Source organism: Chryseobacterium sp. 2P (genome assembly GCF_059579425.1).
In genome coordinates, this window is the sequence record NZ_CM184194.1 from 2,537,085 (window position 1) to 2,767,770 (window position 230,686).

Here is a 230,686-nt window from a genome sequence, read left to right on the forward strand (position 1 = left end):
AATAATATCTTCATTATCTACTTTAAGAATCAACTTGATGGGTTGATCCAAATCTGGTTTGTATTTTTCTAACTTCGACGTAAACTCTGATAAGACATTGTCCACTGACTCAGACAAATTAATATATGGATTTTGTCTGTTGTATAGCTTAATGTTATAGGTTCCTTGTCTGATAAAAATTTCTGTATGGTATAATCTGTTGGTAGTTGTGATACCACTATCCTCTTTTGTAGCTTCAGCTAAAAAATTATTTTCAATTTCTAGCAAGGCTTCTTGCATTTCTAATGCATTTTTGAAACGAATACTGCTATCTGTCGCAATTGCTTTTAATAGAAAATCGCCAAACGCTCTTGATAATTTTGGTTCTACCAAACAAGGATCATTTGGTGCGATACTCATTGCTGGTACTTTTTTGGTGTGCCAAGGGTATTGCTTACATGCTAACTCATATAAAGTTACTCCTAACGCAAACACATCGGCAGACTTGTCCCAGTGGACCTTATAATTATCATGAATTAGATCTGGTGCCAAATATGGATTGGTCCCTACAAAATCTTTATTCTGCGTATTTGATGATGCCACATTGAAATCAATTAAAACAAAGCGCTCGCCCTGATCTAAAATTATATTCTGAGGCTTCAGGTCTCGGTGTAAAATAGGTTGTTCTTTCGATTGCATTTCAACCAAAGCTTTCAACATATCTTTTCCCAATTGAATGACTTTATGCAAAGACATTCTTACATCGGTCTTGGAATAATGGCTTAAATTTTCTCCATCTAAATACTCCATTACGGTGTAAAATTGTCCGTTTGCTGCTTCATCATTCCAAACAAACTCCACAATATTAGGGTGCTTCAGATTTTTTAGTGCTTCATATTCATCTTTTACAGAGTTAAAATTAACACTCTCATTGAAAAGTTTCATAGCATAAAACCTATCTTGAATGCGATGTTTCACTTTAAAAACTCTAGAATAGCCACCCTTGCCTAATACTTTATGAATTGTATAACTACCAATAGTATCTCCTTCTTTTAGTTCTTCAAATGAAGGCGCAGTTACCGATGGAATTGGTTTTGGTACGTCTGCGCCTGTACTAACAGAAGTACTTTCTAACAATTGTGCTATAAGCTGTTGCAACTCCTCTACGGTTTGTAAACGCTTTTGATCGTCCGTAAGAATTGTCTTACGACAAACCTCGTCCAACCAAACTGGTAGATTTGGGTTGACCTTGGATGGCAATAAATTATCGGGTAATCGTCCACCCAATTTATCTAACGCATATGGTGATGAAAAAGGTTCTTTTTCCGTAAATAGCCAGTAAATAAGAACACCCAAAGAGTAAATATCTGAGGCCGTATTGGCATCATTCACCGTAAGTTCTAAAGGATGATAAGCGGTTGCTGTCGCTTGGTTAATAGTTGGCATTACCGTATAACCTTCATCATTATGATCTAAGAAATACGATTTGCCAAAATTGCCTAAATAAGCGTACCCACTAGCCAAATAAATGTTTTCTGGATTAATATCTCTGTGGAAAATTCCTTTTAAATGGGCTTCTTTAAGCGCCACCATCACGTTTTCTATAATTTGAAGTTTCTCTTTGAATGTGAAGGTTTTGTGACGGGCTTCTGAGCGAAGCGAGTTTTCGTCCATAAAATCTGAAACTTCGTAGAAAAGATGATTCTCATTATCCACAATAAACTCCACGTTAAGGATAAAAGGTTTTCCTTTTAAGTTTTTGAGCGCATTGTATTGGTTTTTGATTTGGTCTTCGCGGTTGCGTAACTGTTCTGGAGACATATCCGAAACCTGCAATGCATATTCTTTAATACGACGTTTGACAGGCGTATTGCCTTCTTCCTTTACCAAATATTCTGTAAAGTTGGTTTGCTGATCCAAAATCTCAAGAATCTCATAGCCTTGGACTTCTCTTTTGTCTTCGGGTGCTTTTTTGCTTTGTTGCCCTGTTAAGAACTTTACGATATCTTCTTGTATATCCAGAATCGCGTTTTCTTCTTTACCAACATTGGCTGGGTTAAGAATATAATCTAATAGCCTCTCATTTAGCATAAAGGTTAGCTTATACGCCTCAGAGGAAATTACTGGTGAATAAATATTATCATAAGATAATGACAACATATTTTGCACCCATGCTTTTGCCCAAGAAGGGTTGTATTCTTTAAGTTTAGAAGCTAGAACTGCAGTTTTTTGACGTCCTGTTTTAAGAGGATTGCTCATTTGGCGATCGTTGAGATACCAATAATTATCATCGCCTTCTATACGTCCTTTCCAATCTTTGTTTTCGATGTTAAAAATAGCGTGTGGTGTTACCACAATAAGATCGTATTCCCAATATTGCGTACGGAAGTTTTTGGGATTGGTAGAAGCCAGCTCTACGTTGGGAATAATAAAATAATCGTCTGGAAGGTTAACTTCTAGAAAATCTAACAATTTTTTCTCGCCGGCATTAACGACCTGCTCGAAATAGGGAGGTTTTATGATACTTGCCATTGGTCAATTTCTTTTTCTATTAGATCGATTGCATTTTTTTCTTCATTAAATGCACTATAAATTAAATTTTTATAATTTTCTATAGAACTAACAATTTGTAAATATAAACGATCATCAGGTAAAGCAATCGGAATCATATCTACGTGAAAAGGTTCAACTCGTTCAATAACAGATCCGTACTTTAGTGATTGAGCAAATTCCTTTGCAAAATTTGTTTTCAAATATGCAAATAAATAATATATTGAAACATCGGATTCACTCTGATGAATTCTTATGATATCTTGTGATCCTATAGCGTTGAAATCCTCAAACTCTTTACTAATCAATCTAACATCTCCAATCGTGCCAGCACAAGTAAACAAAATTTGATTCTCTCTTAATCTTAACTCTTCTAAAAAAGGAGTTCTAGACTTGGACAAATATTCGCAATTGCCAAAAGGATTTAGTTTATTTAATTCCGAACCTTTAATGTATGGAAGACCATTTGTTGAATCAACTTTTATTCTTTTAAAAATGCCTGGTCTAGTAACTTTAAATCCCAATTCTTTTAATGTCGAAACATTCTTCGCATATTTTAATTCTTCATCATAAAAACTTACACTAGAATTAATATATGTTGGTGAATCAATTCTTAACTGGTAGTTACTATTTATAGTCTTTATTGAAGCTGAACCTGTTAAAGACCTTCCATGCTTTTTTTTATTTAAAAACTCGTCTATACTTTCAATACTCTCCTTCAACAGTTTATTGGCTTGTACTCTTAACTCGGAAGATTCTACGATAAGGTTGTGGATTTTTTGTTGTGTGGCTTCTGGGAGAATGGGGATTGGAATATTCTCAATATGGTGTGGCTCAATATGCTGAATAACCCCACCATAGCCAGATTGAGTCAACAAGCCATAACCATAATGACTGCTTAGGAAAGCATACAAATATCCAGAATAAACATTTTCGTTATTTGGGACTATTCTGATAAGATCATCAGTTAAGACCTTACCATTAAAAAGCTCACTTGAAAAAACGGTATTTCCAAGTGTGCCTGAACGGGAAACCAGTGTCCAATGAGGTTTAACAAATAAATGATTAATATCTGAATATTTTTTTGAAATAAATTTTGTTGCTGATATATCTGATTTCATCATATCGGAAGCTGTGATAAAATCGTATCCATTTTCCGAAGAGTCTACATATGTTCTTTTAAAAATACCACCTTTAAAAATACTCTCGGTCTCATCTTTTAACAAAGATGTCGGATAAGGACAGTTTTCTAACTTCCTTAATGTTTGTAGTCCTGGGCTTAAATGAAATGAAGCATCAAGTCTTGCCCCAGAATCATTAAACCAACTTTTTCTTACCGTCATTGTTTTCATAATCCTTGACCTATTTTAGAAATTCAAAATATGCTTTAACCACTTTCGGAAGATCATCGTCCAACTGCTTGATTTTCTCTTTACGAGATTTTACATAGGCGTTGCCTTGCTGGTTGAAGGCTAGGTATTTTTTTTCGGTTTCGAAAAGGATTTCTGCGCCGTCTTCATCTCTAACAAAAATTGGTACACCACGACGGTCTTTACCTAGTTTTTCTGCAATTGCCATAAATACATCATAATCTTCGCCACCGTCGTGCACCAAGTTACGTTGCAACTCGGTTTTCTTTTCCAAGAATAACAGTGACGCCTGTACCCCCACTTGTGGAAGAAAGGCTTCTACCGCTAAATCAACGGAAGCTAAAATTTTAAATTTGTCTAAAATCCATTCGCGTACTGGTAAAGTATTTGGGTTACCTAAAATACCATCGGGTAATACGATTGCCATTTTGCCTCCTTCTTTAAGAAAATCGTAACACGCCTCAATAAATAAAACTTCTGGCGCATCCGAATATTTGGATAGAAAGTAACGTTCTGCAACCTCTTGATCCACTTTAACTTTGGTACCAAATGGAGGGTTGGTAAATATCATATCGAATTTTCCTCTTGCATCTGCTACATAGTTGGAATCGATATCCTTCATCTCTCGTAAACTACTATCTATAGCTTTTTTAATTTTTTCGATCTCAGTAGGATGTTCCCAATTGGGATAAGCTAAAGAATTGACATGGAAAATATTGGCATGCCCATCACCAGCCATTACCATGTTCATACGCGCTGCTTTTTTAAGATCGGGATCGAAATCGAATCCGAAGATACTGTTCTCGGCATATTTGCGGACACGTTCGTTAACTTCGTACGAATTGTACTTTGATGTAATTAGCACTTCGTCTAATTCTGGGTACATTTCTGCTGCAATCTTCTTACGAACATGATCTAAAACCATTACCAGAAAGCCTCCCGAACCACATGCAGGATCTAAAACCCTAGTGTTCTCGTTGGGATTAAGCATCTCTACCATTGCCGCAACAATATTACGTGGTGTAAAGAACTGTCCTGCTTCTTGCTTTAGGGTATTGCTTACAATGGTTTCATACGCCATCCCTTTGACATCCACTGTTGCATCTAAGAAAGAGTATTTTGCCAATTCTCCTGCGATAAAAGCTAGACCTTTATCTGTAAGATCGATACTCTCGTTACCATCAAAAACGCCAGAGAAAATATTGTCTTGCTTCAGCTCGGCGAAGAGTGATTTTATTCTATCCGCAACTGCTTTACGACCTTCGTTGGTATTTTGTTCTTTTGCGCCCACCCAAAATTTCTTACGGTAGGAAATGCCTTTTTCGAAATCGCTAAAGCGGCGTTTTTCATCGTATAGCTTACAAAAGATAAGAAATAGTAGTTGCCAAAAGGCATCTTTTTTACGACCTTCGTTTCCATAAATATAATCATGAGAACGTTTGAAAACCTTGATTAATGAGTCGTTTGCGGGCTTACGGCTGTGCGAACGTTCAGGTCTTTCCAAATCATTAATATCTTCTCCAAAACCAGGAATATCTGATAAATCACTGAATTTGTAATCGAATCCAAAATCATCATCTTCTCGTTGTAAATATTTGATGTCTATCCCGTTGGTCCATAGTCCGAATTCACAACGATCCAGTGCTGCCATTGCATTTTCAAGGGTCATTCGAACTCCTTTCTTTTTGTCGGTATCTTTGGTTTTATCATCTTGTACGGTTGCAATACGGATGATGTTTTTTTGATCACGCGTTGCTCCTTCTTCAAAAATAACCAACTCTACTTTCTGCTTTTTGACTTTCATTGTTTCGGGATCAGTGTAAGTAATCGTAAAATCCCGCTCCATATTTGCTAAATCAAAGCCGTATTCTTCGTTCAGCATTAGTATTGTTGATTGAAGGTTTTCTTCCTTCGCGCTTGTTTTTTTTGGTAGTCCTGTGAGAACGCACATTATTTGGTTATCCTCCAGTACTGTTTCTTCGTTGCTATTAGGTTTTGTGCTCATTGTTAGTTTAGTTCTTCGTTGATGAGTTGAATTGCTTGTGCAACATCATCAAATTTTAATATGGTATTGGTTTCTATAATCTGATTGAATAGTTTACTTTGTTCTGCTCTTGCAATATCTTCTTCAAGAAGCGCTTTTAGCTTCGCTTTTACATTAGGACTTTCAGATAATATTGTATTTAGCTTTATTCCCAAAATAGTTGCCCCCGCCTTTAATTCGGTAAAACGTTCATCATCATAAACTTTATTGTATGGCTCTTCATAAGATGTATCTCTGTTGATATTGAAGTAATTGTTGAGTAAAAACCCAATATCTTCTGCATCTTTTGAGGTTTTATGAAAGCGATCTTTCCATGCAAAAAGTTTTAGTAGAAATACACCTTCTAAGGAAACTATTTCAAGGATTCGTCTGGCGGCCAATAAATTTTATCATTTTGATTTTTTATATCGCCATAAGGAACAATATCAATTTCATATTGCCCTTTATAAATGAATTTTTGTTGATGCTTTATATCTTTGGTAAAATTGGGTAAGGCAGTTATTTTAGCTGCCAGATCATGGAATACTTCCCAATCGTTTATTGCGATCGCGATATCCAAGTCCATGGTAACCCTTTTCGATTTTTCGTTGTGTAAATCCAGAATAATATCTCTGGCTACTGCTCCGATCATATAAAACTTTATTCCTGCTTCTTCAAAAACAGGAATTAACTCTTCCAAAACAGGTTTAAGCAATGGATGATTTATATCTTCGCTACTAACTTTATAGTCCATTTTCTAATATTATTTTTGCAGCCTCGATATTTCTACTATTGTTTGTTCCCATTAAATCTGCATACACAACTAAGGGAGGTGCAGCATTATTATATTTGAGGTGAAGATCTTCTGGCCAAAAAGTATTGTACACTTCTATATTACCATTGGTATCGGGAATCAACCTAAGATTTCGGTTAAGGGTTGGTAAATCGCCATCATAATATATAGTATACTGATGTGATTTAAGATAATTGGTTATAATGCCTGCTGCTGCCTCGCCACCCCAAACAAACCCTAGATCCTGTGTATTTGTATTGATGAAATTTGTATCGTCATTTGCAAGGCGGTATTTTTTTCGGAATATTCTTGGTTTTAAAATCTCATTATAAGCTACCACCCAACGATCTAAAAGAATATCTAAATTTTTAAGCATTCTTTTATTATTGGTCTTTAATAAAAAGCCAGCATCTTTTAATTCTGCAAAAATGTTACTTACTGAGCCTAAAGAAATATTAGTCTTCTCTGCTAATTCGCGATAAGACATCTGAAGACTATGTGGATCTGAAATTAAAAGTAATAAAAGCTTTAAGCCTACTTCTTGAAAGGCTCGACTTTGGTTTTTCTTTTCGATGGACTTTTTTTTCCTTCCTTCTACTAATATGAAAAGATCATGAGCTTTTATGAACGCATTACCAGCGATATCTAAATAGTTATAGTTCTCCTTTTGAAGAATTTCAGCAACATCCTTCGCTAAATAATCTACAATCAACAAGCTTTTTTTACCAGAAGCAAAACTTTGAAGTTTTGATAGTATAAGTCCAATATTTGATATTCTTGCATTTTTTTTTGTCTCGGCATAAAATGTATGCTCCCCAACACTTATTACCGCATCGTAGTCTTGACGCACTGTTTCTACAGTTATTTGCAATCCAGTGATTTCTTCTAGATTTGCAACTGCTTCGTAAATAATGTCCGTTTCTCTATACATGGTGTTCAATAAAATAACGCGTTCAGTGACAATGAACATTCAAATTTATTGAACATATTTCGAACTACCAAAGAAAACATAAACAAATTTTTATATAAATTTTCTAATAATAACTTGAACAAAAAGAAAAAAAATCATCACTTATTATAAACCTTAAAAGTCTAAAGTTCCTTGTACAGGTGCAACGAAAATATTGTTATATTCTTCAATATACGCTTTTACAAGAGCTGCATGCGAAAGAGGTTTTTTTAAAGAATTAATATCTTCATTAACATTATAATCTAAAAAGACAAGGTCTTTTTTACTTGCCATTTCTAATAACTCCTGTACAAATTCTTGCAATTTATTATCTAAAACCCATTTATAGCAGGTTACAAATATCGTTTCTCTTGCTGTAAAATAATCTAAAATTTCATGACTAAACATACCCTTTTGGTGCCCCTTAATTGGTCCATTAACACGAATCGTACGCTTAAGTCCTTTCATATTTTTGATATAAAATTTAGAAAAATCGGTTCCGGTAGACTCAAATACTTTAAGACCTTGCCAAATTCCTTCTACTGAAATTCCTTCTTCATCATTACTGAAGGGAATAGGAATATTACCAATTGGATAAAAGGGACTGAACTGCACAAATTTAGATTCGGAATTAGATGTCAAATCAATAATCTCCGCATAAGGATATTTTTTTTTAATATTCTCTAATTTTTTCTTTTTATTTTCAACATAAATCATAAGTCATTAAAATTTAAAATATAACTGATCGGTAGACGTTCTGCCACAAGTACTTCTGCTTGATAATAAGATCTTAAAGCAATATCATGATTAATATCAAAATACTTTTTTTTAAAAATATCAAAACGCAAAGAACTAAACAATTCCAAAGCATCATTTATTACTGCCTCATTTTTATTTGCATTACAATCTGAAAATAAAGTTGTTTGATGCAAAATAACTTCAGGATCACATCTAAGAATAACAGGTTCCTTTATCCTCCCATCTTTTATTGCAAAATGCTGCATAGGATGATTTTCACAAAAAGATAATCGAACGAAATTTTCTAGTTTCTTTTTCTTATCAAATTGTCTAGATGTTTCGTTGCCTCCAGGTCTATTAATTAAAATATTATTATTGTCGCAATAAAACCAGGAGAACAGTGCTTTGTGCTCTCTAATAGAATCTAAATTACTTTTATCTGTAAAATGAAATAAGTATGAGATTCGATTATCTTCTAAAATCTTTAAATATTGTTGCCAATTATTTTTTTTGATAGTAGAAAAAGATAAAAACTTAAAAGCTTTTAAAATATTCTCTTGATATTCATTATGTTCTAAAGATTTTTTTTGAATAGATTCTAAATAAATAAAATCACTTTTAATAATAGCCACTAGACGATCGAATTTTGCAATCTTACTTACATTCTGAGAAATAGAAAAATTTTCAATCAAAGAAAATAAGTGCTTAAACAATTTTAAAACGTCTCTAAGTTTATTATCATACAATTCATTATAGAATTGAATATTTTCTGACTTTAAGTTTAATGTTATGTGTCGATGTGAATTCTCAAGAGTCCTATCTCCCCAATACATATATTGAGATGACTTTCCAATTAAACCAATTCTATATTCGAAATGTTCTGAAAATTTAGGGTTATTAAATAAATTATCAAAAATAGCAATCATCGATGTACTATGAGAAGTCTCGCTAGTTTCACTTACCTTCTGAAGTACCAGCTGCGAGTGATCAAGTGCAGTGATTATGCCTGCTAGTAAATCTGTAAAATATTCTCCTTGATTTGACTGCATCTATTAAAAATATTCTATTTTAACACTTCTATCTAAGAGTTCTAAGGTGAATTTTTCTACTTCGTCATATGCATCAAGTTCAATGGTAAACCTATAATCAGGATCTTCACCAATATATATTAATTTTTGACCTTGATTTGAAGATAATTTTGCTTTCTTACTTGACAAGGAAGGCTCAATAGAAACCATAATATACTCACCATCATTAAAAAAAGTAATATTGACATTTCTTTCAACAACAGCTTCACTAACAAACTTATTAAACTCAAAACGATGATGCTTTTGAGAATAAAATATTAAAGATTCTTTCTTATTATCATCAATATCTTCTCCATGTTCTTTTAAAAAATAGGTAACTAAATGATCCCACATACCAGACCAAGATAAATTAGCTGCAATCATATGAATGAAAATACCATCCTTACCTACCTGCCAATGGTTAGGAAATATTTGATACGCTGCACGCAAGAAATCAGAAATTATTGAGGTAAATAAATTTTTGTTTGCTCCAATAACATCATTAATTCTATTAATATCAGGAACAGAAACAACTTTATCTCCATAATTTTCTAAAATGTATCTGCAACATTGAAAGTTCACTTCACCCTCTAAATCATCAATCGTTATTGACCCTTTTCTTCCAATAAGATTTTGAAAGCCATCTTGAAGAATAGCTAAAGCATAATTAGGCTGCATAAATTAAGAATTAAAATAGTTGGTATTTTCTCTTAAAACACTTTCTGCTGATGGATGTCCCATTTTATAAGCACGTACAAGAAAATCGATACCATCTTGTGGCTTTCCCAGTTGATGGTTCAATCTAAAAATTTCGAAGTTCGCTTGTGGAAGTTCATATAAGGAAATTGATTTATGCAAATCTCTAAAAGCTCCATCAAAATCGTTGAGATTAGATTTTGCTATGGATCTATTATAATGAAAACCTGCATCTTGTTCAGCATCAACACCATAATTATCACTTGCAATAATTGTATTAAACAATTCTAATGCTGTTGGGTAATTATGATTTTGAAGATTCGCAATAGCAGCTAAATATAGTTGAGCTTCTAAGGGAAGTGACTCCTTAGAGTTTGAAGAGGTAATTTTTTCTTTTGGGGAACTAAAAATTTTTTTAAGCCTATTTATCATGATTATTAGATTTTAAAGTTTATAAATATACAAAATGCAATTGAAAGTAAAATGAGGAAAACCGTATGGGAGTCAGTAAGTCAGTAAAAATCACAAGAAAAAAATATTTTTTTTTTGATTTGAAAAAAAACTATTTTAAACGAGGTATTTAACGCAAAGTAATGAAGTATAACTCGGCGTTTGCTTTGTTCTATTCTATTTCAGCATTTTTTTTTTAAAGGGAAAAAATAAAAAAATGTTTTGCAAAATTTCACTGACTCCACTGACTCCCTAAGATAAAAAAATTGAAAAGAAAACGAGTGCATTTTTGCACTCGTCTTTAATTTTCAAATCGGAAAGGTATTTTTTCCTGTTTTGGAGGAGGTGGAATGATGTCTCCAGATAGTTTATTTTCTTTGTCAACTTCATCATAATCTTTAAGTTTTACAGGATAAACGTAGGTTTTATTTTTTGAGATTGTTATAAAACCATATTTCCTAAGCGACATTCCTAATTTTCTGATACTGGCTTCTGTTAAATTGATATTTGCTTTGGTAGATAAAATTTGTGCTATCTGCGTTGTATTAAAGAAATATTGTGCTTTTTCTTTTTCTATTGGTTCAAACCATGTTAATAGTAATTCTTCTTCTGGAGAACGAATTTGATATTGTTCGTTATTGGCATTTATTTCTTTGATTTCCTCTTGGTTGAACCAATGGCGGAAGCCATTGGAAAACAGAGAAAATGCTTGTGCATAAACTTTGTTGATGTCGATTTCGTGAGCATATTCGATATGCTCTACTTCAAAGCAAAGGAAACGGCGTGAGCCGGTTGTATCATTAAGGAACTGGGAAGTGTTTATACTTCCTGCGAAACTCGCTCTGCTTGGCATATTCTCGTTGTTATGACCATAAGCTTTGCGCATTCTAATATGGGTTTTGGTTATGATTTCTTTTAAACTGCCAATTTCTGAACGATTGAGGTTTTCAAGTTCGTCTAAGTTTATCAACATACATTCTGCTAAATGGATTAAAGTATCTTTATTACTTGGATTTATCGTACCTGAAAAGATGTATTCCTTGAGTTGTTTCGGCATTAATTTTTCAATCCAAGTGGTTTTCCCCAAACCTTGTTTTCCCGAAAAAACTATTACTGTTTGATTGACTTGTTTTTCATCAAGTACGCATGCTACCATTGCGACAAACCATTTTTTGAAGCATATTCTCCAAAGGTCTTGTTTAGTTGTTGTTATGGTATCTGCTAATTGCTCTATATAGTCGGTTTCTTCTTCCTGTTTTGGGAGGTTTCGAAAGTAGACATCAAAGGGATCGAACATTTCGCAATAATCGGAATGAAGCAAATTTCTCAATGAATTGATACTGCATTTTACTTTAGCTTTTAGGATTTCACGAAGGATTGAGTTTTCGGCAAAATCGGTCATCGGTTTGTATTTTATTGCTTTAATTGTTTTAAACTCTAGCTTTCCTAAAACCTTGTTATAACGAAAGTTATAACGATTATTTAAAAACATTTCTAGCTTATCAATGAAACTCGGTTTATCTTCATCATCTTCGAATTCGGGATCTTTTTCATTCTTGTTATTAGATGCTTCGACTCCGCTCAGCATGACAGATTTTTTACGGTCGTTTGTTGCAGGATTATTTTTTGGTTTGTATTCATCAGAGCCAAAATCAGAAGTATTGGAATAGGCACTTTGAACGGCTTTTGTTACTTCAACATCATTAAAATTATAATCGGCTAAAATGTAACCCAACGCCATCGCTTCGGGAACGCCCTTTCTATTGAGATTGTTAGCCAATTGGAATACAAAATTGTTGCGGTTACCTACTGTGAATTGTTCTTTCTTTTCAGTGAAACGGACTGCGTGTTCATATAAGAGGTCATTGTTGATGGTTGTCGGTTGATGGGATTTCGTTGTTGGTTGATGGTTGTCAGTTGTTGGCTTTTCTTTGTTTTCAGTTGTGAGAAATACTTTAGCATTGTCGTTCACGAATAATTCAGGATCAAAGGAAATAAAGCAAAGTCTAGTAATATCTTTTCCTGACTTATCGATTTCTACCTCCAATAATTCTTCAAAATATCGTTGCAATTTCAAAAAGGTTTCTTTGTGGTTTTCTTTGGTTGAGTCTATTTTTATAAATAGTTTCACGCCATTTCCAGAAGGACTTATGAAAGCTGCATAAACATATTGGTCTTGAATAGCTTTCGCCTTTGAATCGACTAATTTTTGTTTTTCTAGTTAGTCAATGTCTAATACTACTAAACTGTTATATTCTTGCAGAAATTCCATTTCTCTACCACCTTTGAATGTCGCACTTGGCGTAAATGCGGGAAGTGATTTCTTAATCCGTTCAGCCGCTTCTTTTTTGTCATCTGCTATTGATTTTCGTAGGTAAACGATTTGGTTTCTGTAAGTTCCGTTTTGGATGTTTTCTAGGATTTTAGAAATGGGTTGAGTGTCTGTAACTTCGTTGAAGTTTTGAAATATTGAGGTTTTCATTTTGTTAGATGTTAGAATTTAGAAGTTGGATTTTAGATAAAAACCCTCTGAAAAATAGAGGGTTTTAGTTTTTAGTATTAAAATAGTACTACTCTACTTTTTTGAAAAAGACTTATTGTAGTAGGTTTCCATACACTTTTCGAAATCTGATAATCTGTAATAGATTTTGCTTCCGACTTGGCTGAATGAGATTTTACCTTCATCGCGCCAGGTTTGTGCTGTTCTTGGAGAAATTTTAAGCATTTCCATAAACTGTTTGTTGTCTAAATAGGTTTCTTGTACCTCGCCTGGTTTAGTGTTTACTTTGCTTGCGATGCAAAATATGCCAAACAAATCACTTGATGATCAATTGATATGTAGATGATAGAATCTGAAGCCCGTATCAGGAGCAGCGCCTTTACATCCAGAGTTATTTGAACTTTTAGGAAATAAAAGAATATAACTTCAGATAATACGGAAAAGATAACAAAATAATGGAAGTACTAAAACTGCTGAAAAATAAATATTAGTCATTGCTTAAAATCTGTTCTGTAAATACAAATTAAACCCACTATGCATTCTGGAAGTGGGTTTGCTTATTTAATACGGCATGTATTGATCTTAAGGAAATTGAAAAGCTGTAGTATAATCATCTTTCAATAGGATGAAAGCTTCAAACTTTTTACCGTTTTTACTTTGCATATTTTTGATAAGTGGTGTTTTTCCTTTTGTTATGAGGGAAGTGATGTTGTTGATGCTGAGTTGCACGCCGCATATATTTCTGAATAGAATCCATTGGCATTGTTCATCTGGGCATTTGATTATTTTGTCTTTAATGATGAGATTATGTTGCTGGCATTTTGGACATTTGAGTTCTGGAATGTTTTCTTGTGGAATGTTGAGTGATAAGAGTTCTTGGGTTATTTCTGCTGTGTAGTTTTTGATGCCAGTGATGAATTGTTTTGAATCGAGTTCTTTTGTTTCAATTCGGTGGAGTGTCATCTCCCACTCTGCCGTCATTTGGACATTGGCAATCTTTTGGTCTTTGATGAGATCATAGACCATTTCGCCTTTCTCCGTTTGGATCAGTGATTTGCTTTTTCTGATGATGTAGTTTCTTGCGATCAAGGTTTCAATAATGGAGGCTCTGGTAGCTGGTGTACCGATGCCGATGTAGGCTAAAGCTTTTTGCTGTCCCTTGTCTTCAATCTGTCTGCCTGCATTTTCCATAGCTGATAAAAGGTCGGCTTCGGTGTAGAGTTTTGGAGGGCTGGTCAGCTTTTCTTGTAGTTCTGTAGATGATATTTTAAGCTCATCGCCTTTTTTGAATTCTGGGAGTTCAATGAGATTGGATTCTTGCGAATTGTTGTTGTAGCTTTTGTTATGACTGCTTTTGTCATTGCTGTTGCTATCTTGGTTTGTACTGGCTTCATCAGACAATAGGCCTTTGATGGCTCGCCATCCTTTGCTTAGTATTTTGGAACCTTTGATACTGAATTCATAATGATGGACTTTGATGGTGATGTGACTGACTTCTCTGGAGCAGGGATCTGAAAGAGATTCAAGCAGGCGGTAAACGATCATTTGGTAAATGGCTTTTTCGCTGGCAGATAAAGCGGATGGAATTTTAGTCGTCGGTAGAAGTCCGTGATGGTCTGTAACCTTGAGATCATTGACAATACGCTTGTTGAAATTGCCGAATTTGAGTGTTGATATCGCTGATTTGAATGGGTCGGTTTGATTGAGTACTCTTACAAGCTCAGGGATTTCTGACCAAAGGTCTTCGGGAATGTATTTGCTTCCGGTTCTTGGATAAGTAATGAATTTTTTTTCATACAGGCTTTGGGCGGTCTGTAAAACTTCATCTGCTGATAATCCCAGCTTTCGGTTGGCTTCTTTTTGAAGTTCTGTCAAGTCAAACAGTAATGGAGACTGTTCTTTAACATTGTTAATGGAAACATCTTCTACGGTGGCTCTACCCTCCCGCTCTATGGCTTTTAAAACCTGCTCTGCCTGTTTTTTGTCTTCCCAATGTTGGTTGGAAAGACTGGTAAAATTTAAATAGTCCTTTCTGTGCTGTAAGTGGATCTGCCAGTATTTCTTTTGTTTAAATTCTTTGTTTTCCTGAAATCTTTTGCAGATCAAAGCCAGGGTTGGGGTCTGTACTCTTCCTAGACTATAGACATCGTTGTTAGCTGCAATGCTTAATGCCTGGGTAGCATTGATGCCCACCAGCCAGTCGGCTTCGCTTCTGGCTTTTGCAGCAGCATAAAGTCCATCGAATTCTGAACCTGGTTTAAGGTTTTTAAAGCCTTCCTGTAAGGCTTTTTCTGTCAGGGAACTGATCCATAGTCTTTCAATTGGTTTTTTGCATTCGAGGTAATCATAGATATAGCGGAAGATCAGCTCGCCTTCTCTTCCTGCATCGGTCGCAGCGATAATGCTTGTGCATTGACTGAAGATATTTTTAATGATCTTAAGCTGCTTTAAAGCAGAAGGGTCTGGCTGATAGTTTTTTGAGTTGGCTGTTTTTGTCTTTCTTGGAGTCAGGATGAAAGGATTGGGAAAGATTGGCAAAGAGGCTTTATCAAAGCCTCTTATGCCATAATCTTCCGGCATTCCCAATGATACCAAATGACCTAATGCCCAGGTCACACAGTAGCCGTTTCCTTCAAAGTAGCCGTCTTTTCTATGGTTGGCATTGAGTATCTGGGCAATTTCTCTGGCAACACTTGGTTTTTCTGCAATGATGGCTTTCATAGGTTTTTGATTTGATGGTGGTTAGGGTTGATTTATACTTGATAGATTGAAGATTGTATAATGAATAGAATTTCGATTACATTTTTCTTCCTCTTGATCTGGCTGGCTTTTTCTGCGGTTCTTGTTGCTGTTTGTTGGCAGGTTCTTGCTGTTTAGACTGAAGCGGTTCTTTGATATTCTTCGTCGCTTCATTTGTTTTGCCCTCGCTATTGACCGCAGTTTGTGTTTTATGGGATTCTGATGGCTGGGCTTTCTCCCTGAGCTTGTTAGGATTGGTAAATGAGAAGTCGGTCTTGGATGTTTCCTTGTTGAAGGTAATATAGCCCTGGTATTCTTTGCCTTTGCTGTCGGTTAAACCGCTGACATAGACCGTCTCCCCTGCTTTAAATTTTTCATACTGCTTATCATCCAGTTCTTTGTCCCTGAAAACTCTTGGCGGTTCGCTGTTTTTATTTTTGTTTTGATTTTGACTCTGGTTTTGTGAACTGCTTTCTTTTTGAGACTGGCTTTGCTGATTCTTTTGACTGTTGTCAAATATGAATTCGACATAACGCTTATCGGCATTGAACTGTACGGTAGCATCGAAAGTGGTTCCTTTTGTAGAAGTCATTCCTTCAAGATAGAGAGGCTTGCCTTCCAAAAGGGTTTGTTTCTGATGCTCATCCAACTTGATTCCTTTGATCTCGTCAGGGATTTTCATATACTCAGCCCTGTAAGCCACGAGTTCATTGGTTAGGCGGTCACGGCTGATAACTGATGGAATGATCTCATCGGTCTTGGGATTGACCAGATCAACGACTCTTCCCATATTGCCGTTTTCCATCAGATTCTTCTTGTCTTCTTCGCTGAACTCGTGGCCTAAGAACTTGAGATTAAGATTAGGTTCTCTGCGGATGCCGTGAAGCTTGATACCGATATCGCCGGTATCGCCTTCCTGCAAGGACAGCCTGACGTCCATTTTGCTGACGGCAGCACCGAGATTGATGATGATGGGAATTAAGGTATTGGTCTTGTAGCCTCTGAGCAGAGGATCTAGTGCATTCATCTTTTCAAGCTTTTCCTGAGTAAGCCCAAGTTTTTCCATCGTCTTCCAGTCGATCTGCTCCGGCTGGAAACGGTATTCTTGATTGTCTGTGTTGTTTTCCATTGTATTCTGATTTTTTAATGGGTTGTTATTTTTAGGTATAATTTCATATTCCCTGAGCTTTTCTTTTTCTTCAGGCGATGCCTGATCGATATATTGCTGAAGGTCTTTAGCGGTATCGACAGCGTCATATTCCGAAACTTTAAAAAAGTTGAAATGCGTAGGGTTCTTAAGCTGCCGGTAAAAGTTGGAAAAGAAGTTGGAGAACAGATCCCCGTGTTTATCGACCCTGATAAGCTGGTCATTGTCTTTCTTGTTTTCTGGGGAAACTTTTTGCAGGTTTCCTTCCTTGTCAATTCCTTTTACCAGTTCTATCCTGTTATTATGGATATTCAACACCAAAAGGGTTTCCCCTGCCGGTTTGATTTCATTGGTTATGTTCGGTTCGCTATCTTCCATCGATGATCATTTTAACAGGATGAAAATAGACCGGCTTATGGTTAACCAATTGAAATAAGAGCGGTGTCGATCGATTTGGCTGTGATTGTCCTAGTTTTTTATTTGTTCAGACTGCTTCTGATGAGCTGGTGCACATCGGACAGCTTATAGTAGAGCTTACCGCTGATGGTATAATAAGGGAGCTTTTTATTGGTTCGGTATCTCTGGAGAGACCTGGAACTTATTTTAAGAAGCTGCAAAACGTCCTGGTTGTCGAGCAGCTGTTCGCCGTCTATTTCTATATACTTGGATTGCTTTGTTGCGATGTGTTCTTTTAGGATGTCGAATCGTTCCATAATTCTTTCCATCCATGCGGTAAATTCTGTTCTTTCAATATTCATAACCGTAATTTTTGATGTTAAAATGATGTGAACAGCTGATCAGCTCTGTTGGTGTAAAGTTGAATATTGGAGTTGAATTAAAATCACTACTTTTTCGTAGTACCGAAGAAATTGATTATTTATTTTATGTTATTGTTTAACAAATTTGCTGGTTTTGATTGATAGAAAGGCATATTTTTCGATGGACTTTGGTTACTTAAATCATGTATCGATGAACTTGAAATCAATATTAGAAGAGGCCAATAAATGCATAACAGCCGGCGACTATGAAAAATTCTTGACTTACTGCACCGAAGATACCTTATGGAAATTTGTAGGAGACCGTACCTTAAAAGGGATAAACGAAGTGAGGCAGTATATGGCTGAAGCGTACAAAGAACCGCCGAAGTTTAGCGTCGAATTGATGATTGAAGAAGGCAACTACCTGACCGTCCTAGGTACGATCAGTTTATTTGAGGAGGATTCACAATGGGTTGATTATGATTATTGTGATGTATGGCGGTTTGACAATGGTAAATTAGCTGAACTGAAGGCTTTCGCTATTGGTCCATAGTAAAGAGAGCCGAAGGTTCTGGGTCTTCGATGATGGATCTGTTATCAATCCTGATTCATTCTGGAACGAATTAAATGAATCAGGATGGTGGCTCAGCGGTAGGCAACTAAAAAGGCTAGGTTATTTTAGCCAATATGAATCCGAGTACTAAAGCTATGATCACAGCCACAAGTATCACAATGTAGTTGGTCTTTCCCTTCTGCGCTTCTTCTTTCAAGCGGATGTTATCCTGCCGTAATGTTTCGAGATTGGCCTGTAAAGTGGCTGTTTTTTCATTAACTGCTGACTGGACATTTTTCTCATGCAGCGCTGCAATCTCCTTTTTGTAATGGTCGAGTTCCACAGCCCGCTGTTTCTGTTGCTCCTGGAAGTTTTTCTGCAGTTCTTCCAACTGCCTGGCTGAGCTGGTTTGAAGTTTATGAAACTCGTCGTTGCGTACCTTTAGCTGATCGGCAAATGTTTTGGACTGGTTCTCTACCTGCTCTTTATAGGTTTTCTGTGCCTCGGTAAATTCTTCGTTTTTCTTTTTCAGCTGCTTCTCGAGTGTTTCGACCTGTTCGGAAAATTGCTTTCTGACGTCTTTTTTAACCTCCTCTATAAGCAAGGCTCTTGAGTTGGATTTTTCGAGGGATAGTTTTTCAGCAATGCTGTGAAGTCCTACACCGTAATCATGAGGCAGATGAAACCGCTTGTCGGCTAAACGATCCAGCAATGTTTCATCGACCGTATGACCGATGGCAGTCACCATCAAAGCGTTTATCGTGATAAAGTAATCCGATAAACTCAGGTCGTTGAATGTCTCCATACTTTGACGGTCTCCACCTCCTCTTACCAGGCCGATCATATCATAGTTTTTTGAAGACAGTTCTTTGAGCGTGGAAAGGATGGCTGTTGCCGAGGTGATATTGCAGCTGTAATTGTCGATCTCAAAATGGATTGAAGAAACATCGAGGCCTTCTGTAAAATCCTTCTGAACAATGGCATTGTTACCATAGATATTGGCGATCCTGATCTTGTCATCTTTAAGCATCTTATCCCTGATGAGAGTCTCAAGATCCTTTGATCCGGTTTCCAGTTTCTTTTGTATCAGCTCGTATCTCCGAAGTTCATCCTCTGAAATGGACTTTTCTTCCTGCTGGATGATCTCATCCACGACAAAACGTAATTCTATCGATGAATTTTTGATGTTCTTTTCAATAAAACCCCTTAAGGTGTATACCTCATTGTTGGTGATCTTGCTTCGCAGCAATGAAGAGATCTTGATACCTATCGAGCTGTGATCGCTCTCAGAGAACAATAGGTCATAATAGAAGTTGCCGTAGGATTTCCCTGCGCCATAAGCGTAACGCCCTTTCAGATAGATCAGGTTAACAGTAGCATTAAGTTTCAGTGCATTGCTGAAAATCCCGATCACCGACGCGGGAGAATAGACCGGGAAAGTATTTTCCTCTTCTGACATCATTGAATATCCTGTTAAGATTTCTAACAAAGATAATGGTTATTTGTTGTGGTAAACAATCAATGCGTATCAGATAAATGTAGCGGTACTGCTATAGTTAAAAACCATCTGCTCCAGCTGGGCAATATCGAATGGTTTACATAGGTAATCATCCGCAGAAGCTTCCTGAGCTTGGTTTGACAACGCAGAATGGGTACCCATCAGAATGACAGGCAATTCTTTCAGATACTGATCCTGCCTGATCCTGTTAGTGATCTTTATGGCATTGCTGCCATGCAACCACGTATCGATTAAAATAACGGCAGGATAAGCAGAGGCAATGGTCGCATGCGGCCTGTTTTGTAAAAAGTCCAGGTATATTTTTCCTTTACGGTAGGATATTTGTCGTTCAATGGTAGTTATTTTTGGAAGTTCTTCGTTAATTAATTTGACAATGACCCGTGCAAATTCTTTACTCTGTTCATAGGTACAAATGCCTAATCTATGACGTTCAACTTGGATCTTGGAATACCTTACTACCTGCAGTTTTATTTACTTGGAGGTGGAGGTCCAACTTTTGATGCTGGTTTATAGTTAGATAATTGCTCTGGTGTTCCTATAATATTGACATCATCATCAATATAAAGTATATTCATTTGAAGATTTTGATTTTTCGTTATATCAAGTGTCTTTATATTATTATCATCAATAACAATTTGTATCAAGTCGGGATTATTCGATAGATCAAGATTTTCTAATTTATTATTATCAATAGTCAAATATTTTAATTTTTTAAATTGGCTTAAGTCAATTTTTTTTATCTGATTATCCATAATATTTAAAGATACAATATTAGGACAGTTTTTAATTTTAACTGTTGTTAATTGATTTAAACCACAAGCAAATTCATTTAATAATGGTAGATTATAAATTTCAAGCTTATTCAACTTATTTCTTGCGATATACAATTTTTCTAATTTAAAAAAATCCTTAAGTTTGAATTCTTTAATATTGTTAATTGTAAGTGATAAATAGGTCAAATTTCTGAAATACTTTACGTCATTTGCATTTGTTAAGTTTGTTTCCATTAAACTTAGTTTTTCCAGACTTTCAGCTTCATTTTGCTCAATACGGTTGTTTTTATTTGAGTCAATTTCAGGATATTTTGCTAAAACTATTTTTTCAAATTCTGGATTTTCAAATTTCAGACTTTGAGCGGAATATATCGCTGTAGCAAGTAAAAAAACAGTTGATATAATTTTCATAAATATTAATTATGGATAATATTGTTTAAAATTTCAGGCAACATTCAAATCTACCCAATTTTAAAAATCATGTTCTAATCGATTTTTAAGGTTATATTAGTTATATAATACGGTTAACATTTATTTCAGCAGATTCAACTCAACCAAATTATTGTTTTTGGCCAGTTTGGTCATTATTTGCTGATTGATCTCCCTGATAACTTCTGCTGATGTACGCATGGTTCCGTCAGCATTGGGCTGGTCGGGAATTCGTCCCACCAGATCCGCAGTCGGATTGGCGCGGTAATTTTTGAATTTCTTGACGAATTGATTGTAATTTAATTCAATAATTTTGTATTGACCAAGGTCGGGATAGGCAAATTCTTCCTGATTGGAGCGGATGCCTTTCAGTTCCCAGCTGTGGCTTTTCGTTGAATCTTCAATTTTCAGAATCAATCCTGGTAAACCTTTAAATTTATATGGTCCGTCCTGAATGGGAAGATCTTTGGTGAACCATGCCGTCCATTTTCTGCCGCCAAATTCTGTCGTCGCTTTTTGAACGTCGTAATTAAGGACTTTGGAAAATTCATTAATGAGTTTCCACTTCAACTCTACATCTTGCTTCACTTTATATTTATCCCAAACCATAAAAGTAGTGTGCGTCAGTTGATTGGAATTGGGATATTTAGTGACCCATTCATTGACCGATTCAACGTCAGCCGGCATTGAAATAATTCCTTTTTTAAAATCGGCCGCCTGAGCAGAATCCGAAGCATACCGGACTGTACTGTAATATTCAGATCTGTCTTTTAGGACATTCAGGACCATTATTTCTGATCTGACGTTCGCTTTATTCGTAGAGTCAGGAATGAATTTATATTCGTAAAGAAATTGTTTGTTCTGCCCGAAAGTCAGGAATGAAATAAAAAATAAAAGTAAAGTCTCTGTACGCTTCATCGTTATCAGGTTTGGAACGTAAATATAACATTTAATTCCTAAGGTTTTTACTCGAAAAATTTAATCGCTTCCACAATATTTCCAAATTTTCGTTTTTTGAGATTTTATTTTATATGTACTTATACTCAGTCGATTTATAGATATTATTCCTTAACTATTTTATTAATAGGATTTCCCTCTACAATGCCAGTTAAATAAGAATATAGTGTCTTTTTTATGGATGGTCAGATCTAAACTTCCTTTCCGTTTTATGATACTATCACCAATCTCCACATTACTGGAATCAAATATCCAATTATTATGTATCATAATATCAGACTCTCCATCATTTTTGAGACTTGAGCCACTAATTTTAATCCAAGTCAGATCTATATGTGATCCTTTAACAACTACATTATACTCAATCGGATAAAAAGCCTGTTTCACCTCATTACAATGCACTTCCTTACAGGAAAGAATAGCAAATAAAAAATTTAAATAGATGAGTATTTTCTTCATGAATCTATTGAAACTCTAAACCGACTTTCTGTTAACCAATTTTATCCTGGCTCCACACTGAATCTGAGTGTATGTATACTGGCTGCAGTATGTTATGTCGATAGTAATTTTCTTACTAAATTGATTATACAAATATACTGTATCTTGATAATAGTTTAAGAGATCAACTACTAGCTGCTATTATTCCTTCCACATATGTTCAGGTATTGCCCGGTCGGTTTACTGTATCAAAAGACATAATCTAAGAAAATTTTGAAATAACTTTCATCATATTGATACCCTTACCGAGTACAGGTTTGAAAATATCACCCATGCTTTCCAAACGTTCCAATGCATTGAATATGGTGAAATCTTTCATCTTCAACCCTTTTTTCACCTCATCCCATTCCAGAGGCATTGATACGGTTGCTCCCGGCTTTGGCCGGACCGAATAAGCGGAGGCAATGGTCGCGTGCGGCCTGTTCTGTAAAAAATCCAGGTACATTTTGCCTTTGCGGTCGGATATCTGTCTTTCAATGGTGGTTATTTTCGGAAGTTCTTCGTTGACCAGCCTGGCAATGACCCGTGCAAATTCTTTACTCTGCTCGTAGGTATACTTGTTTCCCAGAGGAATATAGATATGGAGTCCCGTGGAACCGCTGGTCTTGCAGTAACAGGGCACGTCCATATCATCGAGGATCTGTTTGGTCACCTGAGCCGTTTCAATGACCTGGTCGAACGTATTTTTATCCGGATCAAGATCAATGATGCAGTAGGTAGGATAATCAGGTTTTTTGACCGTACTGTTCCAAGGGTTCATCTCAATACAGGCAAGATTGGCCATATACAGCAGTGTGGTTTCGTCGCTTCCGACCAGATATTGTTTATCTTTATGATCGGTATCACTATGGTAAATATACCTGTCGATCCATTCCGGGGCTTTTCCCGTAATATCTTTAAAGTAAAAACCTTCTTCTTCAATCCCGTTCGGAAAACGGTTCATGCTTTGCGGACGCCCTTTGAGGTACGGTAAAATGTAAGGTGCCACCTGGTAATAATAATTGATCAGGTCACGCTTCGTTATTTTATCATCCGGCCAGAAGATCTTATTGAGGTTCGTGAATTTCAGTTCATGCCTGTTGATCTTCTTTACCTGCGTGGCTTCCGTCGGATTGAGCAATGTTTTTCTTTTGCTGTTTCTGCGGGGCTGGATGATCGACTTATCCGATACAACTTCTGTGGTCTCAGATTCCTTTTCAAGAACGACGGTCTTCGCTTTCTTATCGTCCCTCATGCCTTCAAATGAAGGATGACGCATGACACCGTCGGTCGTCAATTCTGTATAGCTGACCTCCCCAATCAGTTCCGGCTTAAGCCACGTCACCGTTGCATGGGGCGGATTGGGACGGAACCTTGACGGCTTGTTAACATCGGGCTCTTCAGAAAATGGTACTTTATCGGTGATTAGCGGTTTGAATTGTTCCATCATCTCCTTCTGCATTTTGGCATTAAATCCTGTCCCTACTTTCCCGGTATAGATCAATTTTTCACCCTCATACACCCCTACCAGAAGGCTGCTGAAGAGTTTGTTCGAGTCATCATTTAAGGTAAAACCTCCGATGACAACCTCCTGCCGTTTATTGGCTTTGATCTTGAGCCAGTCTTTGGTTCTGTTCTTCGTATGGTATAAGCTGTCTTTTCTTTTGGCCATAATGCCTTCCAGTCCCATTTTTTTCGCAGCTTCCAGGAATTCAACTCCGGAGGTATGGAAATCCTGGCTGATCAGGATGGATTCATTCTGCGGCAGAATTTGGTCCAGGATCATTCTTCTCTCTGTTAACGGAAGATCTTTCAGGTCTTTGCCTTCATACCATAATATATCAAAGACGTAATATACCAGGTCTCCGTCTGCTTCGCTCCGCCAGTTTTGCAGCGAGCCGAAATCCGCCGAGCCTTTCTTACCCAGGACAACGACCTCTCCGTCAATAATTGCATTGAGATTCAACTTTTCCAATCCCTGCTGGATGGGATAGAACTTATCGGAAAAACTTTTATTGTTCCTGGATTTGAGCTCCACATGTTGACCGTCCATAAAAGCCACGGCCCTGTAGCCGTCCCATTTGATCTCGTACAGCCAGTCATCGCTTTCAAAAGGCTGATCGACCAATGTAGCCAGCATGGGTTCTACCTCGTGGTAGAATTTCTGCTCAGGCGCATTTTTCAATAAGGTGCTGACCTTTCTGCTCGCTGTCTTTTTCTTTGGGGCTTCGGCATTAAGCTGCGAATCCACAAGTTCGGCTGCTTTCTTACCTGCACTTTTTTTATCCTTTGTCGTACTGTCAACTTTGACAATATTTCTACCATAGACCTTATCCGGGTCCTTCTCCATCTGTGCAATGGTCTTCTTTGAGATCACGGATCTGTCTTTTAAGGTGATGTCATCTTTTGTAGCATACCGGTCATCCAGTTTCATCAGAAGCCAGCCGTTCTCCCCCCTTCCGTATGCTTTGACCAGCGCGAACTCACCTTTTAATTTCTTACCTTTCAGTTTAATTTTCAGCTTCCCGGAATACAGCTGATGCAAAAGATTCTTTTCCTGTTTCTTCAGATCCCCTTCGACAGGTTCTGCCGCTTCATACGTCCCTTCATCCCAGACGATCACCGTTCCTCCGCCATACTGTCCTTTAGGGATGATGCCTTCAAAATTTTTGTAATCGTAGGGATGGTCTTCTACCATCATCGCCAGGCGCTTGATATCCGGATCAAGAGATGGCCCTTTTGGAACTGCCCAGCTTTTCAATACCCCATCCATCTCCAGGCGGAAATCATAATGAAGGTGGGAAGCATCGTGCTTTTGCACGACAAACCGCAGTTCTGTTCCTGAAGGCTTTCCGCCGAAAGGCTCTGGCGTTTTATCTTCTGATCTTTTTTTATGGTAATCTGATAGTTTCATAATGTTGACTTTTAGATAATAAAAATCTTTCTGACAAGGCCAGAAAGATGAGATGTAATAGCGCTTTCTGTATAAAGCTGCTGAATGGATTATTTTTTATGCTTATCCTTCAAGTAAGCTTCAAGTATTTTTCGGTCGTTGGATCCTGTCGCACGGATCGCTCCCGTAACAGCCTGAGAACTGACATTCATTTTATCTTTGAAGTACTGGATTTCATAATTTTCAGAACCGCTTACTTTGCTTCGGTCACGCTGGTCCTTTTTTGATTTATTGTCTGCCATAACTTATATTTTTTAATAACAGGAACAAATAAAATGCCAGCAAAATACTTATTATCAATTAAATAGTAAGTCGAACTACTTTGTGGTATATTGATTACATTGGCTTAGTACAATATCTTGGTATGATCGATTTTGAGCAAGCCCGATGATTCCATCTTTTTAAGCGTACGGATTACCGTTTCTACCCGAAGGCCTACTAAAGAGGCCAACTGGGATCGTGTAAAAGGAACCTGAAAAGAAAAAGGTTCGCCGTAACCAAAATACTCTTTGAGATGTTTCAACAGCTTGTAGATTTTTAGCTCGGGATCTTTAATGGCCAAAAATGATGAGATCAAATATCGGAAATGCAGCCGTTCCGCCGTATAACGGCTTACACTTAGCAAATATTCGGGGTTTAGCTTAATCATATTTTCGTAAGACTCTTTCTCAAGCTTGATGATATCGCAGTCTGAAACAGCGGTTGCACTAATCACATAGGATTTATCGGTCAGCAGGTAGGTTTCACCGAAACAATGTCCTTCAAAAGGGAAACCATGAACGAATTCCTTTCCATCTTCAAAAACATTATTAAGCTTGACGATACCCGCTCGTATCTGGAAATAGTACCGCGCATACTCTCCTTCATTAAATATAAAATCATCAGCCTTAAAATGTTTTAATCTTGCTCCGTATTTGAATAAAATATTTTCAGGTATGACCATATTTGATTATTAGTTTTATAAAAATAATGAGAATTTTCTAAAATGCAGTATAAATCGATTCTATGTCAAATGTGAATGGTCATTTTATTAATCTGTTTTTAGCAATCGAAAAGTCAGATTGATCCGCTCTTTCATGGATATTGTTGATTTTGCAATACGATGTTCCCAGTTTTCCTGCAAATCACCCTTCATAATCAGAAGAGAGCCATGAGGAAGCGGAAGGCTGTATTTGCTTTGATGATGGTCTTTCTTCCTGAAATCAAAATTGCGGGTTTGCCCAAGGCTTATCGAGGCAATGATTGGTCGTTTTCCGTAACGGCTTTCTTTGTCCCTATGCCAGGCAACTGAATCATTATGGTCACGATACAGGTTTAAGAGAACTCCGTTGAACTGATAACCAAATTCGTTTCCTATTCTTTCTTTTAAGTCATAAAGTTCGGGTGTCCAAGGATTTTTATTTTTTGTGTTGCCATCAGCTGCTTCATAAGATGTTATATCACCATACCAAGCTGTAAGACGTGGCGTTAATACATTCTTATCATACATCTTTTGAGTTCTCTGTTCCCAAGGTGCCGTCTTTAAAAGCTGATCTTTAAGTTCATCGGCTTCTTTCCTGCTCAGGAAATTTTCCTGGTATTCCAAAAGGTCTTTGGGGAACTCATAAAATTCTTCTGCTTCAAATAAACTTAGCTGAGTCATTGTAGTTTCTGCTAAATATCGTATTAAATAACTTTTTTCGCCCTAATTCAAATAAATTCATTTCTTTTCTCACATTTTTTCCTTGATCTGTCTGATATCGGTCTTGATCTCTGTAATGAAATTATGAATATTGCGTTCTGCAAATTCATTAGCTCCATATTCTATGGTATTGATACTACAGGCAAATTCCCAGATCTCTTTAATGTCAGGTAATGCAATTTTATAAGGCTCGTAGAAACTATTGTCTGCTTTCACCCAAATGCCGTCAGCTTCGTGAAACTGGAATCTCTTATAACTGATCCCATCATTGGTAGTGATGAAAACGTACGTTCTGTCTGTTTTCAGATCCGAAAGATTTTCAACGTATTTGCCGACAATGTATGTACCGTTTTTATAGGGTGGCATTGAGTCTCCGTCCGCAGGAAATGCCCTGAACTTTCCGCCTTTTAGGAAGGGTAAGGAGATCGTATCAAGACCTTCAATGTATTCCGGATCGCCGTAACCGTTCAGATATCCCATAGAAGCTTTGTGTGGAATGATCTCGATCTGGTCGTTTCCATTATGATCGACCCTGATGGGCAGCACAATCCTGTTGTCCGGCAACTCCATAATCTCATCGATAGAATATTTGCTGAGATTAATAGTCAGTAATAAATCGATGCTGACATTATAATATTTTGAGATTTTGATTAAAATCTCATTGGGAGGTGATGCGGCATCATCTTCATATTTACCGTATCTGCCTCTGGTGATTAAGAGATCATCAGCAACCTTTTGTTGTGAAAGATTGAGCTTACCTCTTAAATACCGCATGTTTTCTGATAAAATTGACATTGCTATAATTTATAGCAACAAATATACATATTTTTGCTACAAATCGTAATAATTTTGTCAAATGGAAAGAGCAATTGCACATATGGATCTGGATACGTTCTTTGTCTCATGTGAAAGGCTGAGAGACTCTGTATTGGAGAATCAGCCAGTGATCATAGGTGGCGGGGATCGTGGTGTGGTGGCATCCTGCTCTTATGAAGCGAGAAAATTCGGGGTTCGTTCTGCAATGCCGCTAAGAATGGCTCTTCGTTTATGTCCGGAAGCCAAGGTGATCAAGGGAGATATGGAATATTATTCCAAAATGTCCCACCAGGTGACTGAAATTATCCAGGAAAAAGTTCCGGTTATGGAGAAAGCCAGCGTGGATGAATTTTACCTGGATCTTTCAGGAATGGATCAATTTTTCGGATGCTATCAGTGGACAACAGAAATTGCGAAATCTGTGAAGAAAAACACAGGCCTTCCCATCAGTTTTGCATTGTCAACCAATAAAACCGTTTCAAAGATCGGAACCGGGGAAGCCAAACCCAGCGGAAGATTAGAATTAAAACCACAGTTTATTCAACCGTTTTTAAATCCGTTATCCGTTCGAAAGATTCCGATGGTGGGCGATGTGACCTTTGAGCTGCTGTCAAGGTTGGGCGTAAGAAAGATTGAAACTTTGTCCAAGATGCCTGTGGATGTTCTTCAGGAATTGATTGGCAAGAATGGAACGGAACTCTGGAAGAAAGCCAATGGTATTGATTTAAATCCAGTAGTCCAATATTCAGAGCGAAAGTCCATCTCTACTGAAACAACTTTTGCTGAAGACACCATCGATGTTCAGAATATCAGGAGCATTCTATCCGGGATGGTGGAACAGTTATGCTATCAGCTGAGGCATGAGAAATGGCTGACCTCAACGGTTTCTGTCCGGATCCGCTACGCCAATTTTGATACAGAAACCAAGCAATGCAAGGTTCCGTATACCTCAGCAGACCATACCTTGCTGAAATATGTCCTTGAGCTTTTTAAGAAAGTATATACCCGAAGAATGAGAATTCGTCTGGTCGGGGTCAGGTTTACAGGGCTGGTGCACGGAAGCCATCAGATGGATCTTTTTGAAGATACCGAAGAGCTGATCTCCTTATATCAGGCAATGGATAAAATTAAAAATAGGTTTGGAAGCACCAGTGTTGGAAGAGCATCCGGATTAATACAATAAATCAAAAGATCATGTTTCTTAACTGTCATTCTTACCACAGTCTCAGATACGGCACCATTTCTATTCAGGATTTGGTTCGTCAGGCTGTAGATCATCAACTGCAAACTTTAGCATTGACCGATATTAATACGGTGACTGGTATTTATGATTTCTTGAAGTTGTGCACTGAAAACGATATTAAACCTATCGTAGGAGTGGAAGTCAGAGTTGATAGCAAACTGTATTATATCTGTCTGGCTAAAAATCAAAAGAGCGTTGGAGAGATTAACAGGCTGCTCACCCATTACAATTGTGACGGAGTAGAAATTCCAAAGCATAATCCGATGCTTAACGATACCATTGTCATCTACCATTTGCAAAACATTCCGGAAGTTTTACAAGATTTTGAATATATAGGAATCAGACCTGAAGAGCTCAACCAGCTTTTAAAACCGCAACTTAAAAAGTGGATCAGGAAAATGGTCATACTGCAACCCGTGACCATTACAACCAAGCAGGAGTACAATCTTCACAAAATACTGAGAGCCATTGACAACAATACCCTCATCAGTAAATTAGAAAATGATGATTACTGCAAGGAGACAGAAACATTTGTCAATAAAAAAGAACTGTTAAATCAGTATCGAAACTATCCGCAAATCATCCAAAATACTGCTGCCGTAATTAATCAATGCAGTTTCGATTATGATTTTTCAACCCCTAAAAATAAGCAGCATTTCACAGACAGCAGGGAAAGTGATTTTAAACTGCTGACGCAGTTGGCTCGCGAAGGACTGGAAGTTAGATATGGAAATAATCATCCTGAAGCTAAAACCAGAGTTGAAAAAGAACTCGCTGTGATCGATCAGTTGAAATTCAGTGGTTACTTTCTAATTACCTGGGATATTATCCAGTACAGCAACAAAATGGGATTCATGCATGTGGGAAGAGGAAGCGGTGCCAACTCCATTGTCAGCTACTGCTTGGGAATAACCGATATCTGTCCTTTAGAGCTTGACCTGTATTTTGAAAGATTCTTAAACCTAAACCGTAAAACACCGCCCGACTTTGACATCGACTGGAGCTGGAATACAAGAGACACTATTCTGGAATATGTTTTTAATAAATACGGCAAAGATCACGTAGCGTTTTGCGGAACCAATGTGGAATTTAAATATCGGTCTATCTTTAGGGAAATTGGAAAAGCCTTTGGCTTGCCAAAAGAAGAGTTGGACGTATTGGCTACAAGACCGATGAGTGAACATGATGACAATTCTGTTTTTAAGCAGGTTCATAAATACGGAAAACTTCTGGAAAAGTTTCCGAATCAGAGAAGCATGCACTCCTGTGGAATTCTTATTTCTGAAGAACCTATTACCAATTATACAGCATTAGAAATGCCACCGAAAGGATTTCCGATTGTGCAATTTGATATGCATACGGCTGAAGACATTGGTTTTGAAAAGTTTGATATTTTATCCCAAAGAGGGCTTGGAACAATCAAAGACACTGTTGACCTAATAAAAGAAAAAAAAGGTATTGCCGTTGATATCAAAGACACTGCCCTATCTAAAAATGAAGCAAAGTGCAATGAATTCCTAAGCATAGGGAAAACAATAGGCTGTTTTTATATCGAAAGTCCCGCAATGCGTGGGCTATTGAGAAGACTTAAATGCGAAGATTATAAAACTTTGGTTGCCGCTTCATCCATCATCCGACCGGGAGTAGCCCAAAGCGGAATGATGAAGGAATATATTTTCAGACATAACAATCCGACAAAATTTGAATACTTTCATGAAGTTTTCAAAAAAGAATTGGGTGAAACTTATGGCATCATGGTCTATCAGGAAGATGTCATTAAAATTGCATTGCATTTTGGAGGACTGTCAGCAGCCGATGGTGATGTCTTACGACGGGCAATGAGTGGAAAAGGAAGATCATTATCTGCATTGCAAAAAGTAAAGGATCATTTTTTTGAATCGTGCAAAGAATTGGGACATCCTGAACAGCTTTCTAGAGAAGTATACCGACAAATTGAATCTTTTGCTGGATATTCATTCTGTAAAGCGCATTCAGCTTCTTACGCTGTTGAAAGCTACCAGAGTTTATATCTTAAAGTCTACTATCCTATCGAATTTATGGTTTGTGCCATCAATAATGGTGGTGGATTTTACAGAACAGAAGTTTATGTACATGAAGCAAAAATGTCAGGTGCAACAATCAACAATCCATGTGTCAACCTCAGCGAATATCAGACGACAGTATACGGTGAGGATGTTTATTTAGGATTGATGCATATCGAAAAGGTGGAGGGAAAAATCGCCATGCTGATTCCTGAGGAAAGATTGAAAAACGGAGATTATACTTCTTTGGAAAATTTTGTCAAGAGAATACCTATCGGAATAGAAACTTTACAGACTTTGATCTTTATCGGTGCATTTAGGTTTACAGGGAAGCAAAAGCATGAGCTGCTTATTCAGGCGAGATTCCTTTTCGGAAATGACCAGTCAACATTCAGGCAGCCCACCTTATTGGATGAACCTCAAAAAGAATACAAGCTTCCGATTATTGTTAAAAATCCTTTTGAGGATGCTTTTGATGAAATAGAGATTTTAGGATTTCCAGTATCATTCAGTCCATTTGATATTTTACAGACAAAGTACCGTGGAACGGTTATGGCGAAAGATTTGGTCAAATACCATAAAAAACAGATTAAAATGCTTGCGTATTTAATCTCCAGAAAACACGTTCCCACTAAAAGAGGAGCCATGTTTTTCGGAACTTGGATCGATGCCGAAGGAGCCTATTTTGACACGGCTCATTTTCCGGATTGTCTGGAGGAATATCCTTTCCAAGGTGGAGGATGTTATCTTCTGTTAGGAACTGTAGAGGTGGATTTTCATTTTCCTACAATCACCATCCATAAAATGGCAAAGATGCCCTTTATCCCTGATCCCAGATATTCTATGGATAAAGATAAGTCACTCGAAGCTGCAAGAACCCTACATGAAGATATTAGCATGACTCAAAGAAAGCCTTATCCGCAAGAACATGAGATTGGATTGCCGAGACAGAAAATGCAGTAGTCCTCAACAATAACAAAAAATCAATAAATTGAAACTTAAAGCAACCATCGTTGAAGAGACAAGTCCCAATGACGACTCCGTTATTGTGTGTTTTGAAGGAGACAAAAACAAAAAGCATTTCGAGGTTAAGTGCTCTTTTAATCCTTTTGTACACAAAATGCGTAAATGGGACAGTTGGGAAATGGTGATCAAATGGGATAGTGAACTTTACACCGACGAAAAAACAGGGAATAAATCATATTTTACTTATCTGTTCTGTGATAGAGCAATAGAGATCAACTCTCCGTATGGCAAAAAAGATTAAAAATGTACAGAATAAATACTCCTTTTGAAAAATATAATATATGCAATTCTTAAGAAACTTACGTCATTTCAACTAAGATCATTACCGTTTTGACTTATTTTAAATTTTAGCTAATGCCCAATTTTGCATCAATAAATAAATCAAAATTATGCAAAAGACAATTTTTATAACCGGAGCTTCATCCGGATTAGGGAAAGCAACCGCCAAATTATTTCAGAAAAAAGGATGGAAAGTAATCGCAACTATGCGAAGACCCGAGGAGGAAAAAGAGCTCAATCAACTTCCCAATGTAATCCTACTGGAACTTGATGTTACCGATACCGTAAAAAGTCAGGCAACTATATCTGAAATCTTAAAATCCCAAACCATCGATGTCGTACTGAATAACGCGGGTTACGGCCTTATCGGTCCCCTGGAATCATTAACCGATGACCAGATCCAAATGCAGATCCGGACCAATTTACTGGGTGTGATTCATATCACTAAAGCCTTTCTTCCTTATTTCCGGAAAAGAAAAAGCGGAACGTTCATCAATATCACCAGTACATTCGGCCTTCTGGGATATCCTACCTGCTCCATTTACAATGCCAGCAAATTTGCCGTCGATGGATTTTCAGAAGGTCTGGCCTACGAGCTCGCACAATTTGGAATCAATGTAAAAGTCATCGCTCCGGGAGGGATGCAAACCAACTTTACAGGAAGATCCCTTCAGGGAGGAATGCATGGAGCATACAGTCAGCTGGTAGCAAAGGTCAGCGAAGGCTACAGTGAGGAGCAGGTCGCCGATTACACGAAAGCAGAAGAAGTGGCAGAGATCATTTACGAAGCTGCGACCGACGAAAAATCCCAATTCAGGTATGTTGCAGGCAACGATGCTGTTGCCCTTTACCAGGAACGACTGAAATTAACACCTGAAGGACAGTTTAAAAAGATCCGCGAACAGTTTCTATTCTAGCCTAATAGTTAGTTCTGGGCTGTTAATTTTTAGCAGTTCATAAAATAACTCCGTACTAATTATTTAAATTTGTATTATGAAAAAGCAACCGGTTATCTTTAATTCCTTGTCCCAACTTCATAAAGCAATGGGACAGCCGGCACCCTCCCACCCCCTCATCAGTATTATCAATTATGGTGAGGCACAGTTCGACCCCACGGATTTCGAGCAGGGTATCATCCTTAATTTCTACAAAATTTCCCTTAAGACAAGCTTTTCCGGAAAATTGAAATATGGTCAGGGCCACTACGACTTCGAAGAGGGCGGGATGTCGTTCATTGCTCCGGGCCAGCTGCTGAAAATGCAGGAAGAAGAGGCTGATTATGATGGGATGACTCTACACATACATCCTGACCTGTTAAACGCATATCCGCTAAGCTCCAATATAAGGCATTATGGCTTTTTCAGTTATTCTGCAGCAGAAGCGCTGTACCTTTCGGATAAAGAAAAAACAACGATACTCAGTATCTACCGGTTTATCCAGGACGAGCTAAGCGAGCGCATCGATAAGTTTAGTCAGGATGTGATCATTTCCCAGATCGAGTTACTGCTTAATTATGCCAACCGTTTCTATGATCGACAGTTTCTGACCAGAAAGGCGGTCAATAATGATATTCTTGCCAAGCTCGAACAACAGCTGGAAAACTACTTTAGTAACGAAACACCATTAGTCAACGGACTTCCCACCGTCAATTTATTAGCAGAACACCTCAACCTAACACCGCGATATCTTAGCGATCTTTTACGGAACCTGATTGGATTAAATACACAGCAATTCATTCATGAAAAAGTCATCGAAAAGGCAAAAGAAAATCTTGCAAAAGGTCACAAGAGCATCGCTGAAATTGCCTATCTGCTAGGATTCGAGCATCCTCAATCTTTCAATAAACTATTCAGAACCAAAACGTCCATATCACCTTCTGAATACCGGAAATCTCTGTTAAATTGATAATGGTCCGTTTCATATTTTGTTCCTGATCCATCACTTCCTCTTCGAAATTATTTCCTTGCCAAATATTTTTCTCGATAGGTAAATATACCATGAAAGCATCTTATATCTGCGCAAATTTATATGGAATTCAAACATTCATTATTCTTACCATCTGAAATATAAAAATCAAAAAACGAGTATGAAAATAACAAATTTTGTAGAAGAATTTATTGCGTCAAGCAATGCTTATGATACTGTAGACTATGTTAGCAAATGGCAGACAGATGCCATCCTTGACGATCCATCGGTAGGAAATGTCTATGTCGGACATTCGGAAATCAAAAATTACTTTGAAAGCTATTTTATAGGCTACAGAACACAGACCAAACTTATAAAACTTGACATCACGAGTGATAACAAAGCAAATTTGGAAGTTGAGTTTACCGGGAGCTTTCCTGAGGGAAAAATTAAAGGATTTTTCAGTTTTACATTCGAAGAAGGAAGGATATCTAAAGCATTTGCAGATTTACTATAATATTCCCGAGACAATATATGGTAGGTAAATGATAATAATTTAATTTTAATATTAAAATTCAGCTTTTATCCTCTTCCATATCAATCCGTAATTTTCCGTGTTCTTAATATCTGTTATAAATTATAAATCGCAAATTTCATAACCTTCTCTAAATCCTCTAAGAATGGTTATTCTTAGAGGTTACTAATTCATCAGTTATATCTTTTTGATATACACAATCAAAATTGATGAATACATTTTTGCCGATCTTAATATCCTTGCCATAATTGATGTAAAGCGGCGTAAATACATCTGTCGTCTCATCAATTTCGGACCCAACGATTTCCCCCAAATAATTCCTTATTTCCGCAGCATCTGTTGTGCTGTTTAATTTCATCAATACTTTTTGCTTTCATAAGAGACATCCCGCATTCTGTTCCTTTGAGAATCACCTTGCGGAATAGTTTTGCCACTTTTCAGTCTCTCAAAAATGTCTTTTTCTATTGGCATCTCTTTATTTTTTATTGGCGGCTTCATAAGCCTCATCATTTACCGCTTCCAACCAGGTGTTTTTATTAGATTCCTGATTAGGAATTATGGATAGATGTGCAAACCAGCTATCTTTTGTGGCACCATGCCAATGGTCTACATTAGGTTCGATTTCTATAATGTCCCCCTCTTTTATCCTTCTAATATCTTTTCCACGTTCCTGAAAGAGCCCTTCCCCACCTACAGCAATCAGAATCTGTCCGTTTGTATGCTTATGCCAATTGTTTCGGCAACCCGGTTCAAAAGTCACATTAGCAATTGGTAGATTTAATTCTTTATTAGATGTAAGAGACGCTACATATGATTTACCAATAAAATACTTTGATAAATCTGTATTCTCTTTTCCAACAGGGAATGCACTTACTATTGATTGGCTATTGTGATCCTCTTTTTTACTATTAAATTTGCTGAAGATCTCCACCATTGTTTTTGTGTCCAAAACATTCATATCAACTAATTTCAGAGATTTAACCATAGGAAGTGTAGAGTCTTTATATTCTTTAAAGTGAGGGGTTTGCAGATGGCTTTCATAGGCTTTTCTATCTGCGTAAATTTCTAGGATTCTCACCTGATTGGGATTTTCTTTCTGGAACATCGGGAAAATAGCGACTACTCCATGTTCAATTTTTACAGAAGCTGCCGATTCCTCTACCAGTATCGATTTGTACTGATCTAAGAATTCAGGTACAATTTCAATTTCCGAAATGCGAACCATCATATCATTTGCAATCAAAGGAGTTTCTTTTTCACCAATGGCATTTCTTAATACATTGCCTTGTTGACGACTGATGTACTGATCGATAATCAAAACCAATTCTTTCAATTGTCCATCTGTAATACCAGTGTTTCTTCCCATACCGATATGGGCTTTCAACTGAGGCTCTACTCCGGGCATAGCTGCCAATGCAGAAATCGTTACAAATTCTCGCTGACGAAAATTCAAAACGTCACTGTTAAAAATATCTGCAAAAAGATGCTCTTTTAAAAAAGCATCAGCTCGTGGTGCAAATTCGCCAAAACCAGGGGCAGGCTTTTGTTGCGGTGTTTTGGTAAGTTCTTCCAATACTTTACGACCCTGCTCATATTTATCCAATGTAGTATTTTCTACGATAATCTTTTTGCCTTCCTTGTCTTTGATACCTTTACCCGCTCTTTCTTCCACTACCGTTTTAAAAACACCTAAAGCATTCAAACTGCGAGGAAATCCGCAATACGCATATAATTGTACTAAAGCTTCTTTTATTTCGTTAATTGCAAGTCCTGAATCCAGACCTGAATTCAAAACCTTTTTAAGATTTTCAGTATTCCCCGAGGCGGTAAGGGCTGATATCGCAGACAAATTTTGCTGATGGTCATTTAAGTGGGTAAATCCATTACTCGTCGTTACTTGTGCATTCATTATACTATTCATATTTATTGTGAAAAAAAACACCCATAAAAATTTTGTTATTTTTAATCTCATAAGATTATTTTATTCTGGTTCAAATGTAACTTTTAGTTTTCCTTTTTGCATGGAACTGCATAATGCCTTCCTAAGGGTCTAATCTTTGTCAATACCTGTATTAAATCTCTTCGATCTTGGAACGATCTTGTTTGTTTTTATACTTCCAGTTTTCCATAATGATTCAATTTTTATAGATCTTCTGTGATCTAGATCATTACAAGAACAAAGTTCTTCATTGTATGGATTAACTTGTTTATACAGAATACGGAAGTATTTACCACTTTTACTGATTTGGGGTATAAGGATGTAATTCGTGTTAAAAGGTTTTATAAATTTGTGTATGTAAGTGATAAAAACGATATGGAAGAGGTCATAAAAATAGATACTGTACGACAGTATAATGACGAGATGGGTGCTGAGACAAAACATCCTTTGGTAAGTGTCGTTAATTTCGATGAAATTCCTACATATGTACAATTCAGGAGGTATATGGGGCTATACTGTGTTTTCTTAAAAAATGTAAAGTGTGGCGATATGCGCTACGGCTGTCAGCCATATGATTATGAGGACGGAACACTTGTTTTCATTGCACCCGGCCAGGTTTACGGTATTGACAGTAGCGGGAAGGTTATTAAACCGTCAGGAAAAGCATTGGTATTTCATCCAGATATGATTCTTGGAACCCATTTGGGGAAAATTATTAAAGACTACACTTTCTTTTCTTATGATGTTAATGAGGCACTACATTTATCAAAAAAAGAACGAGCTACAATCAACGATTGCTTTGATAAAATAGATAATGAAATCGATCTAAATATTGACAAACACAGTAAAACACTGATTGCGTCTAATATAGAACTTTTGTTAAATTACTGTATGCGATTCTATGACCGCCAATTCATTACAAGAAATAATATAAATACAGGTATTTTGGTGAAGTTCGAAAACCTTCTGCACGATTACTTCAGGTCGGGAAAATCGCAGGCTCTTGGACTACCCACCGTCACATATTGTGCTGAACAATTAAATCTATCGGCAAACTATTTTGGTGACCTCATCAAAAAAGAAACGGGAAATACGGCACTTGACTATATACAGACAAAATTGATTGAAGAGGCCAAGGAAAAAATATTTGAGCCTAATAAATCAATAAACGAAATCGCCGATGAACTTGGATTTAAATACCAACAGCATTTCACTCGGCTTTTTAAACAGAAAGTGGGTGCAACACCTCAGGAATTTAGGAATCTAAATTAATAGAATACCATTGCTTCTGAAACGATAAATTCTTGGCACACCTGGAACTATATTGAGTTTTTTCATTGGGGTAGAATAAATATTTAGTCCCGTATAAATAAACAATCAATTAGAATTATTTATGCATCTGAATTAGTCCATTATTAGTCGACCCTTATATTTACATTACTGCTTAAAAAAGGTTCAGAAAAACTCAATCCTGAACCTTTTTTCTTACTATTTAATTAAAATTGCCCCCTTATAAGAGATCTAAAATCATCAACTTCCCTGCGAAGCCCCATTCAGGTAATCCTCACTGATATCTTTATCCTTTTTAAAATCCATTTTCCCGAATTTATAGCTAAAACTTATACCGAACGACCGAAGTGGTAATTGGCGCATGGAATATGAAGTATAATCAGTGGTATTAACCGTTGTCACCTGATTGATATATTTGTTGAAAGGGTTTGTTGCTGTAAACCCTATACTTGCCTTTTTGTTCCAGAATTGTTTTCTCGCCGCAATGCTGTAAGTAATGGATTGAGGATTTTTACCCTGAATATTCTTTGCGGAAGAATTATAATTCCCAAATATCTCTACAATAAAATCTTTTGGAAATGCATAATTCATATTTAAGTTTAAACGGTAGCGTATTCCCATATCAATGTTTCCAAAATAATCGCTGACGATATATCGGTGGAAAAGCATCATGTTTCCCCGAATATTTAATTTGTTATTCAGCAAAGGAAGGGAGCCGGATAAAATACCTCCCGAATTATATTCTTTTCCGATATTGTCTCTTGAAGTCACAGAAACATTGGTGTAATTAGTTCCGTTGACGTTATAAATCGGATAAAAAGTTGTGATTTGTTTTAAATCCTGACTGTTAATTCTTTCTGTAAGCGTGAATGAAAGATTGGCTCCATTTTCAAAATTTCTATTGTATCCTAATTCCATATTATCACCAATTTCTGGTTTTAATGAAGGATTTCCGGTGGTAATATTGTGAGGGTCGCTGAAATTCAGAAACGGATTTAGTTCAGAATATTCTGGTCTTTCAACTCTTCTTGTGTAAGCCAGTTTTATAGTTTCTCCGCTGTCAAATTTGTGCGATAAAATAAAGGAAGGAACAAGCAGACTGTAAGATGGAATATTGGTATTTTGGTAATCAATTTTAACGGTTGTGTATTCGTAACGTACTCCTGCCCTTACATCCAGCCAATCATTAAATAATTTTAAAGATGAAGAAAGATACGCCGCATAAACTCCCATATCGTATTTCAAGCGAAAAGACTGAAAAGGATCAGATTCATACTGTCCTGATAAAGCATTCAAAACATTAACATCTGTTGTATTATTAATATGTTGAAGAATAGCTTTCGTACCGATTTCCAATGTAATTTTATCATTGATTGGCTGAACATAGTCTACCGATAAATTATGCTCAGAATCTGTTCCAGGATTGCTTCCGAAGATTCCGTCATAAGGGATCATTGATCCTGCCAAACTCTGTGTTTGCAAATAGTTACTTTTGGGTGAGCCAAAACTTCCCACATAATCAGCTGTTAATTCCTGTCCTTCTTTCTGAAATGTTTTTCGGTAGCTCACATTAGCATCAATAGAATTCACAGATGAACGAGTATCTGAATGTCTGTAACCGATAATAGACTGTTCATTCGGCGTGGAAAAATCTCTTATATACTGTTCCTGGTTGATGAAACCGATGTTTTTGTTGGCAAAATCATTATAAGAAACCGAACCGCTCAACGTATTGGTTTTGTTAATAGCCCAGTCAAAACCCAATCCCGTACGATAACCGTGTCTTTGAAAATTGTTGTAACCATTTTGCAATAATTGAGTTTCACTGGTAGCTGTATGAGAAACTCTGTTTTGTGAAGAAGGCGTGCGGGATTTCAACTGTGCATTGCCGCTGAAAAAAGCATTCAGGTTGAAATTATTATTTCTGAAATTTAAATTGACAGAACCTGTTTCAAACCTTGTTCCTACAGAACCGTTGATAATTCCGTTAATGCCTTTTACTTTGCTTTCGTTCAGAACAATATTGATAATTCCACCCGTTCCTTGAGCATCATACTTTGCTCCTGGACTTGTAACCGCTTCTATACTTTTAATCTGACTTGCCGGAATCGAAGCGAGCGCATCAGCAAGACTGTTTCCAAAGATGCCGGAAGGTTTTCCGTTAATTAAAAATCTTACATTGGGATTTCCCTGAAGCTCCACATTCCCATCTGCATCTACGGTTACCTGAGGAACTTTTCTCAAAACATCTATTGCGGCACCGGTCTGTGACGTCAAGTCATTAGCCACATTATAAACGATTTTGTCAATTTTATTTTCAACGATTGGCTTTTTACCGCTAATGACAACTTCCTGAATGGTTTTGATTTGATTGCCCTTTAGAGTATCGGTGGGTTTTGCAGGATTTGTATTTTGAGCCTTTGCGACAATCGCAAATAGTAAAGTAATTGGAATTGATAATTGTTTCACAGTGCTGTATTTATGGCACAAAGGTGAAACCTAATTTTGTAAACATTCTGAATTATGGAACGATAATGTAAAAGATATAAAATTCAAATTTTATTCAAAATCGCAAAATATTTTTGTGGAATTAGTCAAATTTAAAGTGGAGGTAATCAAGGATCATATTAATTTAGAGATAAGTAAAATTCAAAGTAATAATTCTTTTTTTGAGAGTAAAACCACTGAAGAAAAGATTCTATTGATATTTACTTTATCCGAAAAAGACTTCGTTTACAGTATTGTTGAAAGCCAAAGTATTATCATTACAATTGACACAAAATATTTTACAAAATACAATGAACCTCTAAATATTTTTCAAAAAAAAAGCAAAAGATCCCAATCGATATACAACATAACCTGCTACAAATCATTAAGAATAACTCTAATGACATTTTTAGGAAAATAGGCATTGAAAGTCTTATTCTTGATAGTATTTGTAAGCTTGGGACAAACGAGTTACAACGCCAGGAAGATAATCAAAAAGTCAAATTTTCGGACCTTGCCAATGTCGAGAAGATCAATATTGCAAGAAAGTTTATCGTTGAGCATCAGTCTGAGCATCTGACAATTCCTATAATAGCATTGGAAGTGGGAACGAATCAATCATATCTGAAAATCGGCTTTAAGAAAATGTATGGTCAAACCATTTTTGAATCTATCCAAAGTACCAGAATGCAGACCGCAAAAGAACTCCTTAAAAAGACAGATCTCACCATTACAATGATTGCTTACAAAGTGGGTTATTCTTCATTAAGCAGCTTCAGCCAGACCTATAAAAAACACTTTAGTATTACTCCATCATTAGATTGCAAATAAAAATTTTCTGATTTCTAAAACAGTATTTCTCTATTCGAAACAGAGATGCTTTTTTGACTTCATATTATATGTATCTTTGCGCTTTATTAATATTTGGTCTAAATAATATAATGAAGCAGATTTTTAGTTTAAACAGAACTAGTCCAAAAAAGATAATGGGGCAGCCTCCTTTTTATTTTAAAAACAATCCTATTTAATTTCATATTTATTTTTTAATAATTTTCTACTCAACTGTCATTTTTCGTATGGGTAAGAGATAAACAATTTTACAATGCATAAACGATTAATTTTTCTAATTTCAATGCTTGCGGCCTTATTTTCCTTTGCGCAAACCAAAACCGGAGCAATCTCAGGAACAATTACTTCCATTGAAGATGAACCTTTAGAACTTGTTTCGGTATCACTTTTAAATCAGAACAAAAGTACAATTACCGATATCAAGGGGCATTTTAGTTTCCCCAAACTCGCACCTGGAAATTACACTATAAAAATTCAGATGCTGGGGCTTAAAGAGCAGCAAATCCCGGTTGAGGTAAAAGAAGATGAAGATACACCTGTAAATTATCGCCTTACCAAAGAAAACATTCAAGTATTACAGTAAGTGCGAATTGTTAAAAATAATTCAACTGTTACCCGAAAAGAGAGTCCTTATGTGGCAAAATTACCCATCAAATATTTAGAAAATCCGCAGGTTTACAATACCGTTCCCAAAGAATTGATTAATCAGCAAATGGCAGTAGACCTGGGAAGCGTTTCCAAGAATGTTCCCGGGGCTGGTATTCCGATGATTGCCAATCAGGGAAGAGTGACTTTCCGTTCGCGTGGATTTGAAACTGAGCCTAATGCAAGAAACGGTGTTGCAGGAGCGGCTTTCTCATTTTTGGATAATGCCAATTTAGAAAGAATTGAAGCTATTAAAGGTCCTTCCACCACCCTTTTTGGAACTCAGGTATCAAGCAGCTACGGAGGTTTATACAACAGAGTCACCAAAAAGCCCTACAACGGATTTGGTGGTGAAGTAGGTTATACCGGAGGAAGCTGGAATTTTAACAGACTGGCTTTTGATGTCAATACACCAATCAATAGTGATAAAACGGCACTGTTTAGATTAAATGGGGCAACAACTTTCGAGAAAAGCTTTCAGGATAGTGGTTTTACGAACAGTTTAGCCATTGCCCCAAGCTTTTCATACCAGATTAATGACCGATTATCTTTGTTACTGGATGTTGAATTTGGAATTGCAAAAGGAACTTCCGTAGTTCGTTTTAATCCTTACACGAAAAGTAATAAAATCCAATCCATCGAGGACATTAATTTCCCTTACAAAAAGACATTTTTAGGCGATGACATCACCTACTCTACTCAAATGATGAATATTTTCGGGCAATTAAATTACAAGATTTCATCTTTATGGACTTCACAAACCATATTTTCCCGTGCAAGATCAACCATCAATGGCTATATCACAGCATTAAACGGAAGATCAGACACTGCATTACAGGCAAGTGTAATTGTAGGCAACACAAACTTTATTGCTACTAATTTACAGCAAAACTTCATCGGTGATTTAAACATCGGTAAATTCAGAAACAGAATGGTGGTAGGGCTTGATTATTATAACAATTTCAATAGTTTTGACAGAACCAACGTGAATGCACCAGTGGTCGATTTTATTAATACCCCAAGTACTTACAGAGTAACGAGGGATATGCTCGATACCCTTACCAATACAGGAACACCAAGAAAAGAAAAAAGCAGCGATGATACTTATGCTGTTTATGTTTCAGATGTTTTTGATATTACAGACCGTTTGAAAGCAATGGGAAGCTTAAGAGTTGATAATTTCCATTATAATGGGGTGTACAATATTCTTACAGGTGAAACAGCAGGAGGACTTAGCGTGAGCGGACTACAGGCAGGACCTTACACGCAAACAGCTTTATCTCACAAGTCGGGATTAATTTATGAAGTTTTAAAAGATAAAGTATCTGTATTTGGAAACTATTTAAATGGATTCTATAATATCAGCGGAGTTGATAAAAACGGAAACAATTTCGTCCCACAGAAGGGAAATCAATTAGAATTCGGGGCTAAGGCAGATTTATTTAATCACAGACTAGTCGGGACGATAAGTTATTATGATATTAAAGTAGATCATGTGTTAAGAACAGATCCGGATGATGCGAATTTCTCTATTCAGGACGGTTCGCAATACAGCAAAGGCATCGAAGTAGACATTACTGCAAATCCTGTTGTGGGTCTTAATATCATCGTTGGATACGCTTACAACGACAGCAAATTCACAAAATCAGATGCTTCCGTACTGAACTTACGTCCTGCTGCTTCCGGTCCGCAGAATATGTATAATTTCTGGGTGAGCTATGCTTTTACGAAAGGTAAATTCAGTGGTTTGGGAGCCGGTTTTGGAGGAAATATCGGAAGCATGTCTTATCAAACCAATACACAGACCGCAAAAGTGATAATCCCTTCTTACAAAATGTTTGATGCCAGTATTTTCTATGACCGTCCGAAATACAGATTAGGCTTAAAAATAGATAATATTACCAGCGAAAAAGCTTGGTCTGTAAGACTTACACCTCAAGCTCCGATCAGATTTTTGGCAAGTATTGCTTTAAAATTTTAAATAAGGTTTAATGAATTCTTTTATTGTGAAAAAAGTTTTTTATTTATTGTTTTTTCTTTTGTTAAGCAATCTTGCTTATGCAGACGGATATTGGCTGGAACTGGAAGGCTCAGGTAAAAAGGGAGATCCCTTAATGATAAAAATCCGTTACGGAGGCGTGAACGAAGACAAAACAAGATACATCAAAAGCGGAAGTGATCTTGATAAAATGAAAGATTTTGTACTCACTGTCATCAACCCCAATGGAGAAAAATCTCAAATTTCAATTCAGCAGAAAAACGATTTCTGGATTGGATCCTATATTCCTAAAAATGATGGAACGTATTATATTTTTGCCATTAACGACAGACTTCCTGTCGTAGAAAGAGAAGATCAGAAACAGAATATTAAACCTACTCAATATTTGCAAACCGTTTATGTAATTGGTAAAAAAAAGGAACAGAAAACGCCAATGCCTTATTTAAATCTGGATATTCACGTAAGTGATAAAACAGCAAAAATTTCCGCATTTATTGATGGAAAACCAGTAGAAAAAGGAACTCTGTTACGTGTTTTCTTGCCCAATAATCAGGATTTAAAATTGAGTACAGATGATAAAGGAACCGCTACTATTCCACTTCTACTGAATGGTCAATATTTAGTAAGGTTAGATAAAACCATAAACAGTGAAGGAGCTGTTGATGGCAAAAAATATTTTGCAGAAAGACATCGATGCGATTATAGTTTGATTACAAAATAAAATGATAAAAAAGATACGAATTTGCATCCGTATCTTTTTTATTTTTAAAAATTAATTCAATTATTTTAATGCAAATAATATAGTTCCACTTATTATTAATACTGCTCCGATTGCTGTTTTCAAAGTCAGAGTTTCTTTAAAGAACAAAACTGCAAAAATGATGGCTATTGCCACACTCAATTTGTCAACCGCTGCAACCTGTGAAACTTTTCCGATTTGAAGTGCTTTGAAATAAAACAACCAAGACAAACCTGTAGAAACTCCTGACAATACAAGGAAAATGATATTAAATTTTGATAGCGAACCAATATCTTTCGCTTCTCCTTTAATGAAAACAACACTCCAAACCAGTACGAGAATAATTATTGTTCTAATTCCGGTGGCTAGATTAGAATTAATATTAGAGACTCCTATTTTAGCAAAAATAGCCGTGAATGCAGCAAAAAGCGCTGATAGTAGTGCATAATAAAACCACATAATTCAAGTTTTAAAAATTTTTAACAAAGCCAATTCCTACACTTTTATTTTGGTAGAAAGGCATAACCATTGTCGCCGAATTTTTACTCTTTCCTCCCAAAAGATTATTGATTTTAGGATAAAGCCAATATGCCAGTTCTGTTGAAAGAATTCCAAAACCAGCACCACCAACAACATCTCCAAACCAATGTTTGTCATTCAGCATTCTGTAAACGCCTGTGAATACAGCAAATGAATAACCTGAAATACTTAATAAAAAGTTAGTATCCTTATATTCTCTGAACATAAATTGCGCAGAGGCAAAAGCAATCGCAGTATGTCCTGAAGGAAATGACAAATTATTGGATTGATCCGGTCTTTCTTCCTTTGTTATATGTTTTAAAGGAAGTACAAATGCCGAAGTAATGAGCATAGATGTTCCATAAATGATAGTTCTATCCTTGAAGTTATGTTTACCTTCAACACCAAATGCATTTAATCCGTATACCAAAGCTGCAGGAGCAAATTGTGTATAATTATCAAGTCTAATGTGGTCTGGCTTGTGTTCGTTGATTTCGTCTCTGGTTGAGAAGTTTAATTGTTTTAGGCCATTAACACTCAAACTCGCCACTCCGTATCCAATCAACGCAGTTGGAATAATCAATTTTTTATAACTAGGATTATATATTTTTTCATTAATGATTGTACTATCTTTTATTGTTTTCTGACCCTGAATTGAATCATTGTTTTGAGCCTTAATATTTCCAAAAACTGAGGTTAATATGAAAAGACCGATTGCTATTTTTTGACTGTAATTTGACATTTCTTTTGTGTATTAATTTTTAATAAAATCATTGGCGAGCTGGACATTCACTTCCTTAAATTTTGCAAGTATATTTTGTCCGTAATCTGTAAAATATTGGTGATTTTTTAGAAAATCATTGTTCTGCATCTGCCATTCTTCATCGGTAAAAATGAGTCCGAGATATTTTTCAAACTCCAGTCTTAAAGCTTTCTCATATTTGGGATAATTAGTTCTTGTTAAATGAAATAAATCTGCATCACAAATGATTTTTTCAATCTCTGATACAGGATTTTGAGGATATTTTGTTGAATCGATACATTCTAAAACCTTTTGAATAAAATCTTTTTCACAATTGAAGTTTTCAAGAAAAGTGCCGGCAATTCTCTTACTTTCTTGTTCGTGACCTTTATAACAAAAAGCATATCCGCAATCGTGAAACCAAGCAGAAACCTGTAAGGCACAAATATCCTCTTCGGAAAGAACACTTTCCTGAGAAATTTCCCGAACTGCTGCCACTACTTCATAAGTGTGCCCTATATTGTGAAATGTCAGTTCACTGGAAATATTCTCTGTAAGAAAAAGAATCGCATAATCTCTTACAGCCTGTAATAAATTATTCATTTTTTTTATATTTAAAACTTATAACTACAACCAACCCTAATGACCTGTGTTTCATAGTAATCATCGCTGCTATAGTAGAAACCACTTCCTTGAATCTGTTTCTTTATTACCATTGTATTCAGCAAATCCGTAGCATTGAAGAACAATTCTCCTTTTCCATTTTGAATCGATTTTTTAATACCGGCATCAAATGAGAATCTAGAACCGATTTTCCCTTGCGGAATAATATCAGGAGCTAGATAAACAGCCGTCAATTGGACATCCAATCCGCCAGCAAATTTGAGAGTATTGTTAAATTTCACATTTCCTGATATTACATTTTGCATTTCTGCCGAAAAAACATTTGGAGTTGGATAAAGATTGGTTACCGTAAAAGCATCAATCTGATTTCTGTAAAGATTTCCATTAATATTAAAGGAATATACTTTTGAAATCTTCTGATTTAAAATCATTTCAAGTCCGGAGTTATAACTTTTTCCGGCATTCTGAAAAACAGCGTAAACCAAAGTGCTTCCTGGAACAATGCTCGAAATTCTGGTAATCGTTCCATTTGAAAAACGATGATACAACGCAGAATACAAATAACCATTATCCCAATTGTATTTGTGTCCCAACTCAATAGAATTGGTAAATTGAGGTCTTAATTCAGGATTTCCGACTTTAATGATTTCTGCATCATCATATTTTGGAAAAATCCTGATATCTACTTCATTCGGACGGTCTACCCTTCTATTATAAAAAATAGAAAATTTGTTTCTGTCATTGAGTTTATAAGCCAATCTCATATTTGGAAACGGCAGCGTGTAATTGTAGCCATCACTTTTATAAGTCGGATGATTGGGATTTACATCGTACTGAATTTTCACATATTCCAATCTCAAACCCAATTCAGCTTCCCATTTTGGAGTTTCAAAAATATAATTCGTGTAAAAAGCAGGAATTAATTCTTTGTAGGTCGCCCAACCTCCTGCATTGACATCCAAAACAGAGTTTGCTCCGGGAAGAAAATTCATATTTGTCGGGATGCTTCTGTTTCTTAATTTGATTCCAGTTTCTAATCTTCCGTATTTCAGAGGTTTGATATAATCTACATTGAAATCATAAACCTGTTCGTCAGACAATAATTTAAAAGCATCTGTTCCTTTGGAAGTTGGCAAATAATTATCGTAAAAATACTTCTCATCTTCTCTGTGAAAAGTATAATTAAAACCTACATTCAATAAATGCCCTGCTTCCTTAAATTTATGCTGATAATTGGCAGTTCCCATGATTGTCGTTTTCAATTCATCTTCCAAAAACTGCCACAAACGAAGTCTTTGTGAAAAATCTCCGTTGAAAAAAGACTGGTCGCCACGGTCAATTATTTTTTCACTTCCGTACATCCCAGAAACCGTTAATGAATTTTGAGAATCGATATTCCAATCCAAACCTGCTTTTGTTGTTAAGAAATTGGTATTTCTGTTTCTTTTTAATTGAGATTTAATGATTGTTCCGTCGTCGTAAGTTCTTGTGACGAATTCATTTTTATTCAAAGTCTGGGTGTAAAGATTGTCTGCCTGAAGAAATATATTAACCTTATCTTTTCTATAATTAAGCGACAAAGAAGGATTGATTTTCGGGGTAAAAGTATATTGAGGTCTTATCGTCGGAAGATTTTCTTTTCGTACCCAAAGCGAACCCGTTCCGTAAGTGAAACCCACTTTCCCGTTCCAACCGTTTTTTGTATTTTTCTTCATAATAATATTGATGATTCCGGCGTTTCCGTTGGCATCATATTTTGACGAAGGATTGTTGATGATTTCGATTCTATCAATGGATGAAACAGGAATGTTATCCAATCCGGTCTGGCTTCCGAATCCTGTCAACGCAGTTTGTTTTCCATCAATCAGAACCGTGATTTTATCATTCCCACGCAACTGAACTTTCCCGTCCTGAACCGTTACACCCGGTAAATTCTGCATCGATTGTAATAAAGAACCTCCACTTTGACTGATATTATCGGCTAATGAATATGTTTTTTTATCCATCTGATTGCTGATTTCGTTTTTCTTGGTAGATGTTAAAACAACTTCCTCAATTTTAGTTTCTTTCGTCGAAGAAGAATTCTCCAGTTCAATAATTGGAATTTCAATAAACTCAGAAAGACTTCCTACAAAGAGATTTTGTTTTTTGGCAGTAAATCCAGAAATAGATATCTCTAAATAATAATTATCGGGTTTCACTCCTTCAAGCGAAAATCTTCCTTCTTCATTGGTAATGGTTCCAGCGACAAAAGCCTCATCATTTGATTTTTTTAAGATAATATTTACATATGGCAGATTTTTTTGATCCGATTGATTTTTAACCATTCCGGAAATAGTTACATTTGAAAACTGCGATTTAAAAAAACTCATCGTCATTAGTAAAACAAGGAAAAACAAATTCTTCAGCATTTTATATCATTTTAATTTTATGAGACAAAAATGAGATGAGATTTAGAAGAAATTTAGAATTTGATAATATAAATCCTTCATGTTTACATAAAAATGGAAGCAGTTTCGGTCAGACAGCTTCCATTCAATAAATACTAAATTACTAACACATCTAATCTTTCTGAAGTTTTATAAAATTACCTTTTGCATCAAACAAAGCATCACCACCATTCACTTCGGCTTCATAATTTACAGTACCATTTGCTTTTGTAATTTTTGCAGCTTCTTTGATCTTACCTAATTTGTTTTTTGTAATATAAGCTGAAACTGTTGCTGGTAACTGATTAGCTTTAATTTCAACTTCCTTTTCTTCTAAAATTCCCTGTGCGTTATAAACAACACTCATTTCCTGACCTTTGTATTTAAAAGAGCCTTCAAGTTTTCCGTCTTCATCTTCCCATTCTGCTTTTGTATTAGGATAAGCCTTTTGAAATGCCTTTTCCACAACAGCCGGAACTTCTACATTCTCTTTTTTTTCATCTTTCTCTTTTTTGTTCTGAGAATATGCCAATGTACTTACGCATAATAGAGACATTGCTAACATTAAATTTTTCATTTTATAATATTTTAAATTAATACTGTAAAGTTGAAATTCAATTCTGTAGAGATACTGAATTTTGAAAGTAAATTGAAAATTTATTTGAAGAATAAATATTATTTTTTAATGACTTTATATGTCTTAATTCCATTCTTAGAATTTAAAGAAATGAAATAGACTCCATTTGGATATTTCTGGAAATCTATCCTGTTTGAAGCAAGATTAGAAACTTCCAGATTCTCACCTAAAACATTAGAAATAACATATTGACATCCTGAAAAATCAGCTTTTAAATCCTTAAAAAAAATAGAATCAGAAGTAGGATTCGGATATATTTCCATCAAATTATTTGAACTTAAATCTGAGGTTTGAAGGTTGGTTGTAGCAGTTGCAAGCCAGATAACAGCATTTAAAAGCAATGGTTTGTGATTTCCGTTGGCATCTCCTGTATATCCATTGTAAAGACTGTCACCTGAATCTCCCGTTCCGTCATCAGGAACCGAACTATCGCCCAAAGCCACCACTTTTCCGGTACCATAACTTGCTGTTGCAACCATAGCTCCTGTAAGCCCTGTTGTAGAAGAACCTGTTTTAAAAATCAAACCCTGAACTGCGGAATTATTCACTTTATTAAGTGTCATAGAAGTCCCGTTTGAATATTGCATTTGTGTAGGATTTCCAGCAATTCCGTGTAAAATTGTATTTGCTGGAAGTGAGGCAAAATTACTAGTAGTTTGACTAAAATTACCAAGATCAAAAGTAATCCCGAACGGATTTGTCTGTACGGTATTATTTTGCAGGATATCATTCCAGATCGCTGGTGAATCCCATCCGTCATTGTTTCTGTCGCTGATGGTATGGTCGCTGATCATAAACAAACCGCCTCCATTTTGAACAAAGTTTACTAGCGCATTAGCCTCTGCTGTTGTAAATTTCAGATTAGGTTCATCAATAATAAAAACTTTATAAAGAGAAAGATCCTGTGTATTAGTTAAATCACCATAGCTGATTCTTCCATTGTACGGTAAAGTTTCAACGGCATAACCCAATTTGACCAGATCAACTGCCCAAGCGCTTAATGCGCCATTCCAATACGCTTCAGAGGTAGAACTTGTGATACCGCTTTGTGCGGGTGATGGAATTCTCTGAGGATTGCTTTGACTTCCACCTGTGGTGACAGTTCCATTGGAATTTGCTTTAAGATTATGCAGATCTGCATCGATCACCCAATCTGCATTACCAGCCATTTCAGCTTTCGTTGCATCAAATAAAATTTTAATCTGAGCATTGGATAAATGAACTACACAGATTAATGTAATAAGGGTAATAATTTTTTTCATAGAAGTAATTGAAATTTGTAAACATGGCAAAGCTGCAATTCAATTCTGTAGACATGCTGAATTTTTAGAAATCAGCTTATTTAAAACAAACTGTAAAAGAATGCCTGTTTTCTACAAAATCATACCGAATATCGTATTTATAAAGATGGCATATTTTTTTACAAATTTCAAGACCAAGACCTAAGCTTCTATTGTCATTTGACTGTTTCTTGAAACGTTGAAATAATTCAGATTCATTTAGTTGTCCTACACCATTCTTTGAATCATTACTGAAAGTGAGCGTTTCTCTATTAATTTCAATTTTTATCGTTTTATTTTCATCCGTATATCTTAGAGCATTTGAAAAAAGATTTCCGAACAGGATGTCGATCAAAATAGGATTTGCCGTAATTACAGAACTATTGTTGAATTGGATATCTAAATTTATATCCTTTAACTGCAAAGTATCTTTGTACTGACTGATAATGCCATCCAATACATCTTTGAGTACGATCCTTTCAACATTTGGAAACTGGTTATTTTCGATTTTGGTAAGCAGCAGTAATGTTCTGTTAATTCGCTGCATCTTTTCTCCGGCATAAAAAATTTCGCTGATGAGTTCTGCCTGCTCTTCGGTGATAGGACTGGTCTGCATCAAGAGTTCCAGTTTGCTGGTAAAAACAGCAATCGGAGTCTGCAATTCGTGAGAAGCATTCTCGGTAAATTCTTTTTGGGCCTTATACAATTTGCCATTGCGATTCACCAGATCGCTGATTGAACTTTCAAGATCCTTAAATTCAAAAATTCTGGTTGGCATAAAATTAAGTTTGTCACTTATATCCACTCGATATCCCTTCATTTTATTGACAATATCATTAAACGGTAACCAAAGTTTCTTTGAAATTGAAAAATTAATTAAGCCAAGACCAACAATAAGAATCAAAATAAATACAAACTGAAGCAATAGGATGTTCTGTAAAAGATCCTCATCTTCGATCATTGATTTTTGAATGCGGATCACATAGTTTTTTCCATTTACACTGACATTAGAAAGCAGAACACGGTGCATAACGGTTTCATGATCAGCTTCTACAAATACAGGTTCATTGAAAGATTGTTCAGATTTCCGAAACTTCTCCTTTACAGGCGTTATTGTTATATTATTTTCAAATGTTGAAATAGCATTGGGCTTTTCAGTCTTCAATTTATTTTCAATCCAGCTTTTTTGCTGCTTCATGCCTTCATCAAGACCTTTAAGTAATAAATGCTGCAACGAAACGTAGAAAAGAGGAATAGCAATAAGAGATATTATCGTTGAATAAATAATATATCTACGTGATATGTAATGAATAAGTTTCATATCATATTTCATATTTATATCCCATACCATAGACAGATTTCAGGTAGTCGTCACTTCCGGCCTTAGCAAGTTTCTTTTTTAAATTTTTAATATGAGCATAGATAAAGTCGTAATTATCATACAGATATAAATCTTCTCCTGAAAGGTGTTCTGCAATAGCGGCTTTTGAAAGCACTCTGTTTTTATTGACTGCAAAATAAAGCAACAAGTCATACTCTGTTCTTGTAAGATCAACGATATGATTGTATACCGCAACTGTTTTGGCCAATATATCAATCGTAATTTCATTCAGGATCAAAATATTATCTCCATTAAATTTTCTACGCCTAATAACTGCAGCGATTCTCGCGCTCAATTCCGATAAGTGAAATGGCTTGGGAATATAATCATCTGCTCCTAATTTTAATCCTTCAATTTTATCTTCTATTGAGTTTTTGGCAGAAATAATAATAACACCTTCGGTCTTATTATTTTCCTTTAAAAACTTAAGAACATTAAGACCATTTCCATCGGGCAATGAAATATCTAATAATATACAATCGTAATCGTAGGAATCCACTTTTTCGATACCATCGGTGAAATTACCTGCGACCTCACATAGATAATTTTCCGATTTTAAATAACTGACTATGCTTTTACTTAAAGCCACTTCGTCTTCTATAATTAATATCTTCATAAAGATTTTTTTTAGTTAAAGTTTACTACCAATCCAAGAATCTTTGAGATAGTAGTGGCCCGTGATAAATAAAAACAAGATTCCTAAAATAAATCCACCAAGCACATCCGTAAACCAATGTGCTCCTAAATAAACCCTGGAAACAGCACCCATAAAGATCATTCCGAGGCAAGCAGCTGCAAGAAATATTTTCATTTTGTTACTGAAAATTTTTAAAGTCATTATAATCATAATTATAGATCCAAAAAATACGGTGCAGAACAAAACGTGTCCACTTGGAAAGCTTTGATATTTGGTATCTTCCAGCAGTACTACAAGGTATTGTGTAGGTCGTGGCCTGTTAATTAATATCTTAAGACCCAAACCTAAAACTCCTGAGAACAAAGTCGATATCATTAGAAGAGCTTCCTTTTTATGTTTCTTCAAAGCCAAAAAAGATGAGAAAAATATTACTATAATAACAGAAACTGTTGTTCTTCCTAAAGAACTGATCCCTATCATAACATTATTGATATATATATTTTGGTTTTCTTGTATCTCCTTTGAAATGTGAATATCCAGATATTGGGGAGGTTCTACCATGACATATAAGCTGAGTAAAACGAAAGTGATCAGGCATACAGTAAAAATACCCGCTAATAAAGGTTTTAGATTGGTATCATTGAAAAAAAATGGTTTCATAAATTTTAATTTATAGCGACAAAATAAAAACCTAATTTTGAATTAATTCTGAATTTGGATTTCAATGCTATTTCTCTTTAATTCTTGTGAAGTACAGAGATCTACCCAGATATTTCCATTTCCAATAGCCTCGAACATACATTTGTCCTTCATCATTAATTTCGGCAAAAGCGTCCCAGGTTTTTCCGCTTGAAGCATCGTAAATCTTTCCATTTTCCCATTGTTGCTTTTGGGAATTATAATTCAATCCTTCCAAAATATCCATTCCGATAACTTTAGTACTCCGTAATTTTGGATTTGGATTGTAAGAATCAACACGTGTGTTCATCGGAGTTCCACTTCCCAATCTTTCATCAAACCAAATCACTTTTGCTTTAAAAGAAATCCCTTCACGATAAATATGAACGGCTACACTTTTGTCTGTCGCCATCCATTTTCCTAAAATGTCGTCCATCGATATTTGACCGGAAATATTTAGGTAGAATAAAAAAGAGAGCAATAAAAAAGATTTTTCCATTTTGAAGTAGGGATCTATTATTTTTTTAAAAATTAATTATCACCACAAATATTTATGGAAAAACTGTATAGAATCTGAATTCTATAAAGAAATGAAAAAATAAAACCATCAATTTGTATAAAATTGATGGTTTTTAATTGTGGAAGTGATTATTATCTAATTATCTGCTACTTAAAAATATTCATATTCTCATCATAAATCGGACTTTGTACATTTAGAAAATTCAAAACGCTGTGGAAAACATTATGCTGAGACAATGTTTTATTGGGTTTCAATTGTTTTGAACCATCGGAAGACCAAACGATAAATGGAATTTCGTATTGTTCTTTTGGAGCCATACTCAGCGGTAATCCGTGCATATAAAGATTTTTTTCGCCCAAAGATTCACCGTGGTCGGAAACGAAAATCATTGCGCTGTTATAATCTTTCAGTTGTTTCAGATCATCTATGACTTTGGATAAAATATAATCAGTGTAAACAATCGTGTTGTCATAAGCGTTCATCAATTCGGTTTGAGAACATTTTCCCAATTCCACGCTATTACAAACCGGTTTGAATTTTTCAAATTGTAAAGGATATTTCTTACTGTAAGTTGGTCCGTGGCTGGTGCTTGTGTGAAGGACAATCAGTATTTTATTCTTTTTGCTTGCTAAAATCTGCTCGTTCAAATCAGTCAGAAGAACTTCATCATAACTACAGCCTTCGCCTTTACATTTTGGTACTAAAAAAGCTCTGTCCTGATAATTTTTTATGTGAACAGGAGGTTCTCCCCAGTTTGTGGTTCTCCAGATAACTTCAACATTATTTCGGTCTAAATAATTAGGTAAAATCTCATACAAGTCGCCTGTATCTTTATATTCCAAGATACTTTTCACACCTGCAGTTGTATAAGTTGCATTAGAATTCGCATTGAAATGATGGACATTCGGAATTTTCGAAAGCAATGGATTGGTATCTTTTTTATATCCATAAAGAGAAAAGTTCGCCCTTCTAACAGACTCTCCAATTACCAAAACAACAACCGATTTTTTATTGTCTTTTATAGTTGCATTTGGCAGTAAAATTTCCTTTTGATTTTTCTGACTTTTATGAATGTAAAACAGTGAAATATTCACCGAATAAGACCAAGGCATTGCCAATCCGCCTAGTGTTTTTGAGTTTTTATCAATCCAAAGCCAATTGCTTGCATTTAAGAAAACCATCGTCAGCATAAATAAAAGTGTAAGAGAAATTGTGATGAAAAATTTCTTCAGTGGAACATTGGTAACTTTAGCTTTAATAATATAAATGCTTGGAAGAATTCCCAATAAAAGAACATATAATACTAGTTTAAAGGAAAAAAAACTGCTTGATTCAGAATAATTTGTATTCAGAACATTTCCAATCATACTTTCATCAATAATAACGCTATATGTATTGATAAAATATACTGCGATTGAACTAATGATAAAAGTAATAACCAATAAAAATTTTCCTACATAACGTGACAAAAAATAAAACAGATAGAAAGCAAAAGCATTGGCAACTAACATTAAAATTATTAAACTAATGACAAGAAAGAAGCCGTTTAAACTTTTGTAATCAACATTTTTAAAAACAAAACTGAAAAATGGAAAATGAAAAAACAGAAAATTTAGTAAACTTATCAATAAAACAAAGTGAATCAGTTTTATATTATTTTTTAACATATACCGTAACAATTTTATATAATGAAACCACTAAGCTAACGAATGCTAAATAAAAAATAATCAAATTTTCATTAATTATTCTGTTGATTAATGAAATACAGCAACCAGAAAATAACAGAATAAAAATTGGATAATATTTTTTATTCCCAATCCAACTCCAGATTTTATATTTTCGGCATATAAAAATTCCGACAAGTCCGGAAACAAATCCAATAATTCCGCCAATAATAGTATCCAGCGGATAATGTGCTCCTACTCCAACCCTCGTCAAAATAAGAATGAAACCGACAAACAGTATGGCAAAAATCCATAAAATTTTATACATTATTTTCTTGGGAAAAAATGCAAATAATACAATCGTAAGCGATGTAAAAATCGTAATCGAATGTCCCGAAGGAATACTGTTATGACCTGCCAATGTTTTTCCTACAATCACAAAACTGTTGTTATCAAAAGCTCCCGCCGGTCTTGGAACTGCAAATATTTTCTTCAATGAACTTGAAAATAAACAAGATAAAAGTGAAGCAGATAGCAATGCTTCCCACATTTTTGGTGCTGAAATAAATATCAAAGCTAAAAATGATGAGAAAATAAGCGCATCTCCAAACTGAGTAAGATTATATTCCAGATTCGGAAACTGACCTAATCTTGAATTCAAATTATAAAAACATTCCTTCTGAGCCTGAATGTATCCTTTAACAGATAATGCATTTTTGCTATATAGAAATCCAACAATTAAAATCAAAAGAGTTAGTGGCACAAGGAATATAGAAAGTTTCAGTCGTGAATAATTTTTGATGACAATCGTATTCATAATTATTTTTGATTACAGATTTTAAATACTTTTTAGCTTGTAAAAAAATTTCTGTAAAAATGAAATCCGACTTTGTAGAAATTCTGAATTATTTCATTGCCAATTTTAACAAATCATTAACTGTTTATTTCATCTTGATTAAATTTGATTTTACTTAATAGTGTTGGCAATACGATCAATAAAAGTGGTAAAGCCACAATGAATCCACCAATAACCGCAATCGCTAAAGGTTGATGCATTTGCGCTCCTGTTCCGATTCCCAATGCTAAAGGCATTAACGCAATGATAGCTCCTAAAGCAGTCATTAATTTGGGTCGAAGTCTTGTACTGATAGCATAAATTACCGCCTGTTCTTTTGTTTTCGTTGCTAAACTTTCATGAAATTGCAGATAAGTGAAAATGGCATTTTCGCCGATGATTCCGACCATCATAATGAGTCCTGTGTAGCTTCCGACATTCAGGGGTGTATTCGTTAGAAACAATAATAAAATTCCTCCCGAAAGTCCTAAAACAGATACAAATAAAATGATTAAAGCCACCAAAACATTCCGGAATAAAAACAACATCACAGAAAACACCAATAAGCTGGAAACCACCAAAATGATGAGCAATTCTTTAAAAGACTGCTGTTGTTCCGCATAAGCACCGCCATAAACCACAGAATATCCGCTTGGTAGTTTTATTTTCTGATCAATCTGTTTCTGAATTTCCTGAATCGTTCCGCCTAGATTTCCGTTATCCAATCTTGCCGTTACAATTCCTAAAGTCTGTAGATCTTCCCTGTTTACCTCAGCTGTACCGGTAACAACGCTTACTGTCGCAAATTCGCTCAGCGGTTTTAAAGTTCCATTGGGCAGAGCAATCATACTGTTGTTGATATCACTTAAAGACTGGTTGCTTTTTCCGTTGTATAATAATCGTATCGGGGTGTACTGAACCTGATCAAAAATATTTCCTGCAACATTTCCATCCAGATTGGCCTGCAGCTGATTCTGAAAATCTGGTAATGAAATATTATACTGTGCTAAAACAGGCAGTTTCGGAGTGACAACCATTGATGGACCTGCAATTACAATTCCGTCGAAAACATCGGCTGTACCGTTTACTTTTTCTACAATTCCTGCAATCTTTTGAGAATAATCTTCAATCACCTTTTGGTCTGTCCCAAAAACTTTGATTTCAATCGGCTGAACACTGCTCATCAAATCACCTAACATATCTGTAATTACCTGTCCGAAATCTACAGTCAACGGTAAACCTGAAGCATCAATTTTTGCACGTATTTCATCGGTCACTTCATTGGTGGTTTTACTTCTGTTTTTCTTTAATTGAATTAAATAATCTCCCCGATTGGGTTCTGTAATAAAAAATCCCATTTGCGTTCCCGTTCTTCTGCTGTAAGCCTGAACTTCCGGTGTTGAAGTGATAATTTTTTCAACTTCTTTTAATTCTCTGTCGGTTTCTTCCAGTGAAGTTCCCGGGGGTGAATTGTAATCCAAAACAATACTTCCTTCATCCATATCCGGTAAAAATCCTGTACTGATATTAGGAAGAATAACCGCTGTTAAAACAATTAATATTAAAATAAATGCATAACTGAATAATGGTTTCCTGATGAAAAACCCCACCCATTTTCTTTCTTTCACATCGTGATGCTGAAGATTATTTTCTTTTTTCTTGCCTGACGATAAAAGTAAATAAACGATGGGTAATAAGATCCAGGTTGCAAAGAATGAACAGATCAACGTTATAATCATTGTATCTGTCATTACCTTAAAATAAGCTCCTGCAACTCCACTCATCAACATAAATGGCAAGAAAATCACAATTGTACTAAGCGACGAACCAACCATTGCTTTTAATAAATAATTAATTGCTTTTTGCACTAACGTTTTGGAAGATTTTTCAGGATGTTCTTCGTGAGTTCTATGGATTTGTTCCACGACAACAATTGCGTCATCAATGATTAATCCTATCGCAGCTGCAGTGGCTCCCAAAGTCATAATATTGAAGGTCTGTCCCATCGTATAAAGAACCAACATTGTAAGACTTAAGGTGATCGGGATCGTGATCAAAATAACCGCACTCGCTTTCCAGGAACGGAGAAAAATAATGGCAACGATAATCGCCAAAACCAATCCGATCCATAAAGCATCGGTAACACTTTTGATGGAATCATTTACAAAATCCGCCTGAACGTAATACGGTTTTAAAACCAAATCTTTCGGTAAAGTTTTCTGCAATTCAGCAATTTTAGCTTCCATTGCCTTGCTTAAATCCACAACATTGGCATTGGGTTGTTGAATGATAGCAATCAGAATACTTTCCTGTCCGTTGGCATTAACTTTAATATATTGTTTGGCATTATGAACATTGATTTGAGCAATATCACCCAACAAAACAATTCGGTTTCCGTTGTTGCTTACAACCAGATTTTTCAACTGACTTTCATTGCGAATTTGAGCATCAGTAAGTGTTAAATATAAATATCGGAAATCAGAAGAATATCCATTCGATTTAATGAAATTTGTATTGTTAATCGCCTGTTCCACAGAAGAGGGGGCAATTCCCAATCTCGCCATCATTGCCTGATTCATCACAACACGAAATTCCTTGTCCTGTCCGCCAATAATTCTGACTTCACTTACTCCTGGAACTTGCGAAAGAAAAGGCTTGATGGTATAAAGTGCCAATTGTTTTAATTCAATAGGATCTTTTGAACTGGAATTCAACGTGTATCCCATTACCGGTAGAATCGACGGATTCATTTTCTCAACAGAGATATTAACGTCAGGCGGTAATTGATTTCTAACCTGATTAATACTGCTTTCTATCTGCTGTTTGGATAAATCAACATCTACCTTCCAATCCATAAAAGCGGAAATTTCGCAGCTCCCACGGCTCGTTGTACTTTTCAAAACCTGCAAATCCGGTACTCTTTTCACCGCATCTTCCAAAACTTTGGTCACTCCGATTGTCATTTGGTTTACAGGTTGTTGACCTGCATCTGCAATGATTTTTATTTTCGGAAACGTAATCTGAGGAAACAAAGCCGACTGAATCTTAGTATAAGAGTAAATTCCACCTGCCAAAATCAGGAAAATCAATACCAGTAAAGGACTTTTATAAGTTACAAAAAAGGACTTTTTCATAATGTTACGGTTTTTGAATTTTCACTGTGGCAGTATCACTCAATCCAAAATTTCCGGAAACAATGACTCTGTCTTTCGTCGTCAATTTCCCTGATTTTATCTGAATATACTTATCGGTTTCAACCCCTTTTGTGATATCTGTTTTAACGGCTGTTGTATCATTAATCATTTTCATTACCCAAAAAGAAGATTGTGTTTCATCACTTATAATCGCCATTTTAGGAACAGAAAGTCCGTAAGCAGAAGTTTTAGAGAAGCTAATCGTACCAATCAAATTTTCAGGAATATGATTATTTGAAACTTTCAAAAGTACTTTTACGGTTTGAGAAACCGCATCTACAGAAGGCATCACTTTCGCGATTCGTCCCTGCAAAATCGTATTATCAGGCAAAGTGATTGGTAAAGAACCTTTGCTTTTTATAATTTGAAGATATTCATACGGCACATCGACCACAAAACCGAAACTGCTCGCATCGGTAATGGTTGCCAAAACTTCTCCGTCCTGTACATAATCCCCTATTTGATGATTGAGCGCAGCAATATAGCCCGTTGCGGGACTTGTTACAGTTGTTGTTCCATTGAAACGAAAAGATTTATCCAGTTTATTAATGGTATTTCCTAATGCTCTCGCCTCCTTCGTCTGCAATCCAAAAAGGACACTTCCTTTTCCGACACGGTCAGCCAATTTGATGGTCATTTTTGTAATGTAACCTGTGGAATTGGCTTTGACATCAGATTTAAGTAAATAGTTTGCCGTTGCATTCAGCGTAATTGTATTATTCAGTTGAGCTGTATCAGATGGATATGCAACGCTAACCAACGTTTTAGGTTTTGCATCTGCTGCAGTTGTATCAGCAGGAACAATTTCGCTTGTTTTATTACAACTGAAAACAAAGACAGATACTATGATAAGAGTGATTATATTTTTCATAATTATTGAATAATTAGATATTGTAACTGGTTTTTCAGATTGAATATTGTCGTGTTATACTGGATGATATTTCCTTTGAGACTTAATAAGTTATTGATTGATAAGATAAAATCAACCATTCTCACATCGCCTGTCGGAAGCTGTTTGGCATTGGCTTCTACTAACGTTTTAGAATAAGTAATCTGCTGATTGGCTGTGTTTATTAATTTATTATACTGCTCTAGTTGACTGTTAATCTGAAGAATCTGCTGTTGATATTGTCTTTGGGTTTGCTCAAGATATTTTTGACGGGTTTGCAATGACAATTGATTTTGCTGCAACAACATTTTTTTCTGATGACCATCATAAATCGGAATCGTGACACCAACTCCGACACTCATTCCGAAGTTTTTATATGGTGTACTTGTAAATGAAGACTGATAACCACCATCTGAAAAAGCTGTAATCTTCGGTTTGTAATTGTACTGAATTATTTTAGCATCATTCGAAAGTTTCAAACTATCAGCTTTAAAAGCATTTTCATAAATACTTTTGTCAAAAGAAGTTGGATTGAGCGCTTCTTTAAATTGAGGAGCTTCAACAGGTTCGAAAGTATCATCAACAATACCCGACAAATATTTTAATAAAGAATAATTGTGCTGCCAATCGGCTTTTTGCTGTTCGAGAGTTAATTCATTTTGCTGAAGTGTTACTTTAAAAGTCAGATAATCTGTTTGCTTAAAAACCGAAGATTGAGTCAGTTTTTTCAAAACAACATCTTCCTGATTCAGCAAATGAATAATTTCTTTGCTTAAATCATATTGTTGCTGACTTGCATATGTTGCAATATACTGGTCGGTAATTTGTTTTCTAAGTGTCTGAAGGCTTATATTTTTTTGTGCTAACACCTGAGAAATACTTACATTAATTCCTGCCAATCGGGTGTTCAGATTATTTCGACTGATAAATTCTTTCGCAACACGAACGCCTGCAAAAAGAGATTGCCCGTTTGTGAGAGCACTGTCATATCCCCAACCTTTTATATTTGGTGAATATCCTGCTGTTCCTTCTCCTGTAAGAATAAAACCGTACGTTGCTTTTAATTTTAAACTGTCAATTCTATTGGAAATGATCTGATTGTTATAATCATTTAAAACAGGACTATTGGTCTCCGCTGTTGCAAGAAAATAATTCAGTGTATTTATTGACTGTGCATCAAGTTTTAAACAGCTCATTAAAACCATCAAAATCAAAAAAGTCCGAGCGAAATATGTTTGTAAAGTATTCATATTCTACCAATTATTGGGTAAAGATGAAACCCGATTCTGTAGAAATTCTGAATAAAAAAAGATTGATAAAAAATCAATCTTTCTTTTACTTTTTATTATTTGATCATTTAGCTGTTTATAGGGGCAGACTTCGTTTTTTTAAGTATTGTTTTAAATAAAATCCATACAATGTATCCTGAAGAAATTCCAACACCAGCTCCTCCGACAACATCAGAAGGATAATGTACCCCATTGTATATTCGGCTGTAAGAAACCAGCAATGCGCAAAACAAAAGAATTACCTTAAGCCAACCGTATTTTTTGGGAAGTAAAAAATACAAAAATGTGATCAATGCAAAGGCATTCGCACTGTGCGAAGAAACAAAACCATACATTCCGCCAGGACCTGCTTTACTTAAATGAATTAGCGGAATCAAATCTGGTTCGTGAGAAGGTCTTAGCCTTTTAAAAGCCTTCTTGATAATTCCCGATGCTATCTGATCAGACATTGTTATTGTAAGCGCAATAGCTAGCAGAATGTAAATACTGAATTTTCTGTACACCTTTATTATAAAAAATAATAAGACAGCATAAAAAGGAATCCAAAATAACTTATCACTTGCCCAATACATAATGACATCAAAAAAAGCATTATGTGCATTATTTATGGCAAAAAAAAGTTCCAGATCAAATTGTTTGATAGATCCCAAAATTGTGTTCATCTTATTAAATAACTGTATTATAAATTACAAATAATTAATTGGTTTTAATTCTTATCTACTTTCATGTTTCCATTCTTAAATCTTTCGCTTGCCGTTTGATAATAGGATATTGTTTCGGAAACCTTAGAATTATTCTTTAATTTGACTTCAGACAAAGATTTATCTTCTCCTGAAACTGTAAACTGTTTTACTCTTTTGCGGTCATCGATCTGAGTAAAAACATTGCCTTTTAGCATTCCTAAAGTTCTGTAATTTCCGATAAAAGCTCTTTCGTCTCCAGCTTTAGTTTGATTAATGTCTTTTCCGTACAAGCTTGTGTTGTAATTCCAACCTAAATAACCAAATAATGTTGGCATAATATCAATCTGAGATGTCAGTCTTTCAATCTTTTGAGTAGGCTGATTTAAGTTGTAAATAATTGCCGGAATGTGGTGTTTTGCAATATTAATTTCCCATTTCCCTGCACTGCTTGCACAATGGTCTGCAACAATTACGAACACCGTATTTTTGAACCAAGGTTTCAATTTTGCATCATTAATAAACTTTCCTAAGGCATAATCTGTATATTTTACCGCACCGTTTCTTTCGCCTTGCGGAAGGTCAATTTTTCCTGCAGGAAAAGTGTATGGTTTATGATTGGAAGTCGTCATGACAAATTGGAAAAACGGTTTGTGTTCTGCTGTACTTTTATCAGCATATTTTATCGATTGTCGGTACAAATCTTCATCGCAAATTCCCCAAGCATTTTCAAAACTCACTTCTTTATCTTCTATCTTGAATCTTTGGGTTTTAATGTTATCAGACAATGGATTTCCTCTGTCTCTATCAACAATATCGAATCCTTGTCCGCCAAAGAAATTATTCATATTATCAAAATATCCGTCTCCGCCATAAATAAAGTAAGACTGATAATTTTTAGATTTTACAATGGAAGCAACTGAAAATAAATTGTCATTATTAGGTCTTCTCACAATACTGTTTCCAGGAGTTGGCGGCACTGATAATGTTAATGCTTCCATTCCACGTACGGTTCTTGTTCCAGTTGCGTAAAGATTCGTAAAAAAGATACTTTCGTTCGCCAGTTTTTCATAATTCGGGGTCAGATTATCTTTATTTCCGAATGCGCTCAAAAAATCGGCACTGAAGCTTTCGATTGCAATTAAAATAATATTCGGACTTTGTTCCTTACTACCTTTTGTTGCTCGGGAAATATCATCAAATTTTGTTGAAGTATAACTTTGATTTTCCTGCAAAAGACTTTTCTTCACAACAGAGTACGATTCTTTGTTCGAAAGTTTCGGGTAAAAAATTTCATAATCCAATTCATTTGATTGATATGCTGAAACGAATGAAAATGCTCCATTTTTTCCAAGTTCATTCACAACTAAATTATTGCTGAAATCTGCCTGTTTATTTTTCATTATAAATCCTAATCCAGTTGAAATGATGACAAAAGGAAGTATGTACTTACTACGACTTGAAACAGAAATTTTATCTGAAAAAGTATTTTTGAAAACGTTTAATTTTTTAAAAATAAAAATCGTTGAGACAATTAATCCTACTAATACCAATGCAATAACCGGCAATGGATAAGACTGATTAATGTTCTCCACCACTTCATACGTGTAAATCAGGTAATCAACTGCAATGAAATTGAATCTTACACCAAACTCATCCCAAAAAGGAATTTCTGCCAAAAGACTAAAATAAATGATGATAAAAATTAAAGTCAGATAAAAATAAGTAAAAGATTTATCGAAAACAGATCCTATCCATCGCTTTGGAAAAATAAAAAGATAAACTGAATACAAAACGAGGAATAAAGTCCCAATCGTAATATCAAACAGAAATCCTGTGAAAAATGCCCTTAAAAGATATAAAAAATTAAAATCTATATCCTTTGCAGACCAAATTAGAAGAATTATTCTGATCAGAAATGATAGTAAAAGATATAAACTTAATGTACTGAAAAGTACTGAAAACCGTCCTGAGAATAGCTTTTTTACTAAATTAGATATTTTTAGAGCTGTCATAAGTTAAATTATAGACAGCAATATTAGAGTCCAATTTTGAAGAAATTTTGAATTTTCTAAATTGAACTCTAACTTTTTGAAAATTAAGAATGTATTTTATACTAGAAATTCTGACCGATTCCGAAGAAAAATAATCCGTCTTCCTTCGATTTACCGTAATCAAAATACAAAATGGTTGATTGATTCCAGCCAATTCGAAGTCCCGCTCCATACGAGTATTTAATTTTTTGAAAATTAAGGTCTTGCCAACGGTCACGTACTGTTCCCATATCAAAGAAAGGTGCGACTGTAAATGATAAATGCTGTTTCCATAAATTGGTTTCAGCAACTCTTGCTCTTAATTCAAAATTGGCGAACCACATTGATCTTGCAAGAAAACGGTTTGCTCTGTATCCTCTTAGAGAAGCTTTTCCTCCCATTGCGTTGATACTACCTTCTGGACTCCATTGATCCTGATATTCGAAAAATGGTGCGTTTTTACCAAAAACATTTCCAACTCCCACACGACCTGCCAAAACAGTTCGTGGACCAAATGGTAATTTTTGATAATAACGTCCTTGAATCAATAATTTATCAAAATTAAATTGTGAACCTATCGCCTTACCTGAATATTCATTAGCTATTTCAAAATAAGCACCTCTTGAAGGATCCGGCTCAAAATCTCTTGTATCATAAATTAGAGCACTTTGGATAATTGAAACCCATCCACCATCAACTCCTGAAATATTTCCCTGTTCAAAATCACGCCTTAAAAGTGATGTTCCGTTAGGAGCTTTTATTTCTCCACCAGTTACTGGGTCGATTGCCTCTGCTTCTGTTCCTTCAAAAGTGGCATAATTTAAATGCTGAATTTCATAGCCTCCCATTAATCTCCATTTTCCGTTTCCTAAAGCATAATCAGCCTTTAGATTAAGCATAAATTCAGTTTCACGAAAACGGTTTGAAAGAGCGTCTGTGACATACTGTGCTTCCCCTGCAGTTCCGGGACGTAACGTTTTTCTGGCTTTGTCAAAATCCTTATACGTTGAAAAAGTTACATTTTCATTGGATGGAAGGCTAATATTGCCCAATGTCTTCTCAGTAAGTCCGAAATAAAGATTTGCAGGATTTTGCTGAGCTTTAAAGTCTACCTTAAAACGCCAACGAGTTCCTTTATAGTAAGGTACATCAAGTGATAATGCCAATTCTCTCGCATTCGAGGTGTAATAGGCAGCATTGGCTTTAAGCTTCATCAGATAAGGTGTGTAAGCAAATAATTCATTATCCCGCTTACCATTCCAAATAAAATTGCTCCGTACTCCAAAACCAAATCCGGTTACCGGATCTGAAGAAATATCCGGAATTCCCGTTACAAAAGTTCCTTCCTTTTTCTTCGCCAAATCTGCGTCGCTCATACGTTTTGACTTCACATAAGACATCGTATCGTTCTTCGTCGACGAAACTTCCTGCGCTTCGGCCGCAACCGAGGTGACAAAAGTTGCCGCAATTGAAATAAATTTTCTCATATTATAAAGTTTAAAATTGTAAAAATCAAGACACCAACGATATACTTTGATTAGGCATCGTATTATGATTACAAAGAAACTTTAGAATTTAGAAGAAATTTAGAACTTTATAATTTGACAGAAAAAGTATGATGATTATTTTCAAAAGTATAGGCGATTTCCCAATTCTGAAATCGACATATCTCACGGATAATTGCAAGTCCAAGTCCACTGCCGTTACTATCATTAGAAAATCTTGAAAAGCGTTTAAATATTAAATTAGGGTTTAATCCTTCGGATCCGGAATTCGATATGCTGAAATATTCTTTTGATAGATCTATTTTAATATTTCCTCCGATATCAGTATGTCTGATCGCATTAATCACAAGATTATTAATCAATACATCGGTTAAAGATATATTACCACGAGATTTTACATTTTCCTGAATATTAGTAGAAAGGTTTATATTTTTTTGATAAATGTGTTCTTCAAGATTATTGATACTCTGATTTACTTGTTCATCAATATTAATTTCGACAATATCAAACTGACTATTTTCGATTTTAGCCAACAATAAAAGATTTTTATTTATTCTTGAGCTTCTGGTTAAGGCCATATTTATTTCCTCAACAATCTCATAATGTTGATCCGTTAAATCTTTGCTTTGCAATAATACATCTAACTTGTTTTTTATGATGGCTAATGGCGTCTGTAACTCGTGAGATGCATTCTCTGTAAATTCTTTCTGGCCTTTAAATACAGAAACACTATGATCAATCAACCTGCCTAATGACTCATTGAGCTCTTCAAACTCTTTTGTATCTGTTTTTATAAAATTGATCTTGTTTTGATTATTAAGATTGAATTTTTTTAACTGATTAAGAGTATCATTAAAAGGTGCCCAAATAACTTTGGAAAGCCTTCTGTTCAGAATAACAAGACCAATAACAATTAGAGTAAAGAAAAAGAATGTAATAAAGCTTATGATCATTATGGTGCTTTCCGTTTCTTCAATATTCGTCTCAATGGTAAAAAGATAAGGTGAATTTCTTATGAAAACAACTTTTCTCAAAGACCTGTAGCGTTCTATCGTAGGGTCCGCAGAAAACGGTTTATATTTTTCTTCTGTGAAAATTGAATCTTTTGGAAGTTTATGAGAAGTAATTTTTTCAATATTGGTACCTGGCTGAATCTGGTTCCACAGTGCAATATTATTTTGTAAATCTTCAGCAGAAATATTTAATCGATTAAGTTCATGTGCTGTTTTTTCAGCAACGATTTCATTATGCTCATCCAACTCATCCTGCCATATTACATCAATTACATAATAATAAACAGGAATACTGATCGTAAGAACAATCAATAAAAATAGAACGAATGGTTTGGTCGTTTTACTTAAAAGAGGTTTCATTGTAAATGTTTTTTTAGCTTTCCCATTTATAGCCTGTTCCATAGACCGTTTTCAAATAATGGTCACAACCAGCATCGTAAAGTTTCTTTTTAAGATTTTTCACGTGGGCATAAACAAAATCGTGATTATCCAGCATATCAGCAAAATCACCGGACAAATGTTCTGCTAATGTACTTTTAGAGATTACCTTATTTTTATTCCCGATAAAATAAATCAAGAGATCAAATTCTTTTTTAGTTAACATAATTGGCTGATCATTTATAGTAACAGTCTTTGACAGCAAATCAATTTGTAATTCGTTATTATTTATGGTATTGGAATTATCAAATTGCTTCCTTCGAATAATTGAAAAAACTCTTGCCATCAATTCAGAAAGATGGAATGGTTTCGTTAGATAATCATCAGCACCTAATTGCAGACCATTCACACGGTCATCAACGGCATTTTTTGCCGATACGATTATCACCCCCTCTTGTTTATGCTGCCTTTTCAGTTCTTCCAGAATATGAAGGCCATTTCCGTCAGGAAGCATGATATCCAAAATGATGCAATCATACTGATACGTATTGATTTTTTCTAATGCCTGAACATATGTCGTTGCAAATTCACATAAATAGTTTTCTTCCGAAAGATATTCAGCAATACTTTTTGACAAATCAATCTCGTCTTCTATTATTAGGATTTTCATTTTGCAAAATTACTATTGAATTCTGAATAAATTTTGAATTTAAAATTATGAAATTTGTATCATTACATTGTAAGAAAATTGTGGTTACTTATGAAAAATGAACTTTGTAATTCTTGTTTAATTTGGCTTAATCGAACCAAATCATCAATAAAAGTGTTTGAAGATACGCTCGTCGAGGCACAAACAGCCAAATGGCGCCTACTAAAGACAGTTGGCGCCATTTTATGGTCTTTGTTAAGTTATTTTAATAATCGTTTTTTGAGATTGCAAATGCAGTATTATTTATCTTTTAATTTTGAAAAATAATGGTTTGCTATATTAACACTTCCAGAGATTACTAGACCTCTTATAAATGACCAGAGCAATATTTCGTTTAATTTACTTGTCGAGTAACTAGTATCATCATAGAAGTTAATTTCCATTAGAAATATAATTACCGTCATTGTAAACGCACCTAATAAAATTTTTTCTATTCTTCGTGAGTCCATATTATAAGTTTATTTGCTATTTATGAGCTAATATATGGTTTTTTGAGAAAGAAAGATCCCGCTGTATTGGCGGGATCCTTTGGTTTGGGATATAATTTTTTTTCCTTTTTTCTCTTCAAATGTAGAGTGTTTTTCTAAAATGTCATTCAGTATAAATACGGAATTTGATCGTTTTTTGAGATTTATTAGATATTATAATTAGCTTAATTGGTACAATATTAAATTCTAATTGATTTCGTCTTCCTTGCCTTGCATAGCACTATTTAGAATCTGCTCAGCTTCTGCGTAAAATGTATTAATCGATATTTCAAACCCATTTTGCATGAAAAAAGTCACCTGCCCATCATTATTGTGACTTAAAAAAGCAATATTGCATGCATTGATTAAAACGGGCTTACCTAAGACTTTTGCTCCTTCAAGAGAATTAGGTCTTTTAATACCTAAAATTACTTTTTGGCTGATATAAATTAAACTGTTACTATTGCATTTTAATCTCATAATACAAATTTACTGTTTTTAATATTCATACCTAATTGAATGGGTTTAATTCTACCTGATAGGAAAGTATTGTATGATTTTGCTGAGATTCTCAATAGTTAATTAACATTTCCAGAAACATTCGTATCGTTTATTTAGATTAAATTATAATCAAAAGCCAAAGTCCCATCCCCAGCTTATTGACCTATTTATTCCCCAGGTTCCAACTTCTACTCCTTTTTCACAATTTAGAAAAAAAGTTAGGAATATTATAACTATCAATGCTACTATGAAAATAGCAAGCTTCTTTTTATTCATAATCTATTAGCTTTATCGGTTCTTAAAATGTTTAGTTATATAATCATTATAACTAATATATTTAAGTAATAAATTAACAACTTGCTGCTGTAAAGCACACCAAACATTCAGCAAACACTTTAATGTAAATTAAAAGTATTTACTACTTTTAAATGAAAATCAGTTGTATATTCAGAAATAAGTCTAAGATATCCCTGCGAAGCCTTTATTTATTTTCTTTTTTTAAACTTTTAGCTTCCGTTACTAAATTATTGAATTTTTCTCTGTATTCCGGAACCTGCAGATATGCTTGAAGCAATTCATATAAATTTACATCTGCATTTGAGCCATCATAAAGATTTAGAGTGTCAACAAATACCATAACAGCACCATTTATATCATTTGTATCAATTTCATGTAGTTTTGAGTGTGTTATTGAGTCTTTCTGTCTTCTAAATCTGGGCTTTCCCTCACTTTGATATTGGCTATAGTTTGAAAGAAATTCAACTAAAGATTCATGTCTTATTTGCTTTTCGGTTTTCTCCATAATTATTGTTTATTGTATCTATGTTTAACAATTTTTGTATAATCTTTAGTGTATTTCATCGTTAACGGTTTAAATATACAAAACTTTGAAAGTTTACAGTCATAGGAGTGTTAATAAAGCAAATAGAAATTAATTATTTTAGTTATAATAATTAAATAACTAATATATTTATTTTTTGAGATAAAAAAAAGAGAGTGCTCACCTCATTGCTTTTTCTATTTTCGAAATGTTAAATTTTGAAATTAATATTTGTGTAAAGAAGTGTCATAGTTCATCCTCTGTATCTTCTCCATATTCCCAGTCATCATCCTTACTTTTTCTCCATGCACTCCATCCGTATTGCAAATGATAAAGTTTATTGATCGTCGGGTCAAGCTTAGTGATCTCTTCCAGGCAAACAAGTTTTGCATCATCAATATTCGGCTCGTCGCTAGTATGAAATTGCCAGTCACCATAATCGTTGTGATACACGTACAAAATAGGATCACCTTCCAGTGCCTGACTGGTAGTATAAACACCCAAGTTACGCTCTTCGTAAAATTTAAAACCCGTATTCCTATCCAGCAATGGTTGTTTAAATTTCCAGTCAGAATTAAAGTTTTCATCCCATGGAAAATTATGCTGTTTGTCGGGCCACACAACTTGTAAAAGAGGAAAATTAAAATTACCCTCATTAAACCAACCTGCATATCCAACATAATCCGGATAATATTCCTTATCCACTTCAAGAAACTGAATATTATAATCCTGCAAAAATCCGGGATATGACCTACCGCTACTAAGTGTTTCGCCACTTTTGATCAGGTCACCAGCATGATTAAGAATAGATGCCAACACATCTGTTTTCAACCCAAAACAGATGAGTTCAGGGTGTCCGAATTTTTTATACAGTCCAATGGTATAAACAAATGCAGGCAGATAATTATCTGGTTCAATTAAAGCCAGGTGTAAACCATATTTTTCAATATTATGAATGATCGCCTGTTTAGCTTCCTTATCGTGTTGTGCATGTTCTTCTATCATTATTCTAAATTCAAATATTTATTTTTAAGTAACCAACTTCTTAATTAGTCGTTAATGATCATTAAATTAATGATTGTTAGCAGATCCTATGTTGGAAAAGATATCGGCTAACTTATTAATTTGTTATACAATAGCGCATAACCTATTCCAATTTTCATCAATTCTTGATCTATGTACTCCGAAACATTTTTGGTAAATTTCCTTTCAATAATAGCATTAGGTATTTCGGTTTTGAAAAATCTATCTATAATTAATAGATTCATTATTAACATATTCAAAAACACCAATAGTAGTAGCTTCAATAGCTTTCTTTACAATACTTTGAACTTCATCTGAAGAATAGAATAATTTTTCTGCCATGTTATTATTTTTTAAACATTTTAGTTATATAATCATTATAACCAATATATTCAAATAATTAATTATCAAATTGCTGGTGTAAAATACAGCAAACATTCAGCAATTTGTAATCTAATCGTTTTGATAAACTTGTAGATAACGGTTCGGGGCTTTGCGAGGGAGCGGATTTTAGCACTACCTTTGATAGGAAGCACGGATGCTTAAATTTACGAAAAAGTTTCAGACAAAGCACTTCGCCCGCTCTCTTGCAAAACCCTTGTTACAGGCAGTGTTTCATTCTCGTCTGCTGCTGTAAGTTTTATCTTGTTGATTTTTTTGAGATAAATAGGTAGTAGGTTGCTTTTAAAACAATAAAAATTGTAAATTTACAAGACTGGTTCTAGACTTCACTAAGCGATATATTATAGTCTAAATTAATAATGGGTGAACAATTAAAAAACAAAATTATGGCAAAAGCAGATATTGGTCTTACACCAAAACAAACAGAAATCCTTGCAGAAATGTTAGAGCCTTTATTGGCTGATGAATTTTTACTTTACCTTAAAACCCGTAATGCACATTGGAACGTGGAAGGACCGGATTTTCATACGGTACACGTCTATTTTGAACAACTTTATACGGAATTGGAAAACGTAGTAGATCAAGTTGCTGAAAGATTAAGAAAATTGGGACATTATGCACCTGCAACGATGAAGCAATATCTTAGTTTAACGCATTTATCGGAACAAGGAGATGGAAAAAACGATAGTTTGAGCTATATGAAAAATCTTTTGGCAGACCACGATGCAATTATCGTCTATCTTCGGGAATGTATTGTAAAAATTGGTGATGAAGTAGAACTTGCTTACGGAACAAGCGACTATCTTACCACGTTAATGGAGCAGCACGAAACTACAGCTTGGATGCTACGTTCGCATTTAAAATAATATATCATCATCAAAAAGGCTATTCTCAAATCAGAGAACAGCCTTTTTTTATTGAAACATTTTTAAAATACAATTATAGTAAAAATAGTATTCCTGCTGAAAATTCTATATATATGGATTTTCAGCAGGTTTTTTATTTCTTCAGAAAAAACAAAGTCAAAGATTTTGCTCCTTGTGCACCACGAACCAAAACCGCTCCGATGTCGGCAGTTGCTGATGGTCCCATTACAAAACAGCCGTAGTTCACATCGAATAAACCGGGAGTATTGTAAGCAGTGTGCATATTTTCGGTAATATCGGCAGGGTCTAATAGCACGGCTAAATGCTGCGACAAAAACCCGATAGCATTCACTTTCAGCGATTTTTCCGTTACCCAAACCATTCCCATTTCTGCAACGCCAAATTCAGCCCGGAAAATTCCCAAATCCACATCTGCCAAATCTTGCGGACGAGCGATTTTGTTGATGTCTTTATTTCCTTTCCACTCATCGGTAGCTGAACAAACAACTTTTGTGTCAGACAGTTTTTCCTGCATTATTTTTTGAGCTTCTTCCACAGAAGAAACATCGTAAAAATCTACCGCTGCCAATTTCAGATTTATTTCAAAAAGGGATTTCAAATCCACATTCTCCTTTTCGTAAGTCGGGATTTTTGGGTATTCGGTTTTGGTGCGTTTTTTCAAACTTTCCCGTACCGATTGTAAAAATTCTTGTTTATTGCTCATTGCTTTTTCTGTTTTTAATATACCAATCCCTAAAAGTTTCTTTCTTTACATCGGGCAGTTTGCGGTGTGCCGCCCAAGGGTCGAGGGTTTTGTTTTCGGTGATGGCTTCGGGTAAAATATTGATAGCATTATATGCTACTTTTTCTACTACACGGAACAACTTCGGATTGCTCAATACTACGCCTGCTGCTTTAAACGCCATTCTCCGGCTGAAATCGACTTCCTTGTTTTTCATCATCACTTTACGCCAGTCCATAATCTGTTCGGCAATGTTGATGTGTACTGGGCAAACTTCGGTACACGAACCGCATAAAGACGAATGATATGGCAATTCGGAATATTTTTTTGGGTCAAAAGTGGGGTCAATAATAATACCAATCGGTCCGGAATAAGTAGCACTGTACGCCAAACCGCTGCTTCGTCTATATACAGGACAGGTATTCATACAAGCACCGCAACGAATACATTTCAGCGAAGTCCAAAATTCGTCCATCGCCAAACGTTTGCTCCGTCCGTTGTCTGTTAAAATAATGTGCATTTCCGAACCTGCTCTCGGTCCCGAAAAATGCGAAGTGTATTGCGTAGCCGGAGTTCCCAAAGCACTTCTAGATAATATGCGTATGAAAACACCCAAATCTTCTACTTTGGGCAATATTTTTTCAATACCGATACTGGCAATGTGTAAAGGCGGTAAACTTGCGGTGAGGTCGGCATTTCCTTCATTGGTACAAACAACAAAAGTTCCAGTTTCGGCAATAGCAAAATTTCCTCCCGTCATTCCCGCATCGGCAACCAAAAATTTTGGTCGGGCATTGTTCCGCATAGCGGTATTTAATGAGCTTGGGTCGGTATCGTTAGGATCTGTTCCAATTTTTTCTGCGAACAATTTTGCTACATCTTCTTTGGTTTGATGAATGGCCGGCATTACAATATGACTGGGAAGCTGATCCGACAACTGTTGTATCCGTTCTCCCAAATCGGTTTCTAATACATTTATTCCTTTTCCTTCCAGAAAAGGAGTCATTCCGCATTCTTCTTGCAACATCGACTTACTTTTGATGATGTTCTTTACATTATGGCTGCTCAAAATTTCGTAGGCAATGGCATTATGCTCAATGGCGTCTTTTGCAAAATGAACTTTGATGCCTCTTTTTTCAGCATTCTCTACAAACTGCTCAATGTATTGGTCTAAATGTGTAAGTGTATGCTCTTTGATGGTAGAAGCGAGATTTCGCAATTCTTCCCATTCGGGAATTTCGGAAGCGGCTTTATCTCTTTTTACTCTTGCATTCCACAGGTTTTTGTCGTGTTCCGTTACGTGAACATCGTCCTGATAGATGAATGCCGCTGCGTTTTTTTCTATATTGACTTTTTTCATTTTCTATTTCTTTTTTTTGTCAATTAACTTCGTGTCTTCTTTATCAAAAAGGTCCGTTATTCAACACCTGAGCCACGTGTAGAAATTTCAATCCGGTTTTTTCTTTGTCCGAAACGCCTTTTTGGTGCATCAGGCAAGACATATCTGGCGAAACAACGTATTCAATTTCGTTACGGACATAATCCGAAACTTTGTCTTGTCCCATTTTGGCACTTACTGCTTCATCGGTTACACAAAACGTTCCGCCAAAACCACAACATTCATCGGGTCTGTTGATGTGTTTGATATTGATATTCTGAATGGTTTTCAAAAGTTCTTCTGTTTTATTGAAGCGAGGTTCCTGCCATTCGGAGCGAGAACTGATGTGCAATCCCCTGATAGAACTGCAACTGTTGTGAATGGCGACTGTATGCGGAAATGATAAGTCAGAAAAATCCGTGATTTTCAGAACATCTGTGAAAAACTCCACTAACTCAATTGTTTTTGCCCGCATTGCCGTTACTTTTTCAGTTTGCTCGATGGCATCGAAATGAAGTTTTATTTGTTTCACGCAACTTCCGGCAGGACCAACGATATAATCTACGTCCAAATCCTGAAAGTTTTGAGCAAAAACTTTTTCCATCTTTGCCGAATTTTTCTGATCTCCTTCATTGGCAGTCGGCTGTCCGCAACAGGTTTGATTAAGTGGAACGACAACTTCTATGTTGTGTTTTTCTAATAATTCCAACGTGGCAATTGCAACTTCGGGATAGATAAGGTCTATATAACAAGGGACAAAAAGTGCTACTTTCATAATATTTTTGAAAAATTTTTCAAATTAAATTTACGATATTGTCAGTCTTAAATTTTATTCGTTAGTAATTTGGAATGATTATAGATTTGTAATTAAAATTCCATTGGTACTTCCATTACGAGAACCCAAGCCCATTCCTTTCCTGCATCAACTCTATCATCATTCAACACCCGCAATGCACCAAAGTGCATACGTTCGGGATTGTGATAATTTGCAAAACTAAACGTGTGATAGGATTATAACTAGCCGTGTCTTACGTGTTCTCTTGTTTCTACTTTGTTCAATATTGTTTTTGCCATATTGATTAAATTTTTATTGAATGTCCGTTTACCTACCTAAAGCTTCGACAAGTTCAGCTTGAAAATTTTGATAATCAAGTGTTTAGCATTAGCAGCATCATCCAAAGCTTGCCGAAGGATCTTTACAGTTCATTGATTATCAATACCTAATTTACATTAGGTGCCTTAGCGGACATTCAAAAATTTTTATTATGTTCTCAAGTAGCTCTTTTATTTTGTCTTTTATTGAGTTGGTAGTGCGATTGTGTAACATTGCCTGTAACGTTTGGCTTTACGCATTGCGTCAATCCATAATATATAATATTCGCAAAGCCATTATGGTACAAATATAAAATATTGTTTTAATTAATTGAAAATTAGTTAAAAACAGTTGTCATATGGTTCGATTTATTTTAGGATTGGCGAACTTTTTACTTTTTAAGGCCCATATTTTTTATCTCTTCGTCCGTATGATTATCCAAAATTTTAGCATACCGATAAAATGTTGCTCGAGTCAATCCCATAGGCTTATAAATATCTTCCGGACGTTTCGTGACATCCTTATATATATTACGTAAAAGTAATAGCTTCGAAATTGTTTCTGCAGTGTACCCCTTCGGTCTTCCGCCTAATCTACCTCTTGCTCTTGCAGATTGCAAACCAGCATTAGTTCTCTCTCTTATCAACTCTCTTTCATATTCAGCTAGGGAAGCCATTAAATTTAAAAATAGCCGCCCATTAATAGTTGAAGTATCTACACCATCTACAAGACCTTTTATTATAATACCTTTATCACTCAAACTTAAGACAAGATCAATAATGTTTTTCAAACTTCGACCTAATCGGTCAAGTTTCCAAACATAAAGTTCATCACCTTTTCTGAATTGTTCAATCATTTTATCAAGTTCGGGACGATTTTTCGTTGCACCCGAAATTTTCTCTTGGTAAATTTTCTCACAACCTGCTTTTTCTAAAGCTTCGATTTGTAAATCTAAATTTTGATCTTTGGTCGAAACCCGAGCATATCCTATTTTCATATTTTGTTACATTAAACTCATACCATGTAAATTTATGAAACTTTGTTTAATGATATGAGATTTTGAGAAAACTTATTGAAAAATTAAGATTTGAAAATCTACGGACACAAAAATCTCAAAATACCACCGAAATTTCTAAACATTAATTTTAAAGAAAATCAAATCTCAACTTTAGAAATTTTTGAAATTCTAAATAAATCATTCACTAAATAGTTCGAGACTTCTTCGGTTATGGGTACAAATTCATTGCAAACCCTCATCCACAAAGGGTTTGCAGTTTTATATTTTTAATTTTCCTTGAGCCTTAAATTTTAACTGTGTAAAAATTCGTGTAAAATGAAAACGTATCACTCCCCCTTAAAAGTATATCCTATGTCGTGGGATAAAAGAAATGCTAGCAACTTAAAAAAGATTGGGAAATAAGGTACATTTACTTCTGTGATGAATATCCACAAGGTAAAATTATCAGATTTAAAGGTATAAATCACTGTAAATCCCTTTCTGAAAAGCAGGATCACACTAGAATGTTAATGGAAAATGAAATTCTAGCACTATCTTGTAGAATTAATGATTGACGTTTATGCAGGTGATAATCTGTGGGATTTTAAATAAAGGGCAGTACGGTTGAGATAGGGAAAAAGAAGAATCAGCAACAGAAATGCTGCCAGTAGCCATATCATCATTTCATAATAATCCATGGCAAAACTTACATGATTCTGAACATTCATTCTTCCCACCAACAGTTTATTGGAAGCCTTTACAGCATGGTCTTCAAGCATTCCTCCAGCCGAAAGCTTAGAGCCTGTTTATGAACAAAGTCTTTTACAAAAGGATCCACAGCACTCAAGTGATCCTGAAAAGCATTGTAATGGCTGCTCTTTTCATAAAGTTCAAAAAAATGATCAGCGCTATACTGATACAAAATTCAAAATATCGTATTGCAGTTGCCGAAGAGCCGATGGACGCCGAAACTAATGATATGATAAAAATAATAGATGCTTACCAAACCTTTTCATGATCTTTATCAAGCCTCATTAAAATAAAAGAGTTTTTTATCTTTTATTAAAAATAAGTTTATATATTTGCACTATAAAATCAGTTACAATGTTTTCCAAAACCTGCGAGTATGCTTTAAGAGCTTTAATTTATATTGCCCAGCAGTCTAAAAATGACAGCAGGGTCGGAATCAAAGACATTTCAAAGAGCATTAATTCTCCTGAGCATTTTATCGCGAAAATCCTTCAGGACCTGAGCAGAAAAGGATTTGTACAATCCGCAAAGGGACCGAATGGAGGTTTCTATATGGATGAGAAAAACCTGGACACCAATATTGCTGATATTGTTAGGGAAATTGACGGTGATAAACTGTTTTCCGGATGCGGACTCGGGCTCGATCAATGCTCTGAAATTCATCCCTGTCCTCTCCATAACCAGTTTAAAAGTATCAGACAGGATCTTCGCATTATGCTTGAAACATCCAAAGTACAAATGTTTGTAGATAACCTGGATTTAAAATTGACCTACCTTAAGGCATAAAAAAATTTAAATCAATAAAAGATAAAAGGGTATTAATATATTAAATAATCCAAAAAAATGAAACTCTATCTTAAAAATCCTGTTATACTCATGTTATTTTGCATTATGGCAGGAATGTTTATAACAGTAAGCTTCGTAGAAACTCCCCTGAAGTTTCAGGTAGAGGGAATAACCCTTTCAACAGCTTTGGGGCTGGGAAAACTGATGTTCGGAATCTCTACAAAAATACAGGCCCTATTTCTGATCCTGATTCTGATATTCATGACAATCAGCCAGAGCCACTATACAAAATTGGATTTTACAATCACCATTGTTTTACTTTCTATCCTGGTCTTAGAACAGTTTTGGATGCTTCCGGTTTTAGATGAACGGGCAGATCTCATTTCGTCCGGTAAGCCACTGGCTCCTACTCCGCTGCATGATTATTTTATTTATGCCGAAACAGCAAAAGCCATCATTCTGATCCTGGCTGTTGTATTACAATTTAAAACCCAACCCAATGAAAACAGATCCTATTGAAAAAATGTCCGCCCACTGGCTGCTGGCCAAGATCGGTAAAAAAGTCCTTCGTCCGGGAGGTTTAGCGCTTACCCGAGAGATGCTGGCTATGCTGAATATTACCCCCGGTGATCGTGTAGTCGAATTTGCTCCGGGTCTTGGTTTTACCGCAAAACTCACTCTGGAAAAAAATCCGGCATCTTATATAGGCATTGATGCCGAACAGGAGTCTGTAAACCTGTTGAAAAAGAATTTCAAACATACTTCTGCACAATTTCAACTGGGAAATGCGGCACAGAGTTCACTAGCTGATCAATCCGCCGATAAAGTATATGGTGAAGCTATGCTGAGCATGCATGCCGATCACAGAAAATCTGAGATTATTCAGAAAGCTTCAAGAATCCTGAGACCTAAGGGCTTTTATGCCATCCATGAGCTGGCCCTCGCTCCTGACAGTCTGGATGAAAATGTAAAATTACAGATTCAGAAGGAGCTCGCTTTAACCCTGAAGGTAAATACCCGTCCACTCACCATTCCGGAATGGACTCATTTACTGGAAAAAGAGGGATTTAAGGTTTTAAAAACAGAAACAGCACCGATGCACCTGTTGGAAATTAAAAGAATAATCAGCGATGAAGGCTTTTCCGGATTCCTGAAAATCGCGGGAAATGTAGTCATGCAGCCTAAAATCCGTTGCAGGATAATGCAAATGAGAAAAACATTCAAAAAATTTGAGAACAACCTTTGTGCGGTGTCCATTCTTGCACAAAAAGTATAAATCATTATCAATTATTATGAAAGCACAACTTATAAATATAGCAATGATTTTGAGTGTATTAGCAATAAACTTATCATGCTCTGACAAAAGCGGAACAACTCCTATACCAGTACCTGAACCTTCCACAGGACAGGCGCCGTCAGAACCTGTCAGTACCCTCGAACCGGCTGTTGCCCCAAACACTTCCGGTGATCCCGGCCTTACATTGATTGAAGGAGCTGATTGCCTTGCCTGTCATAAAATAGATGCCAAATTAATCGGGCCTTCTTACCAGGATGTAGCTGTAAAATACACCGAAAAAGATATTGATCAGCTGGCTCAGAAAATCATTGACGGAGGAAAAGGCAACTGGGGGGATATTCCGATGACGCCTCATGAAGGATTAAGCAAAGACGACGCTCAACAGATGGTAAAGTACATTCTTTCGCTCAAAAAGTAATCAAAAAAATTTAAAATAATAAAAGACAAAAAAGTATTATATTATGAATACAAGAACAGATTTAATAGGAAATATGGTAGCCGAAGACTTCAGAGCCGCTGCTATCTTTAAAAGACACGGAATCGATTTCTGCTGCAAAGGCGGAAGAACGATAGAAGAGGCCTGCAGCAACAAGAAACTCGATCCTGAAAAAATTTATGCAGAACTGGAGGCAATCCCAAAAAACGAAAGCTCTTCCATCGATTTCAACAGCTGGCCACTGGACCTTCTGGCAGATTATATTGAGAAAACGCACCATCGTTATGTAGAAGAGAAAACTCCTGTCTTGCAGGCCTTCCTGGATAAACTATGTAAAGTTCACGGGGGCAGGCATCCTGAATTATTCGAGATCAACACCTTATTTAATGAATCAGCCCACGACCTGGCCGCTCATATGAAAAAAGAAGAGCTTATTCTGTTTCCTTTTGTAAGAAATATGATTAAAGCTAAAATATCAGGCAGCCATCTGTCACAACCAGCGTTCGGCACCGTGGAAAACCCGGTGAATATGATGCAGCATGAGCATACTGCGGAAGGAGAACGCTTCCGAAAAATAGCGGAGATCACAGATGAATATCTTCCCCCTGCCGATGCCTGCAACACATACAAAGTAGCCTTTGCCATGCTCCAGGATTTTGAAAATGATCTGCACAAGCATATTCATCTGGAAAACAATATTCTTTTCCCAAAGGCCATTCAGCTGGAAAAAGAATTTACTGTTGAATCTTAAAAACTTCTCCGAATGACACCTAAAAAACTTTGGATAGGACTTGCTATTGTGATGATTGCCTCATTTGCAGTTCTTATATTTTACGGAACCGAAATCTATAGAAAAGTTCCTCCGATTCCGGATCAAATAGTAAGTGCGGACGGTACAGTGATTGCCACGGGGCAGGACATTAAAGATGGTCAGAATGTATGGCAGTCTATTGGAGGACAGACCGTGGGAAGCATCTGGGGACATGGCGCTTATATTGCCCCTGACTGGACTGCCGATTATCTTCATCGGGAAGCGGTTCTTCTGCTTGACGAACTGGCCAAAAAGGAAGGTAAGACATACAAAGAACTTCCTGATGATGAACAGGCAAAGTATCAGGTACTGCTGAAAAAGGAGCTCCGTACCAATACTTTCAATGAAAATAAAAATGAGATCGTCTTTTCTCCTGAAAGAGCAAAAGTACAAAAGCAACTTTCTCAATACTACTCCAGATTATTCATGAATGATCCTTCCATGTCGGAACTGCGTGATCAGTATGCCATTCCCAAAAATACCATCAAAGATAGAGGAAGGATGGCCAGAATGAATGCCTTTTTTGCATGGAGTACCTGGGTTTGCATCACAGAAAGACCCGGAGATGATGTCACCTATACCAACAACTGGCCTCATGATGAGGCTGTAGGAAATGTTCCACCTCCATCGCTTCACCTGTGGTCAGGATTCAGTGTATTGTTACTGTTGGCTTGTGTTGGACTTCTGGTATTTTATCACGCAAGGAATAAAGAGGAAGAAATCAACGAAGCGCTTCCTCTTGAAGATCCTCTGCGGAATATGAAGCCTACTCCATCTATGAAAGCTACTTTAAAATATATCTGGGTGGTTGCCTTACTAATCCTGGTTCAGATGCTTGCCGGAGTCATTACAGCCCATTATGGAGTCGAAGGAAGTGGTTTCTACGGCATTCCTTTAGATCAGTTTCTTCCTCAATCTGTTTCCAGAAGCTGGCATGTCCAACTGGCAATATTCTGGATTGCTACCTCATGGCTGGCTACGGGATTGTACATAGCACCAGCGGTTTCAGGATATGAGCCCAAATATCAGAAATTGGGTGTCAATGTATTGTTTGGAGCGTTACTGATCGTTGTGTTAGGATCTTTAACCGGGCAATGGCTGGGAGTGATGCAAAAATTAGGGTTGGTAGATAACTTTTTATGGGGACATCAGGGATATGAGTATGTAGAATTGGGGAGAATCTGGCAGATTTTATTGCTGATCGGGCTGATTCTCTGGCTGATTTTGATGGTAAGAGCATTACTTCCTGCTTTAAGACGTAAAGACGGAGACCGCCACTTACTCCTTTTGTTTACTCTTTCTTCTGTAGCAATTGCCATGTTCTATGGCGCCGGTCTGATGTATGGAAGGCAAACTCATATGGCTATTGCCGAATATTGGAGATGGTGGGTTGTACACCTTTGGGTAGAAGGTTTCTTTGAAGTTTTTGCTACCGTAGTGGCGGCATTCTTATTTACAAGATTGGGATTATTACGCCTGAAATCCGCTACCAATGCCGTATTATTTTCTACTATTATTTTCCTTGGCGGAGGTATTTTAGGTACTTTCCATCACCTGTATTTCAGCGCTACGCCTACTGCTGTGCTTGCTTTGGGGGCTACCTTCAGTGCATTGGAAATTGTACCTCTTGTCCTGATTGGTTATGAAGCCTATCAGAATTATCAGCTCAGCAAATCTACAAAATGGATTCAGGCTTACAAATGGCCAATATATTGTTTTATCGCCATGTGCTTCTGGAATTTCCTAGGAGCAGGAATCTTCGGATTTGCCATCAATCCTCCGATTGCCCTGTATTATATCCAAGGATTAAACACAACGGCCGTTCATGGCCATGCTGCCCTGTTCGGCGTATATGGAATTTTAGGAATCGGATTAATGATGTTTGTCCTCAGAGGTCTGTACCCGGACCGCCAATGGAATGACAAATTAATTGGTTGGGCTTTCTGGCTGACCAATATCGGATTATTGGTTATGGTGACGATAAGCCTTCTTCCTATAGGTATTATGCAATCGGTAGCCTCTATTAAAGAAGGATACTGGTATGCCCGTTCCGCAGAATTTATGCAGACGGATATCATGCATTTCTTAAGATGGATGCGGGTTCCCGGGGATATTTTACTAGCTGCCGGAGAATTTCTGCTGGTTGTTTTTATCATCGGGTTAAAATTCGGCTGGTCATTGAAAGAAAAACGATAATATAATCTTTACTTTAAACCTCATAGGTTTCAGAAACTTATGAGGTTTAGTTTCCTCTTTAATTTTTTTTAAAAATCATGAAACGTAACAAAAATATAATTCTTCTTTCACGGGATCATCATTTCGGATTGCTTTGCAGCTGGAAAATCAGACAAGGACTGAAGAAGGAAATTGAAACGGACAGAATTAAAAAGTATATTCTTCACTTCTGGCACAATTATCTGGAAGAACATTTCAGAGAAGAAGAACAGATCCTTTGTGCTTATCTTGAGGATGAATATACTGAACGCATCCGGTCAGAACATGCTCAGATAAAGGTACTGGCTTCTCAAATCGAACACTCGGAAGATACCCGTCTGCTTTCTGATTTTGCGGTACTTCTTGAACAACATATCCGTTTTGAAGAACGGAACTGGTTTCCCCATTTGGAGGAAAAACTTAACAATGCTGTTCTGAACTGGATCGGAAAAGAACTGGATCATATTCACCCTTAGAAAAAAGAGGTGTATGCTGATGAGTTCTGGAAATAACTTCTATTAATATTATATCTTTAAACTATAATTCCGGAAAAAGTTTTAAAGCAGTATGGATACATTATTGAGGTAATGGTATTTATTTGAACTGCTTTCTAAAAGTGATGGGTGAGACCCAGCGCTTTTTGTAAAAAAACGGATAAAATAGGCATCATCCTTGTAATTCAGATTATAGCAATTTCTTTACCGTAATTGAGATGTGAGCCAGAAACCTTTTACTTTCAAGAATAATATGATTTTTTATAATTTCATTGGGAGTTTCCTTACTGACAAGTCCTATTTTTTACTTAAGTTTTTAAGAGTAATGAAAAGCAGGTCTGCATAATCAGCAACCGTATGGAGTTCTTTGCTTCTCGATCAGCTTACTGAACTTTCTCAAAAACTGTACATTTACCTGCTGCTCAACATCAACCAATTGATGCTGCTCCTTTCAAATTCTTGTAGATTTCAATTTAATCATTTTTAAAAGTATTCACAACACTTCCTCCGTATTTGAATCTTCAAGTTCCATTTCAGACTAGATTTCCCCTATGATCCTTTGGATGTCAGCAGACTGCTCTTGATTCAAATTAATAGATGGGATTTCAAAGACATTATTGTATAATATTCCATCACAGGCTACTTCCTGGTCATGTATTTCTACACAGTAAAAGTCTTTATTAAAATTCATGAGTTGCCCTCCAATTGTTTCGAAAGGTTTTAGTACCACATTTGGATTGATAAATAACAACGAATCAGTTTGCATTTATATTTCTTGAAAATCAACCTGTATGATAGCATTTTCAGGAATAAAAAGAATTTTGATATGATCAGCCTATGGCTGTCAATAATTGGTCTCCTAAAAATGATTGCTAAATTCTACGTTGCCAAATTGTTTGTAAGAAAATTCTTTGATCATTTAATAGCTAAAAAACAATGGTAATTATAATTCCCAAAAATTGAGTCTTCCGTTACTCTCGTTAATTCTTCCAAGGATTTCATTCCTCTGTACGAGTTTCCTTTTAAATTTAATTTTGGAAACCATACCGAAACGATATAATGTTTAGGCATGTTGCTACAATTTCGCTCCGTACGCCACTTTTTCCAGGCAAACCAACTCGGAAGACAAATTCTCCTGATTCGTCACAAAACCCGCATGTTTGCATAAATTATTTGTTTAATTTACACACTTTTAAGAAAAGAAAACAGACATTATTAGCTTTTAATATCATATGAATATACATTATAGGGTATAATTCTCCTAGCTAAGTTTTGCGAAGCCCAACATCCTAATAATACTGGAAAGAATAACACATATCCGTTAGGTGTTAGATTACATACCAAGAAAAGTGCAGTTAAAGGAGCATAAATAGATGCTGATAAAGTAGCGGCAGCCCCAACCAACACAAAATTTACATAAATTAAAGATGTTCCAAAAAAAGTATTGCAAAAAAGAGCAAAGGTAAGTCCCAAGAATGCACCTGCAACAATACTAGGCGCAAAAACACCACCATCTCCTCCAGCGCCAAGAGTTAGAGCAGAAGCTAATGGTTTTAATAAAATTAGAAAAAGAAGAAAAAGAAAGGAGTAACTCTTGGGATGGTTGAGAATTTCCGATAATGAATGATAACTATCGCCATACAAAAACGGAAAACAAAATATTAGCCCCCCTACAATTAAAGCTCCTAAATTTACCCTCAAAAAATTATTGGAAATTCCTGAAAAAAAATCTTTAATCTTAATAACTAAAACTGTAAAATAAACAGATAAAACACCTCCTAATAAACTTAAGATTACAAAAAACGGAAGCGCAGTCCATTTCCATCCAGTAATTTCAAAAGAGAGTAATGGTTCACTTTTTATAAAACAAAGAAAAATAGCGGAAATGGTAGCAGATGCAGTACAGCTTATAAAAAGTGTTTTATTAAACTTTCTTGCAATTACTTCCATAGCAAAAAGCCACCCAGCAATTGGACTTCCAAATAAAATACTTACCCCAGCAACAACCCCAGCACAATAAGTTCCAATTTATAAATATTTGCAGAAAAATGTTTTTCGTATATCGTATTTCCTAGAGTTGCTGTTGCAACGACCGTAGATACTTCAATTCCTGTGGAACCGCCGAAGATTACAGTAAGAAATCCATTAAAATAATGTGATGGAATCTTGAAAAGAGGTAGATGATTTTTTCTTTGATCAAGAGTTTTGTAAATTTCGGTGATTCCTTTATTTTTTCTATTCAAAAAAAAGTATTTTCTTAAAAAGTAGATTGCTGTAATCCCAATCGTTGGCAGAAAAATAAAAATTAAGGTATTTTCTTCTTCTGCAAAATGAAATATGAGCTTTTGAAAATATTCAGTAATTAACTTTAATGAGTATCCTAGAAAAGAAGCGCAGATACTTATTATGATAGAAATTAAAATTAATCTGAAATAATGGTGTCTTTGTATGCTTTTTCTTTTCATTACCAATATAAATTCAATTTTTTCACAAAATTAGGTGCTGGATTGATGGATTCAAAAAGAAATCTATCATATTTTATCATTTAAAATCATATTTTCTAAATATTTTTTTAAAATCAAAGGATGGCAATGCTGCTCATCTTTAGCACCATAGACCAAAGTGATGATATCTTGTTTTTTATTTCGATTTAGAAATTCTTTTCCAGAACCATTTTCTTTGAGTTCGGTTTCGTATTTTTCTGAAAAACCCTTCCAAAGTTTAGGATCATGGTGAAACCACTTTCGGAGTTCATTAGAAGGAGCTAACTCTTTATTCCATTCTTCAATATGGGCATTTTCTTTAGAGATTCCTCGAGGCCATAATCTATCTACTAAAACACGGTATCCATCTGTAGGAGAAAAAGTTTCATAGATTCTTTTGAGTTTTATTTTCATTCAGTGTAGTATTAATGTTAAATAAATTAAAAAAATCGTCAAAATTTATCGTGACTAGGTTAATAAAAATAGACAAATATTTAATTTAAAGACTAAAATTCGTAACAATATAAAAAGCTGCCCAAGCTATAAATATCAAAGCGATAACCCAAACCCAAACTGGAATAGTTCTCGGGTTTTCACTTCCTTTAATAATAAAACTCTGATTTCTACCTGTATCATACGCATTGATCATCAATGGTAATATTCCGTTGACGGTTTCATTGTTAGATAGCCCCTCCATATGAATGATCGGTCCATTACGCACATTAAAACGAGTAATTTTCAGGCCTTCTTTATTATCAAATTTGCTAACAATTTTTAAAGTGTGTTCTCCGTCTGCCAATTTCGTGGTATCGAGATTGAAAACTATAGGCGTCTGAAGTTCAGCAATAGGATTCGGTTCCTCATCTATATATAAAAAGACTACGGCATTATGTTTTGACATTTTTCTAAGATTTAAAAATCCAATATATTATTTTTGATATGTTTCTTGCTATTCTCGTTTGGTTTGATTAAGAATTTGAAAGAATAAAACAATGTTCCTAGGGTAATTATTGTAATAATTGTCACAATAACCCAATCCCAGTTTGATTCAGGACCCGTACCATGTGTAAAGTTTTGGGTTATTTTGGGTTGCTGAAGTCTACAAGCATCACAAGCCTGAACATATTCAGTCCAAAGAACAAAAATAGGGATTATAAACTTTAATTTTTTCATACTATTTTATTTTATCCATGATTGTTTTTACTTCTTCAGCAGTTACTTTCTTACCATTATTTCCCCAGCTTGTTCTTTCATGATTAATGATAGCAGCCACATCTTCAGGTTTGAAATTAGCATTGGTCCCTACTGCTGGCATTTCTCCAAATTGAGGTGCCAGACCGTTATATCCTTTCATAATAATAGTAACATACAGTTCCAGATTATCTCCTAAGACTACTTTGTCACCTTTCAATGGTGGGAATGCTCCCGGAACTCCTTCTCCGGTTGCCTGGTGACAGGTGGCACAATTGGCTACAAATAAAGCTTCTCCATCAGGAAGATTATCTCCTCCAACACTTCCTTCAGTTTTTTTCTCTTCTTTTTTGTACAAAAATTCTCTTGCCGGAGTACTCTTAGGAAGTTCGGTCTGTTTAAGACTGAGAAGATATGCCACCAGGTCACTGGCATCTTTTGATGGAACAACTTTTCCTTTAATTCCTTTTTTAAACGCGTCAGGAAGACTGATTTCCTTATCTCCAGGATCAAGTTGATCTTTAATTAGGAATAACCATTTATAAGAAGGCATGATCGATTGGGGAACTACAGATCTGGGGTTGAATAGGTGGGAGTATTGCCAGTCTTTACTAGATTGTCGGGCTCCGATATTGGTAAGATCGGGACCTGTTCTTTCTGTTCCCATGAGGGTAGCAGTATTCTGGAAAAGATTGAGTCTTTTGTTTCTGGCATAATCTACAGCCAGGCTTGGACGGTTACCGAATACCTGGTCCATGTCTACATTACGAACCTGCTGAGTATGACATGCTACACAACCTTCACGGATATAAATTGATTTCCCACGGCTTTCTTCTTCTGTAAGAGGTTTACTTCCCTGTAAAGGTTGATATACTTTTTGGTTGTTCAATGCAGGAAATATGCATATAAACAGGGTCAGAAAAAGGAAAAATGCCAATGCTGAAGAAAAAAGTTTCTTATGGTCACTAAAAAAATCCATTATGCTTTTGTTTTTTTATTGTGAATGATTTCTAAAATATCGTCTGGTGTCTGAGGAAGTTTAATTTCTTTTTTAGGCTTTATCATTCTGTAAAAATTATAAGCAAAGATGATGTGTGACAACCACATCATTGTTCCTCCGATCGCTCTCCAGAGCCAGAAAGGCATCATATGCATAACTCCTTCAATAAACGGTTGTTTCTCCATCCACATCATTCCTTTTTCTGTAGAGCCTATCATTAGTGAAACGGTATATACTAAAACCCCAACCAAAGCTAACCAAAAATGTAATCCGACGGTAATACTTGGTGGTTCACATGAAGTAAGTCTTGGTACTAAGGTATAAGTGAAAGACCATAGCATAAATGTAATAATCCCGTACATCGTTAAGTGTGAATGGGCTACCGTAAAATCAGTAAAATGCCATAATAGATTGGTAGATCTGAAAGCTTCTGCCGTTCCTTGCATTGAGCCTGTAAAGTAAAAAATAATAGAAACTACATAAAAAGGTAGTACATAACTCAGTTTCAGGCGATGCCATGATCCACGAATTGTCATCATAAAATTAATACTGCCTGCTGCAACAGGAATCACCATGCCCACACTAGCAACAATAGCAATAGTCTGCATCCACCATGGGATAGCACTAAAAATAAAATGATGTGTCCCAATGAGAGTATAAAATAAAATCTGTGTCCAAAACGCAAGTATACTCAAACTATAAGAGTACACCGGACTGTTCAACTCTTGTGGAAGAAAATAATACATTAATCCCAAATTGAAAAACATAAACCACATCCCCACCCCCTGATGCATAAAATAACCCTGCGTTATGGTTTCTCCCAAACCGTCTTGCCAAAATGGAAGATAAGCAACCACCAATATGACTACAACAAACATCATAGCCGAGACTACATACCAATTGGAAACATAGATTTCTTCTGTTTTTCGGAACGCGATCGTATTGATATGATTATAAATACTAATTATAATTCCTGTAGCAAAAAGTAACATAACTGGCCAGATATATTCCCTGTACTCTCCGCCACTATTATTGATTCCCGCCATTAAGCAAACGCTACCAAGAAATACAGCAGAATTCATTAATATTAAAGTCACATATCCTATCTTAAGATTGAAAATTTTTGTATTTCCCACCCTTGGAATGACATAATATGAGAAACCTACCATTGCCATAGATGCCCATCCCCAAAAAACCATATTGGTATGTACGGGTCTAAGCCTTCCGAAACTCAACCAGCTGATATGGTCAGCATCCGGAGCGACAAATTTTATTCCAAGATATTCACCAACCGTGGTTCCCATAAAAAGCCAGAATACACTAGTGCCAAGAAACCAAAGGATTAATTTTTTTTCCTCATCCGGAATTTTAATATTCCTTCCCTCCTCTCTTTTGGTTTGCAGAAAACGGATTTCATGAATTTCATTTGCTTGGTCTATTAACCCACGCGGGTCTTTTACTTGCTTATTTGCGGAAAGTTCGTTTCCTGAAAGTTGGAATTCAAGTTCTTTTTTTCGTTCCTCCAACGCAGAAATTTCGCCTGGCTGCAGATGACTCAGATGCTCATATATCCTTTTAAGTTCTTTTTTTTTCAATGTATCAGAAATCATCCGATTTACTCTTATTAAAATAAGAATAAGTGCAAAAATGATGGGAATCAAAAAAAGAACAATTGTAATTTGTAAACCAGGCTCATTAAGAAGTTCGTCCATAGTATAAGTTTTAAAGAAACAACTTTATTTACTTAAAACTACTTTGAATGCTTAATTTTCTATTATGATTGAAATCACAACTGGTTAGTTTATTTAATAGTAAATTAATCCTTTTTTTATCTTCAGCAGATTATTTTTTTCCATTAATTTAATAGTTCGTATAACAGTTTCTACACGCAATCCGGTTAGATTTGCCATCTGTTGGCGGGTTAACGGAACAATATATTCGGAATTTAAACCATTTTCTATGCAATAGATATTCTTAAAATAATTCATTAAAGTTTTAAGTCTCGTAGTAGGGTCATTAGAAAATATATGTTGAGACATGATCATTTTATAATATAACCTGCGTGAAAGGCTTTTGTTAATTTCTATCGCATATTTAGGATATTCAGTCAACAGTTTAAAAAAATCTTTGGAAGAAATCTGTATAATATCACAATCTGTTAAGGCTATGGCATTAGTTGGATACTTTTCATTAATAAATAATAAGACTTCGCCAAATCCTTGTGGTGCATTGATAATATTCTGAATGAATTCTTTTCCATCTTCACTGTAATTATTAAGCTTGACCGTTCCTGATATAATTTGAAAATAACTCTTACAGGTTGAATTTTCCTCATAGATAAAATCTCCACTACTATACTGCGTGATATTGTAATTATAATCTTTTATATGTTTTTCAGAAATCATTTCTATTAATCGTAATTTATTAAATTTATAATACTATTGAATGATTTTTAATACTTATTATAATATTGCTTTCGGAAGGCCTCGGGGGTAAATGATGTATATTTTTTAAAAAATTTCACAAAGTAAGACGGGTCTGAATAATTTAATGCTTCAGCAATATTTGTAATTGATAAATCAAAATTCACCAAAAGTCTTTTAGCTTCCAGAATAATCCTATTTCTAATAATTTCACCAGCTGATAGGTTAATTTGTTGCTTACATATAAAGTTCAATTGATTAGGTGTTATATTTAGAAAAGTTGCATAATCTTTGGGTAATTTATATTGATGAAAATTAGTTTCTAAAATCTCTATAAACTGCTTTAATATTAAAGAATTATAATTCGTGTTAATAAATATAGTTTTGGAGATAGTATCTTTTCCAGCAAGTGCACAAATCTGAAGTATTAAAGATGCTATCATTATTTGTGACCAAGATTGAATGTCGGTCATTTCTGTAATAATATTTTCAAAACAAACTTTCAACTTACGTTGGTTTTGCTTTGAAATATTTACCATCTGGTCACTTTCAAATAAATTAAAAAATGGAAATTGATCAATTAACGAAGAATTGATCTTCAACTGATCAAAAAAAGTAGTGGAAAAATTAATTACATAACCTTCTGTATTTTCATCCAATCTCCAACTATGAACCTGTCCCGGACGCATAAAAAAAATCTTTTCTGGAGCAACGTCGTATGTTTTGAAGTCGATTAAATTTTCACCATATCCTTTTACAAAATAGGTAACATGATAAAAAGAATGGCGATGAACTTTTGTTGTTCCAGGATTTTGATCTAAAAATTCTGAAAATCTATCAATGGTAAATACTTCATTAATTGAATTACACGTCGACAGACCTTCAATTTCAAATGTTGGATAAACCTCCTTCATACTTTATTGCTGTAATATTTTAATCATCATAAAAATAGCTATTTTTTCGATGATTAACACCATAAATAAATGATAGTGGTATATTAACTTTGAACATAATGGAAACACAGAATTTTTACTATGATAACACCATAGTACGTGCATTTTTATATGCAACAATAGTTTTTGCGTTAATAGGATTCGTCTTTGGACTGACTGCAGCTCTGCTTTTGTTTTACCCTGAACTGCCTGAATTCATTTTTGGGACAGATGACCAATCTATTCATATCTTGAGAAACGGAGGTATCCAAGCATTGATAGATACTAATGGAGCCTTCGGATTTGGTCGAATAAGAATGTTGCATACAAATACTGTAATCTTTGCATTTGTTTGTAACAGCTTTTTTATTGGGGTATACTACTCTGTACCTCGCCTATTAAAAACAGAAATGTTTAACAAAACATTAAGTTGGATTCATTTTTGGACGTGGCAGTTAATGGTCGTAGTAACATTTATTACTTTCTTCATGGGAATCAATACATCAAAGGAATATGCGGAACATGAATGGCCAATCGACATACTTCTTACTTTTTCATGGGTAATTTTTGGACTTAATATGTTCGGAACCATCACAAGAAGAAGAGTTAGACATCTATATGTTGCAATTTGGTTTTATTTGGGAACTTGGATTGCAGTAGCAATGCTTTACATATTCAATAACCTTGAAGTTCCCTTATCATTTACGGGGTGGAAATCATATTCTGCTTATGCTGGAGTAAAAGATGCTATTGTACAATGGTGGTATGGTCACAACGCAGTTGCATTTATTTTAACCACTCCAATTTTGGGATTAATGTATTATTTTTTACCAAAAGCGGCCGAACGGCCTGTTTTTTCGTATAAACTCTCAATTATTCATTTCTGGTCGTTAATTTTTGTGTATATCTGGGCAGGACCACATCATCTTCAATATACAGCAATACCAGCATGGGCACAAGCTGTAGGTACTGGTTTTTCAATTATGCTGATTGCCCCATCATGGGGAGGAATGCTGAATGGACTATTGACTCTGAGAGGATCTTGGGATAAAGTACGAGAAAATCCTATTTTAAAATTCTTTGTCGTTGCAGTTACTTGTTATGGTATGGCAACTTTTGAGGGACCACTACTGGCAACTAAAAACATCAACAAAATTGGTCATTTTACCGACTGGGTGATAGGTCATGTTCACCTTGGAGCATTAGGATGGAATGGTTTTATGGCTTTTGGGATGATCTACTACCTTATTCCAATTCTATGGAGAACAAAAATATGGTCTGTTAAGCTGGCGAACTGGCATTTCTGGTTAGGAACTTTAGGAATTATTTTCTACGCAGTACCAATGTATATTTCAGGATTTACACAAGGATTAATGTGGAAACAATTTAACCCGGATGGGACATTATTATGGAAAAACTGGTTAGATACAGTAACGGCAATTATCCCTTATTTTAAAATGAGATTTTTAGGTGGGTTATTTTACTTTTCAGGTGCTATCTTAATGGTCATTAATCTTACAGCTACTATTAGAAAAGGCTCTTTCCAAAAAGAAGTGCCTGCCGAAGCACCGGCCTTAGCCAATATTAGTAATAAAAGGAAAGAGGGAGAAGGTATCCATCTTTGGTTGGAAAGATTGCCCGTCTTATTCACAGTGTTATCTTTTATTGCAGTATCAATTGGAGGAGCTGTAGAAATTATACCAACTTTAATGCTTAAACAAAATATACCGACAATTTCAGCGGTAAAACCATATTCCCCATTAGAATTAGAAGGTAGAGATTTATACATCCGCGAAGGCTGTAATGCCTGTCACTCTCAAATTGTAAGACCATTCCGAGATGAGATTGTAAGATTTAATGGCAAAAACGGCCAGTATTCTAAGGCTGGGGAATTTGTTTATGACAGACCATTCCTTTGGGGTTCAAAAAGAACAGGACCAGATTTACATAGAGAAGGTGGTAAAAACCCAAGTTCTTGGCATTATAAACATATGTATAACCCTAGGTCCACATCCGCCGGTTCTATCATGCCTCGATATCCATGGCTAATAGCCAATAATTTAGATCGATCTAAAATGATCGATAAGCTAAAATTTATGAAAAATACATTTGATGTACCTTACACAAAAGCCCAAATTGATTCAGCTGATAAATGGGCCGATAATCAGGCATCTATAATAGTGAAAGATATTTTTTCGGAGGCTACAGACTTGAAAGAAGCCTACGCCAAAAGGCCACAAGGTGAACTAGAAAAGAAAGAAATTATAGCTCTTATAGCCTATCTGCAAAGATTAGGTACAGATATAAAAACAAGCGATATAAAAACAGCTGGTAACAATTAAATATACATGAAATGATTACTCAAAACTTTAAAGACATTTTAGCAAATACTGATTATGCAGGATTTTATCAAACGTTATCCATGATTATTTTTTTATTTTTTTTTTGTTATTCTCATACTTTATGTTTTCACAAGACCAAAAAAATTTTATCATGAAGCAGAGCGTGCTCCCCTCCGTGATGATCAATAAGAATTACAATTTATATATACTAACACTGAAATGTCAGAAATAAATGAAGAAGTCGTTCGCGGCGGACAGGGGCAAGTTTTAAACCCTGAGACCTATAGAGATTCTATAGGAACAATGGAACAATCAGGTAAGAGAAAATGGGTTTTTCCAAAAAAACCAAAGGGTAAATACACTAATTACAGAGATCTAGTAAGTTATACTCTTTTGATTATGTACTTTGTCATTCCATTTATTAAAATTAATGGAAACCCTTTCTTTTTGTTAAATGTCATTAATGGAGAATATTTTATTGCGGGGCAACCTTTCTATCCGCAGGATTTTTTTATTCTTACCCTAGGTGCTATTGCTTCTCTTATTTTCATTATTGTTTTTACTATTGCCTTTGGAAGAATTTTTTGTGGTTGGATATGCCCTCAAACAATTTTTATGGAATCAGTCTTCCGAAAAATAGAGTTTTGGATTGAGGGTGATCGCAATAAACAAATGAGACTTGATCGACAGGAATGGAATACTGAAAAAATTTGGAAAAGGACTCTAAAATGGTCTATTTATATTATCATTTCTCTCATCATAACCCACATTATGTTTATGTATATTGTTGGTTACGAAAAAGTGTTTAAAATTATCTCGGAAGGACCATTTGAGAACATCACCAACTTTATTGTTATGATTCTTTTTACAGCCACTTTTTATTTTGTATTTGCATGGTTTCGAGAGCAGGTTTGCACATTGGTTTGTCCATATGGAAGGTTACAAGGTGTACTAATTGATAAGGAAACTATTAATGTATTTTATGATTTCAAAAGAGGTGAAAACCGCTCTAAATGGAGAAAAGGGGAAGACAGAAAAGTTACAGGAAAAGGTGATTGTATCGATTGTTATCAATGTGTTGCAGTTTGTCCTACTGGAATCGATATTAGAGACGGACAGCAATTGGAATGCGTAAATTGTACTGCATGTATAGATGCATGTGACGAAATAATGGAAAAAGTAGGTTTGCCAAAAGGTTTGATCAGATACGCATCAGAAAAAGAGATTGAGACCGGGACTCCTTATAAGTTTACTAGCAGAATGAAAGGTTTTGCAGCAATTCTGATATTGCTGATCGGGTTCCTTGGATTCCTTCTGTCAAGCAGAGGTGATATGGAAGCGAAGTTTATCAAACCTGCAGGTAGTACATTTTTTGTAAGAGAAGGAAAAATTATCAATACGTATAATTACACATTTCTTAATAAGACAAATAATAAAAAAATTGTTACTATAAAAGTTATCGAACCGGCACATGCTGAAATTAATTATAGTGCTTCTAGTAAAATAGTCGTAGATCGTGATAAAATATCAAAAGGAACCATCAACATCAGCTTTCCAGAATCACAAATGAATCTTTCCAAACAGAATATTACTATAGGTGTATATGATTTAAATGGGAAGTTAATTGATTCTTATCAGACTTACTTTGAAGGGCCTTTTAAATTACAAATACCTTAAAAGTCATCATAGCAAACGTAGCCAATATTAAAAGTGTTTTAAACTATAGCTTTAGTCATTAATTTATCACCTATTCACACATACATTTAAAAAGATGAAACTGGATAGGTACTCTTTTTTTAATGAACTACGTTAATTTAGTTTAAAATATTTCAATAACTTGATGTAATGTCAGATTGAACAAATCGTATTTTCTCAACATAAAAAACTTGTTTTAATCACAATATTCCATACTCATCAACAAAGAATTAGATACTTTTTTTTTAAGATAAAACAAAACATATTCGCATTGTTTATAACTGTTAAATTACAATTCTTTACCAGACAACCTGTTCAGTAATTTGTTTTAAAGAATCAAGACTATTGTTCAGTGTACAAATTTATTTGTGTTTTGTCATAAACGAAAAAGAAATTTTGATCATTGTTTCGATTGATAATGAAAAAATAAAAGTCAAAAGAATTAATACGCAAATAGAATTTTGATATAATAGCAGAATCTAGATCTTTATGCAAGATCGTGATTGAAAAGTCAAAATTTTGTTTACAATATCTACAAACTATTGTTTCAAAGGTCAAAGACTTGATGGAAGATGAAAATCCGTTTTTACGAACAAAAACACAAGAAAATTGATTCATATAAAAACTATAACCTGTCTTCTTATATGCCTGTTTACTATCTTAGATTTTTTTTGAAAAGTAGCCCATAGTAATCCACCGAAAAAATAATAAAAGCTATTCTAAAAATTTCTTAAGCTATTAAAGGCTCAAAATATAGAATAACTCTTAATTTATTCACTTTCGGTCATAAGATTGCATTACGCAATCTTATGATTAATTTTAATTAATTTGTTGAAAATTAATCATAAGTGATACTAAATTAATTGTTAAAATATTTTATTATTATTTATTCCAAAAACATAATTTCCGAATTTCTCTATTCCTTTTCTAATTTTCTTGAACAATTCCGAGAACTCAATAATGTTTTCATCTACGCGAATTGAAGTAGTTATTCCTTTTATATTGTTATTTGAATTTGATATTGCAAAAACATAAATTATTTCAGAATTATCGTCATAACATTTATATATTTTATCAACTTTGAACCCAGAAGCTGGAATTTCAGAACCTTCTGTTTTAATATTTTTTATTAAATTTAAATATTCCGTTAGTTCATTTTGTAAAAGATACCCACTGTCTAAGAGTTCTGATATAGTTTCACTAAAAATTCTTATTTCCTCCATACTTGTTTTATTCTTATTCCCAGGTACCTTGCATCGAAATACTTAAACTCTCGTTTTCAATTTCCATATCAATAGGGAAAACAATTTTATAGTCATCCATATCAATATCACACCTTCCAATCAATCCTGAAATCCCGCCCCAAAGCTCCAAGTGATATTTTTTTCCGTATAGGTTCATATTTGGTGAAGGATACATTTTTAGAGTTGCCGGCAATGGTAATGTACTTGGATATTCTTCAGTTTGCGCAATCGACTCTGGTAAATCATCAGAAAAAGCTTTTATATACAGCTTTTGTTCGGGTAGATTCTTTGAATATTCAAGAAGCTTCACTGTTTTCAGATGAAAAGTATTGTCATCATTATTACAGGAAAAGAGACCATTTAATATCAAAAGACTAATTAATATATGTTTTAATTTCATAATATAAGTATTAATTAAAAAGTTTAAGCCGGTGAAAGTCTTCTGGATCTGAGATATACACGAGTCCTATTAACATACGGGAATATTGCAATAAGCACCATAATGATTAATAAGAAAATAGCCATCATCTCATAATAATCCATAGCAAAACGGATCTGTGTTTGAGTACTAAGATTTTTAATAAGTAATTTCTCAGAAGCTTTAGAAGATATTCCCTTCAGCATACCTTTGGTACTAAGTTTTGTATTTTGCTTATGCAAAAAGTTTTTTACCATAGGATCTATTTTTGTTAAATGATCCTGAAAAGCATTATAATGCATGCTTTTTCTGAAAAGCTCGAAATAATTTATAATAGCAATACTTACAGCATAACCAAAATACCTTATAGCTAATGCAGCAGCAGCAGCAGATGGACCTAACGAGACTGGTACAGAGGCAATAATATAAACAATTGTGGGTACCATAATAAAACCTACACCCATTCCCTGAAGAAATAATGGTAGAAAATAATTAAATTCATCAGCTTGTATATCAAAAAGATAATACATCCTTACGTGGAAAACAAACAATAAACAAAATCCTAATAACCAAATATTTCTGATTCTTTTTTTCTGCAGAATCATCGCAGCAGAAATGATAACTCCAGCTATTATCCCTAAAATATTAAAAACATTCATGTAAGAGAGGTAAAAAGGATCAAACTTCAATACTCCCGTGAAATAGCTATTGGTAATACCTGACGCAAACCGACAGATATACATAACAAAAAGCACAACTAAACCTACTTTACAATTTCGATAAGAAAAAATACGTAAATTGATATAGGGTCGCTTCAATGATTTCTGACGAAATATAGAAATAATTAACAGAATTATAATAGCTAATACACTACCGGAAATCCTGACATCATCAATCCAATAGTACTCTTGTCCAAATATGGTAATATAACCTAAAAGTGACAGAATAGCACTGTACATTACAAAGCTTTGCCAATCCAATTTGTATAAAGGAAATTTAACGTGTAACCGAGATGAATTCATTCCTGTTATTATAAACAGTAAACCCGGAAAGAAGGAGAATATTGCAGACTTATAAACGATGTTAAAGTTGTAAGAATCTATTAATTCCGCGGTAACCAAATTGTTGAAAGGCAAAGCACAGAGCAAAGTTCCAAAAAATACTGAAAAACCAATTTCTCTCGCACGTTCACTTTTCAACCTTGTAAACATTAAAGATAAAGAGATATTCACATTGGATGCAAACAACATTCCTTGTATAAACCTTACGGGAAATAATATATAAACATCTTTTGTAATGTAACATACCAAACAAGCAAGCATTTGCAGAGTAGTAAAAATTATAAAATATTCTTTCGCAGCTAGAAAAGTAAAGAACCTTCTTTCCAGAGAATAAAATCCTACGTATCCGGCGTAAAAAAGAGCCACTGCAAACTGCATATCTGCGGGTTCACTTCCATAATAGCCTGCTGCTGCATTGATGTTAGCTAGAGGAAGAAAGAAAATCACAATTCCAGGTAGGGTCATACTGAAAAGTACTATTTTCACCATCCAGTCAGGAATCCAAGATTTAAATATTGGGATTGCTGTCTTCATTTAACTATGCTTTTTAGACGCAAATACGTTAACATTCATACCTACCTTTAAAACATCTATTTCTTTCCTCGAACCATCTACTCGTATTCTTATGGGTATACGTTGAACAATTTTAACATAATTACCTGTAGAGTTATCAGGTGGGAGTAACGAGAAACTAGAACCCGTAGCAGGTGAAAGAGAAATAATAGTTCCTTTAAACTCTTTTTCAGGATATGCATCTGCGATAATTTTTACTTCATCACCTATTCTCATATCTTTAATTTGAGTTTCTTTATAATTTGCAACGACCCATTTATCTGTATCGTCATTTACAATAAAAGCAAGAGTTTCCCCTGCATCAATCATTTGACCCACTTCAACTGTACGTCTTCCCATTCTGCCATTATAAGGAGCTGTAATGTACGTATAAGTAACATCTAATTTATGTCTATTTAGCAATGATTTCAACCTTTGAATTTCAGCCTTTACAACATTTCTTTCTGCGCGAATATCTTCTATTTTTGAAACTGATGCAGCGTAGTTTTCTTGAGATGATCTATATTCACTTTTATCTACATCAAGTTGTGCCTGAACTTTTTCGACTTGTTGTTTAGTAGCAGATTCTTCATTATATAGTTTCAGATATCTATCATAATCCAATCCTTGTTTCCATACCTTCGCTTTATTTGCGGCAATCTGTGCTTGAGAAGAATAAGCTTCATTTTCCAATGTATTAATTGTACTTCCTAAAACGACAAGCTGAGCCTCAGCTTTTGCAAGAGATGCTTGTGTTTGTTCTTGTTGAAGAACATATTCTCTATTATCAATCACCAAAATTGTGTCTCCCTTTTTTACGTTTTGATTTTCTTCAAACTTAACATCAACTATAAAGCCTCCAGCCCTAGAAATAACAGGATTAACATACTCTTGTATTTGTGCATCATTTGTTTGCTCATATTTATAATAATCCATTAAGGATCCTCCCCCCCAAACTATAAGCCCCAAAAGAATTAAACTTGCAATCCACCCTGTAATTTTAGTAACAAATCTATCAGTTACCGTATATTTTTTTTTCATGATTTATAAAATACCTATTATATTTTGTAGTAAGTAATATTTATTTTGTGCCATTATTTTTGCTGCTTCAAGCTCGAACTTTGTCTGCAGAAGTTGTACATCTGCATCTAACAAATCTGTAATTAAAGAAGTCTGATTAAAGTAAGTATTTTTAATAATTCTTGCATTTTCTTTCGCATGAGCCTGATTAGCCTCAGCAACTTTTATCTGTTCTAAAGCCTCCTGATACCTCAGGTAAGCTTCTTTTACTTGTTGTCTTACCTTATCTTCGGTATTTTTATAACTTTCTTCTTCTTTTTCAAACTCTATTTTGGCAGCTCTTACCTTATGGGTATTATGATAAAAAGATGATAAATTGAAAGATGCTCTTAACCCTATTACCCCCAAAGAATACCAATATGGATTGTAAGGAAATAAGAAAATTTGTGGATTTGCATAATAAAATTCTCCATACATTCCAATTTTGGGTCTTACATTAGCTTTAATTTGATCTATTTTTATTTTACTGAGCTCTGTTTTGTGTTCTGAAATGTGATAATCAAATGAATGTTCTAAGGCCGTTTTTAAATATTCTTCGTAGGAGGTGGTATTGTTCCAAATGTAAGTCGGTTCGTCTGGAACTACAATTTGTTCGTCAGGAACTCCAATAATAATATTCAGTTTTTGAGTAGCAATAAGAATATCATTTTCTATCGTAATTAATGCCATTTCACGTCTGGAGAGCTCAAGCTCTATTCTCAAAACGTCACTCTTTAGTACAACACCGTTTTTTAATAAGCTACGTATTTCTTTCAGCTGTTTTTTTTGGTCTTCAATATCCTCTTTTATAAGTTTTCTGAAAATTAATATTTTTTGTAAGTCTAAATACAAAGCAGCCGTCTTGTAGTGAATATCAGAAACAGTTTGCTCTCTCTTAATTTCAGAAATCTCGTGAAGTATTTTTTCTTCTTTAATTTGTAGATTAAGTTTATTTCCATTATAGAGATTAAGATAAAAATCAGCACCTGCTCTGTAGAGTGTATGTATTACTTCATGTTGACTTGGTTTTGAAAATAAGCCATTTTCATAAATCGGTATATTGCTTGCTTTTTCTGCACTTCCTTTTATCTGCACTTCGGGAAGCCGCTCCGCTCTAAGATCTTTTACTTCTTCAGCAGAAATACCCACTTCCAAATGTTTTATCTTAATATCGCGACTGTGTTCCTCTGCTTTGTTCCAAGCGTCTTTTAGTGAGAGTTTTAATGTGTCTGCATTCCAAACAGAACTCTGGGCCCAAGTCGAAAAAGTTATTCCAAACATTAGAAATCCAGTGAGATAATTTTTCATTGAAAATTTTAGAATCATTGTATTGCAAATCTACATTATTTACATAAAAAAAATTTATCGACAATAGTCATTCTTTTCATGATTCCGGCCAAATTCATTATCTTTGTTATCAATAAATACAACATTAGTATGGGATTAATTAATTCACTACCAGATATTGATAAGAACGATAAAAGTGTATTTGTAATGCATGAAAAATCTGAAAAATTGATCCCGGTTCATAGACATACCAAAGGACAACTTAGTTATGTTGAAGGAGGTATCGCTTATATTACTATAAATAATCGGACATATGTTGTTCCCGCAAGACATTTCTTCTGGATTCCGCAGGGTTTGGAACATATTTTACAAATTGGTCATTCTGCAACAGTATTACGATCATTATATTTCTTTGCTCATGACGATTTGTCTGATCCTTTTTTCAGTCGTCTTGGTATTTATCCTGCCACAGAACTTTTAATACAAATGATCAAGTATACTGAAATATGGGATGAGAGACATGTAATATCTACTGATGAAAATTTTGAATTTTTAGTAGCATTAAAAAAAATTCTACCCAAAACCCATCAACAACCCTTGCCCATTATTCTTCCTGCCACCAAAAACAAGATGACTAGGAATATTGTTTCTTATCTTGAATGTACAATAGAAGAAAAACACAGTCTTGCTAGTATAAGTAAAAAATTTGGATTGAGTGAACGCTCTCTATCGCGTCTTTTTAAAACAGATTTGGATATTTCTTTTCTCCAATACTTAAAAACTTTAAGAATTATTAAGGCCATTGAACTTCTTCTTAATACAAATAAGTCCATTAATGAAATTGCATATAACGTGGGTTATAATTCTGTAAGCTCATTTAGTGATACTTTCCGCGAATTTACCAGATCGAGACCTTCAGATTTAAGGAAATTAAATAATTGAAATACTATACCTGAAAAATATTCAAAAATAAAAATATTTCAACGGACAGTACCCTGCAAATAATTAAATTTTAATAAGACATTTTTAGCATACTCAATATATTAACTAATTCTTCTTTTTTTGGGAGTATTTTCCAGGTAATATTTCAGAAATTCTTTCCAAATCTTCCACCAAATGTTTCGATATTTCTTCGGTTATGGGTACAAGACCAACGCAGCCAAATGGATATTTATTATTCCATTGCTGATTTTTAATGATTCTTAGAATTAAATTGCTTTAGATAATAACTAAAAGAAATTATTTAATAAAAATGAGCTTTGCAATTCTTTTTTAATTTGACTCAAACGAACCAAATCATCGATAAAAGTGTTTGAAGATACGCTCGTCAAGGTCACAAAAATAACAGGTTAACTATTAAATCAAGCTTATTTCAGCATCTGAAGTACTGTGATTTAGGAGTTAACCTGTTTTCTTTTATCCTTTTGTCACAAAGTTGTCACAACGATTCCGGCCAGTAATTTTAATTTAAAAACATTATTAACATGGCTCAGAACAGACCTTCATTTCTTGTCACAAAGCTTGTCACAAAAAATAAATTTATGACAATCAGCACACATTTTTACCTAAACAACTACAAAAGAAAAGATGGAAAATGTCAAATTTTTTATGACGTTTCAATTAATAAAGAGAGAGAAAGAATTCCCACTGGTCTTTATATAAAACCAGAATATTGGGATAATGAAAACAGAAGAGTGAAAAAAAAGTTTGATACTGAAGATATCAACCTCTCACTTGATAATATGGATTCCAAAGCTACAGAAATAAAAATACAATATAGACTATCTAAGGGCTACTTTTTAGATATCAAGACCTTCAGAAATGAATTTTTCAGTAAAACACCCAAATATGATTTTATATCTTTTATGCGACATCATATTGAACAAGTTGCTACAAAAGAGCCTACAAAAAGACATGCGAGGTCTGTACTAAATAAACTCGAAACTTACAAAAATCCTCTGCCTTTTAACAATATTACTTTAGGGTTTTTCGAAGATTATAGAGGTTACCTTTATAAAAACGGCAACAAGCATACTACAATAGCAAGCAATATTAAAACAATCAAAAAATATCTAAATCTTGCTAGAAAACATGGACTTTTTATAAATTTCGATATGGATGACCTAAAAGTAGGTTCAATGACTGGCAATAAAACAAATCTAAGTATTCGTGAGGTCGAAATTCTAAAAAATTATTATTTCAGCGATGAAATAGATCCTTATCATTCGCTGAGTTTAGGATATTTTTTATTTGCTTGTTATACGAGCTTGAGAGTTTCTGAAATTCAAAAATTAAAAAGATATGACCTTAAAGGAAATGCGATAACATTTGCTTCTGAAAAAACAGATAAAAACCATACTATTGTTCTTAACAATACAGCAAAATCAATTGTTGACAGATTACCTGCATTGTTTGTTGAACATTTGCATCCAAATTATATTAATAGGACTCTAAAAAATATAATGAAATTAGAAAAGATAAATATCAAAAAAAATGTTTCGATGCATACAGGAAGGCATACATTTGCCACCAACTTTCTTAGAAAAGGTGGCAATGTAAGAGATTTACAACATATACTCAATCACTCAAGCATACTTACAAGCATGATTTATGTTCACATTGTAGAAAAAGAGTCGAATATGGCAACATTCATTATGGATTAATTAATAGTTTCGGTGACAATACTAACCTTATAAGTATTGTCACCGATTTTATCTTTATTCATCGATACAATCAAATGAATATTATTATAACAAAATTGTGAATCTTTAATATTTACCAATCCAAACTTTTCAGCATTTACTTCTCTTTCCCATTCGTATTGATATCCCCTAATTCGTCTTCTCAGCCAGGATTTCCAATTCTTATCAAATAATTCCGGATGAGCACATCCGGGAACATTTTTAGAATTATTCTGTCCATTAACCAATCCATCATAAAAAACCAATGCTAAGACATCCATAGAATCTTTTTTTACTATAGCAGTAGCCACACTATTATCTTTAGGCTTAAGCACTGGAAGAGGATATCCATTAACTTCAATTTCCTTTGTATCTTTATTTTTTGAACCATTGATCTTAACCCCTTTGATATCATATAAAATACTATCCATTTTATAGCCATCATCCAAATCTGAAAATTTGTGAAGAAATGATCTTTTCTGCAAAAAGGTTTTCTTGGGTTTTTCCACTTCAAATTCTCTAAAATCGTTAATAGAAATAGGCTCTGAGTTACCCAACCGGTTCATATAAATTTTTGTTCCGGATACTTCCAGGTCGTAATTGAACCAATTTTTAATAGTATTAACGTAATCTCCGAATGTCATGTCCGGAACAGCCTTTGATAAATTGATTTCATTTAAATTCATAACAACTCCATTATCTTCGTCAGTCGCATTTTCATCAACAAGAACATCTGAAAAAAGGTGAAAATCCATTACATTATAATCTGAAGCATCAGGATCAAGCGGAATGAAATAAGCATAAAAACGAATTGAATTATTAGCGGAAAGATTTAAAGGGACGGTTTTTTCAAGACTTATTGTTTCTACATAGCTATTACTCCAATATTTTTCGAAACTGAATACTTCTGATCCATTTATATAAATCTTTAGCCTTACAGTATCTCCCGGATTGGTTTTATAAGTAAAACTTCCCATAATTTTATAATTACCCGGTTTTAAAGCCCCTATTGTTTTATCATAAGATCTTTTGTAGGCAGTATATGCGCTGTTACCAATGACAAGCTGTGTTTTTTCACTAGAATCGAAATCCATTTGAGTATAAACTGCAGACAAACTTATTTGAGATTTTTTAGTAAAAACTTCCGTTCCGGAGAAGACCCATCGATCCTGCAAATCCGGATCCGTTAAAATATCTCCTAACAATTCGTAACCGGCATCTCTAAAACCTACCTTTAAGAGATATATCGGATGTGGACAAGGGTGAACAATATTTACATTGAAGATATTACCACTACTGTTTATGTAATTTCTTTTGAATTTACAAACACCATTTTCTATAGTACTATCATTATAATATCCGTCGAAAGCATCCCACAAACCACTATCTGAAGAATATTTTTTAGTAAAAATTCTAGGGAAATTATAATTGATTTGAGGCCATTTCTTTAAAACACAAGCTTCGGCAAATGCATATATATCTGAAACTTCAAACTTCTCAGTCGGAAGCTCGCTGAGTTTCTTATCAAAATTGGGAATTTCCTCAAGTCCATAATCTATCTGGCCGGTGAGAATATTACCTTCAACATTCTGAATATCAAGTTTAGCCTGAAAGGTTTTATTTTCGTGAAAAAGATATCCATCTATTGAAGTTTCCAGATCCTTGCTTTCATGACTTACATAATCTCCCAATGTATGATAAAGTTTATCATCAATATTAACCTCGAACGGGAAAAAGAATTTAGTAAATGTCTTATCGCTCATCATGGAATTTTCTTCCTGAGTACTGAATTTAACATCTGATAAATCCAAAACAAACTTTTCTGTATAAAACTTAATTTCCATTATTCTAACAATAAAAATTCTAAATCAAACTGAACTAATTCTAAAGAGGAATCCTCTTCTACCAATTTCTGAGTAATGAAAAATCCACGATAAACAACACCACCACATTCAAGATAAGATAATCTGCTTTCCACAATCTGCCCGATTTCCGGGACACATTTCTTTACAACAAAACCAGTGTTAATATTCCAGATCGTAACCTTTTTAACATCATATTTTTCCTGTAATGAGGTGATTACACTCTGACTATAAATCTGAGAATATTCAGGATTCTTTTTAATGTGACCTGTGAAGAAAAATGATTCGGGACATAGGTTTTGATTCTCATATTGTATATGAATGAGTTGCGGTCCGTTATTCGGAATCGTATAATAAATAAGCTGCTTATTGTCGGCAATTTCAAAAATCTTCTTTTTTGGAAAAATTATTTTATTTTCGTCATCTTCAATCTTTACTCTTACTATCAGTCCATCTTCTAAGGCATTTGGAGCTGCCATTGATATTTTTTCAGAATCAAGTAATCCTTGAATGTAAGAAAAAATATATTTAGACCCTATAACTCTTTGTTTCACTAAATTATCGGAAAGCAAAGGGAAAGCTTTAGGCTTTTTACCCGGATAAAATTTAATCTGCGAAACGTTATCTGTGTGAACTACATTATAATCCACATCCAGCTCCTCTACTAAGATTGAGACTTCAGCGGGATACATCCAAACTTTATTATCAAAAACATTTGGCTTTTTAGGCTCCATAAGAACAGACTTTTTAAGTCGTAAAAAATATTGATGAATCTTTTTTCCCAAATCGAACGATGCTTTGTCATTGAAATATGGAACCACTAAAGGAACAGTCATTGTTACGATTTCAATCTCAGTTCTGAATTTTATTGAGAGAGTAGATCTTACAAATCTTGCTAATAATTCCCTTCTGTTAAAATTAAGTATTTTATCATCCAGGCAAAAATTATATAGTTCCAAACCTGTAAGATATATGAAACTGATTACATTTAATTTTACAGGTATTATTTTTGTTGAGGAGGATCCGAAACTGATAACAATATCTCCAGTAGCTTCTCCCACCGGAAGAATGGCGGAATTTAAAGTAGTCACAGTAATATTGGTAGTTCCTGAGCCAGAATTCGCTGAAAAAGTTAACCAATACGGTCCCGATATCGTAAAAGGAATATTGTATGGATTAATTATTTTTACAACATCAAATTTTGTTTCAGAGTTAACCTGCTGTAATGTGAATTGCAAAAAGTTAGGCGATACGAGCAGGTTTGAATTTAAAACAAAAAGCTGGATATCAAAAGTCTTAAGCTTTACTGAAGTTCCCCCTACAATATTTTTAAATATATAAGAACTGATATTATATTCTCCTTCAATTGGTAAATTTGAATTTGTAGCTAAAGGTGTTTTCGGCTCCAAAACAAAAGTATCATTGATGATAGGATTCTTATTTTTGAAAATTTCAAGATTATTAAAAAAACCTAAAGAGGCATTATTAACGTTATCCAAAATATTAACGTTAAGATCTCCTGAAAGAGCGTCAGACTGGCGATCAAATATAAGCGTATATTCCGCTTTATCAGTAGAGATATTATCTATCTGACCGTTTACATTAAGATCAAAGTAAACTGATCCCGAATTCAAAAGAATTTCTGCGCCACCACTGATTCCATAAAGTGTAACAATAATATCTACCGGATAGTTTCCTTGAGAAAGACTGCTTAAATTGTCAAAACAGGCAAAAACATCCTGATTCCAGATTCCGGAATTTTTTGTAAAAAAATCTATGGTATTCGTTCCATCAGAAAAGTAAACAACATCCAAAGCCGTATTACCAACATTAGCAACAAGCGTAATTTTATAATTGGTATATCCCGGACCGTTACGGTAACAGTCTATATTAATTGGAATATTGGGAGGAAAAGAAGTTCCAATTTCCCAGTCGACACCCGTCGTGAGAGATTGTACAAAAAAAGAATTTATAGGGTTAGTTAATGGCATATTTAATGTTGGTTTTTAGTTCGTAAATCTTCATATTCATCGGTCATATCTTTGATATCCTTGCCTGTTCTTGCCGATTTTTCAAAGACTCCTTTTACTCCGTATTTTCTGAGTTCGCGAGTAGCTTCAGTATTTTCTTTGATAAGATCCATCAGCTTGATGAGCATTTCATCATTTCCGGAGCTTGTAACTTTAGGATAAAGCCCTTCTTCGAAACCTTCTACTCTTCGGATTTCATTCATGTATATTCTTTGAATTTCAGGATCTATTTTTTTCATTGTTTTACCGGAGACCACCAGTTCCGGCATTGTAGCTCCGGCTTCACCAACCAACATGGTTGGTTCATCGTAAACTCCAGTTTTGGAAGTCCTCTTACGCGCTTTAAAAAGCTTATTATCTTGGCTTCGCAAAACCGGATAAAAACCATCTTCTGCACCGGGGGCAGCAGGAAGAGGAGTATTTAAAATTGTTGCAATTTGAAAAGCTCCTAATGCTGCAGCCACTCCCGTCATAACAAGTCCAAGAGGAAAAAAAGGCTGAGTCTGAGCAGCATTGATAACCATCATAGCTACTCCTGAAATTGCTTGAGCGATTTGCATTGCCCTTTGACGCTTAGCTGCTTTATACTCTAATTCAGCCTTTTTTCTATCTAAATCAGTATCAATTAATTCTGTTTCTTTTTTGTATGTTTCCTGAGATATAATTCCGGCATCCAATTCAGATTTTAGTTTTCTTTTTTTCTTATCACTAGCAGCTTCCATTTGAGCAAGCATTTTCTGTTCGCGAGCCTGAACAAAATTTGAATATTCACTGAACATTTCTCGCGCTACAGTTAATGCAGCTCCTACTTTTTGAATTTTCTCCGAAAGATTATCGGTATTGGTAAATAGAGCTTTCCATTGATCGGCAGTCATACCAAACATATCCGCATTACCACCACCAAATGATTCTAGCTTTCCACCTAACTTTTTATCTTCAGTTTTTTTAATTCCCGCAATTTCAGCCATAAGAGATGCAATAGTATCTCTGTAAGCCTCCATCTTCTGAATTTGTTCATCCGTAAGATATTCCGGATACATTTCGGCTAAAAGCTCAAAAGTCTTAACCTGCTCTTGTAAAAAGGCAACCTGTTCTTCAAGCCTTTTCTTCTGGTAGTATTTTTCGATCTGAGATTTGCCTTCCTCCCAATTGGTAATAAGATTTAAGGTAGACTGAGAATATCCCTGACTTTCCAGAAATTTTTTCTGTTTTTCAACAGTATCGTATTCTGCAATTGTGCTATTTTGCTGACGTGTAATTAAATTCTGTGACTCCTGAAAAAATTCCTGCTGTTTTTCAAAATTTTGCTGCAAATATTTCTGATCAACCAATAATAGCTGATTATTTGTTTTTTCTTTCTCAGCGACGATGGTAGCATCTAATAAATTATTACTTTCAATCCATTGTGCCTTAATTTCAGTAAATTTTTTCTTTACAGCATCTTTTTCACGCGCAATGATTTTATCAATGTCATCAAAATCAGATTGTCGATATTTTTGCTTTTCAAGCTCAGCGAGTTTTTTCTCACTTTCGGAGATTATTGTCGCCAGTTCTTTGGTGTAACCTTCTTTTTGTTTTGCGGCAAGAGCAGATTGCTTTTGAGCCTCTAATTCTAGTTCTTTCTGATCATAATTTTCCTGATTTTCAAGAATTTTCTCTCGCATTGCTTTGTATTCACGCTCTTTTCGCTCAGCTTCTTTTTCGGCATCTGTTTTTTTAGTTTTTTTCTTTTTTTCAGGTAAAGGAGTATAATTAGAAGTACTGGAAGAACCTTCCTGACCTGTCATACCAAGAAGACCATATAATTCGATTTCAAGTTCTTTTTTTCTTGCTCCTTTTGCAGTTTTAATAGCCTCTTGTAAGTAAGAAATCCTCTTTTTTTCAGCTTCATTATATTGTTGCAGAACTTTATTATTTGCGTTAATTTTATTAATAATCTCAACACCTTTATTATGTTCTTCAAAGCTTCCAAACATATATACCGCACTATTTCCTCTTTCGGCACTGTAACTATATTTCTTTCTTAAATCATTTCGATCTCTCTGTTCTTTTTCGCGTGCCGCTGCCCCTTTGATGTATTCAAGCTCCAAACTTGCATTTTCATTATACAGGCTTTTCTTTGCTTCAGATCTTGCTTTTACACGGGCAGAAATATCAATTTGGCGAGCCAGTTCGCTGTAAACTTCTGCTAATTTTGCCGTAGCCCTATACTCTTTATCTACAGTACCCATAAACTCAGGATGTAGTTTGATTAATGCTTCATAAGACTGTTTACGGATATTTTGAGTAGAATTTTCATCTTTCAAAACACTTATCAGATTATCTACACTGTCAGTGTATTCCTGTACAGCAGTTTTTCCTTTCTGAACCATCATTTCAAGATCACTCTGATACCTATGAGATTCCACATATCTCTTTTTTTCCGCTTCCCTAGCCTCTTCAATACTATCTTTAAATAACAGATAAGCAGTAACTGCAGCCATTACTAATGCTACAATTGCACCCCATGGACTTGATTTTGTTACCGCGTCCAGCCTTTTTTGTGCAGCTGCCTGAAGATTAGTAGCGCCGGTGAGTTTTCCTATTGCCAACTGGCTGTAGCCAATTGATATGTTCCATAGGTTTTGAAGTGTAGTAGAAGCTTGAGTATAAAGATTTTGTGCTTTCTGAACGATTGTATATGCTAATAAGCGTTCTTTTAGCTTAGCGAGGGTAAGTTCAGATAAGGCAAGCGCAGTATTATATGATACAATCGCAACGGTAGCAATAGTAAGTATTTTAATAAGAAATAATAACCCTTCTCTGAATCTCGTAACACCTCCGGTAGTATCTTCTACAACGCCCAACATTTTTCCAATGGTCTGAATAATCCAATTAAGTACTGCTGCAACCTTTTCACTTGTATAGATCTCATTCCATTTCTTTTTCAGCTTATCATAGATCGCAGAGGCATTAGTATTTACTTTGTCAAATTCTTCCTGCAATGATGTAGCTTCACTGATCGCAATATTAGAAGATTCAATAGATTTCCGGAAAGCATCTGTATTTTCGGACGCTGCCCCAATAATTGATATAACTTCATTAGAATTAAGTTTTAAACCATCAAGAATTTGGGCTAGTTTTACAGGATCCAGACCTTTTGCTCCTTCAGAGAATTTTAAGAAAAACTGTAAAGGATCTTCGTTAATCAATCTCTCTACTTCAGACTGCGTTAAGTGCATCACTTTTGCAAATCCGGCAGCTTCCTTAGCTGCGGTACGAACAAATGCAGAATATCCGGAGGAAGCTCTTTCCGCATCGATACCGCTTTCTTCAAAAGCACCACCCAACGCCAAAGTTTCAGCAATGGTAGGCTTTAATTTCTCCGGAAGCTGACCAATTCTTAGTGCAAAATCCGACATATTTTCTTCTGAAGCCGCTCCTTCGGCTCCCAATTCATTAAGTCCCGATCCAATTTGATTCAGAGCGGTTGCGAAGTCAAGATCTTTGGTTTCTTTAAATAAACCCTTTATTTTTCCGATCTTTTCTGCCACAGCTTCTACTCCTCCGGAAAATGAATCTCCTAGAGCAACATACGCTTTATCGACTTCACGGGTAAAATCCTGAATCTCTGCTTTTGCAACTCCTAATCTACCTCCTACCTCTGCTATCTTTAAGAGATCCAATTTACTTGTACGAGTGTCAAACTGTGCATAAGCCTCAGTAAGCTCTTTTACTTCCTGAGTAGTCATCCCTGTAGTTTTTGCCACTGCCGTCTGAGCATCAACCAATTCATTATTCATATCGACGATCTCCTGCATTTTCATTAGGAATCCTGCGACTGATGCTACAGCAGCTGCAATAACACCAATATATTCGTTGAATTGATCTAAGAAGCCGGATTCTTCAGGTCCATTGTTCAACTCAGCAACCCGATCATTGATAGCCTGAAGCTCATCCCTGGTCTTATCCAGAGTCTCTCCTTCTACCATATGCTTCATTGCTTCTTTAAGATCATTAGCTCTGCGAGTAAGTTGATCAATGGTCATATTCATAATATCCATTGATTTTATCTCATCATCAATCTTTGTCTTATTATCTGCGATGACAGCTTTTGTAGCCTCAATCTCCTTGCGTAGATTCTTATATTCAGCAGATGCTTTGTTAAAGCTTTCCTGAAACTTACCCTGTTGCTCTGTAAGTTGAGTAATCTCTTCATGAATTGCCTTCGAGCCTTCTTCAGCTTTTGTCTTTACCCGTTCAATCTGTTTTTCAATCCTCTCATATTCCTTGGTTCCCTGAGTATAAGCCTGCTGTTTAGAACGTAATGCCTGCACCTCCTGTACAGTAGTAGATACAGATAATGTAAGTTTTTCATTATGCTTATTGAGCCTGTCTGTTAAAGTCTTCAGAGATTTTTCCTCAGCCTTTCTCTGTTTATCTATCTCCTTTTCCTGCTGGTTCAGCTGCTTTAGCTTAGTCCCTAATGATTGATTGGCGGTCTCAAGATCAAGCACCCGTTTCTGAGACTCATCACTATTGACAATTATTTTAAGCTTTAATATCTCATCTGATATGGTTTTAGCCATCGTTTTTTATGGCAATAATACCCTGACAGAGCATCAAAGGACGTTACATCAAAAAGTTGAATGAGAACTAAATAGGCATAAATAAGCTATAATTAAAGTGACGTTTTAAGCAATTTGAGCCAAAAAAGGAGCTACAGAACCATATTTCCAGCAATTTGAGCCCTGCAACTGCGATTACGATTCTTGGCGGCGTCGGCCTCGAAGTGTGAAAAATGTTCTAAAATTAAATTCAAAAAGGTTAGATAACAGAATTTCAGTGTTTTATAAAATTTTAATTAAAATTTTACCGTTCTTTTTGTACTTTTTACTATAAAAATTGATTATTTGTAATGATTAAAATTAATCTTCTTTTCTGTGATTTTAATTATTGACAACTGCTTTATTAAGAATATAAATACTTGATAGATAGTAATTTTCAATTTAATTTTTAGCAAAAAAATTAATAAAAAAAGTGCAACTTTATAAAAAGTTGCTAAATCGAATAGACTGTAAAAGAATAAATTATTGAGGTTGCAATGAATTATATAATAAAAATTAAGATTAATTTCCAAAGTCAAATAATGGAAGTCTAAAAATTGTATATTTGAGAAACTAAAAATTTTATACCATGAAAATTACAATTAAAAACGGAGCAGAAGTTCTAGAATTAGATCTTAATGAACAAGCTTCTGCAAATTTTCCAACAGATTTAAAAAGATGTCTCGAAAATAATATCAGTCACTTGCATTATCAATTCTCGAATCAGATTATAATACTTCCAAGTGAATTTCTAAGAAATAGTGTTATTAGAGTAAATGTTAATCGGGGTGAGGATTTTGACATGGACAAAAAAACTGAATAAGCAAGATATTTAAAAAACCTCTGATAATTCAGAGGTTTTTGTTATAATTTACCAATTTCAAGCAAATAATCTTCACAACCGACTTCAAAAAGCCTTTCATATTGTTCAAAATACTGCTTCCAATCTCGATCAGGATAAAGTCTTATAATCTCAGTTTCAGATAAATCTGTAAATACAGCTTTTAAAGAAACTACAAACTGCTCAGTTTCATAAATTTGTGCTTGCTTTGCATTTACATTTGGTAATTTAACTCTTTCTTTAAAAAAAATTAAATGTTCGCTAAATTTTTCTGCAGCTATTCTTCTAAGATTTTCAGTAGTTTCCATATCACTTTGATTATTAAGTTTTTTTCAAAAGTAATAAAAAAGTTTTATTCATCAGATTCCTTCCCGGAAAACGTAGATCTTTTATTTTGATAGATTCTTAACCATGGACGACGGCAAAGCAGATACTTCAGCGCATCAGACATATTTGTTGAGAACATTGGAAGCTTTTCTTTTGGCAGCTTTTCAGAAGATTTATCCTTGTAAATTTTGGAAACTCCTTTACGGTTCTTCTTCACGATCTGCTTCGCAACATTCATCGATGAGATAAGCTGGCGGCATTGATATTTGTCAATTAATAGCTTTGGCAATTCCCTGTAATTTTCGTTCATCATAGCTTTCATGAACTTAAACTCAAGATCTTGCTCAATATTCCCCTGATTACGGGATTTCAGGTTTACCGTCCAACCGGTTGGCGTTCCATCCGGCCACGTCTCGAGAAATTTTCGCATCTCGTTTGCCCAGTCACGGCCAACATCTTCGTAAGCATTAGCGGATCTGTCGAAGTACAGATCAATTATTTTTTTCTTATGGTGTGCGAAAAACTTCAGGAAGCGCTCGCAGATCTTCTCTGTTTTCTGATTAACAGTATAAAAGTTTTTTAGAACCCGGATTGCATTTCCCTGCGTCTGCCCCACCACCATTGATATCATATTTCCAAAATCGGCACCAATTTCTAAGACTCTATCGTCCAGGCAATATTTAAGATCCGTTGAAAATGTTTCCGCATTATCTCCGGTTTTGTATCTGAAGTAATTTTCTTTAATGATCCCGTCTTTATAAATGTGACGGCTGTCGAATGCAAGATAAAACCGTTGTCCGGCTTCTACCTGAGGAGCCTGAGATAATACGGATGTATTAAATTCAATTTCACCGAGAGCAGCCAGTGCAGTTTTGAAAAAATCCAGACGCAGAACATTGACATTTACAAATGATGATGCTTTGTAAAAGAATGTAGAACCAATTCGCAGTCTGGTCTTCAGAACCGAAAGTTTTTTTATTTTGTTCTGAAGGGTCGCCAGTAATTTTTTATTCCTTTTTTTCGCTGCACGGATCGCTCCGGCGGTCAGTTTGTTCAGTTCGAGGGAAATTTGCAATAGATACTTGATCTGCTGCAGCTTCATTTCTTTTTCTTTATCCAGGATCCAGTCGTATTCACCCGGCATAATGATATTCGGATAATCCGTGGTAAAAGTAACGCCAAGATAATACGGAGATTTCGCAAACATTGTGGCATCTCCACGAAGTGCAGGGAATAACCGGTCGATTCGGCTTTTCTCAAGGTACTTTGTTTCATCACCGGCAAGATGCTGGTAAGAGTTACCGGCTCCGGAACTCGGCGTGTCCATCGAAATATAATTGAAGAAATTTCCAGTAAAAGTAGAAATGGTATGTTTATACTCGTAAGGAGTTTTATAAGGCTTTTTAAAGTGATCCGGAGGCGGCTGATCGACAACATAGTGAATACCTTCAATCCAGCCTTTACGGTTCCATCCTTCAATAATTGCCGGAACCACATTTTTAAGAAGATTGGTATAAGTATTTCCCACCAAAGCAATATAGCTATGAGGCATCTCATAGCATATATTCATCAGTCTTTCGGAAAGATAATCTGTAGTTTTTCCGGTTCCCCTCCCTAGAACTAGGAAAAGGTTTTGTGGCTCCATAAGATCTGTGATCATTTTGAGCCAGCTTGAATATCTTACTTCAACATCTTCGTAGACAGAGAGTGAATCAATTCGGACCGTCTGTCTGTTCATCATCAAAAATTTTAATCGGTAAAATCATCGCTTCCTGCTTAATTCTGTCAATCGCTTTTGGCGAAAGTTCTTTAGTATTTACGTCGATCCAGTTTTCAATCTCAGTAAGATTTTCATTTCCAACTTCGAACTGATCCATATCCATGGTGTACACCTTAATCGGTTTATTGAACATTTCTCTTGGAAGTTCCGGCGGATCTTCCTGATCAAGCTGACGAAATTTATATGCTTTGTCTGCAATTCTGGAAGCTTTCTCAAAATCTGAAGCGTTTTCTGAAACCGCTCTTGCCATCTCATAATCCTGATCCAGCTTAGAGGCATAATAATTTCTCCATGCTTTTTTGGAAATTTTCGTATCTGCGTTGAAATATTCAAATGCTTCATTATACAGATCAATAGCCTTTATACGATTTCCCTTGACAGATTCTTCAAAATTTACCAGATGCTTGATAATAGATTCTTTGGAGCCGTACAAATCGATACGGTTCATCATGCGGTAGATCTTCTCTAGCAAATTCACATAATCAATAAACTCTGCCGGAGCAGAGCTACTCTGTCCGGATTCGATCCACTTGTAAAGATCATCAAGGTTATAATCAGTCAATCTCTTCGCCATACATTATCCTTTTTCTGAGTTCCTGAAGATTTTGTGAGTTACGAAGTTTTGCCAGTTGCTGAATTGCAGTGATATTTCCTCCGGAAGCGCTTTTCGACAGTTCAATTCCTGCTTTTGCATCTACCAGTAAAATACCGCGGTCATAATGATATCTCACCCACGAATCTTCCATTTGATACTCTGTGCGCATTTTCTTTTTAGGAACATCAAAATACATCGCGATTTTATCTATGCAATATCCGGCGCCGGAAAGATCTTCCAATTCCTCCAGCTGTTCCTGAGAAAATCTCACTTCATAATCTCTCATCCTGAAATCAGTTCATATTAATATTTTTATAAGAAAAGAAAACCGGTCCTTTTTTAGGTTCCGGTTTCTTTATTCTGCTCATACTTTTAAGCATCGCCAGAGAAATCTCGATGATGGGATTATTTTCACAAACAGGTTCATTTTCCAAAGATTCCTTTAGCTCTTTAATGCTAAAAAATTTATGATTCATGGTTTTATTTTTTTAACTTATAAAAAGTCGTTTTTATACAATTTCTTCTGTACCCTCATGATCTTCTTGAAGTTCAGCCTTAATAGATAAATCTATAAATACAGAATGAATATTCGATAAGAATACAATTACAAAGGAGAACCCAACGATCATCAAATTAACATGACCATTTTCCCAAAAGTTATCATCCAGATAACCATAAAGAAAGATTAAAGCAAACCAGGAATGTGTTAAGATCGTACTAAACCATTTGGAAAAACGTAACCAAAATAAATTAGAAAATTTCATATTATTATTTTTTAGATTTAAGATATTTCTCTACCAAAGTCTTTTCATTCTTAAGTTTCGATAAACGAATTTTTGCAGCTTCAATTTCTTCCGGATCTTTACTGGTATTAATGATCTTGTTGGTTTTAGAGATATAAGATTTCAGATTATTACCTCTTGTGGCAAGATCAGCCGGTGAAAGTTTTGATATTTCCAGATCCAGATTATAATCTTCAAAAATCTCATGTTTTCCAAGAATAGTTCCGGTTTCCTCGTAATGCTGAAGTTCTGCATGGATCTCTCTGTTCATTTCAAAATCTTCAAGAACCTGGTTAGCAATTTCAAAGATTTCGTTTTCATCCAGTTCAGGATCTGCAAGCGCTGCAACTTTTTGGAAAAGCTCTTCATGGCCTGCTTTGTAATTTTCGAATGCAGTGATGGCATCACCTACCAAAATTTTAAATTCTTTAGGACAGTCTTTCGATCTCAGAAAAGTATATTTCCCGTACAGCTTCATTCCCTTTTGCGGTTCTTCAGGGAGTTCTTTCAGAAGCTCAGTTACCTTATCCCTGTTTTCTTCCATAAATCCTTCCAGAGTTCTTTCTACCAAAATGGGCGTGATAAGCTCTTCTCTGAATTTACGAATATCTGCATCCTTAATTCCGAAAGCTTTTTTGATATCATATCTCAGATTTTCCAACCCCTGTTTTGTGTAGCCTTTATTGTTGTAAGATCTTACTGAGTGTCTTGATCCCGGATTCTGCATCAGTAAAGCAAGACCCTGATTATAATCTTCCTGAGGATTGGTAATCTCTGCAACAAGATATTTTAATACGTTTTCATTCATATTATTTTTTAATGCAAATGTTCGCAATTGCTTGCAATTGCTTTGTTACATTAAAAAAGCCCGCAACAATTGCGGACTTAAAAAATTACAGATTCGTTATTTTCTTGAGCAGACTCGGGTTCTTATATAAAATACGCAGGATAGATCTGCTTGCAATATGAAACTCGGATCTCATCTGTTTTTCTTCTTTACAGAGATCGCCGGACTGCAAATTGGCATCTTCGAAGACATGAAATATCATATCTTCAATTTCTTCCGGAGAATATCCAATAAATAATCTTTTGATAATGGTAATGAGTTGTTTTTCTTCACGATTTTCCTCAGTGTGTACATCTTTCATGATTAGGTTGTTTTGTAATTGAACTATAAGAACGTACCAATCGTATATATGCTAACACAAAATTATTATGAATCGCATAATGCTCAGCGCCTGAAGATGTGATAACGGATAATCTTACACTTCCGTTTTTCAATGTTCTTAATCTGAAGGAACTCAGTTTATTCTTGCGAAAGAATTCGCACGGGGTATCTATTTTTTCAGTTTTATCTGCTGTAAAACCTTTGGCAGCCTGTTCGCCGGCAAAACGGAAAATATCCATAAATGATGGATTATCTTCTAAATTGATTGTTGAGTTTCGCATTTTTATAATCTATTTAAAAGTTCCTCTGTAAACCACGGACAAAAAAAATACCTTGACATCCGTGGTAGTCGCGAAACTCAACAAATCCAAAGGAATTGTACCACATCAGCCAAGGCTAATTTATTTTAAATTAAAAAAATTTAGGAATTTTAAAGACTTCCTTTGGTCTTATTGAGTTTCGCTACAGCAAATATATAAATAAATTATGTTAGTTTAAAATAAATTATAGCAAGAAGTACAATAACAACAGCAATAATACATCCAACAGCCGAATTATTTGAATCAACTTTCTGCTTATCATCCTGATTTTTTTGAATTAATCTGACTTCTTCCATAAGCTCTGGATTTGCTTCGATCTCTTTCCAAAATTTTAACAGATTATATTTAACATTTGTAAAATATTGAAATGAATCTTTAGAATCTGACTGAATAATCATTTGATCTTCCAATCCTATATCATTTTTATATTTGAAAATAATGTAAGACAAAGAAAAAGTTTCTCTTTTTTTCCATGCTAAGGCAAAAATACCTACTAACAATAATCTTGAAATACTAACTCTACTATCAATTGTGGACTGATCTTCAACGTAAATATCAATGAGTTCTTCTTTTTTAATCCTAAATCTTTCCTGATATTTTTCATCCTTGAAGACTATAGAATTGTTATCCGGAAAAAATCTAACTAAAAAAGATTCATTTAAATTTGGAATACCCTGAATATAATTTGCATTATATAAATAAATATTAGTGTTTAGAAAAAAATTATAGTTTTCCATATATGTTTAGAGTTTTTTACCAATCTTCTTTTTTACCTTTTAAAGATTCAATTAGATCATTTAAAAATTTCGCTGTATAATCCTCTATATCATTAAAAAACCTCTGAGACTCGTTTGTTTCTCTTTTTTCTCCTGATCCCTTAAAACAAGCACTATAAACAAATCGATCAAGTCCCTTAAGATCATTTACTGTTATTCTTACTTTACCATCTTTTATATCTATCTGCATTGTGTAAGATAACTGTAAAGTTGTACTTCCGAAAACTCCTTTAGACGGGATTTTCCAGAAAGAACGGATTCGTATTAATTCTCCAGGAATTTTGGATTTAAGAATGATATCTGGATTTTTAAAAGTTTGATTAACCCATTTAAGAGAATTTGCGTAAATCTGATCGGCTTTTAGACTGTCAACTTTAATTATATTCTCAGATAAAATTAACTCTTCCGGAGCTGCTGTAACTTTGATTTGAGAAAAAGTAAACATCCCCAAAAATATCATGAAAATTAAAAGTATTTTTTTCATAGTAATATATTTTAAATTATAATAGACTTTCCAGTTCATAGAGCTTATCTTCATCTATCCAAAGACTCTGGGTGAAGGGAATCGTCTTAATTTTCCCATCCATATATTGAATTTGGATACTGACCATCTTAAGATATTCTACGATATCTGTAAGCCATACCATATCAAACTTCCAGGAACCTTTTGCAAAACTCTCAACCGGTCCTATTCCCCGGCTTGTTTTATTAGTACCAACTTTGTCCCTTACAGGATTTTGACCGTAATAAGTGAATGTAATATACTTTATTGTTTTTTTTGATACATTCAAAATTTTGAATTCAGCTCCTGTTGTAGAATACCCTTCTGTTGGATTTGCATTAATAATAGCGATACCATATTTCTCAAAAGTCCTTAAATAACTGAAAAGTTCAGATTTTTTATCTTCCGAGGTATGGAAAGCAAGTTTAGGACTGTAAGACTGCATTATATTTTTCTGGCTGTCGGACAGCTTCTGAAATTTTTCATAAAATTCTGAAACCGAAACATTTTCATGATCAAAAAGGAGAATCTTATCCGGTTTCGCGTCTACATATCCTACTTTATCTGCAAAATGAATTTTGAGGAAGTACTCATCTTCTCTGTATGTTGATTTACACTTGTAGATATCGCTTATATAAAGAATATCTTTTTCGTTAATTCCCTGAATATAATCACCTTTTGTAAAGCAGGTCTGGCTGGAATAATCTGTATACACCAATGACTTATCCAATAAGGAAAGATTTGTTGCAGCGATAATAGTATCCTTTTCTGCCTGACTAAATACTAAAAACGGACAGAGCAATAGAATTAAAAATAGCTTTTTCATGGTTAAATTTTTTCAAAAGTAATAAAAAAAAACCAGCATAAGTTTGCTGGTTTTATTGTCCTTTTAGAAGGTTATTTTCTCGTGCCATCTTTTCGAAAATTGCTTTCACTTCATCCGAGAATCCGAAAGCAAGCTGTCTTTGCAGATATTTTTTGTGCCGGAAAAGAGGTTTATTGTGAATTGGCAAAGATTTTTTCTGATTTCTTCCCGCACGCATTTTCTTTGTAGATGGATTATATCCTCTTCTGGCTCTTTTAGATTTCATATCAATAAAACGTACATTGATATTATGAGTATATGTAAGTGTATCTCCGGAAACAGTCATCGTCCTTTTATTCCACGCAGCATTCGCAAAACCCTTCATTTCTTTAGCAGTATCTGCCATCATCACTTTTGCCTGATCCTGAAGAGTTTTCTGGATGAAGAGCCCTTCAATTACTCCGATATCGGAATTCCTTCGATTTAGCAATGACATAATTATTCAGTTATAATATCCAACGCCCAGCCATTACACTGAGATACCTTCTTTACCGGATCTATTACAAGCCCGTTAATATCTAAATTACTAAGCGTAGGATAACATCCATCTTCGACTTTACCAATAAGAAAATCGCGCACCTTTTCAATAACAACTAAAGTTCTTTGATAGAGTAAAACAAACTCATCATTATTGAGTGCCGAATAATCCGTTTTTTCTATGACCTGAAGTTGGAATATAGGAAGCATTTTGAATTTTCCTATTTCCCCAGAATGCTGATAAGAAGGGATAATACCAACCAACGCCATATTATCGGAATTACCCATATCCGCTGCAAAGTCAGCCAAATCTGAATCATCTATAAGCGATATCGTTCTGTTTATTTCCGGAATTTCAGATTTTATTTCTGATAAAAGTTCCTTAAGCTCTAGTGGAGTCATTGTTTTTAGTTCTTGCTTTTTCGTCGAGTTCTTTTTTCTTCAGTTCATACAGTCTTACCAGAACCAGCCACATGTTTGTTTCCCGAACCGAGTTGTATGGTCCGAAAACCTGACTTTCTGCCAAATCCGAAATTGTATTCCGGAGACCGGTTCCCGGAATATCACTCTCAAACTTATCGTCTGATTTATAAATAATCGAAAGATCGATAGTGTTTCCCATCACATCAATTTCACCTCCTAAAACATAGGTCTGCATAGAAGAGAAAAACAGATAAAATCCGTATAGATATCTGATATCAACAAACTTTAAAGTATGCTGAGATCTCAGCCTGGCTTTTTTATAACTGTATATCTCCCCTTTTCTCAAATGAAATATGCAGAAGAGCATGCGCAACGCTTTGATATCACCTGTATTCGAGTAATAAAGATATTCATCTAAGCCATCGCAATACTGTGCAAAGGTAACATCCGCAAAATTATCTTCAGGCCCGTAATATTTCCAGAAGAGTCTGTAAACAGGATTATGATTTTTTGTAAAATCCAATTTAATATTTACAATATTTTGCTCTTCATCCATTTCGAAAAACCTATTGACATAAGATGATAACTGAATAATGTTCGCAAGCTTTTCAGGATTTTGTTTTTTGGATCTTTTCAGGTTTAAAAGTTTATAAACCGCCCATATTTTCATATCTCTGAAACTTAACTTTCCTTCTTTAGCAAGGAAAAGAAGTTTTGCAAAATCCCTGTATTGCTGTGCGTCACACTCAGCCAGTTCTTCCGGCATGTAGAGATATTTTTTCTTGTGAGGTATTTCTATTGCAATCATGTGCTTACAAAATTATCGTCATCATTAAAATCAAAATCCGGAAGTCTGAATTCTTCGGTTGGTAAAGTCTGTCTGAAGGAAGACATTTCTGCTTCCATTTTCTTCATGTAGCGCTTTGCATCTTTTTCAAAAATGAGAGCAAATTCAGCCGGTAAAATTCCTGTGGATCTGTTTGATTTATCTGATTCCGAAGCTTCGGTTGTTCTGAAGGTTGACTTTGGGAACATCTGGATATCCAGATGACGCAAGCCCCAATCTATAGAATAATATACTGCAGCTTTCTGAGAATAATTAAAAAGAACTGTCTTTAGCTTCAGATCATCTCTATTTTCGTAGAGTTCCGAACCAATACGCGGAAGGAGCTCAAGTTCTTCAAACTCCCGTAATCCGGGCAAAAGATTCAGGTACAAAAAATAAGAGTCATTCAGTCCGAAGTGTTTCTCAAAATCTGCGAGCGTTGGAACAATTAAATTGTTATGCTGAAATTTCTCAAGATTAATACTTAAATTATTCTTGACCATGAATTTTAAAAGCAGATTCATGTGACGGTAAAAAAAACGTTCCAGAGATTCGTTGTGATTTGCGATTTGCCATTCGAAAGCTCCTACCTCATAATCATCACGTCTCATAGTTCTGCCTTTGTTAGTCATCGCCAGATCTCCCGTAGGCGCGTACAGAATATATGATTTAAAAGCAATAGCAAATCTTACCAGTTCTGAAAAACGCTGAAAGCTTTCCGGGATAATGTCTCCGGATATCAGATCATAATTATCCAGACCGATGATTTCAATGATATCGTCTGTCGCTAACTCAAGAGAGGGACGGATCTTATCCCACGAAAGATCTGCATCTACAATTCCGACAGTTTTCTTAAAATCCTGTGAAAAATTTTCCTGTTTAAATAACATTTTCATTATCTGGGAGCTATTAAGTTTCTTTGACTTTGTGAGACATCTTCCTGGCGTTTTGTTTCGTCATGATATAATCCCATTTTAAGTTTTTTATTTGGAAAATTTGCCTTTATTGCAGCATTGATTACTTCCATAATCACCATTTCAGGCATATCAATTCCTGTTTGCAGATAATTATTAAGTGCGTAATACTGCTCGGATCCGGAATTGCTTCCGGATTCTGAAATATTCCCGATTGCATTATGTACACCAACTCCGGTTGCTGTAGATTTATCGGCTTTATTAGCAATTGCGATCTGAGCATTTACCGTATCCTGCATTTTTTGGTCGATAACCGTAATTTTCCAACCCATTTCTATAATGTTCATTCCTTCGATTACCAAAACCTGCTCAGAATGCCAAAACTTTCCTGTATTTTCCAAACCAGACAAAACCTTTTCGATGGATTTAAGCATTTTGCGCTTAAAACTTTTAAACATGGATTCTTTATAATCAATATTCTTATCGGTACATTCATCTTTAATTTCGTCGCGTTTTTGGTCCCAAAATTCTTTCGGTGAAGTGATATGATATTTTATGTTGATTGAATTTTTACTCAATGCAGCCAAAAATTTGGGGACATTCGTAGACTGAATAATCCATGGAATTGATCCCAAAATATGAGGAATACTGAAGAATGAAGAAGCGAATGTATATAAATTCGAATACTTCATGCTCAGCGGATATCTAAACGGATCGTATTTGTCAAAAAAGGGAAAAGCATCATAAGTTTGAGGCTCATTTTCTCTGGCTAATAAAATATGCGTCGGTGTGTATTGCTTTCCGGCTACAAGTGGTTTCCGATCAGGAGAAACATGTTCAAGTGATTTTATTCTCGGAGCTCTGCCAATTCTCCAAGCACGGTTCTGAATCACTTTTGTAAAATAACTTTCAATATGTGAAAAGTCGGTTGTACATTTTGCTAAATATCCTTCATAATCCCAGGTATCAAGCCAGGCTTGAATCTCCGGATCTGATTTATATTCTCGGAAAAGTAATCCTTTTTCATCAAATTTTTCTTCATAAAGCTTAGGACCTTTTCCCCAGTTCATTCCTGTTTTTTTATTTAAGATACCTGGAGCAATAGAATTGGAATAGACAATATTCCGGATCTGAAGTGGAAGATCATTATTTTCACCATAAGGAAAAACTTTCCAGTCTCCATAAGTAGTCTGGAAAACTGAAGGAGAAAAAACATCCATAGAAAAGTACGGATCATTCTGCTGTCTTTTTTTATCTATAACCTCAAATGTAAAGGCGCTCTGCCCATTTACAATCGCATCATCTCCTAAGAATTCTATCATGGGTAATTTTATAATTTTTCACGGTCATTAACAGAGGAAGCCAAAACTGTTTTCTTTCGCCAGTATCCGTATTTTCATAAGCTATAAGATTCTTCGCATATTTAGATTTGCTGTTCGGCATTCCCTTGGTTAATATTCCATTTTTAACTTTTATTAAACCACCGGAAATTTTCCGGGATCTGTCACACGAAATAAAGCTGAAGGAAACAGGAAAATTTTCTGCAGAAAGCTTTCTCATCAAGCGAAGAGCATCGTATATATTTATCTCTTCCATAAAACAAAAATAAAATGAATACATATGAAACATTGTTACATCAAAAAAGCTGCATCAAAAGACACAGCTTCTCAATTTAAAATACAATATAACCAACTACTTTCTGGATGCTTCTACTAAATAAGTTTTTTCCGCCTTTACTACTCTTAGATTAATAATTGAATCTTTAAGACCGATCCAGTTTGTCGCTTCTTTTAAAAGAACCGGAACAGATCCTGAAGGTGTATTTTTCAAAACGTACGGAGCAGCTCCTCCGCCTCCAATGACCGTAACAATCTGATCATGTTCAAAGTCCGAAGATGTAAATTCCACATCTGCAGTTATTGCAGCAGCTGCCAGTTGATACATAGGACCGTTTGCTTTAGCAAGAATAATATTTTCATCTGCAACAGCTTTTGGCTCAGCAAAAGAAACATCTCCGGAATAGAATTTAATAAAATCCCTGTTGATCATTTCCTGCTCGAAAGTTAATGTATTGACATTTCCATCCTTATCGTCTTTTCCAGCTGCAGATAAAATCAACGGATGACATTCGGATCCCATTACCTTCATTTCCTCTTCACCGCCGCAACCACCATAAATAAGAACAAACCCCTCACCCATATTCTTTTTAATAAACGACAACGCTTCTTTTGTTGTACCCGGGTGTTCACCAACATATTTATTCATTGCTCCTTTTCCGTCCGGATTTCCTGAAGACTCATAAGTTGCTGCCTGAGTGGGAGCTGTCATATAGATGCGGAAGAAATTTGTTCCAGGTTTGAAAACAAAATTTCCAACTAAGGTTACACCATCTTCAGCGACGGAAGGCCAGGAAATTATATCATCTACAAAAGCGGCAATTGTATTGGCTTTTTTGGGAGTGGGAGTTCCTGCATTATTTTTTGATTTTTTTAAATCAGTTCTCATAATTTAAAACCGATTGGCCTATACATCGGGAGGTTTTTGGTTATTATAATTTTTTACCCTCTTGAAACTTCATTCCAGAATCCATCGATGAAAATAAGATCAATCCATTTTGCATGGGAATCCATCACGTAAGTGCTTGCAACTTTTATATTGCCTAAAGTTTTTACACTCAATGCGGAACCTGATGCTGCACCTCCAAAAATTCTGATTGTATTTCCTTCAGATCCTCCGGCAATTGATGCAAGATCTACTGCTGCATCACCCATATATATGAATTTATCTGAATCTGCATAATCAATTGTAGTATCATTGAATTCTACCTGATTTGTTACCGTTTCCGGAGCCGTAGTTCTGGAAACTTCCTTCCAAGTATTACCTTGTTTGATCAGTGTCAAAGTTCCTCCGGATTTCAAATCAAAATCAGTTGAAGTAAGAACTAATTCTGAATTTTTCTTAACTTTCGTGTTACCAGGTAGAGAGATATTCCCTCTGATGAAAAGATAGTTTCCGATATTTCCTTTAATGGAAGTAATATCTGTAGTAAAGTCAGGTGTCGGTGTAATCCTGTTGTGATTTGCATTTACCACTCCATTTCCAAAATCGAAAACAGGGATGAAGAAATTTTTGTCAAACAAAGGTTCAAAATTTGACCATACAGCCTGTAGTTCATATTTTAAAGGATTATCATCCGTAGTTTCCAAGCCAATATGATTTAATCCAATTCCTAGTTTGTAATCTGCAAATGCATATACATCTCTCAGGAACTTTTCAAACGTTAGTTTTGATTTTTCCTCAGGAAGAAATTCTAACGGCTTTACATTATCTTTGAAAGTCACAAAAATAAATTTAGAACCTTCAAGCTGCACGACAGGAACAAATTCTATATTAGGATAATCTCTCGGGTTTTTTATTAATCCTGTGAAATCGTTATTACCTCCATACAATTCACGGTCTCTAGTTTGATATTTTCTGATCCAATACGGAGCAAGGTCCATCTGAAGATCCATATTTCTCACATCAATCGGTAAAGACTGGATCATATTATCAATATAATCGCAAACATTAGATTCGGTAAGTTCCCCAAGATAAAAAGCTCTGTACTTTTTATCAATATCCCTTGCATTAAAAAGAATTTTAAGAACCCCATTATTTCGGATCAGATAACTAACTGGCTTATCGTAGTTTTCAGGTTTTTCTGAAAATACTCCTCTTACTAAAACATCAGCATCTTCAGATCTTGCTTTCTCAAGATATTTAACAATTAGAAATTCTATAAAGCTCATTTTATAAGCCTGAGAACCTTCCTTATTGAAATTGTGAAGCCAGGAATTTTCTAGCGCCTGAAGTGTCCAGTAATTGAACTGAAGATCAATCTGCGTTGGTTTTACCTCCATTACCTCCGGCTTGATTGTTACACCTCCTTTAGCCACCCAAATAGCTTTTCTAGGTTGAGTAACTTCTTCCACGGAGATGGTAGCTGATAACAATCTATCTGATACTCCAAAAATTGTATTTTGTTTCCAAAGTTCTGGCAGATTATATTTTTTATCAAAAATTGAATCAAACTTAGAAGGATATTCAGCTACAAATCCTTTGATATCTTCATTTAAGGTATTTATTACCATATCATTTTTGAAATCTGTAGCCGGAGCCGAAAGACCGGCAACAGCTCTTGCATTCCAAGGACGATCCATTGCGAAAACCTGCCCTTGTAGCCCCATCAAAAACCCTGCAACCGCGACAATTTTTCCAGCTCCGAAAACCACAGCCGGACCGGCATTAACTGCTTCAACAATTGTTTCCGGAGAATCTGCAAGTTTTTCAATAATCTTATTCTTATCTACCACTTCTGACTGAAGAGTACTTACCTGAGTCGTTAAGTTTTCTACTTGAGCTGTAACTGCCTGATTTTCCTGATTAGCAGTTGCCAATTGACTTTGAACTTCTCTTAATTGAGTTTGAGCGTCCGCAACCCCAGCAAGTTCATTGTTTGCCTGCTCAATGAGTGTCGCCGCTTCTTCTGTACCTAAAAGACTTTTAAGCTTATTTTGCTGCTCTTCTGAAAGATCTACTTTATTATCTTTCTGCTCTACTTTTGCAAGGCCTAAAAACCTCGCTAACATGGTTAAAAATTTCATAATTATTTAGACTTTAATTTTTTAAGTTCTGATTTTGCAACAACCCAGTTGTAAGCGTCGTTTATATTTCCAATACTGTCGGCTAATTTATTTGTGATTGCATCCTGAGCTGAATAAGTTGCTCCTTTCAAAATTTCAGGTTTTACAGATGGCCGTTTTTCTGATACTGAAGCTTGAAATCTTTGAGCTAATGGAATTAATTTTTGAATGTATAAATCATATTTTCCAGCAAGAGCGTCTATGAAATCCTGATTTTTTTCCGAAGATTCCGGAGGTCTAATGATGATCATTTCTCTTTCAGGTTTTTCAAACATAATCATAGCCCCAATTGAACCAACTTCTGCAGTTAAATCATTTGAAAGCATTAAATGTTCTCCTATAAGAACAGCCGCCCAATAATGAGCGGAAAATGCTTTGTCGATTAAACAAATCGAAGGTTTAGTAAGTTTTGAAGAAAGATCAATAAATAAAGGCATAGCATCAGCATTACCTCCATATCCGTCAATATGGAAAATTATTCCAAGAGAATCAGGATCGCGATCTATTTTAATAGCTTCTTCACAAATGCTGTCTGCCCCGTTGGAGCACATTCCGGAATATTTAGTCATTATCCCGGTCATAGATATGTACCCAACTTTATTTAAAAGCGTGACATTTCCGGTTTGAGGATCTGCTTCAGGCTCACCGATAAACTTAGAAAGTAATGGTTTTTCTTCATTTACTTTTCCTCCAGCCAAAACAGTATCGACCATAGATTTAAGACGCTGCGGATCATCTGTAGTAAAAAGCCAGGTTCCTCCTAATATTTCAGACAATATTTTCATATCGCAAAACTATACGAGGCGGATTAAATGATGTGTTACATTAAAAAAGCAAAAGCGTCTGATTTTTCAGACGCTTTTAAATTTTCTATTTGTATTAAATTTATAGATCAATACTGGCTAGTTCTTCACCGTAAGATTTTATACTTTCAATGATTTTCCTGGCTTGTTCTTCAGAAGGATATTTTTCTCCTGATTTATATTGAGAAATTAAAGAATTATTTAGCTTGTACTTTTTACTAATTATAGAAATATTAATACCATTATAGTAAGACAAAAATTGTTGCAAATCAAACTTAATTGTAATATCGTTCAACGTTGCTAATTTTTTGCCTTCATGCTCTAGTAACAAGTTTAAAGAATCTAACATATTAATTTTTAATTCTTCGTAAGTATCCCCTGTCGTAGCAGCATTATAATTTTCTGCGTATGCAGAATATCCTGTATTTGTTTTTTCTACAATAAAAACTGCCTTTTTCATTGCATTATAGATTTATAAGTTTTAAGGTTTTTTATTTTTTATTATCAGAAACTGATAATATGGTCTTTTTGGTTCTTCATGACCTTATAATAATTCTATACATATGCGATCGCAGACTTTATCCTCCTGCTCCGGAGTTTTCATATAATTAAATTTATTTTTTGAAGGAAACCTTCTGGGAGCTATACTCCCAAAAGTTCCTTTCTAATTTTCTTCTCCATTCCCTTCGCCATTTCCTTTGACCCGTGATTGGGTACCGCCATTTGTTTTCCGGTAATTGGGCTGTACCAAATTTCATGGCTGCCTTTTCCCTCTCTCACTTTATAACAACCTGCTTTTTTCAGGTCTCTCAAAAGTTCGCTGCTTTTCATAACTCTTGTTTTTCATACTTCAAAGGTAAAATATTTTTTACTTATTTCCAAATATTTTTAATAAAAAGATAAAATATTTTTTACCTGAATAATAATATTACGGATAACCATATCTGATTATCAAAAGACTTTATTAATTTTATAATCATGAAAGAATTTAAAATAGAGGCACAGCACAGTATTATATTAGAAATAGTAAAAGCATTAAAATATAATATTTCCGGAATAGGACTAAGAAAAATTTATGATATTAAAATTGAAAGAGAAACTTACTTTAATTGCAAAATAATATTTACTGCTAAAGAAGGTAGAGAAATCGAAACCAAACACTTTTTTTATTTTGCATTGGATATTCATTTGTAAATTTAAAGTATGAAAACAAAACTAAGATTATTTTATGCTCCGTTAGAAGAACAATATTATATCCATTATTTCAGAGGCTATAGTTTTATTTTGTACAAAGTAGAAAATATAAATCCATTAAATATTATAGCTGTTGAAAGCTTTGGTGTAGTTCATACAGGCGAAAGAGAAACTATAAAAGCTGTTGAAGAATTTGCAAAATCTGAATTTGAAAAATTAAATTTCGGTTACTAAAAAACTTAAACTCGTCTAAGAATAAATCATTTGTTATTCGTTAACAATTCTTCGAAAAATTGAGCGTAAGATGCAATCAATTCCTGTTTATCAGTTCCATTAATACAACGTCTTGCACTTTTATAATCTTTAGATTTATCATTGATATAATCTGTAATTTTCTTTCCAGTAAAAGCTCCGGTTTTAAATCCGTCAATTAATATTTTAAAAGCATATTTGGGAAGCATAACCAGATCTGGATTTTTTACAAAGTCTTCTCCCAGATCCTTTGAAAATTTCTGGTAATTTTCTCTCCAAGTTATCTGAACGTAACCGCGACCGTAATACGGTGAATATTTTAGATTTTTTAATCTCCAGGATTCAGATAACCAATAAGCTTCTTTAACAGGTAAAAACGTAGCTTTCGTTTCATGAAATGTAGTTGCAAAAACGTAGGCCCATTGTGGAATTGTAAAATAATTCCATGTAGCATCCACAAAATCAAGGAAAATGGTTAATGCATTAACTTCTGACTGATCTAATTTTTTATTAGGATCAAGATTTGATCGATAGCAATCAAAGAAATTTTTTCTATTAATCATTATTATTAAGTGTTAAAATTTTCAAGACAGTAGAAGGCAGATGTTTTTTTACTATTTCCCAAACAATAATCCCTGCAATAAAAGAAACAACAATCATCCAAATGATATCGAAAAAGCTTATGCCGGATCTTTCTGTCTTTACTGATTTATAAGTAGTCACCGTTCGATATTTAGTCTGAGTATTATATACATTAACGTGATGATAAACTATATAATCAAAATACCGGCTCTCAGACTTAATTTCTTTTTTACTTTTATTTAACTCAATATCTGCAGAACCTGAAAATAATATATTTCCAAGCTGAAGCTGGTAGGGAGATCCGTTTGACGAAATTTTCATATTTTGATTTTCCAACAATTCGGATAAATCATTTTCACTAAAAGTAGTTTTGTAAAAATCAGTTTCAGATCTTCCGGAGTTTTTACTTTCGAATTCGAATTTTTGAGAAGATTCTTCTAAATTTTTCTTTCTTGAACCACAATCTACAGTTAATAGAAAAATCAAGCTAATCCAGATAAACTTTTTCATTATTTATAAATTTATATTTCCTGATTCTGTAGTCTTCTTTATGAAATAATCTTCCGGTCCATTTTCGCGGAATTGCCTCCCAATATTCAGGTTCATTGTTTGGCTTCAGTGCTTCAATTGAATCAAAAACTTTTACAATAATACTCTTATCAAAGTGTCTTAATTTTTTCTCGACTTCTTTTTTCCTTATTTCTTCTTTTATTAAAGCAATAATTCGTAACTGTTTCTGAATTTCTTTATTTTTAAGAAACTTAATACTATCAATACTCTTTTTCTTCTGCTCTATTGTAGCAGCTATTTCTTTCGCTTCCGTTGAAATTTGCAAGGTATCCTGCGAAAACACAATCAAAGGAAGTATGGTAAAAATTAATTTCAATAGTGTTTTCATTTTGATTGATTTAAAAGTTTATATGTTTCATTAAGTTGTTCTGTTCGCTTCCTCTCGTTTTCCAAATCTATCTTAGCATCCTTTTCCTCCTGGTCATATTTTGGTTGAACCGCTTCTTTCCATGCTTTAAAAACTTCTATACAGTTACGATCCTCTAATTTTTTCTGTAATGATTCTAAAGCAATTCTGTGATCAATTTCATTTTTATCAATTTTAGAATATAAGTCTGAAATTCTATTTTCATCGTTATAAATCCAGTAGCCTAAACCAAAGATCAGAAGAACATAGTATGTACTCCAGTTTTTTAAGAGCTTCCATATCTTTGGAATTAGCTCCAGTTTTTTTTCTATTTCTTCTGACATTATAAATTCATTTTTTTAACGAAACTTCGAGATTATTCATACAATCAAAAACACAAGCTCTTAGTTAATATAAAAGGTTTATGTTACCTGTATCGTCTTTAAATGAAAGTTTACCATTAGTTATGTCTAAAAATAAAGAATTGTTTAACACTCCTGCTGCTGCCTGTGGTGTAAATCTAATACCTCCATTATAAATTAAAATACCATTTCCGGCATAATCTCCCAGATATATTTCGTTGTACATTCCTGACCAAATTCTAATCTTTGAATCACTTACCAAACGTGGATTTAAACCCTTAAAACTATAATCAAAATAGCCTCCTCCATAATCTTTTATAGCAAATAAATCAGTCTCAGAACCGTCATTCTCTTTTCTAACTGTAACAAGCTCTTTATTGTTTTTGAAATATCTCTGAAATAATGAAATATCACTACTTTGATCTTTCATTTTTGCTGAATCAAAAACAGAAGAACCGTTGCTAACTATTAATTCAGATGCTTCTAATCGCTCAATTCTTGAGAGTTGCCCCTGATGGCTGGTGATCTCAACCTGATTTTTACTTCCGGTGATTGTTGGAATCAAAATCGGTGAACCCGCCGGAGAGTCTGCGGCTGCATCATTATGGAAACCATGAATTATCATATTATAATCCGAATCAATAAACTTATAGTAAGCCGTTGTAAAAGTATTTGCATCAAATAAATTATTGCTTATAAAGCTGTTATTGAATGCAACATAACCTTCAAAGAAGTGTTTGTAGTGTATCATTTCAACAAGATTATAAGCAAACACATTTCCTGCACAACTTTGATTTGAATTGGACGAATCTAATTTGATACATCCGCCATTTGCGTTACCGCATTGGAACCAAAATTTATTATTCTTAAATACTATTCCGTTACAATAGTTTTGCCCTACTAAGCCAAATCTGACATGATTAAACCAATTGGCTTCTATTACGGTTCCGTAGCCTTGAAAACCACCGTTAGGGTTATCACCTACCTCTGTAGGATCAGTTCCTCCCAGAAATATTATATCCTGATCGCACGCAGCACCGATCTTATTTGGATCACCGAGGAATGCATTCCGGTACAACCTAAGCGTTGTGTAAGTAGAGAAGATAAAAGGCGTATTGTCACCGGAAATATCCTGTAGTGTAATATCTTCCATTACTAAATTCCCAAGCCCGCGAGTAATAATTTTTGCGTCCATATAAGTTCCATTTCCATTGTATGCCAATTGAATTGTAGAACCCCTTTTGCCGTTTCCACCAATTTCTTTTCCATTGGCGTAAGCACCGTTCCCTAAAATACTCCAAGGTCTTTGAGTGGGCGTATTAACTTCTACCGTATATGGAAAAATGATTTGAACTTCAAAAATATAATCACCTTCAGCAGCAGGAAAAATAAACGCAGCTCCGGTTTTTTTTAATCGCTCTAAATTTCTCTGGAAAATTGCCCCGCAATTTTGTCCGGGAAGCATTCCGATATCACGTACATCAATGACGGCATCAAATATCTGAACGTAATATTTCCCATTTTCCTTGATATAGAATCCGTCTCCTGTCACATCCAAATCCGACATTAAATCGCCGTTATGGTTTAATTGAGTTTCGATGTATGTTAATGATTTTCCAGAATGTCTGCTAATTTTCTTGATAGTGTTTGAAGCTACTGGACTTTGTCCACTTGGTGTTACATTAAAATAATTGCGTTCTTTTAAAGTTAACCATGTATCGTCTTTTCGATTAATATGAATAGATCCGTCCGGAAGAATAAACAGCCCTTGTTTTCCGTCCAGTTCAGCTATTGTCGGAAGCTGATTAACCGTAATAGGAATTAAAAAGTTTGTCATAGTTTAGTTTTTACCATTGATTACTTATAGGAAATATATTGCTGCTCAAGAAATAATCTGAAAGGATTAATGCCCAGGTGTCTTTTTCTTCATGATTCAGATTGGATCCATCTCTGCGCGCGAATAATCCCTCAAAGTCAATATCCGGATCTTCAATAGCGCTTTCATCTAAAATAATTTCTCCATTGTAAAAAAGCACCGGATCTTTGTCTGCAAAGTTTTGCTCGAAGGTTAGCTCATATCCTTTCTTATCGTTATCATCATTGAATTCGCCTGTGAAGTATAGCGGATTTTCGAAAGATCCGTAAATACGGTGATAGACATCATCGTAAGAATTCATCACGATGACAAAGCCTTGATTGATATTAAGCCGGGCAAACTCGTGAATATCTATCTGATCTCCCGGATAATTTCCTGAAACTTTTTTTTTCCATCCACGTGAATCTACTTCACCATCGGATTTTATATTTCTTTTTTGAGTTGTTGGTGTTAGATAAAGAATGTGAAAACGCCGCCCGTTTTTTAGGTGGATATCTCCAATGCACATTACACCTTTTTCAGACCGCAGCGGCATGGAAGCAATATCATCTTTATATAAAAGATAAAGCTCTCCTTTTGGTGTCGGTAAACCGACGCCTACATTTTTGGGCTTCCTGGCATTGAGTCTGAATTCGGGCATTGATTTTTTTTTACAAAAATCAGATTCAGAGCATTATTCCTGTGTTACACCAAAAAATCCGTAATTTAATCTGTTATTATCCTGAAACAAAGAAAGAACGCCATTATTGGTGTACCGATAGTAAAGTATACGCATCTGATTTTCAGAATATCCCCACTCCAAAAGATCATACATATCACAAAATTCGGATATTGCTTTTTTAATTTTGCTTTTCGTAGAGCTACCTTTGCAATAACCGCGTACAAAAAAACAAAAGTGTGTTCTGAAGTAAGAATCCAGAAATTTGTAAAACTGCTCAAGATCTTCAAAGCTGAGATCAATGGAGAATTCTGCAGTATTGTAAAAATTGATAACTTCTGAAGAAACAACTCTTTTTTTTCCCTGAGTATTTGAATAAATCGTGAGACAAAATTCTTTTACCGATTTAGGCTCCTTTAGACGGGAATATAAAAAATGCCCTAGAACGCTTTTCGGTTCTATCAATATCTGCTTATATTCGCCGCCATCCTTGAGAAGAGAAATACCGTCACATTCCTTCAAAATAAAAGGAATTAAATATTCCGGAATTTCTATCGGTCGTAAGCGGATCATATTATAGAACATCTAAACTTGTGACTGTAAATTTAATGTTAGTTTTGAAGTTATTAGAGCTTATCTCCAGCTTTAAAGCCGTATTGCTGAAGTAATCATTTTTGTAAAAAACTATTTTTTGATCTGTATCAAGCACAACCAGAACAGCTCCAGCCTTAGAAACTTTTTCAATATATTCTTTTTCTCCTTTTCCAGGAACCGAAAATTGTATCTCGTTAACATAATAAAATCCAGAAGTGCTTTCTTTTTTATCGAAAGAAAAAAATGCAGTTCCCGGAGTAAAATAATCCGGCTCCATATTACCTGCTTTGAATATGATTTCTTCGTCCTGAATTCCATCATACAGTAAATCCTTCGGTATAATATATAACTTCTTGATATATAGAAAGTCCTGCTTCATTTTACGGTTTTACACAAAGATACGTAAAGTATCTATTGTTACGTAAAATAACTTGAAAAAAGAAAAAATAATGTAATTTTTTTGTAAGTCTGTAATATTGTAATAACGTTTTGATTGACAGATATTTAAAATAAAATAACATCTGTAATCCCTATATTTTTGATTTGTAATGCTTTTGTAATAGATATTTTAATTACATTTTTTTTGTAATGACTATTTAATTATTACAAAAAATAAAATATACTGTAATACCTTACAAATCGAGATTTCAGGTTATTAATTACAATATTACAAAAATTAATAAATTTTTATGGGGTGCAAGGGGTGGATTGAAAACTGCCGCGGCCTTTCCTTTGAAAGTGCATTTTGGCAGTGTAATTTTAAAATCCCGGAACAGGCTGAGAATCGCATAAAAAAATTCCCGGCGATATTATCACCGGGAATTAAAATCTCACTTAATATTAAAATAAAATATTTACTCGGGTCTAATTCTTGTCCCGTCGGTATTCTCTTCAAAATCTAGGTTGTACATTCTCGAATATAGATTTTCCTTAATTTCAGGCTCCATATAATAAGTGTGATCTGGATATTTATCTTCGAGAATTGGCGCCCAATCTTGCGTTAAAAAACCTTCATCATCAAGTTTATCCCAAAATGCATTATATAAATCTTCACCCCATAAGTCTTTAATCTCTTCTATTTTCATAAATTTATTTTTTTCTACTTCTGGCAATGTTATAGCTGAAACTGGAATTTCACAACACATATCAACAGTCACCCAGTCAGTTCCAGTATCATCATCATGATAGACATCGAAAGCTTCTTGATCAGTACCTTTAAATCTATTCACAAAGCCTTCCATTTCTGCCTTATTAAATCCATGTTTAATTAGTTCTTCCATTAAATTATCTTGGATTCTAATTTTATCGCCTTTTTTAATTTTGATCATTTTTTTGTATTTTAAATTTTCTATAAATAGCCAAATGCTTTGGCTGCAGCTTCACCGATATCGAGCAGATCTCCCTCTTCTTCTTCAGAACTTTCGGAATCTAAAGCATAGATTTTCCCGATTTGTTCATCAAGTTTATCCCACATTTCCGCTTTCCGGATAAGCGTAGGAAGATCGCTTTCCGGATCGATATCGACTTTCGTTTTTCTGAGGCCTTCAACTAATCTTTTTGCATTATCAATAGCTTCTGATAATTCATCTTTCATTTCCTGAATGTCTTCATCCATTGCTATTTCACCTTTTTCCAATTCATAGCAGTTTTCGCAAATGGTTGTATTGGGATACCATTTTTCGGAGCCGTAACCGTCATTCAAATCAAATAATTCGCCACAATGCTGGCAAGGTGTAGGCATTTCCATTTCTTCAAATTCTTCCATATTTTATCTCCATTTAGTTTTATAAACAATTCCATCCTTTCTTGCCGGATTTTCTCTAATAATTATTGTTGGTCGAGAAGGATCAATATTTGTAAATGGATCATGTCTTTTCCTCTCAAGCTTTTTTTCATGAGCTGCCTTTACAATCTTCACTGCCTGCTTTTTAACTTCATCTTCGTTACCTTCGCCTTCAAAATAATCCCAGACCTTACAGTCTTTACCCCAGTTTTGTTCGATTTGATATTTCATATTTATTCGATTTCGCCTTTAGCTTTTAATTCTTCATACTCAGCTTTCATTGTTGGAGCAAGTGTCTTCCAACATTCTGCGCAAAAGTAATCACCGCCTGAATCTTCATGCATTTTGTCCATATCAAATTCTTTTTCACAGCTTGTACATTTTAAATAACAAATACTTTCCAAGGCATCGAGCCTATCAAGTTCAGCAGCGATTAATGCTCCAGCGATAATTAATCTTTCTTTAACATCACGAACCAAAAAGTCTTGAAATATTTCTGCATTCCAATTTTTAGGATAAGCTTGAAATGTCATTCCTTCTATTTCTTTTAATAGCAATAATATTGCTCCGGACTGCAGTTGGTTTGAATTATACCATTCTGGATGATTTACATGATGCTCGGCAGTAAATCCATGTTTGTCAATTTGATGATTTCTTTCTTTGGCGATTAATTGAATGCCTACTGTTAAGTTTTCCATTGATTTATATTTTAAATTTCTTCTGTATATTCAATTTCAAAATCCACTCTTCCATTCAAATCAGTTTCTACTTCAATATTGATAGGACTTTCTATTTCTTCGTATTTTCCATTATTGAAAACAGTTTGATTTTCGCTATTGACATTTAAATATCCAACACCTTCGATAAATTCTCTTGTACCATAACGCGAAACATGACTTGCAATAGATTCAGATAATGATTCCAAATTAGCAGATCCATCTATAGCATCTTTATAGCCAAGAAAAATTTCTTTAAACTCTTCTGAATTTTCATCAAATTCTACGATGACTTCAGCCTTTAATGTTATTCTAAACTTCATATTAAAAAGGTTGTTTTTGATATTCTTCCCACTTTGATTTATACTCTTTCAGAACCGGAACCAACTTTTCCCAAACTTCAATCTTATTTAATGTAGAAACTAATGAAGCGTGTATTTCTTCACTAGTACTTTCGATTTCTGCATATCTAGGTTTATTTGGCTGTAGATCTTCTACAACGATAAAAGCAAGCGCATCCTGGCCGAAAAACGTGAATGTGCAGGACACTGCGATAAGTTTATCCTCTTCCCAATTATTATCTGCGATGTAGATCATTTTCAGATTTGGAGTAAATTCGATATTGGTTTCTCCAGTAGCAATATTTACAAGATCCGGCACAGTTCTAATTGCTTCTTCTACAGAAGTTTTTAGCTTCCTGAAATCTTTAATGACGTTTCCTGCTTCATCATAGTAAACCATTTCCCAAGTTGGATGTGCCAGTCCTTTTTTTCCACTATCAAAAAGAATTTCGATATATCCGTTTTTTTCTCTGGTAATTTTGCCGGAATTTCCGTCGGCTTCTACCTTCATTCCTTTTTCCAGGAATGGTAATTCATAATGTTGTTTGATGTAGTCCATAATTAAAATGTATTTGTTTTTCTGTTTTGTAGATATTCTCTGTGTTGCTCAATTCTTCCGTAAAAATTAGAAATGAGCTTTACTATATCATGGAATGTTTGAGGCGAAGAGTCGTAGGTATGTTCTAAGTCGAAATAGCCAAATGTTAAAAAGCCTTCAGGAGCAGGAGCGCCTCTTGGAAGAAAAATTAATTCTGGATCATTCCAGTCTTTAACTCCATATTCTGGCCTATCTCCATAATAAAATCTGACTTTATCGTTATAGATCTCAAAATCAAAATCCCCAATGATACCAAAGTCGTGATAAGGATATCCATTTTCTCCTTCTTCATTACAGCCCCAATATTCGCACTTTGTGAAAGTGTTTGTTGAATAATTGAACACTTCTATTTGATCTATTAACTCTACATTAAAAGGATCAAATAACTCAACTTCCGTTTTTAGAAATTCAAAATTTTTCATGAGAGGAAGTTTTCAGGTTTTTCAATTATTTCATATTCATATATGAAAACAAACGGATTTCTGTTCCAGGAATCTTCTCCATTCAAGCGTTTCCATAAAGCTGCGAAACGATATGTTGGAACTTGATCAGGATCCATTCCTTCTGCAATTGCGTCTTCATCTGAAATATCTTTCAGCCTTTCACAACGTACACTCGTAACTTTTAAGAAGATCCTGGCTATTTTTTTCGGCATGTGAATAGAAGGTTTCCAGCCAGTAAATAATTTCATACATGAATCTTCATCAGCCTTATAATGATAAACTTGCTGAAAAGGATCAAACCAAAAAGTTTCTCTTACCCAAAGAATATCCCCCGGCTGATATTTAGCTGTCCTGATAATCCAATCTGTGATATTTTTTTTATGATGAAAAGCATACTCTAAAAACATGTAATGCATTTCATCTACAATTCTTCTGGTTTGACTCTTAATTCCTTTTAAATTAGCCTGAACCATTTCTGTCGAAAATAATATTGGTTTGGTTTTTATTATTATATTTTTCATTACAGTATTACAATTTTACATTTTTGAGAGGTTGATTTGGACGAACTTCCATATCGTTGATAAATACATAATTATCTTTTACAGGTGCTAAAACTTCAACTTTCCCTTCAAATGCTTCTTCATACTCTTTTAAATCATTCCAGGAATCTGGAGCATCTCTATACGCTCTCAAAACCTGTTTTTCATTAAATACTTCTCCTTCATAAATGAAACCTGTTTTCCGATTTCCTCTATAAGTGATTACAACGACTTCTCCAGATTTTATAAAACGGATTCCTACAAGATCCAAATTGATTAGAGTACAGTTGAAGCTTAGATATCCAAAATGCTTTTTTAAATCTGCTTTAAATGGTGGAAAATTTGATCTGTACATTATTTTACGTTATAAGGGTCATCATCTTCTTCCACTCCTGATTTTTTCATTTCTGTATAAAGTGGATTGAGTTCAATATCTGAAGCTGCGATGTATATCATTTCATGTGATACACTATTCAAACTTCTCATAATCCTGCCATCTGCTGTAGTAAGCTTATCAGTTGGATTAAGTACATATCCTTTCAGCTCACAGAACTGATTCAGCTTCTTTTTGAAGCTTGTTGCTGAAATTGTCTTCATTGATGCATTATAGAATTTAATACTCTCATAAGCTTCTTTTTTAATTACATAATTATTTAAGCGGGTATCATCAAAATATCCCTCTGCCCATTCAAGGAAGACCGGTCCCATCTCGGTAATAAGATTTCTTTTTTTAATATTTCCTTGTGGAGCACCGAGTTTGTCTTTTGTACCCAAATAAAACTGGAGACATTGCACGGAAAAATTCAAGAACAAATTCCATTGTTTATCATCCCATTCTGTAAAAAATCTATTCTGAAAATCGTGAAGCGGTGAGCGCGCTTCCATATCCTCTTTTGCTCCATGATACCAGTCGCCGTAAGAAACAAATAAAAGCCTCTCCATTGTTGAAGAATCCAAACCAAAAGGCGCATAATTTGTGGTTACACAAAACTTTGGTGATTGATGGAAAGGAATCAGATAAGCATTTTGATTTTTAGGATTCACATTAAGATCCCCTGTAATATCAGTAAAAAGCTGATTGAACTGAAATTTTTTGTCCGCATCGTCGAAAAGAACGTAGTCTGTCTGATCAGTGATTCCATCGTAAAGGAAATCGCTATCTAACAGATTTTTTTTTCTTGCGCCCATATATTTAGAGTTCATAAATAATCTGACCGCATTATTAGATAAAAGAGATTTCCCTGATCGACCATGAGATTCATTATCATCAACCACTTCATTATCCATTACATAAACACACCAAGCTTTCGACGGATCTTTGTATCTATGAAGCAGATATCCGTAGGCATAAACTTTATTAGCAAAGTGTAGCTCCTGCTCATAAACCTGATCATCATCTAAACCAGTTGCAGATCCTTCGGTTCTATAAATATCTAAGCAAAAATTATTTTGCTGCAGATAATCATCCCATTTTGATCTAGGCAGACCTTTAATCTCTTCTTTCCAATGCACTCTGCTCGCATTGATCAGATAATTCATAAAGTCACAGTCTTTACGTAGAATCTTCACATCCCAATTGTTGTTTTCATCTTTCTGAATCTCGAAAAAAGGGTTTCCTTTTATAAGCTTTCCATCCCGATCAACATAATTTGCTTCAAGCCTAATTTCCCTGGTATTAAGACTATGTCTTGTCTGTTTTTTTATGATATTATTTAGAATATCATTTTCCATAACATAGCGACTATAACCTTTTGTGATCTCTTCAACACGATCAGCTTTTACTTCCCAGATAAACTTATCAAAAAACAAATATTGTGTACTAAACGTGTGATCTGTAAAATCAAACTCTTTGGTTTCAAGATTTACAAGTTTTTTATCGGAAACAGCTTCTGAGCCTATCAACATGTTAAGTAAATCATCGGGAAACAGTACAAGTCCTTTTTCTCTTTGTTTCTGATCTAATAAATTATTGAAAAAGTCTTTTATTTCCTGAGCAGATACTTCTTTTAAAATATGTTTATCTTGCTTTACAAAGTAATATCCATCCTTTCTGTTTTCATCTTTTATTCTGAAGAAACCATTTAACTTCAGGAAGTTGAAAGCATTCTTATAATTGATTTTATAATCGGTAGTCTCAGTCCTTTTATTCCATTTTCCTGACCAAAATTTAGCCGGCCTGGCTAACTCAAGGAAACGTTCAACCTTCCTTTTAAGATCAGTTTGATGTTCATCATCGTAGCTGCTATTAATTTTCATAAAGTCAGTAAAATCCTTCAGCGGGTTTCCGCGAAAATCCTTTCTTTTGGTAATTTCTTCAGGAAGCCATGCTGTCTTAACATCCATGTGCTCCAAAGCTATTTTTTTTCCAGCTTCTACTCCTGTAGGATCAAGATCTGGAACATTGATAACTTCATGTGCATGTTTAAACAATAATCCGATTTCGCTTTCAGTGATATCTGCTGTCTCAGAATTGAACCAAACTACCGCATCAGCTTTTCCGGTTGAAGCCATGTTGATAGAATCCCTGTCTCCGGAACAGATAATTACTTTCTTAATTTTCTCTATTACTTCTTTTTGCTCTCCCGTAAAGTGCCCGTTTTCATCTAAAACATCTTCCTTCCTAACGGTCATTCTTTTTAGAATATCGAGGCCGAAAATATGCTGCTTTGGTTTTTTACCCAGATAAGAAAAACGATATTTTTTGTCAGCTGATTTTGGCTGATAGATTTTCATCCACTCTCTGGCAGGATTTGCCGGTTCTACAGATACATCTTTTTTAGGTCCGTGTAAAGAAAGTTTTGGTTTTCCACCTCCTTCAGAAATAATGAAAGCTAATACGGGATTTGTATCTGAACTTGTAACCGTGAAAACATCGCAAAATTCTTTTTGTGTATTATCTGATTTCTTTAACCATGAATAAGATTCCAAAGAGTAAAGACTATATTTTTTACAAATTTCGGAAGTAACTAAGGGACCCAGGGTTTCGAGCTCGTAAGGTGTAAATTCTTTTATTGTATAGGCAAAACCATCATCATTTAATTCCGGACCAGTATATTCACTGAAGCTGCACTTGGTAATATTTTTTGCTTTGGTTTTAGTTTGATCAATTAGATTAAGCTCTTCCCCTAAAGCAAGTAAAGACTCAAAATAAGTTTTACCTGTATAATGCGAATAAATATGAATTGCATGTTTTGATTTTTGGAAAAAGCCTCCGGAATCGCCCCAATCCTTTACGAAATAAATCCCTCCACTTTCATGGATATTCGCACTTTCCGTACCTTCATTTCTTATGCGAAAATGCTTCTTAAGATTTGCATCCGGCAAAAATCTTTGTATTATATCCCAGCCTCCGTTGGTTGCTCTAAAAATATCTTCTTGGCTTATTGGAAATGACATGCTTTACTCTTGCTATTAGTTTATTATTACTATACTACTACTTCATCAAGTGCTGTAAGGAAAATTCCGACATAAAGAATCTCACTAAGAAACTGCATCCCAGCTTTAATTTCTTCAATAGATTCCGCTTTAAAATCGGTGAATTTTTTATCCGGATTTTTTTGATTCCATTTTTTAAAATCTGAAAGGATATCAGACTTAGTGTTATGAACTTTTTCTTTAAAAAATTCCTCCTTTCCTTCGGATTTGAAATAACTTTCTGTTTCGGATTTGATAGTTTCTATATTCATGGATGAAGTTTTGAAAATTTTTACGTGCAAGTTGCGCTGCACGACCTAGCGATTCTATTGCTTGGGCTAAGTTGTCAACAGAGCAAACGATTATCTTTACAGCAGTTCGAGTTTGATGAATTTTTTTAATTTTTTTACGATGTTTTTTACTTGCCATCTTCTATTTGATATTTATTTTTGATTTCATATATGTAAAAAGCAACACAATCAACTCCAGAAATTCCATAATCTTTATTTTTCGAAGAAGCTCCGGCATTGTACCAACTTGGTTTTTTAGGAGAACTTCTTGAATATTCCTGATTAAGAAAATTTATTTGTTGTACGATACCATCCTTAAAAGTTTTTAAATCTTTTTCTTCGATTAAAACCCGATCATTAGCATTAATTAATTCCAAGATTGCAGACTCAAGTTTATTTTTTGCCGAGTAAATTTGACTTACTCTTGTTAGATATAGTTTCATCGATATTTTGAATTATGAAATAGTTGCTCAAATTTTTCCTTACCGAGTTTCGCTATTGCTTCCGAAACATTATTGTGACCTATTGACTGTGCAAATTGAAATTTCCTATCAAAGACATCCCCAACGATTTTTTTTACTGAACCACTTTCAGTTGCATTCGGATCATAACCAAGCTCATGAAACTGCTTAATCCCCTGAAGCTGAACCTTAGCGTTATTAATGATACTGTTGGAAACGTTTACCAAGGCATTAGCTTGATCTGGTTTAATTTTGCCTTCCTTTAGCATGAGAAAAACATCTCCTAAGTTTGTGTTTAAGTCTTGTAAATTCATTCTTCTTTTTTTAGTTGTTTTTTTATTCTTCCTAATAAATGCATTGATTTTCTTAGTTCTGAAGGATATTTTCTCCAATTATTCTTCAAAGCATGCTCTGATCTGGTAACAGCTGTAAGATTAATTGGATCACAGTTTAAATTATTTCCATCAATGTGATTAATTATTTTATCTTTTGGAATAGCACCGATAAACACCTGATAGTTAAAAACTCTTAAATGAATATATCCTTTTGCCGTCTTAATAAACTTATCACCATCCCATACTAAGATTGTTCCTAAAGGATTTTCTCCTCTCGTCTTCCACATTTTTTTAACCCCCTCAACATAAACTCCTTTTGCTTTTGCCTTTTCTTTGATTAAAAAAAGTTCTTCAGGGGTTCTTTTTAAGCGGAGATAGTTTCTTTTTTTTTCAATATGCTTAAAAGTCCAACCTCCAATTTTTTTCCATTTTAAATTGAATTGCTCTGCCAGTTCCTTATCTCCATTACTTTTATAATTATCTTTCAAGTAGTCTATCTGCTCATTAGTCCAATACTGAATATCTATTTTTCTATAACCTGCATTATAAAGCTGCATTCTGAAATGCTGTAAAGCATATTTATATCCTAACTCTTCAGATATTAATCGATGTAACTCAACTACTGTATAAGAATTATAATGTATCTGGATAAACTCTAAATGTTGTTTTGAAAATTCCATTTTGGTACAAATAATATTTTTCCACATTTTGAACAATTCCAAGTCTTTCTTAAATCCTCTTCATTTCCACATTCACATTTTTTCCAAACTTCATGATTATGTTCTTTAAGTAGCTTATAAAATGAAACATTGCCTGCTTCAGTTTTTAAATCAGAAAGGGCAAACTCTTTGATTGGTTTATCCTGGAATGATTTTATAAAATTTTCAATTTCCGAAGTCATAATAAAGTTATTTTTGCGGGAGGATTTTTTGATCTTTCAATACGATCAATTTCAGCAGCTAAAAAAGCACCAGCAATTTCCAATCTTTCCAACAAAGGTTTAATACATAGACCATAAAAACTAAATCTATCCCAATTTAAAGGAGCTTCTAATAATCCTGTTTGCGCATCTTTCGATAATAATTTGTAGGCAGCATCTTGTAACTGCCCGTTTTCATAAAAGTCAGGATTATCTAAAATAAAATTAAGACTATAACCTTGACTGTCAATTTGTTTCTGTCGTGCGCTGGCTATCTTATCGACACCAAAATTTAAACTTTTCATAATTGTTTAACTCGAGTAATTAGTTAATTAATTTTTTTTGGAATTGAAAGCGAGCTTAAGAATGTGATCGTTGTTTTTTCGCCCTGTTCATTCACCTTTAAAACAATAGAACGACAGCAAGGAGATGCAAAAAAATGGTTTTCATACCTCGAACCACATTCCATACATTCTGTGATAGTAGTTTGATTTTTATTCATAATTTTTGGATTTTAATAAAAGAAAAACCCGACCGACTTTCGGTCGGGTAAAAAACTAATAACATAGAAAACTCATTTTATATGAGTTGTGGGAAACGAAGGACTTGCACCTTCATAAGCGATGCTTACACTGTATCTCAGCTTAAAACACTTATTCTGTCGGAATCCCTTAAAAGTAGTCCAGGGCTTCACAGCAGTGGACTACAAACCTTATAAAATTTAATGGGAATAACCAGGCAAACACCTATACTTCTTCTCTGATTAAATCCTTTCACGATTACTAAGAAAAAATTGCTTTTGATTCTTTTTATAAGAAATTTAATCTAAGTGCTTTATTTTTACTGGTTTCTATAAATTTTATCCAATTTATCGTTCATTTCCTCTCTGATCTCATCGGGAATACTGATCAAACCTTGGTCGTAATACATTCTTAGTTTTCTCGAAAATGCAAATAAGCAGTCTTCCGTTTCAATCTTTTGAATCTGTTTGATAGTACCACGAACATCAATTTTTGTATAAACTAATTTCACCATTTTAAATCCTAAAATACCCCGCCGAAACGGGGTTCGGTTAACTATTATATCAGCCCAATTTTAAACGCTACTCCGGCCAATTCTTGTTTTGTAGTAATTTCCATTTTTTTATAAAGCCTGGTTCTGTAGATCTCGAAACTTCCTATAGGAATATCAAGCTCATCAGCAATGACAGTATTCTTTTTTGAAGAACTTAGGAGTTTTATTGCTTTTATATCAAAACTTGTAAGTTCTATACCTTTATACTTTAAAGGTTTACAAACAACACCAAATCCTATACAGTCAGAAATTTTAGGGCATAAAATATTATCCGGGTCAGCTATGCCGTTTTTTAAATCTGGAGTAAAATTTAAACCTCCAAACCGGCATTTTGCCAAAGTTTTCTTTTGATTATACTCATCAGTAAACCAACCGCTAAGAATCTTTTTTGTTTCTGGTTCGTTGTCAAGTATTTCTTTTAAAAAAAATACTTCGTTTTCATGCAGGTCATCATATTTTTTAATACGGCCATTGTTAATAGCCATTAATTCATTTAATTCATGATTAAAGAAAATTTCTAGTGCGCCATCACACATTCCGGGATAAAGCCTTATTGAGCTCATTTGTATTAATTTAAAATCATTTCATATTTTTCAGCTACCTTCTTCAATGCAGCAATAATTCTTAAGTCACCACTTTTCCTTCGCTTAATAGTTCTGATATTCTCAGCAGTAGCAAAAGGAACAATCTCCATAACCTCGTTGGTATAATTAGCTGGCAAATAGTTATCTATAATTTTAAATGCCTCTTCTATATTGGAATCAATTTTCTTTTGTCGCTTTTTTTTCATTACTTTTGCGTTGCATTTTGTGACATATTGTTGCATTACGTGACAAAGTTACGTATTATACCCAAAGACACAATACGTATCATGTTAAAATATGTTAAAAAAAATATAACTAAATGACAATCAGCGAGAAAATTTATATGTACATGGAAATTAAAGACATGAAGGTTCAAACTTTTTCAGAATTATTAGGAATGAACCGTACCACATTGTCTGCCATGTTAAATGAAAGAAATAGATTTTCTCAGGATTTTTTCGAGGCATTATGTTTAAAATGTCCAGATATTGATCTAAACAGATTGCTAAATCCCGATCATGATAATTTTCTTCAAAAAACGACAGAAACTTCGGATAAGAGCAGAATTAAAGAATTAGAAAATTATATTAAAGAAATTAAAAAAATTGTATCAAAATCTGAAATTTGACACAAATACGACATAATTTTAATTTAAAACATTGATAATCAAAGTGAAAAATAATCCTGTCGAGGTCACTACACCGACATTAGAAGTTTTAACTCTCTTATGTCGGTTTTTTTATTTCCTAATCCATTGTTATATTGATAGATACACTGAGCGACAATGTTCATTCTAGGTGTTTGAAAACTTTTTCCGTCAAATTCGACTTTTTGGGGAAATATCAAACCCCCAATCGTTCTCTTTGTTTGTAAATCGCCCTGCTGATAAAGGTTTTCCAGGTTTTCCATTGAATCAAGCGCATTTTCTATTTTTGGTCTTTATATCTAATTCTTTACTTTCTGAATCTATCAGCTATAGCTCCTGCTCAAGTTGTTCTATTTACGATTTTGTTACTTTTTTGATTTCTTTATATAGTCTTCCTCATCTAATTTATCTGCAACATACTTATCACGTACACTTGATACCTTTTCATTAAGCAAATTAATTTCTTTTGAAACTGATTTTCTTTTGTCTTCAATATCGCTAGTAAATTGTTTGTAGTTATCTAAAAGCACTTCCCTTATTAATTCTTTATAACCGGATTATATTCCAGCTTAAACATTTTAAAGCTTAAAGAGTTCATTAAATTTATCCAAGTCAAATCTGAGAAATTTGTATTAATTAATCGATTGTTTAAATTAATCTTTCAGAAAAGTACTCGATTTAGTTCCTTAACAGAAATTTTGTATACAATAATTTTCCGCAACTTAGTTGAAGTTCATGAAATTACAAGATAAGAGTTTCAATTAAATACCACACGAAAATTTACTAACCATTCCATAATAAATTAATTCAAAATTCAGTAATTATACTGAATTATTTTTACAGAAATTATATTAATATTGTTTTATTGATAAAGTATAAACTAAACCTATTAGCACAGGTTGGGGATTTATGTTTTTCCCTATGCTTTTATCTGTTGGTCATAATTTAGTCATGATGTTAGTAACTATTATTATGCTAACTGAGTATATGGGAACATCCTCGAGTTCCTAAGTGGGAAATTAATTTCAGACTAAAATTTTACAATTTATATTGTATAAAATGGGATTTGTAAAACAGTGTAATAATTTTTTAATAATCACCCTGGTTATAACTAAAGAATGTTATTGCAATTTTAAAAATATAATCAACTAAAAACTAATAATCTAAATAACCATGAAATTAAAATTTAAAAAACTGATGCTTTTGAGCATTACAACAGCTACTTTACTGGGGCTTACATCTTGTAAAAAAGAAACTTACTCTAATACTAAAACAAGTTTAGCAAGTATTTTTGAAGATTACAATAAGAATAACGAAATTAAAAATACAGTCGATACCATAGTTCTTGACAATGATCAAATGTTTGTTGACTGGTCTTGGCAAAAATTTTTATGGTTAACGTCAAATACCAAAGATAATGTTCCTGTATTTATGAAAGAATTAAAACAGGTTAATGATTTTGGCGAAGAAATAAAAATAGATTCTTTAAAAAAGAAAGGATTACCATCTTCATACATAAAAGATGGTAAATTACCATTAATTTTAGATTTGTATCAACAAGCAGACGGAACAAAATTGAGCAGCAAGAGCAATTCTCTCGTAAGATATTCGATACATGCTAATGACGGAATATTAGAGATGTTTCATTCAGCCGATGCATCATTAATTATTAGCCAAGCAGCTGAAATACTAAAAAATGACAGCTTAAAGCGTTCTATTCGTGAGAGTAAAAATCAATATCCAGTTGGTGCTACCGAAATTAAAATAGCTTGGATAGAAACATCTCAAGTAGTAGATTCTACTAAAACGTTTAATATAACTGCTATTGTTAATAAACCTGATAAAAATTTGCACGAAAATTATAATAACGCTGAGCTAAAAAGAATGTCTATGATTGGCTTTCATATATTTACAGTTACAGCAGAGCACCCTGAAGGCGTGTGGTCAACTTTTGATCAACGAGATTTAGCCCCAGATAGAACAAGTTTTCATGGAGACCCTGTAAATTCTAAATCAGATAAATACACATTATTCGATGGAAACGCTGTTGGAAATACAGAAGATGGAATTATTCAAGATAAAACCACTCTTACTCCAAAAATTAAAAATAAAGTATTTCAATCCTACCCTGAAGGAGTTAGATACAATCAGGCATCTCAAGGAATGGAGGTTATTAAAGAAGATAAAGAGTTTGCTACAATGATTAAATCTAGTAACGAATTAGCTAAAAAAGCCCTTACGAATGATAAAGTTAAAATATGGTCGAACTATAAATTTGTAGGCTCTATATGGTCAAAAACGAATGCTCCAATTAATGAGTTGCTAGATGGAGATTTATCAAAACCATATGGTACCGGTAATGGGCAAAGTTTTGGTAGTTTAGATTTAGCAAATGTCACTATGGAAACCACATTCCAAGCAGAAGGAATGAATTGTTTTACTTGTCACTCTATGAATAATAATTTATATAGAACAAATACATCAAAAAAAATAAATGTTAAGTCTCCTTTGATTAACTCGCACTTATTTGAAAAATATGCAGAATTAAAAGCAGCATTATTAGCAAGTCAAGGAGCAGCCAAAACTGAAATGAATAAAGGATTGAATACTAATACAATGAAATCTTCTAATAATATAGATGTAATTAATAAGTTAAAAAATAACATAAGGGAATCATCTCGTGAAGAAGCTAGAGAATTACTTAAAAAGTAGTTATAATACCCTTAAAATACTGGATCGATATTTGATTTTAGGTAATTGTATAATTAAATCTACCACGTTTCATCTTTACATAAATCCTATTAACTACGTACAATTAAAATATTCTTCGTAAAATTTCTATGAAAAGGTGGAAGCCAATCTAAGTAAAATAAAGTAAAACTATTTCAATTTAGATTGTTTCAACTATTTAAAATTATATTGCAAAAAATCTTCTTAATTACGAGAAATTTAATGCTAGATTTCGAATAGCCAATCCTTGTTTAATCTGGCTTAATCGAATCAAATCATCGACAAAAGTGTTTGAAAATACGCTCGTATTGGTCAAAAAAACCAAAAGCGCCAACTAAAAACAGTTGGCGCTTTTTTTATTTAATATCTATTATAATTAGTTCTTCCTCAGGAAACCTATATCACATACCCGCCTAAACAGTAAAATTTCAGTATGAAATATTTGATTGAACGGGTAAAATGAGTAGGAACACTAAATTGTAAATGTAATTTCTGTTTTATTATTTCATTAATTTTTTTATTATATGCAATCCGGTTGATATTTCCTGAATTATTTCGTCGTGTAATATTGAAAAATCTACATTTTGACCGGTCTTATTTTCCCAGTATATTACCTTCTCAGAAAGCTTTATCAATCCGGCCGTTCCGGCTGTTCCCTTCAGTTTATGAAGACTTTTTTTCAGATCATCCATATTTCTTTCTGCAACAGACCGCTTTATATTATTTTCTGCCTGAGTAAGCTCGGTAATCACCAGATTTAAAAATAACCCTTTGAAATCTTCATCATCACCTGTTTGCTGCTGTAAAAATTCCATATCAAGGTTGCTTTCAGCAGTTGCATCATGCTCCATATCCGTTTCTTTTTCCGAAATATATTTGCTCAACATTTCCAAAAGTTCAGCTTGACGTAAAGGCTTCGGAAGAAAATCATTCATCCCGGATTGCAGGCATTTTTCTTTTTCTCCAAATGTTGTTCCGGCTGTCACTCCTAGGATAGGAATTGTTTGATATTCCGGAAGTTTTCTAATTTCCCTTGTTGCTTCAATACCGTCCATTACCGGCATCTGGACATCCATCAGGATAAGAGAAAAGTTCTGTTTTCTGCATTCTTCAAGTGCTTCCAGTCCATTTACAGCTTCCGTAAGCTCTACATCAGGAATAAGGGATTGCATTATTCTGCTATTAAGCAGCATATTCACAGGATTGTCGTCCACTAATAAAACATGAAGACCAGGCGCATGTAAAGAAGGTTCTGTTTTTGTTTCCGTAGCTGTCGGCAGTTGTTTTTCATTATTTTCTGTCGCCCTCCTTAAAGTTTTATATAGATCTTCGGATTTAATCGGCTTTAATAAAAAATAAGAGTTTTCTTCCTGTCGGAAGGAGTTGATAACATCATGTTCTTCTGAAGATGTATGAAGGATCACCAACGGAGAAGTTTCTTTCTGTTTACTAAATAACCCCTTAATTTTTTCAATCGTTTCCAGCCCGGAAATAACAGGCATATGATAATCCATGAGAATAATATCAAAACGTTCTCCCGCTAACAAAATCTGTAAAGCTTCCATCCCATTCGCAGCCAGCCTGGATTCTATATTTTTATAAGCCAGCATATGCTGCAGAATGATTCTGTTTGCTTCGTTATCGTCAACAACAAGTACTTTGCTGATCTTCAGTTCTTCATCTTTATTTGCCGCAGACATTTCATACGGTACATCAATATCGAAGAAAAATACAGATCCTTTGTGTAGTGTACTGTTTAACCTGAGTTCACTTCCCATATAGCCTAGAATATTATTTGAAATGGTAAGCCCGAGTCCGGTTCCTCCGTAACGTTTGCTGATGGAGCTGTTTTCCTGTGTGAAAGCATTAAAAATAGACTGCTGTTTTTCAACGGGTATTCCAATTCCGGTATCCCGCACTGCGAAACGGAGCCGTATTTTCTCATGATCCATCCATTGTTTTTCTACTTTCAGCTCTATTTCTCCCTGTTCTGTAAATTTTACAGCATTTCCTAAGAGGTTGATAAGGATCTGTTTCATTCGGGATTCATCAATCAGGATCGTTTCCGGTAAACCGGGTTCAATATTCAGCAATAATTCTATATCTTTTTTTTGGGACTGGTATAGAATCACGTTGATGACCTGACTTACCATATCATAAACATTACTTTTATCAATCAAAAGATCCATTTTTCCGGATTCAATTTTAGAGAAATCTAAAATGTCATTAATGATCGTAAGTAAGTTCTCCCCCGATTCGTTAATATAGTTGAGATACTGCATTTGTATCTCGTTAAGTGGAGTCTTTAATAATAGATCTGAAAAGCCGATCACACCATTTAACGGTGTACGGATCTCATGGCTCATGTTAGCAAGAAATTCTGATTTTGCTTTGCTTGCAATGTCGGCCATTTTTTTGGCATCCTTCAGTTCATTGTTTGTTTTTACCGTGTCGCTTATATTCTGTACAGAAATAATAATCCCACCAGTAACTCCGTCTGAAAGATACCATGGTCTTACTTCTAGGTTATAATACTGAAGACCATCTTCCTGCTCCAGCACAAAGTTTTCATTTTTTATAGGTCTTTCCTCTTAATGCATTAAAATAAATCTCTTTCCTTTCTTTCGGGACATTGGGTGAAACTGTAAAAATGTTCTGACCGATAAGATCAAGATGATTCATATGAAATTCATCCTTCCAGCTGCTGCTTACAGATATATAATTAAGGTCTTTATCAAACATGGCAACCGCAGTGGGTACGTAAGTTACAAAAGACTGCAGCATTGCTTCTTTTCTTGCCAGTTCCAGATATATATTTTTAAAAGCATTGATATCCTGAATAATTCCGAAAATCTTTGTACATACGCCATCTTCTAATTCCGGAATTCCTTTTACCCTAACCCAAATCATAACGCCATCATTACGTATAAGCTGAAACTCTTCATCATAGGCTATTCCTTCTGATACAGCTCTTTCGAATAAAAATCTCATTCTGGACCGGTCTTCTTCTTTATAAAACTGCAAGGCACTTTCAAAATCAGGCTGCAGCCCCGGATCTATTCTATGAATTTCTTTTGTCGTCTGCGACCAGAATACAGAATTATTTTTCAGATTCACTTCCCATCCTCCTACCTGAGCAACAGCACTTGTTTGCTCAAGTATTTTTTTCGTGTACAAAAGGTCACTTTCCAACATCATCCTTTCCGTTATATTAAGTGCCGTACTTAATACATAAGGCTGTCCTTCCCTATTGATCTCCACTCTATTATGATACATCCAGACAAGCTCCTTTCCCTCCTTTGTTTTCAGGATCATTGTTCCAATGTCTTCCTTATTCTGATTAATCTTCTGTAAATAATCTTCCAGCAGCTTCCAGTTTTTTTCGGGGACAAGATCTTTTAAATTCAATCCGGCAACTTCATTTTCAGAATAATGCAAAATTTCTCTGCCCTTTCTGTTGACCTCAAGAATATTACCTTCCATATCATGCATACTCATCAGTCCGATAGCATTTTCAAAAAAGCTTCTGAAACGGCGTTCCGATCTTTCCAGCTGCAGTTTCTCCTCAATATGCTGAGTAATATTGGTTCCGAAGCAAAAAATCTCAGAATGACTATGATTCCGTTTCATATACCATTCGATGATTACCTGTTGGCTTTCATTCATCTTTGTAGAAGTGGTTATCATCAATTCTTCACCATTCTGAAGAAAATTTCTGACTTTCAGCTTAATATCTTCACTCTGATCTCCCAGAAGTTTTAAAAAATCAAGATGATATGGCTTGCTGTTGTTTTCAAGATGGAATGCCTTTTCAAAAGCCGGATTTATATCTTTGATAATCAGATTATCATCCAGTACACAAATAGGATTATTCGAAATAGTAAAGATCTGCTGAAAATATTCTGCGTGAACATTTTTTCTTTTAGCCATTAAAAGTCTGGTAACTGCTTCTCCTAATTTCTTAAGAGTAGAAATCTGCTCTTTAGATAATGATTTCGGCTCGTAATCGAAAACGCAGAGTGTCCCTAAAGCAAAACCTTCGTCATCCAAAAGCGGAACTCCCGCGTAAAAACGAATACCCGCTTCAATAATCAGCGGATTGCCAGATGATCTTTCGTCTGATAAAGTGTCGTTAATAACGATCGTTTGTCCTGTAGCAACAGAATATTGACAGACTGTATTTTTACGGTCTACTTTATCCAGAGATATCCCGATACAGCTTTGTATCATTTGGGTTTCGCTTTCCATAATGGCAATGAGCGCATTTTGGCAGCCGGAAATAAGACATGCTGTTTCTGTAAAAACGTCCAGCTGAGAATCTTTAGATAAGTTCAACAAATCAAAAAGTTCCAGCTTTTTCATCCTTTCTTTTTCGTTATCAGGAACCATATAATCACTCATATTATTAACCATAAATCATTATAAATCTAAATATAATAAGAAAATTTATATAAAAAGTTTTTTTTGGCAAATATGAGCATTATATCTCACAACAACGAGACAAGCAATTACTTTTTAAAAGGCTTCTGGCATTTTATTCGTAAATGTTATTTTTATATGCAAATCTCAGATGCAGAACAAAGTTTCAATCCTGTTTCGCTGTTTTTTTAATGAGCTTAATTAACGAACAGATCATCGAAGATGTTTTTATATTAAGTATTCGTAATTTTCTGAAGCAGGTTATCTTATTATCTCTACAAAAATCATCTAAAAAGACAGAAGCATCTTAAGATTTTAAAGCTTAAATTTTATAAAGAGCTTAAAGCCAGTGGAGAAAGTTTTATTACGCAAGATGGCAAATTACAAGATTAATCAAAAGAGTAATTATGCGAATCTGATGACATTTATATTTAACATAAAAATCTTGGTTATCTCATATAATGTTCTTAAATTTAATGTAGATTAAGTTTGTTAGTATAGTTCATTTTAAATGAATATTATTTAATACACCTTCAAATTCACCCAATCATGAAAAAACAAATCTTTATCTCCGCTCTGGTTCTGGGAGCAGTTGCTTTAGGAACCAATCTTGTTTTGGCGCAAAATTCTGATCACGCCAGTTCAACAGTAAATATTATTTTAGCAGATGTTATTTCAATGGATATGGGAACTGCTGCTTCAGGCAACGCTGTAGATTTTAACTATGCGAATACAGCAGATTATAATTCTTCAAAAAATGTGACGGTTCCCAATAGCTTAGTCATCATTTCCTCTAAAAATTTTGATATAAAAGTAAAATCTGAGGGCGCAAACTTTGTAAGCGGCACCAACGTAATTCCAGTAGATGTATTACAGGTAAAAGCAATACCCGGCGGAAGTTTATCCGGAACTCTCAATGAGGTCACCTTATCTACAGCCGATCAGGTGCTGGTAAGTAACGCCGCTTCAGGCGCAAAACAATCTCTAAATATTACTTATTCTATTTCAGCACAAAAAGCATCGAATGTCCTTCTGGGAAAACCTAAAGGTACCTATACACAAACGGTAACTTATACAGCCACTGCACTGTAAGTAAACGTCAGTTTTTCTTAAATAAGCCCTCAACACTTTTTGTATTGAGGGCTTTTCTATTTGACACAAATAATTGATCGTGTAGTTATTTTACTACATGAACTTCCGTTTTCCACTACAAAGAAAATTTTTTCGCCGACATAAATTTGCAGTGTTCAAAGGGAACAAATAAACAAGAATAAAAATTAAAAATAAATATCATGACAAAACAAATTGCAATCGCAGCATTAACTATCGGAGCATTCATCTTAGGAACTAACAAAGCTCAGGCGCAGAACACCACTGCAACAACAACGGTAAACATTACCCTAAATGATGTAATCTCTATTGATGCAGGAAGTACTGCAATTGGAAACACTGTAGATTTCAACTATGTTACTGCAGCGGATTATAATTCAGATCAAACAGTAACAAAAGCCAATTCATTAAAAGTGACTTCAACAAAGAATTTTAATGTAAAAGTAAAAGCAGGAGGTGCTAATTTTATGAATGGAACCAACCTAATCCCTGTTAGCGTATTAACAATTAAAGCAGCTACCGCTTCAGGAACTATGGGAGGAACAAAAAGTGCTGTTGTTTTATCTTCAACAGATCAGACATTAGTATCAAACGCTCCGCTTGGAAGTGCCTTAACACTGAATTTGGACTATACAATTCCTGCAGCGAAGTCTTCGTCTTCTGACATCTTAGGTAAACCGGCGGGAACGTACACTCAGACCGTAACTTATACTGCAACGGCTTTATAATAAAAACACAGAAATTCATACGCGCCCTAAACACCTAGAAAAGTATTAAGGGCGCATATCATTAAATACTAAAATATCATGATAAAACAAATTGCAATCGGAGCCTTAACAATCGGAGCAAGTATATTAGGAACCAACAATGTTCAGGCTCAGAATACAACTGCAACAACAACCGTAAACATTACTCTGAACGATGTAATCTCTATTGATGCAGGAAGTACTGCAATCGGCAATACCGTTAACTTCAACTACGCTACTTCAACAGACTACAATTCTGACCAAACCGTTACCAAAGCCAACTCTTTGAAGGTTACTTCAACAAAGAATTTTAATGTGAAAGTAAAAGCAGGAGGTACGAATTTCGTGAATGGAACCAACCTAATCCCTGTTAGCGTATTGACAATTAAAGCAGCTACCGCTCCCGGAACTATGGGAGGAACAAAAAATGCTGTTGTTTTATCTTCAACAGATCAGACATTAGTATCAAATGCTCCGCTTGGAAGCGCATTAACGCTGAATTTGGACTATACCATTCCGGCAGCGAAGTCTTCTTCTTCTGACATCTTAGGTAAGCCGGCAGGAACTTACACGCAGACCGTAACCTATACTGCAACAGCTTTATAATAAAAACACAAATTTATATACGCCCTCAATACCTTTCTAAGTGTTGAGGGTTTTCTATTCAAGAAAAAGAATAATCCTGTAGTTATTTTACTACATCAACTTCCAGCTTCCATTACAGAGAAAATTTTTTCGCCGACATACATTTGTAGTGTTCAAAAGGGAACAAATTAACAAGAATAAAAATTAAATATTACAATATCATGACAAAACAAATTGCAATCGCAGCATTAACTATCGGAGCATTCATTTTAGGAACTAACAATGCTCAGGCTCAGAACACAACTGCAACAACAACCGTAAACATTACCCTAAGCGATGTAATCTCTATCGATGCAGGAAGTACCGCAATCGGGAACACTGTAGATTTCAACTACGTTACCGCATCAGACTATAATTCAGATCAAACAGTAACAAAAGCCAACTCATTAAAAGTTACTTCAACAAAGAATTTTAATGTAAAAGTAAAAGCAGGAGGTGCTAATTTCATGAATGGAACCAACCTAATCCCTGTCAGCGTGTTAACAATTAAAGCAGCTACTGCTTCAGGAACTATGGGAGGAACAAAAAGTGCTGTTGTTCTATCTGCAACGGATCAGACATTAGTATCAAACGCTCCGCTTGGAAGCGCATTAACACTGAATTTGGACTACACCATTCCGGCAGCGAAGTCGTCGTCTTCTGATATCTTAGGTAAACCGGCAGGAACGTACACACAGACTGTAACTTATACTGCAACGGCTTTATAATAAAAACACAAATTTATATACGCCCTCAATACCTTTCTAAGTGTTGAGGGTTTTCTATTCAAGAAAAGAATAATCCTGTAGTTATTTTACTACATCAACTTCCAGCTTACATTACAGAGAAAATTTTTTCGCCGACATAAATTTGTAGTGTTCAAAAGAGAACAAATTAACAAGAATAAAAATTAAAAATAAATATCATGATAAAACAAATTGCAATCACAGCCTTAACAATCGGAGCAAGTATATTAGGAACCAACAATGTTCAGGCTCAGAATACAACTGCAACAACAACCGTAAACATTACTCTGAACGATGTAATCTCTATTGATGCCGGAAGTACTGCAATTGGTAACACTGTTAACTTCAACTACGCTACTTCAACAGACTACAATTCTGACCAAACCGTTAACAAAGCCAACTCATTAAAAGTTACCTCAACAAAGAATTTTAATGTGAAAGTAAAAGCAGGAGGTACGAATTTCGTGAATGGAACCAACCTAATTCCGGTCAATGTATTAACAATTAAAGCAGCTGCAGCTCCCGGAACTATGGGAGGAACAAAAAGTGCTGTTGTTTTATCTTCAACAGATCAGACATTAGTATCAAACGCTCCGCTTGGAAGCGCATTAACGCTGAATTTGGACTATACCATTCCGGCAGCAAAGTCTTCTTCTTCTGACATCTTAGGTAAGCCGGCAGGAACGTACACACAGACAGTAACTTATACTGCAACGGCTTTATAATAATTTTTTTTAGTTTGTAAGGGGCATTTTGTTACGTTTTCAGTAGTTTTGGGAATCTTTATTTTAAACAATTTTCACCATGAACAAGTTTATCTATCTTTTCATTTTCTTGATAATCACAGGATCTTCTTCAATTCTGGCACAAAGCATCTCTATGTCTCCTACACGATTGTTTTTCACCGGTAATCTGGGAGAAAAAGTGACAAGAACAGTCACACTTCAAAACAGCTCGGAGAAAGATTATGTTTTTAATCTAAACTATAAAGACTGGGTTAGAGAAGAAGACGGAAATAAGGTTTATCTTGATCCGGGCAGTTCAAAAACGTCCAATGCATCCTGGATTTCAACTCTGGAAAACACAGTAACCGTTCCTGCAAGAAGTACAAAGGAGATTGTAGTAACCATGCAGATTCCTGCAAACGCATCAAAATCTGATGTTACCAACAGTATGTTGTTTTTCACGCAGCTTCCTCAGCAGGCAGATAAAACACGTATTCAGAATGGTATTGGTATCATTACTTTATTTGAAGTGGGGCTTCACATCTTTTACACTCCACCGGGGAATCATGTAAAAAGTCTGGATATTACCAACATCTCAGAGGTGAATAGTGAAAATGGAGCGAAAAGAAAAGTCGCAGTAAACATCCATAATGACGGAAATACCATCAATGATGCCACCGTTGAGTTTGAACTAACCGACAAAGACAGTGGTAAGGAAATAAAATTGACTCCAATTTCCATCTCTATGCTTCCGGATACCAATCAGACTGTTCAGTTTTCTTTACCTGAAAACATTTCAGGAAACTTTCTTGGTGTAGCAATTATCAAAATGGCAGAATCTAACGATTTACGCGTAGGCGAAAAAAACTTTAATTTTAAATAGTAAGTCTTGAAATCACAAAATGGAATATCACAATTAATCCTAAGAAGAACCCTCTTATCTTTTTTATTGGTTCTTCTGCACTTTTCTTTGGCATTTGCTCAGGAAAAGAAGGATATTCAGATCCATTTTGAGACTGACAGTATAGCTGTTGAGAAGGGTTCAACTTTTACTGATTTCTTAGTGATCGAGAATAAAAGTTCTGAAGCAATTACCATTCAGAATATTACACCTGAGGAAACATATCCGGGATTGCTTTTCTATCCCAAAAACGAATTTACCTTAAGCGCAGGACAGTCTAAAAATCTTCCTGTGAAACTGATCGCCAATCTGGATTTTATGAAAATGAGATCCAATGAGATCAGATTCAATATTTCTTACGCCACTCCGGCGGTTACCAAAACTGAAAGTGCCTCATTTTTTGTTAAAAAAGAAGAGAACAAAAACATCGCAATCTACACAGCCAGCTACGAAAATTTTATTAATCCGGCTTTGCCCGAATCGTCAATTCTGCTGATTGCGGAAAATCAGGGTTACAGTAAGCGAACCGTAAAGATCGATTTACAATCCATTCCGGATGGTCTGGAAATGATGCCCAAACAGCAAATCGTAACTCTGGAAGGATTAGAGAAACAAACCATTGAAATCAAAATCAGAGTCAGACAACAGAATACGATTTATCCGGAATTTAATATTAATGCAATCGCCACAGATCTGCTTGATAATAAAATTGTGGGAAGCAACACGCTCTATCTGGTGATTTTATCGCACAACAGACAAATTGCCCGCGGAAATGAAGCCGTGAACGGAAGTAATTTTGCCGAACTCAGCTATAATGAAAACAGTTCAGGATTCAATTATCTTCAGTTGAGAGGAAACACCGCATTCAGGATCACTGAGAATTTAAAATCGCGCTTCAATATGGGAGCAGACTACTATCTTGAAGACGGCCGCTATAATCTGTATGATACTTGGCTGGAACTGGAGAGAAAAAACACCGTATTACGGGTGGGAAATGTTAACGGCAACGATTACGATTACCCTGTTTTCGGAAGAGGCGGAAAAGTTTCAACCAGATTTGGAGAAAATAATCAGCTTGAAGTTCTAGCACTGGAAAATAATTATAATCTGTATGGTACTTATTTCAAACAAACAGAAGGATCTAAGATAGCGGGCGCAAAATATGGTTTTGGAAACGGTAAATCTTTCACCGGAAAAGTATCTTATATATTCGACCACGATCCGCGCTTTAATGTAGATACACAGGTAACAAACGCGACAACATCATTTTTGATTAATGATAAACATGTCATCCGTACAGAAGCCGGTCTTAGCCACGAAAAAGGACTTTCTAACAAAGATGAGAACACAGGAGCTTTAATAGCAGCCAATTACGAAGGAAAAATAGGAAAATGGGATGTACAATCTATTAATTCCTTTGCTTCCAAAAGTTATGCGGGGATTAAAAGAGGTTCTTTTATCACAAATCAGCGAATCAGCCGTCAGTTTTCAGATTCTCAGCGTGCTTTCATACAATATCAGAATTCGCAGGTAAACCCGGAGTTCCTGAGTTTCCAGAGTGCGCCGATCCAGCCCGGAAATACTTCTAATGTGCGTTATTATTTCAACAGTACAGAAGTTTTGGGATCAGGTTACCAGTTTTCTTTAAAAAAATGGAATTTTCTACTGGCTCCAAAGGTTGAAAGGCAAAAAACAGCAAATTTTTATACATCGCAGGAGCTTTTTTCTTACCGGCTTGAAACCAACATCAATGCTACATTTGGTTCTCACGGATTGAATTTAACAGCGGAATATTCTTATTCAAAAGACAACAATAAGGACGATTGGTTCAACAGTCTGAAAACAACTCTGTCCTACAGATATAAATCTTTTTCCCTTAACGGAACCGCCCAATGGAGCGCAACGAGTGTTTTTGATTTAAATTCTTATTACAATGCAGACCGTAATTTTGCGAACTACAATTTTTATGCTTCGTATAATTTCCAGATGATGAATAACAATTTGTCGGGATCTTTTTCTGCCGGAACTTCCTATTCGGAGCTTTACAGAAACCTGAACAGCAATGTAAGCGGTAATCTGGAATATAAGATCTCGCCTTCGTGGTCCAGCACAGGTTATTTTAATTTTTCCGGTTATAAATCTACGGCTGCTTATGGAAGCTCCGGCAATTACTATCAGTTCAGAATAGGAATTAAAAAATATTTTGCCGCAGCTACAGCAGCCGGAAATCATAAAGTGACGTTCCAGTTATTTGAAGATAAAAATTTCAATGGACTTCTGGAAGCCGGAGAATCTGTACTTGCCGGTGAAATTGTGAAACTGAACAATTATGTAGCGATTACGGATAAGAACGGAAAAGTAATTTTCCAGAATGTTCCTGAAGGCATTTATACCCTGAAAGTGAATGAAAATGCAGGTGCAAGATTAATGATGGATCCTGTAATTATGGTAGACAACAACATCAACCGCAAAGTTGGTCTGGTAAAAAACATCAGGGTAAGCGGAAAATTAAAAGAAATTAAACAGGCCTATGATGTTCTGGAAACAGATGTAACCGGAATTGTGGTTTATGCAAAAGGTGAAGACGGAGAAATTCATACTGCTGTAGTTAACCAAAAAAATGAGTTTGAATTCTTCCTGAAAGACGGAAAATACGACCTCTATATTGAAAATGACAAATACACCTATACTCTGCCTACCCAGACTATTCAGGTGACAAAAGAAGGGTATTCACAAACTGTAGTTTTTGAATATAAGAAGAAAGACACCACCATTAAGGTGAAAAAGTTTTAAATTTAGAAGGTATGAAAACGATGAGAGCTTTTTTAACAGGAATTTTTACCGTATGCTGCGGATTTACAGCCATAAAAGCTCAGGACGTGTATCTGTCGATTCCTGAGAATAATATTTTAAACAGGGTTGAATTTACCTCAGTTCCTACAAGGGTAATGACGAACGCCAACAGAACAAACTGGGATTATGCCTTTTTGGGATTACTTCCAATAGCTCCTACATTTACTTCTGTTTCCGGAGCAGCTTTCACCCACTCTTCTTCCTCATCTACTTTACCAGGCTCCACTCTTCTCTGGCAGTTGGAAAGTATGGGAGGACAGCTTCCTTCTGCCGGATATTCAGGATCTTTGCCCGGTTTTCAGTCGTTCAGTACAAGCCCTGTAAAATGGTATGAACCGCCTTCATCCATATTCTTCGGAGGAGGATTCAATCGGGGGAACATCAATTTTACATTTAAAATACCGGCTGCCCAGTTTACCGCCAATGCGTTTCGGGCAGGGAATTATTCCATGGATATCACTCAGAATTATAATGATTTTACACCGATTAATTTTAAAACAATTTTAGTTATTCCGCAAACCATCAGATGGCTCACCTCATCTTTAACAAAATATGTTGAAGTATCTTCTTTAAATGACTACCGTACCACAAACACGAAGGTATGGGATTTGGGAAATACGGAAATCGCGAATACGGTCGATTTTAATTTTTGGGCGAAAGCTGCTGCCACAAATATTCAGTTTACTTCTTCCAAAGGAGTTCCGGGAACCCGAAATATTGCAGCCGTTAAATTGGGAAGCAACGGACCCGCCCTTACAACCAAAGCCTTATCGGCAGATTTTCAGAATTTTTCTGCTGCTAACTTTACTGTTGCCGCAGGAAACAGAAACAGCTTCATTCCGCAGCTTTATGTGTCTGCAGACGATTTTAAAAACCTTTTTTTTGAAGCCGGAACTTACACATTTGATTTGAACTTCAATGCCAAAAGTACAGACAACTCCATTAACAATTTACAAAATACAGCCGTTCAGTTAAAGGTTCTTCCTTTATCGGAGATCACCATCCCGAGTTCCGGACGAAATGTAAATTTTAATTTTAATACAGCAGAGCATTATACCAACGGACAGTCACAAACGATTCCCAACCAAATTATACTGTCTAATAACGAAAGTTTTGAGCTGTATGTAAAATCAGACGAAAATTATTTCAAGAAAGCAGGTCTGCAGACCGACATCAATTCCAACATCCTGCAAATAGGTATAAACGGAAGTCCTGTAACGGTTCCATTATCCAAAACTCCCCAAAAAATCCTCTTAAACGGTACACCTGTTTTGGATCGGGGACTGAATGTAACATACACGATACCTCCCGCTCGTGCGCAAAGTCTGGTAGGTAAAGAAAACACCACCTACTCTATCAATATTTATTACAGCTTTACGGCGATTTAAGAATACTTTCTGAAATAACGCTTCACGTTAGAGCACTTTTAACAGCAGTCATCAATTGCCGGCTCAGCATATCATTATATCTGCCGGATTACACTGCTTTTCCGATTTTCCCTTCATAATTTTTGAAACAAATGGATGCCTATTCGGCGTGCAGCGTTCTATTCTGCATCATTCAGATGCCTGATATCAATAATCTGTTGATATTTTTCACTTTACATTTTTACCACTTTCCGTTAATCCAATCCATAGTTCATCAGGAAGAAAATCCTTATGGAAAGGGATTTTGCGTAAAATTTAGACGTTTTTTATGAAGCAGGACATTTAATTTATGATTTAAATCAAATCCTTTTGAATTTTCTTTTTACTAATTATGATATTTTTTATAACTTGCCAAATATTGGCAGAATGGACTGAACTATATATTTTTATGCTTATATAATAGAATATTTTTATGCCTTTTTACAACAAATAATTCAAACAGCTTTTAAAATATTTGATATTGAATTTATGAATGACCTTGTCAACGAACTGCAATTAAAAATCCAGAGACTGGAAAATGAACTCAATTTCAAGAACGGACTGATCTCCATATTATCTCATGATTCAAAAGAACTGTTTGGAAATTTTCTCTGGCTTATAAAATCGCTGGAACAGCAGACCATAAGCGAGGCAGATTTTTTTAAGCTGCTGCCGCAGATAAAAAACGACACCCAGAAGAATCTGCAAACCATACAGGACAGCACCACCTGGCTAAAAACACAATACGGAGATTTTAAGATTAATCCCGTTAAGATCGCAGTAACAGATCTTTATCACTATTTAGAAGAAAAATACGCTGCCAGATTAAAAGAGAAAAAAATCAGTTTTCATTTTAAAGGAGATCACAGCGCGTTTATTACAAGCGATGTGCTGCTGCTGAAATATGTTTTAGATAAAATTTTCAACAATGCGGTAAAATATTCCCTGCCGGAACAGGATATTTATTTACAGGCAAGTACAGAAGACGATCAGGTTTTACTTTCGGTAACAGATTTCGGAACAGGAATGAATGAAAAGTATTTATCTGCAATTTATACCTATGATAATCCCATATTTCTGGGGACTGCAGGCGAGAAAGGAGTTGGATTAAGTTTGAAAATTGTTAAAAATTTTATATCCTTGCTGCAGGGAAATATCAAAATCATTTCTGCTGAAAATAAAGGAACTACAGTCACCCTTTTTTTTGTAAATTTATAAAATGATGAGTTCAAAAATTAACGTTCGTATTATTGTTGCAGACGATCACGGTATAGTAAGAATGGGACTGATCCAGACGATCAAAAGATTCAGGTCCGATGCCGTAATTTTAGAAGTAGAAGATTATAAATCTATGTACAAAACGATCCAGAAAGAAGAACTGGATCTGGCAATTATGGATGTTAATATGCCTAATGGTACAGTTCAGGAAGCAATAGATTACATAAAAATTCATCAGCCTTCACTTAAGATTCTAATATTTTCTTCACAGGACGAAGTGCTGTACGGGATGCGTTATCTAAAGATGGGCGCCGGCGGATATCTGAGCAAACAAAGCTCCACCGAAGAAATTGAGACTGCTTTATCGGCAATGCTGAGTAAAGGCAGGTATGTAAGTGATAATATAAAAGAAGAGATCTTTTTTGAAACCTTAAGCGGCTCACCAAAAAACTCTTCCTTTGAAATGCTGTCCGACCGAGAACTGCAAATTGCCAATAAGCTTGCAGAAGGCATTCCCCTTAAAGAAATTTCTAACCAGCTGAATCTTCATTCATCCACCATCAGTACTTACAAAAACAGATTGTTTGATAAGCTGAAAATACGATCCATCCCCGAACTTGTGGAAATTCTTAGGCTATACAATAAGTAAAACAGTGTATTATTTTCCTATTGATTGTAATGGGCTGTATTACTGCAGCTGAAGTTCAGCGGTCTGCTGCTGCTCATACGGAAAGTTCTTTTTGTTATTTTCCCGTTCCAGAATCAGCCATGCTGCATCCAGCATTTTGATGAGGTGCAAATACGGATCTACGATATTGCGCTCCGGTACATTGTTGAAAGTTCCGAGCGAGAAATACACGACTTCCGACAGAAACTCCTCGAATTTCTCAAGACGGTATCTTTTAAAGGCTTTCCGGAAAACTTTTGCCGGATCGCAGTATTCTTTTTCCGAAAGCGATCCCTGCAACATCGGGTTTTTATGTTCCGAAAGTTCGGGAACCAGCCATTTTCCGCGCTTGTTTCTAAGGGAATATCCTGCCCGAATAAACGACCGGAGCGACTGGTGAAAATAAAAGATAACAGAAGCATCTTCAGGAATTCGTGTTTTGCGCTGTGCGGCGTATTGAATGATGAGATTTAGATGTTTTTTGGCGGTTACCAAATCATGAAACTGGAAAAATACTTCCATCAGCGAAAGCGCGGAATGTTTCTTACGACCGCACCAAAAACGGGATTCAAAGTCTATGCTGTTCTTTTTCATACGAAGAAGGTTTTGTGTTTTTATTGTTTTTTGGGTTGCTCTTTTCCCTTTACGTGTTGCAAATTTGATTTTACAAATATAAATAAAAAATCAAAAAAGGATACTTATAAGTATCCTAAATTTTAACTTCAAACATAGAATTTTACAGCTAATGAATGAAATTGATCTTACTAGCTGTAAAAAAGCACTCGGGTACAGAATTTCTGAATTAAGAAAGAAAATTATAAATCCCGAAACCAATAAACCTATTTCACAGGAAGAGCTGGGTTTAAGGACTGGTCATGCGAAAAAGACAATCGGAGAATTAGAGCGAGGCAATACAAATCCGCGCTATGATACTTTGCTTATTATATGTAAAGAACTTAATGTTACGATTCAAGAACTCTTTGATTTTGATATGAAGAAATATATCAAACTTGCTAATAAATCCTGACTAGAGTTGGGATTTTTTTTGTTTACGGAAAGCCGTAAATATACTCTGAATAATTTTTTTACATTTGGTTTTGATATAAGAAATGTTTACATTTATTAATATATAAAGTCATTTCATTATTTCATATAATAATTATAAATTTGCACATTAATGATTAGAGCTCATTACTTTTCAGTTATAGAAGAAAAACTAAATACACTATCCTATCGAATTACTTCGAGGGGAAAATTAAATATTTTAGATCTTCATTTACACTCGGAGAGCTTTTATCATTATTTCCTGAATGAATTATATTCTTGGAATGTTCTGAATGAAAATGAATTTAAACCGAATGTCGAAGCAATTGACTTAATTGACCATACTAACTTATATGTTATTCAAGTTTCTGCCACAAATACAAAGCAAAAAATAGAAACTTCTTTAAGTAAAGATTTAATAAAAAATTACTCAACATATACTTTTAAATTTGTATCTATAGCACATGATGCCAGTGACCTTCGTTCGAAAACATATATTAACCCTCACAATATTAATTTTAGTCCCTCAGCTGATATTATTGATAAAACCTCAATTTTAACAACAGTTAACAGTTTAAATATTGATGATTTAAAAAGAGTATATGATTTTATTAAAAAAGAACTTGGATCAGAGATAGATCCTGTTAAACTTGAAACAAATTTAGCTACTATTATTAATATTCTTTCCAAAGAAGATTGGAACGAAGGAGATTATAATCCTGAAAAAGTAAAATTTGAAATTGACAGAAAAATCATTTATAATAATTTGAGGTCTGCTAAAATTATTATTGAAGACTATAGCATTCATCATAATAGATTGGATAAAATTTATTCTGAGTTTGATAAGTATGGTATCAATAAAAGTAAAACAGTTTTATCTACAATCAGGCAAGAATATGCTAAGCTATCTGTGAACCTAACAGACGACCAGTTATTTTTTAAAATTATTGAGAAAGTTCAAGAAAAAATCTTAGCAAGTGCGAACTATCAAGATATTCCTTTTGATGAATTAGAGCTTTGCGTAAATATTTTAGTCGTAGATGCCTTTATTCGTTGTAAAATTTTTGAAAACCCAGAAAATTACAATTATGCTATTACCTGATAATATACATCCAGAAAATACAATTTATTATAATGGAGCTTTTGTCTTAGAAGCTATCAAATCAAGTAGTGCAAATAATATTTTAGATTTATATCAAGCTACGAAAGAAAGAAAAGAAATGTCATTTTCGATCTTTATATTATGTCTTGATTGGCTATATTTATTAAATATTGCTAAAACTAATGATAACGGAGAAATCAGATTATGTTCTTAAAGCTATTAACTATTTCAACAAATAAAGAAGTTATTAGAGAGATCCCTTTTTTCAAGGGATTAAATCTCATTGTTGATGAAAGTAATAATCAAGTAACTGGAAATAGTGTTGGTAAAACAACCGTGTTAAAATTAATTGATTTTTGTTTAGGAGGAAAACCTCAAAACATATATGTTGACCCTGAAAGTAAACGCCAAGAATATAAGTTAATTAAGGACTTCTTAATCGAAAATGAAGTTCTTATTACATTAACTCTCACTAGTGACTTAGATGATGAAAACTCCGAAGAAATTGTTATTGAAAGAAATTTCTTAGCAAGAAAACAGATTATCCGCAGGATCAATGGCGAGCAATTTACAGAAGAAGAATTTGATATAAAGTTATCTTCATTGATTTTTCCAGAACACAATGCAGAAAAACCAACATTTAGGCAAATTATCTCACATAATATAAGATATAAAGATCAAAGTATCAATAACACTTTGAAAACACTGGATAACTATACTTCTGATGCAGAATATGAAACACTTTATTTATTCTTATTAGGCTGCGATTTCTCTAAAGGAAATAATAAGCAGGAAATTTTAGCTAAATTGAAACAAGAGGATATTTACAAAAGTCGCCTTGAAAAGAACCAGACTAAAACAGCTTACGAGACAACCTTAGCCTTAATTAATAGTGATATAGAGGAACTCAATAAACAAAAATTATTGTTTAATATAAATGAAAACTTTGAAGCTGACTTAGATAGACTAAATTATTTAAAGTATAAAAAAAATAAAATTAGCTCTGAAATCGGAAGATTAAATATTAGAAAGAATTTAATATTAGAAACAGAAAACGAATTAAAAAATAGCATTTCAGAGATTGATGTAAAGCAATTAGAAATTATTTATTCACAGGCAACTACCCTTATTGCAAATGTTCAGAAATCATTTAATGATTTAGTAGATTATCATAACCAAATGCTTATTGAAAAAGCAAAATTCATTACTAAAGAATTACCACTTATTAACTTTAAAATTCAAGAAAATGAATTACAATTACGTGAATTTTTAGCACAAGAAAAAGAACTTGCTGAAATTATTTCTAAAAGCGATTCATTTGAAGAATTGGAGATATTAATTGTAGAATTAAATCAAAAATATCAAAAAAAAGGTGAGTACGAAAATATCATCCAGCAATTAGAAGAAGTTGAAGAAAATATAAAAGAATATAATAAACAACTTAACGAAATTGACGATGAACTTTTCTCCGATGAGTTTGAAAGAATAGTAAAAGTTCAACTTAATAAATTCAACAAGCATTTTGCAAATATTTCAAATAAGCTTTATGGAGAACAATACGCATTAAAATATGATATTGTAAAAAACAAAAAAGGACAAAGATTATATAAATTTAATGCATTTAACACAAATCTTAGCTCTGGCAAAAAACAAGGAGAAATTTCTTGTTTTGATCTTGCTTATGTATTATTTGCAGAAGAAGAAAACCTATCTTCTTTACATTTTATATTAAATGATAAAAAAGAGCTTATGGACGACAAACAGTTAGTAAAAATTGCTGAATTTGTTAATAATAGCAATATCCAATTTGTCGCCTCAATACTTAAAGATAAATTACCTGAAGAATTAAATAATGAAAAGTACTTTATTGTTAAACTTTCTCAGTCTGATAAATTATTCAAAGTTTAAAGATGCTAAATAATGTTTTTTCAGGTGTTTATTCATCTTTTAAGCAAAAAATCCCGAATTATTAGGATTTCAAATTCAAACTTACATAATCTCCACAGAAACCGAGATTTGATCCCAATCCATCGAGAATCCGTTCTTACTTATTTTGTAAACCAGAGCTTCCTGTTTTGCAGGCAGCACTTTTATTTTTATGTCTATACGCAAAGCATTTTTTACATGTTCGTATTTGTAATCGCCCCATTGTTTTGGCTCTTTGTTGAAGATAGCAGCCCAAGTTCCGCTTTCTCTAGGAATCAAGAAAAAGCTGTACTTTCCGGCAGGAAGTTTTTTACCCTGAACGCTAATTTCTTTATCCAGCGTATTTTTCACGAAATACAGGAAAATATAATGAAAGGCTGAAGATTTCTTCCTACTTCTATCTAGCTAATCTTCCCTTATATCGGCTTTCCTTCTGCCATCCTGCTTCACCTTGAGAGTCTACAAAGCAGATTTTTAGATCCGCCATTCCCGGAGAAGTAAAGAATATCAAAAAATCAGCATCTTGTTTATTACGAGTGATAAACCAATGTGCATCCCCATGAGCCAACCCCCAGGAAGCAACCCTATGAACCAATAAATCTGCATCTCCCCTGCTTACAATCGCAACTCTTATACGTGCTTCTCCCATAGATTCGGTCTGATATATTCTTGCCATTTTTAAATGATTTTTTATGCTTTTATTAAACAGATAAAATTATGATTGAAAATAAATCACAAATATACTATGTGAGTAAACAAGATGGAAAAATAATTTCAGAATTTTTTTTATCTGTTACAGCCAAAAAGACCAATTTAAACTCATCCACCATAAATCTCACAGTCTTTCACCCATTAAATTTTAAATAAATTCCGTATATTTATATGGCCACTAAAACTAAAAACTATGACTTCTTTTCAACTGAAAAAAGGTTTGTAAACGGTTCATTATCTTTAATTCAAACTCATGTTTTTAAATTCCATGGGCTTCATTCCTGTCTGTTTTTTAAACAGTCTCGTGAAGTAGGATGGATTTTCGAAACCAAGCTGAAAAGCAATTTCTGCAATGCGTTTTTCTTTAAGTTTTAAAAGATTTTTGGCTTCGGAAATCAGAAAAATATGAATGAGTTCCATGGCTGTTTTTCCTGTTTCCTGTTTCAATAAATCGCTGAGATAACGTGGAGAAACAAAAAGCTGCTGTGCCAATTGTGCAACAGTCGGAAGTCCGTTATGCTCCAATTGACCTTCATTGATGTAATTCTTTAAGGCGGCGTTAAATTTCGAAATCATTTTTCCTTTTATCTGGGAATGATCGACGAATTGTCTTTTGTAAAACCGCTGTGCATATTTCAGAATGGATGAAATATGGCTGAGAATAATCTCACGGCTGTATTCGTCCGGATTATTGAAATATTCTTCCTGAATTTTATCCTTTAGTTCCAGAATAATCTGCTCTTCTTTTGGGGAAAGATGGAGCGCTTCCGTTACTTCATAATAAAAAAAGCTATATTGCTCTATTGTACTGAAAAGTTCGTGACCATTCAGATAATCTTCATGAATCAGCAGCATATAGCCATTTTCTTCAAAATGCAAATCTTTCATTTCGATAATTTGTCGCGGCTTTGCGAAAAACAGACTGCCATTGTTGTGATCATAGGGCGTTCTTCCATACATAAAAACGCCCGATTTTATTTTCTTAAAAGCAATAATATAGCCATCTGTCGTGAATTCCCGATTCCCTAAAGTGCATTCGGACAGACAGCCGATTACACTGAAAAGCGGACTTTCCGGAGCGCTCCATCCGTTATCTGAATGAAGATCTGTCAGGGTTTTATAGTGTTTCATCGGCTGAATTTTAACTGTAAAAAATAACTATTTACTCAGGAAAAGATTGATGTAACCCGCCGTAATTTCAGGATACTGATGTTGCGGTCCGTGTCCGGCATCATTTAAAATGATATGCTGCATTGTAGGTGCATTTTTCATTAATGGAAACCAGTTTTCAGTGGCAAAACTAATGTCATGGTCTCCCGAAATCACCAGAACCGGCGTTTTTAAAGTTTTGTATCCTTCGCGGAAATTCAGCTGGTCTTCTTTAAAAGATCCGGAACCTGCAAAGTAACTTTGGAAAAGTTCCGGTGTAGAAGGAATTAATACTCTGTTAAGCCGCTGCGCAATTCTGTCGTGTGATTCTTTAGCTGCCTCTCTGCTTCTTTCCGAAGCCGGTTCGAAGAAAAGATAGTATTCGTCTTCCAGATTGTTTTCAGGTTTCAAAGCATGTTCGAAAAAAACGGGTTCTATTGCGATTTCATTTTCTCCGGGAGGATTAGTTCCTATTAAAACAGTTTTCAATACCCGTTCCGGATTCTGAAACATTACTGTTTGGGTTACCAATCCGCCATAAGACCATCCCAATACATTGAATTTGTCGATTCCCAGATAATCGGCAAGTGCCGGAACGGTTTCTGCAACTTCAAAAATATTCAGAGGCAGATCGCCTTCGGAATTTCCAATTCCCGGATAATCAAAAAGAATTACGGTATTTTTTTCCGCCAGAGCATCCACAAAAAGAGGATCCCACGTGTCCAGAATTCCTCGGAACCGGTTGATGAAAAATAATGGCGTTCCTTCTCCGAATCTTCGATAGGCAATTTTATTATGGTTAATCTCTGCAAACTGGGTTTCTGCTGTTAATGCTGTTTTCATTGTGATAGAATTTTTATAGTCGTATTTTAAATTAATGTCCGTGTGCTGCAATGCTTACTTCTTTCCAGTTTTCAATATCTTCCAGACGTTTTTTATACACTTCGCTTACAACATGATAGGCAATTTTACCGAATAATACTCTTTTTGGTGGATTCCCATTGTCGATAATATCCAAGATTGGCTGAACGGTAGCTTCCGGTTTTCCCCAGGTTTCAGGATTGTCGCCGGACTCCGCAAACGCAGCACGCACCGGATTATAATCTGTAATTTCCGAAGAAGTCTGAACCGCCGAAGATCCTGCCCAATCTGTTGCAAAACCATTTGGCTCAATTAAAGTTGTTTTAATTCCCAGATGTGCCGTTTCGCTTCCTATGGTTTCTATAAGCCCTTCCACAGCGAATTTTGAAGCATTGTACAAGCCTAGCAATGGCAAAGTCGTCAATCCTAAAAAACTGGAAACCTGAATAATATGCCCGTTTTTTTGTTTTCTCATCACCGGTAAAACAGCCTGCGCCACCCAAAGAGAGCCGAAGAAATTGGTTTCCATCTGTTCTCTTGCCTGTTGTTCCGAAGTTTCTTCAGTGGTTCCGAATAATCCGAAGCCTGCATTGTTAATTAAAACATCAATTTTTCCGAAATGTTCCTCTATTTTTCCGACAACTTCAAACACTTCTGTTCTATTATTGACATCCAGCTGCAAAGGCAAAATCTGATCGCCGTATTGTGTTTTCAAATCATCCAAAGCCGAAATATTTCTTGCTGAAGCTGCCACTCTGTCTCCTCTTTTCAAAAGTGCTTCTGCCCATAGTTTTCCGAATCCTTTTGATGCTCCTGTAATAAAAATTGTTTTTTGCATTTTATTAAAATTTTAAATGTTTATTTGTTTAATTTTGATAGGACAAAGTTAGGCGGATGAACTCCCGAAGCTCTAACACAAATGAGCGGAAGTATAGCACAGAAATACGCAACGAGACATTTAATATGGTAAAACGTCAATAAAAAGTAAACTATGGAAAAAATCAACCATTATAAAAGCATCCCAGAACTACACGAGAAAAGTGGCTTTGAGATGCCGAAACATCCGCTGATAAGTCTTATGACGTGTAAAGAATTAATGACGTATTCTGTAGGAGAAGACCGTTTTACCGGTGATTTTTATATGGTTGCGCTGAAAAAGATAAAATCAGGACACGTTTTGTACGGGAAGACCAAATATGACCACAGCAACGGTTCGGCAGTTTTTATGAAACCGCGTCAAATCATTGAAGTAAGCAATGTACAGTTTGCAGAAAAAGGTTTTGTAATGTTTTTCCACGAAGATTATCTTTCCGGACATCATCTTTACGAACAGATAAAAAAATACGGTTATTTCGAATATGAAATCAATGAAGCGTTGCACATTTCTCCAAGTGAAGAACTGATATTGTGGGAATTATATTATAAAATCCGGAAAGAATATGATGAAAATCCGGATGAATTCAGCCGTGAGATCATTCTGTCGCACATAGATTCTATTCTTAAATATTCTGACCGGTTTTATAAGAGACAGTTTATCGACAGGAGCATCAATGTATCAGGAACGATGGTCAAAAAATTCCAGAACGTGGTAGATAATTATTTTGAAAAAGATCTGCACTTACAAGATGGGCTGCCAACCGTAAATTACCTTGCGGATAAACTTTCTGTTTCCACGCGTTATCTGAGTGATGTTTTAAAGCAGGAAACCGGAAAAACAGCTTTGGAACATATTCATATTTATTTGATTAAAGAAGCTAAAAATCTACTGTTAAGTTCAGAAAACAATGTTTCCGGAATAGCTTATGATCTGGGATTTGAAAGTCCTTCTTACTTTACAAGATTATTCAAAAAAATTGTTGGATTAACTCCTGTTCAGTATCGGGAAAATGTTAATATATGATCGGTATATTTTATTTTTAAGGAAGATTCTTTAATATCTCTGCACTTTGCTCCGATGTGATATCACGCTGAGCTTCAGCAAGCATTTCATAACCAACCATAAATTTTTTCACTTCTGCACTTCTCAGCAAAGGCGGATAAAAATGCATATGAAAATGCCACTCCGGATGAGATTTTCCATCGGTTGGGGATTGATGAATCCCTGCTGAATAGGGAAAGGAAACATTAAAAAGATGATCGTATTTTGTCGTCAGATCTTTTAAAATTAATGCTAAGGATAATTTTTCGCTTTCGGAAAAATGAAGAAGATTTACAATTTTTCTTTTGCTTACAACCATTGTTTCGTAAGGCCATACTGCCCAAAACGGAACTAATGCAGCAAAATCTTCATTTTCTAAAATGACTCTTTCATCGGCTTCCAACTCTTTTTTTACATAATCTTCTAAAAGAGAAGTGCCGTTTTTTTCAAAATATCTTTTAAGATTTTCCTGCGTTTTTAATACAATAGAAGGAATTGAAGACTGTGCCCAGATCTGCCCATGCGGATGCGGATTGCTGCAACCCATCACCTGACCTTTATTTTCAAAAATCTGAACGTGATTGATGTAATTGAGATTTCCCAGTTCCTCATATTGTTTCTGCCAGACATCAACAACAGTTTTAATGTCATTAACTTCCATATCGGGCAGTGTAAGACTATGATTTTCCGAAAAACATATAACCCTGTTAATCCCGCGTTCAGGTTTTAGTAAAAAGAAATCTGAAGTTTCACCAGAAAATTCGACATCGTCTTTCATCAGGGAGCCAAAATCATTATCAAAAACAAAAACGCCTTTATAATCCGGATTTTTTTCTCCATTAATCCGAACGTTTCCTGAGCATAAATAACAATTCGGGTCGTGAGCCGGAAGCTCTTCGTGTGATGTTTTTTCGGTCTGCCCCTGCCAAGGTCGGTTTGCTCGTTGCGGAGAAACCAGAATCCACTCGTCCAAAAGCGGATTGTATCTTCTGTGAGGATGGTTTTTCTGATTAAATGACGATTTCATTTCTTTGGTATTCATTAATTCCGTCCGATATTTTTACTTTGTAGACTTTCATGTCTATATTGTAAGCCTGTTTATACAGATCCGTGATATTTTCAATAATGCGATTTACCTTTTCATCTTTAATAAGATTGATGCTGCAGCCGCCAAAACCGCCGCCCATAATTCTCGCTCCTAAAACACCTTCTTCTTTTAACGTTTGTTCAACCATAAAATCGAGCTCATCACAGCTTACTTCAAACTCTGTCGAAAGTCCAGTATGGGTTTCATTCAAAAGTTCACCAAGATATTCTATATTGCCTTCTGACAAAGCTTTTGCAGCCTTTTCCACTCTTTTGATTTCTTTGAGAAGGTAAAAGCATCTTTTATAAGGAACTTCTCCCATTTCTGCTCTTGCTTCATCCAGCATTTCAAAACTGAAATCCCTAAATTTATTCACTTCAGGAAATTTTTTGCCCAATATTTTTTTACCGTTGTCAACATCCGTTCTTCTGTCATTATAACCGGAAGTAAGATGGGTATGTTTTACACAGCTGTCGAAAAGAACCAGACTGTAACCATCGATATTGGCATCAAAATACTGATGCTCCAGAGAGTTACAATCCAGCATCATCACCTGATGTTCTTTTCCGAAGACTGACGAAAACTGATCCATAATGCCGCATTTTACCCCTACAAAAGTATGTTCGGATTTCTGACCGATGACTGCTATTTCTTTTTTATTTAAATGTAAATCGAAAATTTCATTGAGAAGATAAGCAAAACCACATTCTAAAGCAGCTGAAGAAGACAAACCGGAACCCATCGGAATCGTACTGCTGAAAGCAATCTGTAATCCTCCGACCTCTTTTCCAAATTCCTGAATGGCATTAAAAACACCTAACAGATAATTTGCCCAGGTCTTCGAAACCGGAATCTGATTTTCATAAACATTGAAGCTGAAAGAATCGTTAAAATCTTTGGCAAAAAAAGAGATTGCAGAATCATCTGTTTTTTTTACAGCAAAACAAATATATTTATCAATGGCTGCCGGAAGCACAAATCCGTCACTGTAATCGACGTGTTCTCCAATAATATTGATTCTTCCCGGAGCGAGAAAAATTCTTTCAGGTTCCGATTGGAAAAATGCCCGAAATGCATCTTTTGTGTGGTTGATTAAATTATCCTGCATATATAACTGCAATTTATGATTTTAAATCTTTTTGCTACAAATTCACGAATAAAATTTATCTTTTTCTCTGAAAAAATCGTGAGTTTGTGCTAAATACTTAAATCAAGCAATTGTTTATTTTCTCTTCATTACTTTTTCCACCGCTTCTACAATATCATGAGCCGTTAATCCGTATTTTTCCATCAACTGATCCGGTGTTCCGCTTTCCCCGAAACTGTCGTTTACAGCAACATATTCCTGAGGAGCAAGGTATTCTGTAATCAAGAGCTGAGCGACACTGTCTCCCAATCCGCCTAATCTGTTGTGTTCTTCCGCAGTTACTACACAACCCGTTTTTTTAACGGAAGTAAGAATGGCTTCAGAATCTAAAGGCTTAATGGTGTGAATGTTAATAATTTCAGCATCGATTCCCTGTTTTTCAAGAATTTCTCCTGCTTTAATGGCTTTCCAAACCAAATGTCCTGTTGCAATGATGGTTACATCTTTCCCTTCATTCACCATCCATGCTTTTCCAATTTCAAATTTTTGATCTTCATCTGTAAAAACAGGAATTACGGGACGTCCGAAACGCAGATAAACAGGACCTTCGTAATCTGCAATAGCAATGGTTGCCGCTTTCGTCTGGTTGTAATCGCAGGTATTGATCACCGTCATTCCCGGAAGCATTTTCATTAATCCGATATCTTCCAGAATCTGGTGGGTTGCACCGTCTTCACCTAACGTTAAACCGGCATGGGAAGCACAAATTTTCACATTTTTCCCTGAGTAAGCCACCGACTGACGAATCTGATCGTACACTCTTCCTGTAGAAAAGTTGGCGAACGTTCCCGTGAAAGGTATTTTTCCTTCTGTTGCAAGACCTGCTGCCATACCAATCATATTGGCTTCCGCGATTCCGATCTGGAAAAAACGCTCCGGTGCTTTTTCGATGAATTTTTCAAATTTTAAGGAGCCAATAAGATCCGCGCAGAGTCCGACAACATTCGGATTTTTATCTGCCAGTTCTGCCATTCCTGCTCCGAAACCGCTTCGGGTGTCTTTTTTTTCTGTGTAGGTATATTTTTTCATTTGATTAATCTGTTGATTTTGTTTTAGACGCAAAAAGCGCAAATATTTTTTTATCTTATTGAGGATATTTCCTTTCGTAAAGGCGCTTTGCTAAGCTAAAAGTGGATTTCTCAGGTAAATTTTATCCGATGTTTTTACAAAATATTTTTTTGTGAATACTAAAAGCTTTACAGGTCACCTCTACGAGGTTTTGTGATGCCGAATTATTTTGATCTGTTATCAGTTCGCTCCTACGGAGCATTTATTATTCTAAAGCGTATTTAGATGGAGCCACAGCGTGGCGAACTGTTAACAGAAAAATTAATTCCAGAGAATCCAGCTCCGTAGGAGCGACCTGTAATTTAACATCACAATAAATTCTATTGTTATTTCCGAAAACTTTTTCTATTTAATGCTTTGTTCGTTGATTGATTTGGAACGGCGAATCTATCTCCACTTTATTATTTTTATTTTGAATCGATGAATCTCGTTCCTCGATTTCTCGCAGCCCGGCTTGAGTGGAGCTCTTTTTACAAATTTCCGCGGTGGAAAAGCCTTGGAAATTTGCAAAAAAGCGGGAACGGAAGACGGAAAAAGCTGCCCAAATAATTTTTAATTTAATAATCGCCCAAAGTTTCTTCGAGTTGATCTAAAGCTTTTTCTAATTGTTCATCATTCGGTGCTTTTCCGTGCCAAGCATGAGTTCCCATCATATAATCGACGCCGTAACCCATTTCTGTTTTCAGGAGAATACAAATCGGCTGTCCTTTTCCTGTCAAAGATTTGGCTTCGTCCAGAACTTTCAAAATCTCTTCCATATCGTTTCCGTTTTCCACTTCAAGAACTTTCCAGTCAAAAGCTTCAAACTTGGTTTTAAGATTTCCAAGAGAAAGTACTTTGGATGTAGGGCCGTCAATCTGCTGTCCGTTGTAATCGACTGTTGCAATAAGATTATCTACTTTGTTGTGAGAGGCATACATTATGGCTTCCCAATTTTGTCCTTCCTGCAATTCTCCGTCTCCGTGAAGACTGAAGACAAAGTTCGGATCCTGATCCAATTTCTTTCCGACCGCATGACCGACTGCCACAGAAAGCCCCTGTCCAAGCGAGCCTGAAGCGATACGAACGCCCGGAAGATGCTCGTGTGTAGTAGGATGTCCCTGCAATCTGGAATTCAGCTTTCTGAAAGTTGCCAGTTCAGCTTTGTCGAAATATCCTGCATGTGCCAAAACACTGTAAAAAACAGGAGAAATATGTCCGTTGGAAAGATAAAAGACATCCTCGCCTTTTCCCGTCATATCAAATCCTTTTTTTCTTTTCATTGCATCAAAATAAAGAGCAACAAGAAAATCTGTACATCCCAGTGAACCTCCCGGATGTCCCGACTGGCAAGCATGAACCATCCTCACAATGTCTCTGCGAACCTGTGAAGCAATACTTTTTAATTTTTGAATATCGTGCATAATTTTTATTGCATTTTTTGTGAATCTTTGATAAACTGCTCCAGGCCGGAATCCGTTAAGGGGTGCTTCAGTAAGGACAAAATCGGAGGTAATGGACAGGTAACCACATCGGCACCGATTTTTGCGCAGTTGATGATGTGCATTGAATGGCGAACAGATGCCGCCAGAATTTCTGTCTCGAAACCGAAATTATCGAAAATTAATCTGATGTCTTCAATTAAATTTAAACTATCCGTAGAAATATCATCCAGTCTTCCTAAAAACGGCGAAACATAAGTTGCTCCGGCTTTTGCAGCTAAAAGTGCCTGTCCTGCTGAAAAAATGAGAGTACAATTGGTACGGATTCCTTTTTGGGAAAAATATGTTATAGCCTTGATCCCATCTTTAATCATTGGAATTTTTACTACAATATTAGGATGAATTGCCGCCAATTCCTCGCCCTCTTTGATTATTTCTTCATAGGTTGTGGAAAGGACTTCCGCCGAAATATCTCCGTCTACAATTTCACAAATGTCTTTGTAATGTTGAAGAATTGCTTCTTTTCCGCTGATTCCTTCTTTTGCCATCAGTGAAGGATTGGTCGTTACGCCATCTAAAATCCCCAAATCACTGGCTTCTCTGATCTGCTCTAAATTAGCAGTGTCGATAAAAAATTTCATATGTAGATTTCTATTGATTATTGATTATTTTTTAACTAACTGTTTGATTTATAGTTTTGATTGCTGCTCCATCATCAACAGTCAGTTTGTCATTCTGCATGAATCCAGGTATTTATTTACCTTTTGAGTTTTCTGCTGAATGACAAACGAGATTTTAAACATCTGATTATTATTAAATAAGACATTATTAAAGTTTTAATTAAGTGTTAAATTTACACTTAAATTATAAAACAAACAACTTCCTGTCTTAAAAAGATTTAGAAAGTTATTTGTTTAAATTAAAGAGATTGATTAATTGTGATGTCCCATATTGAGCTTAATTTTCTTGAGATCTTCAAGCTGGTGGACAGGTTTTTCAATATCAGCAGGAATTGGTCTTTTGGAAAAAGTCTGAAAATATAACAGGCACGCATCTTTCCACCAAACGGAATCATCTGCCTGAATTTTCAGTTTGTCCTGAATCTCTGAGAATCTTTCTGCATCAACGTAAGGTTTCGCAGTTTCCCAAGTTTTCTGATACACTCTCACGCCTTTCACTCCTGATTCATATTTGTAACAAAGTTCCTCCCAAAGTGTTTTTCCGTCTTCCATTTTATAATCCCAAGGAACGTGGTGGAACCAAAGAATGAGGTTCTCAGGTGTCGTTTTAATATTCCCGTAGATTTCATTTAATGGCGGAAAATACTGTGAAACTGCATTGCTTCCTGTTTTTGTTCTGTCGAATCCGATTCCTTCTGCATTCGCCTGATGATAATACACCGGTGACCAATCGGGTCTTTCTCCTTTGTAATCTCCCCAAGGTTCCGGACCGTAATGATGTCCGCCTGCAAAAATGTGATGAAGACCAAGTGGCATCATGTAATCGACGGCTGTTTCACGGGAAGTAAGCATGATTTCTTTGACCGGATTTACAAAATTTTTCTGATTGGTAAAGGTCATTTTAATCCATTCATCTGCAATCTGTTCCGAAGTTAAATTGTGATTCCACGCCAAACGTCCGAACGCATACCAATTGGCTTGAGCAAAATGATGTCCTGTCCAGTTTTTATCTTCTCCGATATTCGCCACTGCAGCAATGGCAGTAAGTTTTGCAGGTCTTAATGTTCCGTCTGTAATTTTAGCAATTGTGGAACCTTTTCCATCTGAAAAAGTATCGCTGTCTAAAGTTTCTTTGAATAACGGTGCCAGAAAAACCAGATGATTTGCCTGTCCTAAATATTCCTGCGTAATTTGAAATTCAACCATTTCCGAAGTTTTTCTCAATGCTCCGAAAAGCGGGTTAAATGCTTCTCTCGGCTGAAAATCAATCGGTCCGTTTTTAATCTGAATAATCACATTGTCTCTGAATTTTCCATCTAACGGAACAAATTCCAGATGAGCTTGTTTTGCACGGTCATCTTTGCTTGGACTGTACACAAATGCTCTCCACATGACGATTCCGCCGTAAGGTTTCAGAACATCCGCCATCATATTCGCTCCGTCTGCGTGGGTTCTTCCGTAATCCTGCGGTCCGGGCTGTCCTTCGGAATTGGCTTTCACTAAAAATCCTCCGAAATCAGGAATCAATTTGTAAATTTCTGCGGCTTTATCTTTCCACCATTTCTGTACTTCCTGATTTAGCGGATCGGAATTCTGCAGTCCTCCCAAAACTTTCGGTGAAGAAAAATTAACAGACAAATACACTTTAATTCCGTAAGGTCTGAAGATATCAGCCAAAATCTTAACTTTCTTCAAGTAATCTTCTCGAAGCATATTTGGTGAAGCATTGACGTTGTTCAAAACCGTTGCATTGATCCCGATGGACGCATTGGCTCTTGCATATTCTTCGTATCGCGGGGAAATTTTACCTGGTAAATCTTCCCATTTCCAAAGTGAATGACCGGCATAACCGCGTTCAATAGTTCCGTCCAGATTGTCCCAATGATTTAGAATCCTTACATCATAGGAAGGTTTTTCCTCAAGTTTCAGATGAGAAAAATCTGCTTTTTGCTGCTGCAGATTCAACAGATAATAGCTTCCGTACAGTAGTCCCAAATCTGTTTTTGCCGAGACGATAATTTTTTTCGGTGTTGAAATGATTCTGTAACCGTCTTTAAAATTTTCCGGAAACCGATCAATCTTCAAGTCGACTGATTGTCCGCTCCAATGTTGATTGAGTTCCTTTTTGGCGATTTCAATAGCTGGACTTTTACTGTTTGAATTCACAATATTTCTGGACTTTGGATTTACCGGATATCTTAGCCATAACTGGCTTCCGTCTTCAGCCCAAGCCATGAACGGAATCATGAGAAACAGTAATATATAGTGTCGGAAATGTTGCATTATTTTAAATTTTTACTTTAAATTTCATAGGTTTTAACTACGGCTGTTGAAATATTCTTTTGTTGAACTCTTCGAGTTCTTTAAGAAACAAACTTTGTCAAAGTTTTAGAAGTTACTGCTGGGCTTCCAGTCCTTCAATAGTTTTTATTTTTCCATTTTCATCGTATTCCAATTCAACGAATTTCATGCTTCTCAGCCATGTTTTTCCGCCACTCGGAACAGAATCATGGAAGAACAGATACCATTTTCCTTTAAATTCTACAATGCTGTGGTGGGTAGTCCAACCTACGACCGGAGTTAAAATTTCACCCTGAAAAGTGAACGGACCGTAAGGATTATCACCCACTGCATAACAAATCAAGTGCGTATCTCCTGTGGAATAAGAGAAGTAATATTTCCCGTTGTATTTATGCATCCATGATGCTTCGAAAAAACGATGTTTATCACCGTGAAGCAATGGGTTTCCGTTTTCGTCAAGAATCACAACATCTTTTGGCTCTTCACCGAACTCAAGCATATCATCGCTGAGCATTACTACTTTTGATGAAATGGCAGGTTCATCTTCGTCAGGAAGAATGGCAGATTCCAGTGCTTTATTGTTTCTGTACCTTTGTAACTGTCCGCCCCAGATCCCGCCAAAATACATATAATGTTTTCCTTCATCTTCAAAAAGACAAGGATCTATGCTGTAACTTCCCATCATCGGATGTTTTTCCGGAACGAAAGGTCCGTAAGGTTTATTGCTTACCGCAACGCCGATTCTGAAAATATCATTTTTATCCTTTAAAGGAAAATACATATAATATTTACCGTCTTTAAAAGCCACATCGCAATCCCACAACTGTCTTCCTGCCCAGGGAATATCTTGTACCGAAAGAACAACACCATGATCTGTAACTTCGCTATTTTCCACATCATCAAGGGAAAAAACATGATAATCATTCATATCGAAATGGTCGCCATTGTCATTTTCTTCGATCCCGCTTTCGCGGTCATGAGAGGGATAAATGTATAATTTGCCTTCAAAAACGTGTACAGAAGGATCTGCCATAAAGTCTTTCGGGAAAAGGTATTTTGCTTTGTTCATTTTTTATTTTAGATATTTAGATAATAGATTCATAGAATGATAGATTTTTTTATTCAAACCTTATAGGTTTTAAAAACCTATAAGGTTTAATGGCTCTATAATTATTTTTGTTTTGTTAACCCAATGATTTTCTCCACGACAGGTTTTGCCTGATAATTTCTGTCGAATGGCAGCGGATAATCGGTTCTGCCTTTTACCGGGAAATCGTTTTTCCAGGATTGACTGTCAGTAACGCCCCACAAAGTCACTCTTCTGATTTTATCCTGATGTTTGATAAATAATCTGAAGAAATCCAGATAACGGTCTTCCCATTCTTTCGTCACATTTTCCGGTAATCCTTTGGTGTAAGGATTCATTTTTGCTTCATATTCCACCTTATCGGAAACGTTGGCAGAAGTTCCCCAAGGAGAAGGCAGTGCGCTGATTTCCATTTCGGTAACATTCACTTTTATTCCTGTTGCTGCATAATCAGTGATTGCTTTTTCGTATTCTTCCAGTTTTGGGGTGTCAAGTCCTACGTGCGTCTGCATTCCTACGCCGTCAATTCTGATACCTCTGGATTTCAAATCTTTGACGATTTTGGTAACGGTTTTTACTTTTTCAGGAAACCACTCGTTGTAATCATTGTAGTATAATTCGGCATTTGGATCTGCCTCCTGCGCATACTGAAAAGCTAACGGAATGAATTCTTCGCCCAGAATTTCATAAAATTTGCTTTTGCGGTACGTTCCGTCTTCCATAATCGCTTCATTCACGACATCCCAGCCTTTTACACGACCTTTGTATCTACCGACCAAAGTTGAAATATGGCTTTTCATTCTTTGTTTCAAAACTTCCGGAGCAACATCTTTTCCGTTCTTGTCCACGAAAAACCATTTTGGCAGTTGTGAATGCCAGATCAAGGTATGACCAATGATGAACATTTTATTTTTCTCCCCGAATTCTACGAATTTATCTGCATCACCAAAGAAAAACTGCCCTTCTTGCGGCTGGATAAACATCGATTTCATACAGTTTTCTGCAACGATGGAACTGAATTGCTTTTTGATAATTTCATCAGATTTTACATCGGTACCGTTAATTTGAGGAAGGCTCATTGCTGTTCCGATGTAGAATTTATTTTTGAAAGCATCTTTCAGGGAATCTTTTGATGATGCCGAACTTGCGGTTTTGCAGGAAACGGTCAGGGTTAAAATTCCAAGTAATGCGGCTATTTTTTTCATTTTTAATTTTATTATTTATTCCGAAACTTAACAGGTCGCCTCTACGAGGCTCAATGGCTTGAATATATTGGCTATTAACAGTTCGCTCCTACGGAGCTTTTGTTATTTTGTTTTTCTCTATTAAAATTCTTAAACTAAAGAATGTCCAATATTGTCTTTAATTCTAAAATTTGTTTTATCCTGAATCTCGCAGCCCGGCTTGAACGGAGCTCTTTTTATGAAGCAAAGCGGAACAAAAAAGCGGGAGTGGAAGATGGATTAAGCTGCCCAAATCATTAAACCTATATTAATCTTCTTTTTTCCTTCTCTCTTTCAGATCCTGCTCGATTTGGGTTTCCATTTTTTTGTTGATTTCGTAGAACATTAGTAATCCACACGCCGCAAAGAATGGAATGGCCGGAAAAATACTGACCAGCATCTGAGCTCCATTCGCTACGGATTCCGGCTGGATAATATTTTCCGTACCTTCCGAAGAAATGTAGCCGTAATGTCCGATAATAGAGGAAACCAGTGAACTTCCGATGCTCAAACCCACTTTTAACCCCACCATCATGGCGGAAAAAATAATGGCTGTGGCGCGTCTGTTGTTTTTCCACTCGGAATAGTCGGCAACATCGGCAATCATTGCCCAAAGCAAAGGTGTGCTGATTCCGTAGAAAAAACCATGAAGAATCTGCGAAAGAAACATTAATCCCACCGATTTTGGCGGGTAAAAAATGAATGCCACAATGAACAAAGTTGAAATGAACAGTGATGCAATGAACGCGTCCCTTTTTCCATATTTGTCGGCAAATCTTTTTGAAAAGGTAATTCCGATGATCATCATAATAATTCCGCCTGCATTAAAGAGTCCGAAACCTGCTGAACGAGGATCTTCTCCGAAGAAATTCATCCCGACAGAACTGAAAAATGCGGTAATCGGTGATATGAAATTTTTCAAAGAAGTTTCATCCACATAATTGTTGAAATAATAGACATAGGAACCTCCTTTCATTGCCAGAGTAATGAAAATCAACGCTGTAACCATCAACATAATAATCCACGGTTTGTTTTTCTTTAAATCTTTTAAATCTGCTCCCAAAGTGGACTCCTGTTCCGGTTTTGGAATCACTCTTTCTTTGGTGGTGAAAAATGTAATGAGCAACATAATGGTTCCAATGATTGCCAACCACGTCATTACGATCTCAATTCCGACTGCTTTATCGCCGTTTCCTGCTGATAAAATGATCGGCAACATAAATACCTGTACAAAAAACTGAGCAAACATCACTGCTACGAAACGGTATGATGAAATACTGTTTCTTTCTTTCATATCGCCTGTAATCACGCCACTTAAAGCAGCATAAGGCAAATTATTAGCAGCATATAACAACAGTAAAATCGTATATGTTGCCGCTGCATAGATCATTTTTCCCTGATAAGAAAAATCGTGAGTGCTGAATGCAAAAAGTGCGGCTGCGCCCAACGGAACGGCAGAAAATAAAATCCACGGACGGAATTTTCCCCATTTGGTTCGTGTTCTGTCTGCCAAAGCACCGACCATCGGATTGAATCCGAAACCTGCAATCAATCCGACAATCAAAGTGATAATGGAGGCGTCTTCCGGTTTTAATCCGTAGATATCGGTGTAAAAGTAAGCTAAATACGTAACCAAAGTCTGGAAAACCAGATTGGCTGCTAAATCTCCCAAACTGTAGCCGATTTTTTCAACGACAGATATTTTTTGAGATGAGTTATTCATATGATTGTTGATATTTTTATAATTAATTTTTAAACGCAAAGTCCGCAAAGATTTTTTGACTACTAATCGTTTTTAAGGCTCGCAAAGGCGTAAACTCAGCAAAGGCTTAAAGATTATTCCGTAGTGAAAGGCGATGCGGGAAGTCTGGTTTTGTTTTTGAGGTTTCCATCGGGATTATCTGCCCAATCGTAACGGACAGCAACAGGATTTGTGACCGAATCATTCCAAACTGTAATTGTTTTGCCTTGGATTTTTGCTTTTGCCCAAGACCAGTTTCCGCCGGTATTTTTGATGGCAAACCCTTTTAGTTCAGCAACGGGAGCAAAATCATCGGTTCCGTTTTTAAAAGAAAGTACAATTTTATTTCCATCGATTTTCATTGACTGATAAACCGGTCCTTCTGCAACGATGTTTTTTCCGTAAGCCAATTTCATTGCCTGCAACGCAAGCCTGTCTCCTACTGTTTTTTTGTTCAGCGGATGGATGTCATTCCATTCCCCAACATCGATGATTACGGCAAGTCCGGCATTTGGAACCTGTAATGAAACTTTACGCTGCTGGTCTCTTAGCTCCGCCCAGTTGCTTTCGATAGGCTGTGCTTTTGATTCCATAAAATTAGCCAATTGAACTGTGATGAACGGCATTTCTTTGTTATTGAATTTATTTCTCCAGTCTGTAATCATCGTAGTTAATAAATCGCCGTACTCTTTCGGTTTTCCGGTATTGCTTTCTCCTTGGTACCAGATTGCTCCTGTGATATTATAATTGATTAAAGGATTGATCATGGCATTATACAATCCTGTCGGTTTCCAGCGGATAAAGGTTGTTCCGGGTGCCATTTTTGCCATTTTTGCCCCGATTTTATATTTCCATTCGGATTTTAAATCTATTTTTTGTCCGTCGATTTCAAGGTAATAGGGTTTATCTGCGATGAACTGCCCTTTTCCGCTTCCGTTGGAAACTCTTACGGCAATTACATTTTTACCTTCCTTAAGAATTCCTGCCGGAACATCGTACCAACGCGGAGGATATTCATAAGTTACATTTCCGACTTTTGTTCCGTTAATGTACGTTACATCGGCATCTTTAATTCTTCCAAGGTTTAAAAAAGCGGCTTTTCCTGCCTGATTTTTAGTTAAAATAATTTCTTTTCTGAACCAGACCGAACCTTCAAAAGAGCCTTCCGTATCTTCCCAAGAACCCGGAATTTTCATGGTTTTCCAGTCAGAATCATTCAGATCAAATTTTTCCCAATGTTGGTTTAACCCTAAATCACTCTGATCTAGTTCTGTATACCAGGCTTTGCTTAATGCCTGTTCCGAAGATTCTGTTGATTTTATCAACTCATCATTCTGCCATTTTTTAGCCTCATCCAAATATTCAGGATATTTTTTTAGTGAATTTTCATCCATCCAAGCCTGAATTGGAGAACCTCCCAAACTCGCGTGAATAATTCCTACCGGAACTTTATTTTTTTCACTTACATCTTTAGCAAAAAAATATGCAACCCCAGAAAAATTCAGAATGGTTTGAGAATTTGTTGCTTCCCATTTCCCTCCGTCCAATTCAGTCTGAGGTAATTTGAAGTTATATTTTTGAGGAACCGTAAAAAAACGGATGTTCTGATTGTTGGCATTTTTGATTTCGTTTGAATACAACGGCGTCAGTCTGCGCATGGGCAGTTCCATATTAGACTGTCCGGAAGCGAGCCATACATCGCCAATCAAAATATCTTTTAAAGTGATTTCGTTGATGGTCATGGTGTACGGACCGCCTGCTTTTTGTTCTGGAAGTAGAATTTTCCAGTTTCCGTTTTGATCTGCGGTGGTTTTGTAGTTTTTATTGAGAAATTTAACGTCTACCTTTTCATTGGCATCGGCTTTCCCCCAAATATTCAGCTTTTGATTTCTCTGCAACACCATTCCGTCTGAAACTAAGTTGGGAAGCGTAACCTTTGCCTGAAAAAGCATATTGCAGAATATGCAAAGCATTAAGGTAATCGTTCTGGTAATATTTTTATGGTTCATAATTTTTTATACTTTAAACGCTAATTGCAAATTTGTTCTTTCTTAGATTGAACTCCTACGGAGTTCTGTTTCTTCGGTCAATTGTATTTCTACACAGATATTGCTCCTATGGAGCAGATTTAATTCTGCAGTTGTTTTTAGTTTTTATCTGGCGTTTGATTCAGTAATCTTACTTCGATGATTTTCGGCGTTAATGATTTTTCACCCGAATTAAACTTGATGTTCAAAATTTCTTTACGGATTTCAGATTCAGGAATCGGAATGAGTAAAGTTTGTGGAGAACCGCCCATTTTTCCTTCAAAATCTTGGGAAAACACTTTAATTCCATTGATTTCGGCATTCAGGGTACGGTAGCTGTTGGCATCGAAATAGAGAAGATAGAGGTATTTTGCATTCCTGTCCTTGTTTTTCATCTGATAGCTAAACCAGCCTTTAGCGTCGCGGAAATGCCGGTCTTCCATATAGCCTTCGTAAGCATCTTTGCTCTCAAAAAAGTGGTCAGATTCCGGCTGTTGCTCGCCGAGTTGGATTTTATCGGTCGTAATATTATCCTGTTTTCGAATTTCCACTTCTTCTTTAGCTTTCTGTTTCTGAATCATTTCGATTTTATCCTGAGTCGCTTGCGGAAAATAAATGATGTAACGTTCTTCCTGAATCTGGTAAAACGGAACAAGCTCCAATCCGTTACTGAATTTATTCTGAGGATAAAGTCCGCTAATTTTAAATTTTAAATCTTTCTCATTAACAGGCTGAAGATGATTCAAAACCGTTGTTGAAGATCCTAAAATTGCCGGAATGTCGTTCAGAGGAATCTGCGGTCCGTGTGCAATATGTCCGCCGCGGCTGTCGTCGGCAAAGAGCCCTGTCTGATTTTCTTTGCCATATTTTGCTGCCAGAACAATGGGTCCGTATCTGAATGCAAAATAATCCGATTTGTCCGAAAGCTGTTCTGCGGAAAGGTGCATCGGCATTTTCATTTCAACAACATCGTCTTTTTTCCATTTCTTTTTGATATTGAGATAACCTTCGGAATCGACAGAACTACTGACCTTTTTAGAATTCACGGAAACTGTTATCTGTGAAACATTCGTCCATTCCGGTGCTCTTAATTTTAAATTGATTTCAGTTTTTGGAGCAAGATCAAAGACCAATTTTGTGGAAGGTTCCTGCGGAAAATTATTTTCCTGTCTTATGACCAATTTTTTTTCTGACCATTTTAAAACAGAAGGAATAAAAAGATTCACGTACAAATCTTTATCAGAATGCGCATAAATCATTTCGCCGTATTTGGCGTGATTTTCCATTCCTGAACCAACGCAGCACCAGAAGCTGGTTTCCGGCTGGGAATATACTCTGTAGTGGCCGGGACGCATGGGTGTAAAATAAACAAAACCGCCTTTTTCCTGATTTTGGGTGGAAAGTATGTGATTGTATAAAGCTCTTTCGTAATAATCCAGATAAGACGACTTCGGACTGGTCGCGAAAAGCTCTTTGGTCAACTTCAGCATATTGTACGTATTACAGGTTTCGGGACCTTCAATACTTTTAATCATCCCGCTGAAATCTCCGGTAGGATTGAAATGTTCGCTTACACTGTTTCCGCCGATAATGGCTGAACGTTTTTGGGTAACATTAGTCCAGAAAAAATCTGCCGCACCACTCCACTCTTTATTATGCTCCAGATCTGCGATTCTCTTGAAACCGATTACTTTCGGGATCTGTGTATTGGCGTGAATTCCTGTCAGTTTATCTTCGTGAATCAATAATGGATTTAAAATCGCCTGATGTGAAAAACGGTGTGCTAACTTAAGATATTTTTCATTTTTGGTAATGTCATAAACATCAGCAAAAACTTCGTTCAGTCCGCCGTGTTCGCTTTTCAGCATCTCCTGAATCTGCTCATCGGAAAGTTTGGAAACTTCATCTGCCATCCAGTCGGTAAGCTTAATGAGCATTTTTTTTGCCTTTTCGCTGTCTGCGTACCAATACGCATCCCGCAAACCGGAATATATTTTGTGAATATTATATAAAGGAACCCAACGGTCGTTCAGTCCGAAAGCGGATGCACGAATATTGCCGTCCGAGATTTCTTTCCATATCTTTTTGCCATACGGAACGCCGGAAATATAACCGTTTCCTGAAAGATTCTGGCAACGTTCCAACTCGTCGATCATATAATCCAGCCGCTGTTTTACTTTTGCATCGCCTGTAGAAGCGTACATTAAAGCCAAAGCAGAAATATAATGTCCGCCAATATGACCATCTAATCCTGTATTTTCCCAGTTCGGATAATTCGGTTTTTTAGGATTAAGTCCTGCTTCTTTTAAATAGGGAGCCAACAAACGGTCGGCATCCATCGACATTATGTAATTTTTATCTGTCTGCATTGCCCTGCTGAATATGCTTTCAGACAAAGCGACTTTGTTCAGCGGAAAGTAACTGACTGTTTTGCTCACCTGTCCAAAAGCAAGTGTGCCAAAACCTAAAAATACTATCAGCGATTTTTTATTCATTAATAAATGTCTGTTCAACATTTCTAAAAATAAAAGAAAGAATCAATATGACAAAGAATTTTGCAGAATGTGCCGCTGAAATCAAAAAAAAGTCTATTTTAAAGTCTTAGAAAAAAATTAAAAATAACAGGGGCTTATCATAAAAATTAAGATTATGAAAAAACGCGATAATCAGAACCATACAGTCAAATTACCTGCATGAAAAATGAATACGGAATATACAGTATGAACGCTGATATTTTATATTAATAGCTTATCGTATTTTTAAGACTAAGCCCTACTGACTGTTTCAGGGTAAATTTAAAATGAAAGAAAAATTAATTTTAACATATTTTTAACATTAAGTTCATCTGTTTTTAATGTCTTAGATGAATAAAATGTAAGTTTCGAAGGTAGAAAATGCTCCCAAAATGACAAGGAAGATGATGGAATCCTGAGAAATTCAAAATAAAAAGTAAAATAAAGTGTGTAAAATACATTTATATTGATCCGACAGTAAAATCAAAGGCTAAAAGCATTAACTTTGCATAAAAATATAATCGATGACACAAGACTATTCTCATTTTCCGCGACATCTGGTAGCTGTAGACTGCATTATTTTCGGGTTCGACGGCGAAAATCTTAAAATTCTTCTGGTAAAAAGGAATTTTGAGCCTAAAATGGGAGAATGGTCGTTAATGGGTGGATTTATAGGAGACGAAGAAACATCCGATGAAGCAGCGCAACGTGTTCTGAATACTCTCACAGGACTGGAAAATATCTATCTGGAACAGCTGAATTCTTATACGCGGATTGACCGTGAACCTACAGCAAGAATTATTTCAATTTCATATTATGCGCTGATTAATATTGAAAAGAATATCCAGATCAATGAAAAATACAGCGCAAAATGGTTTGATCTTCGGGATTTTCCAAGTCTTATTTTTGACCATAACGAAATGGTAAAGGATGCCGTTCTGAGGCTGCGCAGAAGAGCTTCCACAAGACCTATCGGGTTTGAGCTTCTGCCAGAAAAATTCACGATGAAAGATCTGCAGAATCTTTACGAAGCGATTTTTAATGAACAGTTCGACAAGCGGAATTTCATCAGCAAAATTAATGCGCTGGATATTCTTGTGAAAACGGAGGGTAAAGATATGACTTCTTCAAAAAAAGGGTCTTTTCTGTATCGTTTTGATGAAGCAAAATATCAGAAAAAGCTTGCGGAAGGGTTTATGTTTAAGATTTAAACGGTTTATTTCTTTCCTATTGAACCCAGATGGGTATGTTTGAAATCGTCTTCAAATTTAAATCCGTATCCGAAAATTCTGTCCATTGCAGAATGGGCAAATAAAATAATTCCGGCAAATTCTACGATAGAAATTTTAAGCCAAAATCCGAGAATCAAAACAAGGATTGCAAGCATTTTATGATGAAAAAAATTGTAAATCCGGGCTCCGGTTTTTGGATTGATTAAGTAGCCGACCATGGAAACATCCGGAAGCAAAAGGCAAATCGGAAAAAGCCACCACTGAAATTCTAACTGTGTAAACAGGAAAACGGCTAAACCAAATTGTCCTAATTCTTCGAGCTGCAAGAGATTTTTCATTGTCTGAGATTTATCTTACAAATGTCTGACAACAGAAAATAGATTCTCTTGATAAAAATCAAGAATTTTCTGCCTGCCGTTTCCTGATTCTGCTGAATGTTTCGGGCGTCATTCCCAAAACCGAAGCAATATATTGCAGCGGAACCTGATGAAATAATTCTCTGTTCTGCTCAAAATACCGGTTGTACCTTTCTTCCGCGGTCATGGATAGATAAGAAAATATCCGGTCTTCCATCATTCCAAAACATTTAATCATAAATCTTTTCTCAATTTCAGCCCATTTGGGGAATTCCCTGCACAGTTTTAAATAATCTGTTTTAGAAATGGTGAGTAATTCAGCTTCGGTAAAGGCTTGTATCGTCCATCGGTTGTGTTGATTAAAGAAAAATCCCATCACATCGGTAACGAAAAAACCTTTTACGGAAAGCCACTGTGTAATCTCTTTTCCGTCTTCTGATAAAGCGAAAACACGCAAAATACCGGATTTCACCATGCTTAATCTGTTACAAATTTCGCCTGAACCTGTAAATATTTCATTTTTCGCTAATTGTTCTTTTCTGAAATAAGACTAAATAACAGAGTGTTCGTGAGCATTCAGCGGTCCGAAATATGTTTGTATTAATTCATTTAAATCTTCCATTGTTTTTTTATATGCTGAATTAAAATTAAACAAAAACAGGACTCCAAAACGGAATCCTGCCTTTATTTTATCATAATTACATTTTACCAGAATTTCACATAAAGTGCAGTAAGCAGTAATAACGTTATAACGATTAAAACCAATGTTCTGTTGTCTACGCGGAACATTGTTGCATCGATTGCGAATGCTTTCGGATTCACTTTCGGTCCTGCAAGACTGATGAGAACCATGGTTGCAATGGTGATCACGAAAGACCATCCCATATTAATTAAAAATGGGATTTCTGTAATGGTGTGCACAACTCCGTTTTCCAGTTTTTCATACGTAAAAGCGGTATATAACCAGGTTTCTTTTCCAAAAATATCGACTGCAAAACTGTTGAAGAAAATTGCCAGAACGAATCCTAAAATTACACCGACCAAAGCTGCTGTTCCGGTGGTTCTTTTCCAGAACATTCCCAAAAGAAACATGGCAAAAACTCCCGGACTTATAAATCCTGTATATTTCTGAATGAAGGTAAATCCTCCTTCACCGCCGATTCCTAAAACATCGGTCCATGTAAATGCCAAAGCCACAAACATCGCGATGATAATCGCCCATCTTCCGGTTCTCACCATCTGGATTTCCGTTGCATCAGCTTTTAAATATTTCTTGTAAATGTCTAATGTAAAGATCGTTGAAATACTGTTCACTTTTCCTGCCAAAGAAGCAACGATTGCCGCCGTTAAAGCCGCTACAGCAAGACCTTTCAGACCAACCGGCAGAAATCCTAAGATTGCAGAATAAGCACCATCTTTTACGCCACTAAAGCCAGTTAAATGCCCTTTTGAATACAAAACGTACGCTGCAATTCCCGGAAGCATTACGATAATCGGCATAAATAATTTTAAGAATCCTGCGAATAAAATTCCGGTTCTTGCCGTTTTCAGATCAGCTCCCAACGCTCTTTGGGTGATGTATTGATTACAGCCCCAATAATTCAGGTTTACAATCCATTGTCCTGCGAAATACATCGCCAATCCCGGTAAAACAACATATTTCTGAACATCAAGATTTTCAGGCATTGCCAAAGTTGTGGTGGTCTTCACCGGCTTTTCCAGCATCAGTTTAAAGTGTTGCGGAGCTTCGTTCATCAAAGTCTGAAAACCTGTTAAAGCATTCCCGACTGCCGCCCCGTTGATTCTCTGATCAACAATCTGAAGCGCCATGTAAACCGTGGCAAAACCTCCGATAATTAAAACCGCCACCTGAATTACATCTGTGTAACCGATTACCTTCATTCCGCCAAGACCAATTAATAATGCCATTAAAAGCAATCCGATCATAATAATATGAAGGTTATCGCCTCCCAGCAATGTATCTATTGCCAAAGCACCTAAATAAAGGATGGAAGTTAAATTAACAATAACATATAAAAAGAGCCAGAACACAGCCATAATCAGGGAAACCGATTTGTTGTAACGGGTTTCCAGAAATTGTGGCATCGTGTAAATCTTGTTTTTAAGATAAATCGGAATGAACCATACTGCAATAATAATCAATGCAATTGCCGCAATCCATTCATAAGCAGCTACAGCAATTCCCACAAAAAATCCTTCACCGGACATCCCGATAAATTGTTCGGCAGAAATATTGGAAGCAATTAAACTCGCGCCGATTGCCCACCAAGTCAGTGAACCTTCTGCCAGAAAATAATCTTTACTGCCTGTCGCTGCAGATTTCTTTCTATTATAAATCCAGATTCCGTAGCCTGCAACTACCACAAAATAGATAAGAAATATGATGATATCAAGAGTAGCTAAATTTCCCATATTTTATTTTTTAACTGAGAATTTATAAATTGTTTTCGACTGGTATTTCTGTCCCGGCTTCAGTTCTGTAGAAGGGAAAGAAGATTGGTTCGGTGAATCCGGAAAATGTTGAGTTTCTAAACAGAATCCCGTTCTGAATTCATTTTTCCCGCCAGTTTTGGTATCGAATTTTCCATCCAGAAAGTTTCCGGAATAAAACTGTACTCCCGGTTCGTCAGTTAAAACTTCCATTACTCTGCCCGATTCGGGATGGTACACTTTCGCAATACTTCTCAGTCCGTTTCCGTTCAGAATCCAGTTATGATCGTAGCCTTTTCCTTTTTTCAGTTGATCGTCATCAGCACTGATGTCTTTTCCAATTGCTTTTGAAGCTGTGAAATCGAATGCACTTCCTTTTACAGGTTTTTGCTCACCTGTAGGAATCAGCGTTTCATTGACCGGTAAAAATTTATCTGCATTGATCTGCATTTCGTGGCCAAGAATTGTTTTTGAGAAACTTCCTGAAAGGTTAAAATACGAATGCTGGGTAAGATTTACCACAGTCGGTTTGTCGGTTTCCGCTTCGTAAGAAATTTCCAGAGCGTTATCATCCGTTAAAGTATAAAATACCGTAGTCGTCAGTTTTCCCGGATATCCTTCTTCCCCATCTGCGCTGGTATAAGTCAGTTTCAACGTTGGGAATTTGGCATCTTTTACAGGTTCAATATTCCAGATTTTAGTATGAAACCCTTCTTTTCCGCCATGAAGACTGTTGGGTCCGTCATTTTTATCAATGTCATAGGATTTGCCTTCCAAAGTGAATTTGGCATTGGCAATTCTGTTTCCGTAACGACCAATTAACGCTCCAAAATTATAAGGATTTCCATTAAAATAATCTTCCGGTTTTGTAAAACCCAAGACCACATCTTCATATTTTCCGTTTTTATCGGGAGCGGTAAGTGAAGTGATGATTCCGCCAAAGTTGATGACTTCCACTTTCATCCCGTTTTTATTAGTCAAAGTATATTTTTTAACAGAATCACCTTTTGACGTCACTCCATACTCTGAAATCTGTATATTTTCCATTGCCTGCTTTTGATTTTTTGATTGATTTTCTTTTTTATTGCACCCGAAAATACATAAAACGGCAAAAAGAATTATCAGGTTGATACTTATTTTTCTCATTTTTTATAATTTTTGCAAGTTTAGCGATAATATATTTCATTCCAGCGAAGTGTATTCTTAAAATCACGGATTTTTGTATTTTCATCAATCACTAACGATTCGATTCCGGCGATTTCTGCAAAATCCTCCAATTGTTCTGCACTAATGTTTTCGCTGTAGCAGGTATGATGGGCTCCACCCGCCAAAATCCACGCTTCCGCGGCTGTGTACAAATCAGGAAGTGGTTTCCAGAGTACTCTCGCTACAGGAAGCTTCGGAAGTTCTTCGGTAATTTCCAAAGCTTTTGTTTTGTTGATTAACAATCTGAAATGATTTCCGAAATCCATTAATGCTGCATTTAAAGAATCAATATTTCCTCTTGAATTGAAAACCAGACGAACCGGATCTGCTTTTCCGCCAATTCCAAGCGGATGAATTTCACAAGAAGGTTTGTCAACCGCCAAAACAGGATCCACTTCCAGCATATGAGAACCCAGAACCGATGGACTGGAAGGATTTAAATGGTAGGTATAATCTTCCATAAAAGCATTTCCGCCTTCTAAACCCTGCCCCATTGTTTTCATCGCACGAACCAAAGCGGCAGTTTTCCAGTCGCCTTCTCCGGCGAATCCGTAACCTTTTTCCATTAATCTCTGAACGGCAATTCCCGGAAGCTGTTCCAATCCGTGAAGATCTTCGAAAGTATCCGAGAATCCTTTGAAATTTCCGTCTTTCAGGAATTTTTCCAAACCTAGCTCAATTCTGGCAGCAGCTTCGAGGGATTTTCTGTTCGCTCCTCCTGAGAGAAGGGATTCTGCCATTTTATATGAAGATTCATATTCTTCCATCAACGATTTGATTTCGCCTTCGCCAATTGAATTGACAACGCTTACCAAATCTCCGATTCCCCAAGTGTTTACGGAAAATCCAAACTTGGTTTCCGCTTCCACTTTATCACCGTCTGTCACGGCAACATATCTCATATTGTCTCCAAAACGGGCAAATTTTGCGCCCTGCCAATCGTCCCAGCCAGCAGCAACTCTACTCCATTCTCCGATTTGTTTCTGAACTCTTTCCTCTGCCCAATGTCCAACCACCACTTTCCTGTTTTTGCGGAGACGGCTTACCATGAATCCAAATTCCCTGTCGCCATGTGCTGCCTGATTAAGATTCATAAAATCCATATCCATCGTAGACCACGGAATATCCTGATTGAATTGCGTATGAAGATGCAGCATCGGCTTTTGCAAGGCAGTAAGACCACGAATCCACATTTTTGCAGGGGAAAATGTATGCATCCACGTTACGATTCCGATGCAGTTTTTTGAAAAATTGGCAGCAGTTAATGTCTCGAAAATTTCTTCCGTGGTTTTTACGGTTGGCTTTAAAACCACTTTCACAGGAATTTGTGACGAAGCATTGAAGGCTTCCACAATCTTCGCCGAATGTTCCGCTACCTGTGCTAATGTTTCAGAGCCGTATAGATGCTGGCTTCCGGTGATGAACCAGATTTCTTTGGTATTGAGAGGTGTTAACATATTTGATGATTGATAAATGATGATTTATAATTGATATTGATTTTATTTATTTCATAGGTTTTACCTAAGGCTATTAATATTGAATCCTCCGGATTTTGATGTTTTTCATCAAACCTTATAGGTTTTAAAAACCTATAAGGTTTATGGCAGATATTACACAAACCTCCAGTTATTGCCCGTAGTAAGCATTTTTACCATGTTTACGTTCGTAATGTTTTTTGATGAGTGAGTCTTTTAAACAGGCTGCATTCGGATTGATTTGTCTGGTGAGATAAGCCATTTCGGCGATGGTTTCCAAAATTTTGCTGTTGTAAACAGCCTTTTCAGCATTTTTACCCCAGGTAAACGGTCCATGATTTCCGATGAGCACCATTTCTACTTCTTCATAAGACAGTTTTTTTTCTCTAAAACAATCCAGAATCTGGATTCCGGTATTGTATTCGTAGTTGCCTTCTATTAAATCGTCATGCATTGGTGGCGCACAAGGAACATCCGTTGTAAGATGGTCTGCGTGCGTTGTCCCGAAAATCGGGATGTCCAACTGAGCCTGTGCCCAAGCTACAGAATAGATGGCGTGCGTATGCGAGATTCCACCAATGTTTTCCCAGTTTTTGTAGAGATAAGCGTGGGTTTTGGTATCAGAAGATGGTCTTAAATTTCCTTCAACGACATTGGCATCATAATCTAAAATCACCATATCTTTAGGTTTTAAAAGTTCGTAAGGAACGCCGCTTGGTTTGATTGCAAAAATTCCTTTTTCGCGGTCAACGGCGCTTACGTTTCCGAATGTGTAGACAACCAGTTTTAAGGCATCGAGCTGCATATTGGCTTCGTAACATTCTCGTTTTAATTCTTTATAGATGCTCATTTTTATTTATATATTTTTTTCAAATGCATAGGTTTCACCTACGGCTATCGATATTTAACCCCTCGGGTTTTATCATACGAATCAATCGCAGCCCGACCTGAGTGGAGCTCTTTTTGTGCAGCGAAGCGGAACAAAAAAGCGGGAACGGAGGGCGGATAAAGCTGCCATAATTATTTTAGTTGATGGTTTTTGGTTGATTGTGGATCGTTCTTTAATTAATGTAAATATTTAACAGATCGCCTCTACGAGGCTCTTTTTGTGATGATAATATTTACATTATTTGCTATTAACAGGACGCTCCTAACGGAGCTGTTTTAACCTAATTAATCACTATAAACTGTCAACCGTCAACTTTTTCTTAGATTTGATATTATTTTCGGTGAAATCTGCTAAAATCTGATAGTGCTGCATCAATTCTTCGTATTGTTCTACATGTTCTTTCTGTGGGAAGTATTCAGCTTCGAAATCAGAGCCCATTTTTTGGCTTGCTTCCTGAACGTTAGGATAAATTCCTGCGGCAACAGCGGCATAAATGGCTGCCCCTAAAGCCGGAGCCTGATCTGATGCTGCCACAACGATGGGCATATTCAGGACATTTGCCAAGGTCTGCATGATGAATGGTGATTTTCTGGCAACGCCGCCAATTCCTATGACTTTATGGATTTTAATGCCTTCATCTTCAAAGCGGTCAACGATTTTTCTTGCTCCGAAACAGATCGCATTAACCAGTGCTTTGAAAATATGTGGTGCTTTTGTTCCCAACGAAAGACTACTGATTGCCATTTTCAGTTCCTGATTGGCATCGGGCGTTCTTCGTCCGTTAATCCAATCCAATGCTATTGGAACGGTTTCCGACAGTGGAATTTTTTCCGCTTCGAGAGTGAGATGTCGGATCATACTGTTTTCTATTTCTTCTTTCAGCAACTGTTTTTGGTCATCGTCAATTGCATCGGAGTTCATCAGAATATTGATTGTGGGTTCTGTAAGAAGATTTTTATACCACGCCAAAACATCTCCGAATGCAGATTGTCCCGCTTCCAGCCCCATTAGTCCCGGAATGACGGAACCATCGACCTGTCCGCAGATTCCTTTAACCGTTCTATCGCCGATAATTTCGTTTGGAGCCACCATAATATCGCAGGTGGATGTTCCCATAATCCTGATTAATGTGTTCTCCTCAACTTTTGCACCGATTGCACCGGAATGCGCGTCGAAAGTGCCGACAGCAATTACAGTTTTAGTCGTTAATCCCAATTTTGCCGCCCATTCTTCGTTCAGATTTCCGGCAACTTCATCGGAAGTATAGGTTTTATCATATAATCTGTCGCGAAGTTCTGCTAAAGATGAATCCAATTGATTAAGAAATTCTTTGGAAGGAAGTCCGTTCCACGACTCGTGCCACATTGCTTTGTGTCCGGCCGCACAGCGGCTTCTTTTGAATGTCGCCAGATCCTTATGGTCAGAAAGTAAAAATGTGAGGTAATCACAATGTTCCATCCAGCTGTATGCTGCATTTTTTACGGCTTCATCTTCTCTGCTGATGTGGAGGATTTTTGCCCAAAACCATTCTGAGGAATAAATTCCGCCTTCAAATTTTGTATAATCTTCACCACCCCAGTTTTTTGCCAGATCATTGATTTCTTCTGCTTCCCGGATGGAAGTATGGTCTTTCCAAAGCACCATCATTGCATTCGGATTTTCTGAAAATTCGGGTAAAAGGGATAAAGCAATTCCATCTTTATTTACAGGAAGGGGTGAAGAACCCGTAGTATCAATACAAATACTAACGATATTTTCGGGCGCAACTCCACTTTCTTTCACGACATCGGAAACGGTTTTTTCCATTCCTTCGATGTGATCCAGCGGATGCTGACGGAACTGATTTTCTTCCGGTCTGCAGAACTGTCCTTTTTTCCATCTTTGGTAATAGCTTACGGAGGTTGCCAGTTCGGCACCATTTTCCGTATCAATCAAAACGGCACGAACGGAATCTGTTCCATAATCTAAACCGATAACATACTTTTTCATTAACGAAAGTGATTTATTTGATTATTGTTTTGGCTCCTTTTTAAAATAACAGTTGTAATGGATTACATTATGCAAAGATTTTCCGTTAGGATTTCATTTACCTTAAAGAATTCTCCGGTTTTCTGTTGAAGAGATAAAACAAATATAAGATTCTATTTTAAATAAATGTAATATTTACACTTAATTTTAATTTTTCTTTTATTAATGAGGCTTTAGAGCTATTTAAGCTTTAAAATAACGACAGAATTTGCCGGAATTTCCGCAGAAATTTTTCCCTTTTTAATGGTCTGCGTTTCTTCTTTGGGTGTGATGATCTCCGATTGGAAGTTATTTTCATCGGAAAGTCCTGATGAAGTCAGTAAGATTTTGGTGAGTTTACTGGCATGTTTAATGTTTTTGGGATTGATTTCAACTGACATTTTTTCATCATCCGTATTAACAATTTTAATGATTGTTTCATTTTTTTCAATGTCATGTACGGCGGATGCATAAAGATTGTTTTCGCCTTTTAACGACTTTCCGTTTTCAGTGATCTTAATTAAATCTGTTCCTTTGTTGTTCGAAAATAATTTCTGAACATAATAATTGGGAGTTGCATAAGATTTTAAATTATTAAACCAAATCAAATCCGGTGTCCATTGCCAACCGTCTGCATGGGCGAAAAGCGGTGCGTAAGAAGTCATGGTTACAACATCTGCATTGCGTTCCAGCCCTGTCATAAAAGCGGCTTCCGAAAGTGCGGTCAGCCAGTTGTTTTTATTGTCGGGCTTTACAACACCCACCGATTGTGCGGCGTATTCCCCCGCAAAAACTTTAGGTCCTGAACGACCGTATTTATCATATCTTCCAGCGTTTTTCATAAACCATTCCGGAGAATTATAATAATGTTCATCCACAACCTGCGCATTCAGTTTTTTAAGTTCTTTCCAGCCGTAATCGAAAAATTCGCCATCGGGAGAAGGGCCGCTTCCCGAAATAATTTTAATATCAGGATATTTGGTGTGAATTGCTTTTTCAAAAACTTTGTAACGCTCGATATAATCTGCTCCCCACTGTTCGTTTCCAACGCCGATGAATTTCATGTTAAAAGGTTTCGGATGTCCCACTTCAGTTCTGATTTTTCCCCATTTTGTAGAGGAATCTCCGTTGGCGAATTCAATTAAATCCAAGGCATCCTGAACATAAGGATCTAAATCTTCCACTTTTACGAGTTCGGCTGTGTTGAACTGGCATGCCATTCCGCAACTCAGAATCGGAAGCGGTTCTGCACCCAAATCTTCCGCCAGCTGGAAATATTCAAAAAAGCCAAGACCGAAAGACTGCCAGTAATCCGGAGTAAGACGGTGCGGAAATCCATTATTCCATTTATTGATAAGGTTTTCCCTGTCTTCTACCCTGCCAATCGTCTTTTTCCACTGGTACCTTTCTGCCAAGGTTCTTCCTTCAACAATACATCCGCCGGGAAACCGTAAAAAACCGGGTTGTAAATCATATAATTTCTGAACTAAATCCTTTCGTAAACCGCCTTTTCTTCCTTTCCATGTTTCTTGCGGAAAAAGTGAAATCATATCCATATTCACCACCCCTTTTCCTGTGAAAGTGATTTGAAGCTTAGCCTTTTCAATGGTTTTAGAAGGTATAAAAACGGTGCTGTATTTTTGCCATCCTCCTCCTTTGATTATCGAAGAGGCAGAAGAAATCACCATTCCGTTTTCATCAATAATTTTTGTATTGACGGCAGAAATATTTCCTGACACATTTTCCAGATTGAAACTAAAATCATATTTTTCACCCTGATGAAGTCCGATTCCCCGGAAACCTTCGTTTTCCAGTGAATAGTTTTTATCATTCAAAACCGTTATTCTTGCGTAGTTTTTATTGGTTTTAGACTTATCAGTTATAATCGTCAGAAAGCCGGAATCTAAATTGGGAGACAATGTTTTTGTATTGGGTTGTTTCCAGCCGGTTAAAGGTTCATCAAATTCGAAACTGCGGTTTTTGATGAGTTCTGCGTACAATCCGCCGTCTGCTGCAAAGTTAATGTCTTCGAAGAAAATTCCGTACATCGTGGGCTGGATTTTGATGTTGGTGGACGTTCCGTCTAAATCGAGGAAGTGCTTTTTGATATTTCCGTTCTGTGCTGAAAAAAACGCTGTACTTAGTGAAATAGCCGCTGTGAATATTTTGATTTTCGCTTTCATTTTTTGACTTGAAAAATTGAATTTTTTACTGATAAACCTTATAGATTTTAAAAACCTATAAGGTTTCGCGGTTCTTATAGCTGATTAATTAACTTTCATTTGAATACTTTTTAACCCGGATTCCTCAGAAGTTCCGCCATAGAAAATGGTGTAATCTCCAGCTTTTGGAGCTAAATCATCTGCTTTTTCATCATAAAATTTGAAAGAATCATTAGAAATCATAAGCTGAACATTTTTGGTTTCACCTGCTTTGATGAACACTCTTTCGAACGCTCTCAAAGTCTTTACAGGAGCTAAAACATCGTTATTTCTTTTTACATATACCTCAACAACCTCTTCACCGTCACGTTTTGAAGTATTTTTAACAGGAATGGTAATCATCAGATTTTCAGTTGCAGTAATCGTATTCTTACTCAATATAGCATCACCATAATTAAATTTTGAATAACTCAACCCATGTCCAAAAGCATACAAGGGTTTTTCGGTCATATAACGGTAGGTTCTTCCCTGCATATCGTAGTTTTCAAAACCTTGATGTTTAGCTGTTTTAGAAAGATTATTATCGAGCTGTTCCAGATTTTTGTAGAATGTAACCGGCAATCTTCCGGACGGATTGTAATCTCCCGCAAGAACATCCGCAACCGCCGTTCCTCCCGATTGTCCGCCATACCATGCGTTCATTAAAGCATCATAATTTTTTTCATCCTGCTCCAAGCCGAGTGAGCTCCCCGTACAAAGGACAAAAACAACAGGTTTGCCCGTCTTGTGCAATTCAGCTAATAAATCACGCTGAACTTTCGGTAAATCAATGGACGTTTTATCACCACCTTTGAAGCCTTCTGCATTCACCATCATTTCTTCACCTTCCAGACTTGGCGAAAGTCCGCCTGCAAAAATAATGACCTCAGCTTCTTTCACCTTTTCTCTAACGGCAGCAAAATTGACCGGATCTTTTCTGTATACATCGAAAGTGATGCTTACATATTTTCCTTTTTGAGTGTGTCTTAATTCAATGTTATATTCTTTTCCTTTTTCCATTTTCACAGGAAATTCTGAAGGATGTCTTGCATCAGGACCTTTTCTTGTGGCGATTTCTTTTCCGTCAACAAAAAGTGTATAAACATCGGATGTTGAAGGTGAAAGAATGACATCGCCGGTGTAAGAACTTTTGAAAATGCCGGAAATAATCGCCGATGTATTTTCCCTTCCCACATTGGGAGCAAGCTGGGTTCCGCCGAAACTGTTATAATTGATTCCGCTTTTATTGACTGAAATATTAGCCGGAGTTCCTTTGAATTCATTGTTGTTGAAAAACGCTACTTTCATTCCTTTTTCGCCATTTTTCTGTCTTAAAAAGTTTTGGTAAAGCGAAGTTCTGGAAGATGGATCGGCAACTTCGGTTCCTTTTTCATAAATAATTTCAGCATTAGGAAATTTGGTTTTAATTCCATCTAAAATTGTTACAATGGATGAAGGTGTTCCGTTGTAATTTCCCAACTGCATCAGTTCGTCATCTGCATTGGGACCAATGACTGCGATTTTTTTGATGTTTTTATTCAAGGGCAAAACATTCTTCTCATTTTTCATCAATACAATTGATTTCTGAGCCATTTTTAAAGCCTGTTTTTTATGCTCTTCAGAATCCACAACGGAATATGGAATGGAGTTCCAGTGAACCGAAGATTTTGGATCAAGCATTCCCAATTCAAACCAGCCTTTCAGAATTCTGCGCATAGAAACATCCAGATCTTTTTCTGTGATTAAACCACTTGCTAAAGATTTGTTTAAATTATTGTAGGTATCACCACATTCTAAATCTGTGGAGTGTTTCAGCGCATCTGCAGCGGTACTTTTCTCATCGGGATGTGTTCCGTGGTATTGTTTCTGGTAAAAATCTGCCAAAGCCCAACAATCGGAAACGACCATTCCGTCGTAGTTCCATTTTCCGCGGAGAATTTCTGTCAATAAAGTATTGTTCGCACAGCAAGGCTGTCCATCAAACGCATTGTAAGCACACATCACTTCCCTTACATTTCCTTCTAAAACCAAAGCTTTGAAAGCCGGAAGATAAGTTTCATACAAATCTCTTTTAAAAACTTCTGCGTTGTAAGAGTGCCTGTTCCATTCGGGACCGCTGTGAACGGCGAAGTGTTTTGCGCAGGCATGCGTTTTAAAATATTTCGGATCATTTCCCTGCAAACCTTTCACAGCCGCAACGCCCAAAACAGAAGTTAAATAAGGATCTTCACCATAGGTTTCCTGACCTCTTCCCCATCTCGGATCGCGGAAAATATTAATATTCGGGGTCCAGAACGTCAAACCTTCATAACGTCCGGTTTTTTGAGACTCATCAAAAGATCTGTTGTATTTTGCCCTTGCTTCGTCTGAAATCATTTCAAAAGTTTTAAAATGTTCCGGAACATCCCACGCTGCAGCCATTCCGATTGCCTGAGGAAAAACCGTTGCAGTTCCTGCTCTTGCAACACCGTGAAGCGCCTCATTCCACCATCCGTAACCGGGAATATCCAATCTGGGAACGGCTTTTGAATTATCCATCATCATTCCGATTTTTTCATCAACTGTTAATAATCCGAGAAGGTTTTCGATCCTCTGTTCTACGGGAAGACCGGGATTCTGGAAAGGATATTTAAAATTCTGTGCGGAGGATACTGCACAAATAAAGATTGATATATTTAACAGAATTTTTTTCATTTTTATTACAACAAAATATTTTATGGTTAAAAATCTTTAATTATTACAGGGTACATTCAGCTAATTCTGTAACAAAAACAAATATAAGATTCTATATTATATAAATGTATAAATAACACTTATTATTTTCGAGTAATGATTTTTATTGAATAAAACAAAGCCATCAAAATATCAGACTGATGATGGCTTTGATGAATTAACTGATATACAGATTATTGTTTAATAAATTTCTGTGATGATATTTTTTTGTTTGGTGATGAAATTTCAATAAAGTAGGTTCCTGCAGAAAGGTCGCTGATTCCGATACGGTTTTTCCCTGCTGTCATTTTCAATCCCGATTTCACCAAGCCTCCTCTTGCATCATAAATTTTAGCCGTTGCATCCTGAGTTTTTAATTCAACAAAAATTTCCGTTTTTGCAGGATTAGGATAAAGCTTTATAGCATCTTTCTGCAGACTGTTTTCCTGTGCAGCCAATACAGAAAAATTGAGAGGGATCATATTTGCGGAATATACATTTTCTTCCGTGAGGTATGCTCTGAAAGGATTAATCATCGGTTCGTTTCCTGCAACAACTTTATAAAAGCCTGTTACTCCGCTTTCTGTTTTCAGAACATAACTGTTAGCCGGAACTTTTATGGTGTGATAGACTCCGTTCATCTGATTTACCGTAATGGCTTTCGGCGTAGAAACGTTCCCTGTACCTGTAAAAGTATAGTTTCCTGTCGCATTCACAAGTACCGGAGTATTAGCAGGAATTGTTCCACCAGAAATCTGGGTTCCCGAAACTGCTGTTGCGCCCGGTGACATAAGATATACCGATACTCCTGAAGGAATATTGGCTTCAAAAGGTAACAATAAAGTCTCATACCCGTTAAAAGTTCTGCTGTAAGAAGCTGATGTCGTGCTGAAATTAAACGGAACCTGAAAATCTTTGCCCAAATCTGAAAGGACAAGATTGGAACATGCCATTCCGGAAATAACATTGTTTGACGTTGAATTTACACCGGAATTCACATAAAATATGTTGTTTGAATTTACACTTACAGGCTGCCAGTTATTTGAAGGGGTAATTCCCGCAGTCGTCCTGAAATCCAGCGAGGTAAAGTAGCCATTTTCGAGTGCATCCATAAGGTTACTGTCACTGTCTGAATAGGTTCCGCCAAATTTTGAAGCAATTTCGTTGCCTACATTAAAATAAACATCTCCTAAATTTAAGGTAAGAACGGAACTGTAGTTAGAATTTCTAAGTCCTAAAATTCCTTTGCATCCGTCGGTAAGCACCTGTCTCGAAATATCAAGGGTAATATCAAAATTTCCTCCTGCCGGAAAATTGATCCTTCCGTAGTTGAAAGATTTTGCAATACCCTGACTGTTGATATAATACAGAGCCGTATTATCTGAATAGCTTTGTCCGGCTGTGGTGTAGCTGTTAACGTGTAAAATTAGTTTGTTAAATCTGTCATTCAACTGAAGATAACCGTTTGAAGCAGTCATATTATTACTGATCAAAGGACTTGGATTGGAAAATGTTACCGTTGTATTACTGATGTTAAAAGCAGTTCCGAAAGCGGAATTGGTGGTTGTTTGTGTTTCAATTTTATTGTAATGAACATTTCCGCCTGTCATCAGAGAAACCGGTCTGTCGCCACTTTTATTGAATACGAAAGTCATGACGCTGGATGGAGCGATATCCGCTCCGGGACGGAAAGTGGGTGTACTGAATGAAATCGGCGTGGTCACCATATTGGAAGAAGCATTTGTGAGTACTTTTGTTCCCGATGTGGTATAGAATGGCAGATCAACCTTCAGATTATAAGTATTGGCAGAAGAATTAATCACCATTAAAACAATCTGGTTACCATCTGCGGAAATATAGGAAGATCCTTGTAAAGTTCCGGTTTTATCGTCCCATTTGGCATCAATTCTTGTTTTTCCCGTTACATATTTTGCATAATGGGACAGAATATAGCCTCTTTTAGACATTACTCCTGTTGGTGTTCCGTAAGTTCCGTCGCCCATTAACCCGTAATATCTTTTTGAAGCATAATGAATCCACGCATTGATATTACCGAGCATGGAATTATTGATGCTTGAAGCAAAGTTAAAAGCATCAAGATTCCAGCTAAAATCACGCGGAGTCTGGCTGCCGGAGTTCCAATTAATCAGATACTCTGTCTGCCAGATTTCTTTATTATAATTCTGGAACTGTTTGTAAGCCGACTGCATTAATCCGTACTGGTGTCCTCCATAAACTTCGAAATTAGCCATAGTAGCAGTATTCAGCATGGCATTGGCAAAGTTATCGGTAAAACCTACACTTTCCGGTGCAATCACTTTGCAGTTGATAAGATGTCCGTAATCTTTTACAAAAGTCGCTATCTGAGTCGGAGTCCAGATACATCCCTGATATTGAGCCATTTCGTCCGGTTCATTCTGAATGGAGATATAATCCAGATCCACTCCATTTGTTTGTAAATAGGTAACGAAACTGTTGAGATACAATGCATAATCCTGATAATTTTCAGGTTTCAAATATCCGATCTGCTGGACTCCGTTGGCATCTGTATAAACAGCATTCACATGGTTATTGGTTTTCCAGGCTGCGGGCATTGTCCACGGACTTGCGAAAATAGTAAGCCCCATTGATTTTGCTAATTGTGCCGTTGGTAATACAGCACTCCAGTTGCTGCTGTCTTCCGGAATATACAGCCTCATGATATTATAGCCTCCTTCACTTCCTGTTCCCCAAAGCGTCTGAATTTCGGAAGTCGTCATATGATTATAAGCGAATTGCGGACTGCAGACAAATCCTCCGAATCCTTTTATTTTCTGGTACGAGGTATTTTTATCGATTTTAACGGTGGTAAGCTGTCCGTAAAAAAAACAGCTAACAAGCAGAAAAATAGATTGAATTGCTAAAAAGTTTAAACGTTTTTTCATAATGTTTTAGTTTTAATTTTGATCATTTTTCAGTAAAGTATGGAATATACAATCCCCTTCAAGACGGTTTATTATTGAAAAACCATCAAGAAAATTCCCTGAACTGTATCAGGCAGCGGGTTTAAATAAAGTTTTGTTACAAAGCCTCTGCTGTTTTCCTTGTCCTGTATTTGCTGAAAACAATATTTAAAAAAAGAGAATGACAAATTGGATTAATGTTTCATAAGCAAAGCATTGATTGTTGTTACTATTTGCTGATTTTCAGTGAAGAATTTCACTTTCGGGTGCACCCAGATAAGAAGGCTGTAAACCTCCCGTATTGATCAGTATTTTTTCCAGAACGATCCCAGGCTCCAAAACACGGAATCGCAGCGTATATTTTCCGGGTTGGGAAATCTGGTGTTTCGTTGCGGACTTTATGATATGTTCGGATTGCCATCTTCCCAATTCGCCTCTGTAATGACCATTGAAATTAACTATCTGCGGCGTTTGATTATCAAAAGAAATTTCATAACGCAGTCCTTTGTTGTGATTAAAATTCAAAGTCGGCGCCAATAACAACTGGACTTCGAATTCGCCTTTGGATTCAAAATTCATATCATATTCCAGATAAATATTTTCATCCGCTTTTGGATAGGCATTCTGTGGAAAGGTAGTCACGCCGGATTTAGTTTTACCAAAATCCGGAATCACTTCCCAATGAATTCGGTCTGAATGGCTGGTTCTCGCAAAATTTTCCGCTTCTATCGAAATATAGCTGTTTTTCTCCTGAAATATTTTTTCTTTGGAAGCGTTATCATCATATACATAGGTTACTTCAGGCATTATATTTTCTTTTCCGTCTGCCCAGGTTTTGTATCCTATTCTCATCTGATCCATCATGTGTTTCCATTTCCCGCCGGCAATTTCATTGTTGTATTTATGATCCAGATATGCATTTCTCTCAAAGCATTCTTTTACCTTGTCCGCAAAATAATTTGCTTTTAAATCGTATCTGGCAGCCAATTCCTTGTTTTTTGCAACGGCATAATACATTTCATACAAATTGCTGCATGCATCGATAGGATAAAGAACTAACTGATAATAGGCATCATGATATTCTGCAGGGATCTGCTCTTTCAGGCGCAATGCATCAACAGCCAATGCTCTGTAATCATTTAAAACAGTTTCGAATTCATGGTAGTTTTCCAGACTGTATGTTTTGCTGTCCAGTGTTTCCGGTGTAACGCGACGGTTGTATTTTGCATACAGATTAATCATTCCCGCAATTTCTCCGGCGTGTTTTTCACCAAACTGCTGTGCTGCCCATTTTTCGGTATATTTTAAAAGATTTTTTGAATTGAACTGCTTCGGATTCCATGCCATTTCAAGGAAAAAACTGATAGGAAATTCCATTGGCTTCAAATCTCCGACATTTACCACCCAAACTTTATCCACTTTATGTTCGTAGGAAAGATTCATCTGTTCCCAAATCCTCTGAATTGGATTGATATTGATCCATTTTGAATTTCTCGGTCCGCCCACATAATCGAAGTGGTAGTACATTCCGTAACCGCCTTTGTGCAAAGGTTTTGAAAGATCCGGAAGTTTTCTCACATTTCCCCAGTTATCATCACAGAATAATAAAATTACATCATCCGGAACTCGCATTCCTTTGTCGTAATACTCCTGAACTTCTTTGTACAAAGCCCAAACCTGAGGTGTTTTTTCTGCTTTTTTACCGGTCACCTCAGCAATGATTCTTCGCTGGTCTTTCACTACTTTTTCCAGAAGGGAGATGTTCGTTCCCTCTCCCATCGCTTCATCACCGTCGCCGCGCATTCCCACTGTGACTAATTTTTCCCAGTTTTTGCTTCTTTCAAGCCCCAATTTCCAGAATTCCTGCAAAACTTTTTCATTTTTGGAATAATCCCAGACATTCGGTAAATTATTCTTCTTAATGTACCGATGCCAATCGGTCTGAGCCTGAGCCATCGGTTCGTGGTGTGAAGTTCCCATAATAATTCCCATTTCATCGGCTAAAGGTCCGTTCAAAGGATCATCGTCATAGAAAGCTTTTCCCCACATGGCTGGCCAGATGTAATTGCCTTTCAGCCTTAAAATCAGCTCAAAAACTTTCTCGTAAAATTTAGAATTGATTCCTCCAAAAGTTGTTCTCGCCCATCCTCCCAACGAAGGTTCTTCGTCATTCAGAAAAATTCCTCGGTATTCTACTGCAGGTTCTCCGTCTGTATACATTCCTTTTTTAAAATATAAGTTTTCCTTTTTCTCAACCGGAACATCTGCCCAGTAATACCATGGCGAAACCCCGATTTGCTGAGACATTTCATAAATGCCGTAAATGGTTCCTCTTTTGTCGCTTCCGGCAATGACGATTGCTTCAGAAAGGCCGGGAAATGGATGGCTTACATTCTGAATGATGTATTTTTCATTTTTTCCGGTTAAAGATTTTCCGTCGATTTTTTTCTGTTTAATGAGATCATCAACTACCGATTTTGTTCCTACTGTTCCGATGATGATTAAAGGAGAATTCATTTCCGAAACCTGATTCAATATATTGGGTTCACTTCCCGTTACCTTAAGAAAATCGGACTGCAGATTTTTAACTGCTCTTAAAATTCCATTATCCATTCCGGAGGTGAAAAGAATCGAAAGAGGGACTGATCTTTCTTTTAATACAATTGTTTCCGAATTTTTTTCTTTGCTGATGAACGGTTCTGTTGCATTGAGTTGTAAACAGCATCCGAATACCATGACGAGAAAAAACATTTTTATCTGATTCATAATCTTTTATTTTCTATTTAAATAAAATTTGAATGGCTTATCAAATTGAACCCTTTCAGGGTTCGGATTTATCCATATCTCTTTCCATAGATTTGTACCTATGGTTATTGATATTGAATCCTTCGGATTCTTTGAGTGCAGCGAATCTTCCGCAGCCCGACTTGAACGGAGCTCTTTTTGCCGCAGCAAAGCGGAGGCAAAAAAGCGGGAGTGGAAGGCGGAAAAAGCTGCCCAAAACCAATTAATTTCTCAAAACAAATCCTCCGTTTGGCTGAATTTCTACAGTGAAATCACCTTTTTTACTCACTTTTATTTCTTTTTCTGATGAATTTCCCTGAGCATTGTCATTAATGAATTTTACCGTTTTTCCGGCGAACATCGGAAGACTGATTTTCAATTTTTTTACCGTTTTTTCTGCATTAATTCCGGCAACATACCATTGATTCTGATGTCTTCTTGCGATCACGGAATATTTTCCGGGATAACCGTCTATAAAAACGGTTTCATCCCAAAGTGTCGGGATCTTCTTCATAAAATCAAGCTGAAATTTTGGGGCATCGTTCAGATTGTTCGGTGTTATCCCAAACATCTGAACCGGATTCTGAAACAGAACCGCCGTTGCCAACTGAAAACTGTCTGTTGTGTATCTTTTATTCTTGTCTTTGTTGGATTTCGTTAAATATTTATTGAGAAAAGTCCCGCCAAACTCCATACTTCCGACGGTATTTCTGATGAAGGGATGCAGCGAGGCGAAAAAAGCTTCCTGTTTGCGGATATCTTCGGAAAAATAGAGCATTTCGGACGCTAAAACTGCCTCACTTCCTGCATAATTCGGATACATTACTTCCCAGCCTCTCGGTAATGTTGCTCCGTGAAAAATAATTTTTAACCCAAAATCATTGGCATCGGAAAGGATGTCTTCATACAGACGTATTGTTTCCTGTTTATCACCACCGAAAAAATCGACTTTCAGCCCTTGTACTCCTGCTTCTTTCAGCCATTTCATTTCTTTTTTGCGTTCTATGGAGGAACTCATTTTGTTTCTCGGTCCCATCGGCGCATCATTGGAAGCACCGTTGGAATTGTACCAAAGCAATACACCTACATTTTTGGATCTGGCATATTGAATGAGGTCTTTCATTCTTTCTCTGCCAATGTTTTTGTCCCAAAGTGCATCAATCAGAATGTATTCATACCCCATTTCTGATGCTAAATTGATAAAAAGGCTTTGATCTTCGTAATTCATACTGTTGTCCTGCCATAAAATCCAGCTCCAGGTTGATTTTCCGAAGGTATATTTCTGTGAGGGTTCATACATTGGCTCCACAACGTCAAAAGGAATCGTGGTTTCTACAATCGGTTTTAAAGAATCGCCAATGGTGATGGTTCTCCATGGCGTTTTTCCCGGAAGTGAAATGGATGCTCCTGTACTTCCAAATCCATTGTTTTCAGCTTTATTCGGGTAAGCAACCTGATAAAGATTTTTTTCCGGGTTTGTATCCAAATGAGAAGCGCAGTAGAGACTGTTTACACCAGTTTCAGACAATAAAATCCATCCATCGTTTCCGACATGAAACAATCCCGGAAAAACATAACCATAATCGGCTTTTGTTCCTAATTCTGCATCAGCTTTATATCCACTTTCGTAGCTTGGTGCCGTTCTGGCAAAACCTGTCATCGGCTTCATCATCGGAGAAAGGAAAGTTGTGGTTTGAGCCGGGAATCTGTAGCCTGTAGTTTCTGACTGTACGACCGCACTTAAATGGTCTTTCATCGACTGAATTTCATATCTGAAAGCCAGATTGTTATTGCTCACCTGAAATTCGATTCCCATCGTGAAATTGTCTGCATTGGTAAAATTGACTGTCAAAGTATTTGCTGTATAACTGACTTGTGATTTCTTGATTTTCTCGTTGGTATATTTTTTAGAAACCTTATCTTTTTTACTATCAACGAATTTCAAATTTTCAGAAAAATCAGATTCATTGGTAATCAGACCTAAAGGAGATTTTTCCAACATTATTTTTCCCTCAAAACTAAGATTGTAAAGAGCTTTTCCGTTTTCAGCAAAGACATTTAATTTTAATTTTCCGTCGGGGCTTGAGATTTCTGCGACCTGTGCAAAACCTGAAATTCCGGTGAGGAACAACAACAATATGGAGAGGTAGGATATTTTAATCATAATCAGTTATTTTCAAGAAAAGTCCAATAATCGAAAAACATAATATCTTTAGGTGCTTTTCCATTAAATACAAAATACACATCGTGAACGCCGGTAATTTTTTCCTTCAGTTCTGTTTTCACGGTTTCCCAACGGTCGTCTCCGCCGGTTAAAGGGACTTTTACCGTGGCAACCAATAGTCCGTTAATACCGTCCAGATGAACATCCATTATCACGTCACTGCTGTGTGTTGTTCCCACTCTTGCTGAAAATGTAGCGGCTCCTTTTCTGCCAAAATCCACATTTTTCACACTGGTGTAAGCGCCGCTTTTTTTTGCTTTGATAAAAACGCCTGCTGCTTTGTTCTGATAAGATTTCACATTTTCTGACCATGCAATTGTTTCCGCCTGATTAAATGAGTAAGGATTAATGGCTGCAATGGCTTTGGTTATTCCACTCGTCATTTTGATGGGTACAACCGAGCCGTCTTTATTAAAACTGAGTTCTTCCACACTTACGGATCTTGTAAATCCGCTTCCTCCCGGCAAAGCGCCGTTGTGATAAAAAAAATAGGTTTTTCCTCTGAAATCAACAATTCCGGGATGATTGGTAAACGATTTCCCTTCGGTTGGCATTACAATTCCGCCGTATTTCCATGGACCTTTTGGGCTTTTGCTTGTGGAGTAGCCTATGAATTCAGGAAGCGGACCGCCCGGCCAGAAGAGATAATACAGATCTTTTCTTTTATATAACCAAGGTCCTTCCTCATATTTTGTCGGTCTTTCAGGATTTTCTTTTCCGTCTCTTTTCCCGAAAGATTCTTCTGTCATGGGAACTTCAACAATCTCGCCGGAGTAAGAAATCATGTCCTGATTCAGTTTTACATATTTGAGTTTCGGATTTCCCCAGTACATATGCGCCCGTCCGTCGTCATCAATAAAAACCGTCGGATCGATGTCGCCCCATTCGCTTTGCACAAGAGGTTTTCCAAGCGGATCATGAAACGGCCCGAACGGACTGTCTCCCACCGCAACACCAATCGCTCCTTTATTATTGGTTTTAGACCACATCGGAACGTATATAAAAAATTTACCGTTTCTTTCCACGCACTGTGCCGCCCACGCATCACGTTTTGCCCAGTCGAAGTCGCTGTAGGAAAGGATTGTTCCGTGGTCGGTCCAGTTCACCATATCGTTGGTGGAATAAACTCTCCAGTCGTTCATCGTGAACCATGTAGAATCATCTTCATCATGGGTAGTGTAAACATAAAGCCTGTCATTGTACACCATCGGAGCCGGATCGGCGGTATAGTTGGTCTGAATAATAGGATTCTGCGAATATAATATTCCTGAAAAGCCTATCAGACAGATATTTAACATTATTTTTTTCATTTTTAATTGACTTTGGATACGATTTTACTCTTTAAAAAGCCCTTGCGCAAACTCACAGAGACTGTTTCTCCAAACCGGCCATGTATGACCTCCAGGATAATCTGTATAAGAATATTTAATTCCGATTTTATCCAGTTCTTTCAGCATTTTCTGACCGTTTTCATAGGCGATATCGTCTTTTCCACCCATTGAAATCCAAAAATTTCTGATATTGGATGAAAAGGCAGATTTATTTTCCGTTAAAAATTTATACTGCTTGTCGGCAACGTCCTGAAGCGCAGGCAGCATATATCCTGAACTGAAAACGCCTAAACCTGAGAACATCTCGGAATTCTGAATTCCTGTATATAATGTATAGATTCCACCCATAGAAAGTCCTGCCAAAGCTCGATTTTCCTTGCCTTTTTTAATTCCGTAATTGGTTTCTGCAAACGGAATGACAGATTCTTTCAGTTCTCTTTCAAAAAGCTGAAGATTGCGTTCGCCGAAATTTCGGATTCCTGCCTGTCCGATATTGGCATCGGGCATAATGATAATCATTTTTTTTGCTTTTCCTTCTGCAATCAGATTATCCAGAATAAGATTGGCTTTGCCCTGTTTTGCCCAGCCGCTTTCATCTTCGCCTCCGCCATGTAAAATATACAGTGCGGGATAAGATTCGGAGGAATTCTGGTCGTAACCCGGCGGTGTGTAAATGAAGACTCTTCTCCATGAATTGGTGACTTTGGAATAAAAATTTTTAATGCGGATGTCCCCGTGAGGAATGTCTTTTAAAGCATAAAAATCATCTCCTTCAAAAGGAATATCGATTCCACTGGCGTATCTTCCCATTCCGTAAAATGTTTCGCTGGAGGGATCTGCAACCGCAACACCGTCAATCAGCAGGGAATAGTAATGAAAACTTCCGCTTTGAGGATCTGTTGTGCCTGTCCAGAATCCATCGAGATCTTTTTTCAGGTCATATTTTTTTCCCAAATCGATCTGTACTTTTTGTGCTTCCGGAGCTTTGATTTTAAACATCACTCTTCCGTCGGGAAGAATTTGAGGATACTGTGCATTCCTAATATTGGTTGCTGCGGGTGTTCCTAAAACCGTAAAATTACTAAACTGAGATTTGTCGACAGGCTTGAATAAAAGCTGTGAAAAAATATATAAATCGTTTTTCCAGACCTTAAAATCGTGACCGCCCGGTTCGATGTAAAAAATATGGGGGATTTTGTTTTTTTTGAGATAGTCGCTGGTTCTTTTACTGAAAGGCATCAGTCCGTCCGCATCGCCACAGGAAATAAAAATAAGTTTCAGCTTCAGGGCATCCTGCGGATTGGGTAAAAGCTGACCAGGCTCTTTTGTATTGGGAGCTGAAGAAAATGCACCCAACCATGCAAATTTATCCATATTTCCGAAGGCGAAATTCTGGGTTTGTCCGCCTCCCATTGAAAGCCCTGCCAAAGCGCGGTTTTCTCTGTCTTTTTTAACCGGATATTTTTTTTCTACAAAGGGAATGAGGTCATTCAGCAGATCTTTTTCGAAGGTTGCAAATGCTTCTACTTTATCCGGAGCCATAATATTTCCTGTTGCTCTGTCATTCTTCATTGCTCTTCCGTTCGGTAAAACAACAATCATCGGCTGCAGTTTTCCCTGTGCGTAGAGATTGTCGAGAATAACATTTGGTTTTCCCTGATTAAACCATTCTTTTTCGTCCCCGCCGATGCCGTGAAGAAGATAAAGAACAGGGTATTTATTTCCTTTTTTGAATCCGGGTGGAGTGTAAATCAGGGCTTTTCTGGTCGTTCCTACCGTTTTTGAGAGATATTGAACCGTATCTATTTTTCCGTGAGAAATTGTAGGATTTTCTACATCAAAACCCTGTGGTGCCTGTTTATCGGAAGTCTGTGCAGAAAAAAGAACTCCGGATAACATGAAAGTGACTGTTAATATAATGGATCTGTTCATGATTTTTATTTGTAATTTTTACACTTATTGATTTTGATAAAAAAATTATTCATTCAAATGGATTTGATTTGTTTTTTAAATTTTATCGTCTGTTTTTATTAACAGTTCGCCTCTACGAGGCTTTGTTTTGGTGACGCAACTTTTTTCTATTAACAGAATGCTCCTACGGAGCTCATATGTCTTTTTAAACAGCGAATCTCTCGTAGCCCGGCTTGAACGGAGCTCTTTTTGTGAGGAGAAACGACGAATAAAAAAGCGGGAGTGGAAGACGGATAAGCTACCCCAAAAATAATCCCACATCATTACTCTGAAATAGTATTGACTCTGAAAAAATCAACATCTACAAAACCACCCAGATTCCTGGTTGCATAATTGAAGATTGCCAACCTGGAACCCATAAAAAATCTTCGGTAATCGAAAATCATTTTGTATCCTTTTTCCATTTCGGTCCAGTTTTTCTGATCGGTACTGTAATAGAAATCTGCGAGATCTTTTCCGAGGTTGAAATCGGCATCAATTCTAAAATAAACGGTATCGGAATTCAGAGGAATACGCTTTTTCTCCTCTTTTTTAACGCTTATAACTGCCTTGGTCTTGTTATCTAAACTGACTGCATCGGATGAAAAAACAATAAATTTTTTACCACCTTCCATTATGACAGACAGAATGCCGGAGTCACCGTTAAAAGCACTGAAACCTGCAACATCGCCGTCTTTCATTCCTTTCACATTTAAAGAAACGATGCCAGTGGATTTAGGACCTTCCATTCTCTGCGTTAAGGTGTTTGGAGCGAGGTATAAATTATCCACTACTCTGCTTGTTTTCAACCGTAGGAAGCCTTTTCTTTCGGATAGAGACCATGCTGAATTGACAGGATTATGATTCCACTGCCATTGTATTTTCATTTTTTTACCTGAAAATTCGTCACTTTCTACCAGATGATTTTTTGGTTTAAATGTCGGAAGCGGAACTTCACCCGTGAAAGGTACTTTTCCGTTATTACCCAAAATTGGCCAGTTGTTTTCCCATTTCACTGGAAGCAAAACCGGAACTCTTCCTACTCCATTCCTGTCCTGAAAGATCAGGGAATACCAGTTGCCATTCTTATCGTCAATCAAAGCGCCTTGTCCGGCATAAGAAAATCCAAGAAAGTTGTCTTCCAGAACGATCTTTTTTTCGTACGGTCCGGTAACTTTATCGGCTCTGTACACTTCCTGACGGCGTTTTCCGCCTCTTGGCCAGGAAATCATCATCATATAATATTTTCCGTCTTTTTTAATGATCTGGTTGCCTTCCAAAAGTCCGGTTTCTGATTCATCTTTCTGAAAGACTTCTGTTCCGTCCTGATTTCCGATAATGGTTTTAAAATCGGGACTCAGCTCAAAAACTTTATTTGAGGTAAAGACATATACCCGATCATCATCATCGAAAAGCAAAGACGCATCGTGAAAATGTCTGGTTCTCGTAATGAGTTTCCAGTTTCCTTTTTCAGGATTGTCGGTAACATAAAAATAGGATTTAAAAGGCTCATCATTAGGAGAAAACAAAACGTAATATTTTCCTTTGTGAAAACGAATTGACGATGCCCACTGTCCACGTCCGTAAACGGTTCCGTTAAGCAAGTCATATTTAGAATTATCATTCAGTGTATCAAAAACATAGCTCAACATTTCCCAGTGTACCAAATCTCTGGAATGCATTACAGGAGCTCCCGGCATCAGATGCATAGTGGTGCTTATCAGATAAAAATCGTCACCATTTCGGGTAATTGATAAATCCGGAGCATCCGCCCAAATGATGGGGTTGGTAAAATGAGTTGTCGTCTTTTCAGAATGATTTATCTGGGCCGAAAGTGGATTCAGCCCGATAAATCCCAAAAAAGAAACTATATAAAATGGTATATTAATTTTCACGTTTTTGCAATTTTGGTTTGGTTTTAATCAATCTAAAAAACTCTTTGACAAGCTCAGTTTGACATTATTGATAATCAATCTGTTGTAAATTCGAATTAGCCTTTTAAAAGCCTGTATGATCTTTTATTTTGGCTAAAGCCGAATTGGCTGTTCTTTTTTTGAAAAACGGGCTAAAGCCCGTTCCAATTCATATTCCGAGTGATTGCTTTTACTATTGATTCGGCACAATGTCATTGGAAGAAGTACTGTATAATCCAATCAGACTTCCTGTAAATCCGCCTGCCACATCGGTAGAAAGGATGTCTCCAGAAACCGGACCGCCGAGATTTTTAAAGTTTCTGCCATCCAAAGAATAGCTGAAGCTGATTTCATCTTTTTCTCCTATTACCTGAAATTTAATATTTTTTGAAAGTGAAATTTTTTCGCTTGCTAACAGTCTGGATTCCCCTTTTTCTGTTCTTTCCAAAACAATGTAGAAATCTTTGTCTTTTTTCGTAATCCCGAAAACGTAGTTGAATCTTTCACTTTGGTAGCAAGTAATTCCTGCCAGTTCTTTTTCGGATTTAGGTTTAAAATCAAGCGTTACAGAGGTTTCAAAATCTTCATGCTGCAATCGGCGGAATAATGCAGAAACAGGAGCTAAAGCTTTGATATTTTTCTCCATAGGATTCACTTTTACCCCCGCTTTTGTAGTGGTGATAAAATTTTCGCGCGGTCCACGCATTGCAATCCAACGGAAATCCAGATTTTTATCGGTTAATTTATCATTATAGGTAAAATTTCCATTCGGGAAAAATCCGTTTTGTCCGGTTTCATTTTTCATTCCTTCCGGCATTTTCAATTTCGGTTTCATCGGAACCAAACCGTTTTGGAATACAGGATATGTTCCGCTCCAGTCAACCGGAAGAATGAAAGTTTCTCTACCTTTATTTACTCGGTTATTGATATTCGGGCGGATTGCTAAAAATACGCCGTACCATTGTCCGTTCGGGCCTTCCACCAAATCTGCATGACCTGCCCAGTCTACTTTTTCTTTTCTGTCTCTTGGAAAGTATCTTTGGGTAAGAATCGGATTGTTTTTAGCCGGAACAAAAGGCCCTTTTGGAGAATCTGCCATAAAAATCACTTCGCTGTGGTTACCTCCGGTTCCGCCTTCTGCACACATCAGGTAATATTTCCCTTTGTATTTGTATAAATGAGGACCTTCGATCCAGATTGGTTTTTGCGAAAGGTCTACTCCTCCGTTCACAATAATTTTGTCTGAACCTGCGACAACCTGGTCTTTTTCCAGATCGTAATCCCACATTTTTATAACGCGATGACCCTGATACTGCTCGGTTCCTTTTGGCGGTGCATCGTTATGAACGATGTAAGCTTTTCCGTCATCATCAAAGAAAATGGCAGGATCAATCCCATCAAAATTCAGCTTTTGTACTTCGCTCCATCCTTTTGCAGGATCTTTGGTTTTCACGACCATATTCCCGACTCCACCCGCAATCTGGGTAGTGATCATATAAAAAGTGTCGTTGTATTTGTTGTATTTGATATCCGGTGCATAAATTCCCTGTGAAACGCCTCCTTTTTCAACTTTAAGCTGGGAAGGTCTGTCGAGAACATGACCGATCTGCTTCCAATTTACCAAATCTTTAGAAGTGAAAATCGGAATTCCCGGAAACATTGAGAAAGAAGAATTTACCAAATAATAGTCATCTCCTTTTTTTGTAATGCTTGGATCGGGATAACAGCCCTGAAGAATCGGGGAGTAAAATTCGTCCGGTTTCAGGGGATTGTCGTTGTATATTTTGTCGTTTCCACGATAGGTAAAATCTGAGAAAGTCTGTGCAGAAAAATGACTTACGGAAAGTAAAGAGGCTGTAGCCAACAAAGTAAGTTTATTTCTTAAAAAAATCGAATGCATTATTCTCTGTCTCATTATTATATTTTTAGATTATTGTTTAATATGGTATTTATGTTTTTTAATCTTGTCAGAAAAATATTGAATCTGACCTTTTTAAATCTTTCAAAGCTGCATTTTATTCCTCACTAAAAGCCGATGTAATTTTAATTCTTGTTTAATTCTTCAGTTACAGATTTCCTATTAATCAGTTTAATGATCAGCCATGCGGCAACATAAGAGATTCCTGCAATAAAGAAAATGATGTTGTATCCTCCATTAATATTTCCTGATTTTTTAAATGTATCCAGAACAACACCAATAAACAGAGGGAAAATAATTCCTGCCGCCGAACCAAGCATTCCGCCAAATCCGATCACGGAACTTACATGGCTATTGGGTAATCTGTCGCCAACCGTTGTCATGAGATTTGCTCCCCAGCCTTGGTGCGCAGCAGTTGCAAACGCAATAACAATGGTTATTATCCACATATTTTCTACATATTTTGAAAACATTACCGGTACTACCATTAATGCAAACAACAGCATCACGATGCTTCTCGCTCTTCCGATCGCCCAGCCTTTTTTAATTAAAAATGATGACAGATAACCGCCGCCAATGCTTCCAATAGTGGTTCCGCTGTAAATAACGATTAATGGAATAGAAGGTTTGGTTAAATCCATTTTGAAAACATCGGAAAAATAAGCGGGCAGCCAAAACATGAAGAAATACCAGATGGGGTCTGTCATTATTTTTCCGATGGCAAATGACCATGTTACTTTGTATTTCAATAATTCTGACAGCGGAATTTTTTCATGAGATTCTGACGGTGTCTGCTGGTCACTTTTAATATATTGAAGTTCTTCCCGGCTTACAAGCTTCGATTTTTCCGGTGTGTAATAGAATTTCCACCAGAGAATAATCCATAATAATCCCAATGCACCAATCCAGACAAAAGTCTGCTGCCATCCGTAATGCCCCAGAATAAAAGGAACCAAAACAGGAGCAAGAATTGCCCCGACCGTTGCTCCCGAATTAAAAATTCCTGTTGCCAAAGCCCTCTCTTTTTTCGGGAACCATTCTGCAACAGATTTTATAGCCGCAGGAAAATTTCCGGCTTCGCTAAGCCCCAAAGACATTCTTGCAACAATAAATCCTATTGTACTCTTCACAAAACCATGTCCTATAGATGCAAGACTCCACACGACCAAAGAAACCGCATAACCAATTTTGGTTCCCACTCTGTCAATAAAACGTCCCATTGCCAGATAACCGAATGCATATGTTGCGGTAAAAGCCATCACAATATAGCTGTAATCTTTTTCGTTCCAATGAAATTCGGTTTCTAATGTTGGTTTCAGCAATCCCATCACCTGACGATCAAGATAATTAATGGTTGTAGCAAGGAAAACCAAAGACAGCATCCACCATCTGAGATTCGTTTTAGGTATCTGCATTTTATTTTGACTTTAACTGAATTAATAATTTTTTAATCTTATCTTTTAATTCTTCGGAAGAAAGATTGGGATTAATCAGAGAGCTTCCGAGTCCTACCGCAATTGTTCCGCCTTCCAGCCAGCTCATAATATCTTCCGGATCAGAGCTGATTCCACCGGTCAGCATAAATTCCATTTCAGGGAAAACAGGAAGGATTGATCTGATGTATTTTTTCCCTACGACATCCGCAGGAAATATTTTTACCATTCTAAGCCCGTTCTGATAAGCAAGATTTATTTCTGAAGGCGTAAAACATCCCGGAATCAGTAAAACATTTCTTTCCGAGGCATTTTTCACGATGGAGTCATCGATCACCGGTGTAATGATAAAGTCTGCACCCGCATTTACGTATTCATTCATCTCTGCTGCATTTTTTACGGTTCCTATTCCTAAGAAAAGTTCCGGAAATTCTGTCGCTGACAGTTCTTTCAGTTTTCTGAAATTTTGTAAAGCAGATGCTCCACGATTGGTATATTCTACAACGCGGATTCCTGCTTTATAAAGCGATTCTACAATGGATTTTGAAACGTCGAAAGATTCATTGTAAAACAATGGAACGATCTTCTGGTCTTTTATTTTCTGTATGATTGTTGAACTCATAAATTTTCGATATTAATCGTTTCGTTGATGGTGTCTCCCTGTACAAAAAGTTTTTTAAAGGCTACTTTTACAGCGTCATTCAGAATTCTCTGGTTCGTATTTCCTTTGATGATTCCGTGAATAAGAGCCGCCATGAAAGAATCTCCGCTTCCTACTCTTTCCAGAATTTTATCAGAATAGTAATGTTCGGAAATGAATAATTTTCCTTCGGAATACAGGGTTGCAAAATAATGAACTTCGTCCCCTTTTGTGAATCTGAAAGTATTGGCAATGCCTTCTACATTGGGATAAGATTTCTGAATTTCCAAAGCCGATTTTTCAGCCTGTTTTAAAAGGTTTTCATCATCAAAATTTCCTTTTAACTCGTATTGGATTGAAATGTCCAGAAATGCCTGAATTGACCATATATTTCCCATTAAAACATTCACAAACGGCATCAGCCTTGAGATTTTATCAAAAGGATTCTGATTCTGCCAAAGAGAAGCCCGGTAATTCAGATCGAGAGAAACTTTGATATTTCTGGCATTGGCTTTCTTCATCAAATCAAAACATTTTTGAAAAGCATTATCGCTCAAAGCCGGTGTAATTGTGCTTATATGAAGCCAGGCTACATCCTGAAAAAGTTCATCATCGGAAAATCCTGAAAAGTCTGATTCTGAAAAAACCGAAGGAAAACGGTCGTAGATCACTTTGGCATTCTGCATATCGCCATCAAAAGGTAGATAAAAGGTTCCCAGTCTGCCAGTTGATTTTTCTGCGAGGATTTCTATTTTTTCCAGATTTAATTTTAATTCCAGCAGATTGCCCAGATAATTTTCCGGTAATGCAGAATACAGAGAAACTTTATTTCCCCATTTGGAAAGAGCGGAAGCCACATTATATTCAGCTCCGCCTATATAAATTTTGACGGACTGATTTTCCAGCCAATTTCCATGAGAATCCGGAGCAAAGTGCAAAAGCATTTCTCCAAAGCATAAAATTTTATTTGAATTTCCCTTATTCATTTTTAAAAGTTGAAGTAATTTTTGGCATTGTAGTAACAGATATCCTGAATTATCGCTCCAACCCATTTTTCGTCATCGGGAAGAAGCCCTTCTTCCATTTCTCTTCCGAACATATTACAAAGCAATCTCCTGAAATATTCGTGTCTGGAAAACGAAAGGAAGCTTCTGGAATCGGTGAGCATTCCGACAAATGTGCTTATTAATCCAATATTCGAAAGTGTGTTCATCTGCTTCTGCATTCCATCCAACTGATCCAGAAACCACCATGCAGCACCGAACTGTATTTTTGAGCGGATTCCGGATTGGTTGAAATTGCCTGCAAGAGAAGCCAGAACTTCATTATAAGCTGGATTTAAATTGTAAATAATTGTTTTTGCAAGTTTGTCTTCGGAATTGAGTTCATCAAAAAGAACACTCATCCTTTGAGCAAAATACCGCTCTCCGATTGCATCAAAACCTGTATTTGCGCCAATACTTTTCAGCATGAGGGAATTGTTATTTCTTGTTGCCCCTACGTGGAACTGCTGAACCCAGCCTTTATCAGAATACATTTTGCAAAGTTCTTTCAAAAGAAATCCGCAAAGCGCATCCGGATTGGAAAATGCAGGTTTGTTGCCTTTCAGAAATTCTGAAAACTCTTTTTCCAGATCTGAGCTCCACTTCGTTGTGTCCGGAAAATATTCAAACCCATGGTCTGAAACTTTAGCTCCAACCTCATCAAAATAATTGATTCTTGACTGAAGTGCATTCAACAAATCGGAAACCGAACTGATATTGATTCCGGAAGCTTTTTCGAGTTTTTTAAGGTTGAGAATATACGATTCGGGATCAATAATATTAATGTAAATATCCGGCCGGAAACTCGGCAGAACGGCTGTACTGAAACCTCCTGCTCTTAATTTTTTATGATGATCCAGCTCATCCGAAGGATCATCTGTTGTACAAAGTGCTTCCACTTTATAATTTCTGAGCAAATTCTGTGGTGTAAAATCAGGTTTCTGTAAGGAATCCTGCATTGAGCTGTAAACATCTGCCGCATTTTTACCTGATAAATATTCTTTAATCCCAAAAGTATTTTTTAACTCAAGATGAGTCCAGTGAAATAGCGGATTCCGAAGCGTATAAGGAACGGTTTCTGCCCACTTAAGAAATTTTTCCTCATCGGCTGCTTTTCCGGAAATGAAGTGTTCATCAATCCCAAAATTGCGCATCGCACGCCATTTGTAATGGTCGCCATCCAGCCATATTGCAGTAGGAGAACGGAAATTCCGGTTATGTGAAATGACATCAGATTCCAGATGATTATGATAATCGATGATGGGCATTCCTTCCGCATAGCCAAAATAGAGGTTCTCTGCTTTTGCTGATCCCAACAAAAACGAATCTCCGAAAATATCTTTATTTTTAATGAAATGACTCATTATTCAATTTAAAAAAATTAAACTCCGCTGAAAGCACTAAAACCTCCATCAACGGGAATTAAAGCTCCGGTGATGAAGCTTGCGGCATCTGAACAGAGAAACTGTACAGTTCCGTTTAACTCTTCCACTTCCCCGAATCTCTGCATGGGTGTTTTGGCAATTACTTTTTTGCTTCTGTCCGTTAAAGATCCATCAGGATTGAGTAAAATAGCACGGTTCTGATCTCCGATGAAAAATCCCGGTGCTACTGCATTTACACGGATTTTATCTCCGAATTTTAAAGCCAGATCGGAAGCCAGCCATTGGGTAAAATTGGTAATTGCGGATTTTGCCGCCGAATATCCGGCGACTCTTGTAATTGCAGAATACGCTGCCATTGATGAAATATTAACAATGCTGCCGCTTTTCTGTTCCGCCATTATTTTTCCGAAAACATAGCTAGGATAAACGGTTCCGTTGATATTAAGAGCAGTAACCTCATCCCATCCGCTGATATTCATGTCGAAAAATGACTGGTCGGGAGATAAGGTTGCTGAAGGAATATTTCCTCCGGCGATGTTCAGTAAAATATCTATTTTACCATATTTTTCGATGATTTTTTCTGATGCCTTTTCCAGACTTTCAATGTTCATTACATTGGCTTCCACGGCAAATGCATTATCTTCTGAACCTGCAAGTTCCTTTACACGGGACTGCAGTGTTTCGTGGTTTCTTCCTAACATCACCACTTTTGCACCGGCTTCGATAAAACTTTTGGCAAGGCTTCCTCCCAAAACGCCGGAAGCTCCTGTAATGACTGCGACTTTATCTTTTATACTGAATATTTCGTTCATTTTTTATTTTTGATGAATGATGGTTGATATTGAACCCTTCGGGTTCGCTGTTCATTGTATTCTGTTTTACATAGGTTTCACCTACGGTATTTGTATTGAACCCTTCGGGTTCTGTCTTACTAAAGTTTTTTGTTCATTTCATTCTGTACGGCTGCCATTACTCCTTCTATCTGTCCTAAAGCCAGCATCCTTCCCAAGAAAGAATATCCCGGATTATAGCCTTTATCTGTATCTTCCGACAATAATCTTCCGTGATCAATTCTCATGGGCAGATCGGGATTTTCTTTTTCAAATACTCTTATTACATCGATTAACTTTCCTCTTCCGCTTAAATGATGTGCTTCAATAAAGTCTCCGTTTTCAAAAACATTGGTGCTTCTGAGATGAACAAATTTTGTTCTGTGAGCAAATTTCTGAGCCAGTTTCGGAACATCGTTTTGTAGATTGGCACTCAAAGAACCTGCACAGAAAGTCAGTCCGTTATAGGAATTGTCTACTGCATTCAGAAACCAGTCGATATCTTCTTCGTTGGTGACAATTCTTGGTAAACCGAGTAATGCGAAGGGCGGATCATCGGGATGAACACACATCTGGATATTCCATTCTTCACAAACCGGCATTATTTTTTCGAGGAAATATTTCAGGTTTTCGCGAAGCTGATTTTTATCAATCCCATCATATAATGCCAGTAAATTGTTAAATTTTTCTACGGGATTTAATTCGCCTTCTTTAATGTTTCCGTTAACGAATCCCTGTGTTTTCACAATAACTGAATCGATCAGATCATGGTTATCTTTTTCTGTGAGTGTATTTTTCAGTTCTTCAACTTTTTGAAGAATTTCCTGAGTGTAATCTTTTTCTGCTCCTTTTCTTTTAAGAATATGAATTTCAAAATAAGCAAATCTTGCTTTGTTAAAGTACAATGATGATGAACCGTCTTCCCACTCATGGAAAAGATCTGTTCTTGCCCAGTCTAAAACCGGCATAAAATTGTAGCAAACCGTAGTTATCCCTGCTTTTCCTAAGTTTTCGAGACTTTTAATATAATTTTCTATTAAAAAATCACGGTCTTCTCCTCCGTATTTGATCGCTTCGCTTACGGGAAGACTCTCTACAACAGACCAGCGAAGACCGTGACTTTCTATATAATTTTTATAATCGTTAACAGCCTCTAAGCTCCAGATTTCTCCGTTAGGAATGTCGTGTAATGCCGAAACAATACCTTCTACACCAATTTGTAAAAGGGTTTGTAATTTAATTTTATCGTTTTTCCCAAACCAACGCCATGTTTTTTCCATACCATTAAAATTTTTAATTAAAAAACAAGGCAGATATTTTAGGATCTGCCCTGTAAACTATATATGAATGTGAAACTAACTCACTTTTAATAACCAGGATTCTGGTATTTTGCTTTTTCTTCAGCAGTTGCACCACTCATGGCATCGATTTGTCCCTGCGGAATCGGTCTCAGATAATGGAACGGCTGAATATTACGTGTTACGGTCTGCGGTGTATGGTTTCCATAAGCAGTACCTCCGATTTTATAAGAAGCTGCGTATTCGCCCCATTTCTGTGTACGTACTAAATCGTACCATCTGTAGAATTCTCCGTAGTATTCACGGGATCTTTCTGCCAGAATATAATCAATAGTAATTACAGAAGGCGTTGCAGCAGTCATTGCGGCACTATTATCTGCAATGTACGTTGTATTTTGAGCGTTATTAAATTTCCATTTTCCTGCTCTTGCACGGATTACATTAATTAAATCTCTCGCCGTCATAGAACCTGAAGCTCCTTTTACAGCTGCTTCTGCTGCGATAAAGTAGAATTCTGAGAATTTTGCTACGTTGAAAGGGCGAGTAAGCCCCGCGTTCGGATATCCCAGTCCGTTTGGATCATCCGTACGGTACGTTCCGATTTTCCACAATCCCGGATAAACAATTCTGCTGATTCCGTTTGGTGCAACTACCCAATCTGCTCTTCCCGGTAATGTACCTGCGCCCACACCGTTTTGCCCTGCTCCTGAAGGATAAGTTGGCGTTTGGGAATCATCGTTAAGGAAGCTCAGAATCGCTCCTCCCGGCTGTACAGGTAAGTTATTGGCATTATACAGAACAGGGTTTGTAACACCTGCTTTGTCCCAATTACCTCTGTAAGTCGTAACAAAAGTACCGTCATATCTTGAATCGGTAGTTTTATCAGCAAATGTATTCTGAATAACTCCAATCGGAGGAGCCATACGAACCCATGGACGACCTAAAGATTGTGTTGCAGCACGCTGTACAGAACTTACAGCAGTAAAGGTTGTTGCAGAACTGCTGCTCTTCAGGTTGGTGTAGTTCCATGTCTGCATCCACGCAGCGAAGTTATCAGGAGCCCATCCGGAACCGAAACCTACAGGATCTGATTCGTTATAAAATGCACTAGCCTGAGTATGATCCGCATATAGCATACATTCGTTGTTTCTGTCGTTTGATCCTACATTGACATCATAAAATGTAGGTTGTAAAGCATATGGACCGGGAGTAGTTATTCCCTGCATAGCTGTGTCATACGCCTGCTGGAAGTACCATTGTGCATTATGACCATCCGGATCGGTTCTTGGAGCGTCCGGATACGTTGGAATGCTGTTCGGATTCTGCAGCCACCATCCGTATGTAAGGTAGGCTTTTGCTAAAAATAATCTTGCAACATTTTTCGTTACTCCTCCCGTTACTCTTGGTGAAGCAGGTAAATTATCTATTGCTTTTCTGAGATCAGGAAAAATTCCTCTGGTGTAAACTTCCGGAACGGTATTTCTTTTAGAAGTTGTTATCGCATTTGTATTGAGTGCAAGTTCTCCTGCTCCCAAATCTAACGGAACTCCTCCATACGTCTGAACCAGCATAAAGTAATCAAATGCTCTGAAGAATCTTGCTTCGGAAATTAATGATTCTGCCACACCAAACTGCGGACCTCTTTCTACAATTCCGTTTGCGGTATTAATAGAAGGGAATACAGATCCCCAAATCATACTCGGAGGGAAAGAAGCGGGCGTAACATTACCATTTCCTGAAAAGTCCAATTCTTTAAAGTTTCCGTCTGCACTCTGTGCAAAAGTAGATTCGTCGGTTCCGTTCTGGCAGTTACTCATGAAGTAGCCGTTACCATACAATAAACGCAAACTTCTGTATAAAGATGTAACCCCTGCTGTTACCCCATCCGGCGTATTAAAATAATCCACCGTATAGTTAGATCTTGGCTGTTCGTCCAGAATTTCATTACAACTGGATAAGCAAAGCGAGAAGAAAAACGCTCCTAAAACTATTTTTTTATTAAACTTGATCATGATTTTGTAATTTAAAAAGATAAATTGATTCCCATTAGATAATTACGTGTAGACGGATTATTGGTTCCTATAATCAGCTGACGCGCATTATAAGGAAGACTGCTGTTTACCGCCTGATTCTGGTTACCGTAAGAGTTCGGTTCAGGATCCATCCCTGATTCTTTATGATAAGGAGAGAAAAGAACCAGAGGATTAGTTACCGTTACATAAATTCTTAAACTATTTAATTTCAGATCATCTAAAAATTCTTTCTTCAAATTATAACCTAGTGTTATTGTTCTCAGTTTAAGATAAGATCCATCGAAGTAAGCAAGAGTAGAACCGTATTTCGGATTATCTCCACTCATTATACCTCCCGGCTTAGGATATCTTACATTCGGATTTTCTGCCGTCCAGTAATCTACATCTACGTTATTCCCTCTTCCCGTTAATCTGTTAAGATAACCCGAAGAACCATAAATAGAACTGATTAAAACACCACCATGCTGAAATGCACCTACAGTACTCAATTCAAAATTTTTGTAAGCAAATCTCATATTGAAACCACCCTGCCAATCCGGAGCTGTATCGATAATTTGTCTGTCGTCCGGACCGATTGCTCTTACCGGAGTACCATCTGCATTGTAACCGCCGGTGTAAAGAACTTTAATCATCCCTATATTACCACCCGGCTCCAATATATTCAGATAAGGATCTCCCTGCTGCCACAAGCCAATGTTCTGATAGTCATAGATCGCATTGATATTATGTCCTACAAACCAATTGTTCGCCACATCACGGGTAGTCCCTGAATTCAAAGCTAAAATCTGATTTCTGTTGGCATACCAGTTAACTCCTGCATCCCAGCTGAAGCCATCAGGATTGTTTATGATCGTACCATTAAGTGAAACTTCCCAACCTTTGTTTTCTATCTGTCCTATATTGTTCGTTACACTTGCAATACCTCCGGATATAGGAAGATTTGTCGGAGATAAAACCTGCTCTGTTTTAGTTCTGTAATACTCTACAGTACCTGTCAATCTATTATTAAATAATCCGAAATCCAAACCGAAGTTATTGGTTTTAGAGTATTCCCAGCCCAACTCTGGATTTGGTGCAGTAGTAATATATACCCCTGTCGTATTTGTATTTCCGAAATTATACGGAACAACCCCTAAAGTACCTTTGGTAGTGTACGGACCAACCGCCTGATTGGAAGTCTGCCCCCATCCGTATCTTAATTTGAACTGATTGATGGCTTTGAGACTCTGCATGAAAGATTCATTCGCCAAATTCCAGCCTAAAGATATTGCGGGATAGGTATGCCATTTGTTACCCGGTGCCAAAACAGATGCACCATCTGCACGAAGCGTTGCTGTAATCATGTATTTATTATCATAGGTGTACATAGCACGTCCCATATACGATATAAGCCCTCTCTGTACATATACCTGATCTTCAGGCTTCACAGAAATATCTGCTTGCGGAGACTGTCCCAAATTGTAATACTGGAAGAAGTCTGACGGTACATTTTTGGCACTCATATAGCTGCTGATATACCGATTTCCTTCTGCAGAGTATAAAGCTACAGCATTAATCTTATGTTTTCCAAAAGTTTTGTCATAGGTTAATAAATTTTCTAATGTCCAGTGATAAGTCTGGCTGTTTCCTTTTCCTGCACTGGAAGGAGCGGCTGAATTCACATTGAAAACCCCTACTCCTGTATAGTTTCCGCTGTTAGAAGTGGTATAATCCAATCCGACATTTAATCTGTATTTCAAACCGCTAATCGGCAAGCTTACTTCTCCATATAAATTATTGTATGAAGAAAGACCTTTGCTTTCATCTACATATTTATCCCCCAGATTTTCGAGGGTTTTTCTGATGTATACCCAGGACTGATCAATATTCGATGCCGTACTAATGGTTCTTTTAATACTTCCATCTGCATTATAAGGGTTTGCTAGCGGAGAGTTGCCCAGAACCGGCGCTCCTGCCACGCCATTCCCTTCTGACACTGTATAGTTGGTATTGGATGTAAATCCGAATTTGAAGCTTTTACCAACCTGTTGATCCAAAGCAATCCTTAGTGAGAATCTTTCATAATTCTGGATCGGAATTAAAGCGTCCTGCTTAAAATAGGATAAACCTACGTTGTAATTACCTCCTTCCGTTCCCCCCGAAACCCCTACATCATGACTGGTCATCATGG

210 protein-coding genes and 4 pseudogenes (2 of these 214 only partly in view) are annotated in these 230,686 nt (G+C 35.8%); 45 read left to right on the top strand and 169 right to left on the bottom strand.

Annotation, left to right across the window (positions count from 1 at the left end; all coding sequences use genetic code 11):
• From mads6 to AC52CF_RS11630, 16 genes and pseudogenes are all read right to left on the bottom strand, one after another.
• Nucleotides 1-2,511: the 5' portion of a methylation-associated defense system protein kinase MAD6 gene (gene mads6, locus AC52CF_RS11555; protein WP_496517069.1), read on the bottom strand. 1,962 nt of this gene lie to the left of the window's left edge; only the first 2,511 of its 4,473 coding nucleotides appear in the window; the start codon lies at nucleotides 2,509-2,511; the stop codon falls past the left edge of the window.
• Nucleotides 2,496-3,881, bottom strand: a complete 1,386-nt coding sequence (gene mads5, locus AC52CF_RS11560; protein WP_496517070.1) for a methylation-associated defense system restriction endonuclease subunit S MAD5 — start codon at nucleotides 3,879-3,881, stop codon at nucleotides 2,496-2,498. The genes mads6 and mads5 overlap by 16 nt, the downstream gene beginning before the upstream one ends.
• 10 nt (nucleotides 3,882-3,891) lie before the next feature.
• A complete protein-coding gene (mads2, locus tag AC52CF_RS11565) occupies nucleotides 3,892-5,904 on the bottom strand; it encodes a methylation-associated defense system DNA methyltransferase MAD2 (RefSeq protein WP_496517071.1) in 2,013 nt (670 codons plus the stop codon).
• A 2-nt stretch (nucleotides 5,905-5,906) separates the two neighbouring features.
• On the bottom strand, nucleotides 5,907-6,323 hold the full coding sequence (locus AC52CF_RS11570; RefSeq protein ID WP_496517072.1) for a hypothetical protein: 417 nt from the start codon (nucleotides 6,321-6,323) through the stop codon (nucleotides 5,907-5,909).
• The gene (locus tag AC52CF_RS11575) at nucleotides 6,296-6,676 is read right to left on the bottom strand and encodes a hypothetical protein (protein ID WP_496517073.1); all 381 of its coding nucleotides are present in this window, start codon (nucleotides 6,674-6,676) and stop codon (nucleotides 6,296-6,298) included. The genes AC52CF_RS11570 and AC52CF_RS11575 overlap by 28 nt, the downstream gene beginning before the upstream one ends.
• Nucleotides 6,666-7,646, bottom strand: a complete 981-nt coding sequence (locus tag AC52CF_RS11580) for a type IV toxin-antitoxin system AbiEi family antitoxin (protein WP_496517074.1) — start codon at nucleotides 7,644-7,646, stop codon at nucleotides 6,666-6,668. The genes AC52CF_RS11575 and AC52CF_RS11580 overlap by 11 nt, the downstream gene beginning before the upstream one ends.
• 153 nt (nucleotides 7,647-7,799) lie before the next feature.
• Entirely contained in the window at nucleotides 7,800-8,381 is a 582-nt protein-coding gene (locus tag AC52CF_RS11585) for a DUF6939 family protein (protein WP_496517075.1), read from the bottom strand.
• Nucleotides 8,378-9,451, bottom strand: a complete 1,074-nt coding sequence (locus AC52CF_RS11590) for a DarT ssDNA thymidine ADP-ribosyltransferase family protein (protein ID WP_496517076.1) — start codon at nucleotides 9,449-9,451, stop codon at nucleotides 8,378-8,380. The genes AC52CF_RS11585 and AC52CF_RS11590 overlap by 4 nt, the downstream gene beginning before the upstream one ends.
• Nucleotides 9,452-9,454: 3 nt before the next feature.
• Nucleotides 9,455-10,147, bottom strand: coding sequence for a hypothetical protein (locus tag AC52CF_RS11595; RefSeq protein ID WP_496517077.1), 693 nt, complete (start codon nucleotides 10,145-10,147; stop codon nucleotides 9,455-9,457).
• A gap of 3 nt (nucleotides 10,148-10,150) precedes the next feature.
• Nucleotides 10,151-10,597: a tetratricopeptide repeat protein gene (locus AC52CF_RS11600; protein WP_496517078.1), complete on the bottom strand. Its 447-nt coding sequence runs from the start codon at nucleotides 10,595-10,597 to the stop codon at nucleotides 10,151-10,153.
• A 319-nt stretch (nucleotides 10,598-10,916) separates the two neighbouring features.
• The gene (locus tag AC52CF_RS11605; protein WP_496518218.1) at nucleotides 10,917-12,356 is read right to left on the bottom strand and encodes a virulence-associated E family protein; all 1,440 of its coding nucleotides are present in this window, start codon (nucleotides 12,354-12,356) and stop codon (nucleotides 10,917-10,919) included.
• A 291-nt stretch (nucleotides 12,357-12,647) separates the two neighbouring features.
• A pseudogene (locus tag AC52CF_RS11610) lies at nucleotides 12,648-13,097 on the bottom strand (BT4734/BF3469 family protein); the annotation flags it as partial.
• 93 nt (nucleotides 13,098-13,190) lie between these two features.
• Nucleotides 13,191-13,346 carry a helix-turn-helix domain-containing protein gene (locus AC52CF_RS11615; protein WP_496517079.1) on the bottom strand — a complete coding sequence of 52 codons (156 nt, stop codon included), beginning with the start codon at nucleotides 13,344-13,346 and terminating at the stop codon, nucleotides 13,191-13,193.
• Nucleotides 13,347-13,697: 351 nt separating this feature from the next.
• A complete protein-coding gene (locus AC52CF_RS11620) occupies nucleotides 13,698-15,836 on the bottom strand; it encodes a type IA DNA topoisomerase (protein WP_496517080.1) in 2,139 nt (712 codons plus the stop codon).
• A 76-nt stretch (nucleotides 15,837-15,912) separates the two neighbouring features.
• Complete coding sequence (locus AC52CF_RS11625; protein WP_496517081.1) at nucleotides 15,913-17,379, bottom strand: DUF3945 domain-containing protein; 1,467 nt, start codon at nucleotides 17,377-17,379, stop codon at nucleotides 15,913-15,915.
• A gap of 98 nt (nucleotides 17,380-17,477) precedes the next feature.
• The gene (locus AC52CF_RS11630; protein ID WP_496517082.1) at nucleotides 17,478-17,759 is read right to left on the bottom strand and encodes a helix-turn-helix domain-containing protein; all 282 of its coding nucleotides are present in this window, start codon (nucleotides 17,757-17,759) and stop codon (nucleotides 17,478-17,480) included.
• Nucleotides 17,760-17,970: 211 nt separating this feature from the next.
• Here AC52CF_RS11630 and AC52CF_RS11635 point away from each other — a divergent pair, with 211 nt between their 5' ends.
• The gene (locus AC52CF_RS11635; protein ID WP_496517083.1) at nucleotides 17,971-18,312 is read left to right on the top strand and encodes a nuclear transport factor 2 family protein; all 342 of its coding nucleotides are present in this window, start codon (nucleotides 17,971-17,973) and stop codon (nucleotides 18,310-18,312) included.
• Between the two features lie 115 nt (nucleotides 18,313-18,427).
• Here AC52CF_RS11635 and AC52CF_RS11640 read toward each other — a convergent pair whose 3' ends face one another.
• The 10 genes from AC52CF_RS11640 to AC52CF_RS11685 form a co-directional block, all read right to left on the bottom strand.
• Complete coding sequence (locus AC52CF_RS11640; RefSeq protein ID WP_496517084.1) at nucleotides 18,428-19,774, bottom strand: exodeoxyribonuclease VII large subunit; 1,347 nt, start codon at nucleotides 19,772-19,774, stop codon at nucleotides 18,428-18,430.
• A 66-nt stretch (nucleotides 19,775-19,840) separates the two neighbouring features.
• Nucleotides 19,841-20,302: a non-homologous end-joining DNA ligase LigD gene (gene ligD, locus AC52CF_RS11645; protein ID WP_496518219.1), complete on the bottom strand. Its 462-nt coding sequence runs from the start codon at nucleotides 20,300-20,302 to the stop codon at nucleotides 19,841-19,843.
• The gene (locus AC52CF_RS11650) at nucleotides 20,299-21,015 is read right to left on the bottom strand and encodes a leucine-rich repeat domain-containing protein (RefSeq protein ID WP_496517085.1); all 717 of its coding nucleotides are present in this window, start codon (nucleotides 21,013-21,015) and stop codon (nucleotides 20,299-20,301) included. Before AC52CF_RS11650 ends, ligD (AC52CF_RS11645) begins: the two co-directional genes overlap by 4 nt.
• Nucleotides 21,016-21,135: 120 nt before the next feature.
• Nucleotides 21,136-21,951, bottom strand: coding sequence for a GLPGLI family protein (locus tag AC52CF_RS11655; RefSeq protein WP_496517086.1), 816 nt, complete (start codon nucleotides 21,949-21,951; stop codon nucleotides 21,136-21,138).
• A gap of 162 nt (nucleotides 21,952-22,113) precedes the next feature.
• Nucleotides 22,114-22,449, bottom strand: a complete 336-nt coding sequence (locus AC52CF_RS11660; RefSeq protein ID WP_496517087.1) for a hypothetical protein — start codon at nucleotides 22,447-22,449, stop codon at nucleotides 22,114-22,116.
• 241 nt (nucleotides 22,450-22,690) lie between these two features.
• Nucleotides 22,691-25,381: a DNA ligase D gene (gene ligD / locus AC52CF_RS11665; RefSeq protein ID WP_496517088.1), complete on the bottom strand. Its 2,691-nt coding sequence runs from the start codon at nucleotides 25,379-25,381 to the stop codon at nucleotides 22,691-22,693.
• Between the two features lie 89 nt (nucleotides 25,382-25,470).
• Nucleotides 25,471-25,662, bottom strand: coding sequence for a DUF3606 domain-containing protein (locus AC52CF_RS11670; RefSeq protein ID WP_496517089.1), 192 nt, complete (start codon nucleotides 25,660-25,662; stop codon nucleotides 25,471-25,473).
• A gap of 104 nt (nucleotides 25,663-25,766) precedes the next feature.
• On the bottom strand, nucleotides 25,767-26,363 hold the full coding sequence (locus AC52CF_RS11675; protein ID WP_496517090.1) for a Crp/Fnr family transcriptional regulator: 597 nt from the start codon (nucleotides 26,361-26,363) through the stop codon (nucleotides 25,767-25,769).
• Nucleotides 26,364-26,450: 87 nt separating this feature from the next.
• Nucleotides 26,451-27,062, bottom strand: a complete 612-nt coding sequence (locus tag AC52CF_RS11680) for an alpha-ketoglutarate-dependent dioxygenase AlkB family protein (protein WP_496517091.1) — start codon at nucleotides 27,060-27,062, stop codon at nucleotides 26,451-26,453.
• A gap of 69 nt (nucleotides 27,063-27,131) precedes the next feature.
• On the bottom strand, nucleotides 27,132-27,896 hold the full coding sequence (locus AC52CF_RS11685; protein ID WP_496517092.1) for an XRE family transcriptional regulator: 765 nt from the start codon (nucleotides 27,894-27,896) through the stop codon (nucleotides 27,132-27,134).
• Between the two features lie 61 nt (nucleotides 27,897-27,957).
• On the opposite strand from AC52CF_RS11685, the gene dinB reads away from it, so the two are divergent.
• From dinB to AC52CF_RS11715, 6 genes are all read left to right on the top strand, one after another.
• Entirely contained in the window at nucleotides 27,958-29,100 is a 1,143-nt protein-coding gene (gene dinB, locus AC52CF_RS11690; protein ID WP_496517093.1) for a DNA polymerase IV, read from the top strand.
• 11 nt (nucleotides 29,101-29,111) lie between these two features.
• Nucleotides 29,112-32,165 carry a DNA polymerase III subunit alpha gene (locus tag AC52CF_RS11695; RefSeq protein WP_496517094.1) on the top strand — a complete coding sequence of 1,018 codons (3,054 nt, stop codon included), beginning with the start codon at nucleotides 29,112-29,114 and terminating at the stop codon, nucleotides 32,163-32,165.
• 28 nt (nucleotides 32,166-32,193) lie between these two features.
• A complete protein-coding gene (locus tag AC52CF_RS11700; protein WP_496517095.1) occupies nucleotides 32,194-32,469 on the top strand; it encodes a hypothetical protein in 276 nt (91 codons plus the stop codon).
• 148 nt (nucleotides 32,470-32,617) lie between these two features.
• On the top strand, nucleotides 32,618-33,424 hold the full coding sequence (locus AC52CF_RS11705) for an SDR family oxidoreductase (RefSeq protein ID WP_496517096.1): 807 nt from the start codon (nucleotides 32,618-32,620) through the stop codon (nucleotides 33,422-33,424).
• A 76-nt stretch (nucleotides 33,425-33,500) separates the two neighbouring features.
• Nucleotides 33,501-34,412, top strand: a complete 912-nt coding sequence (locus AC52CF_RS11710; protein ID WP_496517097.1) for a helix-turn-helix domain-containing protein — start codon at nucleotides 33,501-33,503, stop codon at nucleotides 34,410-34,412.
• Nucleotides 34,413-34,593: 181 nt separating this feature from the next.
• On the top strand, nucleotides 34,594-34,929 hold the full coding sequence (locus AC52CF_RS11715; protein WP_496517098.1) for a nuclear transport factor 2 family protein: 336 nt from the start codon (nucleotides 34,594-34,596) through the stop codon (nucleotides 34,927-34,929).
• Between the two features lie 157 nt (nucleotides 34,930-35,086).
• Here the strand turns inward: AC52CF_RS11715 and AC52CF_RS11720 are convergent, their stop codons facing one another.
• A complete protein-coding gene (locus tag AC52CF_RS11720) occupies nucleotides 35,087-35,305 on the bottom strand; it encodes an LbetaH domain-containing protein (protein WP_322924797.1) in 219 nt (72 codons plus the stop codon).
• A 117-nt stretch (nucleotides 35,306-35,422) separates the two neighbouring features.
• Complete coding sequence (locus AC52CF_RS11725) at nucleotides 35,423-36,919, bottom strand: carboxymuconolactone decarboxylase family protein (protein WP_496517099.1); 1,497 nt, start codon at nucleotides 36,917-36,919, stop codon at nucleotides 35,423-35,425.
• Nucleotides 36,920-37,261: 342 nt separating this feature from the next.
• On the opposite strand from AC52CF_RS11725, the gene AC52CF_RS11730 reads away from it, so the two are divergent.
• A complete protein-coding gene (locus AC52CF_RS11730) occupies nucleotides 37,262-38,158 on the top strand; it encodes a helix-turn-helix domain-containing protein (RefSeq protein WP_496517100.1) in 897 nt (298 codons plus the stop codon).
• Nucleotides 38,159-38,416: 258 nt separating this feature from the next.
• Here the strand turns inward: AC52CF_RS11730 and AC52CF_RS11735 are convergent, their stop codons facing one another.
• The gene (locus AC52CF_RS11735; protein ID WP_496517101.1) at nucleotides 38,417-40,645 is read right to left on the bottom strand and encodes an outer membrane beta-barrel protein; all 2,229 of its coding nucleotides are present in this window, start codon (nucleotides 40,643-40,645) and stop codon (nucleotides 38,417-38,419) included.
• A gap of 621 nt (nucleotides 40,646-41,266) precedes the next feature.
• On the opposite strand from AC52CF_RS11735, the gene AC52CF_RS11740 reads away from it, so the two are divergent.
• From AC52CF_RS11740 to AC52CF_RS11755, 4 genes are all read left to right on the top strand, one after another.
• Nucleotides 41,267-41,494, top strand: coding sequence for a helix-turn-helix transcriptional regulator (locus AC52CF_RS11740; protein WP_496517102.1), 228 nt, complete (start codon nucleotides 41,267-41,269; stop codon nucleotides 41,492-41,494).
• Between the two features lie 271 nt (nucleotides 41,495-41,765).
• The gene (locus AC52CF_RS11745) at nucleotides 41,766-42,095 is read left to right on the top strand and encodes a carboxypeptidase-like regulatory domain-containing protein (protein ID WP_496517103.1); all 330 of its coding nucleotides are present in this window, start codon (nucleotides 41,766-41,768) and stop codon (nucleotides 42,093-42,095) included.
• A 51-nt stretch (nucleotides 42,096-42,146) separates the two neighbouring features.
• The gene (locus AC52CF_RS11750) at nucleotides 42,147-44,138 is read left to right on the top strand and encodes a TonB-dependent siderophore receptor (RefSeq protein ID WP_496517104.1); all 1,992 of its coding nucleotides are present in this window, start codon (nucleotides 42,147-42,149) and stop codon (nucleotides 44,136-44,138) included.
• Nucleotides 44,139-44,148: 10 nt separating this feature from the next.
• The gene (locus AC52CF_RS11755; protein ID WP_496517105.1) at nucleotides 44,149-44,877 is read left to right on the top strand and encodes a hypothetical protein; all 729 of its coding nucleotides are present in this window, start codon (nucleotides 44,149-44,151) and stop codon (nucleotides 44,875-44,877) included.
• Nucleotides 44,878-44,937: 60 nt separating this feature from the next.
• Here the strand turns inward: AC52CF_RS11755 and AC52CF_RS11760 are convergent, their stop codons facing one another.
• The 23 genes from AC52CF_RS11760 to AC52CF_RS11870 all read right to left on the bottom strand — a co-directional run bounded on the left by AC52CF_RS11760 (nucleotide 44,938) and on the right by AC52CF_RS11870 (nucleotide 71,324).
• Nucleotides 44,938-45,354 (bottom strand): EamA family transporter, encoded by a 417-nt coding sequence (locus tag AC52CF_RS11760; protein WP_496517106.1) that lies wholly within the window; start codon nucleotides 45,352-45,354, stop codon nucleotides 44,938-44,940.
• Between the two features lie 10 nt (nucleotides 45,355-45,364).
• Nucleotides 45,365-46,156 (bottom strand): phosphatase PAP2 family protein, encoded by a 792-nt coding sequence (locus AC52CF_RS11765; protein ID WP_496517107.1) that lies wholly within the window; start codon nucleotides 46,154-46,156, stop codon nucleotides 45,365-45,367.
• Nucleotides 46,157-46,168: 12 nt separating this feature from the next.
• Nucleotides 46,169-46,759, bottom strand: a complete 591-nt coding sequence (locus AC52CF_RS11770; RefSeq protein WP_496517108.1) for an HD domain-containing protein — start codon at nucleotides 46,757-46,759, stop codon at nucleotides 46,169-46,171.
• A gap of 11 nt (nucleotides 46,760-46,770) precedes the next feature.
• Nucleotides 46,771-49,191: a TonB-dependent receptor domain-containing protein gene (locus tag AC52CF_RS11775; RefSeq protein WP_496517109.1), complete on the bottom strand. Its 2,421-nt coding sequence runs from the start codon at nucleotides 49,189-49,191 to the stop codon at nucleotides 46,771-46,773.
• A 151-nt stretch (nucleotides 49,192-49,342) separates the two neighbouring features.
• A complete protein-coding gene (locus tag AC52CF_RS11780) occupies nucleotides 49,343-49,786 on the bottom strand; it encodes a PepSY-like domain-containing protein (RefSeq protein ID WP_496517110.1) in 444 nt (147 codons plus the stop codon).
• A 98-nt stretch (nucleotides 49,787-49,884) separates the two neighbouring features.
• Nucleotides 49,885-51,108, bottom strand: a complete 1,224-nt coding sequence (locus AC52CF_RS11785) for a T9SS type A sorting domain-containing protein (RefSeq protein ID WP_496517111.1) — start codon at nucleotides 51,106-51,108, stop codon at nucleotides 49,885-49,887.
• Between the two features lie 76 nt (nucleotides 51,109-51,184).
• Entirely contained in the window at nucleotides 51,185-52,447 is a 1,263-nt protein-coding gene (locus AC52CF_RS11790) for a sensor histidine kinase (protein ID WP_496517112.1), read from the bottom strand.
• A gap of 1 nt (nucleotide 52,448) precedes the next feature.
• Nucleotides 52,449-53,123, bottom strand: coding sequence for a response regulator transcription factor (locus AC52CF_RS11795; RefSeq protein ID WP_496517113.1), 675 nt, complete (start codon nucleotides 53,121-53,123; stop codon nucleotides 52,449-52,451).
• Between the two features lie 15 nt (nucleotides 53,124-53,138).
• Nucleotides 53,139-53,804: a phosphatase PAP2 family protein gene (locus tag AC52CF_RS11800; protein ID WP_496517114.1), complete on the bottom strand. Its 666-nt coding sequence runs from the start codon at nucleotides 53,802-53,804 to the stop codon at nucleotides 53,139-53,141.
• 67 nt (nucleotides 53,805-53,871) lie between these two features.
• Entirely contained in the window at nucleotides 53,872-54,321 is a 450-nt protein-coding gene (locus AC52CF_RS11805) for a DUF2147 domain-containing protein (protein ID WP_496517115.1), read from the bottom strand.
• Between the two features lie 167 nt (nucleotides 54,322-54,488).
• Entirely contained in the window at nucleotides 54,489-56,009 is a 1,521-nt protein-coding gene (eptA, locus tag AC52CF_RS11810; protein WP_496517116.1) for a phosphoethanolamine--lipid A transferase EptA, read from the bottom strand.
• Entirely contained in the window at nucleotides 55,996-56,823 is an 828-nt protein-coding gene (locus tag AC52CF_RS11815) for a phosphatase PAP2 family protein (RefSeq protein ID WP_496517117.1), read from the bottom strand. The genes eptA and AC52CF_RS11815 overlap by 14 nt, the downstream gene beginning before the upstream one ends.
• Before the next feature lie 116 nt (nucleotides 56,824-56,939).
• A complete protein-coding gene (locus AC52CF_RS11820; RefSeq protein ID WP_496517118.1) occupies nucleotides 56,940-59,975 on the bottom strand; it encodes an efflux RND transporter permease subunit in 3,036 nt (1,011 codons plus the stop codon).
• Nucleotides 59,976-59,979: 4 nt separating this feature from the next.
• Nucleotides 59,980-60,906 carry an efflux RND transporter periplasmic adaptor subunit gene (locus AC52CF_RS11825; RefSeq protein ID WP_496517119.1) on the bottom strand — a complete coding sequence of 309 codons (927 nt, stop codon included), beginning with the start codon at nucleotides 60,904-60,906 and terminating at the stop codon, nucleotides 59,980-59,982.
• A gap of 2 nt (nucleotides 60,907-60,908) precedes the next feature.
• Nucleotides 60,909-62,120, bottom strand: a complete 1,212-nt coding sequence (locus tag AC52CF_RS11830) for a TolC family protein (RefSeq protein WP_496517120.1) — start codon at nucleotides 62,118-62,120, stop codon at nucleotides 60,909-60,911.
• Nucleotides 62,121-62,281: 161 nt separating this feature from the next.
• Complete coding sequence (locus AC52CF_RS11835; RefSeq protein ID WP_496517121.1) at nucleotides 62,282-62,875, bottom strand: phosphatase PAP2 family protein; 594 nt, start codon at nucleotides 62,873-62,875, stop codon at nucleotides 62,282-62,284.
• 44 nt (nucleotides 62,876-62,919) lie between these two features.
• The gene (locus tag AC52CF_RS11840; RefSeq protein WP_496517122.1) at nucleotides 62,920-64,572 is read right to left on the bottom strand and encodes an LTA synthase family protein; all 1,653 of its coding nucleotides are present in this window, start codon (nucleotides 64,570-64,572) and stop codon (nucleotides 62,920-62,922) included.
• A 437-nt stretch (nucleotides 64,573-65,009) separates the two neighbouring features.
• Nucleotides 65,010-66,413 carry an Omp85 family outer membrane protein gene (gene omp85 / locus AC52CF_RS11845; RefSeq protein ID WP_496517123.1) on the bottom strand — a complete coding sequence of 468 codons (1,404 nt, stop codon included), beginning with the start codon at nucleotides 66,411-66,413 and terminating at the stop codon, nucleotides 65,010-65,012.
• 107 nt (nucleotides 66,414-66,520) lie between these two features.
• Complete coding sequence (locus tag AC52CF_RS11850) at nucleotides 66,521-67,846, bottom strand: sensor histidine kinase (RefSeq protein ID WP_496517124.1); 1,326 nt, start codon at nucleotides 67,844-67,846, stop codon at nucleotides 66,521-66,523.
• Entirely contained in the window at nucleotides 67,818-68,492 is a 675-nt protein-coding gene (locus tag AC52CF_RS11855; protein ID WP_496517125.1) for a response regulator transcription factor, read from the bottom strand. Before AC52CF_RS11855 ends, AC52CF_RS11850 begins: the two co-directional genes overlap by 29 nt.
• A gap of 713 nt (nucleotides 68,493-69,205) precedes the next feature.
• Nucleotides 69,206-69,478: a hypothetical protein gene (locus tag AC52CF_RS11860; RefSeq protein WP_496517126.1), complete on the bottom strand. Its 273-nt coding sequence runs from the start codon at nucleotides 69,476-69,478 to the stop codon at nucleotides 69,206-69,208.
• 502 nt (nucleotides 69,479-69,980) lie between these two features.
• Nucleotides 69,981-70,301 (bottom strand): hypothetical protein, encoded by a 321-nt coding sequence (locus AC52CF_RS11865; RefSeq protein WP_496517127.1) that lies wholly within the window; start codon nucleotides 70,299-70,301, stop codon nucleotides 69,981-69,983.
• A gap of 264 nt (nucleotides 70,302-70,565) precedes the next feature.
• Nucleotides 70,566-71,324, bottom strand: coding sequence for a DUF4262 domain-containing protein (locus AC52CF_RS11870; RefSeq protein WP_496517128.1), 759 nt, complete (start codon nucleotides 71,322-71,324; stop codon nucleotides 70,566-70,568).
• A gap of 806 nt (nucleotides 71,325-72,130) precedes the next feature.
• Between AC52CF_RS11870 and AC52CF_RS11875 the strand changes: the two genes are divergently transcribed.
• Entirely contained in the window at nucleotides 72,131-72,610 is a 480-nt protein-coding gene (locus tag AC52CF_RS11875) for a Dps family protein (RefSeq protein ID WP_496517129.1), read from the top strand.
• A 133-nt stretch (nucleotides 72,611-72,743) separates the two neighbouring features.
• Here AC52CF_RS11875 and AC52CF_RS11880 read toward each other — a convergent pair whose 3' ends face one another.
• The 6 genes and pseudogenes from AC52CF_RS11880 to AC52CF_RS11905 form a co-directional block, all read right to left on the bottom strand.
• Complete coding sequence (locus AC52CF_RS11880; protein WP_312398364.1) at nucleotides 72,744-73,334, bottom strand: LutC/YkgG family protein; 591 nt, start codon at nucleotides 73,332-73,334, stop codon at nucleotides 72,744-72,746.
• Nucleotides 73,324-74,712, bottom strand: coding sequence for a lactate utilization protein B (locus tag AC52CF_RS11885; RefSeq protein WP_065720845.1), 1,389 nt, complete (start codon nucleotides 74,710-74,712; stop codon nucleotides 73,324-73,326). Before AC52CF_RS11885 ends, AC52CF_RS11880 begins: the two co-directional genes overlap by 11 nt.
• Nucleotides 74,713-74,755: 43 nt before the next feature.
• Nucleotides 74,756-75,505: a (Fe-S)-binding protein gene (locus AC52CF_RS11890; protein WP_065720846.1), complete on the bottom strand. Its 750-nt coding sequence runs from the start codon at nucleotides 75,503-75,505 to the stop codon at nucleotides 74,756-74,758.
• A gap of 140 nt (nucleotides 75,506-75,645) precedes the next feature.
• Nucleotides 75,646-75,804, bottom strand: a pseudogene (locus AC52CF_RS11895) (pirin family protein); the annotation flags it as partial.
• Nucleotides 75,805-76,214: 410 nt separating this feature from the next.
• Entirely contained in the window at nucleotides 76,215-76,820 is a 606-nt protein-coding gene (locus AC52CF_RS11900; protein WP_496517130.1) for a recombinase family protein, read from the bottom strand.
• Between the two features lie 578 nt (nucleotides 76,821-77,398).
• A complete protein-coding gene (locus tag AC52CF_RS11905) occupies nucleotides 77,399-77,599 on the bottom strand; it encodes a hypothetical protein (protein ID WP_062676319.1) in 201 nt (66 codons plus the stop codon).
• 325 nt (nucleotides 77,600-77,924) lie between these two features.
• Here AC52CF_RS11905 and AC52CF_RS11910 point away from each other — a divergent pair, with 325 nt between their 5' ends.
• The 7 genes from AC52CF_RS11910 (at nucleotide 77,925) to AC52CF_RS11940 (ending at nucleotide 83,590) form a co-directional block, all read left to right on the top strand.
• The gene (locus AC52CF_RS11910; RefSeq protein WP_414847008.1) at nucleotides 77,925-78,356 is read left to right on the top strand and encodes an RrF2 family transcriptional regulator; all 432 of its coding nucleotides are present in this window, start codon (nucleotides 77,925-77,927) and stop codon (nucleotides 78,354-78,356) included.
• A 57-nt stretch (nucleotides 78,357-78,413) separates the two neighbouring features.
• Entirely contained in the window at nucleotides 78,414-78,875 is a 462-nt protein-coding gene (locus tag AC52CF_RS11915) for a hypothetical protein (protein ID WP_496517131.1), read from the top strand.
• Complete coding sequence (locus AC52CF_RS11920) at nucleotides 78,856-79,632, top strand: class I SAM-dependent methyltransferase (protein WP_496517132.1); 777 nt, start codon at nucleotides 78,856-78,858, stop codon at nucleotides 79,630-79,632. The genes AC52CF_RS11915 and AC52CF_RS11920 overlap by 20 nt, the downstream gene beginning before the upstream one ends.
• A 16-nt stretch (nucleotides 79,633-79,648) precedes the next feature.
• A complete protein-coding gene (locus AC52CF_RS11925) occupies nucleotides 79,649-80,071 on the top strand; it encodes a c-type cytochrome (protein ID WP_496517133.1) in 423 nt (140 codons plus the stop codon).
• Between the two features lie 43 nt (nucleotides 80,072-80,114).
• Nucleotides 80,115-80,840 (top strand): iron-sulfur cluster repair di-iron protein, encoded by a 726-nt coding sequence (gene ric, locus AC52CF_RS11930; RefSeq protein WP_496517134.1) that lies wholly within the window; start codon nucleotides 80,115-80,117, stop codon nucleotides 80,838-80,840.
• A 12-nt stretch (nucleotides 80,841-80,852) separates the two neighbouring features.
• Nucleotides 80,853-83,096: a nitric-oxide reductase large subunit gene (locus tag AC52CF_RS11935; protein ID WP_496517135.1), complete on the top strand. Its 2,244-nt coding sequence runs from the start codon at nucleotides 80,853-80,855 to the stop codon at nucleotides 83,094-83,096.
• 77 nt (nucleotides 83,097-83,173) lie between these two features.
• On the top strand, nucleotides 83,174-83,590 hold the full coding sequence (locus AC52CF_RS11940) for a hemerythrin domain-containing protein (protein WP_496517136.1): 417 nt from the start codon (nucleotides 83,174-83,176) through the stop codon (nucleotides 83,588-83,590).
• A 933-nt stretch (nucleotides 83,591-84,523) separates the two neighbouring features.
• On the opposite strand, the pseudogene AC52CF_RS11945 reads toward AC52CF_RS11940, so the two are convergent.
• From AC52CF_RS11945 to AC52CF_RS11985, 9 genes and pseudogenes are all read right to left on the bottom strand, one after another.
• A pseudogene (locus tag AC52CF_RS11945) lies at nucleotides 84,524-84,774 on the bottom strand (glutaminase); the annotation flags it as partial.
• Nucleotides 84,775-84,823: 49 nt separating this feature from the next.
• A pseudogene (locus AC52CF_RS11950) lies at nucleotides 84,824-86,073 on the bottom strand (chloride channel protein).
• A gap of 66 nt (nucleotides 86,074-86,139) precedes the next feature.
• Nucleotides 86,140-86,505, bottom strand: a complete 366-nt coding sequence (locus AC52CF_RS11955; RefSeq protein WP_496517137.1) for a DUF488 domain-containing protein — start codon at nucleotides 86,503-86,505, stop codon at nucleotides 86,140-86,142.
• Nucleotides 86,506-86,590: 85 nt separating this feature from the next.
• Nucleotides 86,591-86,992, bottom strand: coding sequence for a hypothetical protein (locus AC52CF_RS11960; RefSeq protein ID WP_322924665.1), 402 nt, complete (start codon nucleotides 86,990-86,992; stop codon nucleotides 86,591-86,593).
• 11 nt (nucleotides 86,993-87,003) lie between these two features.
• Complete coding sequence (locus AC52CF_RS11965) at nucleotides 87,004-87,264, bottom strand: hypothetical protein (protein ID WP_322924663.1); 261 nt, start codon at nucleotides 87,262-87,264, stop codon at nucleotides 87,004-87,006.
• Between the two features lies 1 nt (nucleotide 87,265).
• Complete coding sequence (locus AC52CF_RS11970; RefSeq protein WP_496517138.1) at nucleotides 87,266-88,261, bottom strand: cytochrome c; 996 nt, start codon at nucleotides 88,259-88,261, stop codon at nucleotides 87,266-87,268.
• The gene (locus tag AC52CF_RS11975) at nucleotides 88,261-89,994 is read right to left on the bottom strand and encodes a cbb3-type cytochrome c oxidase subunit I (RefSeq protein ID WP_496517139.1); all 1,734 of its coding nucleotides are present in this window, start codon (nucleotides 89,992-89,994) and stop codon (nucleotides 88,261-88,263) included. Before AC52CF_RS11975 ends, AC52CF_RS11970 begins: the two co-directional genes overlap by 1 nt.
• Nucleotides 89,995-90,087: 93 nt before the next feature.
• Nucleotides 90,088-90,687 (bottom strand): Crp/Fnr family transcriptional regulator, encoded by a 600-nt coding sequence (locus AC52CF_RS11980; protein ID WP_062676334.1) that lies wholly within the window; start codon nucleotides 90,685-90,687, stop codon nucleotides 90,088-90,090.
• Between the two features lie 47 nt (nucleotides 90,688-90,734).
• A complete protein-coding gene (locus tag AC52CF_RS11985) occupies nucleotides 90,735-91,619 on the bottom strand; it encodes an AraC family transcriptional regulator (RefSeq protein WP_496517140.1) in 885 nt (294 codons plus the stop codon).
• A 98-nt stretch (nucleotides 91,620-91,717) separates the two neighbouring features.
• On the opposite strand from AC52CF_RS11985, the gene ccoN reads away from it, so the two are divergent.
• Together ccoN and ccoG are read left to right on the top strand one after the other, a co-directional pair.
• A complete protein-coding gene (gene ccoN / locus AC52CF_RS11990; RefSeq protein WP_496517141.1) occupies nucleotides 91,718-93,979 on the top strand; it encodes a cytochrome-c oxidase, cbb3-type subunit I in 2,262 nt (753 codons plus the stop codon).
• 219 nt (nucleotides 93,980-94,198) lie between these two features.
• On the top strand, nucleotides 94,199-95,656 hold the full coding sequence (gene ccoG / locus AC52CF_RS11995) for a cytochrome c oxidase accessory protein CcoG (protein WP_414847018.1): 1,458 nt from the start codon (nucleotides 94,199-94,201) through the stop codon (nucleotides 95,654-95,656).
• Between the two features lie 884 nt (nucleotides 95,657-96,540).
• On the opposite strand, the gene AC52CF_RS12000 is transcribed toward ccoG, so the two are convergent.
• Genes AC52CF_RS12000 through AC52CF_RS12020 form a run of 5 tightly spaced genes read right to left on the bottom strand, consistent with a single transcriptional unit; the run spans nucleotide 96,541 to nucleotide 101,316 of the window.
• Complete coding sequence (locus AC52CF_RS12000; protein ID WP_496517142.1) at nucleotides 96,541-96,897, bottom strand: hypothetical protein; 357 nt, start codon at nucleotides 96,895-96,897, stop codon at nucleotides 96,541-96,543.
• A 13-nt stretch (nucleotides 96,898-96,910) separates the two neighbouring features.
• A complete protein-coding gene (locus AC52CF_RS12005) occupies nucleotides 96,911-97,318 on the bottom strand; it encodes a hypothetical protein (RefSeq protein WP_496517143.1) in 408 nt (135 codons plus the stop codon).
• Nucleotides 97,319-97,341: 23 nt separating this feature from the next.
• Nucleotides 97,342-98,931: an efflux MFS transporter permease gene (locus AC52CF_RS12010; RefSeq protein ID WP_496517144.1), complete on the bottom strand. Its 1,590-nt coding sequence runs from the start codon at nucleotides 98,929-98,931 to the stop codon at nucleotides 97,342-97,344.
• Entirely contained in the window at nucleotides 98,932-99,990 is a 1,059-nt protein-coding gene (locus AC52CF_RS12015) for an HlyD family secretion protein (protein ID WP_496517145.1), read from the bottom strand. It lies immediately after the preceding gene.
• Nucleotides 99,991-99,993: 3 nt separating this feature from the next.
• A complete protein-coding gene (locus tag AC52CF_RS12020; protein WP_322924642.1) occupies nucleotides 99,994-101,316 on the bottom strand; it encodes a TolC family protein in 1,323 nt (440 codons plus the stop codon).
• 129 nt (nucleotides 101,317-101,445) lie between these two features.
• Here AC52CF_RS12020 and AC52CF_RS12025 point away from each other — a divergent pair, with 129 nt between their 5' ends.
• Together AC52CF_RS12025 and AC52CF_RS12030 are read left to right on the top strand one after the other, a co-directional pair.
• A complete protein-coding gene (locus tag AC52CF_RS12025) occupies nucleotides 101,446-102,237 on the top strand; it encodes an AraC family transcriptional regulator (protein ID WP_062676471.1) in 792 nt (263 codons plus the stop codon).
• A gap of 542 nt (nucleotides 102,238-102,779) precedes the next feature.
• A complete protein-coding gene (locus AC52CF_RS12030) occupies nucleotides 102,780-103,958 on the top strand; it encodes a tyrosine-type recombinase/integrase (RefSeq protein WP_496517146.1) in 1,179 nt (392 codons plus the stop codon).
• On the opposite strand, the gene AC52CF_RS12035 is transcribed toward AC52CF_RS12030, so the two are convergent.
• Genes AC52CF_RS12035 through AC52CF_RS12045 form a run of 3 tightly spaced genes read right to left on the bottom strand, consistent with a single transcriptional unit; the run spans nucleotide 103,955 to nucleotide 112,436 of the window.
• Nucleotides 103,955-105,820, bottom strand: a complete 1,866-nt coding sequence (locus tag AC52CF_RS12035; RefSeq protein ID WP_496517147.1) for a hypothetical protein — start codon at nucleotides 105,818-105,820, stop codon at nucleotides 103,955-103,957. The two genes, AC52CF_RS12030 and AC52CF_RS12035, sit on opposite strands and share 4 nt — an antisense overlap.
• Nucleotides 105,820-107,829, bottom strand: coding sequence for a hypothetical protein (locus tag AC52CF_RS12040; protein WP_496517148.1), 2,010 nt, complete (start codon nucleotides 107,827-107,829; stop codon nucleotides 105,820-105,822). The genes AC52CF_RS12035 and AC52CF_RS12040 overlap by 1 nt, the downstream gene beginning before the upstream one ends.
• A 2-nt stretch (nucleotides 107,830-107,831) precedes the next feature.
• Complete coding sequence (locus AC52CF_RS12045) at nucleotides 107,832-112,436, bottom strand: phage tail tape measure protein (protein ID WP_496517149.1); 4,605 nt, start codon at nucleotides 112,434-112,436, stop codon at nucleotides 107,832-107,834.
• 607 nt (nucleotides 112,437-113,043) lie between these two features.
• On the opposite strand from AC52CF_RS12045, the gene AC52CF_RS12050 reads away from it, so the two are divergent.
• On the top strand, nucleotides 113,044-113,277 hold the full coding sequence (locus AC52CF_RS12050) for a hypothetical protein (protein ID WP_496517150.1): 234 nt from the start codon (nucleotides 113,044-113,046) through the stop codon (nucleotides 113,275-113,277).
• A 41-nt stretch (nucleotides 113,278-113,318) separates the two neighbouring features.
• Here the strand turns inward: AC52CF_RS12050 and AC52CF_RS12055 are convergent, their stop codons facing one another.
• The 22 genes from AC52CF_RS12055 to AC52CF_RS12160 form a co-directional block, all read right to left on the bottom strand.
• Nucleotides 113,319-113,603, bottom strand: coding sequence for a hypothetical protein (locus tag AC52CF_RS12055; RefSeq protein ID WP_496517151.1), 285 nt, complete (start codon nucleotides 113,601-113,603; stop codon nucleotides 113,319-113,321).
• A 44-nt stretch (nucleotides 113,604-113,647) separates the two neighbouring features.
• Nucleotides 113,648-115,360, bottom strand: a complete 1,713-nt coding sequence (locus AC52CF_RS12060) for a hypothetical protein (RefSeq protein WP_496517152.1) — start codon at nucleotides 115,358-115,360, stop codon at nucleotides 113,648-113,650.
• Nucleotides 115,335-115,976, bottom strand: a complete 642-nt coding sequence (locus AC52CF_RS12065; protein WP_496517153.1) for a hypothetical protein — start codon at nucleotides 115,974-115,976, stop codon at nucleotides 115,335-115,337. Before AC52CF_RS12065 ends, AC52CF_RS12060 begins: the two co-directional genes overlap by 26 nt.
• Nucleotides 115,957-116,283, bottom strand: coding sequence for a hypothetical protein (locus tag AC52CF_RS12070; RefSeq protein WP_496517154.1), 327 nt, complete (start codon nucleotides 116,281-116,283; stop codon nucleotides 115,957-115,959). The genes AC52CF_RS12065 and AC52CF_RS12070 overlap by 20 nt, the downstream gene beginning before the upstream one ends.
• A 7-nt stretch (nucleotides 116,284-116,290) precedes the next feature.
• Nucleotides 116,291-116,473 carry a hypothetical protein gene (locus tag AC52CF_RS12075; RefSeq protein ID WP_336689367.1) on the bottom strand — a complete coding sequence of 61 codons (183 nt, stop codon included), beginning with the start codon at nucleotides 116,471-116,473 and terminating at the stop codon, nucleotides 116,291-116,293.
• Between the two features lie 33 nt (nucleotides 116,474-116,506).
• Nucleotides 116,507-116,761, bottom strand: a complete 255-nt coding sequence (locus AC52CF_RS12080) for a hypothetical protein (protein WP_496517155.1) — start codon at nucleotides 116,759-116,761, stop codon at nucleotides 116,507-116,509.
• Nucleotides 116,762-116,765: 4 nt separating this feature from the next.
• Nucleotides 116,766-117,587 carry a hypothetical protein gene (locus AC52CF_RS12085; RefSeq protein ID WP_496517156.1) on the bottom strand — a complete coding sequence of 274 codons (822 nt, stop codon included), beginning with the start codon at nucleotides 117,585-117,587 and terminating at the stop codon, nucleotides 116,766-116,768.
• An 85-nt stretch (nucleotides 117,588-117,672) separates the two neighbouring features.
• Nucleotides 117,673-117,927, bottom strand: coding sequence for a hypothetical protein (locus tag AC52CF_RS12090; RefSeq protein ID WP_336689370.1), 255 nt, complete (start codon nucleotides 117,925-117,927; stop codon nucleotides 117,673-117,675).
• A complete protein-coding gene (locus AC52CF_RS12095) occupies nucleotides 117,908-118,228 on the bottom strand; it encodes a hypothetical protein (RefSeq protein WP_496517157.1) in 321 nt (106 codons plus the stop codon). The genes AC52CF_RS12090 and AC52CF_RS12095 overlap by 20 nt, the downstream gene beginning before the upstream one ends.
• 203 nt (nucleotides 118,229-118,431) lie before the next feature.
• Complete coding sequence (locus AC52CF_RS12100) at nucleotides 118,432-119,004, bottom strand: hypothetical protein (protein ID WP_496517158.1); 573 nt, start codon at nucleotides 119,002-119,004, stop codon at nucleotides 118,432-118,434.
• 16 nt (nucleotides 119,005-119,020) lie between these two features.
• Complete coding sequence (locus tag AC52CF_RS12105) at nucleotides 119,021-119,527, bottom strand: DUF4468 domain-containing protein (RefSeq protein WP_496517159.1); 507 nt, start codon at nucleotides 119,525-119,527, stop codon at nucleotides 119,021-119,023.
• A gap of 16 nt (nucleotides 119,528-119,543) precedes the next feature.
• The gene (locus AC52CF_RS12110; RefSeq protein WP_496517160.1) at nucleotides 119,544-120,371 is read right to left on the bottom strand and encodes a hypothetical protein; all 828 of its coding nucleotides are present in this window, start codon (nucleotides 120,369-120,371) and stop codon (nucleotides 119,544-119,546) included.
• Between the two features lie 52 nt (nucleotides 120,372-120,423).
• Nucleotides 120,424-120,846 carry a hypothetical protein gene (locus tag AC52CF_RS12115; protein WP_496517161.1) on the bottom strand — a complete coding sequence of 141 codons (423 nt, stop codon included), beginning with the start codon at nucleotides 120,844-120,846 and terminating at the stop codon, nucleotides 120,424-120,426.
• 2 nt (nucleotides 120,847-120,848) lie between these two features.
• Nucleotides 120,849-121,289 carry a hypothetical protein gene (locus tag AC52CF_RS12120; protein ID WP_496517162.1) on the bottom strand — a complete coding sequence of 147 codons (441 nt, stop codon included), beginning with the start codon at nucleotides 121,287-121,289 and terminating at the stop codon, nucleotides 120,849-120,851.
• Nucleotides 121,270-122,118, bottom strand: coding sequence for a hypothetical protein (locus AC52CF_RS12125; RefSeq protein WP_496517163.1), 849 nt, complete (start codon nucleotides 122,116-122,118; stop codon nucleotides 121,270-121,272). Before AC52CF_RS12125 ends, AC52CF_RS12120 begins: the two co-directional genes overlap by 20 nt.
• Complete coding sequence (locus tag AC52CF_RS12130) at nucleotides 122,115-123,032, bottom strand: DUF6712 family protein (protein WP_496517164.1); 918 nt, start codon at nucleotides 123,030-123,032, stop codon at nucleotides 122,115-122,117. Before AC52CF_RS12130 ends, AC52CF_RS12125 begins: the two co-directional genes overlap by 4 nt.
• Nucleotides 123,032-124,372, bottom strand: a complete 1,341-nt coding sequence (locus tag AC52CF_RS12135) for a hypothetical protein (RefSeq protein WP_496517165.1) — start codon at nucleotides 124,370-124,372, stop codon at nucleotides 123,032-123,034. Before AC52CF_RS12135 ends, AC52CF_RS12130 begins: the two co-directional genes overlap by 1 nt.
• A gap of 370 nt (nucleotides 124,373-124,742) precedes the next feature.
• Nucleotides 124,743-125,555: a hypothetical protein gene (locus tag AC52CF_RS12140; RefSeq protein ID WP_496517166.1), complete on the bottom strand. Its 813-nt coding sequence runs from the start codon at nucleotides 125,553-125,555 to the stop codon at nucleotides 124,743-124,745.
• Nucleotides 125,556-125,608: 53 nt separating this feature from the next.
• On the bottom strand, nucleotides 125,609-127,693 hold the full coding sequence (locus tag AC52CF_RS12145; protein ID WP_496517167.1) for a coiled-coil domain-containing protein: 2,085 nt from the start codon (nucleotides 127,691-127,693) through the stop codon (nucleotides 125,609-125,611).
• 2 nt (nucleotides 127,694-127,695) lie between these two features.
• Nucleotides 127,696-128,508 carry a Clp protease/crotonase-like domain-containing protein gene (locus tag AC52CF_RS12150; RefSeq protein WP_496517168.1) on the bottom strand — a complete coding sequence of 271 codons (813 nt, stop codon included), beginning with the start codon at nucleotides 128,506-128,508 and terminating at the stop codon, nucleotides 127,696-127,698.
• A gap of 109 nt (nucleotides 128,509-128,617) precedes the next feature.
• Nucleotides 128,618-128,995, bottom strand: coding sequence for a hypothetical protein (locus tag AC52CF_RS12155; RefSeq protein ID WP_496517169.1), 378 nt, complete (start codon nucleotides 128,993-128,995; stop codon nucleotides 128,618-128,620).
• A gap of 182 nt (nucleotides 128,996-129,177) precedes the next feature.
• Nucleotides 129,178-129,366: a type II toxin-antitoxin system HicA family toxin gene (locus tag AC52CF_RS12160; RefSeq protein ID WP_496517170.1), complete on the bottom strand. Its 189-nt coding sequence runs from the start codon at nucleotides 129,364-129,366 to the stop codon at nucleotides 129,178-129,180.
• Nucleotides 129,367-129,513: 147 nt separating this feature from the next.
• Between AC52CF_RS12160 and AC52CF_RS12165 the strand changes: the two genes are divergently transcribed.
• A complete protein-coding gene (locus tag AC52CF_RS12165) occupies nucleotides 129,514-129,729 on the top strand; it encodes a hypothetical protein (RefSeq protein WP_336689385.1) in 216 nt (71 codons plus the stop codon).
• 9 nt (nucleotides 129,730-129,738) lie between these two features.
• Nucleotides 129,739-129,963, top strand: a complete 225-nt coding sequence (locus AC52CF_RS12170) for a hypothetical protein (protein ID WP_496517171.1) — start codon at nucleotides 129,739-129,741, stop codon at nucleotides 129,961-129,963.
• 26 nt (nucleotides 129,964-129,989) lie between these two features.
• Here AC52CF_RS12170 and AC52CF_RS12175 read toward each other — a convergent pair whose 3' ends face one another.
• The 27 genes from AC52CF_RS12175 to AC52CF_RS12305 all read right to left on the bottom strand — a co-directional run bounded on the left by AC52CF_RS12175 (nucleotide 129,990) and on the right by AC52CF_RS12305 (nucleotide 146,672).
• Complete coding sequence (locus tag AC52CF_RS12175; protein ID WP_496517172.1) at nucleotides 129,990-130,544, bottom strand: glycoside hydrolase family 19 protein; 555 nt, start codon at nucleotides 130,542-130,544, stop codon at nucleotides 129,990-129,992.
• On the bottom strand, nucleotides 130,537-131,073 hold the full coding sequence (locus AC52CF_RS12180) for a hypothetical protein (RefSeq protein ID WP_496517173.1): 537 nt from the start codon (nucleotides 131,071-131,073) through the stop codon (nucleotides 130,537-130,539). Before AC52CF_RS12180 ends, AC52CF_RS12175 begins: the two co-directional genes overlap by 8 nt.
• Entirely contained in the window at nucleotides 131,051-131,461 is a 411-nt protein-coding gene (locus tag AC52CF_RS12185; RefSeq protein WP_496517174.1) for a hypothetical protein, read from the bottom strand. The genes AC52CF_RS12180 and AC52CF_RS12185 overlap by 23 nt, the downstream gene beginning before the upstream one ends.
• The gene (locus AC52CF_RS12190; protein WP_496517175.1) at nucleotides 131,458-131,823 is read right to left on the bottom strand and encodes a hypothetical protein; all 366 of its coding nucleotides are present in this window, start codon (nucleotides 131,821-131,823) and stop codon (nucleotides 131,458-131,460) included. Before AC52CF_RS12190 ends, AC52CF_RS12185 begins: the two co-directional genes overlap by 4 nt.
• 64 nt (nucleotides 131,824-131,887) lie before the next feature.
• Nucleotides 131,888-133,678: a hypothetical protein gene (locus tag AC52CF_RS12195; protein WP_496517176.1), complete on the bottom strand. Its 1,791-nt coding sequence runs from the start codon at nucleotides 133,676-133,678 to the stop codon at nucleotides 131,888-131,890.
• A 10-nt stretch (nucleotides 133,679-133,688) separates the two neighbouring features.
• Nucleotides 133,689-134,357, bottom strand: coding sequence for a hypothetical protein (locus AC52CF_RS12200; protein ID WP_496517177.1), 669 nt, complete (start codon nucleotides 134,355-134,357; stop codon nucleotides 133,689-133,691).
• 33 nt (nucleotides 134,358-134,390) lie between these two features.
• Complete coding sequence (locus AC52CF_RS12205; RefSeq protein WP_496517178.1) at nucleotides 134,391-134,948, bottom strand: hypothetical protein; 558 nt, start codon at nucleotides 134,946-134,948, stop codon at nucleotides 134,391-134,393.
• A gap of 1 nt (nucleotide 134,949) precedes the next feature.
• Nucleotides 134,950-135,348: a hypothetical protein gene (locus tag AC52CF_RS12210; protein ID WP_496517179.1), complete on the bottom strand. Its 399-nt coding sequence runs from the start codon at nucleotides 135,346-135,348 to the stop codon at nucleotides 134,950-134,952.
• 475 nt (nucleotides 135,349-135,823) lie between these two features.
• On the bottom strand, nucleotides 135,824-136,297 hold the full coding sequence (locus tag AC52CF_RS12215) for a hypothetical protein (RefSeq protein ID WP_496517180.1): 474 nt from the start codon (nucleotides 136,295-136,297) through the stop codon (nucleotides 135,824-135,826).
• Nucleotides 136,298-136,317: 20 nt separating this feature from the next.
• Entirely contained in the window at nucleotides 136,318-136,734 is a 417-nt protein-coding gene (locus AC52CF_RS12220; protein WP_496517181.1) for a hypothetical protein, read from the bottom strand.
• A 3-nt stretch (nucleotides 136,735-136,737) separates the two neighbouring features.
• Nucleotides 136,738-136,983: a hypothetical protein gene (locus AC52CF_RS12225; protein WP_496517182.1), complete on the bottom strand. Its 246-nt coding sequence runs from the start codon at nucleotides 136,981-136,983 to the stop codon at nucleotides 136,738-136,740.
• A 2-nt stretch (nucleotides 136,984-136,985) separates the two neighbouring features.
• Nucleotides 136,986-137,450, bottom strand: a complete 465-nt coding sequence (locus AC52CF_RS12230) for a hypothetical protein (RefSeq protein WP_496517183.1) — start codon at nucleotides 137,448-137,450, stop codon at nucleotides 136,986-136,988.
• 11 nt (nucleotides 137,451-137,461) lie between these two features.
• Nucleotides 137,462-137,791, bottom strand: coding sequence for a hypothetical protein (locus tag AC52CF_RS12235; RefSeq protein ID WP_496517184.1), 330 nt, complete (start codon nucleotides 137,789-137,791; stop codon nucleotides 137,462-137,464).
• 1 nt (nucleotide 137,792) lies between these two features.
• Nucleotides 137,793-138,368: a hypothetical protein gene (locus AC52CF_RS12240; RefSeq protein WP_496517185.1), complete on the bottom strand. Its 576-nt coding sequence runs from the start codon at nucleotides 138,366-138,368 to the stop codon at nucleotides 137,793-137,795.
• Between the two features lie 2 nt (nucleotides 138,369-138,370).
• The gene (locus tag AC52CF_RS12245; RefSeq protein ID WP_496517186.1) at nucleotides 138,371-138,829 is read right to left on the bottom strand and encodes a hypothetical protein; all 459 of its coding nucleotides are present in this window, start codon (nucleotides 138,827-138,829) and stop codon (nucleotides 138,371-138,373) included.
• Complete coding sequence (locus AC52CF_RS12250; RefSeq protein ID WP_496517187.1) at nucleotides 138,826-139,371, bottom strand: ASCH domain-containing protein; 546 nt, start codon at nucleotides 139,369-139,371, stop codon at nucleotides 138,826-138,828. Before AC52CF_RS12250 ends, AC52CF_RS12245 begins: the two co-directional genes overlap by 4 nt.
• A 7-nt stretch (nucleotides 139,372-139,378) precedes the next feature.
• A complete protein-coding gene (locus tag AC52CF_RS12255; protein ID WP_336689404.1) occupies nucleotides 139,379-139,744 on the bottom strand; it encodes a hypothetical protein in 366 nt (121 codons plus the stop codon).
• A complete protein-coding gene (locus AC52CF_RS12260) occupies nucleotides 139,744-142,785 on the bottom strand; it encodes a primase-helicase family protein (RefSeq protein WP_496517188.1) in 3,042 nt (1,013 codons plus the stop codon). Before AC52CF_RS12260 ends, AC52CF_RS12255 begins: the two co-directional genes overlap by 1 nt.
• A gap of 29 nt (nucleotides 142,786-142,814) precedes the next feature.
• The gene (locus tag AC52CF_RS12265; RefSeq protein WP_496517189.1) at nucleotides 142,815-143,075 is read right to left on the bottom strand and encodes a hypothetical protein; all 261 of its coding nucleotides are present in this window, start codon (nucleotides 143,073-143,075) and stop codon (nucleotides 142,815-142,817) included.
• A gap of 146 nt (nucleotides 143,076-143,221) precedes the next feature.
• Nucleotides 143,222-143,536 carry a hypothetical protein gene (locus tag AC52CF_RS12270; protein WP_496517190.1) on the bottom strand — a complete coding sequence of 105 codons (315 nt, stop codon included), beginning with the start codon at nucleotides 143,534-143,536 and terminating at the stop codon, nucleotides 143,222-143,224.
• Entirely contained in the window at nucleotides 143,533-143,868 is a 336-nt protein-coding gene (locus tag AC52CF_RS12275; RefSeq protein WP_496517191.1) for a hypothetical protein, read from the bottom strand. Before AC52CF_RS12275 ends, AC52CF_RS12270 begins: the two co-directional genes overlap by 4 nt.
• On the bottom strand, nucleotides 143,865-144,569 hold the full coding sequence (locus AC52CF_RS12280) for an HNH endonuclease signature motif containing protein (RefSeq protein WP_496517192.1): 705 nt from the start codon (nucleotides 144,567-144,569) through the stop codon (nucleotides 143,865-143,867). The genes AC52CF_RS12275 and AC52CF_RS12280 overlap by 4 nt, the downstream gene beginning before the upstream one ends.
• Nucleotides 144,545-144,790 (bottom strand): hypothetical protein, encoded by a 246-nt coding sequence (locus AC52CF_RS12285; RefSeq protein ID WP_496517193.1) that lies wholly within the window; start codon nucleotides 144,788-144,790, stop codon nucleotides 144,545-144,547. Before AC52CF_RS12285 ends, AC52CF_RS12280 begins: the two co-directional genes overlap by 25 nt.
• Nucleotides 144,787-145,113, bottom strand: a complete 327-nt coding sequence (locus AC52CF_RS12290; protein WP_496517194.1) for a hypothetical protein — start codon at nucleotides 145,111-145,113, stop codon at nucleotides 144,787-144,789. Before AC52CF_RS12290 ends, AC52CF_RS12285 begins: the two co-directional genes overlap by 4 nt.
• A gap of 535 nt (nucleotides 145,114-145,648) precedes the next feature.
• Nucleotides 145,649-145,843, bottom strand: coding sequence for a hypothetical protein (locus tag AC52CF_RS12295; protein ID WP_496517195.1), 195 nt, complete (start codon nucleotides 145,841-145,843; stop codon nucleotides 145,649-145,651).
• A 44-nt stretch (nucleotides 145,844-145,887) separates the two neighbouring features.
• Nucleotides 145,888-146,445, bottom strand: coding sequence for a helix-turn-helix transcriptional regulator (locus tag AC52CF_RS12300; protein WP_496517196.1), 558 nt, complete (start codon nucleotides 146,443-146,445; stop codon nucleotides 145,888-145,890).
• 5 nt (nucleotides 146,446-146,450) lie between these two features.
• Nucleotides 146,451-146,672 carry a hypothetical protein gene (locus tag AC52CF_RS12305; protein WP_336689415.1) on the bottom strand — a complete coding sequence of 74 codons (222 nt, stop codon included), beginning with the start codon at nucleotides 146,670-146,672 and terminating at the stop codon, nucleotides 146,451-146,453.
• A gap of 113 nt (nucleotides 146,673-146,785) precedes the next feature.
• On the opposite strand from AC52CF_RS12305, the gene AC52CF_RS12310 reads away from it, so the two are divergent.
• The gene (locus AC52CF_RS12310; RefSeq protein ID WP_496517197.1) at nucleotides 146,786-147,094 is read left to right on the top strand and encodes a helix-turn-helix domain-containing protein; all 309 of its coding nucleotides are present in this window, start codon (nucleotides 146,786-146,788) and stop codon (nucleotides 147,092-147,094) included.
• 68 nt (nucleotides 147,095-147,162) lie between these two features.
• Here AC52CF_RS12310 and AC52CF_RS12315 read toward each other — a convergent pair whose 3' ends face one another.
• Together AC52CF_RS12315 and AC52CF_RS12320 are read right to left on the bottom strand one after the other, a co-directional pair.
• Nucleotides 147,163-147,375: a hypothetical protein gene (locus AC52CF_RS12315; protein WP_496517198.1), complete on the bottom strand. Its 213-nt coding sequence runs from the start codon at nucleotides 147,373-147,375 to the stop codon at nucleotides 147,163-147,165.
• Between the two features lie 102 nt (nucleotides 147,376-147,477).
• A complete protein-coding gene (locus tag AC52CF_RS12320; RefSeq protein WP_375182257.1) occupies nucleotides 147,478-147,642 on the bottom strand; it encodes a hypothetical protein in 165 nt (54 codons plus the stop codon).
• Nucleotides 147,643-148,285: 643 nt separating this feature from the next.
• Here AC52CF_RS12320 and AC52CF_RS12325 point away from each other — a divergent pair.
• Nucleotides 148,286-149,824 carry a hypothetical protein gene (locus AC52CF_RS12325; protein WP_496517199.1) on the top strand — a complete coding sequence of 513 codons (1,539 nt, stop codon included), beginning with the start codon at nucleotides 148,286-148,288 and terminating at the stop codon, nucleotides 149,822-149,824.
• Nucleotides 149,825-150,342: 518 nt separating this feature from the next.
• Here AC52CF_RS12325 and AC52CF_RS12330 read toward each other — a convergent pair.
• Both AC52CF_RS12330 and AC52CF_RS12335 read right to left on the bottom strand, forming a co-directional pair.
• On the bottom strand, nucleotides 150,343-152,403 hold the full coding sequence (locus tag AC52CF_RS12330; protein ID WP_496517200.1) for a response regulator: 2,061 nt from the start codon (nucleotides 152,401-152,403) through the stop codon (nucleotides 150,343-150,345).
• Between the two features lie 7 nt (nucleotides 152,404-152,410).
• Nucleotides 152,411-154,243, bottom strand: coding sequence for a PAS domain S-box protein (locus AC52CF_RS12335; RefSeq protein ID WP_496517201.1), 1,833 nt, complete (start codon nucleotides 154,241-154,243; stop codon nucleotides 152,411-152,413).
• Nucleotides 154,244-154,810: 567 nt separating this feature from the next.
• Between AC52CF_RS12335 and AC52CF_RS12340 the strand changes: the two genes are divergently transcribed.
• The 10 genes from AC52CF_RS12340 to AC52CF_RS12385 all read left to right on the top strand — a co-directional run bounded on the left by AC52CF_RS12340 (nucleotide 154,811) and on the right by AC52CF_RS12385 (nucleotide 165,239).
• The gene (locus AC52CF_RS12340; protein ID WP_214589453.1) at nucleotides 154,811-155,353 is read left to right on the top strand and encodes a peptidoglycan-binding protein LysM; all 543 of its coding nucleotides are present in this window, start codon (nucleotides 154,811-154,813) and stop codon (nucleotides 155,351-155,353) included.
• 200 nt (nucleotides 155,354-155,553) lie between these two features.
• Entirely contained in the window at nucleotides 155,554-156,099 is a 546-nt protein-coding gene (locus tag AC52CF_RS12345; RefSeq protein WP_214589452.1) for a peptidoglycan-binding protein LysM, read from the top strand.
• Nucleotides 156,100-156,177: 78 nt separating this feature from the next.
• The gene (locus AC52CF_RS12350; protein WP_214589451.1) at nucleotides 156,178-156,723 is read left to right on the top strand and encodes a peptidoglycan-binding protein LysM; all 546 of its coding nucleotides are present in this window, start codon (nucleotides 156,178-156,180) and stop codon (nucleotides 156,721-156,723) included.
• A 200-nt stretch (nucleotides 156,724-156,923) separates the two neighbouring features.
• Nucleotides 156,924-157,469 (top strand): peptidoglycan-binding protein LysM, encoded by a 546-nt coding sequence (locus tag AC52CF_RS12355; protein ID WP_235131010.1) that lies wholly within the window; start codon nucleotides 156,924-156,926, stop codon nucleotides 157,467-157,469.
• Nucleotides 157,470-157,666: 197 nt separating this feature from the next.
• Complete coding sequence (locus AC52CF_RS12360; protein ID WP_336689424.1) at nucleotides 157,667-158,212, top strand: peptidoglycan-binding protein LysM; 546 nt, start codon at nucleotides 157,667-157,669, stop codon at nucleotides 158,210-158,212.
• A gap of 79 nt (nucleotides 158,213-158,291) precedes the next feature.
• A complete protein-coding gene (locus tag AC52CF_RS12365; protein ID WP_496517202.1) occupies nucleotides 158,292-159,095 on the top strand; it encodes a COG1470 family protein in 804 nt (267 codons plus the stop codon).
• 6 nt (nucleotides 159,096-159,101) lie between these two features.
• Nucleotides 159,102-161,906 carry a COG1470 family protein gene (locus AC52CF_RS12370; RefSeq protein ID WP_496517203.1) on the top strand — a complete coding sequence of 935 codons (2,805 nt, stop codon included), beginning with the start codon at nucleotides 159,102-159,104 and terminating at the stop codon, nucleotides 161,904-161,906.
• 11 nt (nucleotides 161,907-161,917) lie between these two features.
• A complete protein-coding gene (locus AC52CF_RS12375) occupies nucleotides 161,918-163,354 on the top strand; it encodes a hypothetical protein (RefSeq protein WP_336689426.1) in 1,437 nt (478 codons plus the stop codon).
• Nucleotides 163,355-163,861: 507 nt separating this feature from the next.
• Nucleotides 163,862-164,590: a sensor histidine kinase gene (locus tag AC52CF_RS12380; RefSeq protein ID WP_336689427.1), complete on the top strand. Its 729-nt coding sequence runs from the start codon at nucleotides 163,862-163,864 to the stop codon at nucleotides 164,588-164,590.
• 1 nt (nucleotide 164,591) lies between these two features.
• Nucleotides 164,592-165,239, top strand: a complete 648-nt coding sequence (locus tag AC52CF_RS12385; protein WP_496517204.1) for a response regulator — start codon at nucleotides 164,592-164,594, stop codon at nucleotides 165,237-165,239.
• A 39-nt stretch (nucleotides 165,240-165,278) separates the two neighbouring features.
• Here the strand turns inward: AC52CF_RS12385 and AC52CF_RS12390 are convergent, their stop codons facing one another.
• Entirely contained in the window at nucleotides 165,279-165,851 is a 573-nt protein-coding gene (locus tag AC52CF_RS12390; RefSeq protein ID WP_496517205.1) for a hypothetical protein, read from the bottom strand.
• Nucleotides 165,852-166,002: 151 nt separating this feature from the next.
• On the opposite strand from AC52CF_RS12390, the gene AC52CF_RS12395 reads away from it, so the two are divergent.
• The 4 genes from AC52CF_RS12395 (at nucleotide 166,003) to AC52CF_RS12410 (ending at nucleotide 169,311) form a co-directional block, all read left to right on the top strand.
• Nucleotides 166,003-166,284 carry a helix-turn-helix domain-containing protein gene (locus AC52CF_RS12395; RefSeq protein WP_496517206.1) on the top strand — a complete coding sequence of 94 codons (282 nt, stop codon included), beginning with the start codon at nucleotides 166,003-166,005 and terminating at the stop codon, nucleotides 166,282-166,284.
• A gap of 150 nt (nucleotides 166,285-166,434) precedes the next feature.
• On the top strand, nucleotides 166,435-167,403 hold the full coding sequence (locus tag AC52CF_RS12400; protein ID WP_496517207.1) for an ABC-three component system protein: 969 nt from the start codon (nucleotides 166,435-166,437) through the stop codon (nucleotides 167,401-167,403).
• On the top strand, nucleotides 167,390-167,617 hold the full coding sequence (locus tag AC52CF_RS12405; RefSeq protein WP_496517208.1) for an ABC-three component system middle component 6: 228 nt from the start codon (nucleotides 167,390-167,392) through the stop codon (nucleotides 167,615-167,617). The genes AC52CF_RS12400 and AC52CF_RS12405 overlap by 14 nt, the downstream gene beginning before the upstream one ends.
• The gene (locus tag AC52CF_RS12410) at nucleotides 167,608-169,311 is read left to right on the top strand and encodes a DUF2326 domain-containing protein (protein ID WP_496517209.1); all 1,704 of its coding nucleotides are present in this window, start codon (nucleotides 167,608-167,610) and stop codon (nucleotides 169,309-169,311) included. The genes AC52CF_RS12405 and AC52CF_RS12410 overlap by 10 nt, the downstream gene beginning before the upstream one ends.
• A gap of 81 nt (nucleotides 169,312-169,392) precedes the next feature.
• Here the strand turns inward: AC52CF_RS12410 and AC52CF_RS12415 are convergent, their stop codons facing one another.
• The 5 genes from AC52CF_RS12415 to AC52CF_RS12435 form a co-directional block, all read right to left on the bottom strand.
• Complete coding sequence (locus AC52CF_RS12415; protein ID WP_496517210.1) at nucleotides 169,393-169,680, bottom strand: DUF2911 domain-containing protein; 288 nt, start codon at nucleotides 169,678-169,680, stop codon at nucleotides 169,393-169,395.
• Nucleotides 169,681-169,726: 46 nt separating this feature from the next.
• Nucleotides 169,727-170,005 carry a 7(1) septoil knot domain-containing protein gene (locus tag AC52CF_RS12420; protein WP_235131023.1) on the bottom strand — a complete coding sequence of 93 codons (279 nt, stop codon included), beginning with the start codon at nucleotides 170,003-170,005 and terminating at the stop codon, nucleotides 169,727-169,729.
• Between the two features lie 275 nt (nucleotides 170,006-170,280).
• Nucleotides 170,281-171,171: a helix-turn-helix domain-containing protein gene (locus AC52CF_RS12425; protein WP_496517211.1), complete on the bottom strand. Its 891-nt coding sequence runs from the start codon at nucleotides 171,169-171,171 to the stop codon at nucleotides 170,281-170,283.
• A 27-nt stretch (nucleotides 171,172-171,198) separates the two neighbouring features.
• Complete coding sequence (locus AC52CF_RS12430) at nucleotides 171,199-172,032, bottom strand: alpha/beta fold hydrolase (RefSeq protein ID WP_496517212.1); 834 nt, start codon at nucleotides 172,030-172,032, stop codon at nucleotides 171,199-171,201.
• 31 nt (nucleotides 172,033-172,063) lie between these two features.
• On the bottom strand, nucleotides 172,064-172,888 hold the full coding sequence (locus AC52CF_RS12435) for an SDR family NAD(P)-dependent oxidoreductase (protein ID WP_496517213.1): 825 nt from the start codon (nucleotides 172,886-172,888) through the stop codon (nucleotides 172,064-172,066).
• 153 nt (nucleotides 172,889-173,041) lie between these two features.
• Here AC52CF_RS12435 and AC52CF_RS12440 point away from each other — a divergent pair, with 153 nt between their 5' ends.
• Nucleotides 173,042-173,950 (top strand): helix-turn-helix domain-containing protein, encoded by a 909-nt coding sequence (locus AC52CF_RS12440; RefSeq protein WP_496517214.1) that lies wholly within the window; start codon nucleotides 173,042-173,044, stop codon nucleotides 173,948-173,950.
• Nucleotides 173,951-173,966: 16 nt separating this feature from the next.
• On the opposite strand, the gene AC52CF_RS12445 is transcribed toward AC52CF_RS12440, so the two are convergent.
• The 11 genes from AC52CF_RS12445 to AC52CF_RS12495 all read right to left on the bottom strand — a co-directional run bounded on the left by AC52CF_RS12445 (nucleotide 173,967) and on the right by AC52CF_RS12495 (nucleotide 190,245).
• Nucleotides 173,967-175,010 (bottom strand): UDP-glucose--hexose-1-phosphate uridylyltransferase, encoded by a 1,044-nt coding sequence (locus AC52CF_RS12445; RefSeq protein WP_496517215.1) that lies wholly within the window; start codon nucleotides 175,008-175,010, stop codon nucleotides 173,967-173,969.
• Nucleotides 174,979-176,163 (bottom strand): galactokinase, encoded by a 1,185-nt coding sequence (gene galK, locus AC52CF_RS12450; protein WP_496517216.1) that lies wholly within the window; start codon nucleotides 176,161-176,163, stop codon nucleotides 174,979-174,981. The genes AC52CF_RS12445 and galK overlap by 32 nt, the downstream gene beginning before the upstream one ends.
• Before the next feature lie 114 nt (nucleotides 176,164-176,277).
• On the bottom strand, nucleotides 176,278-177,231 hold the full coding sequence (locus AC52CF_RS12455) for a transketolase family protein (RefSeq protein WP_496517217.1): 954 nt from the start codon (nucleotides 177,229-177,231) through the stop codon (nucleotides 176,278-176,280).
• Between the two features lie 596 nt (nucleotides 177,232-177,827).
• On the bottom strand, nucleotides 177,828-178,673 hold the full coding sequence (locus tag AC52CF_RS12460) for a transketolase (RefSeq protein WP_496517218.1): 846 nt from the start codon (nucleotides 178,671-178,673) through the stop codon (nucleotides 177,828-177,830).
• A gap of 5 nt (nucleotides 178,674-178,678) precedes the next feature.
• Complete coding sequence (gene fsa / locus AC52CF_RS12465; protein WP_496517219.1) at nucleotides 178,679-179,332, bottom strand: fructose-6-phosphate aldolase; 654 nt, start codon at nucleotides 179,330-179,332, stop codon at nucleotides 178,679-178,681.
• Nucleotides 179,333-179,623: 291 nt separating this feature from the next.
• Nucleotides 179,624-181,654, bottom strand: coding sequence for an alpha-glucuronidase (locus AC52CF_RS12470; protein WP_496517220.1), 2,031 nt, complete (start codon nucleotides 181,652-181,654; stop codon nucleotides 179,624-179,626).
• Between the two features lie 112 nt (nucleotides 181,655-181,766).
• Nucleotides 181,767-182,741 carry a glycoside hydrolase family 43 protein gene (locus tag AC52CF_RS12475; RefSeq protein WP_496517221.1) on the bottom strand — a complete coding sequence of 325 codons (975 nt, stop codon included), beginning with the start codon at nucleotides 182,739-182,741 and terminating at the stop codon, nucleotides 181,767-181,769.
• Nucleotides 182,742-182,842: 101 nt separating this feature from the next.
• Nucleotides 182,843-183,964: an endo-1,4-beta-xylanase gene (locus AC52CF_RS12480; RefSeq protein WP_214589432.1), complete on the bottom strand. Its 1,122-nt coding sequence runs from the start codon at nucleotides 183,962-183,964 to the stop codon at nucleotides 182,843-182,845.
• 286 nt (nucleotides 183,965-184,250) lie between these two features.
• Nucleotides 184,251-185,705, bottom strand: coding sequence for an MFS transporter (locus AC52CF_RS12485; RefSeq protein WP_214589431.1), 1,455 nt, complete (start codon nucleotides 185,703-185,705; stop codon nucleotides 184,251-184,253).
• 113 nt (nucleotides 185,706-185,818) lie between these two features.
• Entirely contained in the window at nucleotides 185,819-187,732 is a 1,914-nt protein-coding gene (locus tag AC52CF_RS12490) for a sialate O-acetylesterase (RefSeq protein WP_214589430.1), read from the bottom strand.
• 137 nt (nucleotides 187,733-187,869) lie between these two features.
• A complete protein-coding gene (locus tag AC52CF_RS12495; protein WP_496517222.1) occupies nucleotides 187,870-190,245 on the bottom strand; it encodes a beta-L-arabinofuranosidase domain-containing protein in 2,376 nt (791 codons plus the stop codon).
• Nucleotides 190,246-190,787: 542 nt separating this feature from the next.
• On the opposite strand from AC52CF_RS12495, the gene AC52CF_RS12500 reads away from it, so the two are divergent.
• On the top strand, nucleotides 190,788-191,474 hold the full coding sequence (locus tag AC52CF_RS12500; RefSeq protein WP_336689446.1) for an NUDIX hydrolase: 687 nt from the start codon (nucleotides 190,788-190,790) through the stop codon (nucleotides 191,472-191,474).
• A 5-nt stretch (nucleotides 191,475-191,479) separates the two neighbouring features.
• Here AC52CF_RS12500 and AC52CF_RS12505 read toward each other — a convergent pair whose 3' ends face one another.
• The 24 genes from AC52CF_RS12505 to AC52CF_RS12620 all read right to left on the bottom strand — a co-directional run.
• Nucleotides 191,480-191,833 (bottom strand): DUF4260 domain-containing protein, encoded by a 354-nt coding sequence (locus tag AC52CF_RS12505; protein ID WP_336689447.1) that lies wholly within the window; start codon nucleotides 191,831-191,833, stop codon nucleotides 191,480-191,482.
• 58 nt (nucleotides 191,834-191,891) lie between these two features.
• The gene (locus tag AC52CF_RS12510) at nucleotides 191,892-192,326 is read right to left on the bottom strand and encodes a Crp/Fnr family transcriptional regulator (RefSeq protein WP_250902124.1); all 435 of its coding nucleotides are present in this window, start codon (nucleotides 192,324-192,326) and stop codon (nucleotides 191,892-191,894) included.
• 230 nt (nucleotides 192,327-192,556) lie between these two features.
• Nucleotides 192,557-194,284 (bottom strand): sodium:solute symporter family transporter, encoded by a 1,728-nt coding sequence (locus tag AC52CF_RS12515; RefSeq protein WP_214589426.1) that lies wholly within the window; start codon nucleotides 194,282-194,284, stop codon nucleotides 192,557-192,559.
• Between the two features lie 3 nt (nucleotides 194,285-194,287).
• On the bottom strand, nucleotides 194,288-195,448 hold the full coding sequence (locus tag AC52CF_RS12520; RefSeq protein WP_496517223.1) for an aldose epimerase family protein: 1,161 nt from the start codon (nucleotides 195,446-195,448) through the stop codon (nucleotides 194,288-194,290).
• 20 nt (nucleotides 195,449-195,468) lie between these two features.
• Nucleotides 195,469-196,965, bottom strand: a complete 1,497-nt coding sequence (gene araA, locus AC52CF_RS12525; protein WP_214589424.1) for an L-arabinose isomerase — start codon at nucleotides 196,963-196,965, stop codon at nucleotides 195,469-195,471.
• 169 nt (nucleotides 196,966-197,134) lie between these two features.
• Nucleotides 197,135-197,833 carry an L-ribulose-5-phosphate 4-epimerase gene (locus tag AC52CF_RS12530; protein ID WP_214589423.1) on the bottom strand — a complete coding sequence of 233 codons (699 nt, stop codon included), beginning with the start codon at nucleotides 197,831-197,833 and terminating at the stop codon, nucleotides 197,135-197,137.
• 330 nt (nucleotides 197,834-198,163) lie between these two features.
• Nucleotides 198,164-199,861, bottom strand: a complete 1,698-nt coding sequence (locus AC52CF_RS12535) for a ribulokinase (RefSeq protein ID WP_214589422.1) — start codon at nucleotides 199,859-199,861, stop codon at nucleotides 198,164-198,166.
• 218 nt (nucleotides 199,862-200,079) lie between these two features.
• On the bottom strand, nucleotides 200,080-202,062 hold the full coding sequence (locus tag AC52CF_RS12540) for an alpha-L-arabinofuranosidase family protein (RefSeq protein ID WP_214589421.1): 1,983 nt from the start codon (nucleotides 202,060-202,062) through the stop codon (nucleotides 200,080-200,082).
• 84 nt (nucleotides 202,063-202,146) lie between these two features.
• Nucleotides 202,147-204,774 carry a glycoside hydrolase family 3 C-terminal domain-containing protein gene (locus AC52CF_RS12545; RefSeq protein ID WP_496517224.1) on the bottom strand — a complete coding sequence of 876 codons (2,628 nt, stop codon included), beginning with the start codon at nucleotides 204,772-204,774 and terminating at the stop codon, nucleotides 202,147-202,149.
• 212 nt (nucleotides 204,775-204,986) lie between these two features.
• Nucleotides 204,987-207,716 (bottom strand): T9SS type A sorting domain-containing protein, encoded by a 2,730-nt coding sequence (locus AC52CF_RS12550; RefSeq protein WP_496517225.1) that lies wholly within the window; start codon nucleotides 207,714-207,716, stop codon nucleotides 204,987-204,989.
• A 261-nt stretch (nucleotides 207,717-207,977) separates the two neighbouring features.
• Nucleotides 207,978-210,500, bottom strand: a complete 2,523-nt coding sequence (locus AC52CF_RS12555) for a glycosyl hydrolase 115 family protein (RefSeq protein WP_214589418.1) — start codon at nucleotides 210,498-210,500, stop codon at nucleotides 207,978-207,980.
• Between the two features lie 241 nt (nucleotides 210,501-210,741).
• Nucleotides 210,742-212,682, bottom strand: coding sequence for a glycoside hydrolase family 97 protein (locus AC52CF_RS12560; protein ID WP_290261463.1), 1,941 nt, complete (start codon nucleotides 212,680-212,682; stop codon nucleotides 210,742-210,744).
• Between the two features lie 2 nt (nucleotides 212,683-212,684).
• Nucleotides 212,685-214,052, bottom strand: coding sequence for a glycoside hydrolase family 43 protein (locus AC52CF_RS12565; protein ID WP_496517226.1), 1,368 nt, complete (start codon nucleotides 214,050-214,052; stop codon nucleotides 212,685-212,687).
• 24 nt (nucleotides 214,053-214,076) lie between these two features.
• Nucleotides 214,077-216,005 (bottom strand): alpha/beta hydrolase-fold protein, encoded by a 1,929-nt coding sequence (locus AC52CF_RS12570; protein WP_214589415.1) that lies wholly within the window; start codon nucleotides 216,003-216,005, stop codon nucleotides 214,077-214,079.
• A gap of 302 nt (nucleotides 216,006-216,307) precedes the next feature.
• Complete coding sequence (locus tag AC52CF_RS12575) at nucleotides 216,308-217,918, bottom strand: glycoside hydrolase family 43 protein (RefSeq protein ID WP_214589414.1); 1,611 nt, start codon at nucleotides 217,916-217,918, stop codon at nucleotides 216,308-216,310.
• A 211-nt stretch (nucleotides 217,919-218,129) separates the two neighbouring features.
• Complete coding sequence (locus AC52CF_RS12580; RefSeq protein ID WP_214589413.1) at nucleotides 218,130-219,851, bottom strand: glycoside hydrolase family 43 protein; 1,722 nt, start codon at nucleotides 219,849-219,851, stop codon at nucleotides 218,130-218,132.
• Between the two features lie 128 nt (nucleotides 219,852-219,979).
• Nucleotides 219,980-221,269: an MFS transporter gene (locus tag AC52CF_RS12585; RefSeq protein WP_214589412.1), complete on the bottom strand. Its 1,290-nt coding sequence runs from the start codon at nucleotides 221,267-221,269 to the stop codon at nucleotides 219,980-219,982.
• Between the two features lies 1 nt (nucleotide 221,270).
• Nucleotides 221,271-221,909, bottom strand: a complete 639-nt coding sequence (locus AC52CF_RS12590; protein ID WP_214589411.1) for a bifunctional 4-hydroxy-2-oxoglutarate aldolase/2-dehydro-3-deoxy-phosphogluconate aldolase — start codon at nucleotides 221,907-221,909, stop codon at nucleotides 221,271-221,273.
• The gene (locus AC52CF_RS12595; protein ID WP_214589410.1) at nucleotides 221,906-222,913 is read right to left on the bottom strand and encodes a PfkB family carbohydrate kinase; all 1,008 of its coding nucleotides are present in this window, start codon (nucleotides 222,911-222,913) and stop codon (nucleotides 221,906-221,908) included. The genes AC52CF_RS12590 and AC52CF_RS12595 overlap by 4 nt, the downstream gene beginning before the upstream one ends.
• Nucleotides 222,914-222,915: 2 nt before the next feature.
• The gene (gene uxaC, locus AC52CF_RS12600; RefSeq protein ID WP_496517227.1) at nucleotides 222,916-224,334 is read right to left on the bottom strand and encodes a glucuronate isomerase; all 1,419 of its coding nucleotides are present in this window, start codon (nucleotides 224,332-224,334) and stop codon (nucleotides 222,916-222,918) included.
• Between the two features lie 17 nt (nucleotides 224,335-224,351).
• On the bottom strand, nucleotides 224,352-225,167 hold the full coding sequence (locus AC52CF_RS12605; protein WP_214589408.1) for an SDR family oxidoreductase: 816 nt from the start codon (nucleotides 225,165-225,167) through the stop codon (nucleotides 224,352-224,354).
• Nucleotides 225,168-225,286: 119 nt separating this feature from the next.
• Nucleotides 225,287-226,465 (bottom strand): mannonate dehydratase, encoded by a 1,179-nt coding sequence (gene uxuA, locus AC52CF_RS12610; RefSeq protein WP_214589407.1) that lies wholly within the window; start codon nucleotides 226,463-226,465, stop codon nucleotides 225,287-225,289.
• 86 nt (nucleotides 226,466-226,551) lie between these two features.
• On the bottom strand, nucleotides 226,552-228,495 hold the full coding sequence (locus AC52CF_RS12615) for a RagB/SusD family nutrient uptake outer membrane protein (RefSeq protein WP_214589406.1): 1,944 nt from the start codon (nucleotides 228,493-228,495) through the stop codon (nucleotides 226,552-226,554).
• Nucleotides 228,496-228,506: 11 nt separating this feature from the next.
• Nucleotides 228,507-230,686: the 3' portion of a SusC/RagA family TonB-linked outer membrane protein gene (locus AC52CF_RS12620; protein WP_214589405.1), read on the bottom strand. The gene runs 700 nt beyond the window's last position; the window shows 2,180 of its 2,880 coding nt (coding positions 701-2,880); its start codon lies off the right edge, out of view; the stop codon is at nucleotides 228,507-228,509.

Bases quoted from the DNA above. Each gene is read 5' to 3' on its own strand.
- mads5 (WP_496517070.1), bottom strand. From the start codon at position 3,881: ATGAAAACAATGACGGTAAGAAAAAGTTGGTTTAATGATTCTGGGGCA.
- mads2 (WP_496517071.1), bottom strand. From the start codon at position 5,904: ATGAGCACAAAACCTAATAGCAACGAAGAAACAGTACTGGAGGATAAC.
- AC52CF_RS11575 (WP_496517073.1), bottom strand. From the start codon at position 6,676: ATGGACTATAAAGTTAGTAGCGAAGATATAAATCATCCATTGCTTAAA.
- AC52CF_RS11580 (WP_496517074.1), bottom strand. From the start codon at position 7,646: ATGTATAGAGAAACGGACATTATTTACGAAGCAGTTGCAAATCTAGAA.
- AC52CF_RS11585 (WP_496517075.1), bottom strand. From the start codon at position 8,381: ATGATTTATGTTGAAAATAAAAAGAAAAAATTAGAGAATATTAAAAAA.
- AC52CF_RS11590 (WP_496517076.1), bottom strand. From the start codon at position 9,451: ATGCAGTCAAATCAAGGAGAATATTTTACAGATTTACTAGCAGGCATA.
- AC52CF_RS11595 (WP_496517077.1), bottom strand. From the start codon at position 10,147: ATGCAGCCTAATTATGCTTTAGCTATTCTTCAAGATGGCTTTCAAAAT.
- AC52CF_RS11600 (WP_496517078.1), bottom strand. From the start codon at position 10,597: ATGATAAATAGGCTTAAAAAAATTTTTAGTTCCCCAAAAGAAAAAATT.
- AC52CF_RS11605 (WP_496518218.1), bottom strand. From the start codon at position 12,356: ATGGCGTTGGGTTACATTTTAGCCGATTATAATTTTAATGATGTTGAA.
- AC52CF_RS11615 (WP_496517079.1), bottom strand. From the start codon at position 13,346: ATGGAAATGCTTAAAATTTCTCCAAGAACAGCACAAACCTGGCGCGAT.
- AC52CF_RS11620 (WP_496517080.1), bottom strand. From the start codon at position 15,836: ATGAAAGCCATCATTGCAGAAAAACCAAGTGTTGCCAGAGAAATTGCC.
- AC52CF_RS11625 (WP_496517081.1), bottom strand. From the start codon at position 17,379: ATGGAAGATAGCGAACCGAACATAACCAATGAAATCAAACCGGCAGGG.
- AC52CF_RS11630 (WP_496517082.1), bottom strand. From the start codon at position 17,759: ATGAATATTGAAAGAACAGAATTTACCGCATGGATGGAAAGAATTATG.
- AC52CF_RS11635 (WP_496517083.1), top strand. From the start codon at position 17,971: ATGAACTTGAAATCAATATTAGAAGAGGCCAATAAATGCATAACAGCC.
- AC52CF_RS11640 (WP_496517084.1), bottom strand. From the start codon at position 19,774: ATGATGTCAGAAGAGGAAAATACTTTCCCGGTCTATTCTCCCGCGTCG.
- AC52CF_RS11650 (WP_496517085.1), bottom strand. From the start codon at position 21,015: ATGAAAATTATATCAACTGTTTTTTTACTTGCTACAGCGATATATTCC.
- AC52CF_RS11655 (WP_496517086.1), bottom strand. From the start codon at position 21,951: ATGAAGCGTACAGAGACTTTACTTTTATTTTTTATTTCATTCCTGACT.
- AC52CF_RS11660 (WP_496517087.1), bottom strand. From the start codon at position 22,449: ATGAAGAAAATACTCATCTATTTAAATTTTTTATTTGCTATTCTTTCC.
- ligD (WP_496517088.1), bottom strand. From the start codon at position 25,381: ATGAAACTATCAGATTACCATAAAAAAAGATCAGAAGATAAAACGCCA.
- AC52CF_RS11670 (WP_496517089.1), bottom strand. From the start codon at position 25,662: ATGGCAGACAATAAATCAAAAAAGGACCAGCGTGACCGAAGCAAAGTA.
- AC52CF_RS11675 (WP_496517090.1), bottom strand. From the start codon at position 26,363: ATGGTCATACCTGAAAATATTTTATTCAAATACGGAGCAAGATTAAAA.
- AC52CF_RS11680 (WP_496517091.1), bottom strand. From the start codon at position 27,062: ATGACTCAGCTAAGTTTATTTGAAGCAGAAGAATTTTATGAGTTCCCC.
- AC52CF_RS11685 (WP_496517092.1), bottom strand. From the start codon at position 27,896: ATGTCAATTTTATCAGAAAACATGCGGTATTTAAGAGGTAAGCTCAAT.
- dinB (WP_496517093.1), top strand. From the start codon at position 27,958: ATGGAAAGAGCAATTGCACATATGGATCTGGATACGTTCTTTGTCTCA.
- AC52CF_RS11695 (WP_496517094.1), top strand. From the start codon at position 29,112: ATGTTTCTTAACTGTCATTCTTACCACAGTCTCAGATACGGCACCATT.
- AC52CF_RS11705 (WP_496517096.1), top strand. From the start codon at position 32,618: ATGCAAAAGACAATTTTTATAACCGGAGCTTCATCCGGATTAGGGAAA.
- AC52CF_RS11710 (WP_496517097.1), top strand. From the start codon at position 33,501: ATGAAAAAGCAACCGGTTATCTTTAATTCCTTGTCCCAACTTCATAAA.
- AC52CF_RS11715 (WP_496517098.1), top strand. From the start codon at position 34,594: ATGAAAATAACAAATTTTGTAGAAGAATTTATTGCGTCAAGCAATGCT.
- AC52CF_RS11720 (WP_322924797.1), bottom strand. From the start codon at position 35,305: ATGAAATTAAACAGCACAACAGATGCTGCGGAAATAAGGAATTATTTG.
- AC52CF_RS11725 (WP_496517099.1), bottom strand. From the start codon at position 36,919: ATGAGATTAAAAATAACAAAATTTTTATGGGTGTTTTTTTTCACAATA.
- AC52CF_RS11730 (WP_496517100.1), top strand. From the start codon at position 37,262: ATGGAAGAGGTCATAAAAATAGATACTGTACGACAGTATAATGACGAG.
- AC52CF_RS11745 (WP_496517103.1), top strand. From the start codon at position 41,766: ATGCATAAACGATTAATTTTTCTAATTTCAATGCTTGCGGCCTTATTT.
- AC52CF_RS11755 (WP_496517105.1), top strand. From the start codon at position 44,149: ATGAATTCTTTTATTGTGAAAAAAGTTTTTTATTTATTGTTTTTTCTT.
- AC52CF_RS11760 (WP_496517106.1), bottom strand. From the start codon at position 45,354: ATGTGGTTTTATTATGCACTACTATCAGCGCTTTTTGCTGCATTCACG.
- AC52CF_RS11765 (WP_496517107.1), bottom strand. From the start codon at position 46,156: ATGTCAAATTACAGTCAAAAAATAGCAATCGGTCTTTTCATATTAACC.
- AC52CF_RS11770 (WP_496517108.1), bottom strand. From the start codon at position 46,759: ATGAATAATTTATTACAGGCTGTAAGAGATTATGCGATTCTTTTTCTT.
- AC52CF_RS11775 (WP_496517109.1), bottom strand. From the start codon at position 49,191: ATGCTGAAGAATTTGTTTTTCCTTGTTTTACTAATGACGATGAGTTTT.
- AC52CF_RS11780 (WP_496517110.1), bottom strand. From the start codon at position 49,786: ATGAAAAATTTAATGTTAGCAATGTCTCTATTATGCGTAAGTACATTG.
- AC52CF_RS11785 (WP_496517111.1), bottom strand. From the start codon at position 51,108: ATGAAAAAAATTATTACCCTTATTACATTAATCTGTGTAGTTCATTTA.
- AC52CF_RS11790 (WP_496517112.1), bottom strand. From the start codon at position 52,447: ATGAAACTTATTCATTACATATCACGTAGATATATTATTTATTCAACG.
- AC52CF_RS11795 (WP_496517113.1), bottom strand. From the start codon at position 53,123: ATGAAGATATTAATTATAGAAGACGAAGTGGCTTTAAGTAAAAGCATA.
- AC52CF_RS11800 (WP_496517114.1), bottom strand. From the start codon at position 53,804: ATGAAACCATTTTTTTTCAATGATACCAATCTAAAACCTTTATTAGCG.
- AC52CF_RS11805 (WP_496517115.1), bottom strand. From the start codon at position 54,321: ATGGAAAAATCTTTTTTATTGCTCTCTTTTTTATTCTACCTAAATATT.
- eptA (WP_496517116.1), bottom strand. From the start codon at position 56,009: ATGTTAAAAAATAATATAAAACTGATTCACTTTGTTTTATTGATAAGT.
- AC52CF_RS11815 (WP_496517117.1), bottom strand. From the start codon at position 56,823: ATGAATACGATTGTCATCAAAAATTATTCACGACTGAAACTTTCTATA.
- AC52CF_RS11820 (WP_496517118.1), bottom strand. From the start codon at position 59,975: ATGAAAAAGTCCTTTTTTGTAACTTATAAAAGTCCTTTACTGGTATTG.
- AC52CF_RS11825 (WP_496517119.1), bottom strand. From the start codon at position 60,906: ATGAAAAATATAATCACTCTTATCATAGTATCTGTCTTTGTTTTCAGT.
- AC52CF_RS11830 (WP_496517120.1), bottom strand. From the start codon at position 62,120: ATGAGCTGTTTAAAACTTGATGCACAGTCAATAAATACACTGAATTAT.
- AC52CF_RS11835 (WP_496517121.1), bottom strand. From the start codon at position 62,875: ATGAACACAATTTTGGGATCTATCAAACAATTTGATCTGGAACTTTTT.
- omp85 (WP_496517123.1), bottom strand. From the start codon at position 66,413: ATGAGAAAATTTATTTCAATTGCGGCAACTTTTGTCACCTCGGTTGCG.
- AC52CF_RS11850 (WP_496517124.1), bottom strand. From the start codon at position 67,846: ATGGAACAGGCTATAAATGGGAAAGCTAAAAAAACATTTACAATGAAA.
- AC52CF_RS11855 (WP_496517125.1), bottom strand. From the start codon at position 68,492: ATGAAAATCCTAATAATAGAAGACGAGATTGATTTGTCAAAAAGTATT.
- AC52CF_RS11860 (WP_496517126.1), bottom strand. From the start codon at position 69,478: ATGAGATTAAAATGCAATAGTAACAGTTTAATTTATATCAGCCAAAAA.
- AC52CF_RS11865 (WP_496517127.1), bottom strand. From the start codon at position 70,301: ATGGAGAAAACCGAAAAGCAAATAAGACATGAATCTTTAGTTGAATTT.
- AC52CF_RS11870 (WP_496517128.1), bottom strand. From the start codon at position 71,324: ATGATAGAAGAACATGCACAACACGATAAGGAAGCTAAACAGGCGATC.
- AC52CF_RS11875 (WP_496517129.1), top strand. From the start codon at position 72,131: ATGGCAAAAGCAGATATTGGTCTTACACCAAAACAAACAGAAATCCTT.
- AC52CF_RS11880 (WP_312398364.1), bottom strand. From the start codon at position 73,334: ATGAGCAATAAACAAGAATTTTTACAATCGGTACGGGAAAGTTTGAAA.
- AC52CF_RS11885 (WP_065720845.1), bottom strand. From the start codon at position 74,712: ATGAAAAAAGTCAATATAGAAAAAAACGCAGCGGCATTCATCTATCAG.
- AC52CF_RS11890 (WP_065720846.1), bottom strand. From the start codon at position 75,505: ATGAAAGTAGCACTTTTTGTCCCTTGTTATATAGACCTTATCTATCCC.
- AC52CF_RS11900 (WP_496517130.1), bottom strand. From the start codon at position 76,820: ATGAAAATAGGATATGCTCGGGTTTCGACCAAAGATCAAAATTTAGAT.
- AC52CF_RS11905 (WP_062676319.1), bottom strand. From the start codon at position 77,599: ATGCTTGAAGACCATGCTGTAAAGGCTTCCAATAAACTGTTGGTGGGA.
- AC52CF_RS11910 (WP_414847008.1), top strand. From the start codon at position 77,925: ATGTTTTCCAAAACCTGCGAGTATGCTTTAAGAGCTTTAATTTATATT.
- AC52CF_RS11915 (WP_496517131.1), top strand. From the start codon at position 78,414: ATGAAACTCTATCTTAAAAATCCTGTTATACTCATGTTATTTTGCATT.
- AC52CF_RS11920 (WP_496517132.1), top strand. From the start codon at position 78,856: ATGAAAACAGATCCTATTGAAAAAATGTCCGCCCACTGGCTGCTGGCC.
- AC52CF_RS11925 (WP_496517133.1), top strand. From the start codon at position 79,649: ATGAAAGCACAACTTATAAATATAGCAATGATTTTGAGTGTATTAGCA.
- ric (WP_496517134.1), top strand. From the start codon at position 80,115: ATGAATACAAGAACAGATTTAATAGGAAATATGGTAGCCGAAGACTTC.
- AC52CF_RS11935 (WP_496517135.1), top strand. From the start codon at position 80,853: ATGACACCTAAAAAACTTTGGATAGGACTTGCTATTGTGATGATTGCC.
- AC52CF_RS11940 (WP_496517136.1), top strand. From the start codon at position 83,174: ATGAAACGTAACAAAAATATAATTCTTCTTTCACGGGATCATCATTTC.
- AC52CF_RS11955 (WP_496517137.1), bottom strand. From the start codon at position 86,505: ATGAAAATAAAACTCAAAAGAATCTATGAAACTTTTTCTCCTACAGAT.
- AC52CF_RS11960 (WP_322924665.1), bottom strand. From the start codon at position 86,992: ATGTCAAAACATAATGCCGTAGTCTTTTTATATATAGATGAGGAACCG.
- AC52CF_RS11965 (WP_322924663.1), bottom strand. From the start codon at position 87,264: ATGAAAAAATTAAAGTTTATAATCCCTATTTTTGTTCTTTGGACTGAA.
- AC52CF_RS11970 (WP_496517138.1), bottom strand. From the start codon at position 88,261: ATGGATTTTTTTAGTGACCATAAGAAACTTTTTTCTTCAGCATTGGCA.
- AC52CF_RS11975 (WP_496517139.1), bottom strand. From the start codon at position 89,994: ATGGACGAACTTCTTAATGAGCCTGGTTTACAAATTACAATTGTTCTT.
- AC52CF_RS11980 (WP_062676334.1), bottom strand. From the start codon at position 90,687: ATGATTTCTGAAAAACATATAAAAGATTATAATTACAATATCACGCAG.
- AC52CF_RS11985 (WP_496517140.1), bottom strand. From the start codon at position 91,619: ATGAAGGAGGTTTATCCAACATTTGAAATTGAAGGTCTGTCGACGTGT.
- ccoN (WP_496517141.1), top strand. From the start codon at position 91,718: ATGGAAACACAGAATTTTTACTATGATAACACCATAGTACGTGCATTT.
- ccoG (WP_414847018.1), top strand. From the start codon at position 94,199: ATGTCAGAAATAAATGAAGAAGTCGTTCGCGGCGGACAGGGGCAAGTT.
- AC52CF_RS12000 (WP_496517142.1), bottom strand. From the start codon at position 96,897: ATGGAGGAAATAAGAATTTTTAGTGAAACTATATCAGAACTCTTAGAC.
- AC52CF_RS12005 (WP_496517143.1), bottom strand. From the start codon at position 97,318: ATGAAATTAAAACATATATTAATTAGTCTTTTGATATTAAATGGTCTC.
- AC52CF_RS12010 (WP_496517144.1), bottom strand. From the start codon at position 98,931: ATGAAGACAGCAATCCCAATATTTAAATCTTGGATTCCTGACTGGATG.
- AC52CF_RS12015 (WP_496517145.1), bottom strand. From the start codon at position 99,990: ATGAAAAAAAAATATACGGTAACTGATAGATTTGTTACTAAAATTACA.
- AC52CF_RS12020 (WP_322924642.1), bottom strand. From the start codon at position 101,316: ATGAAAAATTATCTCACTGGATTTCTAATGTTTGGAATAACTTTTTCG.
- AC52CF_RS12025 (WP_062676471.1), top strand. From the start codon at position 101,446: ATGGGATTAATTAATTCACTACCAGATATTGATAAGAACGATAAAAGT.
- AC52CF_RS12030 (WP_496517146.1), top strand. From the start codon at position 102,780: ATGGCTCAGAACAGACCTTCATTTCTTGTCACAAAGCTTGTCACAAAA.
- AC52CF_RS12035 (WP_496517147.1), bottom strand. From the start codon at position 105,820: ATGGAAATTAAGTTTTATACAGAAAAGTTTGTTTTGGATTTATCAGAT.
- AC52CF_RS12040 (WP_496517148.1), bottom strand. From the start codon at position 107,829: ATGCCATTAACTAACCCTATAAATTCTTTTTTTGTACAATCTCTCACG.
- AC52CF_RS12045 (WP_496517149.1), bottom strand. From the start codon at position 112,436: ATGGCTAAAACCATATCAGATGAGATATTAAAGCTTAAAATAATTGTC.
- AC52CF_RS12050 (WP_496517150.1), top strand. From the start codon at position 113,044: ATGAAAATTACAATTAAAAACGGAGCAGAAGTTCTAGAATTAGATCTT.
- AC52CF_RS12055 (WP_496517151.1), bottom strand. From the start codon at position 113,603: ATGGAAACTACTGAAAATCTTAGAAGAATAGCTGCAGAAAAATTTAGC.
- AC52CF_RS12060 (WP_496517152.1), bottom strand. From the start codon at position 115,360: ATGAACAGACAGACGGTCCGAATTGATTCACTCTCTGTCTACGAAGAT.
- AC52CF_RS12065 (WP_496517153.1), bottom strand. From the start codon at position 115,976: ATGGCGAAGAGATTGACTGATTATAACCTTGATGATCTTTACAAGTGG.
- AC52CF_RS12070 (WP_496517154.1), bottom strand. From the start codon at position 116,283: ATGAGAGATTATGAAGTGAGATTTTCTCAGGAACAGCTGGAGGAATTG.
- AC52CF_RS12075 (WP_336689367.1), bottom strand. From the start codon at position 116,473: ATGAATCATAAATTTTTTAGCATTAAAGAGCTAAAGGAATCTTTGGAA.
- AC52CF_RS12080 (WP_496517155.1), bottom strand. From the start codon at position 116,761: ATGAAATTTTCTAATTTATTTTGGTTACGTTTTTCCAAATGGTTTAGT.
- AC52CF_RS12085 (WP_496517156.1), bottom strand. From the start codon at position 117,587: ATGAATGAAAACGTATTAAAATATCTTGTTGCAGAGATTACCAATCCT.
- AC52CF_RS12090 (WP_336689370.1), bottom strand. From the start codon at position 117,927: ATGAAAGATGTACACACTGAGGAAAATCGTGAAGAAAAACAACTCATT.
- AC52CF_RS12095 (WP_496517157.1), bottom strand. From the start codon at position 118,228: ATGCGAAACTCAACAATCAATTTAGAAGATAATCCATCATTTATGGAT.
- AC52CF_RS12100 (WP_496517158.1), bottom strand. From the start codon at position 119,004: ATGGAAAACTATAATTTTTTTCTAAACACTAATATTTATTTATATAAT.
- AC52CF_RS12105 (WP_496517159.1), bottom strand. From the start codon at position 119,527: ATGAAAAAAATACTTTTAATTTTCATGATATTTTTGGGGATGTTTACT.
- AC52CF_RS12110 (WP_496517160.1), bottom strand. From the start codon at position 120,371: ATGAAAAAGCTATTTTTAATTCTATTGCTCTGTCCGTTTTTAGTATTT.
- AC52CF_RS12115 (WP_496517161.1), bottom strand. From the start codon at position 120,846: ATGTCATTGCTAAATCGAAGGAATTCCGATATCGGAGTAATTGAAGGG.
- AC52CF_RS12120 (WP_496517162.1), bottom strand. From the start codon at position 121,289: ATGACTCCACTAGAGCTTAAGGAACTTTTATCAGAAATAAAATCTGAA.
- AC52CF_RS12125 (WP_496517163.1), bottom strand. From the start codon at position 122,118: ATGATTGCAATAGAAATACCTCACAAGAAAAAATATCTCTACATGCCG.
- AC52CF_RS12130 (WP_496517164.1), bottom strand. From the start codon at position 123,032: ATGAAAATGTTATTTAAACAGGAAAATTTTTCACAGGATTTTAAGAAA.
- AC52CF_RS12135 (WP_496517165.1), bottom strand. From the start codon at position 124,372: ATGATAGAATTCTTAGGAGATGATGCGATTGTAAATGGGCAGAGCGCC.
- AC52CF_RS12140 (WP_496517166.1), bottom strand. From the start codon at position 125,555: ATGAGAACTGATTTAAAAAAATCAAAAAATAATGCAGGAACTCCCACT.
- AC52CF_RS12145 (WP_496517167.1), bottom strand. From the start codon at position 127,693: ATGAAATTTTTAACCATGTTAGCGAGGTTTTTAGGCCTTGCAAAAGTA.
- AC52CF_RS12155 (WP_496517169.1), bottom strand. From the start codon at position 128,995: ATGAAAAAGGCAGTTTTTATTGTAGAAAAAACAAATACAGGATATTCT.
- AC52CF_RS12160 (WP_496517170.1), bottom strand. From the start codon at position 129,366: ATGAAAAGCAGCGAACTTTTGAGAGACCTGAAAAAAGCAGGTTGTTAT.
- AC52CF_RS12165 (WP_336689385.1), top strand. From the start codon at position 129,514: ATGAAAGAATTTAAAATAGAGGCACAGCACAGTATTATATTAGAAATA.
- AC52CF_RS12170 (WP_496517171.1), top strand. From the start codon at position 129,739: ATGAAAACAAAACTAAGATTATTTTATGCTCCGTTAGAAGAACAATAT.
- AC52CF_RS12175 (WP_496517172.1), bottom strand. From the start codon at position 130,544: ATGATTAATAGAAAAAATTTCTTTGATTGCTATCGATCAAATCTTGAT.
- AC52CF_RS12180 (WP_496517173.1), bottom strand. From the start codon at position 131,073: ATGAAAAAGTTTATCTGGATTAGCTTGATTTTTCTATTAACTGTAGAT.
- AC52CF_RS12185 (WP_496517174.1), bottom strand. From the start codon at position 131,461: ATGAAAACACTATTGAAATTAATTTTTACCATACTTCCTTTGATTGTG.
- AC52CF_RS12190 (WP_496517175.1), bottom strand. From the start codon at position 131,823: ATGTCAGAAGAAATAGAAAAAAAACTGGAGCTAATTCCAAAGATATGG.
- AC52CF_RS12195 (WP_496517176.1), bottom strand. From the start codon at position 133,678: ATGACAAACTTTTTAATTCCTATTACGGTTAATCAGCTTCCGACAATA.
- AC52CF_RS12200 (WP_496517177.1), bottom strand. From the start codon at position 134,357: ATGCCCGAATTCAGACTCAATGCCAGGAAGCCCAAAAATGTAGGCGTC.
- AC52CF_RS12205 (WP_496517178.1), bottom strand. From the start codon at position 134,948: ATGATCCGCTTACGACCGATAGAAATTCCGGAATATTTAATTCCTTTT.
- AC52CF_RS12210 (WP_496517179.1), bottom strand. From the start codon at position 135,348: ATGAAGCAGGACTTTCTATATATCAAGAAGTTATATATTATACCGAAG.
- AC52CF_RS12215 (WP_496517180.1), bottom strand. From the start codon at position 136,297: ATGATCAAAATTAAAAAAGGCGATAAAATTAGAATCCAAGATAATTTA.
- AC52CF_RS12220 (WP_496517181.1), bottom strand. From the start codon at position 136,734: ATGGAAGAATTTGAAGAAATGGAAATGCCTACACCTTGCCAGCATTGT.
- AC52CF_RS12225 (WP_496517182.1), bottom strand. From the start codon at position 136,983: ATGAAATATCAAATCGAACAAAACTGGGGTAAAGACTGTAAGGTCTGG.
- AC52CF_RS12230 (WP_496517183.1), bottom strand. From the start codon at position 137,450: ATGGAAAACTTAACAGTAGGCATTCAATTAATCGCCAAAGAAAGAAAT.
- AC52CF_RS12235 (WP_496517184.1), bottom strand. From the start codon at position 137,791: ATGAAGTTTAGAATAACATTAAAGGCTGAAGTCATCGTAGAATTTGAT.
- AC52CF_RS12240 (WP_496517185.1), bottom strand. From the start codon at position 138,368: ATGGACTACATCAAACAACATTATGAATTACCATTCCTGGAAAAAGGA.
- AC52CF_RS12245 (WP_496517186.1), bottom strand. From the start codon at position 138,829: ATGAAAAATTTTGAATTTCTAAAAACGGAAGTTGAGTTATTTGATCCT.
- AC52CF_RS12250 (WP_496517187.1), bottom strand. From the start codon at position 139,371: ATGAAAAATATAATAATAAAAACCAAACCAATATTATTTTCGACAGAA.
- AC52CF_RS12255 (WP_336689404.1), bottom strand. From the start codon at position 139,744: ATGTACAGATCAAATTTTCCACCATTTAAAGCAGATTTAAAAAAGCAT.
- AC52CF_RS12260 (WP_496517188.1), bottom strand. From the start codon at position 142,785: ATGTCATTTCCAATAAGCCAAGAAGATATTTTTAGAGCAACCAACGGA.
- AC52CF_RS12265 (WP_496517189.1), bottom strand. From the start codon at position 143,075: ATGAATATAGAAACTATCAAATCCGAAACAGAAAGTTATTTCAAATCC.
- AC52CF_RS12270 (WP_496517190.1), bottom strand. From the start codon at position 143,536: ATGAAACTATATCTAACAAGAGTAAGTCAAATTTACTCGGCAAAAAAT.
- AC52CF_RS12275 (WP_496517191.1), bottom strand. From the start codon at position 143,868: ATGAATTTACAAGACTTAAACACAAACTTAGGAGATGTTTTTCTCATG.
- AC52CF_RS12280 (WP_496517192.1), bottom strand. From the start codon at position 144,569: ATGGAATTTTCAAAACAACATTTAGAGTTTATCCAGATACATTATAAT.
- AC52CF_RS12285 (WP_496517193.1), bottom strand. From the start codon at position 144,790: ATGACTTCGGAAATTGAAAATTTTATAAAATCATTCCAGGATAAACCA.
- AC52CF_RS12290 (WP_496517194.1), bottom strand. From the start codon at position 145,113: ATGAAAAGTTTAAATTTTGGTGTCGATAAGATAGCCAGCGCACGACAG.
- AC52CF_RS12295 (WP_496517195.1), bottom strand. From the start codon at position 145,843: ATGGTGAAATTAGTTTATACAAAAATTGATGTTCGTGGTACTATCAAA.
- AC52CF_RS12300 (WP_496517196.1), bottom strand. From the start codon at position 146,445: ATGAGCTCAATAAGGCTTTATCCCGGAATGTGTGATGGCGCACTAGAA.
- AC52CF_RS12305 (WP_336689415.1), bottom strand. From the start codon at position 146,672: ATGAAAAAAAAGCGACAAAAGAAAATTGATTCCAATATAGAAGAGGCA.
- AC52CF_RS12310 (WP_496517197.1), top strand. From the start codon at position 146,786: ATGACAATCAGCGAGAAAATTTATATGTACATGGAAATTAAAGACATG.
- AC52CF_RS12315 (WP_496517198.1), bottom strand. From the start codon at position 147,375: ATGGAAAACCTGGAAAACCTTTATCAGCAGGGCGATTTACAAACAAAG.
- AC52CF_RS12325 (WP_496517199.1), top strand. From the start codon at position 148,286: ATGAAATTAAAATTTAAAAAACTGATGCTTTTGAGCATTACAACAGCT.
- AC52CF_RS12335 (WP_496517201.1), bottom strand. From the start codon at position 154,243: ATGAGTGATTATATGGTTCCTGATAACGAAAAAGAAAGGATGAAAAAG.
- AC52CF_RS12340 (WP_214589453.1), top strand. From the start codon at position 154,811: ATGAAAAAACAAATCTTTATCTCCGCTCTGGTTCTGGGAGCAGTTGCT.
- AC52CF_RS12345 (WP_214589452.1), top strand. From the start codon at position 155,554: ATGACAAAACAAATTGCAATCGCAGCATTAACTATCGGAGCATTCATC.
- AC52CF_RS12350 (WP_214589451.1), top strand. From the start codon at position 156,178: ATGATAAAACAAATTGCAATCGGAGCCTTAACAATCGGAGCAAGTATA.
- AC52CF_RS12355 (WP_235131010.1), top strand. From the start codon at position 156,924: ATGACAAAACAAATTGCAATCGCAGCATTAACTATCGGAGCATTCATT.
- AC52CF_RS12360 (WP_336689424.1), top strand. From the start codon at position 157,667: ATGATAAAACAAATTGCAATCACAGCCTTAACAATCGGAGCAAGTATA.
- AC52CF_RS12365 (WP_496517202.1), top strand. From the start codon at position 158,292: ATGAACAAGTTTATCTATCTTTTCATTTTCTTGATAATCACAGGATCT.
- AC52CF_RS12375 (WP_336689426.1), top strand. From the start codon at position 161,918: ATGAAAACGATGAGAGCTTTTTTAACAGGAATTTTTACCGTATGCTGC.
- AC52CF_RS12380 (WP_336689427.1), top strand. From the start codon at position 163,862: ATGAATGACCTTGTCAACGAACTGCAATTAAAAATCCAGAGACTGGAA.
- AC52CF_RS12385 (WP_496517204.1), top strand. From the start codon at position 164,592: ATGATGAGTTCAAAAATTAACGTTCGTATTATTGTTGCAGACGATCAC.
- AC52CF_RS12390 (WP_496517205.1), bottom strand. From the start codon at position 165,851: ATGAAAAAGAACAGCATAGACTTTGAATCCCGTTTTTGGTGCGGTCGT.
- AC52CF_RS12395 (WP_496517206.1), top strand. From the start codon at position 166,003: ATGAATGAAATTGATCTTACTAGCTGTAAAAAAGCACTCGGGTACAGA.
- AC52CF_RS12400 (WP_496517207.1), top strand. From the start codon at position 166,435: ATGATTAGAGCTCATTACTTTTCAGTTATAGAAGAAAAACTAAATACA.
- AC52CF_RS12405 (WP_496517208.1), top strand. From the start codon at position 167,390: ATGCTATTACCTGATAATATACATCCAGAAAATACAATTTATTATAAT.
- AC52CF_RS12410 (WP_496517209.1), top strand. From the start codon at position 167,608: ATGTTCTTAAAGCTATTAACTATTTCAACAAATAAAGAAGTTATTAGA.
- AC52CF_RS12420 (WP_235131023.1), bottom strand. From the start codon at position 170,005: ATGGCAAGAATATATCAGACCGAATCTATGGGAGAAGCACGTATAAGA.
- AC52CF_RS12425 (WP_496517211.1), bottom strand. From the start codon at position 171,171: ATGAAACACTATAAAACCCTGACAGATCTTCATTCAGATAACGGATGG.
- AC52CF_RS12430 (WP_496517212.1), bottom strand. From the start codon at position 172,032: ATGAAAACAGCATTAACAGCAGAAACCCAGTTTGCAGAGATTAACCAT.
- AC52CF_RS12435 (WP_496517213.1), bottom strand. From the start codon at position 172,888: ATGCAAAAAACAATTTTTATTACAGGAGCATCAAAAGGATTCGGAAAA.
- AC52CF_RS12440 (WP_496517214.1), top strand. From the start codon at position 173,042: ATGGAAAAAATCAACCATTATAAAAGCATCCCAGAACTACACGAGAAA.
- AC52CF_RS12445 (WP_496517215.1), bottom strand. From the start codon at position 175,010: ATGAATACCAAAGAAATGAAATCGTCATTTAATCAGAAAAACCATCCT.
- galK (WP_496517216.1), bottom strand. From the start codon at position 176,163: ATGCAGGATAATTTAATCAACCACACAAAAGATGCATTTCGGGCATTT.
- AC52CF_RS12455 (WP_496517217.1), bottom strand. From the start codon at position 177,231: ATGAAAAAATATACCTACACAGAAAAAAAAGACACCCGAAGCGGTTTC.
- AC52CF_RS12460 (WP_496517218.1), bottom strand. From the start codon at position 178,673: ATGCACGATATTCAAAAATTAAAAAGTATTGCTTCACAGGTTCGCAGA.
- fsa (WP_496517219.1), bottom strand. From the start codon at position 179,332: ATGAAATTTTTTATCGACACTGCTAATTTAGAGCAGATCAGAGAAGCC.
- AC52CF_RS12470 (WP_496517220.1), bottom strand. From the start codon at position 181,654: ATGCAACATTTCCGACACTATATATTACTGTTTCTCATGATTCCGTTC.
- AC52CF_RS12475 (WP_496517221.1), bottom strand. From the start codon at position 182,741: ATGAACAAAGCAAAATACCTTTTCCCGAAAGACTTTATGGCAGATCCT.
- AC52CF_RS12480 (WP_214589432.1), bottom strand. From the start codon at position 183,964: ATGAAAAAAATAGCCGCATTACTTGGAATTTTAACCCTGACCGTTTCC.
- AC52CF_RS12485 (WP_214589431.1), bottom strand. From the start codon at position 185,705: ATGAATAACTCATCTCAAAAAATATCTGTCGTTGAAAAAATCGGCTAC.
- AC52CF_RS12490 (WP_214589430.1), bottom strand. From the start codon at position 187,732: ATGAACCATAAAAATATTACCAGAACGATTACCTTAATGCTTTGCATA.
- AC52CF_RS12495 (WP_496517222.1), bottom strand. From the start codon at position 190,245: ATGAATAAAAAATCGCTGATAGTATTTTTAGGTTTTGGCACACTTGCT.
- AC52CF_RS12500 (WP_336689446.1), top strand. From the start codon at position 190,788: ATGACACAAGACTATTCTCATTTTCCGCGACATCTGGTAGCTGTAGAC.
- AC52CF_RS12505 (WP_336689447.1), bottom strand. From the start codon at position 191,833: ATGAAAAATCTCTTGCAGCTCGAAGAATTAGGACAATTTGGTTTAGCC.
- AC52CF_RS12510 (WP_250902124.1), bottom strand. From the start codon at position 192,326: ATGGTGAAATCCGGTATTTTGCGTGTTTTCGCTTTATCAGAAGACGGA.
- AC52CF_RS12515 (WP_214589426.1), bottom strand. From the start codon at position 194,284: ATGGGAAATTTAGCTACTCTTGATATCATCATATTTCTTATCTATTTT.
- AC52CF_RS12520 (WP_496517223.1), bottom strand. From the start codon at position 195,448: ATGAGAAAAATAAGTATCAACCTGATAATTCTTTTTGCCGTTTTATGT.
- araA (WP_214589424.1), bottom strand. From the start codon at position 196,965: ATGTTAACACCTCTCAATACCAAAGAAATCTGGTTCATCACCGGAAGC.
- AC52CF_RS12530 (WP_214589423.1), bottom strand. From the start codon at position 197,833: ATGAGCATCTATAAAGAATTAAAACGAGAATGTTACGAAGCCAATATG.
- AC52CF_RS12535 (WP_214589422.1), bottom strand. From the start codon at position 199,861: ATGAAAAAGTATGTTATCGGTTTAGATTATGGAACAGATTCCGTTCGT.
- AC52CF_RS12540 (WP_214589421.1), bottom strand. From the start codon at position 202,062: ATGAAAGCGAAAATCAAAATATTCACAGCGGCTATTTCACTAAGTACA.
- AC52CF_RS12545 (WP_496517224.1), bottom strand. From the start codon at position 204,774: ATGAAAAAAATTCTGTTAAATATATCAATCTTTATTTGTGCAGTATCC.
- AC52CF_RS12550 (WP_496517225.1), bottom strand. From the start codon at position 207,716: ATGAAAAAACGTTTAAACTTTTTAGCAATTCAATCTATTTTTCTGCTT.
- AC52CF_RS12555 (WP_214589418.1), bottom strand. From the start codon at position 210,500: ATGAATCAGATAAAAATGTTTTTTCTCGTCATGGTATTCGGATGCTGT.
- AC52CF_RS12560 (WP_290261463.1), bottom strand. From the start codon at position 212,682: ATGATTAAAATATCCTACCTCTCCATATTGTTGTTGTTCCTCACCGGA.
- AC52CF_RS12565 (WP_496517226.1), bottom strand. From the start codon at position 214,052: ATGAAAAAAATAATGTTAAATATCTGTCTGATAGGCTTTTCAGGAATA.
- AC52CF_RS12570 (WP_214589415.1), bottom strand. From the start codon at position 216,005: ATGAACAGATCCATTATATTAACAGTCACTTTCATGTTATCCGGAGTT.
- AC52CF_RS12580 (WP_214589413.1), bottom strand. From the start codon at position 219,851: ATGAGACAGAGAATAATGCATTCGATTTTTTTAAGAAATAAACTTACT.
- AC52CF_RS12585 (WP_214589412.1), bottom strand. From the start codon at position 221,269: ATGCAGATACCTAAAACGAATCTCAGATGGTGGATGCTGTCTTTGGTT.
- AC52CF_RS12590 (WP_214589411.1), bottom strand. From the start codon at position 221,909: ATGAGTTCAACAATCATACAGAAAATAAAAGACCAGAAGATCGTTCCA.
- AC52CF_RS12595 (WP_214589410.1), bottom strand. From the start codon at position 222,913: ATGAATAAGGGAAATTCAAATAAAATTTTATGCTTTGGAGAAATGCTT.
- uxaC (WP_496517227.1), bottom strand. From the start codon at position 224,334: ATGAGTCATTTCATTAAAAATAAAGATATTTTCGGAGATTCGTTTTTG.
- AC52CF_RS12605 (WP_214589408.1), bottom strand. From the start codon at position 225,167: ATGAACGAAATATTCAGTATAAAAGATAAAGTCGCAGTCATTACAGGA.
- uxuA (WP_214589407.1), bottom strand. From the start codon at position 226,465: ATGGAAAAAACATGGCGTTGGTTTGGGAAAAACGATAAAATTAAATTA.
- AC52CF_RS12615 (WP_214589406.1), bottom strand. From the start codon at position 228,495: ATGATCAAGTTTAATAAAAAAATAGTTTTAGGAGCGTTTTTCTTCTCG.